Annotated in this window: 192 protein-coding genes, 8 tRNA genes and 3 pseudogenes (2 of these 203 only partly in view); 62 read left to right on the top strand and 141 right to left on the bottom strand. The window is 50.6% G+C overall.

Annotated features, from left to right (window positions below; genetic code table 11):
* A protein-coding gene (locus C7W93_RS01265; protein WP_108440410.1) for a lactonase family protein crosses the window boundary here: on the bottom strand, positions 1–390 show its 5' end (the start). 669 nt of this gene lie to the left of the window's left edge; 390 of the gene's 1,059 nt are visible here — the first part of the coding sequence; the start codon lies at positions 388–390; its stop codon lies off the left edge, out of view.
* A 280-nt stretch (positions 391–670) separates the two neighbouring features.
* On the opposite strand from C7W93_RS01265, the gene acnA reads away from it, so the two are divergent.
* The 3 genes from acnA (at position 671) to C7W93_RS01250 (ending at position 5,169) form a co-directional block, all read left to right on the top strand.
* On the top strand, positions 671–3,307 hold the full coding sequence (acnA, locus tag C7W93_RS01260) for an aconitate hydratase AcnA (RefSeq protein ID WP_108438391.1): 2,637 nt from the start codon (positions 671–673) through the stop codon (positions 3,305–3,307).
* Between the two features lie 81 nt (positions 3,308–3,388).
* Positions 3,389–4,129 (top strand): transporter substrate-binding domain-containing protein, encoded by a 741-nt coding sequence (locus C7W93_RS01255; protein ID WP_108438390.1) that lies wholly within the window; start codon positions 3,389–3,391, stop codon positions 4,127–4,129.
* 143 nt (positions 4,130–4,272) lie between these two features.
* A complete protein-coding gene (locus tag C7W93_RS01250) occupies positions 4,273–5,169 on the top strand; it encodes a GntR family transcriptional regulator (RefSeq protein ID WP_108438389.1) in 897 nt (298 codons plus the stop codon).
* 382 nt (positions 5,170–5,551) lie between these two features.
* Here C7W93_RS01250 and C7W93_RS01245 read toward each other — a convergent pair whose 3' ends face one another.
* The 4 genes from C7W93_RS01245 to C7W93_RS01235 form a co-directional block, all read right to left on the bottom strand.
* Positions 5,552–6,139, bottom strand: coding sequence for a fumarylacetoacetate hydrolase family protein (locus C7W93_RS01245; protein ID WP_201747136.1), 588 nt, complete (start codon positions 6,137–6,139; stop codon positions 5,552–5,554).
* Between the two features lie 3 nt (positions 6,140–6,142).
* Positions 6,143–6,307, bottom strand: coding sequence for a hypothetical protein (locus tag C7W93_RS24745; protein ID WP_225869719.1), 165 nt, complete (start codon positions 6,305–6,307; stop codon positions 6,143–6,145).
* Positions 6,308–6,389: 82 nt separating this feature from the next.
* Positions 6,390–7,148 carry an SDR family NAD(P)-dependent oxidoreductase gene (locus C7W93_RS01240; protein ID WP_108438388.1) on the bottom strand — a complete coding sequence of 253 codons (759 nt, stop codon included), beginning with the start codon at positions 7,146–7,148 and terminating at the stop codon, positions 6,390–6,392.
* Positions 7,149–7,217: 69 nt separating this feature from the next.
* The gene (locus C7W93_RS01235) at positions 7,218–7,376 is read right to left on the bottom strand and encodes a ferredoxin (protein ID WP_255419139.1); all 159 of its coding nucleotides are present in this window, start codon (positions 7,374–7,376) and stop codon (positions 7,218–7,220) included.
* Between C7W93_RS01235 and C7W93_RS24895 the strand changes: the two genes are divergently transcribed.
* Both C7W93_RS24895 and C7W93_RS01225 read left to right on the top strand, forming a co-directional pair.
* Entirely contained in the window at positions 7,320–7,655 is a 336-nt protein-coding gene (locus C7W93_RS24895) for a cytochrome P450 (protein ID WP_370446435.1), read from the top strand. The two genes, C7W93_RS01235 and C7W93_RS24895, sit on opposite strands and share 57 nt — an antisense overlap.
* Positions 7,656–7,911: 256 nt before the next feature.
* The gene (locus C7W93_RS01225) at positions 7,912–8,766 is read left to right on the top strand and encodes an IclR family transcriptional regulator (RefSeq protein ID WP_201747134.1); all 855 of its coding nucleotides are present in this window, start codon (positions 7,912–7,914) and stop codon (positions 8,764–8,766) included.
* 195 nt (positions 8,767–8,961) lie between these two features.
* Here C7W93_RS01225 and dmpH read toward each other — a convergent pair whose 3' ends face one another.
* The 6 genes from dmpH to C7W93_RS01195 form a co-directional block, all read right to left on the bottom strand.
* Positions 8,962–9,750 (bottom strand): 2-oxo-3-hexenedioate decarboxylase, encoded by a 789-nt coding sequence (dmpH, locus tag C7W93_RS01220; RefSeq protein WP_108438385.1) that lies wholly within the window; start codon positions 9,748–9,750, stop codon positions 8,962–8,964.
* Complete coding sequence (dmpG, locus tag C7W93_RS01215; RefSeq protein WP_108438384.1) at positions 9,747–10,802, bottom strand: 4-hydroxy-2-oxovalerate aldolase; 1,056 nt, start codon at positions 10,800–10,802, stop codon at positions 9,747–9,749. The genes dmpH and dmpG overlap by 4 nt, the downstream gene beginning before the upstream one ends.
* 13 nt (positions 10,803–10,815) lie before the next feature.
* Positions 10,816–11,727: an acetaldehyde dehydrogenase (acetylating) gene (locus C7W93_RS01210; RefSeq protein ID WP_108438383.1), complete on the bottom strand. Its 912-nt coding sequence runs from the start codon at positions 11,725–11,727 to the stop codon at positions 10,816–10,818.
* A gap of 29 nt (positions 11,728–11,756) precedes the next feature.
* Entirely contained in the window at positions 11,757–12,542 is a 786-nt protein-coding gene (gene dmpE / locus C7W93_RS01205) for a 2-oxopent-4-enoate hydratase (RefSeq protein ID WP_201747133.1), read from the bottom strand.
* Between the two features lie 50 nt (positions 12,543–12,592).
* Positions 12,593–12,802, bottom strand: coding sequence for a tautomerase family protein (locus C7W93_RS01200; protein ID WP_108438381.1), 210 nt, complete (start codon positions 12,800–12,802; stop codon positions 12,593–12,595).
* 63 nt (positions 12,803–12,865) lie between these two features.
* Positions 12,866–14,125, bottom strand: a complete 1,260-nt coding sequence (locus tag C7W93_RS01195; RefSeq protein ID WP_108438380.1) for an MFS transporter — start codon at positions 14,123–14,125, stop codon at positions 12,866–12,868.
* A gap of 313 nt (positions 14,126–14,438) precedes the next feature.
* Here C7W93_RS01195 and C7W93_RS01190 point away from each other — a divergent pair, with 313 nt between their 5' ends.
* Positions 14,439–15,110 (top strand): hypothetical protein, encoded by a 672-nt coding sequence (locus C7W93_RS01190; RefSeq protein ID WP_108438379.1) that lies wholly within the window; start codon positions 14,439–14,441, stop codon positions 15,108–15,110.
* 248 nt (positions 15,111–15,358) lie between these two features.
* Complete coding sequence (locus C7W93_RS01185) at positions 15,359–16,159, top strand: IclR family transcriptional regulator (RefSeq protein WP_108438378.1); 801 nt, start codon at positions 15,359–15,361, stop codon at positions 16,157–16,159.
* Positions 16,160–16,474: 315 nt separating this feature from the next.
* Here C7W93_RS01185 and C7W93_RS01180 read toward each other — a convergent pair whose 3' ends face one another.
* Entirely contained in the window at positions 16,475–19,375 is a 2,901-nt protein-coding gene (locus C7W93_RS01180; protein ID WP_161539848.1) for a serine protease, read from the bottom strand.
* Between the two features lie 635 nt (positions 19,376–20,010).
* Here C7W93_RS01180 and C7W93_RS01175 point away from each other — a divergent pair.
* Together C7W93_RS01175 and C7W93_RS01170 are read left to right on the top strand one after the other, a co-directional pair.
* Complete coding sequence (locus C7W93_RS01175; RefSeq protein ID WP_225869718.1) at positions 20,011–21,054, top strand: amidohydrolase family protein; 1,044 nt, start codon at positions 20,011–20,013, stop codon at positions 21,052–21,054.
* Positions 21,054–21,288 (top strand): annotated as a pseudogene (locus tag C7W93_RS01170) (acyl-CoA dehydrogenase family protein); the annotation flags it as partial. The gene C7W93_RS01175 and the pseudogene C7W93_RS01170, both read left to right, overlap by 1 nt.
* Before the next feature lie 79 nt (positions 21,289–21,367).
* Here C7W93_RS01170 and C7W93_RS24735 read toward each other — a convergent pair.
* Positions 21,368–23,392, bottom strand: a complete 2,025-nt coding sequence (locus tag C7W93_RS24735) for a TetR/AcrR family transcriptional regulator (RefSeq protein ID WP_201747132.1) — start codon at positions 23,390–23,392, stop codon at positions 21,368–21,370.
* Positions 23,393–23,702: 310 nt separating this feature from the next.
* Between C7W93_RS24735 and C7W93_RS24890 the strand changes: the two genes are divergently transcribed.
* Together C7W93_RS24890 and C7W93_RS24885 are read left to right on the top strand one after the other, a co-directional pair.
* On the top strand, positions 23,703–24,137 hold the full coding sequence (locus tag C7W93_RS24890; RefSeq protein ID WP_255419098.1) for an AMP-binding protein: 435 nt from the start codon (positions 23,703–23,705) through the stop codon (positions 24,135–24,137).
* A pseudogene (locus C7W93_RS24885) lies at positions 24,098–24,862 on the top strand (AMP-binding protein). The gene C7W93_RS24890 and the pseudogene C7W93_RS24885 overlap by 40 nt, the downstream one beginning before the upstream one ends.
* A gap of 284 nt (positions 24,863–25,146) precedes the next feature.
* Here C7W93_RS24885 and C7W93_RS01150 read toward each other — a convergent pair.
* The 3 genes from C7W93_RS01150 to C7W93_RS01140 all read right to left on the bottom strand — a co-directional run bounded on the left by C7W93_RS01150 (position 25,147) and on the right by C7W93_RS01140 (position 28,831).
* Positions 25,147–26,550, bottom strand: coding sequence for an ATP-binding protein (locus C7W93_RS01150; RefSeq protein WP_225869835.1), 1,404 nt, complete (start codon positions 26,548–26,550; stop codon positions 25,147–25,149).
* A 131-nt stretch (positions 26,551–26,681) separates the two neighbouring features.
* Positions 26,682–27,395, bottom strand: coding sequence for a response regulator (locus C7W93_RS01145; RefSeq protein WP_304598571.1), 714 nt, complete (start codon positions 27,393–27,395; stop codon positions 26,682–26,684).
* Between the two features lie 62 nt (positions 27,396–27,457).
* Entirely contained in the window at positions 27,458–28,831 is a 1,374-nt protein-coding gene (locus tag C7W93_RS01140) for an ABC transporter substrate-binding protein (RefSeq protein WP_108438374.1), read from the bottom strand.
* A gap of 455 nt (positions 28,832–29,286) precedes the next feature.
* Here C7W93_RS01140 and C7W93_RS01135 point away from each other — a divergent pair, with 455 nt between their 5' ends.
* The 7 genes from C7W93_RS01135 (at position 29,287) to C7W93_RS01105 (ending at position 37,052) form a co-directional block, all read left to right on the top strand.
* Positions 29,287–30,585, top strand: coding sequence for an ABC transporter substrate-binding protein (locus C7W93_RS01135; protein WP_201747131.1), 1,299 nt, complete (start codon positions 29,287–29,289; stop codon positions 30,583–30,585).
* A gap of 127 nt (positions 30,586–30,712) precedes the next feature.
* The gene (locus tag C7W93_RS01130) at positions 30,713–31,627 is read left to right on the top strand and encodes a carbohydrate ABC transporter permease (protein ID WP_108438373.1); all 915 of its coding nucleotides are present in this window, start codon (positions 30,713–30,715) and stop codon (positions 31,625–31,627) included.
* A gap of 9 nt (positions 31,628–31,636) precedes the next feature.
* Positions 31,637–32,515, top strand: coding sequence for a carbohydrate ABC transporter permease (locus C7W93_RS01125; RefSeq protein ID WP_108438372.1), 879 nt, complete (start codon positions 31,637–31,639; stop codon positions 32,513–32,515).
* 53 nt (positions 32,516–32,568) lie between these two features.
* The gene (locus C7W93_RS01120; RefSeq protein WP_108438371.1) at positions 32,569–33,702 is read left to right on the top strand and encodes an ABC transporter ATP-binding protein; all 1,134 of its coding nucleotides are present in this window, start codon (positions 32,569–32,571) and stop codon (positions 33,700–33,702) included.
* 150 nt (positions 33,703–33,852) lie between these two features.
* Positions 33,853–34,779 (top strand): BadF/BadG/BcrA/BcrD ATPase family protein, encoded by a 927-nt coding sequence (locus tag C7W93_RS01115; RefSeq protein ID WP_225869717.1) that lies wholly within the window; start codon positions 33,853–33,855, stop codon positions 34,777–34,779.
* 133 nt (positions 34,780–34,912) lie between these two features.
* Complete coding sequence (gene nagA, locus C7W93_RS01110; protein ID WP_108438369.1) at positions 34,913–36,049, top strand: N-acetylglucosamine-6-phosphate deacetylase; 1,137 nt, start codon at positions 34,913–34,915, stop codon at positions 36,047–36,049.
* Positions 36,042–37,052, top strand: coding sequence for an SIS domain-containing protein (locus tag C7W93_RS01105; RefSeq protein WP_108438368.1), 1,011 nt, complete (start codon positions 36,042–36,044; stop codon positions 37,050–37,052). Before nagA ends, C7W93_RS01105 begins: the two co-directional genes overlap by 8 nt.
* Positions 37,053–37,326: 274 nt before the next feature.
* Here C7W93_RS01105 and C7W93_RS01095 read toward each other — a convergent pair whose 3' ends face one another.
* On the bottom strand, positions 37,327–38,115 hold the full coding sequence (locus tag C7W93_RS01095; RefSeq protein ID WP_370446376.1) for an SDR family oxidoreductase: 789 nt from the start codon (positions 38,113–38,115) through the stop codon (positions 37,327–37,329).
* A 327-nt stretch (positions 38,116–38,442) separates the two neighbouring features.
* On the opposite strand from C7W93_RS01095, the gene C7W93_RS01090 reads away from it, so the two are divergent.
* Positions 38,443–39,369 carry a LysR substrate-binding domain-containing protein gene (locus C7W93_RS01090; protein ID WP_108438367.1) on the top strand — a complete coding sequence of 309 codons (927 nt, stop codon included), beginning with the start codon at positions 38,443–38,445 and terminating at the stop codon, positions 39,367–39,369.
* 16 nt (positions 39,370–39,385) lie between these two features.
* On the opposite strand, the gene C7W93_RS01085 is transcribed toward C7W93_RS01090, so the two are convergent.
* A complete protein-coding gene (locus C7W93_RS01085; RefSeq protein ID WP_108438366.1) occupies positions 39,386–40,312 on the bottom strand; it encodes a hypothetical protein in 927 nt (308 codons plus the stop codon).
* 266 nt (positions 40,313–40,578) lie between these two features.
* On the opposite strand from C7W93_RS01085, the gene C7W93_RS01080 reads away from it, so the two are divergent.
* The 3 genes from C7W93_RS01080 (at position 40,579) to C7W93_RS01070 (ending at position 44,437) form a co-directional block, all read left to right on the top strand.
* Complete coding sequence (locus tag C7W93_RS01080) at positions 40,579–41,307, top strand: glutathione S-transferase (RefSeq protein ID WP_108438365.1); 729 nt, start codon at positions 40,579–40,581, stop codon at positions 41,305–41,307.
* Positions 41,308–42,075: 768 nt separating this feature from the next.
* Positions 42,076–42,906, top strand: coding sequence for a translesion DNA synthesis-associated protein ImuA (imuA, locus tag C7W93_RS01075; protein WP_108438364.1), 831 nt, complete (start codon positions 42,076–42,078; stop codon positions 42,904–42,906).
* 10 nt (positions 42,907–42,916) lie between these two features.
* Positions 42,917–44,437, top strand: coding sequence for a DNA polymerase Y family protein (locus C7W93_RS01070; RefSeq protein WP_108438363.1), 1,521 nt, complete (start codon positions 42,917–42,919; stop codon positions 44,435–44,437).
* A gap of 126 nt (positions 44,438–44,563) precedes the next feature.
* Here the strand turns inward: C7W93_RS01070 and C7W93_RS01065 are convergent.
* The 5 genes and pseudogenes from C7W93_RS01065 to C7W93_RS24730 form a co-directional block, all read right to left on the bottom strand.
* Positions 44,564–44,923: pseudogene (locus tag C7W93_RS01065) on the bottom strand (transposase); the annotation flags it as partial.
* Positions 44,887–45,261, bottom strand: a complete 375-nt coding sequence (locus C7W93_RS01060) for an aldehyde dehydrogenase family protein (protein WP_108438362.1) — start codon at positions 45,259–45,261, stop codon at positions 44,887–44,889. The pseudogene C7W93_RS01065 and the gene C7W93_RS01060, both read right to left, overlap by 37 nt.
* A 15-nt stretch (positions 45,262–45,276) precedes the next feature.
* Entirely contained in the window at positions 45,277–46,950 is a 1,674-nt protein-coding gene (locus C7W93_RS01055; protein ID WP_108438361.1) for a GMC family oxidoreductase, read from the bottom strand.
* Positions 46,951–47,141: 191 nt separating this feature from the next.
* Entirely contained in the window at positions 47,142–48,077 is a 936-nt protein-coding gene (locus tag C7W93_RS01050; protein ID WP_255419097.1) for a DUF1302 domain-containing protein, read from the bottom strand.
* A gap of 11 nt (positions 48,078–48,088) precedes the next feature.
* A complete protein-coding gene (locus C7W93_RS24730; protein ID WP_201747129.1) occupies positions 48,089–48,370 on the bottom strand; it encodes a DUF1302 family protein in 282 nt (93 codons plus the stop codon).
* An 836-nt stretch (positions 48,371–49,206) separates the two neighbouring features.
* Here C7W93_RS24730 and C7W93_RS01045 point away from each other — a divergent pair.
* Positions 49,207–50,388, top strand: a complete 1,182-nt coding sequence (locus C7W93_RS01045; protein ID WP_108438360.1) for an acetyl-CoA C-acyltransferase family protein — start codon at positions 49,207–49,209, stop codon at positions 50,386–50,388.
* 180 nt (positions 50,389–50,568) lie between these two features.
* Here C7W93_RS01045 and C7W93_RS01040 read toward each other — a convergent pair whose 3' ends face one another.
* The 8 genes from C7W93_RS01040 to aceB form a co-directional block, all read right to left on the bottom strand.
* A complete protein-coding gene (locus C7W93_RS01040) occupies positions 50,569–51,972 on the bottom strand; it encodes an efflux transporter outer membrane subunit (RefSeq protein WP_108438359.1) in 1,404 nt (467 codons plus the stop codon).
* The gene (locus C7W93_RS01035; protein WP_108438358.1) at positions 51,969–53,942 is read right to left on the bottom strand and encodes a MacB family efflux pump subunit; all 1,974 of its coding nucleotides are present in this window, start codon (positions 53,940–53,942) and stop codon (positions 51,969–51,971) included. The genes C7W93_RS01040 and C7W93_RS01035 overlap by 4 nt, the downstream gene beginning before the upstream one ends.
* 2 nt (positions 53,943–53,944) lie before the next feature.
* The gene (locus C7W93_RS01030) at positions 53,945–55,141 is read right to left on the bottom strand and encodes an efflux RND transporter periplasmic adaptor subunit (RefSeq protein WP_108440405.1); all 1,197 of its coding nucleotides are present in this window, start codon (positions 55,139–55,141) and stop codon (positions 53,945–53,947) included.
* Between the two features lie 215 nt (positions 55,142–55,356).
* Positions 55,357–57,633, bottom strand: a complete 2,277-nt coding sequence (gene pbpC, locus C7W93_RS01025) for a penicillin-binding protein 1C (RefSeq protein ID WP_108440404.1) — start codon at positions 57,631–57,633, stop codon at positions 55,357–55,359.
* A gap of 8 nt (positions 57,634–57,641) precedes the next feature.
* Entirely contained in the window at positions 57,642–63,458 is a 5,817-nt protein-coding gene (locus C7W93_RS01020) for an alpha-2-macroglobulin (protein ID WP_370446375.1), read from the bottom strand.
* 239 nt (positions 63,459–63,697) lie between these two features.
* Positions 63,698–64,933, bottom strand: coding sequence for an NO-inducible flavohemoprotein (gene hmpA / locus C7W93_RS01015; protein WP_108438356.1), 1,236 nt, complete (start codon positions 64,931–64,933; stop codon positions 63,698–63,700).
* A gap of 87 nt (positions 64,934–65,020) precedes the next feature.
* On the bottom strand, positions 65,021–65,482 hold the full coding sequence (locus C7W93_RS01010) for an Rrf2 family transcriptional regulator (protein ID WP_108440403.1): 462 nt from the start codon (positions 65,480–65,482) through the stop codon (positions 65,021–65,023).
* A gap of 232 nt (positions 65,483–65,714) precedes the next feature.
* Entirely contained in the window at positions 65,715–67,301 is a 1,587-nt protein-coding gene (gene aceB / locus C7W93_RS01005) for a malate synthase A (RefSeq protein WP_108438355.1), read from the bottom strand.
* A 323-nt stretch (positions 67,302–67,624) separates the two neighbouring features.
* Here aceB and C7W93_RS01000 point away from each other — a divergent pair, with 323 nt between their 5' ends.
* Both C7W93_RS01000 and C7W93_RS00995 read left to right on the top strand, forming a co-directional pair.
* Complete coding sequence (locus tag C7W93_RS01000) at positions 67,625–68,533, top strand: LysR family transcriptional regulator (protein ID WP_108440402.1); 909 nt, start codon at positions 67,625–67,627, stop codon at positions 68,531–68,533.
* Between the two features lie 385 nt (positions 68,534–68,918).
* On the top strand, positions 68,919–69,629 hold the full coding sequence (locus C7W93_RS00995; RefSeq protein ID WP_370446374.1) for a TerC family protein: 711 nt from the start codon (positions 68,919–68,921) through the stop codon (positions 69,627–69,629).
* A 110-nt stretch (positions 69,630–69,739) separates the two neighbouring features.
* Here C7W93_RS00995 and C7W93_RS00990 read toward each other — a convergent pair whose 3' ends face one another.
* The 5 genes from C7W93_RS00990 to C7W93_RS00970 all read right to left on the bottom strand — a co-directional run bounded on the left by C7W93_RS00990 (position 69,740) and on the right by C7W93_RS00970 (position 75,526).
* Positions 69,740–70,465 (bottom strand): ABC transporter ATP-binding protein, encoded by a 726-nt coding sequence (locus tag C7W93_RS00990; protein ID WP_108438354.1) that lies wholly within the window; start codon positions 70,463–70,465, stop codon positions 69,740–69,742.
* 1 nt (position 70,466) lies between these two features.
* Positions 70,467–72,455, bottom strand: a complete 1,989-nt coding sequence (locus C7W93_RS00985; RefSeq protein ID WP_108438353.1) for an ATP-binding cassette domain-containing protein — start codon at positions 72,453–72,455, stop codon at positions 70,467–70,469.
* Positions 72,456–72,457: 2 nt separating this feature from the next.
* Positions 72,458–73,348, bottom strand: coding sequence for a branched-chain amino acid ABC transporter permease (locus C7W93_RS00980; protein ID WP_108438352.1), 891 nt, complete (start codon positions 73,346–73,348; stop codon positions 72,458–72,460).
* A gap of 137 nt (positions 73,349–73,485) precedes the next feature.
* Entirely contained in the window at positions 73,486–74,643 is a 1,158-nt protein-coding gene (locus tag C7W93_RS00975) for an ABC transporter substrate-binding protein (protein ID WP_108438351.1), read from the bottom strand.
* A 679-nt stretch (positions 74,644–75,322) separates the two neighbouring features.
* Positions 75,323–75,526 (bottom strand): cold-shock protein, encoded by a 204-nt coding sequence (locus C7W93_RS00970; RefSeq protein ID WP_010398811.1) that lies wholly within the window; start codon positions 75,524–75,526, stop codon positions 75,323–75,325.
* Between the two features lie 675 nt (positions 75,527–76,201).
* On the opposite strand from C7W93_RS00970, the gene C7W93_RS00965 reads away from it, so the two are divergent.
* Both C7W93_RS00965 and C7W93_RS00960 read left to right on the top strand, forming a co-directional pair.
* Positions 76,202–77,473: an MFS transporter gene (locus C7W93_RS00965; protein WP_108438350.1), complete on the top strand. Its 1,272-nt coding sequence runs from the start codon at positions 76,202–76,204 to the stop codon at positions 77,471–77,473.
* Between the two features lie 230 nt (positions 77,474–77,703).
* Positions 77,704–78,753 carry an NADP(H)-dependent aldo-keto reductase gene (locus tag C7W93_RS00960; protein WP_108440400.1) on the top strand — a complete coding sequence of 350 codons (1,050 nt, stop codon included), beginning with the start codon at positions 77,704–77,706 and terminating at the stop codon, positions 78,751–78,753.
* 112 nt (positions 78,754–78,865) lie between these two features.
* Here the strand turns inward: C7W93_RS00960 and C7W93_RS00955 are convergent, their stop codons facing one another.
* From C7W93_RS00955 to C7W93_RS00935, 5 genes are all read right to left on the bottom strand, one after another.
* On the bottom strand, positions 78,866–79,876 hold the full coding sequence (locus tag C7W93_RS00955) for a bile acid:sodium symporter family protein (RefSeq protein WP_108438349.1): 1,011 nt from the start codon (positions 79,874–79,876) through the stop codon (positions 78,866–78,868).
* Positions 79,877–80,255: 379 nt separating this feature from the next.
* Positions 80,256–81,596: a 4Fe-4S binding protein gene (locus C7W93_RS00950; RefSeq protein WP_225869831.1), complete on the bottom strand. Its 1,341-nt coding sequence runs from the start codon at positions 81,594–81,596 to the stop codon at positions 80,256–80,258.
* Between the two features lie 73 nt (positions 81,597–81,669).
* Positions 81,670–82,509 carry an FTR1 family protein gene (locus C7W93_RS00945; RefSeq protein ID WP_108438347.1) on the bottom strand — a complete coding sequence of 280 codons (840 nt, stop codon included), beginning with the start codon at positions 82,507–82,509 and terminating at the stop codon, positions 81,670–81,672.
* A gap of 169 nt (positions 82,510–82,678) precedes the next feature.
* A complete protein-coding gene (locus C7W93_RS00940; protein WP_108440399.1) occupies positions 82,679–82,999 on the bottom strand; it encodes a cupredoxin domain-containing protein in 321 nt (106 codons plus the stop codon).
* A 142-nt stretch (positions 83,000–83,141) separates the two neighbouring features.
* Positions 83,142–83,696 carry an iron transporter gene (locus C7W93_RS00935; protein WP_108438346.1) on the bottom strand — a complete coding sequence of 185 codons (555 nt, stop codon included), beginning with the start codon at positions 83,694–83,696 and terminating at the stop codon, positions 83,142–83,144.
* A 294-nt stretch (positions 83,697–83,990) separates the two neighbouring features.
* On the opposite strand from C7W93_RS00935, the gene C7W93_RS00930 reads away from it, so the two are divergent.
* Together C7W93_RS00930 and C7W93_RS00925 are read left to right on the top strand one after the other, a co-directional pair.
* A tRNA-Arg gene (locus tag C7W93_RS00930) sits at positions 83,991–84,067 on the top strand.
* A 208-nt stretch (positions 84,068–84,275) separates the two neighbouring features.
* A tRNA-Arg gene (locus C7W93_RS00925) sits at positions 84,276–84,352 on the top strand.
* A gap of 191 nt (positions 84,353–84,543) precedes the next feature.
* On the opposite strand, the gene C7W93_RS00920 is transcribed toward C7W93_RS00925, so the two are convergent.
* Positions 84,544–84,831 carry a hypothetical protein gene (locus C7W93_RS00920; RefSeq protein WP_108438345.1) on the bottom strand — a complete coding sequence of 96 codons (288 nt, stop codon included), beginning with the start codon at positions 84,829–84,831 and terminating at the stop codon, positions 84,544–84,546.
* Positions 84,832–85,002: 171 nt separating this feature from the next.
* On the opposite strand from C7W93_RS00920, the gene ompR reads away from it, so the two are divergent.
* The gene (gene ompR / locus C7W93_RS00915) at positions 85,003–85,758 is read left to right on the top strand and encodes a two-component system response regulator OmpR (RefSeq protein WP_108438344.1); all 756 of its coding nucleotides are present in this window, start codon (positions 85,003–85,005) and stop codon (positions 85,756–85,758) included.
* A gap of 1 nt (position 85,759) precedes the next feature.
* Positions 85,760–87,112 (top strand): ATP-binding protein, encoded by a 1,353-nt coding sequence (locus tag C7W93_RS00910; RefSeq protein ID WP_108438343.1) that lies wholly within the window; start codon positions 85,760–85,762, stop codon positions 87,110–87,112.
* Between the two features lie 37 nt (positions 87,113–87,149).
* Here the strand turns inward: C7W93_RS00910 and ispF are convergent, their stop codons facing one another.
* Together ispF and ispD are read right to left on the bottom strand one after the other, a co-directional pair.
* Positions 87,150–87,641: a 2-C-methyl-D-erythritol 2,4-cyclodiphosphate synthase gene (ispF, locus tag C7W93_RS00905; protein WP_108438342.1), complete on the bottom strand. Its 492-nt coding sequence runs from the start codon at positions 87,639–87,641 to the stop codon at positions 87,150–87,152.
* Positions 87,638–88,375 carry a 2-C-methyl-D-erythritol 4-phosphate cytidylyltransferase gene (gene ispD / locus C7W93_RS00900; RefSeq protein WP_108438341.1) on the bottom strand — a complete coding sequence of 246 codons (738 nt, stop codon included), beginning with the start codon at positions 88,373–88,375 and terminating at the stop codon, positions 87,638–87,640. Before ispD ends, ispF begins: the two co-directional genes overlap by 4 nt.
* A 464-nt stretch (positions 88,376–88,839) precedes the next feature.
* Here ispD and mfd point away from each other — a divergent pair, with 464 nt between their 5' ends.
* From mfd to C7W93_RS00880, 4 genes are all read left to right on the top strand, one after another.
* Entirely contained in the window at positions 88,840–92,355 is a 3,516-nt protein-coding gene (gene mfd / locus C7W93_RS00895; protein WP_108438340.1) for a transcription-repair coupling factor, read from the top strand.
* 100 nt (positions 92,356–92,455) lie between these two features.
* On the top strand, positions 92,456–93,298 hold the full coding sequence (gene serB / locus C7W93_RS00890; protein ID WP_108438339.1) for a phosphoserine phosphatase SerB: 843 nt from the start codon (positions 92,456–92,458) through the stop codon (positions 93,296–93,298).
* A 202-nt stretch (positions 93,299–93,500) separates the two neighbouring features.
* On the top strand, positions 93,501–93,863 hold the full coding sequence (locus C7W93_RS00885) for a hypothetical protein (protein WP_108438338.1): 363 nt from the start codon (positions 93,501–93,503) through the stop codon (positions 93,861–93,863).
* A 14-nt stretch (positions 93,864–93,877) separates the two neighbouring features.
* Positions 93,878–94,414, top strand: coding sequence for a GNAT family N-acetyltransferase (locus tag C7W93_RS00880; protein WP_108438337.1), 537 nt, complete (start codon positions 93,878–93,880; stop codon positions 94,412–94,414).
* A gap of 38 nt (positions 94,415–94,452) precedes the next feature.
* Here the strand turns inward: C7W93_RS00880 and C7W93_RS00875 are convergent, their stop codons facing one another.
* From C7W93_RS00875 to phaC, 6 genes are all read right to left on the bottom strand, one after another.
* Entirely contained in the window at positions 94,453–95,616 is a 1,164-nt protein-coding gene (locus C7W93_RS00875) for a cystathionine beta-lyase (protein WP_108438336.1), read from the bottom strand.
* 109 nt (positions 95,617–95,725) lie between these two features.
* Positions 95,726–96,211: a hypothetical protein gene (locus C7W93_RS00870; protein WP_108438335.1), complete on the bottom strand. Its 486-nt coding sequence runs from the start codon at positions 96,209–96,211 to the stop codon at positions 95,726–95,728.
* Positions 96,208–97,581: a 30S ribosomal protein S12 methylthiotransferase RimO gene (gene rimO, locus C7W93_RS00865; protein ID WP_108438334.1), complete on the bottom strand. Its 1,374-nt coding sequence runs from the start codon at positions 97,579–97,581 to the stop codon at positions 96,208–96,210. The genes C7W93_RS00870 and rimO overlap by 4 nt, the downstream gene beginning before the upstream one ends.
* A gap of 345 nt (positions 97,582–97,926) precedes the next feature.
* On the bottom strand, positions 97,927–98,490 hold the full coding sequence (gene phaR, locus C7W93_RS00860; protein ID WP_108438333.1) for a polyhydroxyalkanoate synthesis repressor PhaR: 564 nt from the start codon (positions 98,488–98,490) through the stop codon (positions 97,927–97,929).
* 332 nt (positions 98,491–98,822) lie between these two features.
* Positions 98,823–99,563, bottom strand: a complete 741-nt coding sequence (locus C7W93_RS00855) for a 3-ketoacyl-ACP reductase (protein ID WP_108438332.1) — start codon at positions 99,561–99,563, stop codon at positions 98,823–98,825.
* 142 nt (positions 99,564–99,705) lie between these two features.
* Positions 99,706–101,514 carry a class I poly(R)-hydroxyalkanoic acid synthase gene (gene phaC, locus C7W93_RS00850; protein WP_108438331.1) on the bottom strand — a complete coding sequence of 603 codons (1,809 nt, stop codon included), beginning with the start codon at positions 101,512–101,514 and terminating at the stop codon, positions 99,706–99,708.
* An 87-nt stretch (positions 101,515–101,601) separates the two neighbouring features.
* Between phaC and C7W93_RS00845 the strand changes: the two genes are divergently transcribed.
* On the top strand, positions 101,602–101,898 hold the full coding sequence (locus tag C7W93_RS00845) for a hypothetical protein (RefSeq protein ID WP_225869830.1): 297 nt from the start codon (positions 101,602–101,604) through the stop codon (positions 101,896–101,898).
* Positions 101,899–101,911: 13 nt separating this feature from the next.
* Here the strand turns inward: C7W93_RS00845 and pgeF are convergent, their stop codons facing one another.
* Together pgeF and C7W93_RS00835 are read right to left on the bottom strand one after the other, a co-directional pair.
* Positions 101,912–102,691 carry a peptidoglycan editing factor PgeF gene (pgeF, locus tag C7W93_RS00840; protein WP_108438329.1) on the bottom strand — a complete coding sequence of 260 codons (780 nt, stop codon included), beginning with the start codon at positions 102,689–102,691 and terminating at the stop codon, positions 101,912–101,914.
* Positions 102,692–102,763: 72 nt separating this feature from the next.
* Complete coding sequence (locus C7W93_RS00835; RefSeq protein ID WP_108438328.1) at positions 102,764–103,807, bottom strand: RluA family pseudouridine synthase; 1,044 nt, start codon at positions 103,805–103,807, stop codon at positions 102,764–102,766.
* A 45-nt stretch (positions 103,808–103,852) separates the two neighbouring features.
* On the opposite strand from C7W93_RS00835, the gene C7W93_RS00830 reads away from it, so the two are divergent.
* Positions 103,853–104,665 (top strand): outer membrane protein assembly factor BamD, encoded by an 813-nt coding sequence (locus C7W93_RS00830; RefSeq protein WP_108438327.1) that lies wholly within the window; start codon positions 103,853–103,855, stop codon positions 104,663–104,665.
* Positions 104,666–104,789: 124 nt separating this feature from the next.
* Here the strand turns inward: C7W93_RS00830 and C7W93_RS00825 are convergent, their stop codons facing one another.
* The 11 genes from C7W93_RS00825 to alr all read right to left on the bottom strand — a co-directional run bounded on the left by C7W93_RS00825 (position 104,790) and on the right by alr (position 118,034).
* Entirely contained in the window at positions 104,790–105,827 is a 1,038-nt protein-coding gene (locus C7W93_RS00825) for a glycosyltransferase family 1 protein (RefSeq protein WP_108438326.1), read from the bottom strand.
* Positions 105,809–106,669 carry a UDP-2,3-diacylglucosamine diphosphatase gene (locus C7W93_RS00820; protein WP_108438325.1) on the bottom strand — a complete coding sequence of 287 codons (861 nt, stop codon included), beginning with the start codon at positions 106,667–106,669 and terminating at the stop codon, positions 105,809–105,811. Before C7W93_RS00820 ends, C7W93_RS00825 begins: the two co-directional genes overlap by 19 nt.
* Positions 106,666–107,433, bottom strand: a complete 768-nt coding sequence (locus tag C7W93_RS00815) for a GNAT family N-acetyltransferase (protein ID WP_108438324.1) — start codon at positions 107,431–107,433, stop codon at positions 106,666–106,668. Before C7W93_RS00815 ends, C7W93_RS00820 begins: the two co-directional genes overlap by 4 nt.
* A 200-nt stretch (positions 107,434–107,633) precedes the next feature.
* The gene (gene dinB, locus C7W93_RS00810; protein ID WP_108438323.1) at positions 107,634–108,848 is read right to left on the bottom strand and encodes a DNA polymerase IV; all 1,215 of its coding nucleotides are present in this window, start codon (positions 108,846–108,848) and stop codon (positions 107,634–107,636) included.
* A 24-nt stretch (positions 108,849–108,872) separates the two neighbouring features.
* Complete coding sequence (gene pnuC / locus C7W93_RS00805) at positions 108,873–109,499, bottom strand: nicotinamide riboside transporter PnuC (RefSeq protein WP_108438322.1); 627 nt, start codon at positions 109,497–109,499, stop codon at positions 108,873–108,875.
* A gap of 51 nt (positions 109,500–109,550) precedes the next feature.
* Complete coding sequence (locus C7W93_RS00800) at positions 109,551–110,759, bottom strand: phosphotransferase enzyme family protein (RefSeq protein ID WP_108438321.1); 1,209 nt, start codon at positions 110,757–110,759, stop codon at positions 109,551–109,553.
* Between the two features lie 17 nt (positions 110,760–110,776).
* Positions 110,777–113,008 carry a TonB-dependent siderophore receptor gene (locus C7W93_RS00795; RefSeq protein ID WP_108440398.1) on the bottom strand — a complete coding sequence of 744 codons (2,232 nt, stop codon included), beginning with the start codon at positions 113,006–113,008 and terminating at the stop codon, positions 110,777–110,779.
* Positions 113,009–113,435: 427 nt separating this feature from the next.
* Positions 113,436–114,284 carry an S-formylglutathione hydrolase gene (gene fghA / locus C7W93_RS00790; protein ID WP_108438320.1) on the bottom strand — a complete coding sequence of 283 codons (849 nt, stop codon included), beginning with the start codon at positions 114,282–114,284 and terminating at the stop codon, positions 113,436–113,438.
* 4 nt (positions 114,285–114,288) lie between these two features.
* Complete coding sequence (locus tag C7W93_RS00785; RefSeq protein ID WP_108438319.1) at positions 114,289–115,395, bottom strand: S-(hydroxymethyl)glutathione dehydrogenase/class III alcohol dehydrogenase; 1,107 nt, start codon at positions 115,393–115,395, stop codon at positions 114,289–114,291.
* A 55-nt stretch (positions 115,396–115,450) separates the two neighbouring features.
* Positions 115,451–116,827: a DNA repair protein RadA gene (gene radA / locus C7W93_RS00780; protein ID WP_108440397.1), complete on the bottom strand. Its 1,377-nt coding sequence runs from the start codon at positions 116,825–116,827 to the stop codon at positions 115,451–115,453.
* 118 nt (positions 116,828–116,945) lie between these two features.
* Complete coding sequence (alr, locus tag C7W93_RS00775; RefSeq protein ID WP_108438318.1) at positions 116,946–118,034, bottom strand: alanine racemase; 1,089 nt, start codon at positions 118,032–118,034, stop codon at positions 116,946–116,948.
* Positions 118,035–118,289: 255 nt separating this feature from the next.
* Here alr and lplT point away from each other — a divergent pair, with 255 nt between their 5' ends.
* Positions 118,290–119,552 carry a lysophospholipid transporter LplT gene (lplT, locus tag C7W93_RS00770; RefSeq protein ID WP_108438317.1) on the top strand — a complete coding sequence of 421 codons (1,263 nt, stop codon included), beginning with the start codon at positions 118,290–118,292 and terminating at the stop codon, positions 119,550–119,552.
* A 51-nt stretch (positions 119,553–119,603) separates the two neighbouring features.
* Here lplT and C7W93_RS00765 read toward each other — a convergent pair whose 3' ends face one another.
* Genes C7W93_RS00765 through tsaB form a run of 4 tightly spaced genes read right to left on the bottom strand, consistent with a single transcriptional unit; the run spans position 119,604 to position 122,716 of the window.
* Positions 119,604–120,647 carry a DUF1853 family protein gene (locus C7W93_RS00765; RefSeq protein WP_108438316.1) on the bottom strand — a complete coding sequence of 348 codons (1,044 nt, stop codon included), beginning with the start codon at positions 120,645–120,647 and terminating at the stop codon, positions 119,604–119,606.
* A complete protein-coding gene (locus C7W93_RS00760) occupies positions 120,628–121,539 on the bottom strand; it encodes a uracil-DNA glycosylase family protein (protein WP_108438315.1) in 912 nt (303 codons plus the stop codon). Before C7W93_RS00760 ends, C7W93_RS00765 begins: the two co-directional genes overlap by 20 nt.
* Positions 121,536–122,027, bottom strand: coding sequence for a ribosomal protein S18-alanine N-acetyltransferase (gene rimI / locus C7W93_RS00755; protein ID WP_225869716.1), 492 nt, complete (start codon positions 122,025–122,027; stop codon positions 121,536–121,538). Before rimI ends, C7W93_RS00760 begins: the two co-directional genes overlap by 4 nt.
* Positions 122,024–122,716, bottom strand: coding sequence for a tRNA (adenosine(37)-N6)-threonylcarbamoyltransferase complex dimerization subunit type 1 TsaB (gene tsaB / locus C7W93_RS00750; protein WP_108438314.1), 693 nt, complete (start codon positions 122,714–122,716; stop codon positions 122,024–122,026). The genes rimI and tsaB overlap by 4 nt, the downstream gene beginning before the upstream one ends.
* 390 nt (positions 122,717–123,106) lie before the next feature.
* Here tsaB and C7W93_RS00745 point away from each other — a divergent pair, with 390 nt between their 5' ends.
* Positions 123,107–123,535: a thioredoxin family protein gene (locus C7W93_RS00745; protein WP_108438313.1), complete on the top strand. Its 429-nt coding sequence runs from the start codon at positions 123,107–123,109 to the stop codon at positions 123,533–123,535.
* Here C7W93_RS00745 and C7W93_RS00740 read toward each other — a convergent pair whose 3' ends face one another.
* The 3 genes from C7W93_RS00740 to C7W93_RS00730 all read right to left on the bottom strand — a co-directional run bounded on the left by C7W93_RS00740 (position 123,536) and on the right by C7W93_RS00730 (position 125,830).
* A complete protein-coding gene (locus tag C7W93_RS00740; RefSeq protein WP_108438312.1) occupies positions 123,536–124,450 on the bottom strand; it encodes a LysR family transcriptional regulator in 915 nt (304 codons plus the stop codon).
* A 262-nt stretch (positions 124,451–124,712) separates the two neighbouring features.
* Positions 124,713–125,048 (bottom strand): hypothetical protein, encoded by a 336-nt coding sequence (locus C7W93_RS00735; protein ID WP_108438311.1) that lies wholly within the window; start codon positions 125,046–125,048, stop codon positions 124,713–124,715.
* A gap of 56 nt (positions 125,049–125,104) precedes the next feature.
* Positions 125,105–125,830 (bottom strand): ABC transporter ATP-binding protein, encoded by a 726-nt coding sequence (locus tag C7W93_RS00730; RefSeq protein WP_108440395.1) that lies wholly within the window; start codon positions 125,828–125,830, stop codon positions 125,105–125,107.
* Between the two features lie 40 nt (positions 125,831–125,870).
* On the opposite strand from C7W93_RS00730, the gene C7W93_RS00725 reads away from it, so the two are divergent.
* Positions 125,871–126,599, top strand: coding sequence for an arylesterase (locus tag C7W93_RS00725; protein WP_108438310.1), 729 nt, complete (start codon positions 125,871–125,873; stop codon positions 126,597–126,599).
* Positions 126,600–126,804: 205 nt separating this feature from the next.
* Here the strand turns inward: C7W93_RS00725 and C7W93_RS00720 are convergent, their stop codons facing one another.
* From C7W93_RS00720 to C7W93_RS00675, 10 genes are all read right to left on the bottom strand, one after another.
* Complete coding sequence (locus C7W93_RS00720; protein ID WP_108438309.1) at positions 126,805–128,739, bottom strand: SurA N-terminal domain-containing protein; 1,935 nt, start codon at positions 128,737–128,739, stop codon at positions 126,805–126,807.
* Between the two features lie 78 nt (positions 128,740–128,817).
* Positions 128,818–128,894: transfer RNA gene (locus C7W93_RS00715), tRNA-Asp, on the bottom strand.
* A gap of 61 nt (positions 128,895–128,955) precedes the next feature.
* A tRNA-Val gene (locus C7W93_RS00710) sits at positions 128,956–129,031 on the bottom strand.
* Between the two features lie 86 nt (positions 129,032–129,117).
* The gene (locus C7W93_RS00705) at positions 129,118–129,414 is read right to left on the bottom strand and encodes an HU family DNA-binding protein (protein WP_370446434.1); all 297 of its coding nucleotides are present in this window, start codon (positions 129,412–129,414) and stop codon (positions 129,118–129,120) included.
* A 305-nt stretch (positions 129,415–129,719) separates the two neighbouring features.
* Positions 129,720–132,134, bottom strand: a complete 2,415-nt coding sequence (gene lon, locus C7W93_RS00700) for an endopeptidase La (RefSeq protein WP_108438307.1) — start codon at positions 132,132–132,134, stop codon at positions 129,720–129,722.
* Between the two features lie 235 nt (positions 132,135–132,369).
* Positions 132,370–133,641, bottom strand: coding sequence for an ATP-dependent Clp protease ATP-binding subunit ClpX (clpX, locus tag C7W93_RS00695; RefSeq protein WP_108438306.1), 1,272 nt, complete (start codon positions 133,639–133,641; stop codon positions 132,370–132,372).
* Between the two features lie 237 nt (positions 133,642–133,878).
* Positions 133,879–134,505, bottom strand: coding sequence for an ATP-dependent Clp endopeptidase proteolytic subunit ClpP (gene clpP, locus C7W93_RS00690; protein WP_108438305.1), 627 nt, complete (start codon positions 134,503–134,505; stop codon positions 133,879–133,881).
* 130 nt (positions 134,506–134,635) lie between these two features.
* Positions 134,636–135,988 carry a trigger factor gene (tig, locus tag C7W93_RS00685; protein ID WP_108438304.1) on the bottom strand — a complete coding sequence of 451 codons (1,353 nt, stop codon included), beginning with the start codon at positions 135,986–135,988 and terminating at the stop codon, positions 134,636–134,638.
* A gap of 239 nt (positions 135,989–136,227) precedes the next feature.
* Positions 136,228–136,722 (bottom strand): CreA family protein, encoded by a 495-nt coding sequence (locus tag C7W93_RS00680; protein ID WP_201747127.1) that lies wholly within the window; start codon positions 136,720–136,722, stop codon positions 136,228–136,230.
* A 284-nt stretch (positions 136,723–137,006) separates the two neighbouring features.
* Positions 137,007–137,091 (bottom strand) — tRNA-Leu (locus tag C7W93_RS00675).
* A gap of 299 nt (positions 137,092–137,390) precedes the next feature.
* Here C7W93_RS00675 and hpnC point away from each other — a divergent pair.
* From hpnC to C7W93_RS00645, 6 genes are all read left to right on the top strand, one after another.
* On the top strand, positions 137,391–138,203 hold the full coding sequence (gene hpnC / locus C7W93_RS00670) for a squalene synthase HpnC (protein WP_108438303.1): 813 nt from the start codon (positions 137,391–137,393) through the stop codon (positions 138,201–138,203).
* 167 nt (positions 138,204–138,370) lie between these two features.
* Positions 138,371–139,204, top strand: a complete 834-nt coding sequence (hpnD, locus tag C7W93_RS00665; protein ID WP_108438302.1) for a presqualene diphosphate synthase HpnD — start codon at positions 138,371–138,373, stop codon at positions 139,202–139,204.
* Between the two features lie 21 nt (positions 139,205–139,225).
* Entirely contained in the window at positions 139,226–140,605 is a 1,380-nt protein-coding gene (gene hpnE / locus C7W93_RS00660; RefSeq protein WP_108438301.1) for a hydroxysqualene dehydroxylase HpnE, read from the top strand.
* A gap of 384 nt (positions 140,606–140,989) precedes the next feature.
* Entirely contained in the window at positions 140,990–141,682 is a 693-nt protein-coding gene (locus C7W93_RS00655) for a PadR family transcriptional regulator (RefSeq protein ID WP_108438300.1), read from the top strand.
* Positions 141,683–141,689: 7 nt separating this feature from the next.
* A complete protein-coding gene (locus C7W93_RS00650) occupies positions 141,690–142,517 on the top strand; it encodes a siderophore-interacting protein (RefSeq protein WP_108438299.1) in 828 nt (275 codons plus the stop codon).
* Positions 142,518–142,780: 263 nt separating this feature from the next.
* Entirely contained in the window at positions 142,781–143,917 is a 1,137-nt protein-coding gene (locus tag C7W93_RS00645; RefSeq protein WP_108438298.1) for an alpha-hydroxy acid oxidase, read from the top strand.
* A 37-nt stretch (positions 143,918–143,954) separates the two neighbouring features.
* Here C7W93_RS00645 and C7W93_RS00640 read toward each other — a convergent pair whose 3' ends face one another.
* The 14 genes from C7W93_RS00640 to mltG all read right to left on the bottom strand — a co-directional run bounded on the left by C7W93_RS00640 (position 143,955) and on the right by mltG (position 156,355).
* On the bottom strand, positions 143,955–144,320 hold the full coding sequence (locus C7W93_RS00640) for a cytochrome C oxidase subunit IV family protein (RefSeq protein WP_108438297.1): 366 nt from the start codon (positions 144,318–144,320) through the stop codon (positions 143,955–143,957).
* Between the two features lie 9 nt (positions 144,321–144,329).
* Complete coding sequence (locus C7W93_RS00635; RefSeq protein ID WP_108438296.1) at positions 144,330–145,073, bottom strand: heme-copper oxidase subunit III family protein; 744 nt, start codon at positions 145,071–145,073, stop codon at positions 144,330–144,332.
* Positions 145,074–145,092: 19 nt separating this feature from the next.
* A complete protein-coding gene (locus tag C7W93_RS00630; RefSeq protein ID WP_225869715.1) occupies positions 145,093–145,719 on the bottom strand; it encodes a bb3-type cytochrome oxidase subunit III in 627 nt (208 codons plus the stop codon).
* Complete coding sequence (gene ctaD, locus C7W93_RS00625; RefSeq protein ID WP_108438295.1) at positions 145,716–147,476, bottom strand: cytochrome c oxidase subunit I; 1,761 nt, start codon at positions 147,474–147,476, stop codon at positions 145,716–145,718. Before ctaD ends, C7W93_RS00630 begins: the two co-directional genes overlap by 4 nt.
* Before the next feature lie 59 nt (positions 147,477–147,535).
* Positions 147,536–148,696 (bottom strand): cytochrome c oxidase subunit II, encoded by a 1,161-nt coding sequence (locus C7W93_RS00620; RefSeq protein ID WP_108438294.1) that lies wholly within the window; start codon positions 148,694–148,696, stop codon positions 147,536–147,538.
* A 223-nt stretch (positions 148,697–148,919) separates the two neighbouring features.
* Positions 148,920–149,423: a hypothetical protein gene (locus tag C7W93_RS00615; RefSeq protein ID WP_108438293.1), complete on the bottom strand. Its 504-nt coding sequence runs from the start codon at positions 149,421–149,423 to the stop codon at positions 148,920–148,922.
* Positions 149,424–149,668: 245 nt separating this feature from the next.
* Positions 149,669–150,769: a hypothetical protein gene (locus tag C7W93_RS00610; protein ID WP_108438292.1), complete on the bottom strand. Its 1,101-nt coding sequence runs from the start codon at positions 150,767–150,769 to the stop codon at positions 149,669–149,671.
* Positions 150,770–150,987: 218 nt separating this feature from the next.
* On the bottom strand, positions 150,988–151,689 hold the full coding sequence (locus tag C7W93_RS00605; RefSeq protein ID WP_108438291.1) for an ankyrin repeat domain-containing protein: 702 nt from the start codon (positions 151,687–151,689) through the stop codon (positions 150,988–150,990).
* Positions 151,682–152,476, bottom strand: a complete 795-nt coding sequence (locus tag C7W93_RS00600; protein WP_108438290.1) for a TatD family hydrolase — start codon at positions 152,474–152,476, stop codon at positions 151,682–151,684. The genes C7W93_RS00605 and C7W93_RS00600 overlap by 8 nt, the downstream gene beginning before the upstream one ends.
* Before the next feature lie 158 nt (positions 152,477–152,634).
* Positions 152,635–153,156, bottom strand: coding sequence for a GNAT family N-acetyltransferase (locus tag C7W93_RS00595; protein WP_108438289.1), 522 nt, complete (start codon positions 153,154–153,156; stop codon positions 152,635–152,637).
* Between the two features lie 2 nt (positions 153,157–153,158).
* Positions 153,159–153,548, bottom strand: coding sequence for a PilZ domain-containing protein (locus C7W93_RS00590; protein ID WP_108438288.1), 390 nt, complete (start codon positions 153,546–153,548; stop codon positions 153,159–153,161).
* A gap of 56 nt (positions 153,549–153,604) precedes the next feature.
* Positions 153,605–154,642 carry a DNA polymerase III subunit delta' gene (locus tag C7W93_RS00585; protein WP_108438287.1) on the bottom strand — a complete coding sequence of 346 codons (1,038 nt, stop codon included), beginning with the start codon at positions 154,640–154,642 and terminating at the stop codon, positions 153,605–153,607.
* A 75-nt stretch (positions 154,643–154,717) separates the two neighbouring features.
* Positions 154,718–155,326, bottom strand: a complete 609-nt coding sequence (tmk, locus tag C7W93_RS00580) for a dTMP kinase (RefSeq protein WP_108438286.1) — start codon at positions 155,324–155,326, stop codon at positions 154,718–154,720.
* A 48-nt stretch (positions 155,327–155,374) separates the two neighbouring features.
* Positions 155,375–156,355: an endolytic transglycosylase MltG gene (mltG, locus tag C7W93_RS00575; RefSeq protein ID WP_108438285.1), complete on the bottom strand. Its 981-nt coding sequence runs from the start codon at positions 156,353–156,355 to the stop codon at positions 155,375–155,377.
* 130 nt (positions 156,356–156,485) lie between these two features.
* Between mltG and C7W93_RS00570 the strand changes: the two genes are divergently transcribed.
* From C7W93_RS00570 to C7W93_RS00560, 3 genes are read left to right on the top strand one after another with little or no spacing between them, the layout of a single operon-like run.
* Positions 156,486–157,529, top strand: a complete 1,044-nt coding sequence (locus C7W93_RS00570; protein ID WP_108438284.1) for a folate-binding protein YgfZ — start codon at positions 156,486–156,488, stop codon at positions 157,527–157,529.
* Between the two features lie 9 nt (positions 157,530–157,538).
* Positions 157,539–157,877: a DUF4936 family protein gene (locus tag C7W93_RS00565; RefSeq protein WP_108438283.1), complete on the top strand. Its 339-nt coding sequence runs from the start codon at positions 157,539–157,541 to the stop codon at positions 157,875–157,877.
* Positions 157,868–158,593: an NRDE family protein gene (locus C7W93_RS00560; protein ID WP_108438282.1), complete on the top strand. Its 726-nt coding sequence runs from the start codon at positions 157,868–157,870 to the stop codon at positions 158,591–158,593. Before C7W93_RS00565 ends, C7W93_RS00560 begins: the two co-directional genes overlap by 10 nt.
* A gap of 36 nt (positions 158,594–158,629) precedes the next feature.
* On the opposite strand, the gene C7W93_RS00555 is transcribed toward C7W93_RS00560, so the two are convergent.
* The 13 genes from C7W93_RS00555 to C7W93_RS00495 all read right to left on the bottom strand — a co-directional run bounded on the left by C7W93_RS00555 (position 158,630) and on the right by C7W93_RS00495 (position 173,334).
* Complete coding sequence (locus tag C7W93_RS00555; RefSeq protein WP_108438281.1) at positions 158,630–159,055, bottom strand: GNAT family N-acetyltransferase; 426 nt, start codon at positions 159,053–159,055, stop codon at positions 158,630–158,632.
* Positions 159,056–159,071: 16 nt separating this feature from the next.
* Positions 159,072–159,521, bottom strand: a complete 450-nt coding sequence (locus C7W93_RS00550; protein ID WP_108438280.1) for a PaaI family thioesterase — start codon at positions 159,519–159,521, stop codon at positions 159,072–159,074.
* 110 nt (positions 159,522–159,631) lie between these two features.
* Positions 159,632–159,943, bottom strand: coding sequence for a Dabb family protein (locus tag C7W93_RS00545; RefSeq protein WP_108438279.1), 312 nt, complete (start codon positions 159,941–159,943; stop codon positions 159,632–159,634).
* Positions 159,944–160,065: 122 nt separating this feature from the next.
* Entirely contained in the window at positions 160,066–160,566 is a 501-nt protein-coding gene (gene rraA / locus C7W93_RS00540) for a ribonuclease E activity regulator RraA (protein ID WP_108438278.1), read from the bottom strand.
* Between the two features lie 59 nt (positions 160,567–160,625).
* Complete coding sequence (locus C7W93_RS00535) at positions 160,626–162,425, bottom strand: sensor domain-containing diguanylate cyclase (protein WP_161539847.1); 1,800 nt, start codon at positions 162,423–162,425, stop codon at positions 160,626–160,628.
* Positions 162,426–162,709: 284 nt separating this feature from the next.
* Positions 162,710–165,304 carry an ATP-dependent chaperone ClpB gene (gene clpB / locus C7W93_RS00530; protein WP_108438276.1) on the bottom strand — a complete coding sequence of 865 codons (2,595 nt, stop codon included), beginning with the start codon at positions 165,302–165,304 and terminating at the stop codon, positions 162,710–162,712.
* A gap of 220 nt (positions 165,305–165,524) precedes the next feature.
* The gene (gene moaE, locus C7W93_RS00525) at positions 165,525–165,974 is read right to left on the bottom strand and encodes a molybdopterin synthase catalytic subunit MoaE (RefSeq protein WP_108438275.1); all 450 of its coding nucleotides are present in this window, start codon (positions 165,972–165,974) and stop codon (positions 165,525–165,527) included.
* A gap of 95 nt (positions 165,975–166,069) precedes the next feature.
* Positions 166,070–166,327: a molybdopterin converting factor subunit 1 gene (gene moaD, locus C7W93_RS00520; protein WP_108438274.1), complete on the bottom strand. Its 258-nt coding sequence runs from the start codon at positions 166,325–166,327 to the stop codon at positions 166,070–166,072.
* A 92-nt stretch (positions 166,328–166,419) separates the two neighbouring features.
* Entirely contained in the window at positions 166,420–167,658 is a 1,239-nt protein-coding gene (gene glp / locus C7W93_RS00515) for a gephyrin-like molybdotransferase Glp (RefSeq protein ID WP_108438273.1), read from the bottom strand.
* 28 nt (positions 167,659–167,686) lie between these two features.
* On the bottom strand, positions 167,687–169,147 hold the full coding sequence (gene thrC / locus C7W93_RS00510) for a threonine synthase (RefSeq protein ID WP_108438272.1): 1,461 nt from the start codon (positions 169,145–169,147) through the stop codon (positions 167,687–167,689).
* A 211-nt stretch (positions 169,148–169,358) separates the two neighbouring features.
* The gene (locus tag C7W93_RS00505; protein ID WP_161539846.1) at positions 169,359–170,717 is read right to left on the bottom strand and encodes an O-antigen ligase; all 1,359 of its coding nucleotides are present in this window, start codon (positions 170,715–170,717) and stop codon (positions 169,359–169,361) included.
* 265 nt (positions 170,718–170,982) lie between these two features.
* The gene (locus C7W93_RS00500) at positions 170,983–172,677 is read right to left on the bottom strand and encodes a PglL family O-oligosaccharyltransferase (protein ID WP_108438270.1); all 1,695 of its coding nucleotides are present in this window, start codon (positions 172,675–172,677) and stop codon (positions 170,983–170,985) included.
* A gap of 222 nt (positions 172,678–172,899) precedes the next feature.
* Positions 172,900–173,334, bottom strand: a complete 435-nt coding sequence (locus tag C7W93_RS00495; protein ID WP_108438269.1) for a pilin — start codon at positions 173,332–173,334, stop codon at positions 172,900–172,902.
* Positions 173,335–173,793: 459 nt separating this feature from the next.
* Here C7W93_RS00495 and gmk point away from each other — a divergent pair, with 459 nt between their 5' ends.
* The 3 genes from gmk (at position 173,794) to C7W93_RS00480 (ending at position 177,024) form a co-directional block, all read left to right on the top strand.
* Entirely contained in the window at positions 173,794–174,438 is a 645-nt protein-coding gene (gmk, locus tag C7W93_RS00490) for a guanylate kinase (protein ID WP_108438268.1), read from the top strand.
* 78 nt (positions 174,439–174,516) lie between these two features.
* Positions 174,517–174,720 carry a DNA-directed RNA polymerase subunit omega gene (gene rpoZ / locus C7W93_RS00485; protein WP_108438267.1) on the top strand — a complete coding sequence of 68 codons (204 nt, stop codon included), beginning with the start codon at positions 174,517–174,519 and terminating at the stop codon, positions 174,718–174,720.
* Between the two features lie 33 nt (positions 174,721–174,753).
* A complete protein-coding gene (locus C7W93_RS00480; RefSeq protein WP_108438266.1) occupies positions 174,754–177,024 on the top strand; it encodes a bifunctional (p)ppGpp synthetase/guanosine-3',5'-bis(diphosphate) 3'-pyrophosphohydrolase in 2,271 nt (756 codons plus the stop codon).
* Between the two features lie 175 nt (positions 177,025–177,199).
* Here the strand turns inward: C7W93_RS00480 and C7W93_RS00475 are convergent, their stop codons facing one another.
* From C7W93_RS00475 to C7W93_RS00465, 3 genes are all read right to left on the bottom strand, one after another.
* Entirely contained in the window at positions 177,200–178,006 is an 807-nt protein-coding gene (locus C7W93_RS00475; RefSeq protein ID WP_225869714.1) for a thioredoxin family protein, read from the bottom strand.
* A 111-nt stretch (positions 178,007–178,117) separates the two neighbouring features.
* Entirely contained in the window at positions 178,118–178,888 is a 771-nt protein-coding gene (locus tag C7W93_RS00470; protein WP_108438265.1) for an SDR family oxidoreductase, read from the bottom strand.
* A gap of 17 nt (positions 178,889–178,905) precedes the next feature.
* On the bottom strand, positions 178,906–179,214 hold the full coding sequence (locus C7W93_RS00465) for a 4a-hydroxytetrahydrobiopterin dehydratase (protein ID WP_108438264.1): 309 nt from the start codon (positions 179,212–179,214) through the stop codon (positions 178,906–178,908).
* A 195-nt stretch (positions 179,215–179,409) separates the two neighbouring features.
* Between C7W93_RS00465 and C7W93_RS00460 the strand changes: the two genes are divergently transcribed.
* Positions 179,410–179,829: a YXWGXW repeat-containing protein gene (locus tag C7W93_RS00460; RefSeq protein WP_108438263.1), complete on the top strand. Its 420-nt coding sequence runs from the start codon at positions 179,410–179,412 to the stop codon at positions 179,827–179,829.
* A gap of 229 nt (positions 179,830–180,058) precedes the next feature.
* On the opposite strand, the gene C7W93_RS00455 is transcribed toward C7W93_RS00460, so the two are convergent.
* The 4 genes from C7W93_RS00455 to C7W93_RS00440 all read right to left on the bottom strand — a co-directional run bounded on the left by C7W93_RS00455 (position 180,059) and on the right by C7W93_RS00440 (position 181,573).
* Positions 180,059–180,886, bottom strand: a complete 828-nt coding sequence (locus tag C7W93_RS00455) for a DUF72 domain-containing protein (protein ID WP_108438262.1) — start codon at positions 180,884–180,886, stop codon at positions 180,059–180,061.
* Positions 180,887–181,246: 360 nt separating this feature from the next.
* Positions 181,247–181,323 (bottom strand) — tRNA-Met (locus tag C7W93_RS00450).
* Between the two features lie 49 nt (positions 181,324–181,372).
* Positions 181,373–181,449 (bottom strand) — tRNA-Met (locus C7W93_RS00445).
* 47 nt (positions 181,450–181,496) lie between these two features.
* Positions 181,497–181,573: transfer RNA gene (locus tag C7W93_RS00440), tRNA-Met, on the bottom strand.
* A 208-nt stretch (positions 181,574–181,781) separates the two neighbouring features.
* Here C7W93_RS00440 and C7W93_RS00435 point away from each other — a divergent pair.
* Positions 181,782–182,354, top strand: coding sequence for an NUDIX hydrolase (locus C7W93_RS00435; protein ID WP_108438261.1), 573 nt, complete (start codon positions 181,782–181,784; stop codon positions 182,352–182,354).
* 6 nt (positions 182,355–182,360) lie between these two features.
* On the opposite strand, the gene C7W93_RS00430 is transcribed toward C7W93_RS00435, so the two are convergent.
* Entirely contained in the window at positions 182,361–184,682 is a 2,322-nt protein-coding gene (locus C7W93_RS00430) for an EAL domain-containing protein (RefSeq protein WP_108440391.1), read from the bottom strand.
* A gap of 489 nt (positions 184,683–185,171) precedes the next feature.
* Here C7W93_RS00430 and aat point away from each other — a divergent pair, with 489 nt between their 5' ends.
* The 4 genes from aat to C7W93_RS00410 all read left to right on the top strand — a co-directional run bounded on the left by aat (position 185,172) and on the right by C7W93_RS00410 (position 192,457).
* Complete coding sequence (aat, locus tag C7W93_RS00425) at positions 185,172–185,900, top strand: leucyl/phenylalanyl-tRNA--protein transferase (RefSeq protein WP_108438260.1); 729 nt, start codon at positions 185,172–185,174, stop codon at positions 185,898–185,900.
* A gap of 114 nt (positions 185,901–186,014) precedes the next feature.
* Positions 186,015–186,740 (top strand): arginyltransferase, encoded by a 726-nt coding sequence (locus tag C7W93_RS00420; RefSeq protein WP_108438259.1) that lies wholly within the window; start codon positions 186,015–186,017, stop codon positions 186,738–186,740.
* Between the two features lie 83 nt (positions 186,741–186,823).
* Positions 186,824–187,864, top strand: coding sequence for a quinone-dependent dihydroorotate dehydrogenase (locus C7W93_RS00415; protein WP_108438258.1), 1,041 nt, complete (start codon positions 186,824–186,826; stop codon positions 187,862–187,864).
* Positions 187,865–188,020: 156 nt separating this feature from the next.
* Positions 188,021–192,457, top strand: coding sequence for a DEAD/DEAH box helicase (locus tag C7W93_RS00410; RefSeq protein ID WP_108438257.1), 4,437 nt, complete (start codon positions 188,021–188,023; stop codon positions 192,455–192,457).
* Positions 192,458–192,510: 53 nt separating this feature from the next.
* Here C7W93_RS00410 and C7W93_RS00405 read toward each other — a convergent pair whose 3' ends face one another.
* The 5 genes from C7W93_RS00405 to C7W93_RS00380 all read right to left on the bottom strand — a co-directional run bounded on the left by C7W93_RS00405 (position 192,511) and on the right by C7W93_RS00380 (position 196,753).
* Positions 192,511–193,008, bottom strand: coding sequence for a hypothetical protein (locus tag C7W93_RS00405; protein ID WP_108438256.1), 498 nt, complete (start codon positions 193,006–193,008; stop codon positions 192,511–192,513).
* A 146-nt stretch (positions 193,009–193,154) separates the two neighbouring features.
* A complete protein-coding gene (locus tag C7W93_RS00400) occupies positions 193,155–194,123 on the bottom strand; it encodes an FAD-binding protein (RefSeq protein WP_225869713.1) in 969 nt (322 codons plus the stop codon).
* Positions 194,095–194,505, bottom strand: a complete 411-nt coding sequence (locus C7W93_RS00395; RefSeq protein ID WP_108438254.1) for a hypothetical protein — start codon at positions 194,503–194,505, stop codon at positions 194,095–194,097. Before C7W93_RS00395 ends, C7W93_RS00400 begins: the two co-directional genes overlap by 29 nt.
* A 344-nt stretch (positions 194,506–194,849) precedes the next feature.
* Positions 194,850–195,452 (bottom strand): 2'-5' RNA ligase family protein, encoded by a 603-nt coding sequence (locus C7W93_RS00390; protein ID WP_108438253.1) that lies wholly within the window; start codon positions 195,450–195,452, stop codon positions 194,850–194,852.
* A 533-nt stretch (positions 195,453–195,985) separates the two neighbouring features.
* A complete protein-coding gene (locus C7W93_RS00380) occupies positions 195,986–196,753 on the bottom strand; it encodes an SDR family NAD(P)-dependent oxidoreductase (RefSeq protein WP_108438251.1) in 768 nt (255 codons plus the stop codon).
* Between the two features lie 123 nt (positions 196,754–196,876).
* Here C7W93_RS00380 and C7W93_RS00375 point away from each other — a divergent pair, with 123 nt between their 5' ends.
* Positions 196,877–197,788, top strand: coding sequence for a LysR family transcriptional regulator (locus C7W93_RS00375; RefSeq protein WP_108440390.1), 912 nt, complete (start codon positions 196,877–196,879; stop codon positions 197,786–197,788).
* Between the two features lie 90 nt (positions 197,789–197,878).
* Here C7W93_RS00375 and C7W93_RS00370 read toward each other — a convergent pair whose 3' ends face one another.
* From C7W93_RS00370 to C7W93_RS00350, 5 genes are all read right to left on the bottom strand, one after another.
* Positions 197,879–199,072, bottom strand: coding sequence for an MFS transporter (locus C7W93_RS00370; protein WP_108438250.1), 1,194 nt, complete (start codon positions 199,070–199,072; stop codon positions 197,879–197,881).
* Positions 199,069–199,896 carry an enoyl-CoA hydratase/isomerase family protein gene (locus tag C7W93_RS00365; protein ID WP_108438249.1) on the bottom strand — a complete coding sequence of 276 codons (828 nt, stop codon included), beginning with the start codon at positions 199,894–199,896 and terminating at the stop codon, positions 199,069–199,071. Before C7W93_RS00365 ends, C7W93_RS00370 begins: the two co-directional genes overlap by 4 nt.
* Positions 199,897–199,918: 22 nt before the next feature.
* A complete protein-coding gene (locus tag C7W93_RS00360; protein ID WP_161539845.1) occupies positions 199,919–201,421 on the bottom strand; it encodes a class I adenylate-forming enzyme family protein in 1,503 nt (500 codons plus the stop codon).
* A gap of 59 nt (positions 201,422–201,480) precedes the next feature.
* Positions 201,481–202,482 carry an MDR family oxidoreductase gene (locus C7W93_RS00355; RefSeq protein ID WP_108438247.1) on the bottom strand — a complete coding sequence of 334 codons (1,002 nt, stop codon included), beginning with the start codon at positions 202,480–202,482 and terminating at the stop codon, positions 201,481–201,483.
* Positions 202,483–202,715: 233 nt separating this feature from the next.
* Complete coding sequence (locus tag C7W93_RS00350; RefSeq protein WP_108438246.1) at positions 202,716–204,116, bottom strand: short-chain fatty acid transporter; 1,401 nt, start codon at positions 204,114–204,116, stop codon at positions 202,716–202,718.
* Positions 204,117–204,644: 528 nt separating this feature from the next.
* Between C7W93_RS00350 and C7W93_RS00345 the strand changes: the two genes are divergently transcribed.
* Positions 204,645–205,286: a TetR/AcrR family transcriptional regulator gene (locus tag C7W93_RS00345; RefSeq protein WP_108438245.1), complete on the top strand. Its 642-nt coding sequence runs from the start codon at positions 204,645–204,647 to the stop codon at positions 205,284–205,286.
* A 125-nt stretch (positions 205,287–205,411) separates the two neighbouring features.
* Here the strand turns inward: C7W93_RS00345 and C7W93_RS00340 are convergent, their stop codons facing one another.
* The 6 genes from C7W93_RS00340 to C7W93_RS00315 form a co-directional block, all read right to left on the bottom strand.
* Entirely contained in the window at positions 205,412–206,131 is a 720-nt protein-coding gene (locus C7W93_RS00340) for an enoyl-CoA hydratase/isomerase family protein (protein ID WP_108438244.1), read from the bottom strand.
* Complete coding sequence (locus C7W93_RS00335; RefSeq protein ID WP_108438243.1) at positions 206,128–207,297, bottom strand: CaiB/BaiF CoA-transferase family protein; 1,170 nt, start codon at positions 207,295–207,297, stop codon at positions 206,128–206,130. Before C7W93_RS00335 ends, C7W93_RS00340 begins: the two co-directional genes overlap by 4 nt.
* Positions 207,298–207,331: 34 nt before the next feature.
* Entirely contained in the window at positions 207,332–208,711 is a 1,380-nt protein-coding gene (locus C7W93_RS00330; protein ID WP_108440389.1) for a TIGR00366 family protein, read from the bottom strand.
* 408 nt (positions 208,712–209,119) lie between these two features.
* A complete protein-coding gene (locus C7W93_RS00325; RefSeq protein WP_108438242.1) occupies positions 209,120–210,235 on the bottom strand; it encodes an aromatic ring-hydroxylating dioxygenase subunit alpha in 1,116 nt (371 codons plus the stop codon).
* A gap of 60 nt (positions 210,236–210,295) precedes the next feature.
* Positions 210,296–211,381 (bottom strand): PDR/VanB family oxidoreductase, encoded by a 1,086-nt coding sequence (locus C7W93_RS00320; RefSeq protein ID WP_225869712.1) that lies wholly within the window; start codon positions 211,379–211,381, stop codon positions 210,296–210,298.
* Between the two features lie 294 nt (positions 211,382–211,675).
* A complete protein-coding gene (locus tag C7W93_RS00315; RefSeq protein WP_108438240.1) occupies positions 211,676–212,581 on the bottom strand; it encodes a LysR family transcriptional regulator in 906 nt (301 codons plus the stop codon).
* Positions 212,582–213,004: 423 nt separating this feature from the next.
* On the opposite strand from C7W93_RS00315, the gene C7W93_RS00310 reads away from it, so the two are divergent.
* On the top strand, positions 213,005–213,400 hold the full coding sequence (locus tag C7W93_RS00310) for a hypothetical protein (RefSeq protein ID WP_108438239.1): 396 nt from the start codon (positions 213,005–213,007) through the stop codon (positions 213,398–213,400).
* Between the two features lie 750 nt (positions 213,401–214,150).
* Here the strand turns inward: C7W93_RS00310 and C7W93_RS00305 are convergent.
* On the bottom strand, positions 214,151–215,971 hold the full coding sequence (locus C7W93_RS00305; protein ID WP_108438238.1) for a DUF1302 domain-containing protein: 1,821 nt from the start codon (positions 215,969–215,971) through the stop codon (positions 214,151–214,153).
* Positions 215,972–216,702: 731 nt separating this feature from the next.
* On the opposite strand from C7W93_RS00305, the gene C7W93_RS00295 reads away from it, so the two are divergent.
* On the top strand, positions 216,703–216,921 hold the full coding sequence (locus C7W93_RS00295) for a hypothetical protein (RefSeq protein WP_108438236.1): 219 nt from the start codon (positions 216,703–216,705) through the stop codon (positions 216,919–216,921).
* Between the two features lie 357 nt (positions 216,922–217,278).
* Here C7W93_RS00295 and C7W93_RS00290 read toward each other — a convergent pair whose 3' ends face one another.
* From C7W93_RS00290 to C7W93_RS00250, 9 genes are all read right to left on the bottom strand, one after another.
* Complete coding sequence (locus C7W93_RS00290) at positions 217,279–218,160, bottom strand: sugar phosphate isomerase/epimerase family protein (protein WP_108438235.1); 882 nt, start codon at positions 218,158–218,160, stop codon at positions 217,279–217,281.
* Positions 218,161–218,399: 239 nt separating this feature from the next.
* Positions 218,400–219,422 (bottom strand): YCF48-related protein, encoded by a 1,023-nt coding sequence (locus C7W93_RS00285; RefSeq protein ID WP_225869711.1) that lies wholly within the window; start codon positions 219,420–219,422, stop codon positions 218,400–218,402.
* A gap of 13 nt (positions 219,423–219,435) precedes the next feature.
* Complete coding sequence (locus C7W93_RS00280; RefSeq protein ID WP_108438234.1) at positions 219,436–221,796, bottom strand: RND family transporter; 2,361 nt, start codon at positions 221,794–221,796, stop codon at positions 219,436–219,438.
* 241 nt (positions 221,797–222,037) lie between these two features.
* Entirely contained in the window at positions 222,038–223,441 is a 1,404-nt protein-coding gene (locus C7W93_RS00275) for a DUF1329 domain-containing protein (RefSeq protein ID WP_201747125.1), read from the bottom strand.
* A gap of 506 nt (positions 223,442–223,947) precedes the next feature.
* Entirely contained in the window at positions 223,948–225,255 is a 1,308-nt protein-coding gene (gene hisD, locus C7W93_RS00270) for a histidinol dehydrogenase (protein WP_108438233.1), read from the bottom strand.
* A 74-nt stretch (positions 225,256–225,329) separates the two neighbouring features.
* The gene (locus C7W93_RS00265) at positions 225,330–227,129 is read right to left on the bottom strand and encodes a thiamine pyrophosphate-binding protein (RefSeq protein ID WP_225869710.1); all 1,800 of its coding nucleotides are present in this window, start codon (positions 227,127–227,129) and stop codon (positions 225,330–225,332) included.
* A gap of 814 nt (positions 227,130–227,943) precedes the next feature.
* Complete coding sequence (locus C7W93_RS00260) at positions 227,944–229,488, bottom strand: GMC oxidoreductase (protein ID WP_108438231.1); 1,545 nt, start codon at positions 229,486–229,488, stop codon at positions 227,944–227,946.
* Positions 229,489–229,520: 32 nt separating this feature from the next.
* Complete coding sequence (locus C7W93_RS00255; RefSeq protein ID WP_108438230.1) at positions 229,521–230,222, bottom strand: hypothetical protein; 702 nt, start codon at positions 230,220–230,222, stop codon at positions 229,521–229,523.
* A gap of 168 nt (positions 230,223–230,390) precedes the next feature.
* A protein-coding gene (locus tag C7W93_RS00250; protein WP_108440386.1) for a GMC family oxidoreductase crosses the window boundary here: on the bottom strand, positions 230,391–230,686 show its 3' portion. The gene runs 1,318 nt beyond the window's last position; only the last 296 of its 1,614 coding nucleotides appear in the window; its start codon lies off the right edge, out of view — the gene reads right to left on this strand; it ends in the stop codon at positions 230,391–230,393.

Genomic DNA, 230,686 nt, shown 5'->3' with positions numbered 1-230,686 from the left:
TAACTGACTGAGTGCGCCCAGGCTGCCATCGGCACCAATGGGCAATACTGCCAGGCTGGACCCAAGGTGGTTCGAAACCACGATGAAACGCCCGCTTGGGTCAATCGCCAGGTGCACCGGATTTTTACCTCCAGTGCTTTGACGGTTAATGAACTGCAGCTTCCCTGTGCTCTTGTCGACCTTAAATGCGCTGATGTCACTGAGGTCGCCGTGCACCGCATAAAGATGATCTCCAGAACGATCAAGCGCTAGGAACGAAGGATTGACAAGATCGCCCACGACTTGCACCAGTGACAGGTCGCCAGTGGTTTGGTTTAGCTGAAAGACGGTGATGCCGTCGCCGCGAGCACTTCGTTCGCGCGTGGTGCGTGATCCTACATAGGCAAACATGACTGATCCTGTGGAAGTAGTTGTGATTAAAGCACCCTGAACATTGGTCGGGTTGCTAGTACAGCCGGTCATCCCGAGCATTGCCAACCCGCCAAATGCGCCAGCGGTTAGCAAGAAATTACGCCGTCCGGGGCCCTGCATTCGGGTAATGACAGAGTCTTGGTTTGGGAAGGGGAAAACGAGATCCTTGTTTGCCATTTGGCAGTCTCCTTTTGTTTTGTTTATAACGTCTATTCTTTTTTATATTGCATTTGTTCGTTAAAATATGCAACAATTACTTATGAAAATAAATTCCTCATTACGCCCATCGATGCTTGAGCACGCTGGCAATTCGTACCTGATAGTGGATTTGCCGGGATTGTTTGGCGAACAGTTGAAGCAACTGCCGGTCGTACTGCGCTTGTTACTCGAAAACGTCATCCGTCACACAACGGGCGTTGAGCGGGAAGCAGCAGAAATTGCTATTTTGAAATGGCTGGACCGAGGCAGCAGCGAAGCAGAAATTGCCTTTCAACCGGGGCGTGTACTGATGCACGACACCACCAGCACCCCGGCCCTGATTGACATCGCCGCGATGCGTGACACTCTGAGCGAAGCGGGAATCGACCCGACGGTGCTCAATCCGGGCTTGCCGGTCGACGTGTCGGTTGACCATTCGTTGGCGGTTGAGTTTTTCGCACAACGCGACGCATTGACCCGCAACCTTCAAATGGAATTGCATCGCAACAACGAACGATATAGTTTTTTGCGTTGGGCTTCGAAGGTTATGCGAGGTGTTCGTATACACCCGCCCGGAACCGGCATCATGCATACAATTAATCTCGAGCAGTTGGCGACCGTAGTCCAAACCGAACAACAAGACGACGAATTATGGGCAGTGCCGGACACCTTAATCGGAACCGATAGCCATACCCCGATGATCAACGGCATCGGCGTTCTTGGCTGGGGCGTTGGTGGCTTGGAAGCGCAAACTGTCATGTTCGGCATGCCGACCATGCTGCGCATACCGGATGTCATTGGTGTGCATCTGACAGGAACGTTAGGCTCTGGCGTTAGCGCAACGGACCTGGCACTAACCGTCACCCAACGTCTTCGTGCGATGGGCGTCTCTGGCGAGTTCGTAGAATTTTATGGTCAAGGTGTCAGTTCACTAAGCGCTGGCGAACGCGCAGTAGTAGCGAACATGACGCCGGAATATGGCGCAAGCACAGGCTTCTTCCCCGTTGATGATAATACGCTGCGCTATTTGCGGGAAACAGGGCGAGGCCAGCCTGCGATCGATCTGGTCGAGGCCTATACAAAGCGCGTTGGACTGTGGTTCGATCCGTTGGCTACCCCGCGCTTTACTCGCGTGTTGGAGCTTCCACTTGACATGATCGGCATGCACGTAGCCGGCCCGCGCCGGCCCCAGGACTTGCTCGGTTATGGCGACACCGGCTCCGTCCTGGCCAAGCTGAACTTCACGCCCGTACCTGGCGACAGCGGCATGCCACGTCATCCGATTGCGATAGCCGCAATTACCAGTTGTACCAATACTTCCGATCCAGCCCTTTTGATCGCTGCCGGCCTTGTAGCCCGACGCGCGCAAGCGCTCGGCATGCGAGTGGCGCCTTGGGTCAAGACCTCGCTAGGGCCGGGTTCACCGGCGGCGGCCGACTACCTGCAACGGGCCGGCTTGATTGACGACCTGTCTTCGGTCGGATTCGACATTGTGGGGTATGGCTGCACAACCTGCATAGGTAACTCGGGCCCTCTGACTGAACCGATCCAACGCGCGTTGGGGCGGAAAGAGATCCACCCCGTTGCCGTGCTATCGGGAAATCGCAATTTTCCTGGCCGTGTTCATCCCGACCTAGATCTTGGATTCCTGATGTCCCCGGCACTGGTTATCGTATTCGCGCTTGCAGGGAATGCAGAAATCGATCTCAGTATTGACCCGGTGCAGATTACCCCGGATGGCACCGCAATCTATTTGCGGGACCTGTGGCCGAGCCGAGAAGAGATTGCGAGCCTAGTCGAACTAGGAGCGCAGCCGGGTGACTATCCGCGCGCATTTGCACAGGCAAGTTTGAATCCGGGCTGGCATGCATTAAAAGTTCCAGAAACACCTCTATTTCCCTGGAACCCTTCTTCGACAGCATTGCGTCGGCCACCCTTCGCTGAGTTAACCGAAGGTAGCCTGCTGGGCAGCTATAGTGCTTATCCGCTATTGGTACTGGGGGACGACATCACCACAGATCACATCTCACCAGCGAGTGCGATTCCCAAAGACAGTTATGTAGCCGATTTCCTGGTCGAGCGTGGAGATGACCGCAATGACCTGAATGTATTCGCCTCCCGTAGAGGTAATTGGGAAGTGATGATGCGCGCAGCGTTCTTTAGTAAGACCTTGCGAAATTGGTTGTATCCCACCTCGCCAGTGGCCAATACGCTGCACATACCAAGCGGTATGCTGGCACCGATCTTCGAAGTTGCGCAGCGTTATCGTGACGATGGTGATTCGGTCGTGCTAGTTGCTGGCGAGCGCTACGGCACTGGCTCTTCGCGTGATTGGGCAGCCAAAGGTCAGCGCCTGCTTGGTATTCGCGCCGTACTGGCGGTCAGTTTCGAGCGCATACATCGTTCCAATCTGATAGGCATGGGTATATTGCCACTGCGATTGCCAGATGGCGTCAACCCGACCACGCTCAATATTGTTCCAGGCGACAAGATCGAGATCGACGCTCGTCCTGAAGTACTGGCACCTCGCTGTGCTATCGAGGTTCGCATTCGGCGAGCCAATGGGGCCGTAGAGAAAATTTCGGCGAAGGCTGCTGTTGAAACTCAGCTCGAGACGAGCCTGCTTAAACACGGTGGGGTGATTCCTTTTATCCTGCAAAAAACCATTGCTGAACAGAGCACTGAGAAAGCAGAATGACAGCACTCGGATTTTTTAAAAATCATGATGTAATTCTCTCCAAGGCGGAGGTGTCCGCCATTAACTTAGCGAGCCCTTAGCATGACTTTGATACCATCAGCCGCCATTCGCGACGCTTTTACCCCGACCGGCAAGCTGCGCGCTTCGATAAATCTTGGCAATCCAATCCTCGCCAATGTGGGCGCCGACGGCCGGCCTAGCGGCGTATCGATCGACCTCGCAACAGAATTTGTGAAATTGCTAGATGCTGAACTGAATTTGGTTGTGTTCGACGCAGCGGGAAAATCGGTGGAAGCTGTCGTTGCCGAACGAGCTGATTGTGGTTTCTTTGCTATCGATCCGGTGCGCGGCGCAGATATCGCTTTTACAGCTCCCTATGTATTGATTGAGGGATTCTATCTGGTCAAGGACGGTTCTCCGATCACTACGAACGCTCAGGTCGATGCCGCTGACAATCGCGTCGTCGTTGGCAACGGCAGTGCTTACGACCTGTACCTAACCCGAGAATTGAAACACGCACCTATCATACGTGCGCCGACCTCGCCGACCGTAGTCGAGACTTTCTTGAGGGAAGGAGCCGAAGTCGCCGCCGGTGTCAAACAACAACTGGAAGCAGATGCGAAGAAAGCAGGAGGATTGCGACTGCTTGAACAGAGATTCATGGTGATTCAACAAGCAATGGGTGTTCCGAAAAGTCGAGGTCTTGAGGCTTCGGCTTTCCTGGCTGCTTTTGTCGAACAAATGAAGGGATGCGGATTCGTCGCTGACGCTTTACGGCGCCACAAAATTAAGGGGGCTTCGGTGGCGCCGGTAGTCGAATGATCAAAAGGCTGGAAGTCAATATTATTGCCTCGCGGTACTGGTGGAGCAAATTGCCGCCAGCGTTATATTTTTCAAGTGGTATCAACGATCCGTTTGGTTCTTGAATTCTGATAAGCTGCTACCACTCCATCAAGATCAACGTCATGAATTCTGAAACACCGATTGCAAAACAGATTGTCGAGCTGATAAAGAATCAGGGCTGGGAGGTGGGCAGCCACTTGCCGGCCCAAATGCTAGCCGATCACCTTCGTGTATCTCGTCAGCCTGTGAGTGCTGCACTTTCCCTGCTGCACGAAAAGGGATTTCTCACACGTGAGCACAATCGTGGTTACTTCGTGGCCAAGTCCGTCACCGAGCCTCTCTCAGAAGTAGTGAGTGCCTTGGGGTTAGACGAGTCCGATATCGTTAGCAGCGCTTACTTTCAAATTGCGGACGACCTGTTAAAGAACGCATTGCCGCAAGCATTTTCCGAACAGTTAATCAAGACTCGTTATGGGCTGACGGCAACGCAACTCAATGCAGTATTGGGTCGTATTGCCCGAGAGGGGTGGGCCGAACGTAAGCCAGGCTACGGATGGGAGTTTTCATCAATGTTATCGACGCCTGGCAGTTTGCTGCAGTCCTACCGACTTCGGCTTGCGCTAGAACCTGCAGCACTGCTCGAACCGGGTTACAAGCTTGATCGAAAAATTCTCGAGGAGTGCCGTGCCAGAGAGCTTCACCTGCTGAATGGTGGTATTCAAACGGACACTGCGGACCAACTACATGATCGCGGTGTCCGTTATCACGAATGTCTGATTGAGGCTTCAGGTAATTCCTTTTTCATCGATACGATCAAACGCGTCAATCGTGTTCGACGTTTGCTATCGTACCGATCCATGCAGCACCGGGAACGCTATACGGAACATTGCAAACAGCATTTACATATTCTTGAATTGCTTGAACGCGATCGCAACGAAGAAGCATCAGGCTTCCTGCGTGAGCATCTAATCCATACGATGGATGCGCTGTCCAGTATTGAAAATGTCCTCCAACCGTAGATCGGCATTTCCTTTCTTTGCCGTACCGGCCCAACAAAAATGGCACAGGGGCTTTAATTGCAATCGTACTCAATAGCGCGTTCTTCATCGGCTGTCGAGACCAGCCCACCAAGTTGCTGAAAAATCAGCCGGTCGTTGAGAATGTATCCTCAACGACCGCTCTTCCCACCTAAGCCGCCCTTCCTTCCAATGCCGACGAAGAACGCATTCTGCATAGAACTGTTGGACATACCATCGAAGCCTAGTGACCGCACCCAGTGGCAGATTTGAGCCGATCACGGCAGGCCGGGCTCACCTCATTGCGGACGTGCGGTGATTTGGAAGAGCAACTGGTCTCAAATACAAGCCATAAGAAAACCGCAGTATGATCGGCGCCATGGCATCACCAAAACCGCCCATCCTCCAAACCAACCCCACAAGTCGACCCAGTAAAAATCAAATCCCCTGGCCGTAACTCAATTCGCGCATCCAAAAAATTCAACAATTCATCCATCGGAAAAATCATCTCGCGACTATTATCACTCTGCCGCAATTCTCCATTAATACGCAGCGAAATATCCAGCTGCGGCTGACCCGCGCCACCCAATGCATCCAGCGTCGTAATCCAGGGACCGATAGGCGCAGTCCGATCAAGCGCCTTCTGCGTAAACAAATCCAACGATCCCAACTGCTTACCCGCATCCCGCGCGCTAATATCGTTACCGACCGTGAAGCCCAGCAAACACGCGCTGGCATGGGGCGTGTCGCCCAACGGCTTCGCCACCACCGCCACCAACTCAACTTCATAATCAAGCTGCCGGGTAATCGCCGGATATTGAATCTCATCGCCAGGATGAATGATGGCGCCGTCCGGCTTGATATAAGCGATAGTATGCGGCGGCGCTTCTTTACGGCCAAGACGCGTCAAATGCGTCAGGTAATTCAGACCAACGCCAAACACCCGCGCCCCCGGATTGACCGGTGCCAGCAAACGTCACGCCAAACGATGCCGACGGTCATCGGTGCGGAAATACAGTGAATCAGGATCTGATTCTGGCGATTTTCCGATCTGATAGCCCATGACGCTGGGGCCGTAATCACGCCATTCTTCTATCTTGGCGGTCTCAAATCCAAGATAGCCGATGCCAATAATATCCATGCGTTACACCTTTAAGGATGCTGCTTATTTTTTTAGTTTTGCAAATTGCGATGATGCGTCTTCAGCTACGAACACGGCGGCGTCAAATCGCCAGCAAACCACCATCGATAACAATGTCCGAACCTGTCATAAATGAGGATTCGTCGGAGGCGACAAACAAGGCCATCGCAACGATTTCGTCCGACTCGCCCGGTCTGTCCATCAGCACGCCATCTAGTAATGCTTTGCGTGCAGCGGGGTTTTCCATAAACGCGCGAGTTCCCGGCGTGGTCACAAAACCCAGGCTGATAGACACCGCACGAATACCGACCGGCGCACCTTCTACGGCGAGTTGTCGCGTGAACGAAACCACCGCGCCTTTGGCCGCAGAGTGCGCGGCGATGCCCGCAATTTTTGAGCCGCCCCATGCTGCCGTGGAAGAAATATTGATGACGACGCCTTTGCGTTGTACCAGATATTTCCACGCATATTTGGTCGTGTAAAAGATGAGATCGATCTCGTTACGCATCGTAGAACGCCAGTCTTCAATCGACATTTCTGCAATGGGCGCGAATTTAGCGGAAGAGGCGTTGTTATAAAAAATGTCGATCTGGCCATGCTCGGCAGCGGCGTTTTCTATCCACGCTTGCGCTTGCATAGGATCGCCCAAATCCACTGGCGCAGCGCCGTAGAGTTCGAACCCTTCTGCGCGTAACAATCTTTTTGTTTCTTCATGACCTTCGACAAATGCATCACAGCCAACAACCGTCGTACCTTCGCGCGCGAAACGCAACGCAGCAACACGTCCCTGGCCGCCGCCAGTGCCCGAAATGAGCGCTACTTTTCCTGAAAGACGTGTCATGCATGCTCCTGAAACTCAATGTTGAAATAGAGACTGAATCGGCGAACGACTGCATCCACCATCAATTTTTTAGGCTGTCACGGTCTCGATGATGATCGCTTCTGCGGGACAAGCGGCCGCACCGTCTTTGGCTTCATTTTCGAAGCCGACGGGGATAAATTCGCTTTCTACATAGACCAAACCCTCGGCATCGAGCTTGAATACCTCCGGACAAAGGGTTGCGCACAGACCATAGCCACAGCATCGGCGAATCGTGACGATGCGGTATTTGAAGATGGTGATACTTTCAGCATTGATCGCCCTGCCAAGATGTCATTCGGCTTTGGTTTCGGGCCACATATGTGCGTTGGCCTGTTTATCGCAAAAGCAGAAATCGAGGTCGCATTGAATGCGATGCTGGATTTGATGCCTGACCTGCGCTTTGATCCTGCCTACCCAAGGCCGGTGATTCGTGGGGTGCAATTGCGCGGACCGGAAGGTGTTCACGTTGTATGGACGCCGCAATAATCGACGATAAATAAACCGAATGGTCGATTTATGGCCGAAATCGGCAATGCGCAGGACTTGCCAGACTAGTTAATACAACAGTGGATAGCAGCATGAGAAACGCCCTAAGGCCATCCACTAGTAGTTAACAAGTAGAAAAGCGTGTATCGAAATGCTATTTTCAATATAGAATAGCGGGTAAATCTGCGCCCTTGCGCAATTGCACCGGCATCGCCGGTTCCCGCTTTCGCGCCACATATTGACCAGAGCAAACCGTATGAAAGAAGTAAGCCAAGATATAGCCGCATTAAAAGCGCCCAGGCGGTCTGCTGCCACTACGGCACAGGCCGATGAAAGCGAGGACACCGCGCCCAAGACTGCCAGTGGGATGACGATGGTGAAACCGGTCATCAATGCGTTGCACATTCTGCGTTATCTGACCATGACCGGTGATCCGGAGCGTGCCGTCGATATCGCCCGCCATCTTGGGATTAATCAGAGTACCTGCTTCAATATCTTGCGTACGCTAGTATCCGAGAACGTGGCCGCGTTCGATCCTTTATCAAAGACGTATACGCCCGGTATCGGCCTTGCTAAATTGGTCGGCCAGTTTGTCACACAAGGGCAACGGATCGAGGTGGCGAAACCGTTGATGCGTGATTTTGCTGCGCGTTTTGAGGTCACGGTCACGCTGTGGCGGCCGATTGGGATTGATCGCATCGTGCTGGTCAGTTCCGCGCTTAGTCCCACGAATCTTCGCATCGATATGGCAGAAGGCCAGCGCCTGCCTTACATCATGGGCGCTAGCGGACGCATTTTTGCAGGCCAGCCTGATGTCAGCGAAAGCGTCGTGCGCGAGGCTTTTAACAATATCCGCTGGTCAGAATCGCTGACGTTTGAAACCTATTGGAGCGAGGTGCAGGAAGCCAGACGCCTTGGGTATGCCATCGATGATGGTAACTTTGCGCGCGGCATCGTCGTCGTGGCGGCCCCGATTTATGATGCGACCGGCGCGATTGCGTTTACCGTTTCGGCGTTTATGTTTCGCAATCAATTTGATCAAGCAGGGATTATTGTCTTGGGAAAAGCGCTGAATGCACTGGGTGCGAAGATTGCCAATGCGCTGTTTTAGACGGGTGAGTTTTTTATCAAGTTGGCGATCATATCGGCGCTGATGACAACAAAAAAGAGAGCTAAATGGCTCTCCTTTTTTGTTGTGTCGCAGTCAGCAAAGTCGTCGTGACACTGCTTATAAAATAAGGTTTATAAACCAGCCTTACAACAAAGCTTACAAACAAAGCTTACAAACAATGCTTATAAATTAGACTTATACAAAGCGCACGCTGACGCCACCCAAGCTTTGCACCTGCAACGAAATACTGTCGCCAGCCTGCACCGGAATCGCTTCGGTGATACCGCCCGAGAGAATGATCGCGCCAGCTGGAATTTCCTCACCACTCTCTGCCAAATGGTTGGCCAGCATCGCCACTGCGGTGGCCGGATGGCCGACTACCGCTGCACCGGCACCGACCATCTCGACCCTGCCATTCTTTTCCAGCACCACACCCAACGTAGCTAAATCGAGATCTTTGACCGAGGTGGCTTTGCCGCCGACGATGAAACGCGTGGCTGAGGTGTTGTCGGCGATGACGCTAACCAGGTCAAACTTGAAATCCAGGTAACGCGAATCGATCACTTCGATTGCAGGCATCACAAAATCGGTAGCGGCTAGTACGTTGCCAATATGGCAGCCGGGGCCACGCAGCGGTGCCTTCAGGAAGAAGGCGATTTCCGGTTCGATCTTGGGATGAATCAGATCCGACATTTTGATTTCGCTAGCGTCCTGCACCACATAAGAATCCGTCATGAAGCCGTATATCGGCGTTTCCACCCCCATTTGCCGCATCTTCGCATATGACGTCAGACCGCATTTCAGGCCGACGATTATTTCGCCGCGTGCCAGCTTGCGCTCCTTGATCTTATTTTGAATCGCGTAGGCGTCTTTGATGTCTATATCTGGATAGCGGTCGGTAATCTTCACCACTTCATGCCGTTCCAGATGCGCGGATTCAAGATATTCCGCCAGTTCGGCGATTTGGCTTGCAGTCAGTTTCATACGGTTTCCTTTACGCCCGCGCTTGCCGCGTCTTGTTTATTGCGCACCAGTTCTAGCGCCATGTCTTCAATCATATCTTCCTGACCGCCGACGGTCTTGCGCTTGCCCAGTTCGACCAGAATGTCACGCGCGGCAATGCCGTATTTTGCTTCGGCCCGCTTGGCGAACAACAGGAAGGACGAATACACACCAGCATAGCCAAGGGCCAGCGAATCACGATCGACCCGCACGATATGTTCCATCATCGGATAGACCAGATCTTCGGCCACGTCCGACAACTTGAAGACGTCCACGCCAGTGATGATGCCCATGCGATCGCATACGGCATTGAACACTTCCAGCGGCGTGTTGCCCGCCCCGGCACCCAGGCCAGCAGCGGAACCGTCGATGCGGTTGGCACCTGCTTCGATTGCCGTGATCGAGTTGGCAATCGCCATGCCGAGGTTGTGATGGCCATGAAAGCCGAGTTCTGTTTCTGGTTTGAGTGCCTGACGCACCGCATCGATGCGTACCCGTACGTCGTCGGGCAGCATGTATCCGGCTGAATCTGTGATGTAGATGCAATTGGCGCCATAAGATTCCATCAGCAGCGCCTGTTTGACCAGACTTGCGGCATCGAGCATATGCGCCATCATCAAAAAGCCGACCGTATCCATGCCGAGCTTGCGGCCGTAGGCGATATGCTGTTCAGAGACATCCGCTTCGCTACAGTGGGTGGCAACGCGGATGGTGCTGGCGCCGCAATCGTATGCCAGTTGCAAATGTTTGACCGTGCCGATACCGGGAATCAGTAGCGCCGAAACCTTGGCTTGCTTCAAATGCGGAATCACGGTGCGCAGATATTCTTCATCGGAATGCGCAGCAAAGCCGTAGTTGACCGACGCGCCGCCGAGGCCATCGCCATGCGTAATCTCAATCAACGGCACGCCTGCCGCATCCAGCCCTTTGGCGACTGCGATCATTTGATCCAGCGAAATCTGATGGCGTTTGGGATGCATGCCATCGCGCAACGACATGTCGTGGAGAGTGATGCGTTTTCCTTGCAAATTCATAATTGAGTCTCCTTTATGCGGGCACAGAGGCCAGCGACAATTTACCGGCCAGCATTTCCTGCGCAAACATTTCGGCGGTGCGGGCAGCGGCGGCGGTCATGATGTCAAGGTTGCCTGCGTACTTCGGCAGAAAGTCGCCAAGTCCTTCGACTTCCATGAAAATCGATACGCGCTTGCCATCAAATACAGGACCGTTTTTGAGCTTGTAGCCGGGCACATATTTTTGCACTTCAGCCAGCATGCGATGCACCGATTCTGTGATCGCTTGTTGGTCGGGTTCATCTTCGGTCAGGCAGTGAATGGTGTCGCGCATGATCAGCGGCGGCTCGGCTGGATTGATGATGATGATCGCCTTGCCTTCTTTGGCACCGCCGACCTGCTCCACCGCTCTGGCAGTAGTTTGAGTGAATTCATCGATATTCTTGCGGGTGCCGGGACCGACCGAGCGCGATGATACGGTCGCGACGATTTCACCGTAAGCAACAGGCTGCACACGCGATACTGCATACACCATCGGGATGGTCGCCTGACCACCGCACGTGACCATGTTGACGTTCATTTCACGCTTGCCGACTTGTTCTGGCAAGTTCACCGGGGGCACGCAAAAAGGCCCGATTGCCGCTGGCGTCAGATCGATCATCAGCACGCCAAGTTCATTGAGCTTGCGCGAATTTTCTGCATGCACATAAGCGGAGGTGGCATCGAATGCGATCCGGATGTCGTCCGCTTTCACATGCGGCAGCAAGCCATCGACGCCATTGGCAGTCACTTTTAGCCCCATGTCACGCGCACGTGCCAGCCCTTCCGAATTGGGATCGATGCCGACCATCCAGACCGGCTCCAGATAAGGACTGCGGCTGAGTTTATACAAAAGATCGGTGCCTATATTGCCGGGGCCGATCAGTGCGCATTTTATTTTTTCCATGATTGCATCCTTCACACCGTTGGTGAGAGTTAATTAAAGCGCACCGCGACAGAACCGATGCCGGCAATGGTCACGCGCATCTGGTCGCCAGCCTGCACCGGCACCAGCGCGCTCAAGGCCCCCGACAGAATTACTTCACCAGCTTTTAATCCCAAACCGAGACGGCCCAATGTATTGGCCAGCCACGCTACCGCCGTCAATGGCGAGCCGAGCGCAGCGGCACCAGCGCCGGTGCCAACGATTACACCATTTTTTTCTACCACCATGCCGCAATGAATGAAATCGACCTGATTGGGATCAACCGGGGTATTGCCAAGTACGAAAGCCGCCGACGAGGCATTGTCAGCGACTGTATCCTGAATCCGAATCTTCCAGTCACGAATACGCGAGTCGACGATTTCAAAACACGGCACGACGTAGGCAGTGGCTGCCATAACGTCCAGATTGGTGATGCCGGGGCCGACCAGATCGTGCTTGAGGATGAAGGCGATTTCGCCCTCTGCGCGCGGTGCGATCATGGCGGATGCCGGAACGGTGGCACCGCTGTCATAGGCCATCGCTGAGGTCAAATGACCGAAATCGGGCTGATCGACGCCAAGCATAGTTTGTACGGCGGCCGAGGTCAGGCCAATTTTTTTGCCCACCACGCGCTCACCCGTTGCCAGACGGCGGCCTATCAAATGCAATTGGATCTGATAGGCATCTTCAAGGCTCAGTTCCGGGAAGCGCTCGGTAAGCGGTGCCACTGGCTGACGCTTGATCAAGGCTTCATATAATTCGTCGCCGAGGGTGACAGACATGTTTGGATGGTTCATGAATCGTTTCTCGAAATGGTTGCAATGAAAATCATAGACACCTTTATTCCTCAGGCAATTGGAGGATTAAGCGCTGCCGCATCACTCTTGAGCACATCGCCGATCGCAAAACGAGATGGGGGCAATTCGGTAACCATAACGCGCACCGTTGCCAACGGTGCGTTCAGCGTGCTGGATACCGTGTGTGCAACCTCACGGATGCAACGCTCAACGGCTTCGTTGGATCGTCCTTCTACCAGCGTAATTTGAATAATCGGCATAGCTGTTCCTAGATTAATTAACAGTTAGATATACAAGTAGTGATGTGCTGGCACCCGACGGCTTCACTCCAGCTCCCTGCCCTTGGTTTCAGGTAAGAAAAGAAATACCAGAATCGCGGCTAACAGGAAAAATGCGGAGGTCATGGCAAGTGCGCTGCCGACGCCGTAATTTCCCGATAAAAACCCGACCATCATTGGCGCTAACGCACTGGCAGCACGGCCCGTGTTGTAAATAAAACCCTGCGCAGTAGCGCGAATCGATGTTGGGAACAGTTCGGCGAAGGTAGGCGCAAAACCGCTGTAAAAACCGGTGCCGAAAAAGGCAACGATAGGTCCTAAAATCAGCAGCATTAGCGGGGACTTCACCATGGTATAGAGCGGCACCAGAACCGCTGCGCATATAAAGAACAGGATGAACGCTTTTTTGCGGCCCGCCAGATCAGCTACATAACCGAAGGCAATAAAGCCGATGGCCGCGCCCAGTTGCATGACGACGACCCAAGTGGTTGATTTGATCAGGCTAAAACCAGCTCCGCCTTCGCTTACAGGCGTGCCCAGATAGGTGGGAATCCACGTGAACAAGCCCCAATAACCACACATCGCAGCGGCCGTGAAAGCTAATCCGATGAGGGTATTTTTGCGGTGGATGCCAAACAACGCGCCGATGGTTTCGCTAAAAGAAAGGCGTTTCTTTTGATTTTTCCAGATTTCCGGCTCTTCTACATGACGACGTATCCATAGGCCAAACAGCGCCGGAATCAGGCCAACTGCAAACACCCAGCGCCATCCTAGCAGCGGCAACACGATTGCGGCAACGATGGCGGCCAACGCATAACCGGATGCAAAGGCGCTCTGAACCCACGCCATGACTTTGCCGCGATGCTGGGCTGGCCAGGTTTCAGTAATCAGCGCTGCGCCTGCCGACCATTCCCCGCCAACGCCCAAACCGACCAGAATGCGAAACGCGATCAACTGCGTGAGCGAATCAGAAAAGCCGCACAGCGCCGTACCGACCGAATAACAGATGATGCTCAGCACCATCGATTTGGCACGACCGATGCGGTCAGCCAGAAAACCGAAAACCAGACCACCGAAGGCACTCGCGATCAGCGTAGCCGAGGCCACCATCCCCGCCATACCTTTATTGAAGCCAAGATCCTTACCGACATAGGCAATGATCATTGCAAACAACATCAAATCCATGATGTCGAGCATCCAGCCTATGTAACAAGACCAGAAAGACTTCCATTGTTCTTTAGAGGCACCGCGATACCAAGGAGCGGACTTGGTTTGCTGCTTTATTTGAATAGATTGACTCACCATTTGTCTCTTTCTGATTTCACATCTTTTGATATCGGGATCGGACATCGATGTTGTTTGGTTAATTCAGTATCGATATAGAAGACTTCCGTATCGTTTTTATTATCCCTGTCGCAGTTTATGCAATTTTTTCTGATTTTGCAAACTATTTGTATCTTCTTTAGATACGATTGTCTTTTTCATCGATACAGCATTAAAATAACCATCGACGCTAAAGCGCTGCGTTCAGAGAGTCTCATCAACCCTGCTGGACTTGTCACGTAACGACTCAAGTGGTCGCGTTATCAACTTTTCAAAATAAATATCAGGAGTCAGTATGAGTAGTTATCTTCTTCGTCTGTATCAAGACACATTGCCCACAGGCAATACCCCCGTGTATTTGCCGATGGGTCCGCGCGCGATTTACGTAGTTGACGGCAACGTTACGATTGAATTGCCGAATGGCGGCCAGCATCATGCGCAAGGTTCGGCCTGGGTTGGGCAAGAAGCGATTACGCTGCTGGCCGGAGCGGAAGGCGCGCGGCTTTGGCGCTGGGAACTGCTGACGCAGCATGTTTCAGGCAGCGGCGAACTACACGCAGCGCCGGGAACAGAATCGCATTGCAAGCTAGCGGCAGAAATCGAACTCGATGACGGCTTTGACTGGTTGATGCGCATCGATCGGGTGGGCTTTCCCAAGGGTGGGATTGCCTTTACCCACATGCATCAAGGGCCAGGTATCCGCTGCTGCCTGCACGGGGAAATTACTATCGAAACTGAAGGGCAAACCAATGCCTACAAACCTGGCGAAGCGTGGCTGGAACGTGGTCGGTTTCCGGTCTATGCGCCGACTACCGAGGAGAGCGAAACCGCATTCATCCGCTGCCTGATCCTGCCACGTGCGTGCAAGGGCCGCAGCTCAATTCGCTATGTGCTGGCAGAAGATGCCGCCAAGCCCAAACGCCAGGAATACCAGGTGTTTGGCGAGCGCTATATCGACTTACCATGATCCAGACCGGCGTTGTTCGTCGGTCGGGGCATACTTAGTCAGGGGCCTGTGCAGGGGCCATGCGGCACTGCGACGGTTTGATGCAAGAGACAAGGATGTTACAATCTGGGGCGAAAAAAACGACCGGATACGGCCCTTTTCTTGCTTAAACCGAATCACTCAAATTGGTTATCCCAGCAACTTTTTAGTGCGCATCGGATGCCAGTAAAAAACTGCAGAACAACTTCTCGCCACGAACAGGTCTCATCTTGGAACAAGAAACAGAAGCCGCTGAAACTGAAATCGATACCGGTCTGCCGACTGCCGTCATTTCATTGCGTATCCTTGAAACGCTCGCCTCAACCAATGACGAATATGGCATCACCAGCCTGGCGCAGAGTTTAGGTATGCCAAAGGCGCGGGTGCATCGTCATCTGACGGCATTAAAAAATTATGGCTATGTGACCCAAAATCCCTCCACCAATCGTTACAGCGTCGGCTGGCGTTTGTATTTGCTGGGACAAAATCTGGTTAAGCGCTTTCAGGTTGTATCGCTGTCGACAAAAATTCGGGAAGATTTGCGCGATAAGGTAGGTCAGGCTGTCGTTATTTCAACGTATACGGAAGATGAAGTCATTGTCCTGAACGTTGTGCTTGGCAAAAACCCGTTGGAAATTTTATTACGGCCCGGCGCCAATTTCACCCTCAATTCGGCTGCGCAAGGCAAGATCGTCTTGGCTTTCGGACCCGAATCGATTCTTAAGCAAACGCTGGGCCGCACGCTGCTACCGACGACGAGTCATACCATTACGGACCCAGACCGACTGCACGCGGAAATAAAACAGGTGCGCAAACAAGGTTGGGCCGATGCCCCTGAAGAATTGTTTGTAGGGGTAAATGCCATCGCCGCCCCAATTTTCATGGCCGATGGGACCTTGTTCGGTACGTTAGCAGTGACAGGATCGATTCATTATTTGCCGGTGCAGCCTGCAACTGAAACAGTCAGTGCATTACGCGAGGCAGCGGCAAAAATCTCAACTATTTTAGGATATACGCCGCCATCAGCGTGACAACGATCTCGCAAAAATATGGGTCGAAATACAAAAAAGGAGAGCCAAATGGCTCTCCTTTTGCGTTATTACAGCAGCGCGATTTTTACACCAACGCATAGGTGTGAATTGGATTTTTTCTCCTCGGTATCAAAAATGGGCCACTACCGCCAGTTGAAAAGCGCATAAAAATAAAGCCCCTGTCAAATACTGGGGCTTTACCAAATCGAAAATCAGTATACAACTATTTCATCATCGGGATAGCTAGCCGAACTAGCCTGGTAGCGGCGTGTTTGCTTCACATGGACGCCCACGATTTATGATCTTTAGTGGATGTTATTTACATACACCATTATCTTTCCACGGTGCACCGATCCAGCCAGCGGAACCCGGAATATGATGCGGTTCAGTAAACCATCTAGAGATATAACGACGTCCATTTACGCGCACTTCAATGCCGCCTTTATAAGATTTTTTCTCCCATTGCGGAATGTCACATACATTTTCGGCGACCTTATGGACCAGTACTAAATGCGTTTTCTCAGCAGTCCGATTGCCTTCCATCACAGAAACCGTGAAGGTATAAATCGTATCCTGCGTTGATTGCGGTGCAGTGAAAGTCAATTTTGCGCCGTTCGCATTAAAGGGCAATTGCGGCGATACTTTCCAGTCATACCGCAATGTCCCGCCGCCAGTAGCGCTTGATCCCGCAGCATTGAGCATCACCGCAGCGCCCGCCTCTGCCGATCGAGGACCAGCCACAAGCGCGATCGGTGGTTTGTTTTCAAGCTTTTTGATCACGGTAACGGCATGCTGCGCCGTCGCCTGACGTCCACCATGCGGGCTGGAGGCTTCAACTGTTGCCTGATATTTTCCTCCGGCGAGGCCCGACAGGTTTAGCTGTTGCTGGGTTTCTTGCAAGACAATTACGCCATTCATGTCGCGTACCTTCCAGCTATACACCGCTGCAACGCCGCCAGCACCGCTAAAGTTTGCTTGCGCTAACAGGCTGACGACAGCGCCTTGATTGATGGCGTTGGCACCCGAAATCGTTACGCTAGTCGCGACTGCCGCTACCTTCAAGTTAGCCTGATGCTGCTTGCCATCCTTGCCGGTGACCGTCAATTGATAGACGCTTTCGCCAGTTTGATTTTTGCCCACAATTGCTTCTGCGATGGCTTGATCAGCATTCCGCAAATTGAACGGGCCGCTGAGTTTTTCCCATGCATATTTCTCGGCACGCAAGCTCTTACTGCCGTCAAGCTTATAAGCAAAACCGTAGCTGGCGGTTGTCACGGTATTGATATTGCCGCCGACGATAGCTTGCGGCGGACTCACTGGTGGCAGTGGAGGCGGTTTAATTTCGCCAGCGTTATCCGTCTTCATCACCGTCACAATATGACTAGCCTTCGATGACTTCGTACCGGCGGTAACTTTAATGACAAAAGTAAATGACGTATCCGCTGCAAGTACCGGGGCATTAAAGGTCAAGCCAGAGTTATTTACTGTCGCGTCAATTCCGGCAGGAACCGTCCATTGATACGTCAATGGCTTGCCTTCCGGATTCTTCGATGCGCCACCCGATAGACTGACACGTTCGTTGGCCTTGGCTATTTTTTTACCCACTAAATACGCGACCGGGCCGGTGTTATGAACATGCACAATCTTCATGAGCAAAGCTTGCTCTTTAGTGGCAGTGGGCGATGACAAAATTTTAAGGGGAATCCAGGAGGTAATAGCCGCGTTAGTTTCCAAATTCGGATTATCTGCATCGTCGTAAGAAATATGTAGGTTTTTTGCAGACGTTGACGCACAAGCTTGTGCCAGATTACCCAAGCCGCAAGCAGATTTCAACGCCAGACGATAGGTCACCTGGACAATGTTTCCAGAGACGACATCTTTCGCCTCTACCGCAAGCGTTGAGTATCCATTTTTAGCGCTGCCAAAATGTACCATTTCATCGCCATCGAACGTCTCAAAGCTGGCGTTCCCATTAACGCTTTTTACCAAAACTGGCGCTGCTTTCAGATTTACCGTGGCGGTAACAACGTCGCCCACGCCCAGCACCTCAACATTAGAACCCGCTGGCATAAAGGATTTTATTTTTTCCCACAGAAACCACGATGAAACACCGTTATTCGCGGTCGCACTGCCAGCGCGGTGCAAGGCGACGACTTCGTTACTCTTCTGCGATAACACTGGCGAACCGGAAGCGCCGGATTGCGTATCGCAGTTGTAATACGTTTTAGTACCAACGACTGAAATCTTGCAAGCCTCTCCGTCTTTGGTATGCGCAATCTTCGCCACCGACGAACCTGAACCGTGTTGCGGTATATATACAGTTTCGCCCACGGCAGAACGTTTCTCCTGAATACGCAGACCACCGAACAGTGTTTTTATTTTGGCGTTTTTGTAGTCGAATTGATCAAGTGTAAAAAGCGTGTAATCCGTATCGCTGCCTTGACCGGTAGTGATCAGCTTTCCTGCTTTAATTCTGACCACATTTTGCGCACTATCAGATGCTCCACAAGCGTCAGCACGAGAATTAAACCAAACCTCACCAAACTCAACATCATCATCGGAAACGATATGGTGATTGGTCATCATGAGATTCTGATTTCCGACCGACCAACTTGTCCCACTCGCTTCCATCGATGCCAATCCAATGGCTTGACTGCGTTGATAAAACGCATTGTTTGTCGATTTCATGCAAATGGCGTGAATACGTTCGTCCTGGCCGAGTATCGTTTTTAGCTTGTCTCCTTGCTTAATTTCGTAATATGCCAAATAGACGCTATCACGGTCGCCCGGCGTCACGCCTTGCGGATAGACAATCTGAATAACCGTAGTATCTCCGGAGATTGAGGTCGGGGAAAAGGTTCGCTGGCTGCCATTTGGATAGGTCCGCATGAAATCGCGCCAACCATATAAAGATACCTCCGTGCGTTCAGGGTTGGATATCTCGATATAAGCGCCTTTTGGCAGCGCTATTTTTGAGAAATATAATTTGGACCATTGACTGCCCGTCGTTCTAATTTCAACGGTGGTTGTTTCTGCTCCGCGATTGAGGATATCTTTCGCATACGCGACTTTGGTGGCCTTTTGAATGGGATATTGAATGCTGCTGTCGCTTGAGGTTGGCGTTATTGTTTTGGCGTTGGCATGCGCAGCGGTCGTTGCAAGGCTCAACAAAATCAGCGGAACCAACCCTGCGTGTTTGATCATAAATTTTTGCATAAATTCTCTTGATAAGCTTTGAATAATTAGAAATGGCATGAACAACGGCACTTTGATATGGCAACGTAAGCGCTTACAAAGCGTGCTGATTTCAGGCTGCAACGCTAAAACGGGCGTGAGGTTTTTGGGAGATTGTTGGTTTGTTACCGACTAATCTCTCTTGCTGCTATAAAAGGAGCAAGAACGTTGCCGAGAATAGAGGATGGCGGCGAACATAACTATGGGAATAGTCTAAAAATAGCCAAGAAATACGCCATGTCTACCTAACGTAAATTCATCCGCAAAAAATGCCTAGATATAAGAATAAAAGAACAAATTACAAATAGATGTCTACAAAATATCGAAAGGCGATACCCGGCATTTTGCAACACATCTTCCTGAAGAGTGCGTTCCTGTCACTCAAATTAAACATCCATTTTTTATAGGAGAAAAATAGTTTAATCGTTAGTGGATTCACACTATTGGCATTGATTTAACTGTACTTTTTGATATCATCGAGAGACAAAAAAATCTATATCCATCCATCAATAGTTTATAAACATAATTTCATTTTATGTTTATAAATAATTTTTAATCCTCTAAGACCAAAACTCCCGTCCACGCCCTCGCGTGGGCAACCCATTTTTGAGGATGTTATGAACCAGGAAGACCTGATACTCGTCAGCGTTGACGGTCATGCCATTGAGCTGCCAAATGCCTTTACACGGCACATGCCAGCAAAATACAAAGGCCGCGAACCTAAAGTAGTTAAAAAAAGTGGTCGCGACGTATGGGAGTTTGAAGAGCGCATCACCGGTTATATGGGCCTTAACTCCGTCGTCGGACGTCCAAAAGAAGAGTACGGGATGGAGCCGCTATCGTATGAACACATGCGCCGTGGCACCTGTGATATCAAAGCGCGGGTAGATGACATGAACGCTAACGGCGTTCTGGGATCGATGTGTTTTCCCACCTTTCCCGGTTTTGCCGGTCAGCGCTTTCAGACATTGCCGGACCGTGGCGTTTCATTAGCCGCAATTCAGGCTTATAACGACTGGCATCTGCAAGACTGGTGTAACGCCGCGCCAGGCCGCTTTATTCCGTTGATGATTGCACCTTGGTGGGATATGCAAGCCGCCGCCACAGAAGTCACGCGTATGGCCGCGCAAGGCGTGCGCGCCGTATCGTTTTCAGACAATTCCAGCGTGCACGGCTTTCCATCGATTCATAGCGACTATTGGGATCCGTTCTGGAAGGCTTGTGCCGATAACAATGTGGTGATTTGCTGCCATATCGGAACCAGCACGAAAGCAGCGCACGCTTCGGATGAATCACCGATTGACGCGTGGATTACGTCGATGCCAATCTCGATTTCCAATTCGGCAGCTGACTGGATCTGGGGACCAATGTGGAAGAAATTCCCAACGTTGCGCATGGCGCTGTCAGAAGGCGGCATCGGTTGGATTCCGTATTTTCTGGAGCGTGCAGACTTTACGCACCGTCACCACAATGCCTGGACCAATTCGAACTTCGGCGACAAAATGCCTAGCGACATCTTTAACAAGCACATCATTACTTGCTTCATTGAAGATCAGTTCGGCCTGAAGAATCTGGATTCGATCAATCTGGAGATGGCGATGTGGGAATGCGATTATCCCCACTCCGACTGCACCTGGCCTGATTCATCAAGCGTGTTTTGAATTGTTTGCGGTTGGCTATGTGTGGGGAACTGACTACTGAAGTCGCGGCTATGGTTAAGTTGAATCGCTCAGAAATGCAGGGGAAGTTGCTGGATGAATTGCTGCAGCTGCATGGGGGGGTATGGATTTATAAGTGAATATAAGATCAGCCGGGCGTGGGTTGATGCGCGGGTGGCGCGGATTTATGGGAGGACTTCTGAGATTATGAAGGAGATTATTAGCCGGAGTTTGTAGGTGGTTATTAAGAATAGAGAACAGAAATGCACGCTTTTTACGTGCATAGGGTTTCTCCATTGCTATCTCATATCCTGACTTACCGACCGCGCGCCACCACCACCGTCTGAATCATGCCCCGAAGCCGCAACGGCAAAAGCCGCTTATCGATTTCCGATGGCACTAAAAGCTCACTCAAGATATAGCGCACCAGTAATTCACACGCCAGATCACGGTCTATTTGTATTGCCAGACGTGCATCCCACGCATCAAACACCATATCCAGCACCGACTTAAAGCGTGCGATTGCATCGTCAAACATCCGTTGAAAAAATCCAAACGCATATTCTGGTGCCACCAACAATAACCGCCGGGATTTATCCTGTTGCAGAAACCGATCGAGATTCGTGATTACCGCATTAAAGCGCGCTTCAGGGTCCTCATGCGGTGCGGCGACTTCAATCAGCGCTAGATGAAATTGCTTACGCTGAGACTCGGTATAGGCTTCTAACAATGCATCCTGTGAAGAAAAATATCGGTAAAAAGTCCCACGTGAAATACCCGCGGCTTCGCATACGGCGAGGATCGAAATACGCTCCACGCCAGACTGAAGAATGATCTCTCCCGCTGCGGTAACGATTTGTTGAATCGTGGCATCAGAGCGACGATTGCGCCCCGGCTCACGCGCTGATGCAACAGCGATCTCAGCATCTATATGATCGATATTCGCAGCCTTCTGCGCGACCTTCGGTTTCGCCCTATCCTGCCCAATAGTACTAATACTGTTGATCAGATCGCCGATGCGCTGCGGTATTTGTCGCCTGTCTCCTTCGCCCAGTACCAACAATTCGCTGAGAACATACCGAATCAACATTTCACAAATTAACTCACGATCCAATGTCACGCCAAGCCGCACATCCCATGCGTCGAAGACGATCTTTAACGCGCTCTGAAAATGCTCAATCGAATCAAGGAAGGCATGCTGAAAAAATCCGAAAGCGTATTTTGGCGCAACCTGCAATAAACGACGTGCCTTAGTACCCTTAAGTAAATTATCGAGATGCACAATAAATGCGGCGAAGCGCTCGTCGGGATCGTCATAAGGCTCGGTCGCATTTATCAGCGCCTGATGGAAGACCGCCCGCTTATGCTTGGTGAAGGCTTCCAGCAACTCATCCTGAGAAGAAAAATACCGATAAAAAGTACCGCGTGAAATGCCTGCAACTTCACAGACGTTCAGAATCGAAACACGATCCACGCCTGACTCAAGAATTACCTGTTCGGTTGATACCAGTATTTGATCGATCGTTTTTTCAGAGCGGCGATTGCGTCCCGGTTCGCGTTCGAGTTGTTCGGCATTGCGATCATTCGGATCGGCATCACTATTTACGTTGCCAAGATGACGCGGCGTCAACGGCTGCAATGCAAAATCGCCACCGCGTGAAATCGCGCTAGTCAGCTGGGCAATCCAGGTCAGCAGTTCACGTCGATCACCTTTGCGCGGCACCAGAAGCTCGCTTAATACGTAACGAATCAGCATTTCGCACACCAAAGGGCGATCAATTTCGATGCCGAGTTTGGCATTCCAGTCATCAAATACAATATCCAATACTTCTTGAAATCGATCTACCGAATCATGAAAAATGCGCTTGAAGAAACCACACGCAAACTCCGGCGCCACCTCCAGCAATCGGCGCGCCTTACTATGTTTGAGATAGTTATCCAGATAAGAAATCAATGCATTGAAGCGATCGTCCGGCGTTAAATAAGGCGCCGTTGCAGCGTGCAACGCCAGATGAAAACGGGCACGTTTATGCTTGGAAAAAGCATCAAGAAGTTCGTCTTGCGATGAAAAATAACGATAAAACGTGCCGCGTGAAATACCCGCGACTTCACACACGTTCTGAATTGCAACACGGTCCACGCCAGATTCCAAAATAACTTGCTCAGCAGCGGCAAGAATCTGATCGATGGTTTCTCCCGAGCGCTTATTGCGGCCCGGCTCTCGTATTGATAACGGAATCACGTCGCCATTTTGTTCCCCTTTAGGGAGCGTTTTTTTGCCCACTTTCTGCTGCGCGGGCGATGCGCGCGACGGCGACGACGTGCGCTCACGTTTATTCATATGCAACTCCGTTCTTGATTCTTTGTATTTTGGTAGAAAAATGCATTAAAACTATTCTATCGATAGATATTCGCACAGTCGCACCGATTATTCTAGCTGACACGCCACTTAATTCCATATTAGAATAGTCTTCTGGATTTAAAATAATATTCATTGCCTCAGCGCCAGGCATGCTTTGGAGAAGACAAGCATGACAAATATGGGAAGAGTCGAAACGTGAGCAGTTGGGGAATAAGATACGGTCGTCGCTGCGCTTGATCGCGCCGTTGCTAAACATCCGGATCGCGTCCTGCTTGATTTCAGCGGCGCGTTGTTTACCTACGCAGAAGTGGATCGACTTTCCACCCGCATGGGGCACGCGCTTGCCGCGCTCGGCGTTGTCAGCGGACAAACAGTTGTCACCATGCTCGATAACAATATCGACGCCGTCATTACCTGGCTTGCGGTTAACAAACTGGGTGCGGTCAGCGTACCGATCAATACTGCGTTACGAGGAGAATTCTTGCGCCATCAGATTGCCGATGCCGGTACTGCATTGGTTATTTGTGGAGCCGATTATGCCCAACGTATTATCCATTCTGCTCAACTTGCTTACGGCCTGCCGGATATCAAACTGATGCTTCAGCGCGGTCATGGTAAAGAAATGATTTCTGACGAGATGCCGGTGGCGCTGCTGGACGCGCATCGCGGTACTAACGCCCCCCTATTTCGACCAAGCCCAATCCATCTGATCTTGCCTACCTGATTTATACCTCTGGTACTACCGGTCCTTCCAAGGGTTGCATGCTGAGCTATAACTTCATGTGTAATCTTGCCCGGCTGCAATTGCGTGCAGGTGTCGCTACCGAGAATGATGTGACCATCACACCCCTGCCTTTGTTCCACCTGAATGCGCTGGCGGTGGGGATTATTTCTAACATTCTGGTGGGCGCGCGCGTTGCCATCGTGCCGCGTTTTTCGGTATCCAATTTCTGGCCAGAAGTTGAACGATCCGGCGCGACGATTGCCTCGATTCTGGGCAGCATGGGTGGACTGTTGGCACAAGCGGCCGATAGCGATGTGATGCACCGCTGCCACGGACAAATCCACACCGTGCGCAGCAATCCTTTTACCGAAGAAATCAAAGGCGTCTGGCGTGAACGTTTTGGCGCGCGCTAGGTTGGCGGCAATGGTTATGGCTTGACCGAAGCCGGCGTGATCACTTCGCTGCCAGCCGGTGAATATGCCGCGCCGGGATCTTCCGGCAAACGCATCCCTGACTTCGATGTCCGTATCGTTGACGATCTTGATCGCGAACTGCCGACCAATACCCCAGGCGAAATCGTAGTGCGGCCGTTGCGTCCGAATATTATGTTCGAAGGTTACTGGCAACGTCCGGCAGACACGCTCAAAGTCATGCGTAATATGTGGTTTCAGTGCGGCAGCATAGAACAAAATACCCACCGCACCATAGTTGCGATATCAACGTAATCGCTATCGGACAAATCGTTCCGACGCAGATATAGCCCGCGCTGACGCCAACACGCCGCAAATGAAAAAGCGTAATTAAACGGTTTTAGCGCAAAAGATTGGCGGAGATAGTTGGGATTTGGGAGATGAAGCGATGCAGAGCTGCTGAAACGGTTGGCGCTCCGTTGATGCAAGCCGGGGCAGTCCGGCTTGCATCAACGGAAATAAAGTGACCGGCTGCCGGGCCGCACCAAGCTTGCATCCACGGAGCAATAACTGTGTCAGTTACAAAACACTGAACTCTATCAACGAGGCAAAATAACCCTCACCACCAACCCACCATCCAAATGATTAGCTAACACCAACTCACCCCCATGCGCCTGCACAATATTCCGTGCAATCCCTAACCCCAACCCCATCCCTCCCGCATTCCGATCACGCCCATGCGATAAACGCAAATACGGATCAAAAAGGCTCCCAAACGCCTCCTCCGGCACTCCCGGTCCGTGATCCCGAATACTGATTTCAATACTGTCACCACCTTGCCCATCGGCCAGAACTTCTCGCACAGAAATCTCCACCCGCTCGCCATAAAACAACGCATTATCAAACAGATTCCCAATCGCCCGCTTCAACGCCAACGGCTTAGCCCTGACAGTCAATCCAGAATCCACAAAGCCCACGGCATGTCCAGCCATCTTGGCATCCCGAATCATCCGATGGATCAGCGCATCAATCCGCACTTCAGTCCGATTCTCATGAATATCGCTATCCTTCACCGACTGCAATGCCCCCTTCACCATCATGTCAAGCTCATCCAGATCTTCATGAAATTCAGCCCGCATCGCATCGTCATCCAACAACTCGGTCCGCAATTTCAACCGCGTAATCGGCGTCCGTAAATCATGCGAAATCGACGCAAATAATCGCTCCCGATCTTCCAGATAACGCTTTATCCTTTCGCGCATCGCCCTAAAAGCCCTTGCGGTTTTTACAAACTCTCTACTCCCGGTTTCTGGCAATTCTGGCACCGTCTCACCCTTACCAAAAGCCTCTGCCGCATCCGACAACGCCGCCAATGGACGCGTCGTCCAACGCACAACCAATATCGACAACAACAGCACAGCCGCCAGCGACAACCCTTGTAACACCAGACGATCCGGCGATAACGGACTGTTACTTTCCAAGAAATACGGATTCGGCATCAACGCCGCCAGATACAACCATTTCCCCGGCTCAAGCTGCGTCTGGATCACCAATACCGGCGCAGGGTTCGGTTTAATCAATAAAATATGCTGCACCCAGCTATCCGGCAGATCAGCAATCTTGAGACCGTCATCAGACACATTCAAATCATCCGGCCACGCAAACACCAATCGAAATTCTGGTAAAAAAGGGAGTTCTTCCCGCAACGTTTTCAACACCGTCTGACTGGCCAACTCCGCCAACGCGTTATCACCTATCGGCTGAATATGAATCGGTGCATCGTTGGCATTTACAAAAAAACGGGTCCCGCCCATTTCCCGCAATTGCTGAATCATAATCGGTCGGTAGTTAGCCGGTAAGCTTTTAAAAAATCGAATCGCACTCACCGCGCTGTGTCCCAGATGCTGGGCGGCGATACGGGTTTCAATTTCCGATTTTGAGCGCAACTGTGCAGCCCATATCATGCCCCCGACCAACTGCGTCACCAAGACTCCCAGCACCATCACCACAGACAATTGTCCCAACAAAGAATGCGGCAAAACCCACGCCAGAAAGCGCGTAACAATACGCTGATAAGAGCTGCGCTCCAAGATCGGATTGTTAGGCGGAATAATAGGCTGACTCATAGGCAAACTCAGCTCGCTGAGACAACAACATCGGCAGAAAATACGTAACCAGCGCCGCGCACCGTTTTAATCAATTGCGGCGACTTGCCATCATCGTTGAGACGATCCCGCAGCTTGCTGATCTGTACATCCAGCGAACGATCCAACGGGCCAGAATCACGACCACGGGTTTCTTCAAACAACACACTACGATCAAGGATAGCGCCGGGATGGGCTACAAAATACTTCAACAATTGATAGTCCAGCCCCGTCAGCGCAACGACTTTTTGATCGGCATCGAGAACCGTGCGTTCCACCGTGTCCAAAGTAAATCCCAGAAAGCGGTAATAACGCGGCGTCGCTGCCGTATCGACACCCATCCGACGATGGATAGCCTTGATGCGCGCCAGCAGTTCGCGCGGGCTGTAAGGCTTGCCCATGTAGTCGTCCGCGCCCAGTTCAAGCCCGACCACGCGGTCGGTTTCATCAGAACTGGCCGTCAGCATAATAATCGGCACGTTAGAACGACGGCGCACGATTTTGCATAGCGCAAAACCATCGGTGTCCGGCAACATCACGTCCAGAATAACCAGCGACAACTCGTCAGCAAAACGTTGAAACTCCGCCAGAAAAGTCGCGCCATCCTGCGCCAGCAGTACCTCGTACTGATTTTTTTCCAGATAGGCTTTTAACAGCGTCCGGGTTTTCTGGTCATCATCGACGATCAATATTTTACGCATCAGGTGTATTTAGTATCGTGGTTATCATCATTGTTATTTTTGCCGTCCGCATTTATTCAGCACATTTATTCTTCCGGTCTCTCTAGTTTTGGCGCGGTCCGGGCAATCGCTGCCAAGCGTCGCTGGGTATCGATTTCAGTGACTTTATCATCCATAAAATAGCGGCGAACCTCGCCGATGATCGCGTCTTTCGTCGTCTCATCCGTCGCCATTCTATGCACCAGACTAGGCGCTTGAAATGCCGACCCTTTACTAAAACTACGCCATGACGCGGTCGCGCAACTATCCATTTTTGACATATTCGGATAACGTAAAACCGAGATCGAACCCTTGAACTGATTGAAATCAGCCTGTAGCGCCCCAGTCGTCATGATCTGGGCGAGCTTTTCCTGTGCTGGCTGATGCGAATAATCGCCGGCAAACATCGCCAGCGTATCCACGCTATACAAATGATAATCAGCCGTTCCCGGCACCGTGCTGCATCCAAAGTCGATATCCGTGACCCGCCCCCACGCATTCAATTCACCCTTCGCCCAATCCCCCATTACCAGCATCGCAGCGCTGCCGGTGGCAAGTTGCCGCGTCGCCTCATTCCATGCCAGTTCTTTTATCGGTGTCGGCATCCATTGCTTCAATCCGCGCAAGCGTTTTAACGCATGGGCTAAGCGTGGATCGTTATAGGCGTTTGCGCGCAATTCAACAAATAGCTGCCGATAGAATGCCGGGCCACTTTCAGCCAGCACCAACGTTTCGAACAAGGTCGCTATCTGCCAGGCCTCACTACTTTGCGCTAACGGCACGACACCCGCGTGCACTAACTGCGCAGCGACACGATCAAACTCGCCCCAGGTTTTAGGCACAGCCAAACCCAGGCGATCAAACACTTTGCGGTTATAAAACAGCACGTTAATACGATGAATATCGAGCGGTGCCGCCACCACGTGACCGCGGGTTTGTACCAAGGTCCAGACCGTCGGGAACAGCAGCTTTTTCCAGTCGCCCGAAGTGGCAACATTATCCAGCTCCAATAGCAAGCCAAGATCGGCCCACTCACCAAAAACGACACCGTTAAGTTGCGTAACTTCAGGCGAATAACCAGCCAGTACTCTGCTTTTCAGTACCTTGGCGGCACCAAGACCTGCACCGCCGGGAATCGCCACATCGCGCCAGGTGATATTTTCTTCCGCCAGTTTATCGACCAAGACCTTAACGGCTTTACGTTCGCCGTCCGACGTCCACCAATGCAAAACCTGAAGCGAGGTCGGCTGTACGTTGTCCTGACCGTGGCGCTCAACCGCATATGACCACAGCGGCATTGCCAACCACGCCGCCGTAATCGCGACAGTGATGCGTCGCTGTCTTACCGACCAGACGGCACGACAGGACTTCGTCGATCCGTTATTTAATACGCCATTCTGTATTTTTATTGGTATAACCATTTTTATCTTGTCCCAGCCTCGCGAATGACTATAGCGTAAGTTGGCAGAAAAACGGCCTTTCCGATCTACTTTCCTGCCCTTACTGCTGCTTAGCAGGCGTTATCGGCCAACGTTTTGTAAAGTTTTGTAAAGATAAGTTAAGTTACCTTTCGCGCTCAACATTCCAAGGTGCAGGCAACAAAATAGCGGCAGGATGAAAGCAAAACAATGTGTTTAGGCTTCTGTAAATATATGTAATACCTAGATTTGCCAATCGCACCAATTAAATCAACTAAATCAATACCTTAGGTAGCAATGTCAACTGTAGGCCAATCAAGATAGCCTCACACATCCTCTGGTGCTATTGTCTTTTCGCGGAAGGATAAAGACACAAATTTGTCTCCCACGCCAACCCAGCGACCGACAAGAGTTGCGCCTCATCAGACCTTCGCCATATCACTCAGAGGAGACACACAATGCCATCGCATCGCCCAATTCGCCAGATCAGCAAAATCAGCACCATCCGCAATGCCGTTCTCGGCACCCTTGCTGCCGTCGCCGTGCTATCCGCCGTCGGCACAGCCCAGGCAGGTACGCTGACCATCGAAAGCTGGCGTGTCGACGATAAAGCATTGTGGGAAACCATTCTGATTCCTGCATTTGAAAAGAAAAATCCTGGCATTCAGATCAAATTTTCGCCTACTGCACCAACTGAATACGATTCCACGCTGACCGCACGTCTGGCTGGTGGCACTGCTGGTGATATCCTGGCCTGTCGTCCGTTTGATGTATCGCTCTCGTTGTATAACAAAGGCAATCTGGAAAAACTGGATGGCAAAGCAGGTATGGAAAACTTCCCTGCATCAGCCAAAATCGCATGGCAAACCGACAATGGCAAAGACACTTTCTGTATGCCAGTGGCGTCTGTAATGCACGGCTTTCTGTATAACCAAAAAATCTTCAAAGAACTGAATATTCAGCCGCCAAAAACAGAGGCCGAATTTTTTAAAATCCTCGACGTCATTAAAGCAAACGGCAAATACACGCCACTCGCGCTCGGCACCGCCGACCAGTGGGAGTCTAGCCAAGTCATGTTTACCGGCATAGGTCCTAATTATTGGAAAGGTGAAGAAGGCCGCAAAGCGCTGATTTCCGGCAAGGAAAAATTCACTGATCCGCAATTTGTTTCGGCGTTTGAATACGAAGCCAAACTGGGTAAATATCTCGGCAAAGGTGCCAGCGCGCAAACTTATGGCGATAGCCAAAATCAGTTCGCGTTAGGCAAAGGCGCAATCTATCCAACCGGTTCGTGGGATATCGCCTATTTCAACGCCAATGCCAAATTTGAAATGGGTGCATTCCCGCCGCCAGTCCCTAAAGCCGGTGACAAATGCTACATTTCCGATCACAACGATATCGGCATGGGCATCAACAAAAAGTCTAAAAACAAAGACGATGCTTACAAATTTCTGGCATGGATAGGCTCGCAAGAATTTGCCGATATCTATACGAATAAAGTCACAGGATTTTTCTCGTTATCAAATCATTTGATTTCAGTAAAAGACCCTGTTGCCAAGCAAATGATCGACTGGCGTAAAACCTGCTCGTCCACTATTCGTCTGAATTCGCAAATTCTCAATCGCGGTACGCCGAGTATGGAAAACGAACTCTGGAACGTGAACGCACAAGTTCTGAATGGCAAATTAGCGCCAAAAGATGCCGCCGCGCAAATCCAGACCGGTTTTGCGAAATGGTATAAACCGCAGCAAAAATAAATAGTCGGCTAAGGGGCAGCGTCGCTGCCTTTTTTGTTGGCGCAGGGAGGCCGTTCGGCGCATCTCCCGGGTTAGCGTCGCGCATATTTTTACATCCTTGCTGTTTTAGTTCGTTTGGAGATTTGCAGTGAAAAAAGCATTTCCCTGGCACATCGCGATTTTTCTCGCGCCAGCGGTGATCATCTATTCGATGTTCAGCGCCTTGCCGCTGCTGGACACGCTCCGGCTTAGTTTCTATACCACCAGCGACGCGGGCATCCGTACTTTTGTCGGCCTGTCCAACTACCACACGATCCTGTTTAACTCTGACTGGTCGGTGGCATTCTGGAACGCGATGTGGAATAACATCAAATTTTTCGCCATTCATATGCTGCTGCAAAATCCGATCGGACTATTGCTGGCAACACTGTTTAGCTTAAAAGGCCTGCGCTGGGCGCGTACTTATCGCACTATGATTTTTTTGCCGACGCTATTGTCCGTCGTCATCATTGGCTTTATCTGGCAATTGATTCTGTCACCGTTGTGGGGCGTAGGTGAAAAACTGATGGGCTTCGTCGGGATGGCAGATTTCTTCGCACCGTGGCTGGGTCAGCAATCTACCGCGTTGATTACCCTTGCGCTGATTTCAGTCTGGCAATACATCGGCATTCCAATGATGCTGATTTACGCAGCTTTGTTGGCGGTGCCGGAAGAAGTGCTGGAAGCCGCCTACGCAGAGGGCGCTGGCGCATGGCGCATCTTTTGGCAAATCAAACTTCCGCTGATTCTGCCTACGCTGGGATTGGTCACCATTTTGACGTTTGTCGCCAATTTCAATGCGTTTGATTTGATCTATTCAGTCAAAGGCGCGTTAGCCGGGCCAAATTACTCGACCGATCTGCTGGGTACGTTTTTCTATCGCACCTTCTTTGGCTATCAAGCCCAAGTCGGCAGCCCGACCATGGGTGCAGCGGTGGCCACACTAATGTTTCTGGTGATTCTGCTGGGCGTTGCGGTCTACTTCTATGTCGTCCAGCGCAAGCTGACACGCTACGAGCTGTAAGGAATCCTGATGAGTGCACTCCCCCTCCCCACCCAGTCGCTGCCGGTAAAAGCGCGACGATCATTTGGCAATATTGGCCGTATCTGGGTCCATATCGTGCTGTGCGGTTATGCCGTGGTCGCCCTATTTCCGATAGCGCTGATTCTGATTAATTCGATCAAATCACGCGATGCGATCTTTGACAATCCGCTTGCGCTGCCAACGGTCGATACGTTCTCGTTGATCGGTTTTGAGAAGGTCCTGACCAACACCAATTTCATGCTGTATTTCGGCAATAGTCTGGTCGTGACGCTGGGCGCGTTGCTGCTGATCGTGATCTTTGGCGCGATGGCAGGCTGGGCGCTATCGGAGTACAAATTTTTCGGCAATCGCATGATGGCGCTGTATCTGGCGCTCGGCATTATGATTCCGATCCGTCTGGGTACAGTCTCGATCCTGCAATTGGTCGTCACGCTCAATCTGATCAATACCCGCACCGCGTTGATATTGGTTTATACCGCGCAGGGCTTACCGCTGGCAGTGATGATTCTGTCCGAGTTCATCCGGCAAATACCCAAGGAACTAAAAGAGGCAGCGCGCTGCGATGGCGTCGGCGAATTCAAGATATTTTTTCAGATTATTTTGCCGTTGATTCGTCCCGCGATTGCCACCGTCGCCGTATTCACGATGATCCCCGCGTGGAATGATCTCTGGTTTCCATTGATTCTGGCACCGGGTGATGACACCAAAACCGTCACTCTCGGCGTTCAGCAATTCATAGGGCAATACGCTACCGACTGGAATTCCGTGCTGGCAGCCTTATCGATGGCGGTGATTCCGGTTCTGATTCTGTATGTCCTGTTCTCGCGGCAATTGATACGCGGCCTGACATCTGGTGCGGTGAAATAAGCACCGACACTGTCCAACATGCCGCAGCGCGGCAAAGTAAAGAGGTAGAAATTATGGCGAACGTTAGTATCAAACAACTCAGAAAATCTTACGATGGTAAGCAGGACGTGCTGGCCGGAATCAATCTTGAAGTCGAAGACGGCGAATTTTGCGTGCTGGTTGGGCCTTCCGGCTGCGGCAAATCGACTTTGCTGCGTATGTTATGCGGTCTGGAAGACATTACCGATGGCGAACTCTCCATCGGCAATCAAGTCGTCAATCACCTGCCACCAGCTGAGCGCGGCATTGCGATGGTATTCCAAAGCTACGCGCTCTATCCGCACATGACCGTGTATAAAAATATGGCGTTCGGATTGAAAGTTGCCGGCGCAGATAAAGCTGCAATTGATCAGCAAATTCGACACGCCGCAGGCATTCTGAAGATCGACCATTTGCTAGACCGGTTACCGCGTGAGTTATCCGGCGGTCAACGCCAACGCGTCGCCATTGGCCGCGCGATTGTGCGCAAGCCGCGCTTGTTTTTGTTCGATGAGCCGCTCTCCAATCTCGATGCTGCGTTGCGAGTACAAACCCGGCTAGAGATCGCCAAACTGCATCGTCAATTGGCAGCCACCATCGTCTACGTCACCCACGATCAAGTCGAAGCAATGACGCTAGGCGATAAAATCGTCGTCATGAACGACGGTCATATTCAACAGTCAGGCACGCCGCTGACGCTCTATCAACAACCGGCAAATTTATTCGTCGCGACCTTTATCGGTTCGCCAAAAATGAATCTTTTTCACGGCTTAGTTACGGCAATCGAAGCCGATTACATTAAAGTCCAATTGGATGGCGGCCAAGAAGTAACGGCCAATGTCGCCGTCACCGAAGCCAACGGAAATGTGCGGATCGGCGATGCCGTGACCTTGGGCTTACGCGCTGAGCACATTCTGGAAAACGCGACCGGCAGCGAAGTATTTAGCGGCACCGTCAATATCGTAGAACATTTAGGTGAAGCAAATTTCATCTACGTGACGTTAAAAAATGGTCAGGATATCGTGGTGCGCGGCGACGGCAACCACACCGTCCGTATCGGTGAAAACATCACTTTATCGGCCGCCAGCAGCGCGTTTCATGTATTTGATACCAACGGTAATGCGCTGCGCCGTATCAAACCCGGCAATATGATTTCATCCAAGCAATAATCGCCCTTGCCACGCGCCTCTCTCTTAATGACCATGGAGGAGCCGCTATGACAGAAATGCAAAAATTGTCCATTTTTTACCGCTTATTCCACATTTGCCAGCGAAAATCGATAAACTTTTACTCTTCTGCCAAAACACACAGGACTTGAAGTGAAAACAGCGCTTGCATCAGTTTACGACTACTTGATCGGCGTCGATGGCGGCGGCACCAAAACCCATATACGCATTGAACAGGCTGACGGCACACCGATTGCCGAAGCTAGCAGCGGGCCATCGGCGCTCATGCATGGCCGCGATAAAGCTTGGGCCGCAATCACGATAGCGATCAATCAAGGCTTTCATAGTGCAGGCATGACACCGCCACCACTGCAACGGATGGCGGCAGGCTTTGGTTTATCGGGGGTCAACGTCCCGGCATGGGCGGCTGAATTCTCAGCTTTAAATCCCGGCTTCGGCAGCATTGTCGTCGCATCTGACGCCATCACCACCTTATTCGGTGCCCATCAGGGCCGCCCCGGCGCGATCATTGCGATAGGCACCGGCAGCATCGGCGCATTACTGCGCCCCGACCAGACGCAACACATCATTGGCGGCTGGGGTTTCCCGTCCGGCGATGAAGCCAGCGGTGCATGGCTAGGATTGTTAGCGATTAATTACGTGCAACAAGTGTTCGATGGTCGCGCCCACAATTGTGCGCTGGCCGACAGTATCATCGCCCATTGCGGCGGCCATGCAGGGAACGGCGACGACAAACACAATCGCGACAGCGTGCTCGGCTGGCTGGCGCAAGCCAACCAAAGCAGGTATGCGCAACTGGCCCCGTTAATCATCCAGCATGCGGCCCGCGATGACGTGGCGCGTAACATGCTCGATAAAGCAGCAGGTGAAATCGTCAGCATGGCAAACGCACTGGACCCATCCGGCCAGTTGCCATTAGCACTCTGCGGTGGTCTGGGACAAGTTCTGCGCGATTTCTTACCGAAAGCCTTGCAGCAGCGCACGTCGTTGCCACTAGCGGATTCAGCAACCGGCGGCTTGCTACTGATACATCAACACCTCAGCCAGGATTTCAGCTAATCATGATGACCACTCATTGCATCAATTTTGATTGCGCACAATTCCCACGCAACGATACCAAAAGAGCGAGCAATAATGCGTGTGCTCTCGGTTATTCGGATGCGTTTTTCCTTTCCTTCGCGGAGCAAATTTGATGTCCTCGATTACCCAATTACAAGGCAATATCCTCTCACCCGAAGGCTGGATCGCTGGCAGTATCAGCTTCAACGACCTGATCACCGATATCAGTGGCGGCGTTTTTAATCACGATCAATCCCAAAAACTACCCGCCGGAAGCTTCATTCTGCCCGGCTTTATCGATCTGCATGTCCACGGCGGCGGCGGCCAAGATGTGATGGATGCTGGCGAAGCGGTACACGTCATCGCAAAAATGCACGCGCAACACGGCACCACCAGCATGCTAGCAACGACGATGACTGCGCCCGCAGCCGATCTGGAAGCCGCACTCAGCGCCATTGGGCGCGCTTGTCTGGCACGACGCAGCGGCGGCGCACGGGTGCTGGGCGCGCATCTTGAAGGCCCGTACATCAACCCCGGCAAACTCGGTGCGCAACCTGACTTTGCGGTCGCCGCAACGCTTGAACAAGTCGACTGGCTGCGCAGCTTTGCGCCCTTAAAATTGATTACGATCGCGCCAGAAGTTGACGGCCATCTGGAGTTAGTCAAAATCCTGAGCGCAAGCGGCATGCGCGTACAAATCGGTCATACGCTCGGCACCTACGAAGACGGCGTCGCGGCGCTTAACAATGGCGCAACCGGGTTTACCCATCTGTTTAACGCCATGAGCTCTTTCCATCATCGCGCACCGGGCATGGCGGGGGCAGCATTGGCGCATGCCGAATATGCCGAGCTGATTCCCGATCTGCTGCATGTCCATCCAGGCGCGATCAAAGCCGCATTGCGCGCTATTCCCCGTTTGTATTGCGTGACCGATTCCACCGCAGCATCCGGTATGCCGGACGGTGAATACATGCTAGGGCGGCAAGTCGTGCATAAATGTATGGGCGGTGTACGTCTGGCGGATGGCACGCTAGCAGGCAGCACGTTGACCATGGATCAGGCGCTACGCAATCTGGTAACACTGGGACTCGATCTGGCCGAAGCTTCGCTGCGCACCTCCACCTATCCCGCCGATTATCTCGGCATGACAGAACGCGGTCGTCTGAAAACCGGCTGTTTCGCCGACATTCTGGTATTTGATCACCAGCTCAATCTCACCGCAGTTTATGTAGAAGGAGAACAGATTGACCTCAACCTCACGCATGCTTGAAGAAGCATGTTCGGCCAGCGCCCACGTAGCAGTCCAACTAAAACAAGACCGTGACCGCTACGCAGAATTAGGTCGCCGCTTACGCGCAGCGCCACCGACAAGCATCCTGACCGTGGCCCGTGGCAGCTCGGATCATGCCGCCAATTATTGCGCCTATCTAATCATGGCCCGCTTAGGGCGCATCGTCGCCTCGTTGCCGATGTCGCTAGTCACTCTCAATAAAGCCCCGCTGCAAGCACACAACGCGCTAGCCATTGCGATCTCGCAATCAGGCCAAAGCCCGGATGTCATCGCACCGATACGTTACTTCCGCGAAGGCGGGGCCACTACTGTGGCGCTAGTCAACGATGCATCTTCCCCACTCGCTACCAACGCAGAATGGGCCATGCCGCTGCACGCTGGTGCGGAACTCAGCGTCGCCGCGACCAAAAGTTTTATCGCCAGTCTGGTTGCTGGCGCACTGTTAGCAGGGCATTGGCAAGACGACCCGGCATTTTTAGCCGCATTGGAAACCTTGCCCGAAGCACTCGACACCGCCAGCCAATGTGACTGGTCCGCAGCGTTAGACGTCCTGACACCAGCGACGAATATCATGGTAGTCGGACGCGGCATCAGCTTTCCGCTAGCCCTTGAATCCGCACTAAAATTCAAAGAAACCTCCGCAGTTCAGGCCGAGGCATTCAGCGGTGCAGAAATCAAACACGGCCCGATGGCCCTGATCGACGAAGGTTATCCGCTACTGATTTTTGCCACACGCGGACCAACTCAAGCCGGGCTGCTCACACTAGCCGAAGAAATGCGCGGACGCGGCGCTAAAGTATTATTGGCAGCGCCCGACAACATCCCCGAACGCGACCTGACGCTGCCGACAGCCGCCGCCCCAGACCTCGATCCCATCGTCGCCATTCAAGCGTTTTATGTCATGGCTGCCAAGCTATCCATCGCGCGTGGGATGGATCCGGACCGCCCACGACACTTAAGTAAAGTCACTAAAACAAGCTAAACTCGCGTTAAATATTGCATAAAGTTCTAATAAGTTACATACCTTCATAAAACTTTATGCATTATCAAGAGAGAAAGCATGCCAAACAAAAATACGATCGATAGGGCGATTGCGCATCGCATCGCATCGCATCAAGGGTACGCGTGAACTGGTCATCGGCAGGACACCTTTTATCGTCGTCTATAGAATCAAACCAGCCACGGAGCGCATCGAAATTTTATATTTTCTACATGGCGCTCAGCAGCGGCCTTAAATCATTTAGTTAGCAACAAACCTAGCCACGCCCAACAAAGGGCATATTCGTCGCCATCACAGTCATAAACTGCACATTCGCTTCCAGCGGCAACCCCGCCATATACAACACCGCCCGACCAACATGTTCAACCGACATCGTCGGCTCAACCGCGATTGCGCCGCTGGCCTGCAAAATCCCTTTTTCCATCCGTTCTGTCATATCTGTAGCCGCATTGCCGATATCAATCTGACCGCAGGCGATATTGTATTTACGACCATCAAGCGAGGTGGCTTTCGTCAGCCCGGTCATCGCGTGTTTGGTGGCGGTATAGGCAACTGAATTGGGACGCGGGGCGTGCGCGGAAATCGAGCCATTGTTGATAATCCGGCCGCCGCCCGGTTGCTGTTCTTTCATGATCCGGAAGGCTTCTTGCGTACATAAAAAAGCCCCGGTCAGATTGATATCTACCGAGGCTTTCCAATTGGCATATTCCACGTCTTCAAGCGAGACTGCTGGCGTAAAAACACCCGCATTATTCACTAACAAATCCAGTCGTCCAAACTCTGTGCGCACCTTTTCAAACAGGGCTTTGACGGATGCCGGATCGCTGACGTCGGCGACCACTGACAGCGCATTAACACCGAAACCGCCTGCGGCAACCACGGTGTCGCGTAACGCTTCGGTACGACGTCCGGCCAGTACCACGATATAACCGTTGCTGAGCAAGGCAAGCGCAATCGTTTTGCCGATGCCGGAACCTGCGCCGGTTACCAATGCGATTTTTTGCGTTGTTGAGATTGAAGATTGCGGAGATTGGGTTAATGCCATGTCGATGCTCCTTAAGAGTGATGGATATTTAATTAATATTGCACTATTTTATAGACCTTCTGCCAGCAAGGCAGAGGCGATTTAAGACGTCTGTGTTGGCCAAATCGTGTAATCAAAAAATCCCACGATGCGATAAGCCTTCATACTGGCAAAAGACAGTATTATTCCCTCTGCAATTTAACGCCCTAAGGCAATATTATTTTCAGCAATAAATACCGTCGCATAAAGTTGATTCACTGCAGCCATCTAACCTCATGATGGATAAAAAGCATACAAGCGCCAAGGCAATGTAAGCCCTACGCGTTATTTTTATATTCGAAAGTGGACATGCTTAGATTAAGTCTTGATGCCTTACAAATTCTTGATGCCATTGATCGACGCGGTTCATTTTCTGCCGCCGGTGTGGCGCTGCACCGTGTGCCATCGACAATTTCCTACACGGTGGCCAAACTTGAAGAAGATCTGGGTGTGCAGGTGTTCGAACGCAAGGGGCCGAAAGTCAAACTGACACCTGCTGGCGTAGAACTGCTGAAGGAAGGCCGTTATCTGCTCAAGGCCGCTGAAGACCTGGAACATCGGGTCCGGCGCGTGGCCTCTGGCTGGGAGACCGAACTCACACTCGGGCTTGATTCGCTGTTTTCAGGCGCAGCGCTGGCCGACGATATCGCTGCTTTTTATACCGTAGCGGATCGCACCAGATTGCGTATCGTGCGCGAGTCGCTGGATGGCACGTGGGAAGCGCTGCTCGACCGCCGCGTCGATTTGCTGATCGCTGCGCCCGGCATGGGGCCTTCTGGCGGCGGTTATATTGCCGAACCGTTAGGTTCTATCCCTTTTGTCTTTGCGGTAGCGCCGACGCATCCGCTGGCACAGATCACGCATCCCATCGGCAAAGCCGATATGCATCCGTATCGTGCGATTACGGTTGCCGATTCGGCTAGAAGAATGGCCGCCCGCACCGTCGGAATTCTGTTCGGACAAGACACATTAACGGTGCCGGATATGCAAAGCAAATATGCATTACAGGTGGCGGGAATTGGTTTCGGATTTCTACCAGAACCCTGCGCCAGAGCAGCGCTGGCATCAGGTCTGTTAATTACAAAAGAAGTAGAAGAGCCAAGGCAGGATGAAACATTTTATCTGGCCTGGCGTACTGGCGAAAATGGTGCGGCGCTGGCCTGGTGGATAGCACGCATGGGGCAAGCCGATATCATGCAACGACTGACCAAACGACTGGCGCAAACAATTATCTAAGATTACATAGCCATCTCTATGGCGTCTTTTGCTGACGCAAATACTCGCTATGTTTCATCTCAAGATAAGTAGCGCGATCCATCTCATGCAGCTGCCTGTGATATTGCTCGGTTGATGCAAACCAGTTTTGTAAACGCATTTCGCGCTGGGCCGCAGGCGGTGCCGAAAAGGCGGCAAGATAAGAATCAATCGCAAGGTAATACCGCATCGTATTGCGCTCAATCAAGCCGCGCACACCGCCAATATAATCCGCCTGATGTACTTGCTTGCCATTCACATCCTGCAAAGTTGTGAAACCCACTTTATCCCGACCGATAGTTGCCAAATAACCCTGCATTGCCAGACGCCCGGTAAAACTATACGCATACGAATACGTCAAATGCAGGAATGTTTTACCGTCGGCGACAGATACTGCTTCAAGCTGAATGTGATAATCGCTGGTACTCAAAGGGCCGTTCTTTGCATTCAGACGCACTGCAAAATATTCCGGCGTATTGACCACCCCGTTATAGGTAAATTTGACTGGATAAGCCTCACTCAACGGCTTATCGTATTTGGTCCCAATGCTGACCATCAGGCTGCTGACCGACTTATTTACCGATGCCTGACAATATTTTATGTTCAGATGCAATGTCAACACGTCGCACCAATGCGCAGGGTCATTTAAGGCGGTATTCACAGTGGCAAACGGATAATCAACCAATGCGTAGATATCGCCCTTCAAATGATTCGGCGACTCGATCGAATCCATATACAACGGCCGCTTAAACTGATTATGGCTGAGTTGCGCCTGTAACTCGGCATACTTAGCCCGTAACGATACGGCGGAATGGACATCCAGTTTTTCTACGTGATCCACCGCATCCTGCTTATCCAATCCAGCTGCGTTAGCCGATCCGATGCCTGCCAAAGTACCCCAGACAACCAAGCCCGCAAAGACCATACATAATCGATGCCGCCATCCTGTATTTCTCTTCAATATTTGCCTCATCAGTGATTATCTTATTGCTAGAAAAATTAGCTGCTAAAAAATACGCTCTCATTAAATTCAGGGAAAGAGAATCAAGCAGATTAACCTTGTTCGCACCCTATAAAATGTTTATCCAAAATACATTAATGCCTTGTAAATGCTCGCCGTTCAGCAATACTTCAATACTTATTATGCAATATTGTCCATAAAATTTATTCTCACTTTTTCAATGGAAAACGATGCGCTATAAACTATATTACTGGCCGACGATACAAGGACGTGGTGAATTTGTCCGTCTTGCATTAGAGCAAGCTGGCGCGGCCTATACCGACATCGCGCGGCGTTCAGAGCGAAGCGGCATGGGCGTTCCAGCCATGTTGCGCCTGATGGAAAATGTAAAAAATCCCTCGCCCTCTTTCGCGCCGCCGTTCTTGCAGGCTGGCGATATGGTGATAGGACAAACCGCCAATATCCTGTTGTTTCTGGGGCCACGATGCGGATTAGTGCCCGAAGACGAAGCTAGTCGCCTGTGGGCACATCAGTTACAGCTGACCATCACCGATCTGATCACCGAAGTCCATGACACGCATCATCCGGTCGCCAGCGGGCTGTATTACAAAGATCAAAAACCAGAAGCGCTACGCCGTGCCCAGGATTTTACTAGCGCACGATTACCTAAATTTCTAGACTATTTTGAGACTATCCACGCGCGTAATCCGCACAGCGACAGTTATACGATCGGAGATGCGCTGACCTATGTCGACCTATCATTGTTCCAAATAATCGCAGGTTTGCGTTATGCGTTCCCTAAAACCATGCACCGCCTGGCCGCCGACATTCCACGCTTGATAACACTCCATCAACTGGTGGCAACACAGCCGCGTATTGCCAAATACTTGGCATCGTCAAGACGAATTGCGTTTAACCGACAAGGTATTTTTCGCCACTATCCAGAGTTGGATCAATAGCGCAAATTCAGACGCTGACGCTAGCATTAATCATATGAGGACAACGAAAGCCTTGAGTTCCCTTCCGCCAATTTGTCAGGCGGCATTTTCACTTGGAATAGTTGCACAATGACAACAAGATATTTCAATAGCGTATAACGCATATCCGAAGACTAAATTAGCCCCAGGCCACGTCACCTCATATACTGCAACGCAACAATTCAACTTTATGAGGTCTTTCATGAACGCATTTCTTCACGCTCTTCCTACCGTATTTCCTATTGCTTTGGTTATTTGCGCATTTGCGCTACGCTTTTACCATACCAGCAAATAAACACCGCTGATGTCTTGCACTGACATCGAGTCGCTTGTTTTGGATAACAAATCTGCTTCATCTGCACTGACACATGTTTGCTAAGGGATCGCCAGCAGATCCCCTTTTCTTATCATCTTCTTTCTGAAGATATCCCCTTTTTCACGCTCCCCCGGCGCTTGTTTGTTCTCTGATCGCTCCCTAAAATAATTTTATTCGACCGATTAGCAGTGTCGCGTTATGCGTGCATTTTGCGGTGTTACACCGACAATCTTTATTTCCACAAAGAAATTTCCCGCACTTCCATCAAATAAAATATCCGCATTGAGAACGGACTTATAACAAAACTGGCTTAGGGCACACTGCAAATATACTGTATATTTATACAGTTAAATAAGGGAATGTCTTTCCCCTCATTTTGCAGTTAATGCCATTTAAATTTCAGCGATTACGCCAGTTTTTACTTAAGTCCTTCTATGTCAGCCAATCCACGCAGTGTGTCGCAGCCCGGCACCAGCACGATCTCAGCCGCAGCCCAATCGCTGGCGGAGACATTGCCGCATGCGTTGTGGCGCGGCAATCAAATGTCGACTTATCGCGGGGCTGTGATCGCCTCTGGTCATGCGGCGCTGGACCGGGAATTACCCAACGGCGGCTGGCCGCATTCGGCCTTGATTGAGTTGTTATTGCAGCAAGCCGGGATTGGCGAAATGCACTTATTGCAGCCCGCCTTAAAGGCCCTTACACAGCAACAACGCAAAATAATTTTATTACAGCCGCCCCATCTGCCGCACATCGCCGCGTGGAGCGGATGGGGTCTGGCGGCGCAGCGTTTGCTGTGGATTAATACCAGCGGCAGTGCCGATGCGCTATGGTCCGCTGAGCAGATTTTGCGCAATGGCAGCTGCGGCGCGCTGCTGTTCTGGCAATCGCATATCCGTACCGATGCGCTGCGTCGGTTGCATCTGGCAGCCCAAGCCAGCGACACCATGCTGTGGATGATCCGGCCGCTGAGCGCTGCACATGAATCGTCGCCCGCCCCACTCCGGCTGCTGCTGCGTCCCGCCCATAATGGCATCGCGGTACAACTACTTAAACGGCGCGGCCCGCAACATACACAAGCGCTTTATCTTGCGTGGCCAGACAATAAGCAAGACAGCGCGGCCCCTTCTGCGACGATTGAAACACAGTCATTCACACCACCTGCTAAGCGTTACACAGAATCCAACATAAAACCGGCACCAGCAGCGCAAACATCCTCTGCAAGCGTCGCAGAGCCGACATTAGCGCGCGTGGCCGATTTTTAGGAGCGCGCAAATGGCTTTATGGATAGGCGTTCATCTGCCGTTATTGGCCTTAGAAACAGTGCGCCCAAGCTGGTCTGCACCCGGCATGGTTGCAGTGTTAGAGCACGATCAAGTCTTGACCATGACCGGCAGCGCCGCCGCCAGTGGGGTTCGCAGCGGTATGCGACGCGGCGGCGTGCTGGCAATCGCGCCGCAGACCACGCTTTGTGAGCGCGATGCGACGCAAGAACAAACTGTGCTGGAGGCGGTAGCGCTGACCTTATTGCAGTACACCCCAGAGGTTGCCCATGCAGAAGAAGCCAGTCTGCTACTCAATGTCAGCGCCAGTCTGAGTGCTTTTGGAGGTCGGTTAAGGTTGTGCCGACGTGTGCGCGCCAGTATTAATACGCTGGGTTTCAGCGCCCAGATCAGCATGGCCCCGACAGCACAGGGCGCGTGGTTGCTGGCGCGCTATCTTCCGCATTCTCTTGCACATGCGGGCTTGCGCAAACAACGTCGCTGCATCCGTATCGAGACTATGGCGCGGCATTTGAACGCGTTGCCATTTTGGATATTACCGGCGACGCATCCTTATCAGCAATGGCTGGAAGAGATTGGTTGTAGCACGTTAGGCGATCTGCGTAAATTGCCGCGGGCCGGATTGCAGCGGCGTAGCGACAAGCGGATATTGGAAGCGCTGGATTGTGCATATGGAATTGCGCCGGAGATGTTTGACTGGGTGCGGGCACCGAAGGAGTTTTCAGCCTATCTGGAGTTACCGGATCGCATCGAACATGCGGAGGCGGTCTTGTTTGGGGCGCGTCGTTTGATTCAGCAAATGATTGGTTGGCTGACGGTGCAGCAATTGGCTATTTCTGGTTTTGTGCTGTCGATGGCGCATGAGCGTGGACGTCAGGCAGTTTTGCCTAGTACATTAGAGGTAACGTTGGCCGAACCGGCCTGGCATGAGGCGCATTTGTTGCGGTTATTAAAAGAACGCTTGAGTCGCTTTCAGTTAAGCGCACCAATTATTTCGCTACGGCTGAGCGCGACGCAGGTGACGCCGATGTTGCCGCCAACGGGGTCGTTATTTCCCGAGCCGGGTGGAACGACGGCTGATTATCATCGTTTATTAGAGTTATTGACTGCGCGTCTTGGTGCGGAGAGTGTGTTGACGCCAGCGGCGGTGGCGGACCATCGGCCGGAGGTGGCGAATGGTTGGCGGGGGGCGAGTAATGTTGGTGCGTCTGGCGCGATTGGTGCGCAGGCGGGCAATACCGTTGATATGGCGAATACGGTTGTTTTGGGTCGACGGCCGTTTTGGTTGTTGCAACAACCGTTGGCTTTGTTGGTGCGGGATCATCGTCCGTTTTATGGATCGCCGTTGCAATTTTTGTCAGGGCCGGAGCGGATTGAGGCTGGGTGGTGGGATGCGCGGATCGCGGTGCGGGATTATTTTGTTGCAGAGGGTGACGAGGGGGCGTGTTATTGGGTTTATCGGGAACGTGCCGGTGAGGAGATAAATTGGTTTTTACATGGTTTGTTTGGGTGAAGATGTTTTTGTAGCGGTGAATGTCGGGCGTGGTTGTTTGAGTGGGCGATACGACGCTGCCATCGTCATCGATGGAGATATTGCGGAGATTCTTAGTCTTGCTGATATTGCTGTAGCGTGATTCGCCAAGCCACGGTTTTTTAGCTCCGTCAGGACGCCTAACCAGAATTTTGCACCCTCATTCTCAGCTAGCCACATCCCTAATAGTTCTTTTTGCCCTTGCAAATTCACGCCCAGCGCCAGGAAGACTGCTTTGTTAATGACTTGATTATCTTGTCGTACTTTGACGACCAGGCAGTCCAGGTAGACGATAGGATAAAGGCCATCAAGTGAGCGGCTTTGCCAGGCAACGATCCGCTCTTTGACGCTGTCGGTGACTTTGGAAATGAGAGCTGGCGATACGTCGGCGTCGACCATTTCCTTGAAGGTTGCGACGATTTCGCGTGTGGTCATGCCTTTGGCATACAAGCTCCAAAAATCTGCATCGGCTTATTAAAAAACATTCCCTCCGCCAACATCCTGGTGATGCCGCCCTCAGCAATCATCAACACCTTGATCTGCTCAGCACGGTCCAACAACGCCGAATGCATCTTGCGCATAATCGCCGCGCGCTCAGTCGGCAACATCCGCCACCAAGGACCCTTATCGAAAGCCTTGCGCGCCGCGGCAATCGCCGCCGCAGCCTCCGCCAGACCACCTATCGGCGCCAAACCGATAACCGCTTCAGTGGCCGGATTAATAATTGCTTCGCGCTGCTTGTCCTGTGGAGTAGCCCACTGGCCATCAATGTAAAGGCCGTCGTATGTCGTGAAGGGAATATTCATTGCTGTCTCACTCCTTTAGGCTGTAATCGCTGGAATTTCTGCGTCTTCACTGACTACCGGGGCTACCCGGACCCAACCCTGCCTATGCCGCTTGGCGCGTCTTTCAGCAATAAGAATTTCCGCTGCCCGCATCGCCATCACCATCGACGGACCATTCGTATTACCAGTGATAAGGGTCGGCATGATCGAGGTATCGACAACGCGCAAGCCGTCGATACCGCGTACCCGTAATCGAGGATCGACTACCGAGGCCTCATCCGCCCCCATGCGGCATGTACCGGCGGCGTGGGAGGCAGTCGAACCAAATTGGAAAAAAGCCTCAGCCAATTGTTCATCGGTCACACATAACGGACCGGGCTGAGTTTCAGCAACGATGTGATCACGCAATGCTGGCTGCGCCAATATCTTGCGCATAAACCGGAGCACTGCAATCGAACTGCGCCGATCATTTTCTGTGGCGAGATAATTAGCGTTGATTGTTACCGCAGCATCTGGATCGGCACTGCTAATCATTACCGAACCTTGACTATCCGGATTGGTAAAGTAACCAACCCAAGTCATGCCGGGTTCTTTTTCAAGAACAATTTTTCCATCCTCGACAGCGATGGAATACAGTCCGACGCCGATTTCTGCATCTGGCCGTTTTAACTCTGGCCGCGTCTTGAAAAATCCGCACACTTCATGCGCCGCATGCGTCAACGGACCTTTTCCCCTGATGAAATAATTAGCCAGACTTTTGGCTAAACCCATGCCGGAAAATGCTTGATTTAAACTACCGCTTTTAAGCCGTACCTGCAACAAAATGCAACGATGTTCCAGCAAATGTTGACCAACACCGGGCACATCCGCCACAACTTCAATACCTAGCTCTTCCAATTTTTCGGCAGGTCCGACACCGGATAGCTGAAGCAGCTTAGGCGTATTCAACGCCCCCGCAGACAAGATGAGTTCTTCCCGTACATAGATTTCCGAAGTGCCAGTCTTGTCGCGAACTTCAACACCGATGGCAACTTTTTTTCGGAAAATGATACGTAGCACGTCAGTACCGGTGCGTATTGTTAAATTACGACGCGAACGCACCGGCCCTAGAAATGCTTTGGCCGCGCTCTGGCGACGACCGCGCCAGATGGTGCGCGGCTGGTAACCGATACCGCCTTGCAGCGATGCATTCAGATCGGCGACATGCGGCAAACCGGCTTCGCCAGCGGCGGCAATCACGGCTTCGCACAACGGGTCACCGGCGGGATGCATCGTGATTTTTAAGGGACCGGCAGCACCGCGAAATTCGGCTTCGCCCAGTTGGTGATCTTCCATCGCTTTATAGCAGCGGCCAATATCCTTCCATCCCCAACCGATGCAACCTGCTGCTTCCCAGTCGTTATATTCGTCGGGATGCCCGCGCAAATACACCATGCCGTTGACCGAACTGGAACCACCAAGTGTGCGCCCTTTAAGCCAATCTTCGTCTGCCCTGCCTTCACCTTGCGCCGCCTTGTAATCCCAGACATGAGGACTGCCGGGGGTGAGCATTTTTCCAATGCCGCGTGGCATATGAATCAGCGGATTTTTATCGGCAGGGCCGCTCTCGATGAGTAATACCGAGACTTTTGGATTTTCGGAAAGCCGATTGGCGAGTACGCAACCAGATGAACCGGCACCGACAATGATGTAATCAAATACGTTCTTCATATTTTTCTCTTGACGTTTTGTGATTGCGTGCAATGAATACGCACGCCTTTATAAAAAATTTTGCTCTTAAACTTTGCGGCACAACCAACGTGCCAGTAACCGCAAAAATCTGTTTGCGCAACAATGCGTCGCGCAAACAGATCAGGTTACAGATTGCAAGTTACAACGCGATTACAACGCGCTCAAAACGACTATCGTGTAGTTTCCCGCGCAACCATTGCTTCCACGGTTTGGTCTTTTTCCGGCAAGGAATTAGTGATGATTTTGAATCCACCGATTGCTGCGTCGCCGACTACTGCAAACATCCCTTTATTGAAGTCATAGGTCACACTCTTGAAGCTGACCGGGCCAATATTGCGGCTGATACTTAAACCGGCAAGTTTGACGTTCTTTGGATAGACCAGACGGAACTGGGTCGGGAGTACCGCGCCAGGTATGGCGATAAAATTGGCGAATTCCGGCGTAACCCAAGGATTGTAATCGTCGAATTGGCGATAATATGCACCGACCGTTGATTCGATCGCTTCAACGTTTAAGCGCGCGCTAACACCAAAATTGCCAGATTTTTTGGCAGTAATAGAGTCGATGCGAGCAATGTTAAAATCGGGTCCGGCAGGTAATTGGCTCGGACCTTCAAAGAAAAAATCGGCTGGTGCGAAGTACGTACCGCCGTATGGCAAGCGCGACTCTCTCCAATCCAGGAAATATTGCCCTGCTACCGTCAATTCCGGTGTGAGCTGAATTTTGGCGAAAAGCTGGTTCAGTGGTAAGAATACTTCCTTGGTTTCGATACCTGGGCTGGTAACGGCTTTTACGCCATCAAGCGGCGACTGTGAATACGAAATCGCTTGCGCAGGGATCAACAGGCCTTCACCGAAATAGTTGGTTTGACGACCGAACTTGACGTTGACCGGGTTTGATCCAAGCTTGAAGTTGCCCCAGATGAACGCATCAAGAATTTCACCCGATGGGCCATTGACATAACGCGATACGCTGGAATTGTATTGGTTCCCCGCGTAACTGGTGGAAAAGTTGGGCACAGTGCTGCGCACCGAATGATCGTCATAGGCGTTATCGTACCAACCGGCGGCGCTGACGCGGATACCGAATTGTTTACGATAATTCATATCGAATTCGCTCAATATATCGACACGGTCGGTAACAACCTTGCCTCTTTATTGAATTTGCCGTCCGATTCATCGTAATTGAGGTTGTTCAGGATGCGGGAATCCGGTGTATTTGCCCGTACACCAAGGTTGTAACGAACAGTGTTATCCCATCGAGTTTGCAAATCGTCATTACATAAATCAATGTCGAAAGCATGTGCACCTTGTGCGCCAGCGACGGCCAGCAGCATGCCAAATCCGCCTTTGGCCCATACATTGGACTTATTTTTTCTTGCATTTCTCTTGCTTGTCATCCTGTGTCACCTCCAATTTGTCGGCGGTATTTACCGCCTTTGCTTTTTTTAAGGACAACCGTTACCTCCGCCCATCAATCACTGCGCGAAGTGGTCTTTACAGATCTCATTACCGGAATAAATTTTTCTATCGAAGCTTTTCGTACAAAACGCTGTCCCTTCTCGTCTAGCACGTATCTCACCGAACAATCTGCGGAAGACAGCATCTTGCACAGAAATTCTGTATCCAGATTAGGATTCCAACCTTAATATTTGAGCACATGTAAAAATTTTGTTCCATTTATCCTTGAATATCGACATATTTTATTAATTTGCGCACTCTAAACGTAATAACCCTAAAAAGGGGTAATGCTTGACTGCTAAAGGTGAACTGTTGATTTAACGTTGTTTAATGATTGAAAATGGCGCGGAATTAATTTCCATGCGGAAACTACGCATATACAAAAACGGAGGGATGCGCATAATGCCGCACTCCCTATATTCGTTTCACATTATTTCCGAGATGAAACGCACGCAATGAAAGCTGGCAGCGTTACACTGTCGGACGTTTCCTCCATCACAAATGAGAGCAAACGCGTTCGGTGACTATGTCGGCGGAAATCGCCACTATTCCACTTGATCCGTACTATTCAGCAGTGCAAACTATCTTGAAAAACCCTCTTATTTGGGGTAGCAAAATCTTTCGTTTCTTGAGACGATAAATTTTTCTATAAAACTTGTGCATTCGCTCTCAAGCAGTGACAAAATCCTGTCATTAACGTGAACTCCACAATTGTTGTTGTTTTGGAGCTCGCCAGTCTGGTGAGCTATTGATCGATTTTTTAAAGGAGTTTTCCATGAGTAAAGAAGTCGTTGTTCTCAGCGCAGTCCGGTCCGCCATTGGCGCATTCGGTGGCTCCCTTTCCACCATGGAGCCAGCGGAATTAGCCGGCACGGTCATGAAAGAAGCCATTGCGCGCTCTGGGGTCGATCCGAAGTTAATCGGCAACGCTATCGTCGGTACATGTATTCCGACAGATTCGCGTTATGCCTATGTTTCTCGCGTAGCGTCTATTCAGGCTGGTCTGCCGATGGATTCTGTGGCGATGCAAGTAAGCCGTCTTTGTTCGTCAGGATTGCAGGGCATTGTTACCGCAGCGCAAAACATCATGTTGGGTGACTTTGATTACGGTATTGGTGGTGGTGTAGAGGTAATGTCGCGCGGCGGTTATTTGCTGCCAGCTTTGCGTTCAGGCGCACGGATGGGCGATTCCAAGGCGATCGATATGATGGTCGCAGTGCTGACTGATCCGTTTGGTGTTGGCCATATGGGGATCACGGCTGAAAATCTGGCGGCGAAATGGGAAATTTCTCGTGAAGAGCAGGATGCGTTCGCGGTTGAGTCACAACGCCGTGCTGCATTTGCGATTGCCGAAGGTCGCTTCAAGTCACAGATCGTGCCTATCGTTCAGCAGACTCGTAAGGGTGAGGTTGTTTTTGATACGGATGAGCATGGTAAGCCGAATACGTCGATGGAGTCGTTAGGTAAGATGAAACCGGCGTTCAAGAAAGACGGTACTGTCACGGCTGGTAACGCTTCTGGTATTAACGATGGCGCGGCATTTTTTGTATTGGCTGCGGCGGATGTGGCTGCCAAGGCTGGCCAGACGCCTATTGCACGGATTGTTTCTTACGCTGTTGCTGGTGTGCCGAATGAAATCATGGGTGAAGGTCCGATTCCTGCTACGAAGATTGCGCTTAAAAGAGCGGGGCTGACGCTGGATCAGATGGATGTTATTGAGGCTAATGAGGCATTTGCTGCGCAGGCTATTGCTGTCACTAAGGGTTTGGGGCTTGATCCTGCTAAGACCAATCCGAATGGTGGTGCAATTGCGTTGGGTCATCCAATTGGGTGTTCTGGTGCGTTTATCGCTACTAAGGCTGTGTATGAGTTGCAGCGTACTGGTGGTAAATATGCTTTGGCTACGATGTGTATTGGCGGCGGACAGGGTATTGCTGTGATTTTTGAGCGGCTCTGATATGTAGATTTGGTTTGGGGATTTTGAGGGTGATGCGGTTGGTTTCAGTTGGCTTCGATTAGTGGTAATTGAAACGGCTCGTTCTCCGTGGTTAGTTCGCCGGGCTTAGCCCGGCAGCTAGTCACTTTTTCTTGCTTCGACTAGGCGCCCTTGGCTTGTCTCCATGGAGCACAAACCGTGTTAATTACCAACTAGCCCACCTCCATCTCCCCCTAACGCCAAATACAAATTAACCTGACTATTTAACAAATTCAAATTACTATCCGCCACAGCAACCATAGCCGACCGCTGCGCCTCCTGCGCATCCAACCAAATCCTCAACGACACCGCCCCCGCAAGATAACGCTGCCGATACAAGCGTTCAATTTTATTCGCCGCATCCAACGACTCCTTCAATTTCACCCCCTGCAGCAAAAATTGACGCCGCGCGGACAGCGCCACCTCGACATCACTCAATGCCTTATAAAAAGTCTGCCGAAAATCAATCACACCTTTTTCATAAGTAGCTTGCGAAACCTTATTACTCAACGCCATCTGATCAAATTGCAAAAACGGAAAAGTTAACCCAGTCGACAAAGTACCCATCGGATTTTTAAGCACATTAACCAGCGACGAACTCCCGCTACCCAAAGATCCAGTTAAAGTGAAAGCCGGATAAAAACTCGTCCGTACAGCGTCATTATTCGCCAACATATTCCGCAACCTCAACTCCCCCGCCCGCAAATCCGGCCGACGCCCCAACAACTCCGCCGGCAACCCCGCATCGACATCCGGCAACGTCACAACAGATAACGACTGTCGCTCAGGAAAAGGCGCTTCCGGCGGGCCGTCAAACAACAACGCCAACGCCGCCCGGCTAGTAACCAACTGCTGCAACAACTGCGTATGGTTCGCTTGCTGCAGTGTCAGCGACTGCTCCGCCTGCAACAATTCAAGCGTCGACACCGACCCGACGGCATACTGCACCCGCACTAACTCCAAGGTCTTTTTTGTATACGCAATACTCTGCTCACTCGCCTCAATATGCTGATGCGCGTTGGCAATCTGCCAGTACAACGAAGCCGTCGCCCCAATCAAAGTCAGCGCAATGCTTTCACGATCCTGCACCGTCGCTAATGCAAGCCATTCAGCCGCATCACGCTGACTGGCCAAATTGCCCCAAAAATCCACAAGGTAGCTAGCCGAACCGGTAAGCGATTGCGAACGCGTAGAATCCGGCGCGCCACGCAAATTACGACTATTGGTAGTACCAAAACTGGCAGAAACAATAGGATTAATCGCCGTTAAACCAGCCTGTAATTTTGCTATGCGCACCAAAATATCCGCGCCCGCCAGACCGTTATTGCGCGCCAATACCTGATCGATCAATTGATTCAATTGCGGATCGTCGAAGTTTTTCCACCAACGATCAGTCGATTTAATAGTGATTGCATTTGCATCAGCCGCAATATTATTGCGCCACGCTGTCGGCGTTGCCAATGGTGCACGCTCATAAGGTGTACGGAACGCAGTGCAGCCTGCCAATACGGTGGCGATGAGCAGAACAAGCGTTGGTTTGAAAGTATGCATAGAAGGTATATTCATTCGCGGGCCAGTGCCTCAACCGGATCAAGTCGAGCCGCATTGCGCGCCGGCCAAAAGCCAAAGATGATGCCGATTAACGTTGAGCAAGTACACGCCACCACTACCGACGTGAGCGAATAAATCATCTGAAAACTGCTGATAAAATGCGCAAATATGGCCCCAATCCCCAACGCCAGCGCGATGCCTAATATCCCGCCCAGCAAGCAAACCAATACCGCTTCGATCAAAAACTGTCGCATGATATCGCCCTGACGTGCTCCGACTGCCATGCGCACACCTATTTCTGCAATGCGTTCCGTCACCGATACCAACATAATATTCATCACGCCAATGCCGCCTACAACTAGCGATATCACTGCGATCATCGCCACCAACAGCGTCATGGTCGCCGTTGTCGATTCAATTGTTTTGCGAATACTGTCACTGTTATAAAGAAAAAAATCTTTACTGCCATGCCGTTGCGTCAGCAATTTGATAATGCTTTGTTCTGCCGCGCTAGGCGATGCCGTATCGCTGATCCGCACTGTGATCGATTGCAGTGGCCCCTGCCCCATAATGCGCGTCAGAGCGGTGGTATACGGTACCCACAACGTCAGACTGCTGCTACTGCCAAAGGCGCTTTGCTCTTTTTCTGCAACGCCGATAACGCGCCCGGGAATATTGCCCAGCATTAATACTTGTCCAATCGGATTATCGGCAGGCTTAAATAATTTACGGCGCGTATTCTGATCGATGACAATTTCTTGCATCTGATGTTTGATGCTGTCGACGGTGAACGACATCCCTTCTGCCATACGAATGCCATGCACCCGAAAATGCTGCTCACCGACGCCCTTCAAAGTGGCGCTGACCGATAAATTGCGATAACGCACTGTCGTTGAAGTGGATACGCCAGGGGTAGCGCTGTCGGCGTAGACCTGCTTTTCGAGCGCGTCGGCATCGGCGGAGATTAATGGTCGGCCCGGCGCTTTATCTTCTTCGCCATAATCCTTGCCGGGATAAATCGTGATGGTATTTGTGCCGAGAAAGCTGATCTCTTTCAGAATTTGGCGGCGCGAGCCCTCCCCCAGCGCGACGATGGAGACCACAGACGCAATCCCGATGATGATCCCTAACATCGTCAGAAAACTGCGCAGCCGATGAGAGCGCATCGATAGCCATGCCATTTTGCACGCTTCAATCAGACTAGCGCCAGTGGCGCGCCAGGAGCTGCCTTCATCCAGCGCGATAGTCGGACGTGCGACCGTTGTGGCTGACGTTGTGGCTAACGCTGCTGCAACATCCGACTGAACCCGATCACCAACAATCTCACCATCCGCAATTTCAATAATGCGTTGCGCATATTTGGCGACCTGCATATCGTGCGTGACGATGATGACCGTATGGCCTTCGGCATGCAGTTCTTGCAGAATTTTGATGACTTCCTGACCGCTATGACTGTCTAGCGCACCGGTCGGCTCATCGGCTAAAATCACCTGACCGCCGTTCATCAGCGAGCGGGCAATGCTGACCCGTTGCTGCTGACCGCCAGACAATTGACTGGGCCGATGATGAGTGCGGTCGGCCAGCCCAAGTCGCGTTAGCAACGCGTACGCACGCTGTCTGCGGGCGGCTGCCGGCTTACCGGCGTAAATGGCCGGGATTTCAACATTTCCGATAGCGTCCAGATCGGGCAGCAAATGATAGCGTTGGAAAATGAAACCAAAATGTTCGCGCCGCAATTGCGCCAGCGCGTCGGCTTCCAGTTCGGCGGTAGCGTGTCCGGCCACGTGATAGCTGCCGCTACTCGGGCGATCCAGACAACCGAGAATATTCATCAGCGTCGATTTGCCAGAACCAGACGGTCCGACCAGCGCCACCATTTCTCCGGCGGCAATCTCCAGATTGATATTCTTGAGGACCGTGACAGTGTCTTCGCCGGACGGGAATCGCCGATACAACCCCGTCAGTGTTAATAAAGCGGTTTGCATACTCAATCCGCCGACATGAAGCTTTTGCCTGCTTTGGGGGCGTTACCACCCTCACCGATAATGACTTTTTCGCCCGCTGTGAGGCCGTCTAAAACTTCAGCCTGCGTGTTATTAATGCCGATTTTTACTTTACGAATGATGACAGTTTGCTTTTTGTCTTTGGTTTCCAGCACCTTGACTTGATAACGGCCATCCTTACCGCGCTCGCCCAGCGCTGTCGACGGAATCAGCAACGCGCCTTTGGCCTGATTCAGCACAATCGAGACTTGCGTCGTCATCGAAATACGCAATTTGTTATCGGGATTCGGCACTTCAAACAGTGCGTTGTAATACACCGGTGCAGCGGTGGCTGCGCCTTTACCTTTGCTATCGCCAGAATCGGAAGTAATAGAATTTGGACCCGGCTCGACAATGCGCAATTTGCCGTGATAACGATGATCGGGATCGCCCAAAATCGAAAAATAGACCGCTTGCTGCGGCTTGACACGAATCACGTCGGCTTCGGATACCAGCGCCTTGACAGTCATCGTGTTTAATTCCGCCAAAATGATAATCGTCGGTGCCAGCTGGATAGAATTGACGGTTTGTCCTTGCTTGGTGACGATGGCAACGACTTTGCCATCCATGGGCGCAATAATTTTGGTATAGCCGAGATTTAGCTGCGCGGTATTAACCGTGATTTTGGCTTGTTCGATTTGCGCTTTCAACGAATCCTCATCCGCCAATCCCGATTGCAACGCGGCATCGGCGCTTTCGAAATCCTCACGCGAACCAGCCTCACCCGCCAACAAACTTTTTTTACGCGCAAAGGTCAGCCGTAGCTGAACCAGACTAGCCTGCTTGGAGCGCATTTGGGCCCGAACCTGGATCAAGGCAGATTGCGCATTTTCCAGCGCATTTTGCTGTGTCAATGAATCAATCTCGCCTACCAGCTGGCCTTTTTTCACATCTTGGCCAAGGACGACTTTGAGGGATTTAAGCTCGCCAGAAACTTGCGCGCCTACGTTCACTTGTCGAATTGCTTCGAGCGTACCGCTGGCCAGCACCGTGTCCTGAATATCCGCTATCGCGACCGGTGCGGTCAGGTACTGCAGTTCGGGTTTGACTGGAAAGAAAAACCGGAATAACCCGAATGCGATTAACAGAGCGATAACTAGTGATACGAAGTAGACAATAAATTTCTTTTTCGGTAAACGCATGGATGCAGTCGCTTTGCTTGCCGGGATAGGCTGTTTGATGCCATTTATTTCATTACACGCCACCGCCTGGCAATCAAACTCAGCGCTTGCGCCACTCCGATTAAATGCATACTTATTACATTGAGGAAACTATGGCGCTGAAAGATTTTACTATTATTTAAGCTATCTTATTGATACTTAAGATGAAGATGCTGTGAATACGGATTACGACGCGATTACGACGGTTGATTTTTTGATGGGTAAATTATTTTCTTGTCAGATGCATGTCTTAGCTGCTCTGGCGCTTTTTCGACCGCGCCACGTACTTCAAACTTTACCTGATCGACGACTGCATGATTACTGTCGAGCAACTCCAGCGTATGCCTGCCCGGCCATGGCATCCAGTCAAACGCTAATTGTGATGCCGGCAAAACGCTGGATTTACACCCTTTTTTTGAGGTGTTTTCTATACACTTCGGCAGTGCTAATAATTTCCCATCCAGTCTCCAATAACCCTTACTTAATCCATCCGCAGCGAAACGCAGGCGTTGCCGGTCCGGCGGGATATCGGGGTCTAGCGCGACTAACATTCCCGGAGTTGGATAGCGGATGGCGATACTGATATCATCGGATTTAGCAGTGGTAATCAGGCTTTGTTCGGTGCCTACCAGAAAATATTCTTTGCGCGGCGCTTCGATTTTGTCTTGATAGCGGATGTCCTGCTCGACCACGCCCGCAGGCATTTGCGGGATGTGTTGCCGTGTCTGCTGGCGGGCGTGGAGATATTCCATCACCTCTTGCCAGATCGGCGCAGCGCCAGTCACGCCGGATACGTCCCACATTGGCAAACCTGATGCATTGCCGACCCAAACGCCGACGGTATACCGATCAGAATAGCCGACGGCCCAGTTGTCGCGCATATCTTTGGAAGTACCGGTTTTGACAGCAGCCCAGACCCGCGTGGAGAGCGCACTTTCCAGTCCGAAAGTGCGGGCACGGGCGCTGCGATCTGCCAGAATATCGCCGATGATAAACGCTGCGCCCGGCATCATGACATTGCGCATTTTTATCGGTGGATCGCTCAATGCTGTCCGCACACCGCTGTATTGGCCTTGATTAGCCAGCGCACGATAGGCATTGGTAAGCGCTAGCAAACTGACATCAGCACTGCCGAGTGCCAGACTGTAGCCATAAAAATCGCCCGATTCTCGCAGTTGAAACCCAAGATTTTGCAGGCGTCCAAAAAAAGTTGTTGGTGTGACGGTAACCAGCGTTCGTACTGCCGGAATATTCAGGGATGATCCTAATGCTGTGCGCAGGCTGACCAGACCTTTAAATTGCTTGTCGTAATTTTGTGGAATATAAAGGCCGCTGGCGGTGGGCAAATTGATGGCGGCATCATTCAAAATCGAGGCAGCCGTCATCCATTTTTTTTCAATCGCCAATTCATACAAAAACGGCTTTAAGGTCGAGCCAGCTTGACGCAAGGCGACCACACCATCGACATCAGCGGCGTTAGAAAACGATCCGCTGGAGCCAACCCACGCCAACACATCACCGCTGGCATTATCGATAGCGATGATTGCGCCGTCTTCAATATTGCGCTCAACCAGCGAGGCCAATTGCCGGCGCAATGCTGCGTTGGCAAAACGCTGGACACCAGCATCAAGCGTTGAGCGTACTGTCAGGCCCGGCGTTTTGAGAAGTTTTCGGGCCAGATGCGGCGCTAATTGCGGCGCAGTGGTAGTGACAATTACTTCAGAGTTCGAGCCGGTGCGGGCTAGCGCCAGCAACGTAAAGCCTTCTAACCCTTTGCATTCTTGTGCGGCATTTTGATCGGTCAAAATACGACAAGCACGTTGCGCGACGCGGACGGGGGTGGCATTGGGCCCACGAATCAGCGCTACCGCAATCGCTGCTTCACGCTGATTTAAACCGCTGGGATGTTTGTCGAATAAGACGCGAGACAAGGCGTGCAGACCAACTAATTCGCCACGAAAACTGACCAGATTTAAATAAGCTTCAAGGATTTGATCTTTACGCCAGCGCTGCTCCAGCCATTGGGCGACAACGACTTGCGACATTTTTTGTGTCATTGAACGCGGTGCGTTGCGACGACGCAAATCGTCATCCAACAAACCTGCCAATTGCATGGTGATGGTGGATGCGCCGCGGGTTTTGGTGCTCCAGAGATTGCCCCATGCAGCCGCCGCAACCGCGCTCCAATCGACACCGCTGTGTTGATAGAAGCGTTTATCTTCGGAGGCGATTAAGGCGTTGCGCAAGGCGGGTGAGATGTCTTCAAGACTGACCCATGACAAGCGACGTTCATGCGGATTCAAGCGTATCTGCTGCAACAATTCGCCTTTGCGATCCAGCAGATTGGCTTCGGACGAGGGAAACGCGCGCTGGACCTCTGCAAAGCTTTGCAGCGCCTGCACCTGCGCTGCGCTGCTTCCCAATAACAGCACAACGACTAATGACAACCGTCTGATATGGCGCGCAGTGCGCATGTTTCCGATCACTTCACCGTCCATTTCGGATTAGGACTTTCTCCAAACATTTCCGGCGCGTACATCGCTTCAACCCGAGTCGGCGGCAAATTAAACTCACCAGGATTGTTGATACGGAAAGTGTACGTCATCGTAAATTTTCCTTTCGGGACGTATTCGTAATAACTACGGAACGCTTCAAAACTACGTTCTTCGTACACCATCGATGCGCTGCTGCTGAGTCGCTCGCTAGTGGTGGCGATGGCCGAATCGCGCCCAAGACCGGAGCCGAGCAATGTTGCGCCAGCCGGGATAGGGTCAGTAACCACAACCCATGTCATATCGGTCTGCGCATCGACTTCAAGATTGACTTGCATGACATCGCCACGGCTGTATTTTCCTTTTTCCTTTTGCTCTACCGGGACGATGGTTTTATTGATCTGATAGCCGCTGGAGAATGGTTTTTTGAGTATCACCGCTGCCAGACTTTGCACGGTAATCCACGGTGCGCCACTGCCGGTATGCGTGAGTTTCATTTCCGTTGGCGCAGAGGAAGTCGGCCACGGCATTTGGAGTTTGCCGCCAGCGGTCGGCGGCGTTGCAGGCCACGCATAATTTTGGCTGGCGGTAACATTGGCACCCTGCTCTACAGCGACTTTGGTAGTTCCAGCAACCTTTTCAGATTCAAATTTTTGCGAGAATTTTTGCAACGCCAGACTGCCCCATAGATTAGCCGTCGTGGTCGCCCAATGACCGCGTGACTGGCGTTGAATCGCACCATTGATCAATTTCGGCATGTCGTCTTTCCAGGCCAGATTGTCAATGACGGTAAGTACCAATCGCGTGGCATTGACATCACCGCCCGTCATTAACCACCACCAATAATCGCTGCTTTCAGTAGAGAAACCCATCCGCGTTCCTTGATAATTCAAGCGCGCACGCAAAATCTGATCGGCTTCAGCAAGGCGTTTGGCATGCTCTGGAATGCTGGGCACGCGTTGCAGAATGTTGATCCAGTCCAATACCGCTGAAGTCGGCCATAGGTTTGGCGACAACTGAATTGAACCTAACATGGCTGGCCGGGCACGGTCATAGCGCGAGAGCGCTTCTAGCGCTGATAATTTGCGCACGTCCAGATCCTTTTTAGGCGACCAGAAATCACGCGTGATTTTGCCTTCGACAAAAGCCGTCAAACCGTCCAGCATTTTGTCGCGACTTTGCTGTGGAATCGCAAAGCCGGATTCTTGCGTTACCGCCAGCAAGTATGCAGTCAGAGTATCGCTGCCACGGCCAGCATTACGTTCTGTTGGCGGATAGTAATAGGCCAGACCATCGGTATCGAGATAGGTCGGCAAATCATTTACGACTTTTTTCCATTGCACATCATCGCGCAGACCGATCGCACGCGAGGCTTGTTGCTCCAGACAAGAGAACGGGTATTCCGTAAAGTACCGCTGCAATCCTGCGTTGTTAGCTGCCAATGACGGCGACAGCGATATCGCCAATCCGCCCCGACCCGGCAGTGCATCCGCCGGACGCGATACTGGCAGCGTAAATAACTTATCGAGCTGGAACAATGTGGCTTGCTGCACCGTCACAGGCACCGCTGGCACCACGCGCTGCGTGAACTTGATGCTGTCCTTTACTTTGGGGCCGCCTTGCTCCTGCGCGTTGATTTCCCATTGCAATTGCCCGACATCCGCAGGGGCGGTTACCGGCCAGATAATCTCACGCGATTCTCCAGCGGGGATACTCAGGTTTTGAGGCGGTAATGGCGCGATGCTTGCGGCCACATTGGCAGTTAGCTGCGCAGTGGCATTTACTTGCATCGCCCTTGTGGTGGTGTTGCGTACCGTTACCATTGCGCTAAAAATATCGCCTTCACGGACCAATGGCGGCAAGCCGGAAATCAATTGCAGATCCTGCGTCGAGCGTATGCTGACAGCGCCGGTGCCGAATAAGTTATCGCCACTTTGCGCGACGGCGACTATCTTGAAACTGGTCAGCGCATCGTTCAAAGGCACGTCAATCTGCGCGCGCCCATTGGCATCCAGTACGACCACCGGCTTCCACAGAAGCAAGGTATCAAACAATTCACGGGTGGGCGATTTACCACCGCCGCCGCCAGCGGGCATGGCTTTGCGACCGTAATGGCGCTTGCCGACTACCTGCATCTGCGCGGTCGAGGTTTCTACGCCATAACTACGGCGTTGTAGCATGGCCCCCAGCAAGTCCCAGCTTCTGTTCGGCTCTAGTTCCAGCAGCGCCTCATCGACTGCGGCCACGGCAATTTCAGCACCGGCAGCCGGTTTGCCATTCGGCAGATTAACTTGAATCGTCATCTTGGCAATGCTACGAATCGGATAGCTGGGCTGATCCGCTTTAACGATCACGGCCAGTTGATTGCCGGCGGTGCCGACCATGATTTCAGCGATACCAAATTTATAGGCTGGCTTGGCTAAATCGACCGTCGCGCTAGGCGCTTGATATTCTTTGAATTCGCTCCACCAGTTCAACGGTTCTTTCCACCCCCAGGTAAAGAACGAATACCACGGCACATCGCGCATGCGGCCACGTACTGCCAATACCGAGACAAAAACATTCGGGCCGTAACTGGCTTTGACGGGCAAACTAAAAGTGGGATCTTGTCCGTTCAGTTGTACGACTTCAGTTTCTATGACGCCTTCACGTTCAACCGCAATCAGCGCGGTCGCATAGCGAAACGGCATGCGGACTTGAAACTTGGCGGTTTCACCAGCCTGGTAATGTTTTTTCTCGGGCAAGATGTCGATGCGATCCTGATTTTCGCCATCGAACCAGAGTTCGCCCTGCTTGGTTACCCAGACCGAGCTGGTGGCTAACGCGGCTCTGCCGCTGCCATCCTGGCCTTTCGCAGTTAGCTCGACATTACCTGCTTCTGACAATTCAATAACGCAGATCATCAATCCACGTGCGTCCGTCTTGCCGGAACAAAGCGGACCTAAATCAGTGGCGGTGGTGGTGTTTTCATACGCATAGAAGCCACCTACCATGCGCTTGCGATGGGAATTGGTTTGCTTGGAACGGCCGCTAATTTCAATCGGCACGCCAACTTGAGGCTGACCGGCAGGATTTAGAGCAACCGCAGTCAAAGTTAGTTTTTTCTTGACCGATATCCACTCGCCCGCTTTCAATCCGACAATGATTGCCGATGGCCACACGGGCGTCACGCTGGAGACAGTTTGAATTTCGCCATTCGGATCGGCGTAGGTCATTTCGGTCAGCAATTCTTTAGGCGTGGTAATCGCGGGTAATTCTTTGATTGTCGTTTTGCCACCGCCATTTTTGTCCAGCGTTACGGGCAATTTATCGGCCACAATTTTTTGATCGTCAGCGCCATTATCACCATCGGTATGGTCACCGTTACCAGCGCTGGGGTTAGCAACAAAAGAATAGCTATCGTAGGCTGCAAAGCTGATCGCCTTACCCCGTAGCAAACTGGTGATATGAACCGACTGACCGGCAGCACCGCCGCCGTTGAGGTAATTCAGTTGCACATCTAGCGGCACGTCTTTAGGCGCAATTAAACTCTTCGGTGGCGTAATCCGTCCTTGCAGCAATGGCAAACGGAATTCTTCCACCCGAAAACTGCCCGTGCTATAGCTACGCGGCCCTTCAGCATCACTATCATTATCCTGATTCGCATCACTGCTATCGTTATTGACGTTGCTCTTGACTGTTCCGCTATCGAGGACGACTTCATAGCGGCCCAGCTTGGCTTCTTTAGGAATCGTGAATACCGACTCCGCATTTTTTTGTCCACGCCATGTCAATGGGAATTGAAATTCCTGACCGCTGCCTTGATGCGTAATCCGCATCCGGGTAGGCAATTCATCTTTTGGAAGTAAGCCAAAGCCTTGCATCGTTTCAGTGCGCAATACGTGCTTCATCGAGACAGTTTCACCCGCGCGAAACAACGTACGGTCAAACACGGTTTGGGCCCGTACCGTCGCCGATTTACCACTTTCGGTCGGCAAATTGAAACGCCAGGATTCAATGCCGCTGTTCCAGGAAGTGAGCGCAAAGGCCATATCTGCACGACCTTTTTCATCGGTTTTGCGGGCGCTGACAAAGAGGCCATCGATTTGACCCGGTTCGCCCATACTCCGACTACGGCATTCATCTTCAGGAAATTCCGGCACCATCGCAACGCCAAGCTTGTTCGTTTTGCCGCGCCAGAGTTCAGTGCCGAGGCAGTTCGCGATCCGGACATCGGCGTCACTAACCGGTTTGGCGTTGTCTAGCGTGGTAACCCATACCGCGCCATTTTGGCGACCAATTTTGACATGGACCGATAAATTAGTGACTAATGCGCTGGTCCGCACGAACATCGGCGCAGCTTTGCCTAGCAACGCAGCGCCGAGCTTTTGGGATGCTAATTCAACGACGTAAAATCCAGGGTCTTTCAGCGGAATACCAATGACTTCAAATGGTCGCACACCATCTTTGGCATCCGGCGATGGCGGTAAAGTCAGCGTTTTAGCGCCGGGTTGCGTTGCCAGCAAGCCGATTTCACGGGTTTCTACCGACTTTTTACCGATGGTAATCGTGGTTTCATGGTAGCGATTGAGCTTGGTCAGCCAAGCAATAATACTTTGGTCATCGCTTACTTTGAGATTGCTGACGGTGCCCGGATTGATTTTGCCATTGGCGCTGCGGGCAATCATGCTGGTCTCAACACTGCGTAACGTCACCGGCAGCGTAGCGTCGGCGTTCAATTCGATGATACCAAACGGTGCAGAGGGAAATTTTGCCAGCGGTGGATAGTCCGCCATCCGTACTTTCAGCGGGAACGCGTTGGCATTCGATAGCTCACGGCCAGTCTCATCCTGAAAGCTTTTTGGCAGCGCAATGGTGAGTTCGGATTTCTCAACAAAAGGTGGCTTAAAGGTAAGCTGCGTGACGGTTTCATCGGTATCGTTTTTTTCGAAAAACGGCGTCATCTTGCCATTTGAGCCAGTCAGCGTCACGCCCTCTGCCAGCTTGCGCGTGACGGGCGATGTTAGCTGAATGCGCAACGGTAAAATCGGCGCGCAGGCAGCGTTAGCATTCTCGCGCTCACAAGTAACGCTGGCGGTGAAGGTCGGACGCACTTTAAATTTGAATACTTGGGGCTGCGTGGTGGCGATGCCGGATGGCGTTACGATACCTTTGTCCCAGGTTAAGCGGACCTCGCTATCGTTGGGCAGCCGTTGCTGGCATTGCACCGTGCTGATGATATCCGGATTGATCTTAGCCGCGAACTGATCGAGTAAGGCTTTGCGTACCGGGCCACTGATCAGCTTGACGGGAATCCGCTCATGCACACCTTCGGCTTCGCAATAGACGTGTTTGAGTATGCTGTCGCTGGTGGCAGCGCCGTTTTGGACCAAAATGAAGACTTGCTCTTCATCAATGTTATCGCTATAGGGATAGGCATGCAGGACGGCGGGGCCGCCGGTGTTAAATTGAAATACCGCTTTGCCGCCAACGGTGGCGCCGGAAACCAATGCAAAGGTCGGCTTCAGTGCAAAAGAGCAGCGTGTGCCTGGCGGCACGTCGCGCACAAAATCATAAATCCAGTTTTTGTCATCGGCCCAGCGCCCTGTCCCGGCTTCTTTGCAGGTAATGTCAAATGGCGTCGGCGCTTTAGGATCTCCAAATTTAACCGCGGCCTCAGAAAATCTCACACGTACCTGACGCACTTGGGTGATTTCTCCCTGCGGCGAAAAGCTGGTAATTTTGGCGGTGGCGGCTGCCTGCGCCATTTGCGCGGTTTGGGTAAATAGCAGTGCTATTGCCAACGCAAATACACGTCTATTTTGCATAGTTTTAAAGGCGTTTCCGAGAAACCTGAAGACGAAAAAAAGCAGCTCCAGAAATGTCGTGGCGCTGCTTTTTGCTTCTTTTAATTCTGATGCTTTTTGCATAGGGGTTCCTCGGACTAGGCAAATTTGACATATGGCCTCCCGAGGATACCGCATTTAGACGCTGTTACCGCTATTACAGTTGCCATTTTGCAATTGTTCACATCGATAACAACGACCGCTCAGCATCGGTAATTACATTACTGTAAGTTTTCCAGCAACGCCGGACCAAACACTTCCTGACGGATCTGATGTGGGGCAATCCCTCGTGCTAGTAAAGCCTGGCGCTGCGCTTGCATAAATGGATTTGGGCCGCACAAATAGTAATCCCCATTTTTCGGCAACAGCGCTGGGTCTAATTGGTCGAGTTGCAAATAGCCGGCCTGATCAAAATCATTGATGGCGTGATCTTCCGCCGATGGCACTGCATAGGCAAAATGTGTGGTCAGAACATTTTTTTGGTCAGGCGATTCTTGTGAGGCTTGCAATGCAAGCAGTTCTGCCTTCAACGGATGATGATCCCCGTTCAGCGTGGCATATAAAAAATTGACTGGACGCGCAGGAGCCTGACACAAACTGCCATGCAACATGCTCATCATTGGCGTAATGCCCACACCAGCGCTGATCAAGATAAGCGGCGCGCTGACATTTTTATCCATGACAAAATCGCCACAAGGTGGACTAACCCATAATTTGTCGCCGACGTGCAAGTTGGCATGAAGCTGATTGGATACCAACCCGGCTGGATGATCTTGTCCGCCTTTGTCTTCGCGCTTGATACTGATGCGCCAGTGGGTTTGATCGGGCGCGTCGGACAAACTATATTGACGTAATTGTTTCAGATTTAATACCGCCACATCGGTCGCTACGCTGATGTATTGACCGGGTTGAAATGAGGGTAGCGGCAAACCGTCCGCAGCCTCCAAATAAAAAGAGGTGATCGTTTCGCTTTCTTTTTGCTTACGGACGACGATCATTTCGCGTTGTTGCCCGGGTTCAATTTGATGGGCCGCGTACTGTTTTTTCTCTTCGCCGATCAACGCGTCTGCCAATAGCCCATAAGCCTCTGCCCATGCCGCTATCAGTTCCGGCGTTGCAGCATCGCCCAATACATCGCTTATGGCTGCCAGTAAATTGTGGCCGACAATCGGATAGTGCTCTGCGCGGATACCAAGGCTAATGTGCTTTTGCACAATCCGGCTGATTACCGGGGTCAACGCATCGGCGTTATCGATGTTGGCGGCGTAGGCAAATAAGGCTCCTGCCAGCGCTTGCTGCTGACTGCCATTTTCTTGATTGCCCATATTGAAAATATTCTTCAACTCGGGATGCGCCTCAAAAAGGCGGGCGTAAAACCGGGTTGAAATGGCGATGCCATGTTCCCGCAATACAGGAACAGAGGCGTCAATATACGGACGGGCGCTGGCAGAAATCATAAAAACTCCTATGTTATATTTTAAATGCAACAATTAAGACTAAAAATCAGCACATCGAAATGCGCTTAATACTGCTAAAAATAACGTCTATTGCAGGACGGATGGCTGGAAATGCATACGCGCCACAATAGATGCGGTTTGCGGACCGGCGGTTTCTGGTTGCACCAGTTCGGCCAGACTGTAGCGATTCATATTGGTATAAAACTCACGCTGACCTGCATCGAGCACGCGCTTCAAATAACAGTTTCCTTTGAATACACAGAGTGGTTGTTCGCAATCGACTAGTTGCGTATGCCCCTCCATCACGCTCAAGATATCGCCTAAATGCAAGGTCTCGGGCGCTTGCGCCATGCGCACGCCACCATTGCGGCCCGGCGTCGCGACGATCCAGCCTTGCTTGACCATCCGATTAACTACCTTATTCAGGTGATTTTTGGGAATATCAAACCGTTGCGCCAGATCGCCCACAGTCACCAGTCCCTGCTCCGGGATGGCAGCCAGATACATCAACACGCGGAGTCCGAAATCGGTGAATTTGGTAAGTTGCATTGAACGCAGTATTAAGGTGGCGAGATAAAAAAACGATCGACTGAAGGCATCATACATTTGATACATTTAAAATGCAATAATAAGAAACCAGAAGATTTCTTCATTAAATCTCGTCTGCGGAAATTTTGCGCCTTTTTAGCTGCTCTTTTCTTCCCGTGCGGGTATAAAAAAAGCCGATCTAAAGATCGGCTTTTCAAACACTATGGCATCGACTCAACAGTCGATTTCACATTTAGATTTCTTCGTATAGCGGCAGTGTCAGGAACTCTGCAAAAGTGGTCGAAGTCGACATTTCTTCAAATATCTTAGCAGCGCGGTCATACGTAGCACCAGTACCAACCAATTCTTTGACCTTAGCCAACTCTTCAGGAATCATCGCGACCACCATCTCGGCAGTCACTTTTTTGCCGTTGTCGAGAACACCTTTGGTCGAGCGTATCCATTGCCAGACTTGGGCACGGCTGATTTCTGCGGTGGCGGCATCTTCCATCAAATTATGGATAGGGACGCAACCGTTGCCTGACAACCATGCACCCAGATAATGAATACCGACGTTAATGTTGTAACGCAAACCGGCTTCGGTGATTGGCGCTTCTGGCTTGAAGTCTAGCAATTCGGCAGCGGTGACATTGACGTCATCGCGTTGCTTGCTGATCTGATTTGGCTTGTCGCCCAATACTTTCTTGAACTCAGCCATCGACAATTCGACCAGGCCTGGATGCGCGACCCAACCGCCATCGTAGCCGTCGGTCGCATCGCGCGCTTTGTCGGTACGTACGCCGCCCATGGCGATATCATTCTTCTCAGGATCGTTCTTGATAGGGATCAACGCAGCCATGCCGCCAATCGCTGGTGCATTGCGCTTGTGGCAGGTCTTCAATAACAGCAACGCATAAGAACGCATGAACGGCGCGGTCATTGTGACCTTGGCGCGATCAGCCAGACAGAAGTCTTTGTCGAGCTTGAATTTTTTGATGCACGAGAAAATATAATCCCAACGGCCAGCATTCAAACCGGAGCTGTGTTCACGCAGTTCGTACAGGATTTCGTCCATTTCGAACGCAGCCAGAATGGTTTCGATCAAGACGGTGGCTTTGATCGTGCCTTGTGGAAGACCGAGTTCGTTTTGCGTCATGACGAAGATGTCATTCCACAAACGCGCTTCCAGATGGGATTCCAGTTTTGGCAAATAGAAGTAAGGACCAGCGCCGCGTGCGAGTTGCTCTTTGGCGTTGTGGAACATGAATAGCGCAAAGTCAAAAATACCGCCTGAGACGCGCTTGCCATCGACCAGAACGTGTTTTTCATCCAAATGCCAACCGCGTGGGCGTACCACCAGTGTGGCGACTTTGTCGTTGAGCTTGTAGGATTTACCGTTCTGTTCCAGCGAGATCGTCTTGCGAATAGCATCGCGCAAATTGATCTGGCCGGAGATCTGGTTATCCCATACTGGCGAATTCGAATCTTCGAAGTCAGTCATGTAGCTATCAGCGCCAGAATTGAAGGCGTTGATGACCATCTTGCGCTCGACCGGGCCGGTAATTTCTACCCGGCGGCATTCTAGCGCTTGCGGAATCGGGGCAATTTTCCAGTCGCCGTCACGGATATGTGCTGTTTCTGGCAGAAAATCCGGACGCTCGCCTGCATCCAGACGTTGGGCGCGCTGCGTGCGCACTGCCAGTAATTCCTGACGACGCGACTCAAACGAACGGCTCAGTTTTGCAACAAGGGCCAAAGCTTCTGGCGTCAGAATTTCTTCGTAACCGGGCTGAATCGCACCGTTAATTTCCAGACCTGCGGGGAGTGTCAGTTGTGTCATGCGTGGCTCCTGTTATTCAACATTTTGTTTCGGGTTTTCAATTTGACGTACTGCTTCTGCATCAAGCCGAAGATGGCATATTGTGCGCCGCTACATTCGGCATTGCACCATATTCAGTATGCAGGATGCGAAATGGCAATAGCTGATTTTTACGCTATAGAGTATATTTTAACTAAATCATCATAGGTGAAACCAAATATCATATGATCTATGCGTTTTAGTCACAAGTGGTCAACACTTGTAAGTATTCAACAGGTAATCGTTAGCAAAGTTGCTCGGCGTTGGCATTCGCTGGCCTCGAAAAGTCGAAAGTTAATCGCACGATGGATCAATTTAAGCAAATTTCAACCTTTGTAGAGGTCGTGGCAAAAGGCAGCCTTTCCGCTGCGGCACGCGCCGAAGGCATCGCCCCGGCAATGATCGGACGCCGCCTTGATGCTCTGGAAGAGCGCCTTGGCGTCAAACTATTGCAGCGCACCACTCGCAAAATTGCACTAACTAACGAAGGCAATGCTTTTTTGGAGGATTGCCAGCGCATTCTTTCCGATCTGGAGGATGCTGAGGCCGCGGTCTCTGAACGCAGTGCGCATGCCAGCGGTCACCTGCTCATCTCAGCACCGGCTGGGTTCGGACGTCAGCATGTCGCTCCATTGATACCCTCTTTTTTGGCTGAACACCGTGATGTTACGCTCACGCTGAACTTAAACGACCGCGTAGTTGATGTCATCGGCGAAAGCATCGATGTCGCCATTCGCATCGCCTCGTTATCAGACTCGACCCTGATCGGCACCAAACTGGCAGATAACAAACGTGTCGTGGTCGCATCGCCCGCCTATATCAAGCGCCATGGGATGCCGCACACATTGGAAGAGTTAGCCAAGCATAATTGCCTTGCCATGAGCAGCGACGGCAGCCAGCGCGGATGGACGTTTCGCCTCAATGGCAAGGTTGTGACGATAAAAGTGGCTGGCAACCTGTTTTGCAACGATGGTCAGGTCTTGCATGACTGGGCGATCAATGGCAAAGGCTTGGCCTGGCGCTCGATGTGGGAGGTTGGCACCGAAATCGAATCGGGCCAATTAGTCACTGTGTTGGATGAATTTTCCGCGCCCGGTAATGATATTTACGCCGTATTTGCACAACGGCGACATTTACCGCTAAGGATTCGGGCTTTTGTGGATTTTTTACGCCACGCATACGTACAACCCGAATATTGGCGTAAAAGTCAGTAAATGCTTCATATGTTATATGCGTGCATTTCAACAACTATTGGTGCAACTATTTCAACAACCATTTCACAGGCGATTTTTCTGTAGTACACTCTCGCCTGTGGTGTCGTATCTGGCATCACACCCTCCAAAGGGGAGTAGCTCTTAAGCGTAAAATCCAGACAATGTCTGCGATAGTACGTTTTGCAAGGTAGTCGTCATCACGGAACAAGCACAACGCTTGCGCCCGGTTACCCTGGCAGATTGATTTAATCTGTTGAGCAAGACCTTTGTCAGCATGGAACCCATGCAGGCATTGTGTCGTGAATTCTCCTCCACTCTCCTGTAATACTCCGTGTCTGTTCGAGGTTAGCGTTGTTTTTGCTTAACCAATGTAGACGGAGATTGTATGGATTTATCACATTTACTTGAAATGCTGGGCTTGGCCGATTGGGATATGGCGAAATTTTTCGCGGCCCTGCTATCAATCGTCGTCATCGATCTGGTGCTGGCTGGCGATAACGCGATCGTGATCGCGATGGCAGCCCGCAACTTGCCCGACCATTTACGCAAAAAAGCGATTATCTGGGGGACGATGGGCGCGGTTGTCACGCGTGTCCTGATGACCATCGCTGTGGTCTGGCTGTTGAAAATTCCAGGATTATTGCTTATCGGTGGTGTAGCCCTCCTCTGGATCGCTTACCGCCTACTCAGCGATTCCGGCGATCACAGCGTCAAAGGCGGCAAAATCACGACGATGGCAGCAGCACTAAAAACCATCATCATTGCTGACACCGTGATGGGGATCGATAATGTCCTCGCCGTCGCAGGCGCATCGCATGGCAGCATTTTTCTAGTCATTATCGGCTTGTTGATTTCAGTACCGATTATGGTCTGGGGATCAACGTTGGCATTGAAACTGATCGAGAAATTTCCCGTTACGATCTATATCGGCGCAGCGATTCTGGTCTACACCGCCGTGCATATGATCACGACCGAGCCACTGCTTGCAGGCTTCTGGGACAACGCGTCATGGCTGACTTATATTGCGTACATCATCGGGATGGTTGCGGTGTTGGGCGGTGGATGGATGGCTGCTAAAAATAGCAAACATGCTTAAGTAATTCTTTAGTTACCCTGCAACATAAAAATCGGCCCCTGCCTCGCGTTGAATAACCGCGAGGCAGGGGCCGATTTTGCGCATACGATCATGCTTGCATTACTTGTAAATCAATGCTGCCCACCACCCAGATAAGCAGCCTGCACGGCTGGATCATTTCGCAGTTTCTCGGCTGGACCATGTACAGAAATGCGGCCATTTTCAAGGACATAACCGTAATCGGCAACATTCAATGCCGCTGCTGCAAACTGCTCTACCAGCAGCATGGTAATACCCTGCTCTTTTAGACGCAGAATGATGCGGAATACTTCATCGACCAAGATCGGCGCAAGTCCCATCGACGGCTCATCCAGCAAAATCACTTCTGGATTCAGCATCACGGCACGCGCCATCGCCAACATCTGCTGCTCCCCCCCCGACAACGTTCCTGCCAATTGCGTCTGTCTTTCTTTTAAGCGTGGAAAAAGCTCCAGCGCTTTTTCAAGATCGTGTGCAATGTCGCCACGCGGACGCGATTTTGTGAAGCGAGGAAATGCGCCTAACAACAAATTATCAGTGACGCTCATCGTCGCAAATACGCGCCGCCCTTCTGGCGAATGCGCCAATCCGGCACGCGCGATTTTGTGCGAATCAAGTCCGGTAACGTCTTTACCATCTAGCATAATCGTGCCAATTCTCGGCTTAATCATGCCGGAAATGGCGCGCATTGTGGTGGTCTTGCCGGCACCGTTGGAACCGACCAGCGTCACTACTTTGCCTTTTGGCACTTCCAGCGAAATCCCGTGCAAGACTTCAACTTTGCCGTACGCTGCATGTAAATTGGAAATTGAAAGCATGTCAGGTCCCCGCTTCATTGGAAGTTAATGGGGTGACGTGGCTAGCGACAGCATCCGGTTCGCCAACACTACCGCCAAGGTAGGCTTCTATCACCGCCGGATCGGCTTGCACCGCCGCCGGTTTGCCTTCAGCAATTTTCTGGCCGAAATCGAGCACGGTCACAGTATCCGAAATCGTCATCACAACATCCATATGATGCTCAATCAGAATGATGGTGATGCCATGGTCACGGATTTTATGAATGATGGCGATGAGGTCGACAATATCCGGTGCAGTCAGCCCGGCAGCAGGCTCATCCAGCAATAACAATTCTGGATTCAAGCCCAATGCACGACCGATTTCTAACAACCGCTGTTTACCGTACGGCAGATTTCGCGCCTCTTCATTTGCCAAATCGGACAGGCCAACGAATTGCAAAATACTTGCCGCGCGGACATGCGCAGCTTTCTCTTCATCTTTATAGCGACGGCTGTTAAACATGACGTCCAGCATATTGCTGCGGAAAGTGTGATGCAAACCGACCAGAACGTTTTCGGTTGCGGTCATTTCTCCAAACAACTGCACGTTTTGAAAGGTTCGCGCAACGCCGCCCAATGCAATGGCTGACGGTGTCGATCCAGAGATGACGCGCCCATTGAATTCGACGACGCCAGCAGTCGGTTTATAAATCCCTGTCAGCACGTTCATCATGGTGCTTTTACCGGAACCGTTGGGGCCGATCAAGCCATGCACCGAACCTTTCACGATATTCAGATCCACCTGATTCAATGCTTTGAGACCGCCGAATTGCATCAGTAATTTCTTGGCGCTGAGTAAATTAGTACCAATTGCGACATTACCGGTACTGCCCGCCCAAACATTATCTTCAACTGTGGATACTACTGTGACTGGTGAGCGATGCGTTTTACCTTTTTTGCTCACCATTCCGCGAACAAAGCCAACGATGCCATCCTGAAGGTAATACACAACGAACAACGTCATGATCCCGAAGATGGTTAAACGCCAATCGGTAATATTCTCCAGCCGAAACGAGAAAACCGCCATACCAACGGTGGCACATACAGGCACGGCCAGCTCACGAACGGTTTTGCGCTTTTTAAATAACAAGAAGGCTCCTGCGGCTACCCCGACCACAGCGATAACAGTGGCGATTTGACGGAACAAATCGATGTCGGATAACAGACTCGGCAACATCACCACAATTAATGCACCAATCAAAGACCCGGCGCGGCTTTTACGACCGCCCATGATGACTGCCAGCAGGAACAGAATCGTCAGCTCGAAATTATAGGTATTCGGTGAGATATATTCTTCTGAATAGGCATACAAACTCCCTGCCAGACCAGCCAGGGCAGCGCTGATGACGAAAGCGTAGACCTTGTAACGATATACCGACACGCCCATACAATCGGAGGCAATCGGGCTATCGCGCAGGGCTTGAAAAGCACGCCCCAAATGCGATTTCAGAATCCGGTGCACCATCAATAACGACAACACCATTAAGGCTGCGACTAGATAGAAATATTCGACTTCATCGAGTTTATGGCCGAAGAACGAAGGCTTGCTGAGCTTGATGCCCATCGGGCCTTCGGTCAAAAACGACATTTCATTAATCAAAATCCCGATGATAGTGCCAAATGCTAATGTCACCATCGCCAGATAAGGTCCGGTAACGCGCAATGCCGGTAGTGCCAGAATGGCGCCAAACAATGCCGTTACTGCCAAACTGGAGGGCAACGCCAGCAGAAACGGCCAACCTAATTTGAATACCAGTACGCCGGTGGTATAGGAGCCAATACCGAACAAACCGGCATGGCCCAGCGACACCTGACCGGTATATCCGACCACAATATCCAGACCAAACAACAAAATGGCGTAAATCAGAATGGTTTCTGCGAGATGGATGTAATACGGGTTATGAAACACCAGCGGAAAAATCCCCAGAGCGACGATACCCAGCAAGGCTAGTGCAAATGATTTTTTTTTCATCTTTACACCTTCTTGATCGCGGTTTTGCCAAATAATCCGGCAGGCTTAATGGCTAATACCAAGAGTAACAAGACCAATCCAGGGACTTCTTTGTAGCCGGTCGAGATATAAAATCCAGTCAAAGTTTCGGCAATGCCCAAAATCAGGCCACCAACGATGGCACCCATGCCCGAAGTCAATCCACCAATAATCGCCACTGCAAATGCTTTCAAACCTAACGCGGTGCCCATCGTTGCGCCGGTCAGAGTTAAGGGTGCAATGAGGACGCCAGCGAAAGCAGCAGTCGCGGACGACAACGCATAGGAGAACGTAATCACCATGCTGGTATTAATGCCCATCAATCCGGCCGCATCCCGATCATTTGCGGTCGCAACTACTGCTTTTCCGTAGATCGATTTGCGATTGAACATCTCAACCGCAAACATCATTGCCAGCGCACCCAGAACCACGACTACTTGCATCGGCTGCACGTTAGCGCCAAATACTTGAAATGGTGTAGCCGTTAATGGCGTTGGGAAAGTCAGATCGTCCTTTCCCCAGATATTTTCAGCGACATTTTTAAAGATGATCGCGAGTGCGATCGTTGACATGATCCAGCCGAATTCAGATTTAATCTTGATGGCCGGACGCACGCCGATCCATTCAACCACGACGCCTTGTAACGCACCAAACGCAATGACGACCGGGATCATCAGCCAGTAATTCAAATAGGGACCGCCGTGAATATTGCCGACCAGGCTGAGGCCAACCAGCGCGCCCAGCATCAATGCTTCGCCCTGCCCAAAATTCAGCGTGCCTGAGGTGGCAAAAGTAAGTTGATAACCGAAAGCGATGACCGCGTAAATCATGCCTAACGCGATACCGCTAAAAACTAGCTGGAGAAGAATTTCCATGATGTTTTATCCAAGATGACGAAAAAAAGCGACAATTTGTGCCGTTATGTGGCAAGAAAAAAGCCAGCCCCGGGATCTCAAGGACTGGCCTTATCGTCAATATCCGTTCATATTCATATGAACGTATCTTGGTAGCGTCACTTGGCTAGCACAACACGGCCATTTTTGACCTCACCGATCATCACCATATTTGGCTTGATCGCCTCATGGTCGTCATGGGTGTAAGGCTGTTTATAGGTAGTGATGACGCCTTCCATCGGCTCTTTCAGATTTTCCAGCGCTTCCCGCACTTTTGGACCATCTGTTGTTCCTGCTTGCTTGATCGCGGCAACCAGCAGAGTGATCGAATCGTAGCCTTGCGCCGCAGAGACTGCGGAAGGCATCCGGTCAGTCTTGTAGGCTTTTTGATAGGCCGCGATGAAGGTCTTGCGCTTAGGGGTATTGCCATCCTGAATAAAGGTCTGCGGCATACGGGCACCATCGCCATTTTTGCCCGCATTGTCTATAAAATTACCCATCGATAGCGGCCAGCTGCCGATAATTGGCACTTTCCAGTTGAGCTTTTCCATACCATTTGCGATTTGCGCCAACTCTGGACCAATCCCGTAAGTCAATATCACTTGCGCGCCACCCTGCTTGGACTTGAGCAGTTGTGCGGTCATATCGACATCTTTCAGGTTGTACTTTTCTACAGAAACCGGCTTAATACCTTTTTCGGCAAGTGCTTTTTCCAAATCTTCACGACCGAGTTGGCCGTAGTTGGTAGAGTCAGCCAGAATGGCGACTTTGGTAAATTTCTGACGACCAACGGCTTCGTCGACAATCATTTTCGATTGAATCGTATCGTTAGCCGAGGTGCGGAAAATGTAGTTATCTTTATTTTCAGGACCTACGAATTGCTTGGTAATGATACTGCCCGTGGCCACATTGTTCATGACCGGGATTTTGGCTTCCTGGTAGAAACGCTGCGAGGCTAGCGCTACGCCAGTATTCGCAAATCCAACCGTGGCAACAACTTTTTCCTTATTGATCAATTCTTGTGCGACTTGTACGCCGCGTTCATTTTTTGCTTCATCGTCCCGTTCGACCAATTGAAGCTGACGACCTAATACGCCCCCTTTAGCATTGATGTCTGCAACTGCCAGCTTAACGCCATCGCGCATAGAAACGCCCATCGGAGCCGAACCGCCAGTAAATGGTCCGGTAACACCTATCTTGATGGGCTCAGCGGCGTTACCGGCGAGCGACCAAGTTAGCAATGCAGCAGCGACGAATACGTTAGTTTTATATGTCATGGTGTCTTCCTCTTTACTCTTATTTATTATGTTATTTGTCATGCGTGACTGGCTTTTTAACTTCCGCCCTTGTCACGAAAAAAAGCGCGTGGCTAGCCGCAAATCGTTTCATTCCAACTGAACTTACACGTACTTGCCAACATTTCCCTGAGCGGTTTTGCCAAATTTTATAATTTAATCTGGTTCAAAAAAATATCAGACAAACGCAGCATTTCAGTCCACCCTTACAACTTCCTGACAACAAGATAATTTTTAAAATGAGTACGTACTATCCGCAGATTTCGCAACGTTGAGCGCAAATTTTTTCATCGATACCATGAAGAATTTTCATGCGATGGTATTTGAGCGTCATGGCAAGCACTAATAGCGCTTGATAAACAATAGCGGATTAGGTGTGTCTTGCTTCGGAAACTCAGACAATCGGACCAGTTCGATGGCGGAAAGTATGCAGAATGGTTGCGATCTTGTGCAGCGAAAAGGATGGCAAACTAAAGATAATTATCGGGGACAAAGCGCCCTCGAATGCGAAATAATGAGGTAGGAAGAACGAACTACATATCGCCGAATGACGAGTAATTCAGTGAGGATCAAAACTAAAGTGAAACAAAAACGACACAAAAAGTAGGACGAAAAAAATCCCCGGCGTACCAGGGATTTTAGTAAACGCTTGATTCAGCTATTAGATAGGCTGAATGTTCGAAGCTTGCTTGCCTTTAGGGCCAGCAGTAACTTCGAAAGAAACGCGTTGGTTTTCCTGCAACGACTTGAAGCCGTTTGATTGGATAGCGGAGAAATGAGCGAACAGATCTTCACCACCTTCATCAGGAGTGATAAAACCGAAACCTTTTGAATCATTGAACCATTTAACAATACCAGTTGCCATTACATTTCCTATTTCAGTTAAGTTGGGCTTGCGCCCGTTAGATCGTTTAAAGCAAGAAAGGAATGACAGACCAATACTGCACCACTAGCTCGAATCTTAAACGATTCCGTATTATACCGGACAAATTATCAAAATACACTAAAAAGAAAAATAGTGTTACTTGATGAATAACGCTTAAAACACTTGCTACGGAGTTTCCTGTTAATCAGCCAACTTCTTGCTCTACCATCTTTATAACTGATAAACATGATCAATGGCAATTATTATCGTTTAAAAAATAACTAAATAATTCGAATACCCATCTAAATACCCATCTAATTGGTGCTTTCCTGCGTTGTTTCTGAATGATGGCCGCACCATTACGACGACTATCCACGCCATCTGACATTCGCCTTCTCATAGGCAAAGTCCCGTCACAGTATTAATTATCGACTCACCATACCTGTTTTCTACTGGCATCCCTCCTTGCATTCAAACTCTGCAATCTAAGCAATTTAGCAAGCAGACAACGTCAAATACAGTAATATAAGTGCACGTTTTATCGACCGCGTCATGTGTTGTAAAACTGCAGATCACGATTGCGATAAAGGTTTACCCATTTAGTATTACAGCTGTTTCGTCCGCAGGCACCACCAACACCATCTATCCGCCATTAGCCTTACACCATTTTCCCTCATGTCTGCCACCACCGATACGCAACCTTCACCCGATTCCGATTCCGTTCTGCGCCACCTACCTTTTTCCTTATTTTGGCGTGCCCGCGTTGCCTCTACCATCGCCAATCAAATGCAAATTGTCGCCGTTGGCTGGCAGGTTTATCAACTGACCGGGAGTGCTTTTGACCTCGGTATAGTTGGGCTAGTACAGTTTCTCCCCGCGCTATTTTTGGCGTTAGTCGTCGGCCACGTCGCAGATCGTTACGATCGCCGTCAGATCGCACGTATCTGTTTATTCATAGAAGGATTAGCAGCTGCGACGCTGGCTATTGGCAGCATTCAAGGCTGGCTCAATAAGGAAGCGATTTTCGTCATAGTCTTCATCATCGGCGCCACCCGTGCCTTTGAATCACCGACTATGCAAGCGCTGGTCCCGGGCTTAGTCCCTGCCCGGTTGTTGCCCCGCGCGGTAGCATGGTCAGCTTCTGCAACGCAGACCGCGATTATTATCGGACCGGCTCTGGGCGGCTTTATTTACGCGTTAGGTCCCAGCGCTGTCTACGCCACCAGCAGCGCGGCGTTTATTATTTCAAGCGTCCTTGTCAATCTCATCCGCATTGAAACAGTATTACCAAAGCGTGAGCCAGCAACCTTAACATCGCTATTTGCAGGGATTGCGTTCATCAAAAGTCGCCCGGCCGTTTTGGGTGCTATTTCACTGGATTTATTCGCTGTTTTACTCGGCGGTGCGACTGCTTTATTACCCATCTTCGCGCACGATATCCTTGCCACCGGTCCGCTCGGGCTAGGACTTCTACGTTCCGCGCCTGCGATTGGCGCATTGTCCGTCGCGCTGTATCTGACGCGTCGCCCGCTGACCAAACGCGTGGGACGCAGCATGTTTATCGCCGTGGCAATTTTCGGCATCGCCACGATTGTGTTTGCGTTATCACGTTCGATGATACTTTCGCTTGCGGCTTTAGTCGTGCTCGGCGCATCCGACATGATTAGCGTGGTAGTACGATCATCCTTTGTTCAGCTCGAAACACCGGATGCCATGCGCGGTCGCGTTAGCGCGGTCAATTCGGTTTTCATCGGCACATCAAACCAGTTAGGCGAATTTGAATCAGGCCTCACCGCATCCTGGTTTGGGCCGGTGACAGCAGTCTTGATCGGCGGCATTGGCACAATAGTCGTCGTAGGCCTATGGATACGTTTATTCCCCGAATTGTTTAAAGTCGATCGACTTACTGGCACACATAGCGCCGAACAACCGCTGCCGAAAAAATGAAAACGATAGCTATATGGCGCGATAAACACGCAATGCGCACGACTTGGCGCACGCTGCAACGATTGCTGGATAACGCTATACTTTGAATCAGAGAATGGACCGCAACGATTGCGGCCAATTCCATTGCATTGCATTGATTGCTGGCATCAATTCAATCAAAAAAATTCAACCGTTTACCCATGCATGGCTTCTATTATTTTATAGAAGCCATCGCGACAAAAGGACACACAATGCAATATCGGGAGCTTGGGCGAAGCAATCTTAAAGTTAGTGAGATCACACTTGGTACGATGACGTGGGGAGAGCAAAACGCCGAATCGGAAGCGCATGCCCAGATTGATATGGCGCTAGCGCACGGCGTGAATTTGATCGACGTCGCTGAAATGTATCCGGTGCCACCGCGGCCGGAAACTCAAGGTTTGACTGAACAGTATGTCGGCAGCTGGCTAAAAAAAACGGGCAAACGAGATCAGGTGCTAATTGCGACAAAAGCCACCGGTCCTGCACGCAAACCGCACAATCCACGCCATGTCCGTGATGGCATCAATAATTTTGATCGCAAGGGTTTAACTGAGGCGCTGAACGGCAGCCTGGAACGACTACAAACAGATTACGTCGATTTATATCAATTGCACTGGCCTGATCGAAGCGTAAATTGTTTCGGCACTTTAAATTACAGCCATATCCCGGATGAAATTACCGTACCTATCGAAGAAACATTGACGATACTTGCGGATTTTATTAAGGATGGAAAAATACGCCATATTGGGATTTCAAATGAGACTCCTTGGGGTATGGCGCAATTTATTCGCGCAACAGAAAAATTCGACCTGCCACGGATCGTGTCAATTCAAAACCCCTATAGTTTGCTGAACCGGACTTTTGAAATTGGCCACTCTGAATTCTCTTATCGGGAAAATGTAGGTTTACTCGCCTATTCGCCGCTAGCCTTTGGCGTCTTGTCCGGCAAATATTTGAACGGCGCCCGACCTGAAAATGGCCGCTTGACGCTGTTTAACCGCTTCACCCGATATACCAATCCACAAGTTGAACGGGTAGCCGGCGATTACGTTGCCTTGGCACAAAAACATGGTCTCGACCCTGCGCAAATGGCACTAGCCTTCGTGAATAGCCGTGGTTTCGTTACTAGCAATATCGTGGGCGCAACCACACTGGCGCAATTGCAGAATAATCTGGACAGTATCAGTATTAAATTGAGTGATGAAGTGCTTCAAGAAATTGAAGCGATACATACGCGTCAACCCAATCCTGCACCTTGATTCGGTGAACAATCCGGTGTTAAGGGAAGCGTGTTTCATGCCTTTAATACCGGATTATTTTTCATGATGGGATGGCAACCAATCCATCATATAGTCACCATCAATCTAAAGATTAAACAGATGACGATTCATTTTGAGGAATAATCGGCTCTGCCAGTTTGCGCGGACGTTCGGCGTAACGTTTAGCCAGAACCGCACAGACCATCAATTGAATTTGATGAAACAACATCAGTGGAAGCACAACCATCCCAACCGTATGGCTTGTAAATAACACGTTTGCCATCGGCACTCCGCTAGCTAAGCTTTTCTTAGAGCCGCAAAATACAATCGTGATTTCATCTTCTTTACTGAAGCCGAAACGACGGCTAAGAAATGTTGCAATCCCAAGCATCGTAAACAGCAGCACCAATAACACCACTGATAAGCCAATCAAAGAGATCGGCGGCAACTGCCCCCACAGTCCCTGCACCACCGCTTCGCTAAACGCGGTATAGACCACTAGCAGAATCGATCCCTGATCGACAGCCTTTAATACAACTTTGTGGCTATCAATCCAGTTACCGATCCAACGGCGTGCAATTTGACCAGCAACAAATGGTAGTAACAATTGCAGTACGATATTCATGATCGATCCAAACGATCCTTGACCCTGCCCGTGTGAAACGACGATCAAACCGACTAAAACAGGTGTCAGGAATATGCCGATCAGATTGGACGCAGATGCACTACATACGGCGGCAGGAACATTGCCGCGGGCGACGGATGTAAATGCAATAGAGGACTGGACTGTCGACGGCAACGTACATAAAAACAAAATGCCGAGATATAAATCTGGCGTCACCAACGGCAAGAAAATCGGTTTAAAGACCAATCCTAGTACTGGAAACAATACAAAACTAAACGCTAATACTGTTAAATGTAGCCGCCAGTGCATCGCGCCTTCAATCACCGCTTCTCGCGATAACTTCGCGCCGTGAAAGAAGAAGAGCAAACCAATTGAAATTGTCGTCACTACGTTGAACCCTTTGGCGACTTCTCCTTTGCAAGGCAAAAAACTTGCAATCGCGACGGTAAGGACCAGCAAGAGCGTAAAGTTATCAGGCAAAAAACGAGGACGAACCATGATGGAGAAGTAGAAATAGGGATGTAAAAACGATTAATGTGCGCTAGATGAAGTCCTGCTTATATGCCGGTCGAATATTAGAAAAGCAGGCAATAAAAGCGAAGAAGATCGATTAAGCGGCACTTCGTGGGGTACAGCGGCACATTTTACTCTGCCTGAACCCCATTTGCTGATCAGACATTTACATACTTATAAATACAGACCACAGATTGTAAGTTTGCAGAACCCTCATCAAAAGCAAAATGGCACCTTACGGTGCCATTAATTACATATTGGACGATCAGTCTGAGGTCGAATGTAGGTCTGAACGCGGATATGAGCGTGGTGCAGACTTAGCAGCTATTAATCGCTTCCTGAAAAGTCATTAAAACCAGCAATATCACCACAACCAAAACATCAGCAACCAGGCAAAATTAACCAAACCCAAAGCAGCTATCACTGGTGCCATACCTAACAAACGACGGGCAGGTGCAGAAGCATATTGACCGGTAACGCGCCATGCCAGCCATACGCTCCATAAAGTGGTGGCGATTAATAAAGCCGCACGGAGATCATTCGCCCAGAAAACCGGTAAATGTTCAGCTCGCAACAAGCTTACAGTCGTAGCGGACAAACCGACAAACACACCGCAAGCAGCCAACGGAATCGTCGACTGGACCAGATGATTAAAGCGGCTGCGATCCCAATTGCCTAATAACCGCGTACTAAGCGCAAATAGCAAAGACAACGCGGTGCCCATTACTACGCCAGTTGTTAAAATATAAGCAACGACAAGGCTACCATCCAACCAACTGAATACATCACTTTGCGCCGGATAATTGGTAAAAATCCACCACGGTGCATTGGTTGCAAACGGCCACATAATGTCGCGATCAATTAACCAAGTAGCAATCGCTTGTTTAATTACAACAAACCAAGGGCTTGCCGACCAATGAAATGCACCGATCGCGACTCCCATCAAACCATATAGCGCTAAAGTGCTTTCCCATAAACTGTTTTGCTTCGCGCCAAGCTTAACGATTTCCAATGTCGGAGGACGCCATGTCAACGCAATTGCGTCTCTATGATTGCTGCAACGTCCGCACATATGGCAATCAGCAGCGCCTGTCATTGCACGCAATGGCACAAGCGGTGCACAATTTATGGCAATCGTTTTTTTACCGTGCGTATTATATGAAGCGCGCCAAGCTGTTTCATTCACTTTGTAATGAAACGGTGCCAACTTCGCCAGCAAACCAAACACACCGTTGACAGGGCAAAGATATTTACACCAAACACGTTTTTCCCGACCATACAAATAACCGACGATAATCGCGCCGACAGTAGAACCGCCAAGTACCAGCAGGACTGCCTTAGGATATTGGTAAACACTTACCATCTGACCATACACAGTGGTCAGCGCAAACGCAACAAACGGCCACCCTCCCCAACGCATCCAGCGCGGGATTGGCAAGGACCTGCCATATTTACTAGCAAACTCGGTCAATGCACCTTCGGGACATAGCACGCCGCACCATACGCGCCCCATAAAGACCATACTGATCAATACGAAAGGCCACCAGATTCCCCAAAATGCAAATTGGGCAATTAGGGTGAGGTTAGACCATATATGCGCTGTTTCATCTGGCAAAGGTAGAAAAATGGGGACCAGGATTAACAACCCATAAATCAACACTACACCCCATTGGATGCCACGAATTAAACCCGCATGCAAGCGCATCCACTCCCCGGTGCGTGCCAGCCGGGTGGTGGGGGCCGAAGATGCAATTGAACTAGAACACGTACTCATTAGATTAGGTCGCCAGTTGCGCCTGTGAAGATTTTTTTGGGGTAGCCCGTTTCAGAAACAGCAGCACGAGAACCCAATAGCCAACATAAACAAGCAGGCTCATCAATGCCGGATGTGCCCGATAGCCTGTTAAGGTCGCCACCAAGTTACCGAAGGTACTACTATCATCCAGCAACGCTGAGCTATCCCAAAGAGGATCAATCAGCGACGGAATAATATCCAGGGACATTAAGCGATCAATACCTGTCAGTAAAAGGCCTGCCGCGAGGAACAGTAAAATAACTTCTGTGGCCTGAAAAAACCGGCGCCATGAAAAAATCTTTCCGCCCAGTTGCAACAGATAAAACGTCAGACACGCTAGCGCAAAACCAATCACTGCCGCCAACACCATCATCGCCATACTGTCATGCTGTCCAAGCCCGAGACCGTATAGAAATATGACCGTTTCGCTACCTTCACGGGCAATCGCCAACGCCGCTAGTGCGGTCACGCCCCACCAGTTAGCAGACTTTAAGTTCTCTTTCAGCGAGCTTTCCATTTCTCGCTTCAGGGTGCGTCCATGCTTGCGCATCCAATACACCATCTGCACGATCAAAACGGCTGCTAGTAGCACCATCGTAATTTGAAAATAATCTTGTGCATCACCAGAAAGAATTTCACTGAAACCTAACAATGCGGCGCCCAGGCCGATTGCGGCAACAATGCCAATGCCGACACCAGCCCATAAATAAGGCAAACCCCGACGTGCATCAACACCGCCATTCTTTAGCCATGCGTGCAATATGCCAACTACTAACAATGCCTCGACGCTTTCACGCCAGACGATGAACATTACCTGACCCATCGTTATTTCTCCGTTACTACGTTATCAGTGCTCGCGCACTATACTAAATACACTGTAGCGCGTCCAGATCGGGAATGATCCAGATCGCAATTTTCAACTGCCTAACCGCCACGACCAAAGTCAAGAAAAAATGTTAGACCTGATACATAACTGCGCTTTGTCAACGCTGCTATTTAGCGACAATCAAGCCCTTCGCGTTTGGATGAAAATCGTCAAAGAATTTATATTCACCCGGCGATAACGGTGCAATGACTACAAATGAATCTGCACCCGGTGCAAGCACTTTTTCCTTACGCAACTGGACACTTTCAAACTCAACAGCAGAAGTACCGGTGTTATGAACTTCAATCTTGATTTTCTTACCAGCAGGAACTTCAATTCGCGCTGGCGTTAACACACCATCTTTCATCTCCAGTTTGAACGTCGGCAGATCTGCCCCCAATGAAGCCCCCGCAGCAACCAACAAACCCAAGGTAAATAACACACGCATTTTTTGCACCAACATCGATATCACTCCCGATCGAAAAAGCTTATTTGACGCTGCTAAATGTGCGCTTGATTACAAGACCAGCGCAAGACCATTGCAAGGCCGCTATGGTCCCGCGCACACCCATTTAGTAACAGATCAGCATTTAATAGCCGCCCTTTTTACCGACACCAGCAAACACAAAATCGTAACTGACTTCAAACGGCTTAAACCACGGAGCAACACCGGTTTCCTTATCAACGTGACGGCCAAAATGTGCATGCTCATTTGCAGACGGCGGCGAGATCATCATCTTTAACGTATATTTACCCGGACCGGCCAGCTTAACGTTATCGCCATAATGCGGACCATCGGTGGCGACCATAGGCATCATGTCGCCTTTAATTACTTGCTTAGAACCTGCCTTAGTAAACTGATACGCAATCACCAGATTGGGCATCCAATCACCTTCTGCGAAACCATTTGGATTATTTTTTACCGCATGGATGTCTGCTTCGACATGAATGTCGGAGTCTTCCGCCTTGCGCATCATGCCTTCAGGTTCCATCTTGGTAGGCTGTAAATAGACAGCAGCTACTTCCAGACCATTAAGAATCTGTGGCTTACCAATCGGATACTCTGCAGCAACTGCACTGCCGACAAAGCTTGCAGTTAATACCGAAGCCACCAATAAAAATTTCGCATTAAATTTCAGTCGCATTACGTGAACCTTTCCTGAATAGTAAATGATAATGATTATTGTTTGATTGTATCATCGTGCCGATCCTCGTGACCCAACTACAATGAAATTTGCGTAATCATATGTTCAAAATTCAACCAAAGCCGTCCGAATGACCATCAAAGCCAAACCAGAAAAAGCGCATGCACCGATCGGCAACTATTGTTGTTACTTACAGCCCAAAACCGCTAAAAAATTCTTTTCTTCATAAATCATGATTCATTCGCAATATATCTCTTTCAAAATTGAAATAGCTCAGCTATAATTTTGTCTTTCGCGGCTGTAGCTCAGCTGGATAGAGTACTTGGCTACGAACCAAGGGGTCGTGGGTTCGATTCCTGCCAGCCGCACCAGAAAACAAAACGGTTGCAAGAGAAATCTTGCAACCGTTTTCTGGTTTACAGCAGCCGAAATGACTAGACCCAATATTTCATGGAATCAAAGCTATTAACGGCGGATGAGGTAATTTTCGGCGGTAAAAAAACCATCATTCAGCGCGAATAATATTTCTCCACAATTTTTACCCATTTAAACAAAATACATATACAATGCTGCTCTTTCGCGGCTGTAGCTCAGCTGGATAGAGTACTTGGCTACGAACCAAGGGGTCGTGGGTTCGATTCCTGCCAGCCGCACCAGAAAATATAGGGGTTGCAAGAGAAATCTTGCAACCCCTTTCTGGTTTACAACTTTATATACTACAAATACCCGCTACTCTTCAAAATTCGATGAAAAAAGCCGATGATTTTCGTCATCGGCTTTTTTATTTCATCAAAAGTAGGAGAATTTCAAACGATCAGTTAAGTAAAAACATCTTCAGATTAGTGAATCAGCGTCGCGGAGGATAAAGATCACGCCCAACCTCATTAATTTGTTGACGTAATGCACGTCGCTCATCTGGCGATAAACGGCCACGCGGAACGGCTTGACCTGCATCTTTGTTGCCACGGTCATTCTGCCACTCCGGAGCACGACTACTATCGCGCTGAGGTTCATAATGTTGCGGAGCGCGTTGTTGCGGCTGCTCCTCGCGCTGACGATCGGAGCGTGCACTAGCACTCACCGCCGCAGCCAGGAGCAACAAACAAAGACTCATTTTCCGGAACATCATATTCATAACGTTTTTCTTCTGTGAATGCTGGATAACGGTTAAGATTTACCCGTCACAATCCAAGTGTAAGCCCACGCACTTTTTGCTATAAGAGGTATTTGGTAAAGTTTGTAACACTTTGTAATTCATGCTCTTCCGGTATATTTTTGTTGTGCCCTCTGACGTTACCATACGACTATGAATACTCCCAACACCCCAACGCAAACCGCTAACGCGCATCAGTATAAGATTCTTGTGGTCGATGATGATATCCGCCTGCGAGATTTATTGCGTCGCTATTTGACTGAACAAGGCTTTCAGGTTGTCACCGCCGAAAATGCACAGGCAATGAACAAGCTGTGGATACGCGAGCGTTATGATCTGTTAGTACTGGATTTAATGCTACCGGGCGAAGATGGCCTTGCCATTTGTCGACGCTTGCGCGGTGCTGGCGACCAGACCCCTATCATTATGCTGACCGCGAAAGGCGAAGATGTGGACAGGATCGTCGGCCTCGAAATGGGTGCTGACGATTATCTGCCAAAACCGTTTAATCCCCGTGAGTTGGTCGCCCGCATCGGCGCAGTCTTACGCCGCAAAGGCCCTGACGAGTTACCGGGCGCGCCGTCCGAAACGCCGCAATCGTTTGAGTTCGGCGAATTTATTCTCGATCTGGGCACGCGCTCATTAAAGAAAAGCGGCGAATCGGTGCCACTGACAACCGGAGAGTTTTCGGTCCTCAAAGTATTTGCCCGACACGCACGTCAGCCTTTATCGCGTGAGAAATTAATGGAATTAGCACGCGGTCGCGAATATGAAGTATTTGATCGCAGTCTCGATGTACAAATTTCACGGCTACGTAAACTAATCGAGCCTGATCCTGCCAATCCGCTGTATATCCAGACCGTATGGGGTCTGGGCTACGTCTTTATCCCAGAAGGACAGCCACGCTGATATGACCACACCTCACCGCTTGGCTTGGCTAAAGAGCGGGTTGCTGTGGCGCACCTTCTTTTTAATGGCTTTCCTTATCACCGTTAGCATGGTGGTATGGGTCGCCAGTTTTCGTATTGTTGAGCGCGGCCCGCGCGCGCAACAATTGGCCGCACAAATAATTTCGGTCGTCACCATTACGCGTGCCGCCCTCACCCACTCTGCCCCTGACCTGCGCCGAGAGTTGCTGTTCGACCTCGCCAGCAATGAAGGGATACGCATTTATCCGCTGGAAGAAAACGATAAAATTGAACCGCCGCCGGATAGTGCGGTGATGCCGGAACTCGAAGCCGAAGTACGGGCGCGCTTAGGAAATGAAACGAAATTTTCTGCCAGTGTTAACGATATCGGCGGCTTTTGGATTAGCTTTACGATAGATGAAGATCAATACTGGCTGATGCTGGACCGCGATCGCGTTGAGCGTAGCTCCGGCTTCCAATGGTTTCAATGGGCTACCGCCGCCATGCTGTTATCGCTATTGGGGGCGATGTTTGTCTCTGCGTTAATTAACCAGCCACTGGCGCGACTGACCGCCGCCACGCGGGCAGTCGCCAAAGGTGAGCAGCCAGACCGCTTGCCTGAAACCGGCCCGACCGAAATTGAAGAAGCGAATCGCAGCTTTAATCAAATGGTGGACGATTTACAACGCGTCGATGCTGACCGTGCAATTATTCTGGCAGGCATTTCGCACGATTTGCGAACGCCTATTTCGCGGATGCTGCTTGAAGTTGAGATGGCCTACTTATCAGACGAAGCACGCACTGGCATGCAGTCCGATCTGGCGCAAATGGATGGCATTATCGGTCAATTTCTTGATTACGCTAAACCCACGGACATCAGCAGTTTTACCGCTATCGATATGACTGACTTCCTGCGCGACGTTGAGCAAAATGCGGCGCGCCATACCGATGTCGAGATACATTCAAGAATCGCAGAAAACTTGTACGTCGAAGGAAATGAAACAGAGTTACGCCGCGTTTTCACCAATCTCATCGAAAATGCCCGCCGATATGGCAAAGCCGACGATGCTACAGTCGTCGTTATCGATGTCACCGCGACACTGCAGCACGACAAAATATTGATCGATATTTCTGATCACGGTCCTGGTGTACCAGAGGATGAAATGGAGCGTTTACTCAGACCATTTACACGGCTGGATACGGCACGCGGACAAGCAAATGGATCGGGCTTAGGACTGGCCATCGTCAATCGCGTAGTCAAGCGCCACAATGGAAAACTAAAACTCTACAATCGTAGCGGCGGCGGGTTATCAGTTCAAATCACTCTGCCATTAGCCCGCAACGGGGGCAAGTAGCGTTACACGGATACGCTACTTTGCTTAACAAAAATGTTTATAGCCGAAATAGCAGTACCACCGCCTCGGCTGCAATGCCCTCTTCTCTTCCGAGGTAGCCGAGTCTTTCGTTAGTTTTTGCTTTTACATTCACCTGACCCGAAGAGATACCGCAATCGTCCGCAATTTGCGACACCATCAGAGGAATATGCGGCGCCATTTTCGGTGCTTGCGCAATGATAGTGCAATCGATATTGCCCACTCCAAAACCTGACACGCTGATGCGACGGACCGTCTCGCGCAATAATTTACGGGAATCGGCACCAGCAAACTGACTATCCGTATCAGGAAAATGGCGACCGATATCACCTAGACCAGCGGCCCCGAATAGCGCATCAATAATGGCGTGCAGCAACACATCGGCATCCGAGTGCCCCATCAATCCAGTGCGATGAGGAATAGTGACACCGCCGATAATCAATAACCGGCCCTCGACCAACGCATGGCAGTCGTAGCCCTGCCCAATACGAAATCCTGCTTGAAAACTCATACTTTCCCCCTCAAAAACATTTCTGCCAATGCAACGTCGTGCGGCAACGTCACTTTAAAATTAGACGGACTTCCCTCTACCAGCTTTGGCTGAAGACCGAGCATTTCGACCGCGCTCGCATCATCTGTAATAGGCTTCGCCCCATCCAACGCGCTAACCAATGCCCGATGCAATAAAGCGTAGCGAAACATTTGCGGCGTTTGCGCTGCCCATAATGCGGTGCGCGATACGGTCTCCCGCACCCGCGTGCCCGTGGTATCCGGTTTTCGGTCATCAAGTACTTCACTACGCTTGAGCGTATCGACCACCGGCAATGCCAATAAGCCGCCGACTGCATCATCATGCAACGCATCAATCAAATGCTCAATCAACGCCACAGTTAGTCCGGGGCGCGCAGCATCATGTACCAACACCCAATCGTCGTTAGTCAACAGATTACCTATGGCCTTCAGCCCATTCAGCACCGATAAATGACGACTCTCGCCCCCCTGATAAAGCACCGTTACCCGATCTTTCAAAGCGGGCGCAATCGTCATCATATCGGCGATATAGCCGTCTTCGGCACTTACCACAACGAAAGTATGCGTAATCGCGCTGCAGGCAGCAAAGGTATCCAGTACATGCCGCAGCATGGCCTTGCCAGCAAGCGGCAAATATTGTTTAGGAAATGCGGTTCCCATGCGAGCGCCAACACCAGCAGCAGGAATCAGAGCAAAGTTACGTGACGATGTCATGCGATGCACTATTGAAAATAAAAAAAGGAAAATTTAATCTGACATTACAACCGTGCCATACGCGGCGTCCAGCCTGTGCAAAATATCTAACCGGCCGAGACTCGCCAAAGATGCCATGACCAAATAAAGTCATCACACTATTTGGCTTTCAAAAATGCAGCCAATCTCGACAAAAAACGGGTAATCAGGCTGACGAATAGACAATTGGTGCGTGGTTTATAATGTTGCTCTGAATTTTAACTGGCTATGCTAGTAAATTGTGGCTTTTTTGTCCTCCATCAGACGCATTATCTTGAAGTCAGAATATGAACCGCAGCCATTGTTAAAGCTGCTATCGTAATCGGCAAGATTCCGCTGAACCGATGCCTGCTCGCGTGGGCCGGGATGTTGAACAGCACAAGCGCTTTGATCATCACCGTGTAGTTAGTTCTTGAATAGGTTCTCACATCAAAACCCACAGCCCGATGCATTTTGATCTAGAAAAATCTCTGCCTAAGCCCGGAGCGCGTTTTGCGCTGCCAAACTTACATGGCTCCGCCGATGCCTATGCGCTGGCACACGCCGCGCTGGCGCTCAAAGCGCGCAAACAGATGCTGACGATCGTGGTGGCAAACGCCACCGATGCGCAACGTTTGCTATCGGAAATTCCATGGTTTGCCGGGCAACAGCAGAATGAAGCCGACGCCACAAGCGAGAGCAAAAAAGGAAAGCACGACACCACCTCACATCAGCAAGCCCCGAAGATTCAAAGCAATCTGCGCTGCCATTTGCTGCCAGATTGGGAAACACTGCCTTACGATGCGTTTTCGCCGCATCAGGATTTGGTCTCAGAGCGTCTTGCCACACTATACGAAGTTCAGAATGGTCATTGCGATGTATTGATCGTACCGGCAACGACCGCACTGGTACGGATGGCACCGCCGTCATTCATCGCCGCTTATACTTTCTTTTTTAAACAAGGTGAAACGCTCGACGAAACACGTCTAAAGTCACAATTAACGTTAGCGGGCTACAGCCACGTCACCCAAGTTATATCGCCCGGCGAATATTCTGTTCGCGGCGGTTTGATCGATATTTTTCCGATGGGATCGGTATTACCGTACCGGATTGATTTGTTCGGCGACACCATCGAGACTATCCGCACCTTTGACGCCGATACGCAACGCTCTTTATATCCCGTTAAAGAAATACGCTTGCTGCCTGGCCGCGAATTTCCTATGGATGACAAAGCCCGCACCGCCTTTCGCAGTCGCTGGCGCGAAGTGTTCGAAGGCGATCCATCCCGCTCGGCCATCTATAAAGATATCGGCAACGGGATCGCCTCAGCCGGGATCGAATATTATCTGCCGCTGTTTTTCGACGGCACCGCAACCTTGTTCGAGTACCTTCCAAGCACGACCACTTTCGCGCTGGTTGGCGATATCAATGACGCTATTACGCGCTTCTGGAGCGATACCCAGTCACGCTACAAGTTTTTAAAATCAGATAGAGAACGACCATTACTCGCGCCAGAAACGATCTTTCTCAGCGATGAAGACTTTTTTACCTTAGCCAAACCGCACGGACGCTGGATCATTCAAGCCAGCGACAGTGCGTCGGAATTATCGGCCCCGATACCGAACATCGCTGTTAATCGTCGCGTCGATGATCCGCTGACTAATTTGCGCTCTTACTTGCTGCAAAGCAATCTTCGCGTTCTGATCTGCGCAGAGTCCAACGGTCGCCGCGAGACGCTGCAACAGTATTTCAACGAATACAATCTCTCGCTGACACTCTCTGAAAGCTATGCTGATTTCGTGACCTCGTCAGCGAAATTGATGCTGGGCGTCGCACCGCTGCATGCGGGATTTGAACTCAACGATGTTGCCTTTATCACCGAAACTGAGCTTTACGCTGGTTCAGGGCGTCGTATCGGCAAGAAGAAACAAGAAGGCGCGACGCAAGTCGAGTCGATGGTCCGCGATTTATCCGAACTCAAAATCGGCGATCCGGTGGTTCATATTCATCACGGTATCGGCCGCTATATGGGGTTGACCAGTATGGATCTGGGCGAAGGCGAAACCGAATTCCTGCATCTGGAATACGCGAAAGATACGAAACTATACGTTCCAGTATCGCAATTGCACGTCATTTCACGTTATTCCGGCGCATCGCCAGAGGATGCGCCTTTGCATGCTCTTGGCTCCGGCCAATGGGAAAAAGCCAAGCGCAAAGCAGCGCAACAAGTCCGGGACACCGCTGCAGAACTACTCAATTTGTATGCGCGCCGCGCTCTGCGTCAGGGCCACACGTTTGAGTATTCGGCCCACGATTACGCTACTTTTGCCGAAAGTTTCGGCTTCGAAGAGACTGCCGATCAAGCCGCCGCCATTAGCGCTGTCATCGGCGATATGACCAGCGGCAAACCGATGGACCGCTTAATTTGCGGCGACGTTGGTTTCGGCAAAACCGAAGTCGCCTTGCGCGCTACTTTTGTAGCGGTGTTGGGCGGCAAACAGGTCGCGATTCTGGCACCGACAACGCTGCTCGCAGAGCAACATGCCCAGACGTTTGCCGACCGTTTTGCCGACTGGCCGGTAAAAATTGCAGAGCTATCGCGCTTCCGATCTGGCAAAGAGATCACGCAGGCGATGAAAGGGATGGAGGACGGTACGATCGATATCGTCATCGGCACGCATAAACTGTTATCCGATGACGTCAAATTTGCCCGTCTGGGTCTGGTCATCATTGATGAAGAACATCGCTTCGGTGTACGTCAAAAAGAAGCGCTAAAGTCGTTGCGGGCCGAGGTCGATGTACTGACACTCACCGCCACGCCGATTCCTCGCACGCTTGGCATGGCGCTTGAGGGACTACGCGATTTTTCCATTATTGCGACCGCACCGCAAAAACGTCTGGCGATCAAAACTTTTGTTCGTAGCGAAGATGAATCGACCATCCGCGAAGCCTGTTTGCGAGAGCTCAAGCGCGGCGGTCAAGTCTACTTTTTGCACAATGAAGTCGATACCATTGAAAACCGTAGAGCCATGCTGGAAGTATTGCTACCGGAAGCACGGATTGCCATCGCGCACGGCCAAATGCACGAACGTGATCTGGAAAAAGTAATGCGTGATTTCGTCGCCCAGCGCTTCAATATTTTGCTGTGCACCACGATTATTGAGACCGGTATCGACGTACCAACCGCCAATACCATCATCATGCATCGGGCAGACAAATTCGGACTGGCCCAATTACATCAGTTACGCGGTCGCGTTGGTCGTTCGCATCATCAAGCGTATGCTTATTTGCTGGTCCATGACGTGCAAGGACTAACCAAGCTTGCACAGCGCCGCCTCGACGCCATCCAGCAAATGGAAGAGCTCGGTAGCGGTTTTTATCTGGCGATGCACGATCTGGAAATCCGCGGTGCTGGCGAAGTACTAGGCGACAACCAATCAGGCGAAATGCACGAAATTGGTTTCCAACTCTATTCAGACATGCTCAACGAGGCCGTCCGCTCACTCAAAAATGGGAAAGAACCTGATCTGGCAGCGCCACTGTCCACTATGACAGAAATCAACCTGCATGTACCGGCCTTGCTTCCCAATGAGTATTGCGGCGATGTGCACGAACGATTATCGCTTTACAAGCGTCTGGCAAATTGCAATGCGCAGGACAAGATTGATGATCTTCAAGAGGAATTGATCGATCGCTTCGGCAAATTGCCCGATCCGGCCAAAGCGCTCATCGAAACCCATCGGCTGCGGGTGGCTGCAAAGCCGGTTGGCATCATTAAAATCGATGCCCATTCCGAAGCGGCTTTGCTACAATTCGCGCCGAATCCACCAATCGACGCCATGCGTATCATTGAGTTAATTCAAAAAAATCGGCATATCAAACTCAATGGGCAGGATAAATTGCGCATTACAATCAACATGCCCGATCTGAGCGCCCGTGTAAATCAAATCAAGACAACCATCCGGGCACTGATCGGCCAGTAAAAAACATAGCAGCAATCATAAGCCGACCAACATAGGGGTCGGCGAATTGAAATATTTTTTAATAGACCACCGCGATAAAGAACGCCGAAAGACAGATAACATGCATCTCATCCTCCAAAGCCTTAGCCCAGACAGCTCCGCCGCCAACGCAATCGCCACCTTGTCAGCCGCAAGCAAAATTACGCTCATCTCGCCAACAGTCTGGCGCTGCGAGGATGTCATTTATTCGGATGACCTGAAGGCGCAGATTGATGCAGCCTGTCATGCGGCGCAACTGGACTATGCCTTCGTGCCGCCCACGCGCAAATTGTCTGATTTCAAGCTGTTAGCAATGGATATGGATTCAACTCTGATCAACATCGAATGCATCGATGAAATCGCGGATATGTACGGCCTCAAACCGCAGGTATCGGAAATCACTGAAGCCGCGATGCGAGGTGAGTTGGAATTTAACGAGAGTTTGCTGCGTCGGGTAGCTTTGCTAAAAGGTTTGGATGCGTCCGCTTTGCAGCGTGTCTATGACGAACGCTTACAGCTTTCGCCCGGCGCTGAAAAAATGCTGGCCGCAATTCAGGCAGCTGGCATCAAGACCCTTTTGGTTTCGGGCGGTTTTACTTTTTTTACCGATCGCATAAAGGCCCGCCTGAGCCTTGATGTCACCCACGCCAATCAATTGGAAATCGTCGACGGCAAACTGACGGGCAAAGTGATCGGTGGCATTGTGAATGCAGATGAAAAACAACGCACCGTAGAACGTGTTTGTGCCGAGCTAGGCATTACTGCGCAGCAGACCATCGTCATGGGCGACGGTGCGAATGACTTGAAGATGATGGGTATCGCCGGTCTCTCCGTGGCTTTTCGTGCTAAGCCGGTCGTCCGCGCGCAAGCAAATCTGGCCTTGAATTTTGTCGGATTAGACGGCATCTTGCCAATATTGGCCTGATTGGGATTGTCATTAAATCGCCTCAGTAGCGACCGTCTCGAAACTTACCGAGGAAGAATGTATCAAAGCGGATGTGTCGAGGTGACCCGCTCACCTCGACGCCAAAACCTCGATCAGCCAATACGGTTTTGCGCAGTCATACTGATAACTACAGCGCATCTATCATTCCTCACCATCATCATTTACTTGAAGGATCGCTACGATGACACAAGAATTAGTATTCGATAACAAGACCCACTCCCTAAAAAATCTCGCATGGTGGCTGTATATATGTCACGGCCTCAGCTTCGTATTTTCCTTAGGTCTGTTTTCTTTTATTCCGCTGATCATCAACTATATAAAACGAGAAGATGCAGCGAACACGTTTATCTATAGTCATCATCAATGGCAAATTCGCTCATTTTGGTGGTATCTGGTATGGGTCATCATCGGCGGCGTTCTATTTGTGACTGTCATCGGCGTCCCCGTAGCATTGCTGATATGGGGAGTTGCGTGGATATGGAAAGCCTATCGCCTGATCAAAGGCTTGCTCGATCTGAATGATAATAAAACTATGCCAGTTTAATCACGATCATTAGCATGACTTCTGACATCAACAAGCCAGCGTTCTCGGTACGGCGCATGTCTGCCGAGGACGTCCCGGCCTTGCTGCAAATCCAAATGGCGTGTTATCCGCCTTCCATGACGGAACCGGAAGCTGTTATTTTGATGCGATTGCAAAGCAGCCAGCAGACTTGCTGGTTGTTAGAGCACGATGACACGCCATCGGCCTATTTATTTAGCTATCCGTCGCACCGGGGGATGGTGACTGCGCTGAACGCGACATTCGAAGTAGCCTCAAATCCAGACTGCCTGTATCTGCATGACCTGGCAGTATCGCCGCGCTTGCGCGGACAGCGCGCCGGGCAAGCACTGGTAAAGACGGCGTTGGCATACGCCCGCAGCGCCGGACTTGGTTCGAGCGCTCTAGTAGCAGTTCAGCAATCCCAGCCTTTTTGGATGGCATTTGGCTATTCGCCCCATCACAACCTATCCACCGAAGCATCAAAAAATCTGCTGAGTTATCAGGTAACCGGCTTCACTAACGCTATTTATATGTTACAGACTCTAAGCTAAATGGCGCGGTTTTCAAAAAACCGCGCCATTTTTTACATTTACAACCGCGATAACGCCTGCTCAATATCGGCGATCAGATCCTGAGTATCTTCCAGTCCAATATTGAAACGCACCAAAATACCCTGATCTTTCCAATCTTTCCGCATGTTCTGCATACGATATGGCACGGCCAGACTGTTCGAACCACCCCAGCTAAAACCAATCTTAAAGAGTTTCAGGCTATCGACAAAGCGATCGGTTTGCTCTTCAGAATAGCGTTTATCAAACAATACAGAGAACAAACCTGCGGCGCCCGTAAAGTCGCGCTTCCATATTTCATGGCCGGGGCAATCTGAAAAAGCCGGATGCAACATTCGCGTAATTTCAGGCCGATTTTTAAACCAGCTGGCCACAATACGGGCACTGGCATCGTGCGCTTCAAAACGCAGTTTCATCGTCGGCAAACTGCGTAAGACGAGATAGACGTCATCCATGCCGACGCCCAAGCCCAGATTATTGAAAGCCGTTTCTACCAACTTGGCCAATGCAGGATCGCGTGTAATAACAGCGCCCATCAGCACATCTGAGCCACCCGATTGATATTTTGTCAGTGCCTGCATGACGATATCAACGCCATGGTCGAAAGCACGAAACGCCAATCCCGCCGACCAGGTATTATCCAGCGCCACCAATACGCCGCGTGCATGCGCAGCAGCACAAATTGCAGGAATATCCGGTATCTCCATCGACACAGATCCCGGCGCTTCGGTCCAGATAAGTTTAGTATTCGCTTGGATCAAATCAGCAATTCCAGCACCGATCATCGGATCGTAATAACGCGAAGTAATCCCAAAATTAGTCGACAACCAATCGCTCAATACCCGATTTGAACCATATACATTGTCCGGCACCAGCACATCGTCGCCACTCTTTAAAAATGCAAAGTCCACCAATGTGATCGCAGCTAAACCACTGGGGGCGAGACGGCAATACTCGCCGCCCTCAATCTGGGCCAACCGCGCTTCTAGCGTGAAAGTGGTCGGGGTTCCGTGCAAACCATAGTTATACGCACTCTTATCGAGCCAATTACGCGCACGCATCGAGGCCACATCCTTAAACAATACAGTCGATGCATGATGGATAGGCACGGTAAATGCACCAAAGCCTGCTGGAGCACTATATTCACTATGGATTAAGGAGGTTTGCGGCGATTTTTTGGTCATGTGGCGTTACCCGGTTGATGAATACCTCGCCGCGATTGACACGGCTTTATCGGATGATGAGGACATGCAGAATGTTTTTGCATGTCCTATTTTATTTGGCGCTAAATTGCTATCGCGAGGATGCTGGAAGAACTTTTAAAACAAACGATTTTGTGATCGCATCATCGATAGTCGACCAGGTGCCGCTGAAAGAGACACCATCGAACTTGCCGGACCATTCACCGGATACATCCTTGCCGTTTATCGACTCTTCCATTATTACATCGCTGCCCTCGTACTCGCCAGCTACTAGCACTTTGGAAGTTTGTCCAATGATGAAATATGTGCCTTGCAAGCCCTCGGTTGGGTCCGGCTTTAATTGCAGATGCATTTCAATCGTCGCATCACCCAACGTACCGCGCAACGTGAGTGGCTTGGCAAACAGATCGCCAGATACTGGCGCCTGAGCAGCCACTGGCGTAACTGTCGTTGAGTTCGCCGCAGCAGCCTGCCGGGCAACAGCACCCGCAACTGGCGCTGCGTATCCAAAAGGTAAAGCCGCGAATAATGTCGCCGTTAAAACAGCGCGACAAACAACACGATGCCTTTTCGTCATGCAGCTCCCCATAAATCATGAGAATCTGCAGCGGTGATGGTGACGTCGACAAACTCACCAATGACTAATTTTTTATGTGGTTCGAACGGCGGCTTAACATACACCACGCCGTCGATTTCCGGCGCATCGGCACTGGAGCGGCCAACACCACCGCTACGATCAATCGCATCGATCAATACGCGCATGGTTTTGCCCACTTTGGCTTGCAGGCGTTTCTTGGAAATTTCTTCCTGCAACAACATAACGCGACCACGCCGCTCTTCGCGCAATTCTTCCGGCACAGGATTAGCGATATCGTTAGCCGTTGCTCCCTCAACCGGCGAATAAGCAAAGCAGCCCAGACGATCAATCTCAACTTCTTTCAAGAAATCCAGCAAATATTCAAACTCTGCTTCGGTTTCACCGGGGAAGCCTGCGATGAACGTCGATCGAATAGTGATATCGGGACACATGGCACGCCAGGCCTGGATACGCTCGATATTTTTTTCGCCATTAGCAGGACGCTTCATCCGCTTCAATACATCTGGGTGCGCATGCTGCAATGGCACGTCCAGATATGGCAAGATTTTTCCTTCTGCCATCAGCGGAATGATTCGGTCGACATGTGGATATGGATAGACATAATGCAAACGTACCCATGCACCGTATTGGCTAGCCAAATCGCCCAAAGCCGTCACTAACTGCGTCATGTGGGTTTTGACCGGTTTACCATTCCAAAAACCCATGCGGAATTTAACATCGACACCATAGGCGCTTGTATCTTGTGAAATAACCAATAATTCTTTGACACCGGCTTTGAAAAGATTTTCTGCTTCCAACATAATATCGGCGATTGGGCGCGATACCAGATCACCGCGCATCGATGGAATAATGCAAAAACTACAACGATGATTACAGCCTTCAGAGATTTTCAGATACGCAAAATGTTTCGGCGTCAGCTTCACGCCTTGCGATGGGACTAAATCAAAGAATGGTGCGTGCGGCTTTGGCAAATGCTTATGTACTGCAAACATCACTTCAGCCAGCGCATGAGGACCGGTAACTTCCAGAACCTTCGGATGGATTTTGGTGATGATATCGTCACCAGCCGCATCTTTCTTCGCCCCTAAACAACCAGTGACAATCACCTTGCCATTTTCGCTGAGAGCTTCACCGATAGCGTCCAGAGACTCTTGCACAGCGGCGTCGATAAAGCCGCAAGTATTTACGATTACGAGATCGGCACCATCGTATGACTTGGCAGTCTCGTAGCCTTCAGCACGTAATTGGGTAAGGATTTGCTCGGAGTCGACTAGAGCCTTCGGGCATCCGAGGGAGACGAAACCAACTTTAGGGGCGGCCGGAGGGGCTGCTGGAGTAACATTTGACATGGCGGAGAAATGGGGGGACAAAGCGAAGGCGCTATTGTACCCCTTCCGCTGACATGGTCGCCTCAGAACCTGCTTAAGTTCTCAAAGCGCAAGATAGTGTTGGATTAAATCCTGGTTTGGCATGCTTAATTTTGGAGGCAGTGCTGCGCTTTTATGCAGCTACTGACCAACTCGCCGACCAATTCAGGTCAGCAAATTAGCTCAAAATAGTAAATTCCCAGCTAGCAGCACACATTTGCGTTATTGCTATAGCAAGCATTAACGCCTGCATTTAAATCTAGCGAAACCGGATACGCATGGAAATTGACAAAATATTACCAATATCCAATCACTTAAACCTACTTATTATTTTTTGTCTTTTTCTACTACCGGGGGCACGAAAGGAAACGTACCAAACATATTTTTACTTTGATTTTGCATTTTCTCCTGCATTTGTACAAACAGGGTTTTGCTTTGCTCAATGTAATTACTCATCATGCCTTGCATCATTGGCCCCTGAACATTCATAAACTGTGCCCACATCTCAGGGCTAAACGGTTTTCCCTCATAAAAACCTTTTGAGTTTTCAGTGAGTTTGTTTTGAATATCAATGAACGCCTGAATATTTTTTTCCAGATACGATCCCATCATGCCCTGCATCGCATGGCCGTAATAACGAATAATTTGAGATAACGCCGCGCTGGAAAACATCGGCGTGCCGTTAGATTCTTCTTCCAGGATAATTTGCAGCAAAATACTACGCGTCAAATCTTCATCGCTCTTTGCATCGATTACTGCAAAATCTTCGTTATCGAGAACTAATTGCTTTACATCAGTCAATGTGATGTAAGAACTGGTTTGCGTATCGTATAGGCGACGATTTGGATATTTTTTTATCAAGCGCACCGAAATTTTTTTTGTAGTAGTCATAGGAATTTCCAGTTTATCGCGCATTAACGCATTCACATTAAATAAGTAAAGTTAGCAACCTGACACAATGCATGCCACCGGTCGTAGCACGGTGAGCATACATACTATATTGCGCCAATTGCGCCAAATTGTGGGATTAACAGGTTTATTGCAAAACGACCGGTAGACAAAGACCAACTTCGCAACACGTGCAAGGTTGGTCCAGACAGTCTATTTAGCAACGTGCGCAGATTTTGCCACACGTCACTAAAGTTTTACAGACAACAAAGACAACGAGAGAGAGCAGACGGCTGATTTAGCCTTCGTTCCAACCTTTCGGTCAGACTTACTGCTTACCCCATATGCAGACCACCATTCAGGGAGAAATCCGAACCAGTAGCATAACCGCCTTCTTCCGAAGCAATCCAGGCAATAATCGAAGCGATTTCTTCTGGCTCGCCTAAACGCTTGACTGGAATACCTGAAATGATTTTTTCAAGAACCTCAGGACGAATTGATCGCACCATATCAGTACCGACATAACCAGGCGATACGGTATTCACGGTAACGCCCTTAGTCGCGACTTCTTGCGCCAACGCCATAGTAAAACCGTGAATACCGGCTTTAGCAGTCGAGTAGTTAGTCTGACCAAACTGGCCTTTTTGCCCATTCACCGATGAAATATTAATGATCCGTCCAAAACCCCGGTCGGCCATCCCATCGATAACCTGTTTAGTCACATTGAACAGGGAGTTCAGATTGGTATCAATGACCGCGTCCCAGTCAGACTTAGACATCTTCCGGAACTGCCCGTCACGCGTAATACCAGCGTTATTCACCAGAATATCGACTTCACCAATCTCAGCTTTAACTTTTTCGAAAGCGGCTTTGGTCGACTCCCAATCAGAAACATTGCCTTCAGATGCGTGAATATCAAAACCTTTGCTGCGCATTTCAGCCAACCAACGATCTTTGCGCGTCGAATTTGGACCACAGCCAGCGACCACAGTGTAACCATCTTTGCAAAGACGAGTACAAATTGGGGTCCCAATGCCACCCATTCCACCTGTTACATAAGCAATTCGCTTGGACATTTTGTCTCCTCTTTCAATCAATTAAGAAAAACCGATGCATACAATGCATCGCTGAAACTCCCCTGGGGGATTACTGTGGTGCGGTTACTATTTTTTTAAACAGGTTACGTCAGCGATGAGGAGATTTCTTATTCAGTCAAATTTACTCCGCCCTTACTTTGACGTAACGTCCTGGCGCAGGCTCAATTAATTTATAGGTTGTATTTCCCGGCTTGCGTGGTGCTGCGACTTGTTTGCCACCGTGTTCCGCCAGAAAGCCAGACCACTCGGTCCACCAGCTGCCTGGATGTTCAGTCGCGCCGTCCATCCACTCTTCGGCAGTAACATCAGACTTTGCGTTGGTCCAATAACTACGCTTATTTTTGCTCGGCGGATTAATCACACCTGCAATATGGCCTGATGCACCAAGAACAAAACGATTGCGGTCAGCGTGTTTAGGATTCAGTAAAGTCGTCGATGCGTACGCCGACGTCCATGGCACGATATGGTCTTCACGCGAGGCAAAGATAAATGTCGGCGCAGCAATTTTCCCTAGATCTAATTTCTCACCCGCCACCGTCAATTTGCCAGGCTCCTTCAGCGCATTTTCTAAATACATGTGACGCAGATAATAACAAAACATCGGGCCAGGTAAATTAGTACTATCCGCATTCCAGTACAACAAATCAAAGGCGGTCGGCTCCTCGCCTTTTAGATAATTCGATTCAACATAATTCCAAACCAGATCGTTCGGACGCAAACTAGAAAACGCCGAAGCAAAATCGCGGCCCGGCATTAAGCCGCCATTGCCGATTGCTTTCTCACGCATCTTGATTTGTGCATCATCGATATAAACGTCGAGAACGCCGGTATCGGTGAAATCAAGTAATGCTGTCAACAGGGTCAGACTGGCAACCGGCTTTTCACCGCGTGCATACATGACCGCCAGCGCCGATGACAATATCGTACCGCCAACACAAAAGCCCAATGCGTTGACTTTATCCTGACCTGAAATTTCTTGCGCAACGTGCAGGGCCTTTACGGCGCCCTCTTCGATGTATTGATCCCAAGTTGTTTTCGCGAGCGACTCATCCGCATTGCTCCAGGAAATCAAAAACACCGTATTGCCTTGTTCGACGGCATACCGCACCAGCGAATTTTGCGGTTGCAAATCCATGATGTAAAACTTATTGATACATGGCGGCACGATCAGCAAAGGCCGCTGATGCACAGTCTTGGTCAACGGCGTGTACTGTATTAATTGAAATAAAGCATTCTCGAAAACCACCGCACCTGCGGTCGTGGCAACATCTTTACCAATTTCAAACGCACCCTCATCAGTCTGAGATATTTTGCGTTTTTGCATATCGGCAAGCAAGTGCGTCATCCCGCGGGTTAAGCTCTCACCCTTGGTATCGACAACCAATTGCTGCGCAACCGGGTTGGTTGCCAGGAAATTGCTAGGCGACATAGCGTCAACCATTTGCTGTATCGCAAAGCCAATTTTGCGCCTGGTTTTTGCTGGCGCATCGACTGCATCGACCAGCGCGGTCAAATAGTGACCATTCAGCAAATACACGGCAGCATTAAATGCGTGCATCGGATTAGCCAGCCACGCCGCCCCATTAAAACGTTTATCCGCGAGCGCTGGCGTGCGAGCCGCCAATGCGTCTTGCCACAATGCGGTAAGTTTCTCTGTGTATTCGGTTTGTAATTTTTGCAGTATTGCCGGTTCAAGCTTGATACCAAGGTCATTCAAAGCGCCATCCGGAATGCCAGCAGCGCCGAACGATGCTGCGCCAGGAGGCTGAAACCACGACAACCACTTATTGGGATCGCCCATCTGCGCCATGTCCGCTGGAAAATTACTTGGAAAATTTAGCGGCAAATTTTTAGAAAACTGCTCCAACATTTGCTGTGACGCTTGCGATAACGATGCGGGGTCGAAATGAGGAAATTTGGGAGTATTCATGCGGGTACCGTTGATTTCGCGTATGGTGCTGGTCTGTGCTGGGCTGTGATGGTCTATGCTGAATCGTCTAAAAGTCTATTTTTATATATGTATATTGTCGCCATCGCCTGGATTTACGTCGTCTTTATGATGGCAATCACCGAACAAACGGCTACTGCCGGAGTCATGACATTCCTGCTGTACGGCGTGTTTCCTTTGACAATTGTTTTATACCTGATCGGCACACCGCAACGCAAGAGAAATCGACAAAGAGCTGAACAACGTAGAAGGATGCTTAACCAGGCCGAAGCAGGCCAAGTAGAAAATCCCGAAACGAATGATCCGGATCACCATTCCGCTACAAAAAAAACGGAACAAACATCTGACAGCATAGCTGAAAAATAATAGCTGAAAGTTATTATTTTAGCCAGATCAATGAAGCCATCCGACCGGTCACCTGCTGGCGTCGGAAAGAATAAAACCGCTGATCGCTGACGGTACAAAAACCGCCACCATAAACGCGCTGCACGCCAGCCTCTTGTAACGCGATCCGCGCCAGGCTGTAGATATCCGCCAGATATTTGCCTGAGCGCGCAGCAATCGGCACAAATGCGGACTCAGTTTGTTGCAGAATATCTTCCGATGCTTGCCGCGCCCGCGCAGCAGCCATGAACGCGGTCAACACGTCAGTGCCCACCTCAAATTGTTGCGAACCGATAGCAGGGCCAAGCCACGCCATAATCTCTCCAGCCCCTGCGTCACGCATGCGAGCGACCGTACTTTCCAGTACACCGCCGACTAAACCACGCCAACCGGCGTGCGCAGCGCCAACTACCCGACCATCCACATCGCAAAACAATACCGGCAAACAATCTGCGGTCTGCACCACACAAACGACTCCCGACTGAGTTGAGATTGCAGCATCCGCCTCAACCCCGCTCTCCACAGCAGCAGCATCTACAACATTAATGCCGTGCACCTGGGTCATCCATATTGGCGCAGTCGGTACAAATGGCAACAACAACGCCCTGTTGCGCTCTACGTCTGAGAGCGCGTCACCCACGTGCGCACCGAGATTTAGGCCACTGCCGCCGCTTCCATCATCGTAAGGAGACTGACTAACACCGCCTTGTCGGGTAGTTACCAAAGCACCGACATGAGAAGGTGCGTCGATCCAGTCGGGAATAATAAGATTCATAAATAAGTCTTCTCGGGAATTTGCAGAGCCTAGAAAAAAGGACACAAGAAAATATTGTGTCCTTACAAAAATTTACTCTGGCGCAGAAATACCGGCACGTGTGATCAAGTCGGCAAAGTCCGGCGGCAGCGGTGTGAACCACTCACAATGTTCACCGGTCGATGGATGCTGCAAGCCCAGACGTGTCGCCTGCAAAGCCTGGCGCGGAAACGCTGGCATCAGATGCTGCTTGCCGTATAACGTATCCCCCACCAAAGCGAAACCAATCGACAACATATGCACGCGAATTTGATGGGTTCGGCCAGTTTCCAGGCGACAACGCATCAGACTTACCGGACGGCCATCCAATACGCCGCTTTGCAACCGCTCATAATGTGTCACCGCTGTTTTAGCAGTCAGACTTTCTGATACGGCCATCTTGATCCGATCGCGTGGATGACGCGCCATCGCAGCATCGATCGTCCCGTTTAGTTGTGGCGTACCCCACACCAGCGCCAAGTATTGCCGCTGCACGGTCCGCGCAGCCAGTTGGCGGACCAGATCAGTCTGCGACTCTAACGTCTTCGCCACCACCATCAACCCGCTAGTATCTTTATCCAATCGATGAACAATTCCGGCCCGTGGCACGCCACCCAACTCAGGCCAGCGAAATAGCAGACCGTTTAACAGCGTTCCCGACCAGTTACCGGCGGCAGGATGCACCACCAATCCGGCCGGTTTATCGATGACGATAATATCGTCATCCTCATACACCACTGCAAGCGCCATGGATTCCGGCGTGTACGCGTGTTCATCCGGCGCTGGTTGCGGCAAGACAATCACCGTCTCATCGCCAAAGGCAATCATTTTAGTCGTGGCAACCTTGCCATCGACGCTAACGTGCCCCGCTTCCATCCATTGCTGGATGCGACTACGGGAATATTGGGGAATTTGACTCGAAATTACCTTGTCGAGTCGGGTTCCGCACACCTCCGGCGTCAATTCCAGCACAATTGGGGCAGCGCTATTTACCGCTACCTCAATTTCTTCGCTATCATCGATATCGGCTTCAAATTCTGTTTCCGTAGGGTTTTCAGCCAAATTTGGCTTTGTAAATGACGTCACTGCAAGTCCCATCGGCTATAATCAATCAATTGTTTACACGCATTCTTGCGAACCACCATGCAAAAAAAACTCTCCACACTAGCTGCTGTCGCATTCGCTCTCTCATTATCGGCATGTGGCCTATTGCCCGACAAGGTCGATGAAACCGCAAACTGGTCTGCGCCCAAATTATACTCGGAGGCCAAGGATGAAATGAGTAGTGGTGGTTACGATAAGGCAATTTCATTATTTGAGAAGCTTGAATCACGCTATCCATTCGGTACCTACGCCCAGCAAGCACAGATGGATATTGCCTATGCGCATTATCGTCAAGGTGAGCAACCTGAGGCGCTTGCATCTATCGATCGCTTCATTAAATTGCATCCAAATCATCCAAACGTAGACTATATGTACTACCTTCGTGGTCTGGTCAACTTCAATGACAAGGTCAGCATATTCGATTTTCTGTCGAAAGAAGACGCTTCTGAACGCGATCCAAAGGCCGCCCGCGATGCTTTTGACGCCTTCAAGCAAGTTGTTCAGCGCTTCCCGGACAGTACTTATGCACCAGATTCGCTGGTTCGCATGAAATATCTAGTCAATGCGATGGCGCAATATGATGTCCACGTAGCGAACTATTATTTCCGCCGTGGTGCTTATATCGCTGCTGCAACAAGGGCACAAAGTGCCGTTCAGGAATATCGCGACGCGCCTGCCGTCGAAGAAGCTCTATACATCATGGTGCGCTCTTATGATGCGTTGGGTATGAAAGAATTACGGGACGATGCAGCACGCGTTCTGCAAAAAAACTACCCGAATAGTGTTTATTACAAAGGTGGCCCCGCTAAAAAACGTACTTGGTGGAAAATCTGGGAAACAAACCCTACCTAAGACGCCTAATGACAAAAGCCTCGCATCGCGAGGCTTTTTTTATTATTGATTTATTACTGATCCGCTTTTAAGGCAATATCTGCTAAGCGGACCGATACAAAGATAAAACCTTAGAAACTAACCGTCAGGCGATTGACGATTGCGTCAGCGCCGCCGCATTGGCCCATTCAATGCGATGCAGGCTTTGCAAAAATTGTTGCGTGGCCGCCTCCCAGGAATAGGTCAGCGCATGTGCCCGGACTTGTTCACGATCCAGTTGCAACGCCTTTTTACAGGCGCGCGTCAAATCAAGGTCCAGACTGCCGGAGCGACCGTCTGCCACTACATCAATCGGCCCACTCACCGGATAGGCGGCTACGGGCACACCACAAGCCATTGCCTCCAGCATTACCAAGCCAAAAGTATCAGTATGACTAGGAAATACCAGCACATCTGCACAGTTGTAATAAGCACTTAATTCCTGATGTGATTTATTCCCCAAAAACTGCGCATCTGGATAACGTTGCTGTAATTCTTCACGCATGGGGCCATCGCCAATAATCCATTTACTGCCCGGCAACTCTGCCTCCAAAAATGCTGCAATATTTTTTTCAATCGCAATTCTCCCTACATACAAATACAACGGCCCCGTAATATTTGCACGTCCCTGCTCCATGGGACGAAATCGCACGGTGTCCACGCCCCTTCCCCATAACGCCAGTTGCCGAAATCCACGCGCTGCCAGCGTCTGCAATACCTGCGGGGTCGGCACCATCACGGACTTCGATGGGCCATGGAACCAGCGCAGCCAACGATACGTCAGCGCCATCGGCAATAGCGCACGCGCACTCAGATACTCGGGAAAGCGAGTGTGATAGGCAGTAGTAAAACCGATCCGATGACGCAGACAAAAACGCCGCGCAGCCAAACCCATCGGCCCCTCGGTTGAGATATGTATGCAATCCGGCTGGAACCCGCGCAACATCGCTGCCACACGGGCATAGGGTTTATAAGCCAGTCGAATTTCCGGATAAGTAGGACAGGCAAAAGTCGCTGCATCATCCGGGCTGATTAACAGCACCTCGTGGCCATCGTTACGTGAGCAACGGCAGGTTTCCTGCAAAGTATTCACGACGCCATTAATTTGAGACGGCGCAGCATCCGTTACGATGGCAATTCGCATAACTCTCCAACGTTGCTGCTAGTGACGGCGTGGGGATGTCCCATTATTTCTTGCCAGGTGACCAATCGCAATGCGCCGCTGGCGTCTTCCACCAACGCCGATAAACTCTCTACCCAATCACCATCATTGCAATAGATAATCCCATTGATATTCCGCATTTCCGGCTTGTGAATATGGCCGCAAATAACCCCATCCAAGCCACGCTTAGCGGCTTCTGCAGCCAATGCATCTTCAAACGAAGAAATATAATTCACCGCATTTTTTACTTTGAGCTTTAAGTATTGCGACAATGACCAATACGGTAAACCCGCCCGTGCACGCCAGCCATTGAACCACTGATTAAACTTCAAAATCACGGTGTACAAACTATCACCGACATAAGCCAGCCATTTAGCGCAAGCAATCACACCGTCAAAACGATCACCATGCAGCACCAGAAACCGTTTTCCTCTGGCGGTCGTATGGACCAACTCGTCGCGAATTTTGATGCCGCCAAAGTCCAGATCGATGAATTGCCGTACAGCTTCATCGTGATTACCGGGAACGAATATCACTTCGGTTCCTTTACGCGCTTTCTTCAACACCGTCTGCACAACATTGTTATGCACCTGATCCCAGTACCAGCGCCGCTTTAGCTGCCAGCCATCGACAATATCACCCACCAGATAGAGCGTCTCTGATTCAGTCGCCCGTAAAAACTCAAGCAAACGGGCGGCCTGACAGCCAGTTGTTCCCAGATGAACATCAGAAATCCAGATCGTGCGAAAACGGATTGGCTCACGCTTGAGCGCCGTCCCGGTTCTGGAAAGCTCTCTACTCAGAAAGTGATCGGCGGGCTTCATACAGACCTCATCTCTTTACGATAATGACGCGCATACCGACTGTCCAGTCGGGCTAACGGCAGCAACAAGAAAAAATCTGCGGAGTGGAAATCAGGGTCCCAGGCCGGTTCTCCACATACCCAGGCACCGCTGCGTAAATAGCCTTTTAGCAATGGCGGCATTTGCGGCACGTGACCGGCCTCGCGTTCATACACAGGGAACGGCGTGTGCGGCGTGACACGGTATTCGGCTGGAGCAAAATTGTCGTCATTTAATGCGTGATACAGCGCGGCTGCATTGTGCCCGCCATCTGCCAAACTCACGCTGACGCAGCCCATCAAATACTCGCAGCGTTCGCGGCGCATATATGCGGCCAGCCCTGCCCACAAAAGCATGATGACGCTACCGCTACGATAATCCGGGTGTATGCAAGCACGTCCTGCCTCTGCAATACAGCCACGCAAATGGTTAAGGCGACTTAAATCGAATTCTTTTTCGGAGTAATAAGTCCCCATGCGCCGAGCGGCATGCGGACTCATCACGCGATAGGTTCCCACCACGCGTAAGGTTTTATTGTCACGGACAATCAGATGATCGCAATATGCGTCAAACTCATCGCTATCAAGGCCGTCCGCGTTAACCAACGCCGACAAACTAAATGCCTCAATAAAAACCTTATACCGCAGGCGCTGTACTTCGCGTATTTCTTCCTGCGTGGTGGCGAGACTCACCGTTAATTTAGAGAGTTGCGGGTTTGCATCGCCAGGGATCGTCAGTAATCGCATGCATTGTCCTTTTCAAATTTTGACAACGCCAGACTAACGAGCGATTACTTCAAGAAAATGACAGATTTATGTCGATTTGATGACCATGCAACAAAGCGCTTTGGTGCGCGATCGTGTCCTCGCCTCGGACTTACGGATCACTACCCGCCGGGTTATTGAGTTATCTACAATTTTTCTCTGGCTGTTGCGATAGACCGCGATCAATCAAAAGAGTCCACGCCATTTTCGAACAAATCCCCTTGCGAGACGGTATGGCGTTCTGTCGATGCACTTTTTTTCTCTAGCGTACTAACGCGTACGCCGAGCAATCGCAGCCTTTGATGCAATGAAATTCGCCGCAGGCATTCACCGGCCGCCTTTCTGACCGCATCGGCGTCGTCGATCGCAAATGGCAGCGTGACGTCACGGGTTACCGTGCTGAAATCGGTAAATCGTAATTTAATGCCTACGGTCCGCCCGACATAACCTTTGCGCTGAAGATCTCCGGCAAGCCGTGTGCATAGCTTTGTAAATATCTCCGTCAGCGTTGGGCGATCAGCGACGGCATGCAAATCTCGCTCGAAGGTTGTTTCGCGACTAATCGATTTTGGTTCGGAATACGTCACGACCTGGCGGTCATCTATTCCATGCGAGACATTTTGCAACCAGGCAGCATAAGTGCGTCCGAACGTTTCCTGAAGTATACTGGGATCGGCATTCGCCAACTCTGCAATCGTACGGATATCGATCAGTGCTAATTTCTCAACTGCTTTGGGGCCGATGCCATTGATTTTGCTTACCGGCAAAGGCCATATCCGTGTTGTTACGTCGGCCAATGTCAGAATGGTTAAGCCATTCGGTTTTTCAAGGTCGGAACAAATCTTGGCAAGCAGCTTATTTGGCGCAACGCCAATCGAACAAGAAAGCCCGGTAGCGTCATTTACCGCTTTTTTGATGCGTAACGCAAGGTCGGTGACGCTTTGAAATGCATCGATCTGTTCGCTAAGATCAATGTAAATTTCATCAATACCGCGATCTTCTATGTGCGGGGCGACACTCGCTACAGCCTGCTTAAATAGTCTTGAATAATACCGATAAGCATCAAAATCAGTCGGCAAAAGAACCGCGTCAGGCGCAAGCTTTGCGGCCTTCATGATTCCCATCGCAGAAAAAATACCTAAAGCGCGTGCCTCATAGGTGGAAGTCGTAATCACGCCACGACCAACGTAATGTCGCAACGTTGAATAGCGACGGCTGCCATCGGCCTGCATGACCGGTTGATGATCAGAACCTGCGCCGATTGCTACGGCGCGGCCACGCAAATCCGGATAGCGCAATAACTCCACCGAAGCGTAAAAAGCATCCATATCGAGGTGAGCGATATAGCGCGATTTATCGCTAGATTCGGCTGACTCCTGGACCGCAACTTCAGACATGATCGACGTTATTTCCGGCAAAATTTAGACCGCGAGGCCATTAACAGGATGTGGCTGAACACGCTGCTCGTGCTGTTGTAGTTCTCGCCGCCAATTACGCAGGCCAATAACGGCAAGCACGATGAATAGCCCATATAGCCCTGCCGTTAACTGCAAATCCTTGTAAATATATACGCCGATATAAATGATATCGACAGCAATCCACAACCACCAGTTAGCGATATATTTACGCGCCATCCAAAACTGCGCTACCAGACTAAAACTGGTCAGTGCGGAATCCAGCCAAGGGATATGCGCATCGGTAAATCGGGCCATAACATAGCCTAACAAGACGCTTCCCACAGCGCCAATCACCAGACCGATGCACCAGCCAACAACCGACAAGCGCTGTGGCAAAATATGGTGACTATCGACATTTTGCGACGGCGTTTCTATCTTTTTTGAATGCGTCCAGGTCCACCAACCATACAATTGCATGATGGCAAATATCAATTGCAATAACAAATCGGAATACAGTTTGGCATCAAAGAAAATCCGCGCATACAGCAACACCGATGCCAGCCCGATTGGCCAACACCATATATTGCGACGTGCGGTCAGCCAGACTGCCAATGCACTGACAATGACTGCGATTATTTCCAATGCGGACATTTTTTTCCTTAGGGATATTGGCAACGTGGCCAGACCAGCTTCAATCTCGATTTAGCGCTTATATCGATTTTGTATATGCATTAACAATCGTCGTCCGGCTGCGCTATTAAACCATTCTGCATGACCTAACAAATACGTATCGTAAGCCACAGCGGCGTTCTCCGCTGAGCCTTGCACGCCATAAAAGTAGGCCAACTCCGATAGGGCAAACTCCACATGCGCCAGTGGTAGCATCGCGGTGATCGCCGCCACATCATAAGCTGACAATGGCGTAAACGCATCATAGCCGTCAAGTAAAGCATCGAGCTGGTCAAAATGGATCAGACCATCGTTCGCCGATGCACCCTCAGCGGCTTGCGGTAACTTCAACCATTCGACAATATTGGTAACAATCGCAATCGCCAAATCATAGACGGCGCAAGTTTTATCGCACAGCCCAAAATCCAGTATCGTCGCCACTTGCGCGAAGTGACCATTTTCTGCCACATCCAATTCGCGCCATAACAAATTCGAGGCGTGCCAATCGTTATGCGTCCATAGCGGCACAAGATTTTTCAATAGCGGTTGCAACTGCGCATGAAATGGCATCAATACCCGTGTCACATCCTCGCGCCAAGGCCGCTGCGCCAGATAGCTTGCCAAGCCAGGACGTACATCGATATAACGCTGCATTTCACCCATTGGATCATCGCTGTTAAAGACAGAAAATCCGGATACCAGCAATGTCGCCGTGCGCACAGGCGCCTCGTAATTGGCGGCAGCCTGATGCATCTGCGCCAGTGCACGGCCTGCTGCATTCGCATGCTCGGTAAGCAGAAACGGCGTCCAGGAAAAGGCATCGCGATACAAATCAGCGCCCTGCGCCAATCGGTGTACTTCCACCGTCCAGCCTTCGTCAGCAATGACCGTTGCGCCATGCCGATCAGCCAACGCCACGCTAACAGCAGGCCCATCGTCAGGTAAATGCAACGCCAAATGAGCGATAAAGCGATGCTCTTCCAGCAGATCATCAACGCTGCGGATTGCCTTTATCAGGCGCTTAACAAACAGCAAGCCAGTGCTAGTCTCCACCACGCAGGCGCTGGAAAACGGACGGGGGCTATACCATGTCAGTCGCTTCACCTCGCCAACTTGCGGATAACGCTCTAACAGACGCCGCACTTCATCCAGCGTTAAGGGCGGCCAGCTAGGCAGTACTTCCTCCGTACCAAGGCCATGCGCCAGACCACCAACCGGGGATGACGCGCTATCGTTGTCCAAAGTATTGTCCAAATCGCTTAGAAATCATACTGCACTGACAAGCGCGCAGTACGTGGCGCGCCCAGATGTAAATAACCGTCGCCCAAATATTCTCCGACGTCTTTCCAGTATTGTTTATTGAGTAAATTATCGATGCTCAGGCGAAGTACTGCTTTATGCCCAGACAACGATGTTCCGTAACGCAAACCCGCATTAAACACATAGAATGCAGGCACATCAACGTCACCAGCCCGGGTCGCCGCCTTGCGCCCGCTATAGTCCAATCCACCCAGCAAATTCAGTCCGGCAACGCCCGGCACCGAATAATCCGCATACACGCTGCCACGCAAACGCGGCACATTAATGGCTTGATGACCATCGTAAGCAGGCGTCCCGGTATCGGTCGCAATCGCTTGCGTCGCAGCCAGACTAGCCGTCAATCGCAAGCGTTTAGTGATTTGTCCGACCGCCCCCAGCTCCAGCCCTTTATTGGTTTGCGTCCCTTGCTGAACATACGCAATATCAGCGCCTTCCGGCTTAGGATATTCGTAGGGCTTGGTCATCTGAAATATCGCCGCGTTCAGCATTAGTTGATCGCTGACCTCAAACTTGATACCGGCTTCAATCTGACGAGATACCGTTGGCGGCAAAAATTCCAGCGGGTTAATCGTCGCCCAAAAAGGCGCTTGCCCGCCCATCGTCAGACCTTTGCTATAGCTGGTATACAGGGTCATCGCGTTTTGCGGCTTATAGATCAGCGCCAATTGCGGCAAGACCATCGATTTATCGGTTGTGCGCGTAGTCGCCCCGGTGTCATCAAATGCACGCTCTCGCAACCAGACCTGACGCGCACCGACTTGCACCTGCCAGCGGTCGCTCAGTTGTACCCGATCCATGGCGAACAAGCCTTGCTGGCGACTATCGAGTCGAAGGGTAGAGGCGCTCGGCGTATCAGGAGATGGTGCAAACACCAGCGGGGTCGGGTTATAAATATTATCGCTACCCACATATTCGTTGACGCCATCGCTCAAACTCACGGTCCGGCGAAAACTGCTGGCACCGAACGTCAGATCATGCCGCATCCCGGCGAGATTAATTTTTCCCTGCAACACCGCCTGGACTTGATCGTTGCGCCGCGTATCGTTAGGAAAACGATAGTCGTAAATATCAAAATCGCCATTCGCGCTGAAATACTGCGGCGGCGTCCCCCCTGCGGCGCAACTACTTACATAAAAACAGCCATACGGAAACGTCGAATTATCATCGATAATTACCCTGCTCCGACTAACGGCGAGGGAAGCATGCCAGTCTGGATTCAAATCCACATCGAGACGCATATTCATATTCAGCGAGTCAATCGTTACAGGCTTATCCCAAGGCTGACCGCCCAACAAACGGGAAGGTGAAACATTGCTCGGAACGACAGTACCGCCGAGTAATTGATAACCCGGCACCGAACGTTGCTGGCGATGCTGATCTTCGATATTAAATTGCAGCGTAGCGGAAGGTGAAATAATCCAGTCCGCCGCCACTGAGACAAAATTGCGATCACCGTCAGCGCCATTGACGTAGGTATTGATACCCTCGTGCGCGGCATTCACGCGTATGCCGAACTGCTTTTGCGCACCAAATAGCGTACCGACATCCGCCGCCATATAACGCGACCCGTTCGAGTCGGTTCCCAGCGTAATCGAGCGCACGTCAGCCGGACGTTTACTGACATAATTAATCAGCCCGCCCGGCGCACCCAAACCGCCCTGCAAGCCAGCCAAGCCCTTCAATACTTCCACACGTTCCTTATTTTCCAGCGCCACATTTTGTTCACCCGAAATCGTCATACCATCCAGTTGGTAACTCGACGCCAAATCCAGCGGAAAACCCCGAATGCTGAAGTTTTCGTAATAACCTAAAGGCGTGTAATTGTTATCGACTGACGCATCGTTGCGCAGCACCTCGCTCAATAAACGCGATTGCTGATCATCCATTTGACTACGCGTAATCACCGAAATCGATGCTGGCGTATTCAACAAAGCAGCGCTACCAAAAGTACCGACAGCCGCCGATTTAGCCTTATAACTGTCGTTGGCCTCCCCGCCAGCCTTTACCGTCACCAACGGTAACTCAGCGGTCTGAGCCGTGTTGTTTTCTGCATAAGTAGCGCCAGCAGCAACTGCCGACGAAGCTGCAACCAATATGGTGAGCAGTTTTCTTGCAAAAGGTAACGGGGCATTGATCTTGTTAGGAGCGGAGAGATTTTTTATCGTTGTCATGTTGATGTTGCTTAAATGCATACAAATTTAGTAGAAATAGGAGGCAATGCCGCAGATACCAAGGGATCTTTATCAGGCGCACGTCGCTTTTTGCGTATTTATCGTTGGTTCGTGGTGTGTCTGTTTTTTATTCTTCAGTATTAAATACACAACTAATATTCTTGCCCGAATCCGCATTGATGCAGGTAATGCGCAGCCTGAATTAACGTCTGGGCTGGCATTATCCTTCGAACCAAAGAGTTGTGAGAAAAACGATTGAAATTGAAGATGAACTGTGGCTTTTTTATACTTTTAGAGCACCTAAGATAAAGTTATCCTGACAGTTTGTCCGTTTGTTCCCTGCGATAGTATTTCCTGGAAATACGAGAGGACATGGTTAAAACTCAAGGAAAACCCCAGCGGCGTCACGTCTGGATAATTTAGTCGCTTAAGCGTGCAAAATTTGGCTATGAAACGCCAGATGATCTTCCATAAACGTCGAAATAAAATAATAGCCGTGATCGTAGCCAGCATGGCGACGTAATGTTAGCGGTTGTCCGGCTTGCTGGCACGCTGCTTCGAACTTTTCCGGCAGTAGTTCTGCAGCAAGAAATTGATCGCTTAAACCCTGATCGATCAAAATACCTTGGGGAAATGGTGCGCGCGATTTTTCCATCAGCGCAGTGGCATCGTACTGCTGCCAGTCAGACTGATCCACACCCAGATATTGACCAAACGCTTTTTGTCCCCACGGGCATTGGCTTGGCGCTGCAATCGGCGCAAAAGCTGAGACCGAACGATAAATGTCCGGGTTGCGCAATGCCAGCGTCAATGCGCCGTGGCCGCCCATCGAATGACCGAATATGCCGATGCGATCAGCGTTTGCTGGGAATGCACTTAAGATCGTTTGGCGTAGTTCATGCACCAGATACGAATACATCCGAAAATGCGTAGACCACGGACTTTGCGTAGCATCGAGATAAAAGCCTGCACCATTCCCGAAATCCCAACGATCTGCAACCCCATCAATACCCGTGTTACGCGGACTGGTATCCGGCGTTATCAGCATGATGCCGTGCGCCGCAGCATAGCGTTGGGCACCCGCTTTGATCATGAAAGTTTCCTCAGTGCAAGTCAAACCTGCCAGAAAAAATAATACTGGCACTGGCCCGGCGCTTGCCTGCGGCGGTTGAAACACCGAGAACTGCATCGGCAAACCGATTTCTTTCGAAACATGCCGATAAAATCCTTGCTTGCCACCAAAGCAGCCATGTTCGCTGATGCACTCAATCGTCATGACCTTAGAACTCCACCACTGAACGAATTGATTCGCCGCTCTTCATCAAATCGAAACCTTCGTTAATCCGCTCTAACGGCAATTTGTGCGTGATCAGATCGTCGATGTTCAATTTGCCTTCCATGTACCAGTCGACAATTTTCGGAACATCGGTTCTGCCACGCGCACCGCCAAATGCAGAGCCTTTCCAGACCCGCCCGGTGACTAGCTGAAATGGCCGTGTACTAATTTCCTGGCCCGCCGCCGCGACCCCGATCACGATAGATTGACCCCATCCTTTATGGCAGCATTCCAGCGCCTGCCGCATGGTATTGACGTTACCGATACACTCAAAACTGTAATCCGCCCCGCCGTCGGTCAGACCGATAATCGCATCCACCACGTTTTCTACTTTGCTTGGATTGATAAAGTGCGTCATCCCAAATTTTCTAGCCATCGCCTCACGCGCCGGGTTCAAATCGACGCCGATAATTTTGTCTGCGCCGACCATGCGTGCGGCCTGAATTACGTTCAGACCAATGCCGCCAAGACCAAACACCACCACGTTCGCACCAGCTTCTACTTTGGCCGTAAACAAGACGGCACCGACGCCGGTAGTCACGCCGCAACCGATGTAGCAAACTTTATCGAATGGCGCGTCTTTACGAATTTTGGCTAAGGCAATTTCCGGCACTACGATGTAGTTGGAGAATGTAGACGTGCCCATATAGTGAAAAATAGGCTTGCCATCAATCGAGAAACGACTCGTCGCATCGGGCATTAATCCTCGTCCCTGCGTGGAGCGGATCGACTGGCATAAATTGGTTTTTTTCGATAGACAAAATTTGCATTCGCGACACTCTGGGGTATAGAGCGGAATGACGTGATCATCCTTCTTCAGACTTTTAACACCCGGCCCGACGTCCACGACGATCCCTGCGCCTTCATGACCCAGAATAGCTGGAAAGATGCCCTCTGGATCAGCGCCAGACAACGTGTAGTAATCGGTATGGCAAATGCCGGTGGCCTTGATTTCGACCAACACTTCGCCTTCGCGCGGACCGCCAAGCTCGACTTCTTCTATCGTCAATGGTTGTCCGGCTTTCCAGGCAACAGCTGCTTTGGTTTTCATGTTTATTCCTTTGACGTTGACTTACGTTAAGACTTTGCGCGCCGATGCATCAGCGCTATTCACCGGCGTCGCGTATTTTATTGAGCGCATCATCAATCCGCTCGACACCGATCACGGTTAAACCTTCAATTTTTTGTTTCGGCACATTTGATTTAGGAATTACCGCAATGGAAAAGCCTAATTTTGCGGCTTCACGCAGACGCTCCTGACCACGCGGTGCTGGTCGAATTTCGCCCGCTAACCCCACCTCGCCAAACACCACTAATCCGCGCGGCAATGGTTTGTTACGCATCGACGAATTGATCGCTAACAATACTGCCAAATCAGCCGCAGGCTCGGTAATTTTTACGCCGCCGACAGCGTTAATAAAGACATCCTGATCAAACGCTGCAATGCCTGCATGCCGATGCAAGACGGCCAGCAACATCGCGAGACGATTTTGATCCAGACCGACCGACAAACGACGCGCATTTGGCGCATGCGACGCATCGACCAACGCCTGAATTTCTACCAACAAGGGCCGCGTACCTTCTTGCGTCACCATCACACATGAACCGGCGACCGCAACATCATGCTGCGATAAAAATAAGGCAGAAGGATTAGACACGCCCTTCAGGCCTTTTTCTGTCATGGCAAACACGCCCAACTCATTAACGGCACCAAAGCGATTTTTGACGGCGCGCACCAGACGAAAACTGGAATGCGTATCGCCCTCAAAGTACAACACCGTATCGACGATATGCTCCAAAACCCGCGGTCCGGCTAACGCGCCCTCTTTGGTGACATGGCCGACCAGAATCATCGTGATGCCCGATTGCTTGGCGACACGCGTCAATTGCGCAGCGCATTCGCGCACTTGCGCAACAGATCCGGGAGCAGAAGACAAAGCGTCGGAATAGACCGTTTGAATGGAATCGATGACCACGACTTCTGGTTTATGCTCGACCAAGGTATTAAGAATTTTTTCTAGCTGAATTTCGGCTTGCAGCTTCAAGTCTTTGGCATCTACCGCCAGGCGCTTACCGCGCATGGCGATTTGCGCGCCAGATTCTTCACCACTGACGTACAACACTTTTTTGACGCGGGATAGATTCGCCAGTGCTTGCAATAACAGGGTGGATTTACCGATACCGGGATCGCCACCAATCAGCACCACGCCGCCTGCCACTAATCCGCCGCCGAGTACCCGATCGAACTCTTCGATGCCGGTGCCAAAGCGTGGCACATCAATCGCGTCGATTTCCGACAAGCTGACTACCGGTGCCGTTTGCGCCAATCCCTGATGCTGATTTGAGAAGCGATTGCCACCACCTACATCAACGATAGTTTCTACCAGTGTGTTCCATTGACCGCAAGCCGGACATTGTCCTGTCCATTTATTGGCAACGCCGCCACATTCAGTGCAGGTGTAATTGGTTTTTGCTTTGGCCATCAGTATCGGATTCGTTTCCATCAAAAATTAACAACATTGACCGTTGCTTACGGCATAACCAAATAAGTGCAAAAACATTGACGCAGCGTTATGCGCCGCGTCAATGCCAAACTAAATATCAGATTTCGACCATTTTTACCCGTGGCGCAACTGCGCATAACAACTCGTAACCGATCGTCCCCGCCGCATGCGCTACGTCATCGACAGACAGGCCATCTCCCCACAGCAAGACCTTACTACCAACCCGTACGTTCGGAATGTGGGTCAAATCAACCGAAAACATATCCATTGAGACTCGCCCTACAGTACCTGTGCGCACGCCATCGACCACCACTGGTGTGCCGGTTGGTGCATGACGCGGGTAACCGTCAGCATATCCGCAAGCGACTACGCCGATAACCATCGGCTCCTGGGCAACAAAACGGCTACCGTAACCAATGGCTTCACCGGTGGCGATTTTTTGAATACCAATAATCTCGCTGGTCAATGTCATTGCCGGGCGCAATCCGAATGATTCAGCAGTCTGACCGCCCGGCGTAGCCCCGTAGAGCATGATACCCGGCCGCACCCAATCCGAACGTAACTCCGGATGCATTAGATCAACGGCAGAATTGGCAGTGCTACGCTCACCGGGCAGGCCGGCAACGCCCTTCTCAAAACGCGCCATTTGTTCTTGCAGCGGCAACCCGGGATTTTGCGCATCGTCAGCATTGGCAAGATGGGTCATTAACGTGATATTGCCAATCTCTGGCAACGCACGCAAGCGCGTATAAGCAGCGCGAAAGGCTTCTGGCGGAAAACCAAGACGATTCATGCCGCTGTTCATTTTAAGGTGCACGTTTAACTTAAAAGAACGCGGCTGGGATGGCAAAATTTGTTCAAGCAAATCAATCTGCTCACCACAGTGCACCGCCGTTTCAAGCTGAGCCGCGATGACCGCATCCAGATCGGCAGTGTCAAAAAATCCTTCTAATAGCAAAATTGGTTTTTCCCAGCCGAGTTCACGCAACCGCAGGGCATAATCCGGCTCGACCAACGCCAGACCATCCGCGGCGGCAAAGCCGCGCAGCCCGCGCTCCAAGCCATGGCCGTAAGCATTAGCCTTTAATACTGCCCAGACTTTAGCATTTGGCGCACGCGCTTTCGCAACTTGCAGGTTATGTTGAAGAGCGGAAATATCAATGGTGGCGATGATTGGCCTTGGCATAAGAATAGCTTTAGCAGATAGTTGGAATGAGTTGGTATTTTACCGGATGCGACGCCAACGCGAATCGCCGAATCCCATTCAAGCGCAACAAAATCCGATCAAGTGCCATTAAATTACGCATGCCCAATCAGTCTGAAAGCATTGGCCGCACCTTACGCACAGCGATTTGAAATGCAGCGCGCCATAAATTTGGGTTAGCGATATTTTCATGGTATAAAGCAGGCCGGAGACATTGAGTTACTGTTCAAGATGCGGATGAATCGCGGTTTTTATACCATTATGGCGGCGCAATTTTTTTCGTCGTTGGCTGATAACGCCCTGCTTATTGGGGCGATTGCATTATTGATAGAAATGTCGTCGCCGACCTGGATGACGCCATTACTCAAACTGTTTTTTGTCTTGTCTTACGTGCTTTTAGCACCTTTTGTCGGCGCGTTCGCCGATTCGCTGCCAAAAGGCCGCGTTATGTTCTGCACCAACTTAATTAAGATTTTGGGTTGCGTGATGATGTTCTTCAGTATTCACCCGTTGCTGTCTTACGCGATGGTGGGCTTCGGCGCTGCGGCATATTCCCCTGCAAAATACGGCATTCTGACTGAACTATTACCCCCTGAAAAACTCGTCGCCGCGAATGGCTGGATCGAGGGTTTGACGGTCTCATCCATTATTCTTGGCACCGTAATGGGCGGCTCACTAGTCAACCCGCATGTCTCTTCTGTGCTGTTAACGCTGCATGTGCCGGTGCTGAACTGGAGTCCGAATACTCCCACCCAGGCAGCGTTAAGCGTTATCGCCATACTGTATATAATCGCCGCCATATTCAATCTAAAAATCCCTGATACGGGTGTCCGCTATCCCCACCAAGAACGCAATCCAATCAAACTTGTAGCCGATTTTGCAAAATGCAATGCCATTTTGTGGAAAGACAAGCTAGGACAAATCTCTCTCGCAGTCACAACGCTATTTTGGGGTGCAGGGGCAACTCTCCAATTTATTGTATTGAAATGGGCTGAAAAATCACTCCATATGCCGCTCGACAAGGCCGCCATTCTGCAAGGCGTCGTCGCCGTTGGCGTGGCTATTGGATCGATTACAGCGGCGCGCATCGTGCCATTGAAGAAGTCGCTGTCAGTGATGCCGATGGGTATTGTGATGGGTTTAGTCGTCATGTCGATGACGTTAGTCCATTCAATTTGGGTAGCCTACCCCTTGCTGGTACTGATCGGCGCTTTGGCTGGCTATTTTGTGGTTCCGATGAACGCGCTACTTCAGCATCGGGGCCATGTCCTGATGAGTGCGGGCCACTCAATCGCAGTACAAAATTACAATGAAAATTTATCGGTACTGACTATGCTAGTGCTCTACGCACTGCTGGTAAAACTAGACGTGAACGTCAATTTCGTCATCATCATGTTTGGCCTGTTCGTAGCGGGTACGATGTTTTTAGTGATGCGCAAACATGCTGCCAATCAAAAAGAACACGATTCGCTGGCATTAATTGGTGAGCAAAAGCATTGAGGAAGGGAAGATTGTTCTTAGCTGGCCAGATTTTTGCATCCCACCGGCTGATCAGACTTCTTTATCTACCTTAATCGTTGCTAGTCTGCGCTTCTCTGCGGCGCGTGTAGCCCAATCGTCTGGCACAACAAATCCTCGCGTAGTCTCCAGCTCATCACCCCCGCTTGGTCGCAGTGTAACCAATAAGAGTGGCGACCGATCATGACTAAAATGTGCTTCCAAAGCATCCCGCGTTTCAGCCGCATTTAGCGTATCTTTGCGTGCAGCCTTTGCCGGGGCTAACCAGCGCAGTCTCGGCAAAATCAGATAGCGCGCAGTGTCATCGATCATCAAAAGTGACAATGCAGACCAATAGCCACGGCAATGCTGCCCTGAGACACCAAGCGCGCCGGGAACAACAAAATCCTGATCCGGATAGAACAGCCATCCCTTCACCAATGCGCGCGCCGAGACTACTGGTGCGTTCAAATAACTTTGAGCAACAGGATGTTGGCCGAGGATTAATTGGCGATGAAGAATTTTGTTAATTTTTTGGCCTAGTGAATCCGACAAATTGGGCCCGACAAAATCATCTGCCACTGGCTCAGCACCGCGCATTTCCAGCAAATAAAATTTAGTCGCAAACTCCCAATGTACAAGTCCGGCGGCCTGCTGCAATAGAAAATCAAACTCACCGAGTGTGCTGCCCTTGTCGGTCCTGACCTGCAAACCGTGCGCCACCAACAGATGATGTTGTTGAAAGTAAAATGCCATCAGCTTTTCGGCATATAAACCGAGGCGCGTTGATGACAACGTGCCGATGAAAGTATGCAAGGCAAGGCGCTTTTCCGGCTCACACTCCAGCGCTTGCAGCCATCTGGCAGTTTGATGATGTCCATCGCCATCATCGGTACCAGCGATATGTGCGATCTTGCCTTGCCATTGCGCTGCATGGATATCTAGTAAATCGGGCGCATCCAGCAGCCACGCAAGCGCTCTTACATGCGGGTCATTAAGATGATTCCAGCGCTGATGAAATTGGACCTGAAAAGCACCCGCCTGACTTGACGATGCTAGCGCGGAAGAGCTAGACGCATTATTCGGCGGCGGGTGCATAACACCTCAGTGCCAGGCATAAGTCATCCCACGCCTTGGCTTTTTCTGATGGTTTACGGAGTAAGTAGGCCGGATGATACGTCACCACCAGCGGTAATCCGGCATAGCGATGCACCGTTCCGCGCAATGTAGAAACCGGCGTCGTCGGATCGAGCGCTAATAGCGACAAGGCGGCGGTTTTACCTAATGCCACCAATACCGTCGGCTGGATGAGTGCAATTTGGCGCTGTAAATACGGCAGGCAAGCGGCCACCTCTTCTGCCGATGGCGTACGGTCCCGGCCATTGTCATCCGTAGACCGACATTTAACGATATTGGCAATGTAGGCATTTTCGCCACGCTTGACGCCGACCGACGCAAGCATATTATCAAGCAGCTTACCAGCAGGCCCGACAAAAGGTTCGCCCTGTCGATCTTCTTCGCGCCCTGGGCCTTCACCAATAAATAGCCATTTAGCGCTTTCGTCGCCAACCCCAAAAACAGTATGTTCGCGACCATGGCATAAGCCGCACTGCGTGCATTCGGCCACTGCCGCTTTAAGCTGGCGCCAATCCATCGTAGCGATATTCGCTTTTAATGCCACGGCATCGGCAGCAGCGTTATGCAGATCTAGCTTAGGCGCAGCAACAATCACTGCGGGCACAGACGATGGTGCATTGTCCCAAGCGGTCATCATATCGTCGACCGCTGGAATTTGAGAAAGGACCGGCGTTACTACCGTTGGCGTGATCGGCTCAACGGTCGCCACAACAGGCACCAATGGCGCAACAGTTTCTAGCGGGGCATACTCTATTTGCACTATTTCCTGATAAGGCACGGCATATCTACGCACCCAAAGCGGGCCAACGCCACACTCCTCCAGAAAAGTCGTTCGTCGCGTCGAAATATTCATAGTGACAAGCGCATGACGATGGCATCTTCACGGCTATCCCCAGCGGCTGGATAGTAGGCGGGACGCATGCCAATCCGTATAAAGCCATAACGCTGATAAATCGTGATGGCACGTTGATTTGATGGCCGCACTTCAAGCAGCACCGACGTCATAGCTTGCTCTCGCGCCAGCGCGACTACCTTGTCCAACATGCACTTGCCAATACCACGCCCATGTAAATCGCCATGAACGCTAATATTTAATAAATGCACTTCATCGACCACCGACATGGAAAAAAAATAGCCGATCAAACGATAGTTGGCATCGCGGAGAATCCAGCATTGATAGCTACTCTGGATTGAATCAACAAAATTACCGTAAGTCCATGGATGTGAATACACGCGGGTTTCAATGTCGACTACTTCGTCCAGGTCCTCAATTGTCATCGGCAGAAAGGACAGTGGCAACGCCAACATATTTTCTCCACGTTGGTCGAGATTGAATGTCATGCCAACACCTTGGCGGCGCGTTCAGCCGTAGTAAATGCCACTTTGTTGCGTAAATAGAGTGGTTGTGCCTCAGAGGCGGGCAAGCCCAAACCTTGCTGAAACGCTTGCAGACCAAGCTGCGCGATCTGGCGCGCGTGCGGCATGAGCGCTGGCTGCGCATTTATCGCAAATGATGCGTCAGTAAATTGCTCGGCGTAAGCTGATAATCCGTTACCACAGGCCTGAACAATGCCTGAGGGTGCTACCAATGCTGGCGCCGAAAGCGTCGGCTCGACTATCACTATCCACGCATCGCCAACGTAGCGATATTGGGCCCAATACACCTCGCCCATACGCGCATCCAACACGCTCAGAACATCCTTTGCACCATGCGCTTCATAGCAGGCTTGGGCCATTGCGGCCAGAGTCACTATCGGCAACACCGGCAAGTCGGCACCAAACGCTAAGCCTTGCACAATCCCGCAGGCAGTGCGAACGCCGGTAAATGAACCCGGACCCACACCGAATGCCAGCGCATCGCACTGCGCCAGGCTGACTTCGGCTTCTGCCAGCAGGCTTTGTATCATCGGCAGGATAGTTTGCGAATGGGTTTGAACACCAGCGGATTCGCGGCTAATTACCTGACCGTCGCGCAATAATGCGGCGGAGGCAAGTTCTGTAGAAGTTTCAATGGCAAGAATAATCGGCATAAGCGCTATTTTACCGCGACCGCCCGTGCAAGCGCAGTTTCTATCAACGCTTATTCGATGGTTAAACAATGTTTTGCTGCAAGGCGGAATGAACAGGAGTCCGTGACAGTATAAAGCGCCACGTATTTCCCATGAGAAACTGATCGGCTGAAATAAGCTTGACTCAACAAATCCACCACGAGGTGTCCTCAAAATCCCATTGCAGCCAAAAAATTACTGGAAATCGCTCATCGAACGAACAGCGCCTTAAAACAAACATTGATCAAAAATTCGCTGAAAATAGGGGCAAGCGCCATGATAGCCATCATTTATCTTGGGCAAATTTACAACCAGTGAACTGCAATATTTTACTAGCCCCACGAAAAAGTCTAGTCACGGTAAAATGCGCGCATGCCTGTCCTGATTATTAGCAATGAAAACCGCCCGCAACTGGCCCAGATTCTGGCTGAAGACGGCTGGGTGGTCGCTTGCCTGTGCGCGGCATGGTGCGGAAGTTGCCGTGAGTACCAAACTAACTTTACGGCGCTGGCCTTACGCCATCCCGAGGCGCGCTTCGTTTGGATCGACATTGAGGATCAGGCTGATCTGATGGATGATCTGGACGTTGACAACTTTCCTACCCTGCTGATTCAGCGCGGAAAAATCGTGACTTTTCTGGGGCCGGTTGAACTCGATTTACGGCTAGCTGAAAGATTATTTTTAGCGCAACATAAGAAAAGTCCGACCGATCTGGCGATTGAAGCAGATAGCTCCGCAGAACGCCGACAATGGCAGAGCAATGGCAATTTGGTATTAAGGCTTCAGCAAGCGGCGAATTAGTTAGCCAGCCAACCAGGGATCGCGATCCGGATACGGAAACTGCGCCATCATAAAATCGACAAAGCTACGCACCTTGGCCGACAATAACCGGCGACTTGGATACACCATTTGCACAGATATTTTACTAATCTGATGTTCGGGCAATACACGTATCAGTTTGCCTGTACGCAAATCATCGCCAAGTGAATACGAACTACGCATGGCGATCCCCATTCCAGCAAGGGCGCAGTGGCGTAACAGGTCTGCATTATTCGATATGACTTTGCCAGTGATGGGCACCGTGGACATCCCATCCGGGGACTGAAAAGTCCAATGATGGCGAAAATTCTCCAAAGAAAAATTTAGACATGCGTGTTGTTGCAGGTCTTCCGGTAGTAACGGCATGCCATGCTTGAGTATGTACTCCGGCGACGCACATAACAGCACATCGGCGATCCCCAACTGACGCGCTACCATGCTGACATCGAACTTCTGGAAGACAGTAAAAATACCGACATCAAAACCTTCTTCTACCAAATCGACCGTGCGATCAGACATTGTCACATCCAGCACGACGTCTGGGTATTGCAGCGAATATTGTGGCAACAAACGCGCCAACTGCATTTGCCCGAAACCGATGTGGGAATAGATATGCAAGGTTCCGGCAGGCTTTTTCGACACCGCGGAGGCAACTGCATCGGCCTCATCAATTTCTGCCAGAATACTGCGAACCCGCTCCAGATAGGCCTGTCCTGTCTCAGTCAACGACATTCTGCGCGTCGATCGATTCAACAAGCGCGTGCCAAGATGATTCTCCAGCTCGGCGACGTGCCGCGTGACAACCGCATTGGACAACGCCAGCGCCTGCGCCGCGCCTACAAAACTACCTTGTTCAACGACTTTTGAAAAAACCCGCATTGACTGGAGACGATCCATATTTTTACTAACCCTTTATTTCAGGCATTTTCTAGTCGCCTTTTAACCATTTTCCGTCAACTTTGACTATTCTCTTAAACGCAACACCAACTATAACCATCCGAGTACTTACCGGGTCCTGCCAAATTTATTTGAAGATCAACTGCTAAAACTAGCAGACAAACAACATCAAGGACTTACGCAACTGCGAATGTAATTGACGTTTAGTTTCTTCGATGGTCGGCAGCGCTTTATATGTGACGCAAAAATACTCACTACAAAATTAGCGCAAAAAGAGCGCCATCGCAAAGCCCAATGCCACCAATGCCACAGCCAAAGATAACCACGCTATACGATTAGCCAGTCGCAACCGTCTTTCGGTCGCTACTAACGTACGCTCAAGCGCCGGTACTGCAGTTTTCAATTGCTCGGCAAGTGCCTTGATATCTTGAATGTTTTGCAGCGATGCGTTTTGCAATTCAGCCACTTGCTGCTGCAAAATCTCTATCTGGCTAGTTTCATTACTGCCTTTACGCTTTGTAAAAACAGGCTTGGCAACGGTAAGAATATCGCCGAGGTAAGGAAGAATCGCTTTTGCTACTGGAAGCCAGGCAGCCATATATTTCCTTCCCGTTACGTGAATTACTAAAAGTTATCGATTACCGTCAGGACAGATCAAAAAATGTGCGCGTCGCTGGGCGAAGTGTCACCGTGGTGCAGCAAGCGCCCGGCAGCAATCGTTATAGTCTGACGACATTGCATCGCTATTGAGGTGTCATGCGTCACCAACACCAACGTCGAACCACGTTCCTGATTAAGATCGAACATTAACTGGATCACAGCGTCGCCAGTGGCAGCATCCAGACTACCGGTCGGCTCATCAGCGAACAGCAAAGGTGGCTCTGTCACAAAAGCGCGCGCTAACGCAACCCGCTGTTGCTCGCCGCCAGATAAATATTTCGGATAATGGCGCAAGCGACTTGATAAGCCGACACGCCCTAGCATGATCTGCGCTTTTTCTTTGGCATTGACATTGCCGTGCAATTCTAACGGCAACATAACATTTTCTAAAGCATTCAAATGGCTCAGTAATTGAAAGGATTGAAATACGAAGCCGAGCTTTTCCTTGCGTACACCGGCACGTCCATCTTCATCCAGCGCAAAAATGTCGACACCATCAATTTTCACAGTGCCGCTGGTTGGCGTATCCAAACCGGCTAACAGGCCTAGCAATGTCGATTTACCAGATCCTGAAGCACCGACGATCGCCAACGTAGTACCCGCATGAACGGTAAAATTGATATCGTTAAGTATCACTAGTTCGCCACTGGCATCAGCGACGCGCTTGCTCAGGTTTTGTGCGACTATCGCAAAATCCCGTGCAGGCATGATAGCTTGCATTGAAGAAACATCAGAAGTATCAATCGAAGAGGATAGCGGCATGCGGATTATCAGTAGAAAATGTGGAAATATTATTCGGCGTTGGCGCGAGCAGCCATCGCTCACAGCAAATCGGTCAGGAAAAATCAACCGCATCTCGCGCCGCAATGTTTTGCTGACCAGCTTGATTAGTGTACTCGCGGCCTTTGGTACGTTGTCTTCAACCAGCGCTCATTCTGCATCAAAATCCATTCTGGTGTTGGGCGATAGCCTATCAGCGGAATATGGACTGGCCCGCGGCACTGGCTGGGTGGCACTACTTCAGCAACGGCTGCAGACACAACATAGCGATATCACCGTCACAAATGCCAGTATCAGCGGCGAAACGACTAGTGGCGGCAACACGCGACTACCGGCCCTTTTAAAACAGCGCCCCAATATTGTCATCATCGAACTCGGGGCAAATGATGCGCTGCGCGGGCTTCAACTAAAAGCGACAGAATCCAATCTGCGCACGATGATCGCGGCCGCACAAAAAGCACACGCCAAGGTACTACTTGTCGGCATGCGTATTCCACCTAACTATGGTCGTGACTATACAGAGAAATTTTTCGGCTTATATTCGACCGTTGCACAACAGACTAAAGTCGCTTTAGTGCCTTTTCTGTTGGAGGACATTGCCAATAAGTCGGCGTTATTTCAAGCCGACCGCATTCATCCGATAGCAGAAGCACATCCGACCATGTTAAATAATGTATGGCAGAAATTACAACCCTTAATCAAGAACTAATATTCATTCTAATTAAGGTAAAAAGAGCGAAATCGAAGTCATTGCGTACCAAGATTAAGGCAATAAATTCAATTGCTTATGCTCACGATAAATCACTCGATGCAAATATCAGAACTTCAGATTTAGAGTTAAACTTGGGCTCAGCTTGGGCTCAGATCAAAAAAAAATGCCACTTTGCAGTGGCATTTTTTTCGCTAGAGCTATTTTACTTTGATGCAGAATTGTCATCCGGCGCGGCGCTGGCAACAATTGGTTTTAGTATTTTTACCGTGGCCTTCTGCTTCAGAACCTCAACATAAGCACTCATTTCCTGCTGCGCTAATGCAGATGTAATCTGCTGTTGCTCTGACTGTCTACGCGCTTGATCCACTGTCGCTGGCTGAGCAACTTTACCGATACGATAAATAGCATAACCTTGTTCTGGCAGCGCAACGCCAACATACGCAGGCAACTTGCTGGTATCAGCCTTCATCACCGCTTCAAATACATTCGGTGCAATCCCCTGATGGTTGACACGCGAAACTGTTTTCACAGCACCAAAATCAGCAGTATCATCTTTTGCCTTTAATTCGGCCAATTTAGAAACGCCAGTCTTTTGCGCTAACTCAGCTTCTGCGGATTGCGTAACCTTCGCTCGCACAATTTCTTTGACATCTTCAAATGCCTGAGTCGTCACCGGCTTGTAGCTAATAACATGCCCGGCAACTAAAATATTTGGTGCGACTTCAATTGCTGCAGTGTTGCGCTTATTCTTTATTGCGCCATCTGCGAATATCGCCGTAAGGAATTTTTCATTATTATAGGCTACGGTCGGTGCAACGCCAGGATTTGGATGACGCCCCAGATTCGCAACTGTTTGAATAGACAATTTCAACTTATCAGCTACGGGTTGCAGACTATTTGCCTGTTCATACACAGTATCGCTAAACAACTCAGCCATCTCTGCGAATTTTTTCGCGGCCAACTGTTTTTGAATTTCGGCAGCGATGTCATCCTTGACTTGCGCCAATGGCTTGACTTCTTCTGGCTTGATACCCGTCAATTGAATGATGTGATAACCGAAATCCGACTCAACCACATCGCTGATCTCACCTTGCTTGAGTTTCAACGCAGCATCGGAAAATGGTTTGACCATCATGCCTTCGCCGAAATAACCCAAATCGCCGCCATGTTCTGCTGAAGCTGTATCTTGAGAATTTTCTTTCGCCAACTTCGCAAATTCAGTTGGATCTTTACGTACTTGTACGAGCAAACTCTCGGCCTTTGCTTTAGCTGTAGCTTTATCCGCAGCGGTAGCATCCTTGTTAACCGTAATCAAAATATGGCTTGCGCGACGTTGCTCAGGTGTTGAGTAACGCTTCAAGTTCTGTTCGTAATAAGATTTAACATCTGCATCGCTAACTTTGATCTGCGCTGCTACTGCCGCGCTATCCAGCACGACATATTCTGCTTTAACTTGCTCAGGGATTTGGAATTGCTGACTATTTTTGGTGTAATAGTCTTTCAGCATCTCATCGGTGACTTTTACCTGTGATGCGTAGGCGCTGGTTTTGAATACCAATTCCTGAATATCGCGCTCTTGATCATTGATATTTGAGAAACGCAAAGCCAGCGATTTAGGCACGAATGCAGTAGCTTGAATTGCACCGGTCAATTGCTGCAATGCCAGGTCCTGACGCAGGCCAGCTTCATACACTTTTGGCACTGTACCTTGCGCGGCGAGTAAGCCGCGGTATTTTTCATTGTCGAACTTGCCGTCCGTACCTTGCAACTCTGGAATACCAAGTAACGTTTGCTGTAGCGTTAAGTCTGACACCATGAGATGCTCACGCGTCACTGCTGCTAATTGTGCGCGTTGCGCAATTAGATTCTCCAAAACGCCTTGCTTGGCCGCTGGCGTGTCAAACATTTTGGCGTCGAATTGTGCGCCGAACATTTGTCGCATGCGATCCATTTGCTGGCGCTGGGCCGCGTCCAGTTCTTGTTGCGTAATCGACTGACCAGCGACTTTCGCGACGGTATTGGCACTGTCACCAAAGCTGGTATAGCTCTGTAGACCAACAAGAGCGAAAGAAGGAATGATCAACAATAGAAGCAGAAACTGCATCAAACGTTGATGGGAGCGAATAAACTCGAACATGGCAGCCAATCAAAGACAAATTGCTAAAATCACTAGCAGATATGAAAAAAGGCGAACTTTCGTTCGCCTTTTTAATTCTGGCGGAGTGGACGGGACTCGAACCCGCGACCCCCGGCGTGACAGGCCGGTATTCTAACCAGCTGAACTACCACTCCTAAAACTACGTATTGCAAAAATTTTTTCAAATTTAATCGCAACTATATTTGTTTGACTATCTGGTGGGTGCTGAGAGGCTCGAACTCCCGACCTACGCCTTGTAAGGGCGCCGCTCTACCAACTGAGCTAAGCACCCTACAGTTCATATCTAAACCAAATGTGATTTAAAACAGAGGGCTAAGCTAGTCAAACAATTGACGTTTGTCACCACGCCAAAGACAATTAGTTTACAGCATCTTTCAGCGCTTTGCCAGGCTTAAATTTAGGAACTTTGGCGGCATCGATTTTAATTGCCTCACCCGTACGCGGATTACGACCAGTACGTGCGGCGCGCTTACCTACCGAAAAAGTACCGAACCCAACTAAGGTGACAGTACCGTTCTTATGCAAAGTAGTTTTAACGGCACCAATCAATGCATCTAAAGCCCGTGATGAGGCCACTTTGGAAATATCTGCCGATTTGGCAATATGCTCGACCAGTTCAGTTTTGTTCACTTCAAGCTCCCTGAAAAATGAAATTTTGGATAGTTTTCTCGCGCGGACTATCTACAAAAAATCACGGCGAAGAACGTAGAACAAATCTATCGACCTCATTAAACAAGCGGTAAAGCGGGGTGTCAAGCGGTTTGCCCTGATCTTAAATGGATTTAACCAAAAGTATCATTTCCAAAAATAACGTTAGTGGGCAGATTTTTTCAGATAAAAAAAACGCCCTTTCAGGCGCTTTTTTTCAGATACTTCAAGCAATCAAATATCAACACAATACTCAAAGCACTATTTCGTTTTGCTGCCTATCGCACTAAACATGCGATAGGTTTACTTACTTAGTGCTTAACGACTGTCGTATCCGTTTTTTCACCAGACTTAGCGACCGCTGCCGCATCGACGACTGCTTCTTCGTCGGTGAGAGGAACAGGTTGCCGTTCCAGCGCAATTTCCAAGACTTTATCGAACCAACGCACAGGTACAATTTCAAGCTTATTTTTTACGTTATCAGGGATATCAGCAAGATCCTTGACGTTTTGCTCTGGAATCAATACCGTCTTGATCCCACCGCGATGCGCTGCCAATAGCTTCTCTTTCAAGCCACCAATCGGCAATACTTCCCCGCGTAACGTAATTTCACCCGTCATTGCCACGTCGGCCCGCACCGGAATCCCTGTAAAGATCGATACCAGAGCGGTTGCCATTCCAATCCCCGCCGAAGGACCGTCTTTCGGCGTTGCACCTTCCGGCACGTGAATATGAATGTCAGTCTTCTCAAAAGCTTCGTTCTTGATACCAAGTTTCTTAGCACGACTACGCATCACCGTGCGCGCCGCTTCTATCGACTCTTTCATCACATCACCGAGCGTACCGGTCCGGATGATTGCGCCCTTGCCTTGCATCGCTACGGCTTCGATAGTAAGCAGTTCGCCACCGACTTCAGTCCAAGCAAGTCCGACCACTTGGCCAACTTGATTTTCTTTTTCAGCAACGCCGAAATCAAAGCGACGAACACCCAAAAATTTATCGATATTTTTGGAGGTGATGGCGACTTTTTTCTCCTGTTTTTTCAACAGAAGCAACTTCACCACCTTGCGGCAAATTTTAGAGATTTCACGCTCTAGCGACCGCACGCCAGCTTCCCGTGTGTAATAACGAATGATGTCGCGAATAGCACTGTCGGCGACACTAATTTCATCCACCTTCAAGCCGTTATTCTTGATCTGCTTAGGCAGCAAATAACGCAGTGCAATATTGGCTTTCTCATCCTCTGTATAGCCGGACAAACGAATTACTTCCATCCGATCCAGCAACGCTGGCGGTATATTGAAAGAGTTCGACGTCGCCACAAACATGACATCCGACAAATCGAAATCAACTTCGATGTAATGATCGGAGAACGTATGATTCTGCTCCGGATCAAGCACCTCAAGTAACGCCGAAGAAGGATCGCCGCGGAAATCCATCCCTAACTTGTCAATTTCATCAAGCAGGAACAAGGGATTACGGACACCAACCTTCGCTAGACTTTGCAAAATCTTACCTGGCATTGAGCCGATGTAAGTACGACGATGGCCGCGAATCTCAGCCTCATCCCGTACACCGCCTAATGCCATACGCACGAATTTACGATTTGTGGCACGTGCAATCGATTGACCAAGCGAAGTTTTACCTACGCCCGGTGGCCCGACGAAACATAGAATCGGGGCTTTCAGTTTGTCGACACGTTGTTGGACGGCGAGGTATTCCAGAATACGCTCTTTAACCTTATCCAAACCGTAGTGATCACCTTCGAGCACTTTTTCGGCGTTACCCAGCTCGTTATTTACCTTGGATTTTTTCTTCCATGGCAAACCTACCAGCGTATCGATATAGTTACGCACCACTGTCGCCTCGGCAGACATTGGGGACATTAATTTCAGTTTCTTGAGTTCGCTTTGCGCCTTTTCCAGCGCTTCTTTTGGCATCTTTGCGGAAAGGATTTTCTTTTCCAGTTCCTCTAGATCCGCGCCCTCTTCGCCTTCGCCCAGCTCTTTCTGAATCGCTTTAACTTGCTCATTCAGATAGTACTCACGTTGCGATTTTTCCATTTGGCGTTTGACACGGCCACGGATACGCTTTTCAACTTGAAGAATATCTAGCTCACCCTCAAGCTGCCCTAACAGGTGCTCGTAGCGCTTACCGACATTGAAGATTTCCAGAATGACCTGCTTTTGCTCAAGCTTAAGCGGCAAATGCGCAGCGATAGTATCGGCCAGACGACCAGCATCATCGATGCCCGCCAGCGAAGTCAATATTTCTGGTGGAATTTTCTTGTTGAGTTTGACGTATTGATCAAACTGTTGAACGATGGCGCGACGCATCGCCTCCACCTCTGCTTCGTCACCGGATTCGGATTCAACCGGTGTCAAGTCAGCCACAAAATGCGTATCCAACTCGCTGATGTGATGAATTCTTGCGCGTTGTGCGCCTTCCACCAATACCTTCACGGTACCGTCAGGAAGTTTTAACATTTGGAGAATGTTAGCGACGCAACCAATCTCATAAATGTCGTCAGCCGATGGCTCATCTTTGGCAGCGGCCTTTTGAGCGGCCAACATGATGCTCTTACCTTGTTCCATTGCGGCCTCAAGAGCCTTGATCGATTTTGGACGACCGACGAACAGAGGAATCACCATATGCGGAAATACCACCACATCCCGTAACGGCAATAGTGGCAACCGGGTTTGTTCAGTAAATGTAGAAGTTGTCATGGCGAGCCCTATCAAAAAATCTTATTATTGATGTTGGCACGAGTAGCCTAAACACAAGCCCTAGTTGCAACAAAAAAATCCTCACTTACATTTTGCGTGGGCAACAAAAAAGCCACACGCGAAGTTACCTTCGGGTGGCTTTACGATTGAAGCCGATTTTTTTTATTTCAGAAATTGTACTTCTTTTGCCTAAAAAGCGGGTTTTTTAGCCGCTTTTTTACCATTTTTTACAATTTCAAGATTTTGCGCCTGAAACTTTTGGTTGCTCATGATAAATCATTAATGGCTTTACCCCGTGGGTAATGCTGTTTTCGTCTATTACGACTTTTGAAACATTTTTATGGCTTGGCAACTCATACATAACATCTAGCAAAGCATGCTCAAGAATCGAGCGCAAACCACGAGCGCCGGTTTTGCGTGCTAATGCTTTCTTGGCAATAGCCTGTAGAGCAGCTGGCCGAATATCAAGTTCAGCGCCTTCCATTTGTAATAACTTTGCATATTGCTTAATCAGGGCATTTTTTGGCTCGACAAGAATCTGAATCAAAGCCGCCTCATTAAGCTCAGTCAAGGTCGCAATCACCGGCAGACGTCCGACCAATTCCGGAATCAAACCAAAACGCGTTAAGTCTTCTGGTTCGGCATCCAGCAATACTTCGCTAGAAATACGTTGAGTTTGACTCTTTACGCTCGCTGAGAATCCAATACCACTTTTCTCTGAGCGCTCGGAAATAATTTTTGTCAGACCGTCAAACGCGCCACCGCAAATAAATAAGATATTCGTCGTATCAACCTGAACGAAATCTTGATTCGGATGCTTACGGCCGCCCTGTGGTGGCACCGAAGCCATAGTTCCCTCGATTAGCTTCAGCAGAGCCTGCTGCACGCCCTCACCGGAAACGTCACGCGTAATCGATGGATTGTCGGACTTGCGCGTGATCTTATCGATTTCATCGATATAGACGATACCTTTTTGCGCTTTTTCGACTTCATAATTGCAATTTTGCAGCAATTTTTGAATAATATTTTCAACGTCCTCACCAACATAACCAGCTTCAGTAAGGGTAGTTGCATCCGCGATCACGAACGGCACATTCAAGGTACGCGCCAAGGTTTGCGCCAATAGCGTTTTACCAGATCCGGTCGGTCCTACTAGCAGAATATTGCTCTTCGCCAGTTCGATGTCATCTTTTTTACCCAAATGCTTCAGGCGCTTGTAATGGTTGTATACGGCTACGGCTAAAATCCGCTTAGCCGTTTCCTGACCAATTACATACTGATCAAGCAATTCGCAAATTTCCTGAGGAATCGGTAGCTCCGATTTCTGTCCATCCAACGTTTCGACGCTTGACGCTTCGTCACGAATGATGTCATTACAGAGATCGATACACTCGTCGCAGACGAAAACCGAAGGACCCGCGATGAGTTTTTTTACCTCGTGCTGGCTTTTCCCGCAGAAGGAACAATAGAGCAGTTTTTCGCCGCTGGAAGTTTTTTTATCGGACATAGGGCAATGTTTGAGTAAGCGTCAGTAAAGGATTTCGAGCTAAGACTGGAGCAGTCTACATAAGCGGCCACATGGCTTTAAATTGATATTACCTGCGAAACACCAACTCGTCACGGCACCGAACAATTTAAATGACAGCGACGTCACATTTTTCCGCTAAAGAATGAAAAATGTAACATCAAAAATGAAAAACGCCCGACCTGTGTAGATTCGGGCGTTTGTGTCACACCCGACTTATCAGGCGCGCGTCGTAAGAACCTTATCAATCAAGCCATATTCAACGGCAGCATCTGATGACATGAAATTATCACGGTCTGTATCTTTGCCGATCTGCTCGATACTTCTACCGGTTTTTTCCGCCAGAATACCGTTCAAACGTTCACGCAGATACAAGATTTCTCGCGCTTGAATCTCAATATCGGAAGCTTGTCCCTGCGCACCGCCCAATGGCTGATGAATCATGATGCGCGAATTCGGTAACGAGAATCGCTTGCCTTTGGCACCAGCTGCTAGCAGGAATGCGCCCATTGATGCGGCCATGCCCGTGCATAAAGTTGATACATCCGGCTTAATAAATTGCATCGTGTCAAAAATCGCCATACCGGCCGAAACTGAACCGCCAGGGGAATTGATGTAAAGCGAAATATCCTTTTCCGGATTTTCACTTTCAAGGAAAAGCAATTGTGCGACGATAAGATTTGCAGTCTGATCATTAACCGGACCGACCAGAAAAATTACCCGTTCACGCAGCAGACGCGAATAAATATCATATGAACGCTCGCCGCGACCGCTTTGCTCAACCACGATAGGCACCATGCCGAGCATGTCAGTATCTAGCGCCGAATTACGATGAAAGCCTGTCATATTTTTCCTTATTGGAGCGTATTTGATGCCTGCTCAAATTCTGCTAAGCAACTTGTATCTATTGCACGCAAATCCTGAGCAGGCCTCGCAAATCGGGCTTAGTCAGCCATATTCAGCTGACGACAATTAATTACGCTTGTTGACCGTTGTTAGCCATTAGTTCATCAAACGGGACCAATTTTTCAGTCACTTTCGATTTGCTCAGGACGTAGTTAACGACGTTTTCTTCCAAAACAAGTGCTTCGACTTCAGCCAGACGGCTACGATCGCTAAAATAATATTTCAGAACTTCTTTTGGATCTTCGTAGCTTTGTGCGAAATCTTCAACTTGCGCTTTGACTTGCTCAGCGCTAGCTTGCAATTTGTTTTCTTTGACGACATCGGCCAGGATCAATCCCAGACGAACACGACGCTCGGCTTGGGCAGTGAACAGTTCTGGAGGGAAAGGCATGCTCTTAACATCCATACCGCGCTGCGCCATATCCTGACGGGTCATTTCGACCAGACGTTGTACGTCTTGATCAATCAACGCTTTCGGTACGTCTAATTCGCTAACCTTGATCAACGCATCCATCACGCTGTCTTTGTTCTTCGCTTTGACACGTGCACCGACTTCGCGCTCTAGATTGAGCTTAATGTCTGCTCGCATTTTTGTCAGATCGCCGTCTTCCATACCCAGCGATTTGGCGAAATCCGTATCCACTTCAGGCAAGTGCGCCCATTCCAGCTTTTTCAGTGTGATAGTAAATTCTGCAGTTTTTCCAGCGACGTCCTTGCCGTGATAGTCGGCAGGGAAAGACAATTCAAAAGTCTTTGCTTCGCCAACTTTCAGACCGACAGTAGCAGCTTCGAACTCAGGCAACATACGACCTTCACCTAGTACGAAAGCGTAATCTTCAGCCTTGCCGCCTGCAAATTCAACGCCGTCAATTTTGCCAACGAAATCGATGGTTACGCGGTTCTCGTTTTGTGCGGCAAGATCACTGCCACCGTCGCCGTGTTCGCCTTGCTCGCCCTTAACGTGGTAATGCACACGTTGTTTACGGAGAATATTGATGGTTTTGTCGATTTCAGCGTCGCTTACTTCGGCTTTAGTCTTTTCGACTTCAACCGAGCTTAAGTCACCAATTTTGACTTCAGGATAAACTTCGAAAGTTGCTTCGAATGCGACCACACCTTCAGGTGTACCTTCGCTGGTCTTAGGCTCGATGTTTGGAAAGCCAGCAACGCGCAAATTATTTTCGTTCGCAGCATCATTGAATGCGCGGCCGACTTTATCGTTCAGAACTTCATTTTCCACTTGAAAACCATACTGCGCAGCGACCATTTTCATTGGCACTTTACCAGGACGGAAACCCGGTGCCTTAGCGGTACGGGCACGCACTTTTAGGCGCTTTTCAACTTCAGTTTGCACTTCAACCATTGGAATAGTAATGGTGAGGCGGCGTTCAAGTTTGTTCAGAGTTTCGACTGCAGTTGCCATGTGAATCGTCCAAAAATTAAAAATTCTGTGTTTTATATGTGTAACCAGAGTGACTCAAATAATTAAAAACATCAAAGAACTAACGTTTTTTATCAATTAAGCGGCTAAATGTTGCCATTCATACGCTGTCCCCGGCACCCTAAAGTCCGATATTCTATACGTAAAACAGTTGGTTGCGCCAAAACCGCTCACGATGACGGTGAGATCCTGCCGTAATCCGCCCCGAAGCAATAAAAAGCCTACTTTACCGGTATCAATGTAGTCGTCGGCACGGGCACTGCGGTAATGCTGTTTTGAGGATTGCCGTCGATCAATTTATCCGAGTACGTCAAATAGATCAATGTATTACGCTTGGGATCGACTATACGGACGATATGCAAACGTTTAAACAATAGCGACATCCGTTCAGTAAACACGTCCTCCTGCAAAGGTAACTTATCAGGAAAGCGCAAATTTGTCGCGACCTGGCGGCAAGCAATTGAAGCCTCAGCCCGGTCTTCCGCTAAACCAACAGTACCTTTCACGCCACCGGTACGCGCACGCGAGACGTAACAAGTAACGCCCTGTACCCTGGGATCGTCGTAGGCTTCAACTACGACCCGGTCGTTATGGCCAAGCAAACGAAACGCTGTACTAACCTCGCCCACTTGCTCAGATCCGGCATATGCACTGCTCATCAAACAGATGCCGACTAAAGCGCCGCCTAGTGCTGCGTTTAACGAAATTTTGCGCATGTTGTCCCTTAAAGAAATACACATTTCACATCGGCGAAAAATCATATTAAACCCCATAAAGCCGAATAGAACGCGTTCTTTTGCACTACTTTAGTCCGGTATATATGGGCATATTCAGAATCGGCAAGCAGAGATCGCCCAGAGTCGGCAGCTAGCAGAAAGTTATTACGGAAAAAATGCGCTCACAAATGTAGCGGACACAAAAAAACCCTCATTAGAGGGCCATTTTGACATCGCGCAATCTCAACTAGAGTGCAGCGATTATTTTTACTACTTTTAGTACTTGGTGCGGATAGAGGGACTTGAACCCCCACGTCTTTCAACGCTAGAACCTAAATCTAGTGCGTCTACCAATTTCGCCATATCCGCTTCAAGAGGCAGGATTCTATCAAATAGCAATCCAAAACGCTACTTAATTATAAGATCAACCCGATATTTTGTATGCATAACCATTTGCGCGCACATTTCGTCGCCATATTTTCACTTTAAAGGGCACTAAAACATATCCATCGTCACCGCAAATTACGCATATCTGCTCAAAGAACCGAGCTATCGCGGCGGTAAATTGGCGCGAATTTCTCTCCGGCAGCAGGTTTTCCTTTACTATTCGGGGCGGTCGCCTTAACCGCAATTTTGCCAGCTCTTATGTCCGCTTATGCCAGCCTCTTATGCCGATTAATCATTACGAAAACTTCCCGGTAGCCTCATGGTTAATGCCGGCACGCTTACGGCCAGCGGTTCAAGCAATTTATGCATTTGCCCGTAGCGCTGACGATATTGCTGACGAAGGCGACGCTAACGCAGAAGAGCGTATCGCCGCATTAAGCGACTACCAGGCAGCGCTCGATAGGATTGAGCAACAAAAACCTGCCGAAAGCGCTTTATTTCAGGCACTACACGTAGTCGTTACGCAATACGCGCTGCCGATAACACCATTTCGAGCCCTGTTATCCGCATTTAAACAAGACGTCGTTACCACACGCTACACCAATTTTGAAGACCTGCTGGATTATTGCAGACGTTCGGCAAATCCGGTCGGCTGCCTGATGCTGCACTTATATGGCGCAGCCACCCCAGAAAACCTGCGTGATTCCGATGCTATCTGCTCCGCGTTACAGCTCATTAACTTCTGGCAAGATGTCGCTATTGACTGGGATAAGCAACGCATTTATTTACCGTTAGAAGACTTGCAGCGCTTCGGCGTCAGCGAAGCACACATCGCCAATGCCGATAGCGATCAACATTGGCGTAATTTGATGCAATTCGAAATCCAACGCGCCCGCAAAATGATGCTAGACGCAGCGCCATTGGCTTTGCGTCTACCAGGAAGAATCGGCTGGGAATTGCGGCTTGTGGTGCAAGGCGGCCTGCGGATTCTGGAAAGCATCGAGCGCGTAGATTACGATATTTTTCGACATAGACCAAAGCTGAGAAAGACCGATTGGCTGATGTTAGGATGGCACGCAATTCGAATGCACTAACATTGCCGTCATTTGCCCAGGTTAAAGCGGGGAAGATTATCGGCTTTTTTACAACCATGATTTGTCCTGCTCAGCACACTCGGCTAGCATAGCGTGCTTACCTGATTCGGCATCACATCAACCCGATTGCCGTAATACAAAACACAACAAGACTACAAAGATCCTTCATGTCTCCTGACGACTACTGCCAGCAAAAAGCCGCCCAGAGCGGATCAAGTTTTTACTACAGCTTTCTGTTCTTACCAGCAGAGCGGCGACGCGCAATCACCGCCCTCTACGCGTTCTGTCGTGAAGTCGACGATACGGTCGACGATTGCACCGACGAGGTAGTGGCGAGAACCAAGTTGATGTGGTGGCGCAAGGAAATTGCCGCGATGCTGAACGGCGATCCAACCCACCCGGTCACCAAAGCGCTGCAACCCCACCTAAAGACTTATCAGCTTGATGGCCAGCACTTGCAAGCGATTGTCGATGGCATGGAAATGGATTTGAATCAGACGCGCTATCTGGATTTTCCCGCCTTAAAACAATATTGCTGGCACGTTGCCAGCGTAGTCGGCATTTTGTCAGCAAGCATTTTTGGCGTTACGCAGCCGCAGACGCTGCAATTTGCAGAAAAACTAGGTCTGGCGTTTCAGCTCACCAACATCATTCGTGACGTGGGCGAAGATGGTCGCAAGGGTCGTATTTATTTACCCGTCAATGAATTACAGCAATTCGGCGTCACCGCTGCTGATATCCTGAACGCACGTCATAGTGAAAACTTTGAAAAGTTGATGCGTTTTCAAGTCGCTCGTGCACAACAAATGTATGACGAGGCATTCGCTCTATTGCCGAAAGAGGATCGCCGTGCCCAACGCCCGGGGCTGATGATGGCGGCGATCTATCGCGCCTTGTTAAATGAGATTGAGCACGATGGTTATCACGTACTTAACCAGCGTATTTCACTGACGCCAATTCGAAAATTATGGCTAGCCTGGAAGACTTATATCCGTGGCTAATCTATTTTCCAGCCGATTGCCATGAGCGCCACGAAACGCAAAATCGCCGTCATAGGCGCCGGTTGGGCCGGTTGTGCGGCAGCGGTAGCGCTGTCAGACAGTCAACATCAAGTGACCTTATTCGAGGCGAGCCGCGTACTTGGCGGCCGCGCCAGAAGCGTGACACTTCATCGGTCTAAAGCTACTGACGTGATTGAAGCAGTCGAACCCATCAAAGCCGATACAAGTATTACGCTCGACAATGGCCAGCACATCTTGCTCGGCGCTTACAAACAAACCCTGCAATTGATGCGCAAAGTAGGCATTGATCCGAAAACGGCGTTATTGCGCCTGCCATTACAAATGTGCTATCCCGCTGACAGCGGCGGCATGATCTTCAGCGCTCCCCGTCTGCCCGCGCCGTTACATCTATTAGTCGCCTTATGGCGCGCGCAGGGACTGAGCCGCGAAGATAAATTAGCGTTGGCCCGTTTCAATTCCGCCGCCCGCTGGATGGGCTGGCAGTTGCATGACGATTGCAGCGTTAGCACGTTGCTCGAACGCTTCGATCAGACCAAGCGCCTGATCCAATTGCTATGGCAACCGCTATGCATCGCTGCGCTAAATACACCGCCAGAGCGCGCCTCAGCACAAGTTTTTCTGGCAGTATTGCGTGACAGTCTGGGTGCGCGCCGCGCCGCCTCGGACATGCTAATACCTCGACTACATCTCAGCAGTGTATTACCGGATAACGCTGCAACATTTATCGCGCAACAGGGCGGCAGTCTTCGCCTTGGCTGCAATATCAGGCAGTTGCAGGCAGACGGCAATCAATGGCGTTTAAGTGCCAATGACTACGAGGATAGTTTTGATGCGGTGATCGTCGCCACGCCGCCAGATACTGCGGCTAATTTACTGACCAACCTGGCCGATACCGCGCTGCTGCAAAGCTTCTCTTACGAACCGATTACGACCTGCTATTTACAGTACGCGCCAACGATCTCCCTTCCGCAGCCTTTTTTTGCGCTGATTGAAGATAATCTCAACAGTGAATGGGGCCAATTTGTATTTGATCGCGGTCAACTTGATGCAGCACAAGCCGGTCTGTTAGCCGTTGTCATCAGTGTTTCCGCGGCGGCCATTTCGCATGGGCACGACACATTGATCAATGCGATTGCGGCACAGTTAGCCAAGGTGTTCAAACTGCCCGCATTAGCGCATCCGCAATGGGCTAAAGTAATTTCTGAAAAACGCGCGACTTTTGCCTGCTCCCCCGCCCTCACTCGCCCGAGCAATAGCACTGGCGTGACTGGCCTGTTTTTAGCGGGCGACTATACCGCTAGCGACTATCCGGCAACTTTAGAAACAGCTGTCCGTAGCGGAAATCAGGCAGCGAAAGAATTGATGTCAGCTGTATGCTGAACGACTAAATTGTTAAAAAAGTATTTTTGTAACGCATTTCCCCGCATCAAAAACTAACATAACCAACATAATCAACATAACTAACGCGAAGACGAAGATTTTGTCTCCGCGTCAGCACATCGCTGTACTTCCTGAGCGCAACCGCGCACCGCATTTTCGATAAGTCCACTAGCAAACCTGCGCCATAACTTCGTCTCATGCCGTCTGTCGTCGGCTATTTATAGCCTCGCTCCCATCTCAGTCTATCGTCCCCCACTTTTTGTTCGGACGGAATATCTTTGGCAACCCGGCGCTCCGAAAGCCGCCTTATTCGCACAAAAATAATCTTGACAACGTATCTTAAGATATATATCTTAAGATACATAATCACCTAAAGGACAAAAAATGAAACACCATCATCACTCTCACTCACCATTTGATCACCAGTCCTCCGACCGGTTTTCGCTGCATGCACTCTGGCACGCCATCGGCGGCGGCCATCACCGTCGTCATGGCGGTGGAGGCCGCTTTCCCGGCGGTCCAGACTTCGGTGGTGACGACGAAGGCATGCCACGCGGTCGCAAATTCAGTTCCGACGATCTGCAATTGCTGTTGCTGGCATTGCTGGCCGATGAGCCGCGGCATGGCTACGAACTGATTAAGGCACTAGAAGTGCGCTCGAATGGCTTCTATACGCCCAGCCCTGGCATGGTTTATCCAGCGCTGACTTACCTTGAAGAATTGGGTTATGCGACTGTCGAAGCAGAAGGCAATCGCAAGCGCTACGCACTGGCTGAGCCGGGTCGCAGTTATCTGGCCGCGAACCGCGAACGGGTCGACTTGATGCTTGCCAAGCTTAGTCATTTCGCACGAAAAATGGATTCAGTACGCCGTGCGTTTGCTGGAGAAGAGGCTTCTGATGACGCAGGCGGAGAAGGCATGCGCTGGCACCCCGAATTCGTCAAAGCCCGCCGCGCTCTGAAGCATGCATTGCTATTGCGTAGCGATGCCTCGGTGTCAGAGCAGCAGCGGATCGCAGCCATTCTTGCACGTGCTACCGCCGAGATCGAAACCCAACCTGTTCACACTCCGGAGTAAAACAACGATGCCTGAAAACATACTTTTGGACCGCCCCGATCTGGCGGTCTCCCGCGTACGCTATCCGCTAAAATTCCGTTTATTGCAAGTAAAACGGGTCCTGCAAGTCACGCCGCATATGGTGCGCGTCACGCTGACGGGCAACGATCTCGACGGCTTTCAGTCGGGCTCTTTTGATGATCATATGAAGGTTTTCTTTCCGCCTCCTGGCGCGGACAAGCCCACCCTACCTCAGGCAGGACCAAACGGGCCCATCTTTTCGGAGACAGAACCAAGGCCAATCGCCCGCGATTTCACCCCACGTCGCTACGATCCGGCAGCAGGCGAACTGGATATTGAGTTTGCACTGCATGCCGCTGGGCCAGCCACAATCTGGGCAGCGCAAGCCAGGGTCGGGCAATATCTTGGCATCGGCGGACCACGCGGATCGATGATCATACCCGCCGAATTTGACTGGCATCTTCTGATCGGCGATGAGACTGCACTGCCTGCAATTGCACGCCGCATCGAAGAATTGCCGGATAATATGCGAGTAGCGGCCCTCATCGAAGTCGCACAACCGTCGGCCCACATCGCGTTTGACAGCAAACCGAACGTATATATCGAGTGGCGCTTCCGCAATGCAGCAGACCCCAGAGCTGATTTGCTGTCTGCGCTACGCGAGATGCACATCCCTGAAGGCGAAGGTTATGTCTGGGCGGCTGGCGAATCTACACTAATACGTGCTGTGCGCCAGCATTTATGCATTGAACGCGGGATCGACAAAAGCCGCATTCGTGCTGCTAGTTATTGGAAACGCGGTGCCGACGCGGTCCATGAAGTCTTTGAAGACTGATGTTAAAAATAGCAATAATGCCGGCGCTCAACCAGCATTTCACCTTCAATAAGGGGGATCACGCTAGCCGATTCCCCTGCTTTGTTTCCGGCACCCATCCTCAAATGCGTTGCTGAGTTGAAAAGTCTTCACCTAAATCCGCCATGATTCTCTTCCACCGATGGTGCTTTTTGCCCTAGGATGACGGTTGGGCTAAATACCAAAAAATATTCAAAGCACATTGATCCACGCCACATTCCTCACATCACATTCACGGAGAAACCATGCCCGTCATTACCTGCATCGAAGATCTGCGCGTACTCGCGCAGAAACGGGTACCAAAAGCGTTTTACGACTATGCCGATAGCGGCTCTTACACTGAAGGCACTTACCGTGCCAATAGCGACGATCTGGCCGCCCTGAAATTACGCCAACGGGTTGCCATCAACGTCGACCAGCGCAGCACTGCAACCACCATGATTGGCGAAAAAGTTACCATGCCAGTCGCCATCGCCCCTACCGGACTCACCGGGATGCAATGGGCCAACGGTGAAATGCTAGGCGCGATTGCGGCTGAAAAATTCGGTGTCCCGTTCACACTCTCGACGATGAGTATCTGCTCGATCGAAGATGTCGCCAGCGTCACCACTAAGCCGTTCTGGTTTCAGTTGTATGTGATGCGTGACCGTGGCTTTGTAAAATCCCTGATTGAGCGCGCCAAAGCGGCAAAATGTTCAGCGTTAGTGTTAACACTGGATTTGCAGATTCTGGGACAGCGTCATAAAGATTTGAAGAACGGCATGTCCGTGCCGCCGAAACTGACTCTCGCCAATATTATCGATCTGGCATCCAAACCGGCATGGGCATTACGCGCGCTAAGCGGACGTAAAACCTTTGGTAATCTGGCAGGTCACGTTAAAGGCGCGGACGGCATTCTGACGTTGAGCAAATGGACCGCGAGCCAATTCGATCCAACCTTATCCTGGGACGACATCGCCTGGATCAAAGAACAATGGGGCGGAAAACTGATACTCAAAGGTATTTTAGACGTTGAAGATGCCAAAATCGCCGCCGCCAGCGGTGCCGACGCCATAGTCGTCAGCAACCACGGCGGTCGTCAGCTGGATGGCGCAGTGTCCTCCATTTCTGCTTTACCCGCGATTGTGGAAGCCGTCGGCGATCAGATTGAGGTCTGGTTTGACGGTGGTATTCGCAGCGGTCAGGATGTGCTGAAGGCGGTCGCTTTGGGGGCCAAAGGAACGATGATTGGGCGCGCCTTTCTTTATAGTCTGGGCGCAATGGGTGAAGCAGGCGTGACCAAAATGCTGGAAATCATGCGGCAAGAACTTGATGTCAGCATGGCCCTTACCGGGACTAAAGATATCAAGGATGTCGGACCGCAAATTTTGATGCGCCGCTAATCTTAATTAATCGCAATGACCACCGCTGAGCCTCGGCTCAGCGGAAAAATAATAAGCGCATAAGAAACGTGTAATGCGCCTCGGTCGCCATCAAGACCACCAGCACCAGCAAGCATAACGGCGGCACCAGAATCGCATACACCAACGCCAGCCGTTCCCATGCCATGTGCATGAAAAAAGCAACGATCAGCCCCGCCTTCAATAACATCAGCAGCAAAATCAACGCCCATCGCAGATAGCCGTGAAACTGCAAATAATCGACCATGTACGAAAGCGTACTGAGGACGAATAGCAGACCCCAAATTTTTAGGTAAAGACTGGTCGGATGCTGTTGACCAGTATGTTGCTGACCGGCAGTGGGATTCGCCGCATTAGTCGAGCTTCCAGAATCTGAAGCGTGCATGATGACACCTCACCAAAGATAAAACAGCGCAAAAATAAACACCCAGACCAGATCCACAAAGTGCCAATACAAACCGGCGATCTCCACAATCTGATAATTCCCGCTGCGCTCGTAGCGCCCGCGTAATACCTTCACCGCAACCGTCACCAGATAAATGACGCCAATCGACACATGAAGGCCGTGAAAACCGGTAATCATGAAAAACGATGCCCCAAACTGCGGTGCACCCGCTAAATTGTGCCAAGGGCGCACGTGTTCATTGACGATCAAGTTAGTCCATTCAAACGCCTGCATGCTGACAAAAGACACACCAAAACAAGCGGTAATCAACATCAACACGGCAGCACGCACACGCTGGCGGCGATATGCAAAATTTACCGCCATCGCCATCGTGCCGCTACTACTAATGAGCACAAAGGTCATGATCGCGATAAGCAACAGCGGCACTTCGACACCGCCAATATGCAGCGCAAACATCACGCTTGGATCGGGCCATCGCTGCGTGCCGGACATCCGCACCGTCATATAGCCGACCAGAAAACAACTAAAAATAAAGGTATCCGAGAGCAAGAATATCCACATCATCGCCTTGCCCCACGAAACCTTAAACGCGGTCCGATCCGATGACCAGTCGCTGACCAACTGACGCACGCCACTCAGCGCAGGCACGGCCGCCGCACCACCGCCAACAGGCTCTGATGCTAAAAGTGCGCCTGCATTTGCAGGTTTGGGACTGTCTGCCGATATATCCATACCGCCTCCCTTTTACGCCTCAACGTGTGCCGCAAACCCAGCGCACTACTTCCGGCGTCAGCCAGCCAAGTGCAGCAAACAAGACGATCCATACCAACAGCAAAAAATCCCAGTAACGTGCACATAGCGCGATCCGCCAGTGAACATTGACCATCTCAACATCGACAGAGGCCCGAAACCACGCGCTACGCGCAGTGCGCCCCCAACCAACCAAGCCACCGAAAACATGCAAACCGTGCATCGCCGTCAGCAAATAGAAAAAACTCCCGGCAGGATTGCCAACCGGCGTTACATGCATGCTTAGTAGTGCTTGCCAGCCCCACATTTGCACGCCTAAAAATAGCATCCCGCAAACACCTGCCGCCGCCAGAAAATTGCGTGCCGAGGTCAATCGCCGCGCGCTGCTGGCGAGATGCAACAGACCACTTGCGACAATCAATAACGCGGTGCTAATCCACAACTGCCATGGCATGACAATCGGCGACCAATCCTGCGCATCCATGCGCATCACATACGCCGCCAGGAACAATAAAAAGAGCGCGCTTGCGACACCGATAAACAACCACAATGCGATGCTGATAGTGCTGTCATTGGTACGCACAACCCGACCAGATTTAGAGATGTTGATATTCATGGCGGCGCTCATGCCAGCGCTCCTTTACTCACGCCCGGCCCGGCCGTTTCTATTTTTGGCGGCGTATTCTGTGCGATGAAATCTTCCTGCTCGCCGGGCAAGCTATAAGCATAAGCACCGCGATACACCACCGGTAATTGTGGCCCCCAGTTGCCATGCCCCGGTGGTGTGGTCGGCGTTTGCCATTCCAGCGAAGCCGCGCGCCATGGATTGGCCTCGGCAGGTTTGCCTCGGAACGTGCTCCAGATAAGATTGAATATGAACACTATCTGGCCGAATGCCACCACAAACGCTACTACACTAATAAAGACATTTAACGACTGTGCCGATGACGGAATGAATTTATAACCTTCAAATACGTAGTATCGACGCGGCATGCCAAGTATCCCAAGATAGTGCATCGGAAAGAAAATGGCGTAAGTCCCCACAAAAGTGATCCAGAAATGAATTTTGCCCAGCCGATCGTCCAACATTCGTCCGGAAATCTTCGGAAACCAATGGTAAATCCCACCAAAAATCACTAGCAGCGGCGACACCCCCATCACCATATGGAAATGCGCAACGACAAAATAAGTATTGGATAAAGGAATATCGACGCTGACATTGCCCAGAAACAATCCTGTCAATCCGCCGATCAGAAAGGTGCTGATAAACGCCAGCGCAAACAACATCGGCACCGTCATATGAATATCGCCATCCCACAACGTCAACAACCAGTTGTAGACTTTAATCGCCGTGGGAATCGCGATCACCAGCGTCGTAGTGGCGAAGAAAAATCCGAAATACGGGTTCATCCCGCTGACAAACATATGGTGCGCCCACACCAATACGCTGAGCACGCCGATAGACAGAATCGCCCATACCATCGTGCGATAGCCGAAAATACTTTTGCGCGCATGCACGCTGATCAGATCTGAGACAATACCGAACGCTGGCAGCGCGACGATATACACCTCCGGATGTCCAAAAAACCAGAATAAATGCTGAAACAGCAGCGGACTGCCGCCATTGTAAGCACTGGCTTTGCCCATCGATAACAGCGCGGGCATGAAAAAGCTGGTCCCCAGCGTGCGATCAAGCAGCATCATAATGCCGCTGACAAACAACGCGGGAAAAGCCAGCAACGCCAAAATAGTAGCGACAAAAATTCCCCAGACGGTTAACGGCATACGCATCAGGGTCATACCTTCGGTGCGCGCCTGCAATACCGTCGTCACATAATTTAATCCACCCATGGTGGCGGCGGCGATGAATATCAGCAACGACACCAACATCAAAATAATGCCCCATTCATAACCTGGCGTACCGGGCAAAATTGCTTGCGGCGGATACAGTGTCCAACCTGCTCCCGTAGGACCGCCCGGCACAAAAAAACTCGACATCAGGACGATGACAGAAAGAAAATACGTCCAGAAACTCAACATATTCAAATATGGAAACACCATATCCCGCGCCCCAACCATGAGCGGAATCAAATAATTTCCAAACCCGCCCAGCAGCAACGCCGTCAGCAAATAAATCACCATAATCATGCCGTGCATCGTCATGAACTGGTAATAATGCGTCGCATCGATACCGGCAAAACGGCCCGGAAATCCCAGTTGCAACCGCATCAGATTCGACAGCACCAAACCGACCAGACCAGCAATAATCGCCACACAGGAATACTGAATGGCAATGACCTTGTGGTCCTGGCTCCAGATATATTTAAGAAAAAAACTTTGCGGTGCGTGGTGCATGCTGTCTTCGGCATCATCGGTATTAGTCATAGCCTTCCCCATTAAGCGATATTGCGGCGGTATGTTTTTACTGACTATCTATTCGACTTTTATTGGCCGTTACCGGCGGTGACACCTGCCGTGTTCGTTGTTGCCGGTTGCGCACCGAGCGACTTGATATACGCCACCAGCGCCGTCAACTCATCATCGGTCATAGGAATCGTCGGCATCATCGGTGTGAATCCCTTCACTACCCGCGCCTGCGGTTGGCGGATAAAGTTTTTTAAGTAAGCTTCATCGACCATCGCGGTGCTGCCGTTCGCCATGGTTTCAGTCTTGCCAAACAGTCCTTTCCAGGTCGGCCCGACCAAAGCACTACCATCCACCGTGTGGCACGAAAAGCAAGCCTTGGAGGTCGCCAGCGCCTTACCCTGTGCGATCAGCGTATCCGGCGCTGTACCAACCGGGTGCGGTTGCTGCGGCATCATCGATACGGCAAATGTTTGCTGAGACTGTAACCAGGTCTTGAAGTTAGCCATCTCCTCGACCACGACGTAGCCGCGCATGCCGGCATGACCGATGCCACATAATTGCGCGCACAGCACCTCATACCGTCCCACTTTATTTGGCGTAAACCAAAACGAGGTCACCATGCCCGGTATCATATTCATGCGCGCGCGAAAAGGCGGCACATAAAAATCGTGCAAGACATCTTGCGAACGTAGCAGCATTTCTACCGGTACATTCACCGGCAAATGCAGTTCGTTATTATTTACAAGGATATTGTCTTGACCGGCAGGATCAGCCGGATCAAGGCCGAACGGATTGGCCGCGCTAACCAGCCCAATACTGCTACGGCCGAGTTTGCCGCTAGCGCCGGGAAAGCGAAAACGCCATTGCCATTGCTGCCCCAACACTTCCACTTTTAGCGCATTAGCCGGCACATTCACAAACTCGGCATACACCAGCAAACCCGGTGCCAGCAACGCGATGATGCCAACGGTTGTCACGCCGGTCAGCCACCATTCCAGTTTTTTGTTGTCTGGCTCATAGCCCGCACGACGACCTTTGCGATGACGAAAGCGCAGCAAGGTATAAACCAAAAATAGATTCAGAAACACAAAGACAAAGCCCGTAATTGCCAGCGTAATCGTCAAGGTATTGTCCATCTGCTGCCAATTTGAGGCCAGCGGTGTTAACCACCATGGACTCAGAATATGAAACAGCACCGTCAGATCAACTATCACGACGAGCAAAATGGCCATAACCATACTGATCCCCTTCCGCGTCGGTAAACCGGCGAAGTGACAATAGTGACGATTGATGACACGGGTCAATACAAGACTAGCAAGCCATGCAAAATAGGCGTTACTTACGTCTGACCATATTTACCATTACCAGGAATGGCCAGCCGCACGCAGCAATAAGCAAAGCATTTTTTATGTGAGTCCCGATTACTATTTTTATCGTTCTGGGCGGACGTTGCGCCAGGCGTTACCTGATTGCGCTGCGTCGCTCCAGCGTCCAATACATCGCGGCCGATACCAGACCAAAAATCAGGTGGGTTAACAACGCTGACCAACCGCGCATCTCAGCAAACCAGGGGAAAAATTTGGCCATGCCATAAAAGTTGAATACATACAGCACGACACCAAATACCATGCCGGTCAGCAATATCATGCCAATGCTGGAATCTAAATGAAATGGTGCAATGATGGCGCACAGAATAAGCCCAAAAATAATACCCAGCACATAATGCGTAATCAACGCAGTTGCCACAACACCGACGCTAAAATCCGTTGATTGCAGGACATCTCGTCCCATCACAATCGCTGAAATCATATGGGACATCGCCCACGGGCTGGCACCCACAATCAGCGATGACCAAAGCAATTCCAGAACCATCAGGACAGCCCCGCCGACGAACCCGGAAACCGCCGCCGCAGCCCAATCAGGCCGCCGTGATTCCAAGTGATGAGAATGCATATGCAGTTCCATAGCCACCTCCATAAAAGCCACAGACAACAAAATTTAAGCAGACTATTCGACATCTTTTTTTGACTTGTGTTTCTTTTCGAGATAGTCGGACGCTGCTCAATTTAGTGTAGTACAAAATTAACAAGTTGCCAGCAGCGCACAAAATTCTTTGGCGGCATTCCATAGGCCACCTCATAACAAAACCGCCAGCTCTACGTTGCAGGTAAAGGTGGCGGTTTAATGACAGTGCAGGTGGCTAAACGACGCTAAAAATCAAATTTTCTGGAGATGCCAAGTGTCAGGAGATCAGCGTCGTTTTTATTTCTAAAGGTGACCACGCGACCAAAATCGATAAATGCCTTGAAATTCTTGCCGATATTCCGATCCACCTCAAGCGTCATCAAACCATTCGTCGTCCAATTACCGAATTCTCGCTGATTCGCTGCAAAATATGGTCCGGCACCGAAGCTGATACCCCAGTTTTCACTGATGGATTGCACGTACCAGGCCTGCGCCGCAATCCCCCTGCGATCCACCCGGACGCCATCACTACCTTCATCCACGCCAGAAACGGATATTGCCCAGTGTCCATAGTATTTTTTTGCGTCAATCGCATAGCTCAGCCGCTTTCCCGGTCCCGATTGATTGGTCTGCGCAAAGCCGACCGATCCGGCAAGCCAAACCGACCCCGACGTAAGGCCCGGTTGATCAGGCGCATAGGCAACTACGGTATCAAATTCTTTGCCTATACCCACTATCAACGCGTCTGAGGACGGTGCGCCCGGCATGATGACGTGGTTGTACCCCACTCGCAGACTCAGGCCGGGTGAATAATGATCAAGAGACGCAAGAAGCGCTAAGGAAAACAAGGCGCCGACGCGGGCATCGTCAGATTCGACGCCGCTTACTGCCGTAGTTCTGTTCATGCTGAAGTAGGGCCCGGCGCCAAATTCGATGTTGAGATATGGCTGGATTTTTTTTCTGAAGACCATCTGCAACGCGTAGCCATCACGATGGTTATTGTCTGGATGGCCTTCGTTGTAATAAACGATATCAAGTCGGGGGGCTTCGGCGGCGGAGAGACGCCCGCTGGATACAAGTCCAAAAATATCGAGATTCGGTCCAAATCTGATTTCTGCTGCGCGCCAACGCATCGGCTTGGTAGTAGCTACGTCGTGCCCATATAGAACACCGTTTCCAAGGGCCGCCGAGGCGTAGCCGTTATAGGTCCCGGGCGGCGTCACGACCGAGGTTGCTGGCGGGACATCTTCTGATGACTCCGCAGCGTGGCCAGCCAATGAAAATAAGAAAAAGAAAAATGACCATCCGGTAAAAAAACTGCGCGATCTTTTATTGTTAACGGACATAGCGAACTCCCCCATTGACTGCTTCGTGTCACGTGCCACATTTCTTGTTCCACTGCAATTAAGTGGTGAAATTCAGTGGTCCATTAAGTCGCTTGGGAAATAATTATCACCATGAGATTAACAATAGTCTGCTAGTGCGTCAAAGTCACCCTTCATTGTTTACGCTTGCCGATTAGTGTTGCAAATCAGTCTATTCCTTCACAGCATTAAAGCCGGATTTACAACTTCCCCGCTTGCTTCAAACGATGCGTAAGGCCATCGACAATATCCTGATGTTCGAATTTTTTTGCAAAATCAATTGCCGTCATTCCAACATCGTTTTTCAATGTGGCGTCTGCGCCAGAATCGAGCAGCAATTTAACAGTCAGAATTTGTCCAGCGCGTGCAGCCATCATCAGCGGCGTAGTGTGGTTGGGCGAATCCGCATCGATGTAGGCAGATGCATCCAGCAACAATTGCACGATCTCATTATTACCGACCGCCGCCGCATAATGCAGCGCGGCCCAACCCTTGTTGTTCGGATCGACCTCTTTACCCAACAGCGCTTTCACTGCGGCAACATTATTCTTGTAAGCGGCCACCATCAATGCCGTATCGCCATTGTGGGCGCGTGCATTCAAATCGATGCCGGGCGTATTCAGCAATACGTCGAACGACTTCATCGAATCTTCGCGGACGGCTAAAATCAGGCCCGTGTCGCCGCGTTTGCTTTCAACCACATTTGGATCCAAGCCTGCTGCAAATAGCTTAGGCAAACGTCGATAATCGTCAAGCTGGATTAACTTAAAAAATTCTTCCGAAGTCGCTGCGTGACTGACAACCGGCAAGATAAATATGGCTGCCAATAAAGTCGCCGCAATTGCAGAAAAAAACCGGCGCATCACGGAATCTGGTTTGATTTTTTTTGCGAAATTAAGCATTGGCGGCCTCTGGTGAAAGTTTGAATAATGTAAAAAAATTATCCGTGGTCTGTTGGGCTATTGTTGTCAGCGGCACACCTTTAAGATTCGCGAGATATTCCGCGACATGTATCACCAATCCTGGTTCGTTCATCTTGCCACGATGCGGCACGGGGGCAAGATAGGGCGAATCGGTCTCGATCAGAATATGTTCTAGCGGCACCGCTAACGCCACCGCCTGCAAATCTTTTGCGCTCTTAAAAGTAACGATACCGGAAAAAGAAATATAGAAGCCCATCTGGATCGCCGCCTCCGCCACCGCCAGTGATTCAGTGAAGCAATGCATCACACCGCCCGCGCCACCGGCATTGGTCCCGGCACCTTCTTCAAGCATAATTTTTATCGTATCTTCGGAGGCGGCGCGCGTATGAATAATGAGCGGCTTCCCAGTCGCCCGCGAAGCCCGGATGTGACGACGAAAGCGCTCGCGCTGCCATTCGAGATCGCCCTTCAACCGAAAGTAATCCAGGCCGGTTTCGCCAATCGCGATAATTTTCGGATGATCGGACAAGCGAATCAAGTCGTCTACTGTCGGTTCCGGCGTATCTTCGTAGTCGGGATGCACGCCCACCGAGGCGTAGATGTGCGGATAGGTTTTAGCCAATTCCAGCACCTGCGGAAAATCAGGTAAATCGACCGAAACGCAGAGCGCGTGAGTCACCTTATTTTCTGCCATCTTAGCCAGAATTTCCGGCATTTTGGCAGCCAGCTCAGGAAAATTAATATGGCAGTGAGAGTCGATATACATGGGCGGAAACAGGACAGAAGCAGTATAAAAATCCTCTTCTCAGAATAGAAAAGGGAGGCAAGAAAAACGATGCAATATTACGAGAATCGCCTGTTTGTCACGGCGATTTCTTATGACGATTTCGCCCTGACAAACGGGAATAACAAATTGTAGAAATTTTATGCGACGCGTTTACCTAAAATCACCAAATCACGCTCTATCCCGTCCAGCGTTGCCACGCGTGGCATGTTGGCCCAACGCTCAAAGCCGAATACATCAAACAATTTCAGACTTGGTTCGTTATGACCAAAAACAAACCCCAATAAAGTATGCACCGCAACGTGCGGCGCATAGGCAATTGCCGCTTCCATCAAATAACGACCAATCCCCATGCCTCGCGCAGCTTCGTGAATATAGACAGAAATTTCAGCCGTGCCAGAGTAAGCCGGACGACCGTAAAAATCCGAGTACGAAAGCCAGCCGAGAATGGTCGGCAACGCGGTATCGTTATCATCAGTGGACTGCTCAACCACCCACAGCGGGCGCAGCGTCGGGTTGTGATGATCGAACCACGCTTGCCGGGAAGCAACCGATACCGGTTCCGTATCGGCGGTGACGTCACGCGACGCAACGGTACTGTTGTAAATCGCAACGATTGCGTCCAAATCCTGCTGCACTGCCAGTCGATGATGATATTTCATGTTTATAAAGTGTGAGTGGGACGGCTTGAGCCCAATGCGGAACCCAAGATTTCTTCAATACGTGTACGCAAACGGAGGCCGCTTTCGTCGTCGGGAAAATGCACGCCGATGCCTTGCGCCCGATTGTTATTCGCGCCGGACGGTGTAATCCAGGCGACCTTGCCAGCGATAGGATATTTGGCGGGATCTTCCATGAGACTGAGAATCAAATAAATCTCGTCCCCTACCAAATAAGCCTTGCTGGTCGGCACGAATATGCCGCCGTTCGTTAAGAATGGCATATAGGCCGCATATAAAGCCGATTTTTCTTTGATCGCCAGCGACAATACAGTCGGCCTGGCTAACTTAATGCCGCTTATCCCTGCCACGCCGCCGATTGTATTTTCTGCCATGCACATCTCCTATTGAATAATCAAAATTGACTCAGATAAATCAGTCCTGAAAAATGTCATGCAAAAATTTTTGCGTAATCCAACAGCATATCTTCAATAAAAAGTCTTGCCGACAACGGATGTTCTGCGATGGCCCGTCTGTCGTTACTGGCTTTCAATAATCGTAATAATTCGCCGGTTTGCGTGCGTGCCGCCAATGCCGTCAATGTCTTTTTATGACGTGGATAATACCGCACAGAACCCGCCATCTTCAGCGAAAATACATCATAGAGCCAGCGCTGCTGCCACCCGAGCAGCTCAACCACAGGGGTTTTCTGCACCCGTTCGGCACATTTCAACGCTGCGTCGATACTGGGTGCACTCAAATAGGCCAGCAGCGCATCTATCAATTCACGGCCATCACTTTGCGACTGCGCCTGCGCGGTCAGTGGCGCGCCGCCCTGCTCTGCCAACCACATATCAGCGTCAGCCACGCCTTGTTGTTTGAGCCAGCCAAGCGCTTCTTGCGGTGAAGGCAGCGGCATCGGAAACTTGCGACAACGCGACAATATCGTCGGCAACAATCGATCCAGACTATTTGATATTAATAAAAATACGGTGTTCGGCGGAGGTTCTTCCAGGGTTTTCAGCAACGCATTGGCGGCGGCGGCGTTTAAGGCCTCCGCCGGATACAGCACCACTACGCGTTGGCCTTGACGATGGGTGGAGATATTCATAAATCCGGCTAATGCACGAATTTGATCAATCTTAATTTCTTTCGACGGTGCTTTGGTCGCCTTCGCTGTTTTCTTGTCGCCATCATCAGCGCCCTCGCCGCCTTCGCGACTATCCTCATCTTCGAGAATTTCAGGGCGCACACGACGATAATCGGGATGATTCTGCTGCATGAACCAACCACATGATCCACATACGCCACAGGCTTGACCATCGGCTAGCGGCTTTTCGCAAAACAGCGACTGCGCGAACTGTTCGGCAAATATAGTTTTACCTATACCTTCAGCGCCATGAAACAGGATCGCATGCGGCATGCGCGGTCGCATTTGCTGAAGTTGCTGCCAGGCATTTATTTGCCACGGAAATATCGAATTAGTCATGAACAATCTTAATGATGAAGCGGCTTATTCTTAATATTTACACCATACGCCGATATTCGCCCAAACAACGCTTTGCTACAGCGTCGCAACGATCTGCGCTAACGTCTGTTGAATATCCGCTATTGTCTGCGTCGAATCAATGATGCGAAAACGGTCGGGAAACTGTGCGGCGCGGCGTAAATACTCAGCCCGGGTATCGGCAAAAAAGGTGGCTTTTTCCTGCTCAAATTTATCCAGATCACGGGTTGCATCCAGTCGCGCCCGCGCTACCTCCAGCGGCACATCAAACAGCAAAGTCAAATCCGGCTGCAAATGCGGATGTACCCATTGCTCCAAAACATCCAGCTTATCCCGCGATAGTTTTCTACCACCACCCTGATACGCAAAAGTTGCATCGGTAAACCGATCGGAAACGACCCATTCCCCACGCGCCAGCGCTGGTTCAATGACCTGCGCCAGATGTTCGCGACGAGAGGCAAACATCAGCATCGCCTCGGTTTCCAGATGCATTTTTTGATGCAGGACAAGTTCGCGCAATGCTTCACCCAGCGCGGTGCCGCCCGGCTCTCGAGTAGAGACCACCGTCAGTCCACGCTGTTGCAACAACCCGGCGACGTAACCAATATGGGTTGATTTTCCCGCACCGTCGATGCCTTCAAAGGTAATAAATTTTGCTGATTTCATAAATCCATAGAGTGTTTTGCTTATTTCTGTAAAGCGCAGGGAACCAGATCAACGCTGGTACTTATTCACTGCCTGATTATGCTCGCTGAGATTACTCGAAAAGTGACTGCTACCATCACCCTTTGCCACAAAATACAGTGCATCGGTTTTTGCCGGATTCATCGCCGCGTGCAACGACTCATCGCCGGGCAACGAAATCGGGGTCGGCGGCAATCCCGGACGCGTATAGGTATTGTAGGGCGTATCAGTCGTCAGATCGCGTCTGCGGATGCTGCCTTTATATTGATCCCCCATCCCATAAATCACCGTTGGATCGGTTTGCAACAACATGCCAATCCGCAGCCGATTGATAAATACGCCTGCAATATTCGTCCGTTCTGCCTTGCGCCCGGTTTCCTTCTCGACAATTGAGGCCATGATGAGCGCTTCATAGGGCGTTTTATAGGGTAACGTGGAATCGCGGTTTTCCCATGCGGCGTTCAAACGCTTCAACAATAACGCATGCGCCTGTTTATACACCTGCAAATCACTGGACCCTTTTGCGAATAAATACGTATCCGGCGCAAATAGCCCCTCTGGAAGCGTGTAGTCAGTCGTAATTTTAGCCATCAATTCAGCATCCGTCAGCGTCGCCGTATCGTGCTTCAACGCAGTCTGCGCGGCGACAGCCTGCCGCATCTGACGGAATGTCCAGCCCTCGATCACCGTCAGCGATTCCTGCGCAAATTCGCCACGCACCAATTGTGTAATCAGGCGCAAAGGCGTGGTGCCCGGTTTTATTTCATAGCTGCCTGCCTTCAGCTTGCCACTTTTCCCGGTCAGTCGGACTAACAAACCAAGCAACTCAGGATTCACCGGCACACCTGCGCTAGCAATTTGCTGAACGACGCTATCAAGACCGCTGCCCGGCAGAATGGTAAATGGCATTGGTTCTCCGACAGTAATCACCGGCTGTTTGGCCCAAAAAACCATGCCGCCAACGGCTAATAAGCTCAATAAAACAACAAAAAGGAATAGTTTCTTAAACAAGTTCAATCGCTCCGCGGGTTTGCTACATCAGGTCAAGAGGTCGAAAAAGTGGCTTTACCCGACGCTTTTTTGCGACATCTTTATAATCAACCCAACATGATAATCGCTGAATCGAGAATGCCCCAAAATTATGACTACTTTAACAATTAACTGGCTAGACCTTTTGACCCAAAATAACGCCGATATAGAGCAAGGTTCGCCCGATGCGCAGGGTAATTTTTTCGCCCCCTTAACAGATCTCGGTCTGATCGCGTTGACCGGCGATGACGCCGCCAACTTTTTGCACAATCAGGTCACCAACGATGTCGTGCAATTGCCGCTGGACCAAATCCGGCTGGCGGGTTATTGCTCCCCAAAAGGTCGCTTGCTGGCGACATTGCTGATGTGGAAAACCGCTGACACCATTTTTCTACAATTGCCACGCACTATTCAGGCAACGGTACAAAAACGTCTGCAAATGTTTATCTTACGCGCCAAAGCCAAATTGGTTGATGCGACTGAAAGCTATGCCACTCTGGGTCTGGGTGGCATCGCCGTCGCTGCCGCGCTCGCACCCTGGTTTGCCGAGCTACCCGCCTTACCGTACGCCAAAATTGCTAACGACGCCGGTACATTGATGCGCTGCGACGATGCCAATGGCGTAGCCCGATATCAATGGATCACGACGCCAGAAATAGCTGCCGCCGCGTGGCCGGTCCTTTTGCAAACCCTGCCGGTAGTCGATGCGCGGGTATGGCGATTGGGACAAATTGCAGCGGGGATTCCGCAAATTACGCTGCCAACGCAAGAGCAATTTGTACCGCAAATGATTAATTACGAAGTTGTCGGCGGCGTGAATTTCAAAAAAGGATGTTATCCCGGTCAGGAAATCGTCGCACGTAGTCAATATCTCGGTAAAAACAAACGCCGCGCTGTATTGGCAAACGTTGCCGCGATTGATATCGCTGCCGCTGCAGAAGTGTTTTCCAGCGAAGATCCGCTGCAACCTTGCGGCATGATCGTGAATGCAGAACGGCTTAATGATGCTTCTTCGACCTGCCTGCTGGAAATCAAACTCGCGGCATTAGAAAATGGCAGCGTCCATTTAGGATCAATCGACGGTCCGCAGTTACATTTCCTTCCCATGCCTTACGCGATGCCAGACCCGATCGTCCCCATAGCTAAACTGGTATAGCTGACGCGTATGGACCTCTACATTTATTATCGGGTTTCAGCCGATCACGCAGAGCAATTTTCGGGTGCCGCTGTGGCGATGCAGGCTTCACTATCGCGCCAGCAGCATATTTCCAGCGCCTTAAAGCGGCGACCGGAAATCGAAAATGGTCATCACACCTGGATGGAAGTATACGAAAATGTCCCCGACGATTTTACGCAAACCATCGCGCAAGCCGTTGCAGACAGTGGCATTGGACCGTTGATTGAAGGCCAGCGTCATACCGAGTTATTTTTGTGTGAATCTGCTTTCAAAGCAGTTTCTGCGTCCGATTCTGAATTTTCTTCTACTGGTTCATCATGTGCTTAATCGTTTTCTCCTGGAAAGTCATCCCCGGCCTGCCCTTAATAGCAGCTGCAAACCGGGATGAATTTTATGCACGTCCCAGCGCGCCAGCCACTTGGTGGGAAGATCATCCGAACATTTATGCAGGACGCGATCTGCAAGATGGCGGCACTTGGTTAGGGATCAGCAAAACGGGGCGCTTTGCGGCCATTACCAACGTGCGCGCACCGTCAGAGCGACATGAAAATGCGCCAACCCGAGGCGCATTGGTCGCTGATTTTCTGGACAGTGGCGCGACAGCAGCCGAATACATCGCTCAAATTAGTGCCAACGCGGATGACTATAACGGCTTTAACTTGCTGATCCACGACGGTAAAGAATTGGTATGGTTTTCCAACAAAGGACAATCGGACCCAAGAAATGGGCAACCGTTAGCGCCGGGCATCTATGGCTTATCAAATGCCCTGCTGGATGTCTGCTGGCCCAAAGTGGTCAGAACTAAGGCCCAGTTTGCCAGCCTGTTATGTCAGGGTGCGCCCGATGAAACCTACTTTGACATGCTGACGGATACCACCACTGCTGGCGATTGCCGCTTGCCGTCGACCGGCGTAGGCATCGAACGGGAACGCTTGTTGTCATCGGTATTTATTGCTTCGCAGGATTACGGCACGCGTAACTCAACGTTGGTGAAATTGCACGCTTGCGGAACAGCCGTGCTGGAAGAGCGTTTGATCCAATAGGGCTATTCGCTCTTAGCAGCTGTATTGATGGCAGTATTAGGCAAACACATGCCGCATCGAGATGTGGGGAATACCGGCTTCTTGGAACGCCTCACCATAGCGGCTAAAGCCGTAGCGTTGATAAAACATCTCCGCCTGAGTTTGTGCATTCAGGACGACTTCTGCATCCCCGCGTTGCCGGGCTTGTGCCATCAACGCTTCCAGAATCGCACCGCCGACACCTTGACCTCGCCCGGCCAATTTGACCGCCATACGACCGATATGGCCATCAGGCAACAAGCGGCCGGTGCCCAATATTTGTCCCGCTTCGTCGTATGCAACGGCATGCAAACAAACGGCATCCATTTCATCCCATTCCAACTCTTCAGGAATTTTTTGTTCGATCACGAACACTTCACGACGAATAGCCCCGGCATCGTCTTGCAGGTTTTCCCAGTTGTCGACCGTTACTTTGAGTTGCATTGTTAATCTCCGAAGATCAGGCATCGGCAGCGCTAGCCGAATCGGCTAGGCGTTTACGACTGGCTGGCGTGCTTTTCATATATTTAAAAGTGCCTAGCGATTTCGCTACCAATTTTTCGCCGTACCATAATTCTGCTTCGCAAAAACACATCGTCGTGGAGCGATAAAAAGCTTTACCTTTCGCAACGATCCGTCCACCCACTTGGCCACCCGGTTGCAGAAAACTGGTTTTCATTTCGACCGTGACCGCGCCGCTGGCTTGCGGATTAAGTGTACGTCCGGCCAACGCCATCACAACATCGAGCATCGTCATCGACAAGCCACCATGGGTGACCTGACCGCTGTTCATATGATGCGGTTGCAGGTTCAGCGCCAGCGTGGCGGCTCCCTCGCCCATATCGATAAACTCAACACCGAGGAATGTCAAAAAAGGATTATCAAGCGGAAAGACGTGCTCTGGAAACATGGGGGCTAACGAAGAGACTAAGAGAGAAAAATTTAAGCAATAGCGAAAGGCGTATCACCAACAAAAGCTAAAAATAGCAGAAACCCGGCTCTGCAAGATAAGCGCAGCGCTTAGCTTTCATAATCAAAACATTGTCGCGCCTCGCGCACAGCACCGACAAAAGGTTTAATCCCAACATGCGTTGGATGATGCTGATAGGCATCCAATGCTTCACGAGAATCAAATTCCGCGTTCAGGATGACATCGTAAGTCGCTTCCAAACCATCTTGCGCGATCACGGCATCGAATTTGAGTATGCCGGGCACGATTGCAGCGCAGCTATCCAGTAACGCTTTTAACTTGTGCGCATTCGTCGCTTTGTCAGCGCCTTCTGCGTGCTCTTTGAGTTTCCAGATAACGATATGTTTGAGAGTAATAGCCATGATAATTAATTGGTCCTGCGATGAAATTAAGAGGTAATGGGAAGCGCGGAAGACTGTATAAATCCAGAAGTTAGCCTGACTACCCGCAAAAGTAGCTTCAGGACTATTTTATCGATGCTGGCTCAATGCAATTTTTCAGCGGCCACCAGCACGCCATCCACGTCGACATATACCCAGTCGCCCGGCGATACTGCCACGCCAGCGATCGTTACACGGATATCTTGTTCGCCAACGCCTTTCCGCACGCTGCGTTGCGGATGCAAAGCTAAAGCCCGTATGCCGATGTTGCAACCATTCAGCTCTTCCGAATCGCGCACGCAACCATTGACGACGATACCGGCCCAGCCGTTTTTCTCTGCCAGTACGCCAAGATTTCCACCGACTAAAGCACAGCGCAGGCTTGCGCCGCCATCGACGATTAATACATGGCCCTGACCGGGTGTTTCTAACGTTGCACGAACCAAAACGTTATCTTCGAATACTTTTAGCGTACGCGCCTGACCAAAAAACCGTACTTGTTTGCCAAATCCTAAAAAGACCGGCGGTAAGACATGCAAACGACCTTCGCCAATTTTATCTTCATTAGCATCACAAATATCACAGGTAGAAAAAATCACGACCATCTCCTTAACAAATATTATCTGGCATGCATATCAACGCAAACTATTGCGTAAGCTGCGCGTCAATCGGTCTGACCACCAAATTTTTTCATACTATACATCCGGCTGTCAGCCACCCGCAATAATGTTTCGATATCCAGACCATCTGTCGGATATAACGCGCCGCCAACCGATGCCCCCACCGAATACGGCGTGCCGTCGTACATATCCAGCGGGGTTTCTAGTACGCCAATTATTTTTTGGCAAACCGCAGTAGCGATTTCCTGATTCGTGACGCCGTGTAAATACACCACGAATTCATCGCCGCCAAAACGTGCCACAGCATCATCTTTGCGCACTGCGTTCTGCAAACGTTGCGCAACTTCGATTAACACACGGTCTCCCTGTTCATGGCCGAACTGGTCGTTGACGCCTTTAAATTTATTTAAATCGATAAACAGCATCGCAAAACTGAACGACTTTGGATCGAGGGCGTTGCGCCGCATGAATTCAATTTGTGCAATCAACGAATCGCGATTAAGCAAATTGGTCAGACGATCAGTGCGCAAATTACGTTCCATCGCCTGAAAGCTTTGTGCCAATTGCCCGATCTCATCCTTGCGATCAATTCCCAAAGGCATAAACGGCGAACCGCTACCGATATTTTGCGCAGCTAAGGTCAACTTGCGGATATCTCTCAAAGCCCAACGCAGTGTCACAAAACCAAACACCATCGATATCAGGATCGCCACCAGTCCGAGTAGCAGACTATGATAAATACCGCCATTCACCGAATTCCAGAAATTAGAGCGAGGCGTCGCCAATACAATTACCCAATCCAGCCCGCCCTCATCCCGAAAAACCCGCGCAGCCACCTCAATCTGGCCCAGCGAACTACTAAATGCGGTACTCACCATTGGGGGCCGCCCGCCTGCTACGCCGCCAAAGTCATGGGCTTGCTGTAACTTTAATTGTGGCTGCACTGATTTCCAGGCTTCGCGCATAAGCGGGGAAGAAGTTGCGCTGACATTCCATCGCAAGGGTGGTGTGTGTGTCAACGGGATCAGATTTTTGGTTTCTTCAGATACAGGATGCGTGGCGCCGACATACGCATTATCGTTAGTCGAACTGGCAACCAGATCGCCGTTGCGCTCGACAATAAAAGCCAGACCATTTTTTTCAATCGCCACCGAACGCAAAAACTCACCTAAGGGCTTTAACGGCATTTCCGCGGCTACTACGCCGTATATCTTTTTCTGTTCAGTAGACACGACCTGGGTAAGCGCCATCGCAGGTTCGTTGCTGCGGGCCTCGGAGAATATAGGTGACCAACTATTTTCGCTATGCTTAAGCGCATTGATATACCAGGCCCGCTGACGCGGTTCGTATTCTTCGGTGCTTAACAGCGTCACTTCGCCATTTGGACTGTTTGCGCGGTAAAGCGAAGTCGGCCCCAGATCAGCGCCGCGTAGTCGCAACAAAAACTCATTATCACTCGCTTTTCTGACACTGATAAATTGCCCATCAACCCCGCCAAAGCAAACAAACCGGCTGGACTCGGGAAACAGGCTGCTGGCGATCCAGAGTCGCTCCTGCAAGTCACCTATTTCACTAGAAAACAAAATATTGGATTCCTGCTTGACATCGCCTTTCGGCGGCAAAAGCGCAAGGGTGATCACGCGCAAGGCCGCCTTTGTGTCATGCAACTGGCGCTCGGTCGCTTGATCGATATTGCTCATCAAATCAGCCAACGTCTTCTGCGAAATCGCATCCGTTGCATTCTGACCAGCGCGATACAAAGACCAGCCCATCGTGACCGCAAGGCTCAGTATCAGAATGACAAAGGGCAGAATAAATAGCCGTTGTAGCGAATATTTCTTCAAAATTTTCCCAGAAAATGCGTTATGCATCTATCCCAAAGCGAAAGCTTATCGGACTTACGGTCCTGCACCCGCAATTAATTGACAGGGAATTGCGCTTGACGATCCATACATCCAGCTTTTCTGTCAATAACGCATTAGTGGCGTCGAGCAAGCGCGGCAATCTCCTACCGATAGGCAAAAAAAAGCCACCCGGTCTCCCTTGTGGCTCTTTTTGTTGTTCTAAAGCACTGGTAAGCTGCCCGTGATTTTACCCTTATCGACACTAAAACAGTTACCTAACCTGGCTAATTGAAAACTATTTCACCATTGTTCACACTTATGTGAATAACATCTTTCGGCCCAAACTTACCTTCTAAAATAAGTTTTGATAATGGATTTTCAATTTGCTGTTGGATCGCTCGTTTCAATGGGCGCGCGCCATAGATGGGATCGAAACCAGCTTCTGCGATCTTTTGCAGACCGCCCTCCGAAATTTCGAGTCGCATCTCCAGCTTAGCAAGTCGCTGCTCCAAAATCTTCAACTGGATCTTGGCGATGGCGCCAATATTCTTTTCGTCCAACGAATGAAACACGACGATTTCATCGATCCGATTAATAAACTCCGGACGGAAGTGATTTCTGACTTCGGCCATGACCTCGGTTCTTACTTCGGCAGGATCGCTGCCCTCCATCGCCTGAATCCGATGCGATCCCAAATTCGATGTCATCACAATCACCGTATTTTTGAAATCTACGGTGCGTCCCTGACCATCAGTCATACGCCCATCATCAAGCACTTGCAGCAAGACATTGAAGACATCCGGATGCGCCTTCTCAATTTCATCGAGCAAAATCACACTGTACGGCTTCCGACGCACAGCTTCGGTCAGATAACCGCCCTCCTCGTAACCAACATAGCCGGGAGGCGCACCGATCAGACGCGAGACCGAATGTTTTTCCATAAATTCGCTCATATCGATACGTATCATCGCATCTTGTGTATCGAACAAAAAGCCCGCCAGCGCCTTGCACAATTCAGTTTTACCGACCCCGGTTGGTCCTAAAAACATGAACGATCCGTACGGCCGATCAGGATCGCTCAATCCAGCACGAGAGCGCCGAATAGCATCCGACACCGCAGCAATCGCCTCATCCTGCCCAACTACGCGGCGATGCAATTCGTCTTCCATCTTCAGTAACTTTTCACGTTCGCCCTGCATCATCTTGGAGACGGGAATACCGGTGGAGCGCGACACAATTTCTGCAATTTCTTCCGCCCCAACTTGCGTCCGCACCAATCGCGGTTTAACGCTCGGATCAGGATTTGCATCGGCCAGTGCGTCCTGCTTTTGCTGCGCTTCCAGCGCCTGCTCCAGCGGATTCAATTTGCCGTATTTCAGTTCAGAGACTTTCTGCCAATCGCTATTCCGTGTTGCTTCATCGATTTGCAAGCGCAGTTTTTCGATTTCTTCTTTGAGATGCTGGCTGCCCAAGGCGTTAGCCTTCTCGGACTTCCAGACTTCTTCCAGATCCGCATATTCGCGCTCTAGCTTCTCGATCTCCTGCTCGATCAGATCAAAACGTCTTTTAGACGCCTCATCCTTTTCTTTTTTCACCGCTTCGCGCTCGATTTTAAGTTGAATCAACCGGCGGTCAAGCTTATCCATCACCTCGGGTTTAGAATCGATTTCAATCTTGATCTTGGCAGCGGCCTCATCAATCAGGTCAATCGCCTTATCTGGCAAAAACCGATCGGTGATATAGCGATGCGATAATTCTGCCGCAGCGACGATGGCGGGATCAGTGATTTGTACGCCATGATGCACTTCATATTTCTCTTGCAAGCCACGCAAAATCGCGATGGTCGCCTCAACGCTAGGCTCGTCCACCAGAATTTTTTGGAAACGACGTTCCAAGGCAGCATCTTTTTCAATATATTTGCGATATTCGTCCAACGTCGTTGCACCCACACAATGCAACTCCCCGCGCGCCAACGCAGGTTTCAGCATATTTCCGGCATCCATCGCACCTTCGGCTTTGCCAGCGCCGACCATGGTGTGCAATTCATCGATAAAGACGATGGTCTGACCTTCATCGAGGGCGATTTCTTTCAATACCGCTTTCAGGCGCTCTTCAAACTCGCCACGGAATTTAGCGCCCGCCAAAAGTGAAGCCATGTCCAGCGATAGCACTCGCTTGGATTTCAGGCTATCCGGCACTTCGCCGTTCACGATACGTTGCGCCAGCCCTTCAACGATGGCCGTTTTACCGACGCCCGGCTCGCCTATCAAAACAGGATTGTTTTTGCTACGGCGTTGTAAAACCTGAATCGCCCGACGAATCTCATCATCCCGACCGATTACAGGGTCTAATTTGCCTTGGCGTGCGCGTTCAGTCAGATCAAGTGTGTATTTTTTCAATGCTTCGCGTTGGCCGTCACCATCTTGGGAGGCGACGTTATCGCCGCCACGTACCGCACTGATGGCCGCCTCCAACGCCTTGCGCGTCAAACCGTGCTGGCGCGCCAATTGACCGGCATCCGACTTGTCGTCAAGCAGTCCCAGAAGAAGCATTTCACTAGCAATAAACTGATCGCCATGTTTTTGCGCTTCTTTGTCTGCCAGATTAAGCAATCCCAGCAATTCACGCCCAATCTGCACTTCTCCACTGTTGCCAGAAACCTTCGGCAAACGCTCCTGCGCCGCCTTTAACCCGGTCGAAAATGCGGCAATATTCACGCCCGCACGTTGCAAAAGCGAACGCGCGCTGCCGTCATCCTGATTCAGCAATGCCAGAATGACGTGTATAGGATCAATATATTGATTGTCATTGCCAACGGCCTGACTTTGGGCGTCAGAAATAGCTTCTTGCAATTTTGTAGTGAGTTTGTCGAAACGCATTGTTTCCTCCAATATGTCTATTACTCAGGAAATTGGGACTTGACGGCGTATTTCAAGAATACCAAACTTAATTAGACACCTATTTGGACCACTGTAGCGTTTTGGAGTGTGAAATGAGGAGAGCTTTGCAAGCGCAAATGCATGGCCTAGCCGCAGTTTGCCTCTTAGCTGATATAAGACTTTTTTGGAATTTGAGCACCGAGATGGATGCGTTCTTACGCTATTTCCATTTATTCAACGCTGCATCGTCACTTTCACGCGCGTCAACCCAACGTGCACCTTCAGGAGTTTGTTCTTTTTTCCAGAACGGCGCTTCCGTTTTGAGATAGTCGATGATAAATTCGCAGGCCGCAAAAGCCTCGCCACGGTGTGCCGACGCAACCGCGACTAATACGATCTGGTCCATCGGCTGCAATGGCCCGACACGATGAATCACTAGCGTATCGAAAATGTTCCAACGCGCCTGCGCTTGCACAATGATGGCGGCCAGCGCTTTTTCAGTCATGCCGGGATAATGCTCTAACGTCATTTCGGCAATCGCGCTGCCTTCATTTATATCGCGCACCGCTCCCACAAAACTCACAACGGCACCAATTTTGGGGTTGTTCTGGCGCATGGCCAGCAATTCTGTCGAAACATCAAAGTCTGCGGTTTGAATGCGTATGGGCATAGGTCAATCCTTACGATTCGAAAGTCGGTATAAAACAGGACTTAGCGACAAGCCGTTGCAAAGGCCCGCCTGCCTCGGTAAGCCATTAGCGTCAATTAACCGCCTGTCACCGGCGGAAAGAACGCCACTTCAGCATCAGCGGTCACAGGAGAATCATTGGTCGCGATGACCTGATCGCACGCCATTCTTAGCGCACGGCCCTCTCCAAGAACTTCTTCCCAGATACCGCCACGTTGACGCAAATAGGCGCGGATATCGCCTACGGTTTGCACCGTTTCAGGCAGTTCGAGCGTTTCCTGCGCAACGTTAAGTGCTTCACGCATGCTGGCAAAAAAACGTAAGTGAATCTTCATGAAGCTTTCCTACTTTGAAATTCAACATGCCATATTAACGCTGCCGGATGCTGATCACAGAACATACGCAGATGTGCATCAACATTTCGCCGTTATTGGATCAGCGCTGAAAATGGATGAAAACGCACCGCATCGCCAGCCGCAATAGTATTGCCAGCCGGATTATCTACCAATCCATCGCCCCAGACGGTGGACGTTAATACGCCCGAACCCTGATGCGGAAATAAATCCAGACCACCGTTTAGATTCATTTTTACACGTAAAAATTCCTGTCGCCGATCAGCTTTCGGCCAATCAAAATCTGCGCGCAGTATATACACCTCTGGCATCACGTTACTGCATCCTTGCAATCGTAAAATGAAAGGCCGCACGAACATCAAAAACGTCACAAAACTGGATACCGGATTGCCGGGTAAACCTATAAAAAATGTCGTACCAGCCTGGCCAATATCGGCTGCATTCCGATTAATTTCACCGAAAGCCAGCGGTTTTCCCGGTTTCATAGCGATTTGCCACATATTCAGATGGCCTTCCGCTTCCACTGCAGGTTTAACGTGATCCTCTTCGCCGACCGAAACACCGCCCGAAGTAATGATCAAATCATGTTGTTGCGCGGCAATGCGCAAAGTCTCGCGTGTAGCGGTCAGCGAATCGGGAACGATGCCGTAGTCCGTCAGCTCGCAACCTAAATTTTCTAACAATCCACGCAGTACAAAGCGGTTTGAGTTGTAGATTGCCCCAGCTTTCAACACCTCGCCCGGCATTGTTAATTCGTCGCCCGTAAAAAATACCGCGACACGCAATTTGCGCAGTACAGACAACTCTGCCAAACCGACAGATGCCGCTAACCCAAGATGTTGGGCCTGCAACCGCGTGCCAGCGGGCAAAATCTCTTTGCCGACATGGATATCCTCACCTGCCCGACGAATCCATTCACCGGATGCGGGTGAGTGACGGACGACAACAGCATCGCCATCGACATCGCACATTTCCTGCATCACAACAGCGTCAGCACCCGGCGGAATTAACGCCCCGGTAAATATGCGTGCGGCGCTGCCTTCCTGCAATGGCTGCCCGACATGCCCGGCAGGAATTCGCTGCGAAACGGGCAAACGCGCCGCACCACTCACGCATTCCGCCGCCCGCACGGCATAACCATCCATTTGTGTATTGTCAGACGGCGGCACGTTCATTTGGGAGGTTTGGGCACTCACAAGAACGCGACCATTTGCGGCCAAAGTGGGTACCACTTCAACCTCCGTCAAAGGCCGCGCAGCGGCCAGCAGCACGTCCAGCGCCTCAGTGACCGTAAGCATTTGTGGTTTTTGCATCTGTCGTTAGCCTGTTTTTACCCGGTTATCACAAGCCAGTATGTGCCGCGATATAGGCCTTAACCTGCGCCACATCCGCTGCCATCACGTCAAATCGCTGCGGCAAGGCCTCAATGTTTTCAAAACCCGCAGGGCGCTCTGCATCGCGGCCCAAGGCTTCGCGAATCGTCTCGTTAAATTTGGCGGGTAAGGCGGTTTCCAGCACAATCATCGGAACACCGGGCGTCAAATAGTCGCGCGCGACTTTAACGCCGTCGGCGGTATGCGTATCGATCGTGATGCCGTATTGTTTCTCCACATCGCGAATAGTATCTAAGCGATCTTGATGAGTCGACTTGCCAGACTGAAAGCCGTATTCCACGATTTTGCGGAATTCGTCGCCATCGCTACCAGGATTTCCCGACAAATCAAAGCCGCCTTCAGTCTCAACCTTATGAAACAACGCTGCCAAACGCGCATGATCACGTCCTAGCAAGTCGAATACGAAACGTTCAAAATTGGAGGCTTTGCTGATATCCATACTCGGGCTACTGGTATGGTAGGTTTCAGCCGATTTGCGCACGCGATAAATCCCGGTACGGAAAAATTCGTCCAAAACGTCGTTTTCATTCGTAGCCGCCACCAATTTATCGATCGGCAAACCCATCATGCGAGCAATATGCCCGGCACAAATATTCCCAAAGTTGCCCGACGGCACAGTAAACGATACTTTTTGCTCGTTGCTCGTAGTGGCGCTGAGATAACCGCGGAAGTAGTACACAACTTGCGCAACAACACGCGCCCAGTTGATCGAATTCACGGTGCCGATTTTTTGCGCTGCTTTGAACGCATGATCGTTAGATACGGCTTTGACCATATCCTGGCAATCATCGAACACGCCTTCAACAGCGATATTAAAGATGTTCGGATCTTGTAAACTGAACATTTGCGCAGACTGAAACGCACTCATTTTTTTATGCGGCGACAGCATAAAAACACGGAGTCCCTTTTTGCCGCGCATCGCGTACTCCGCCGCACTACCAGTGTCGCCAGAAGTCGCACCAAAAATATTCAGCGCAGCATCGTCCTTGGCCAACGTGTACTCAAACAAGTTACCCAGCAACTGCATTGCCATATCCTTGAACGCCAGCGTCGGCCCATTCGACAGCGCTTGCAAAACAAGCTTGCAGCCGTTGGCTTCTTCCAATACTCGCAACGGCGTAATTTGGTCTGCGCTCTCTCCGGCGCGTCCATTTCGATATACTTCGCCGGTATAGGTTTTATGCGCCAAAGCCTTCAAATCGGCTTGCGGAATATCGGTGGCGAACTTCTTCAGCACTTCAAACGCCAGATCAGCGTAGGGCAGCGTGCGCCAGTGATTTAATTCTTCAGAGGTGACTTGAGGATATGTTTCTGGCAGATATAAACCACCGTCAGGTGCCAGACCGCCGAGCAAAATGTGCGAAAAGGATTGTGCCGTAGCATGGCCGCGCGTGGAAACGTATTGCATAGAATGATTGTATTTGTATAAGTCTGCGCTTGCAGAGGGTATATAAAAATTGCTGGAAATTGCCTGATCGGTGCTGGACCTGCGTCCACATCAACGACAGCTATTATAGCCGTCACTCAGACTAGGGTTGAATTTTAGATCGCGTATACCTGCGAATAAGTTACGGATATAACAAGCAGGCAATGCGGGATCCGGGAAAAATCCATAACGACTAAAAGTAACCTGCTTTCCATAAGCGCGGGCGTAGAACGTTACGTACATAAACCCCACTATCCACCGCTTTAGCTTCATATTTGGGCAAACTCAGGATCTCTGGCCACAATCCACACCCGAAACATATCAATAAGACAAGCACCGTCAAAGCCAATGCTGCTTTATGCAAAACCTGAGAGCCTTCAGGAGGAAGTGCCTTAGTTTCATTGCTTAGTGACGACACCCATCCCCATGCGCAACCAACATATAAAACGATCCATAACTGGCTTGTTGGCATCACAATTAATCCTGACACCAAACCATCTACAAGAATGGCTATGCCGGTTGCCAAAAACGCTGCTAGCGCAGCCTGATTTTTTTCGTCGCCCGGTTTAATTTTTGTCGCGGTCCTCATCAGTGAACGGAATGCGATCACTATCACAACAATCAAACAAAATACTGCAGGCACACCCCACTCCGATGCTATTTGCAATATCCAATTATGTGGATGCGCGCCGAACTGTACGTTAGTGGCGTAGTGCGCAAAATGCAAAGGCCCAGCACCAAATATAGGATGCGCCAATATCATTTCCCACGCGCGCCACCATAAAGAAAGACGGCTAGAAGTCGGATCACTCAACGTTCGGCTACCTAACTCGGAAAGGAAACCGAAAGGCTGCAATCCGACCAAAATTGGTAATGTAACGAAGAAAATGGCGTAAGCGCACAATCCCGCAAGACAAGTAATGATCATTACTCGACACCAAGGCATGGCAAGACGACGCTGGAATAACCACGCCCCGATGATTCCGGCAAAAACGCCGATAAACGTCCCCCGTCCGGCTGAAACGAATAACATCATCCACCAAAAGGATGTAGCAATAAAAGGAAAAATTTGGGAAGTGAAGCGAGATTCATTGCGTTGATTTAAAGCACTGTGCACCGCCCATAAACCCAGCAACGGCAAACTAATCGTTTGAATATGATTAAAAAACCGTAAATTATCGAAGCCAAAAATAAAAACTTCCGGGTTAGGCTGGCCATCGATTTGCAGGGCTAGTATGTATAGAAAAAATTCCTTATAAAAATATAAGACGCATCCAATTCCACAAATAAGCAGAACTTTCCGTAACAATGCATCTGGTGCTTCTCGCAATTCCAAAGCAATCGTCCAGGCCAGCAATAGTAATAGACCAAAACTCGACCATTCATATAGCGCATGGCGTATTGAGTAGGCCTGCAAAGACGATAAAAATCCTAAAAAAAAGAAACATCCCAACCAATAAATTGTCTTGCGGGATAACATGGATGGTACTTTTGATTGCACGAATCGGAAAAGCGCCAAGACCGCGCCTAATGAAAGCACCAATACCTCCACAATGCGCTGCTTATCGTGCGGCCCGATGTCGCTCCACGGAAAAAATAAGAACGGGCTGACTATTAATGTCAAAACGACTATCAATATAATTGGCGTTCGCCGCAACAATAAAGTCAGCATAATTTTTTAGGGGTATCTGGATCAACCCCAAAAAATTGAGATTAATTAAACTGATTATTTAAACTACAAAATTCGATTTTCGACAGTAACCGATATTCATGTGTTCGAGAGTTGAATCAGAACAAAAATACTTCCCTATTGCGTCTTAGCGCTTAACTGGCCATGCGACAGCGGCTATGAACCTGTTCTTACGCGCTTCGATTTCCCAACTGTTTCTAGCACCTTGACATTGCTCATCGGGAGACGTTTTGCAAAGTCTCTGAAGCCAGCGTTGTGCCTCATCTGGTTTACCATTTACCGCAAGGGCGAGCGCCAATTGATATACACCATATGGGCTAGGGGATGCTTCCACAACATCACGCATCCAATTCAACTCCTTCGCATCGAATTTCATTTTGGGTTGAATGCGAGCGTATCGGATCATTTCACGAAATTGCGTCAAGGCAAGAACGTCGGGAGGCTCTGCCGCGGTTACTTTACCTACATGTGCGTTTTCAAAGCGCAAAACATTAAAACTGGACTCCACGCGTAGGTAATCAAGAATCGTGATGGAGAGCGCGGTGGTCGATAAGACAAATAGCGTCAAGGTTATCCATGACCTCGTCACAAATACAGAACGAAAGCCAAGACGCACATTTAACACACCAACAACCAGCCCAGCAGGCAATAAAAAATACGCGTAATGTAAAGGGAGTTCAAGCATCGCGTGCGTTGCCAAGACTGTTATAAACAGTAATAAAATTGCATCTTCATGGTCTTTAATTCGACGTACACATGCCAAAAACCACCAAATAATTAATCCACTAATTAACAAGCCAATCGGTATGCCGTTCCAAAGAATCAAATCCAGAAATAGGTTGTGAGATTGAAAGAAAAGCATACCAAGATCAGGATGCTCATTTGCAACCTGATATTGCGCATGCGTCAGCTGCCCCCATCCATATCCAAAAAGAGATTGGTGCTGTACTGCATCAATAAACATGCGCCAAACCTGCGGTCGGGCCCCGATCAGATAACGCTCCGCTAAATCTCGATTCCCTTCGAATAATAAAGAATCAATTATCCAAGGGAGATTAATGACGCACGCGATGAAATACAATCCCAATCCAATGGCAGTTGCGAGCATACGTTTGGATCTTAAAAACCACGCCCACAGCAATAGCGCAGCTAGAATAACAAAAACATTCAACCATCCAGTTCGGGATTGCGTAAGCGCTACACCCAATAAAAGAAAGCAGGTCATCAAGATAGCTACAGGGGCCGAGAGTTGCCGTCGCTTAAATCCCCAGGCAGACGCGAGCATTCCCAAAATAAGTAGCGTAGCAAATTGATTGGGTTGTCCTAAATTCGCTCCTGGACGAAAATCATTCGATTTTAAAATCCAAATATCGAACCCGTCAAAGCGCAATAGTTGATGCAACTGAAAGTACATAGAAATCAGCGCCGCGATGCCGATTCCTAAAAACAAAAAATCAGCACACTCCCCGTTTGCGGCTTTCTCCCATCGCGTTCCCGCCAATAAAGCCAAAAGCAGACCAGTCAAATAGATAGAATTGATCCATGCAACTCCCCAGAAAGGCAACATGCCAAAAAAGAATTGCGCAATAGGAATAAAAATCAAGACCGCAACTACAATTTCGGGCCAATGCCACTCGTTCCGCTCACGCAACCTTAGCAGCAAGATCGTCATGCCAACCATTGTTAAAACAATTGAGGCCCAGGCGTCGCTGTGAAAGGTCGTCCACGGTGGGTAATGATTAGGCAAAAGCCAGGTACATGACAATGCTAAGGAAGCAATCACCATCCAAAAAGGACTGATAACTTTTTTGTTCAAAGACATATATTTGAGTATCTTCTGATGACACTGCTCTGCCCATATTGTCCGACAAAGAGTTCAATTGACAGGTCTGGATATAACGAGGCGGTCGCGATCAATGGCACATACCCAATAGAGGCAAAAGTAAAAACTCAAAAAGACCTGCCATCATTCGCCTTAAAATTAAAAAGCCTCACAACGTGAGGCTTTTTAAACGCGAATCAAAATTTCATGTAAAGAAACTGATTACTTGCAGCTAGCCGGACGATAATTTGTTGCAATGGTTCCACCGCATGTCCAGGTTAACACACCGTTACCGGCATCAGTCGGTGTCAAAGTGATAGTTTTCCCGCTGATATTAGTTTCAGCCGTAGTCGCCTGGACGGTGATAGTTCCACCGGATTGCCCCAAACTAGCTACATAAGTTGTTGCCATGGGAGTCAAAACTAATGATGCAGCTGATGGAAAAGCCCCATTGACTTGCCAATACTCAGCAATCTGAGTCTTTCCACTTGATGCAGCCAAGATCAGTTCAGTTACCTTTGCACGCACTGTGTAGTCTTTATAAGCTGGCAGCGCAATAGCAGCCAAGATACCAATGATGGCAACAACGATCATCAATTCGATCAGCGTGAAACCTTTTTGTGCTTGTGTTGATGTACGACGGATAAATTTGTTCATGCAAAACTCCCATTGGATTCGGTTGGAACTACCCCCACCATAAAGCAGTTAGCGTGCCAACCTCCAAACACCGCCCAACGGCTTAAAACCAAACCGTTTACTCCCAAAAAATCGACAAAATTCGTCTACGTGTACACCCACCTGACCAAAATCGTCACCCATCCTTGCAAATTAAGAATGCAAAAATCGTTACTTCCTTAATTGAATACTATTAACAAATAATCGAACTGGACACCTAGTCCAAGGAACGATGTTATCGGATTGTAAGACTCAAGCCCTCGCATCCACCTGCAATTCAGCTCTTGCGCTGATACAATGCTGCACTACCTGCTAGCCATATATTAAGCGTAAATTAATAAAATACGCCTCTAGCCGCCCCACTTTGATTGCGAATAACCCACTGCCATGACGCCGCCACTACTACCCCCATCCCCCAGCGAAATTCTGAGCCTAGCCGCCATGCCCGATGAACATCCCATGTCCGGCAGTTTATTTATGGTGGTCGCCCCATCGGGCGCTGGGAAATCAACATTGGTGAATGCTTTATTGGCGCAAGAACCAGAAATTAAGCTCTCGATCTCCTACACCACCCGCCCGCCACGACCTAAGGAAAAAAATGGTCGGGAATACCATTTCACTTCTATCGAGGATTTCCGTGCCCGGCATAAGCAGGGCGAATTTCTTGAATGGGCTGAAGTCCACGGCAATTATTATGGGACTTCGCGTTTGTCGATTGGTGAGCAGATGCAAGCTGGCACTGATGTGTTGTTAGAAATCGACTGGCAAGGTGCGCAACAGGTTAAGAAACAATTCCCGCATGCGGTGGGTATTTTTATACTGCCGCCGTCCATCGCGGCATTAGAAGATCGGTTAAAGAAGCGCGGGCAGGATGAGCCGCAAGTGATTACGCGCAGGATTCTGGCGGCAGGCGGGGAAATCGCCCATGCCCCTGAGTCTGAGTATGTTATTATCAACCAAGAATTTTCCTCTGCTTTGTCAGAACTGACCGCGATTGTTAAAGCAACTCGCTGCCGCTTCTCCCAACAAGCAGTACGTAATGCATCCTTATTTGCGCAACTTGGCATTCATGCCAACTTAAGCTAACACTTGGTTAACCTTGCTGACAACGACGATAAAACGACGCTGTTGCGAAATTGACAATTATTGTTTTTCGGAGAATGTATGGCCCGTATTACCATTGAAGATTGCATTAAACACATCCCTAACCGCTTTCAATTGACTCTTTCCGCAACTTATCGCGCACGTCAACTACTCCAAGGCCATACTGCTAAAGTAGATGCAAAAGATAAACCGACTGTTATCGCTCTGCGTGAAATCGCTGCTGGTAAAGTTGGCATTGAAATGCTAAAAAAGGTACCGGGTTAATCGTTCACATACTGCGGCTGCTGTCTATACTGTATGAACCTGACTCCTCCAGATTCGACCTTACCATCAGCCGCTCCTGTAAAACGAGCCGTATTGCCTCGCGCTGTCAAAATTAGTAAGCCTGCACCATCTGATCAGCCAACGCCCCATGTGGGCGTTGCATCGATCACCCACCTGACCACCAAACTTGCCGAATACCTGAATCCTTCCGAACTGAAGAAGGTCAAGGAAGCGTATCGCTTTTCAGATGAAATGCATCTGGGACAGATGCGCAAATCAGGCGAACCGTATATTTCCCATCCGATTGCTGTCGCTGAAATCTGTGCCGACTGGAAGCTAGACGCGCAAGCGATTATGGCTGCCTTGCTGCACGATGTGATGGAAGATCAGGATGTCAAAAAAGAAGAGTTAATTGAGCGCTTCGGTGCGCCCGTCGCAAGTTTGGTAGATGGTCTTTCCAAACTCGACAAAATCGAATTTCAAAGTCAAATTGAAGCGCAAGCGGAAAACTTCCGCAAAATGCTGCTGGCTATGGCACGCGATGTCCGTGTGATTCTGGTCAAATTAGCTGACCGTCTGCACAATATGCGCACATTGGGCGTCATGGTCCCGGAGAAAAAGCGCCGCATTGCACGTGAAACGATGGAAGTGTATGTGCCAATTGCGCATCGTCTTGGTTTAAACAATATTTATCGCGAATTGCAAGAGCTGTCGTTCTCGCATTTACATCCATTGCGCCATCGCACTCTGCTGAAAGCGGTCAGAGCAGCCCGCGGCAATCGCCGCGAAGTGGTTAGCAAAATTCTGGAATCGGTGAATACGACGCTACTGGCTACCGGTATTCCCACCCAAATCGATGGCCGGGAAAAAACCCTTTACGGGATTTATCGAAAGATGCGCAACAAGCATCTGTCATTTTCACAAGTGTTGGATGTGTACGGATTTCGGATTGTCGTCGATACGTTTGCCAATTGCTATGTCGCGCTGGGGACCTTGCACGCGCTGTATAAGCCGATGCCGGGCAAGTTCAAAGACTATATCGCTATCCCTAAACTTAACGGATATCAATCTCTGCACACGACGCTAATCGGCCCCTATGGGACACCGGTCGAGTTCCAGATCAGAACGCAAGATATGCATCGCGTAGCAGAATCCGGCGTTGCAGCACATTGGCTATACAAAGACGAAGATGGCGATTTAAGTGAGTTGCAACAACGCACGCACGCGTGGCTGCAATCGTTACTGGATATTCAGAAACAAACTGGCGACTCTGCTGAATTTTTAGAGCACGTCAAAGTGGACTTGTTCCCCGATTCTGTCTACGTGTTCACGCCTAAGTCGAAAATCATCGCCCTTCCCCGTGGTGCCACCGCGCTTGATTTTGCGTATACCATTCATACAGATGTCGGCGACCAAACTGTTGCCGCCAAGATTAATCACGAACCGGCACCGTTACGCTCAGAATTACACAACGGCGATATCGTCGAAATCATCACTTCTAGCAGTTCGCGACCAAGCCCCAATTGGCTTAGCTTTGTACGCACCGGCAAAGCCCGTTCGGCGATTCGTCATCACCTTCGCACTGTCAATTTGAATGAGTCAGTTGATCTCGGCAAACGTTTACTATCGCAAGCCTTGGCGACGCTTAATCTGAATCCCGCATTGGCACCAGTCGTGGTGGAACGATTGCTGAACGAATCAAGCGCGAATTCATTAGAGGAAATTTATGCCGATATCGGGGTCGGTAAACGTATGGCGGCATTGGTGGCGCGCCACATCATGGGTCTGCTGGAAAACCAACCGATTTCATTGCCATTACTAGATATGGAAGGGTTGGCATTACCAACCAAAGCCGATCCAGTAGTGATCAATGGCAGCGAAGGTGTATCGATCCAATTGGCACCTTGTTGCCAACCGATCCCAGGGGACTTGCTGATCGGTCAACTCAAGCGCGATCAAGGTTTGATTGTTCATACCGAAGATTGCAACGTCGCCAAACGCCAGCGTAGCAAAGATCCTGAACGCTGGATTGAAGTACGCTGGGCCACTGACCTAAACCGCCGTTTTGATTGTCGTATCAAAGTATTAGTGCATAACGACAAGGGAATTCTGGCAAGGGTGGCCGCTGATATCGGCGAGTCAGACGCCAACATTACCTACGTCAATATGGATGACGATAAAGATCTGATGATGACGCAATTAATCTTTACAATTCAGGTTGAAGACCGCGTTCATCTGGCCCGTCTGCTGCGTAACGTTCGCAGGATTCACGGTGTTACCCGAATATTGCGCGATCGTAGCTAAGACAGCGTAATAAATTCAAAATTACACGCGCAAAAAATAGTCCATTATCCCCGCCTCACATTAGCAGCGCTATATCAAATAACATCCCAGCCAGAAAACTGCCGTGCGACGTTCATCTATCAAACGCGCTAATTTAAATTCAAACAACCATCCAAACATCAGACTGCAATCCATCTCAGTGATTTAATGCCAGTCGCGCCACTTGCAGCACCTCGCCAGTCACCCCGTTCTGCACAAACGTTACTATTCCAATCTGATCCGCCGGAACATCGATACCAATACTATCGAGAGCAATTTTTTCCTGAACTTCTACCGCGCCGTCCTTTAATGCAAATGGCCCGAGCCAACGGCGAACAACGTATTCGTGATGCAACGTCACTCCGCCATTTTCGCCAGCGGCTACCTTGGAAACTAATTTGTTTTGATATACGGCAACATAAGCGCTATGCGGTTGCCTGGAATCGCTGCGTAGCTTGACGCTGGCAGACAAGTCAAACAAACGCGCACCTTTCGGGGATAATTTAATCGTGATATCGGCGGGAGATGCTTGCGCTGTAATAGCCTGTATTGCGCCGTCCGCTGCACTTGCCGAGTTCCAATGCCGAAGTTCGCGTCCGCCGGCAAATACTTCCGGTGTATAAACAACCTTGCTGCTGGCAAAATCGGCCAACGCCTGTTGACGCAGCGTAAATTTATGATCGCCAAAACGATCTTTCCATCCCAGTCCATCCCAGTAATCGACGTGCAATGCTAATGGCACGACTAACTCCGCATTGGTTTTAGCACCTATTTTTGCCAGCCATGCATCGGCGGGTGGACAACTGTTGCAGCCTTCGCTTGAGTAAAGCTCCACGAGCGCCACACGGTGAGCGGGACTTTTTGCGGTGATTTCAGCGGCCTGCGCCACGGCCATTGCGCCAGAAGAAAACACCAATAGAAGGACGTATTTTGAGACTGCTGAAATGACGTTATAGATGCGCACGGGAAGCTCCTGCAAGATGATGATGTCCGTTGGTCGCCATTATCGTCACTTCCTTACATCATCAACCTCAATACGCTGAAACCATGCCTCCCCAAAATGCCAGGCTTTCGATTAAGGTGCCCGATACAAATTAACCACGTCGCGATCTACCCGAATCAGATTTTGCCCGGCGTCAACAACAAATTCGGCACCATTAAATGAGGGGCGCGTTAGCATTAAAATCGCCTCCGCTATCTCAGCCAATGGCGCAATGTAGCCAAGCGGAGTCGAGCGCTCCGACGAATACTCAAAATCGGCCTGGGTCTGATCACCGCTGGGCGTCATCAAGCCGGGATAGAGCGCATTCGCCCGCAATACCGCGCCGCCGGATATCGCCAGCATAGCGGTCAGATTTCCTAGCGCAGCTTTCGCCACGGTATAACTAAAATCCTCGGGATGAAAGTTGGCGCGCACTTTTTGGTCGACGACATTCACCACGACACCCTGCTGGCCGCGCTGCTTTGCCTGCTGGTAAAAAGCCTGCGTTAGTAATAGCGGCGCGCGGCAATTTATTTGCCATGATCGTTCCAGGTCTTCCAGCGTGAAATCAGCCAGTGTGTCAGGAAAAAATATCGCGGCACAATTAACCAATACATCCAATCTTTCGAATGTGGCATATATTGCCAAGATCATGTCCGATAATTCAGCGGGATTAGCCAGATCGGCACGGTGAGCTACAGCTTTGTGCCCGGCTGCTTGAATCATTGCGACAGTTTCCTGCGCCTCTAATTGTGAATTGCCATAGTGCACCACCACCGCATAGCCAGCTTGCGCAAAGCGTTCGGCAATCACCCGGCCAACGCGCTTTGCGGCGCCGGTAATCAATACTACTGGTTGCGTCATGTTGATTTTTTTAGGTTTTAAGAGAGGGGCTTACTATTAATAGCTGAAGTGCGGTCCATGAATTGCGCCATCCGCACATCCAGTTCCGTCACTCCGTTTGCATCATGGGTAGTGAGCAATACAATCACACGATTATAAACATTTGACCACTCGGGATGATGATCCAATTTTTCTGCAAATAAAGCGACTCGCGTCATAAAACCAAATGCAGCGTTGAAGTCGGCAAACAAAAACGTTTTTTCAATCGCATCTCGGTCATCTGCCGCTGTCCAGCCAGACAATGTCTGTAATGCAGCAGAAGCGCCGATAAGTGTTGGTCGTGGCATACAGACTCCGTTATTTTAAAAGATCAATTTTATCGCTACCGGCTGCGAGATGTCGGCACGCCTCCTTTTATTCTTCCATGCATCGACGGCGCGGGACAAAATTTAGCTAAAAGGGATTTTGTAACGAGTTGAATCGTTTCTTGCCGTCATTATTTATACAGGTATAGTGCATTATTACCTTCTTTTAAGGCATTCATGAAACGCTTACTCAGTGCAATAATATTTGCCGCGATTAGCTGTACCGCGTTTATCTCGGCGCAAGCTAACGCGCAGGTCGGCGTCAACATCATCATCGGCTCGCGACCGCCACCACCACGCTATGAGCGCCCGCCCCCGCCGCGTGCGGGTTATATCTGGGCACCAGGATACTGGAACTGGGCGGGCGGTCGTCACGTCTGGCGACAAGGTTATTGGGATCGGGCGCGACCCGGTTATCAATATCAACGCCCACGTTGGGAACAAGGCAATCGCGGCTGGCAACTGAACCGTGGCGGCTGGGAAAGAGGACGCGGCGATCATCGTGGTGGCGGTTATCGCGATCACCGTAATAACGGCAATAACGGTCGCCATGATAATCGTGGCAATGATCGTGGCCACGGTGGCGGTCGTCATTAACTTCCGAAGTACATCAGGCACACACATTAACGAAGCGTGATAACAATCTGATCTCCTCAGAACAATACAGCGCTACCAATAAAAATCCCCTTGCAGTAATACTGCGAGGGGATTTTTTTGCTTGATGCGCTCAATAGTGGGGTTTTTTGTCAGATGAACAAAATGCCGGGCGACAAATTAAGTCTTGCCCGATACGGCAATTTGCACGCCGGCTAAGCTAGTTTCCAGATCAAACATCCGCCAGCTTAACTAGCCGTTGCAACAAAGCCATCGCGCCACTGGGCGCACGTTCTTTAGCCCCGTTAATGAAAAATACAAACATATCGCGTGCCACATCTTGCTTGCTCTCAGAAGTTATTTGAGGAAATCCATCAGCACGATCAATCGTTCTGCCCTCCACCACAGCTTGGATGCGTGCAGCCCAGGCATCGAGTGCCTTCGGAGGATAACCAGATGCCACTTCTGACTGACTACACATTAGTCTTGCATACACAAAATCAGTACTGAAATCGGCAAATGATGGATAGTCCGCAGAGTCAGTAAAAACGCTGGCAACCTTATATTTACGCATCAACTTAAAGAATTCCGGCGTCATGAAACTATCATGTCGCACGTCCATTACATGGCGTAACGGCAGGCCGTCGATTTTTTGTGGAAGCAATGCCAGAAAAGCGGAAAAATCAGCTGCATCGAATTGTTTGGTAGGCGCAAACTGCCACAAAATGGGACCTAATTTTACGCCCAACTCAGCTATGCCACTGCCGACGAAGCGCTCCACCGACTCTCCGGCTTCAGCTAGTACGCGCCGGTTGGTCGCATATCGCGAGGCCTTTACAGAAAAAATAAAATCGTCCGGCGTTTCGGCAGCCCATCGCGCAAATGTCGCTGGCTTTTGCGCGCTGTAATAAGTGCCGTTGATTTCAATCGCCGTGACTTTTCGACTAGCGTATTCCAGTTCACGTGCATGCGTCAGATCAGCAGGATAAAAGTTGTCACTCCACGGAGCATAAGTCCAGCCTCCGATTCCGATACGAATAAACCGCTTGCGCTTGTTCATATCCGCTCCATCTCGAAACGACGATTTTGATATATTACCAACGAAGGCTTAAGCAATGTGGACTGATAACGCGCACCCCACTGCGACAGATCAAAACCATACGGAAAGACGGATTTCAAGGATATGGGGGATAAGGACGGCCAACTTAATAACGATGCTGCGCGGCTCGCCTAAACGGATCTTGCGTAAGCCACTCACATCTGAAGTACGCAGCAACTGAAGAAGATTCGACGCTGCGGAAAATAGAACAGATGACTGATAGCGAACACCATCATGTTGATAGGAAACATCCATGTGTAAAACACACGCACAAAAGCAAAAACCGCTGAACAGCTAAGCTGATCAACGGTTTCGACTTATTGGTTGCGGGGGCAGGATTTGAACCTACGACCTTCGGGTTATGAGCCCGACGAGCTGCCAGACTGCTCCACCCCGCGTCTGTACTTTTTAAAACAATGTCAGGATATTTTCCGACATTTTTACAACTGGTTGCGGGGGCAGGATTTGAACCTACGACCTTCGGGTTATGAGCCCGACGAGCTGCCAGACTGCTCCACCCCGCGTCTGTATCTTTAAAACAATATCAGGATATTTTCTGACATTTTGAATCTGGTTGCGGGGGCAGGATTTGAACCTACGACCTTCGGGTTATGAGCCCGACGAGCTGCCAGACTGCTCCACCCCGCGTCTGAGGAATGAGAGTATAAGGCTTATTGATCGATATAGCAAATCTTATAGGTAGAAAGTCCATTTCAATGCTGCGGTGATACACTGCCGTGTTCGGCATTAAAACTAAATACCGGTAATCAGGCCCCTGATCTAGGGTAACAATTCATTTCAACGCACAATGAAGCGCCATTAAAAACATTGTGCCCAGACCTTTGATACGCTACCTATGAAATTCTGCTCCGAATGCGCACATCCTGTATCTCTGCAAATCCCACCTGACGACACGCGCATGCGCTTTGTATGCAGCAATTGCGGCACTATCCATTATCAGAATCCAAAGATGGTCGTCGGCTCAATTCCAGTATGGGAGCACGAGGGCCAAGTCAGCATTTTGCTCTGCAAACGCGCCATTGAACCGCGCCATGGATACTGGACGTTGCCAGCGGGTTTCATGGAAAACAACGAAACCACCGAAGACGCAGCGCGCCGCGAGACAGAAGAAGAAGCCGGTGCCAAAATTCAGCTGCACGGCCTCTTCTCCATGATCAATGTCCCGCACGTGCATCAGGTCCATTTATTTTATCGCGCTACATTACTCGATCTTGACTACGCCGCTGGCATCGAAAGTCTGGAAGTCGAAATGTTCACCGAAGCGCAAATCCCTTGGGAAAACATCGCTTTTCCAACCGTTGCTTATACATTAAAAGCTTTTTTTGATGACCTCAAACGGGTGCAAGAAAATGGTGCCAGCTTCAGTCTTCATACTGAAGATATCTACAAGCCGATGCGCACCGATTAAGTTACATTAAACACGTTGATACAAAGCAATCAAAGTATCAATCGGTCGTGGTCGACTCAGTACAAAACCCTGAATCAGGCTACAGCCATATTGACGTAAATAGGCCAACTGCGCATCGGTTTCAACGCCCTCGGCGATAACCCGTAAATTCATGTGTCGGCCTAACTCAAGAATGGTACGCACAATCGCTTTATCTTCTTTTTGATTCGGCAAACCGCTCACGAATGAGCGATCAATCTTGATCGACGAAATAGGAAGATTTTTTAAGCGCGATAGCGAAGAATAGCCCATCCCAAAATCATCAAGACTGATGTCCACGCCGAGTTGTCGCAAGGCCCGCATCACCGGGATAACGCGGCCCGGTTGCTGCATCACCATTCCCTCGGTTAACTCCAGACATAGATGGCTTGAATGGATGCCCGACGCCTTCAAAATTGCGCTCAATTCATTCGGCAGATCGCTATCGGTAAATTCCGATGCGGCCATATTGACATGCATTTGTAAACCGCTGAATCCGGACCGATGTAATTGCGCAAGATCGTTGCAAGCTTGCCGCAGGACCCAGCGCCCGATATGCACAATCAAACTGCTTTGCTCTGCAATCGGAATAAAAATATCGGGACGCACAACCTCCCCATTTGGCCGACGCCACCGAATAAGCGCTTCGACTGCGTGGATATGTTGCCCGCTGCTATCGAAGATCGGCTGATATTCCAGGAAGAACGCATTGTCCGCCAATGCCTGATGCAACTGCGCTTCCATTGTCAATCGTTGCGCCACGTCCGACTGTTCCACAGCAAGCGTATGCGAGGTGCTGGTAGAAAAAAAACTGAGCGCATTACGCCCCGTTTTTTTGATCCGATACATTGCCGCGTCCGCGCTACGCAATAGTTCTGGGCTAGTCATGCCATTTTCAGGGAACATGCTAATGCCGATACTGGCTGACACTGTTATCTCATTGTTCTCAAACATGAACGGCAGCCGCGCCGCCTGCAATACGCGCTGACCAAGTACATCCAACAATGTATCGAGCGGCAATATTGCATCCTCGGGAATCAACAGAATCGCGAATTCATCGCCACCAAGACGTCCCACATAGCTCCCGGCTGGCGCCAGTGCTGACAAGCGTTGCGCAAACTCCTGCAACACCACGTTCCCGGCTTCGTGACCGAAAGCATCGTTCACAGGCTTGAAGCGGTCCAGATCGATAAATATCAACCCAAAAGTCGCATCCGAAGTGGCCGTGTCTGCGCATTTTTTATCTAGCATCCGATAAAAATGCGTACGGTTGGCAAGCTCGGTCAAGCCGTCGATCTGCGCTAGTTGGCGGATAGTTTCTTGCTGTTCGAGACGTTGTGCCGTCTGCGCAATCAGCGCGCCGATAGTCGCTGAAAGATGCGGCAATTGCGCTTCGCGCTGACGCGATAGTCGGCTATAAAATTCCAGCACGCCAGGACTGTGGCGGTGCCCGTCCTCGGTGACGTAAACAACGGGAAAAACATAGCCTGAGCGCAAGCGACATTCCTCAGCGCTGTTGTAGCGCAAAAAACCCTGATTGCGTACCAAATCTTCTATCCAGCGTGCTTCGCCGGATTGCCAAACCTGCCCCACCAATCCCGCACCGGATGCCATCCGCAGGGTACAGCTCTCATCGGTGAACGCACTCAGCGGATATTGGGGGTCGTGCCAAAAATATTTGCAGGCAAGTTGCTGCGTCTCGATCTGATCCGATTCCACTGCCCAATAAGCGCCCCACTCCCATCCGAGGTTTTCGCATACAAGCTGAATCACCTTCGTCACGGCATCGCCCAAGGTATCGGTGCCGACTAAAAACTGTGTGGATTCGATACTCAGCCGTTCACGTATTGCCGCATGTTTCGAAGAAGTAGTCTCCAATAAAATGCCGCTGCGAACATCCTGCTTCACCGCTGTTTGCGGCAACGGCATCAGGCGCAACCAACGTAAGCCACCGCTTTCATTCATGACGCGAAACTCGCACTCATCGTGCATGCCAGTTGTGCCGCTTGTTGTTAGCGCTGACACCAGCATTAAGACATCATCCGGCAAGACATACCTCGAACAACTTTCCAAGGTAGGTTGCCAGCCGGCTTCAACGCCTAGCATTTCGGCCGCGCTAACTGACAACACCAGCTGGCCGGTTTCAACATCGTGCCACCAACGTCCAAAAGAGGCAGCCTGCTCGACAAAATCAGGCGTGCTTACCTGCGTCAATGCAGCGCGCAGAGAAAAAGATATCGGTGGAGTAGACGTGTGAATCCTTTCTGAAATAATGGGGACTGGGCAAGCCGGGGAAGCTGAGTCATGCATGGTGGCTAACATCTCCATTCTTTCAGATAATGCTATTTAATAATATTTATCCTCAGCAAATAGCAGGCCATCGCAATGTGCCATTAAAGCGAAGTTTTAGCCGGACGGCGGCCTACAAGCCAAAAAAATGCACCAAAATAGAGCGAGTTAATCTATTTGCACCATTTCCCCCCGCATGAAGATAACTGTGAAGTCTGCAAATAGCCCGCAAATAAGGAATAATTGGACGGGCAAAGGAGGTAAATATTGTTAATAAGTGTGGCGGGCATTTTCTCCATATTTGTCGGCGCACGATTACCCTTAGCTGCCAGCATGGCTTAATGAAAAGCGTTTCAGAGTCATCACATCTACTTAAAACTTATCAATAAAGTTACTTAAGGCCGTCCATTGACTTTAAAATAATTAAATATGCGACGCAAATCTTTGACATTCGCCCGCATAGGGCATAACAGATAACATTGCTATCACCATTACTTTTAGGCCTCTGCAATGATTCCGTGGTTAGAAATTGATACGCCTTTCCCTGATGTATCGAGGGCGTTGGGCGAAGAAGACGGCGCGCCAGGACTGCTCGCCGCTGGCGCGGATTTGTCGCCGCATCGTCTGCTCAAAGCCTATCAACACGGGATTTTCCCTTGGTTTTCCGAAGGTCAGCCTATCCTTTGGTGGAGTACCAATCCACGCATGGTGCTGCAAACCGAACACTTTCAAATATCCGCCAGTTTACAAAAAACGTTGCGCAAAATTCACCGCAGTACACAGACCGATGGCCGTTGGGAAGTCCGTTTCGATTCCGCTTTTGAAGACGTCATGCGCGCCTGTGCGGGACCGCGCCGAGACGGTCAAGGCACCTGGATTTCAGACGACATCATCGTTGGCTATCGGGCGCTGCATCGCCTTGGTTATGCGCATTCAGTTGAAGTCTGGCTAGATGGCGCGCTGGTCGGCGGTGCCTATGGCGTCAGCATTGGCAGGATGTTTTACGGCGAATCAATGTTCGCCCGCGTCACCGATGCTTCCAAAATTGCACTGGCTTATTTGGTCCGCTTCTTGCATCAAAATGGCGTCACCATGATTGACTGTCAGCAAGAAACCCCGCATCTCGCGTCCCTCGGTGCGGCACCGATTTCCCGCGATGTCTTTATGCGGCATCTGCGCCTGGCGATAAACTATCCGCAAATTGATGACTGGCGACCGCTTCCGTTATTCCCGGCATAAAGGGTGCTGAATGTAAATCAATGGTCCATCGAATAGGGATTTTTGGCGTGGTTGAAATAACACGACATCACTCTTACGGTGTAAATTACATTTATCGAATCTGTCAGGATACTTATGACGCACTTAAAAGACCTTCCATTTTCCACCCTGCAGTTCTACGCAACAGCGCCTTATGCATGCAGCTATCTGAGCGGTCACCAAGCCCGTTCGCTGGTGGCCACGCCATCGCATTTGATCAACGCCGATGTCTATTCTGAGCTGGTCAAAAATGGCTTTCGACGCAGTGGGATATTCACCTACCGCCCTTGTTGCGATGGGTGTCAGGCCTGCACACCCGTGCGTACACAAGTAAGTGCATTTACGCCCAATCGTAGTCAACGTCGCGCCTGGGACAAGCATCATAATTTGACCGGATTAGTGACCAATCTGGCGTATGTGCACGAGCATTACGAACTATATCTGCGCTATCAAATTTCTCGCCATGCCGGTGGTGGCATGGATCAGGACAGCCGCGATCAATACGCCCAATTTCTGTTGCAGAGCAAAGTAAATACGCGATTAGTAGAGTTTCGCGAACCTGACGGCACCTTGCGCATCGTCAGCATTATCGACGTGCTCAGCGACGGCCTGTCCTCGGTCTACACCTTCTATGATCCTGATGTCGCAGGTGCATCGTTTGGGACTTACAGTATTTTGTGGCAGATCAAACAGGCGCAACAACTTGAGATGGATTACGTATATCTGGGCTATTGGATCAAAAATAGTCCGAAAATGGCCTATAAAATCAACTTCAGACCGTTGGAAGCGCTACGAGAAAACGAATGGGGTGCGTTAGAATAGTCGGCTGCTGATGCGCGTTCCATGCTATTTGGCGCATTTCAGCATCCGCCAACGCACTCTAATCACCACTACCATTCAAAATCGTGCCATCCAAACTCCTGTATAACCTCGCCCGTCCTGCCCTATTCTCGTTAGATCCAGAATCTGCCCATCACCTGACGATGACGGCCTTACGCCGCGCGCAAGCCATGGGCCTTACCGGATTATTGCCAAAACCAGCGCCAGATCCACGAGTTGTCATGGGGATTACCTTCCCAAATCCGGTTGGATTAGCCGCGGGTCTGGATAAAGATGGCGCTACTATCGACGGCTTGGCGGCGCTGGGATTTGGGTCAATTGAAATCGGCACCGTCACTCCAAAACCACAACCTGGCAATCCTCGCCCGCGCATGTTTCGGCTGCCAGCAGCGCAAGCCATCATTAATCGCATGGGATTCAACAATGGCGGCGTGGATGCGTTTGTCCGCAACGTGCAATCATCAAAATTCTATCAAGAGCGCGTTGGTGTACTCGGCCTGAATATCGGGAAGAATGCCGCCACACCGATAGAAAATGCGGCGGACGATTATCTGTATTGTCTCGAAAAAGTCTATCCGTACGCAACATATGTCACCGTCAACATCTCATCGCCAAACACAAAAAACCTGCGTCAATTGCAAGGTGCGTCTGAGCTAGATGCGTTGTTGTCGCAGCTCAAGCAGGCGCAGCAAAAGTTAGCAGATCAACATAAGCGTTACGTTCCTGTAGCGTTAAAAATTGCACCGGATATCGATGCAGAACAAATTAAAGCCATTGCTGATGCCCTATTGCGCCACAAAATGGATGGCGTGATCGCCACCAACACCACCATTACCCGGGATGCAGTCAAAGGATTGCCGCACGAAAACGAGGCAGGTGGCTTATCCGGCGCGCCAGTATTTGCGTTGTCTAACGCCGTTATCCGCCAGTTGCGCGCTGAATTAGGCGAGGCGATCCCAATTATTGGCGTTGGCGGGATTTTAAACGGCGCTGATGCAAAAGAAAAAATGGCGGCAGGCGCAGCATTAGTGCAACTTTATAGTGGGCTAATTTATCGCGGACCGGCGTTGGTGCGCGAGTGCGCCAACGCACTCCGAAAAAATTAAGTTGCATTCTCGCCAGCAATTTAGACAAGGTTTTTGGTTGACGGTTGATTAGACAGTTAGCAAGCCGCAGTGGGTTTTGTCGGTGGTAGCCCGACAAAACCTACAAAAAACAGGATTACGCGATATGCGAATCGCTGCTCCGCTCTATAATATTTCATGGCTACCCCACACCCCGCCGTAGACAACTGGGATAATTTCCACCCCGCTGTCGCTGCATGGTTCCGCAGCGCGTTTCCACGGGCAACGGAAGCGCAACAGCGGGCGTGGCCCTTAATCCGCAGCGGACGCCCGACCTTAGTCGCAGCCCCGACCGGATCAGGCAAAACCTTTACCGCTTTTTTAGCTGCCATTGACGAACTGGTCCATCAAGCCGTCGCAAACGGCGGCGTACTGCCAGACGCCACCACCGTCATCTATATTTCCCCATTAAAAGCCCTCTCCAACGATATCCGCGTGAATTTGCAAGCACCGCTGGAAGGTATAACCCGTGAGCTAGCCCGCATGGGTTTGCCCGATCCCGGCATTCGCACCGCCGTGCGCACCGGCGACACCACGGCACAGGAACGGCAGGCAATGCGCAAGCGTGCGCCACATATTCTGGTGACGACACCCGAATCTCTGTATGTGCTGCTGTGCTCGGATAGCGGTCGCGCTATGTTGAGCAACACCCGCACCGTTATCGTCGACGAAATCCATGCCGTTGCTGGCAGTAAACGCGGCAGCCATCTGGCGCTCAGCCTGGAACGATTGGACGCGCTTTGTGCGCAACGGCCTACCCGCATCGGGTTGTCGGCAACCCAAAAGCCACTGGATTTGGTAGCGCGATTTCTGGTTGGACGTACAGGCAATGGCGAATGTGCCATTGTCGACGTGGGCCGTGTTCATCGGCGTGATCTGGCGCTTGAATTACCGCCGATACCACTTGAAGCAGTCATGGCGAACGACGTTTGGGAACGCGTCTATGACCGCATGGCCGAATTGGCTGTATTGCATCGTACAACGCTGGTATTCGTCAACACACGACGCATGGCGGAACGTGCTGCACGCCATTTGTCCGAACGTCTCGGTACGGCGGCCGTCGCTGCCCATCATGGCAGTCTGGCGAAAGAATACCGTCTAGACGCGGAACAACGACTTAAGCGCGGTGAATTGCGAGTATTGATTGCCACCGCCTCGCTAGAGTTAGGTATCGATATCGGCGATGTCGATCTGGTCTGTCAGGTCGGCTCGCCCCGTAACATAGCCGCACTGCTACAACGCGTGGGCCGCTCGGGACATCAAGTTGGCGGCGTACCCAAAGGCCGCCTTTTCCCAACCTCCCGTGATGACTTGATTGAATGCGCGGCGCTATTAGATTGCGTGCGGCGCAACGAACTCGATGCGCTCCATGTCCCGCGTGCGCCGTTAGACGTTTTATCGCAACAAATCGTGGCGGAGGTCGCTTGTCAGGAATGGTCTGAAGATGCGTTATTCGCGCTGATCCGCTGTGCCGAACCCTACGCAGAATTGACGCGCACCCAATATAATGCGGTCTTAAGGATGCTGGCCGATGGCTATACCGGTCGCAATGGCGTGCGCGGCGTCTATCTTCACCGCGATGCGATTGCCGGTACGCTGCGCGGTCGACGTGGCAGCAAACTAACCGCCGTCACATCGGGCGGCACGATTCCGGACAATGCCGACTACACGGTATTACTAGAACCGCAGGGCCACATCATCGGCACCGTCAACGAAGATTTCGCGGTAGAAAGTCTGGCAGGCGATGTTTTTCAATTAGGCAATACGTCGTACCGCATCCTGCGCATAGAAGCAGGACGCGTGCGCGTTGAGGACGCCCATGGCGCTGCGCCGAATATTCCCTTTTGGCTGGGCGAAGCGCCGGGCCGCAGCGACGAACTTTCAGCTGGCGTCGCCCGGCTACGCGGAGAAATCGATCGCCGGCTCTCAATCCCTGAAGTGACGCTAGTCTCAACGGCGATGCCCGTGAATGACGACGCCACTGCCCAGCCGTTAATTCGCGCGCCCCAAAACTTAAACGCTGCCATCGATTGGTTGGTAGATCATGTCGGCATAGATGACGTTGCCGCACGCCAGATCGTCGATTATCTGGCCCGCGCACGCGCCGCGCTGGGGGCGCTGCCAACGCAAGACACTTTGGTGATGGAACGCTTTTTCGACGAATCCGGCGGCATGCAATTGGTATTGCATTTACCCTTTGGCAGCCGTATTAATCGTGCCTGGGGTCTGGCGCTGCGCAAGCGATTTTGCCGCACTTTTAATTTTGAATTGCAAGCTGCGGCGACCGAAGATGCCATCGTCTTATCGCTATCGGGCAATCATAGTTTTGGGCTGGACGAAGTATGGCGTTACTTGCGCTCTGGCAATGCAGAGCATCTGCTGATTCAGGCAGTGCTGGATGCCCCGCTGTTTAATGTACGCTGGCGCTGGAACGCGACGACCGCGCTGGCACTGCCGCGCTACAGCGGCGGCCGCAAAGTACCGCCACAGTTGCAACGAATGAAAAGCGAAGACCTGCTGGCTGCGGTATTTCCCGATCAGGCAGCCTGTCTGGAAAACGTCGTTGGCGAACGTACTCTGCCAGATCATCCTTTGGTAGAGCAGACCATCACCGATTGCCTGCACGATGCAATGGACAGCGACGGCTGGCTAGCGATCCTACGGCGCATGGAACAAGGTCAGCTCACATTGATCGCCCGCGATCTGCCTGCGCCGTCACCGCTGGCGATGGAAATATTGAATGCTCGTCCGTATGCTTTTTTGGATGACGCGCCGTTGGAAGAACGCCGCACACAAGCCGTTATTAATCGTCGCTGGACCGATCCCCATTCGGCTGACGATTTGGGCGCGCTGGATGCAGATGCCATTGCAAGCGTGCGTGAGGAAGCCTGGCCACGCGTGCGCGATACCGATGAAATGCACGAAGCGCTGATGAGTCTGGCTTGTGTAACGCAAGCAGAAGTCAATCAGTACGATGGCTGGGAGGAATGGCTGAACGCACTCGCTGAAAGCGGTCGGGCAACGCAGATGCAATGGAAAGAAATATCTTTATGGCTGCCGGTCGAAAGGGTGACGTGCATGCAGGCAATCTACCCGGAAGCAAACTTTCAGCCGTCGCTAAAATTGCCCGAAATTTGCCGTATTGAATGGGATCGAGATGAGGCGATCAACGATATTTTACGTGCCCGCCTGACCTGTTTCGGCCCGCAGTCACTGTCTGCAATTGCGCAGCCGCTCGCGATGCAAACCACGACGGCGGCAATCGCTTTGGCACATCTTGAAACCGAAGGCCATATCATGCGCGGCCATTTCACCCCCGGCGCAACCGCTGAAGAATGGTGTGAACGACACTTGCTGGCGCGCATCCATCGTTACACCATCAAACGTTTGCGGCGAGAAATCGAACCTGTCGAACGACAAGATTTCATGCGTTTTCTGTTCGACTGGCAACACTTGACGCCGGGTTCGCAATTGCAAGGACGTGACGCACTATCGGAAATCATCACTCAACTGGAAGGATTTGAAGCCGCCGCGGGTGCTTGGGAAAGCGACATCCTACCAGTCAGACTGGAAGACTATTCAGCACCTTGGCTGGATGAACTATGTCGTGCGGGAAAAGTTGTCTGGGCCCGCATCCCTGTGAGCAGAGCTGGCAGCACAACTGGCGGTCCGGTTCGTACGACGCCGATTGTATTACTACCACGACGCAATCGGGCCATCTGGAATGCGCTGCTCAACGAGAAAGGGAGCGGAAATAGCAAGCCTGACATAGCGGCCCGCGCCGAACGCGTACACGCGGCTCTGTTGCGCGACGGTGCGATGTTTTTCGATGAACTGCTGACCGATACCCGTTTACTACCCATTGAGTTAGAGAACGCGCTAGGTGAATTAGTCTCGCTCGGCCTAGTCAACGCCGATAGTTTTGCCGGGTTGCGGGCGCTGCTGCCGTCGGCCAACAAACGCACTAGCCATAGCAGACGTCGGCATCATGGCGTTGCGATGGCTAACCGCATGGATGAAGCTGGCCGCTGGGCCTCGGTACGGCGCGATAAGACGAGCCCTGACAACGATACGGACACCACGCTACTACCGATCTCGCACAGAAAACCGCGCACCGATCCAAAAGTCCTAGAACACATTGCCCTGACCTTGCTGCGCCGCTACGGTGTCGTGTTCTGGCGAATGCTGGAGAGGGAAGCAGAATGGCTACCGCCATGGCGCGAATTGCTGCCAGTTTTTCATCGCCTGGAAGCACGCGGCGACATCCGCGGCGGCCGTTTCGTCGGTGGTTTGGCAGGTGAGCAATTTGCGTTGCCGGAAGCCATTCCACTACTACGTGAAGTCCGTAGACGGCCAGCCGATGCCAGTCTGGTTTGCGTCTCGGGAGTCGATCCGCTCAATCTATCAGGAACGTTACTGTCGGGTGAAAAAGTCCCGGCGCTAACGGGCAATCGCGTGTTATTCCGCGATGGCCTGGCGGTAGCGACGATGATTGCAGGGAAGCTGCATTATTTAGTCGAACCGGAACCTTCCGAGCGCGAATCGCTGCGCGCGGCACTGATCAAATATCACTAAATAATCCGACCAATTCCGCGTGACCAAAAACAAATAAAATCAGGCCGGGATAGCTATATTTTTTTGTTCCAACACATTGGCGCGGCAAACGAATGCAGCACCTGTGTTCTGCGTTTAAGCCGCTCCAACGAAGTACAGCGCAGATACTTAAAAGCCTGCTGATTAATTTCTATTGTGGCTTGCGATAAGAAAATATCCACATCCTTCGACAATCGCTCTGATGTACTTATCTCTGCCAGCGTTTCATCGTCGTCCTTTCTACTCTGCGCAAAAACGCAATGCACAAGGTCTTCCAGCGTGATAGCACCAAGATCGTGGGCAAGCCGCCAATGATCAGGTTGTTGCTCATCGCGACGAACCAAATTGGATTTCACCAGCGACGCCCACGCCGTGCCAAATCCCACCCGAGAGTAATCGCAATATTCCCGGATACGATTGATCCGCACTGCGTGAGGCGCATCCGCCGCCAAACCACCGAGGATACGGGTAAGTGTCCCCAAACCGTGATGCAATTGCTGGTTACCAAACAGGTATGGTTCAGGTGCTGTCATATCGAAACAATTCAAAGAAATATTCCTGGTTGAAAGGATGCCGATCAACCAGCAATATAAATTTAAAAAAATGTAATGGCCAAGTAACCGCTGCGTAGAATCAACGCAGCAATCAGCGGCTAGAAGAATATCTGCAACAAAACCCGTTACAGTTGCGCGATATGTTGCGCCGCCAACCTACCGAAGACCAGTCCACGTAATACTGAAGTTGAGCCGGTATATACCTGGTGATACAAGCCGACGGTTTCACCTGCGGCATACAGCCCTGATAACACCTTGCCATCGTTGTCCAGCACTTGCGCGTGGACATTCACCTTGACCCCGCCAAAGGTAAAGCAATTTCCAGAGATAATCGGAAATGCATAGAACGGACCTTTTTCAATCGGACGCGCCCAGTTACTTTTTGGCGGAATCACGTCTGAAGTTGCCACACCATCCAGTTCCAGCGGCGAATACGCACGCTGCGATGTGCATCCGGCGTTATACCGTGCGATCGTCGACAATGTTTCGCTGAGCGGCAAACCTAATTGCGCCAACAACGATTCCAGACTCGATGCTGACAACGGCGCAACCTCGGATCGAATACTGGTTTTCCAGCGCGGAATTTCTTCAACTTGCGCATCGAAGATGACATAACTAATGCCCTCTTTTTGCTCGGCGATGGCACGCGTAATATTATCGTAGCTGGCATCGCTGGCACCAGGTGCCTCGTCCAGAAAACGTTCGCCGGATGTATTGACCAAGATGCCGTAGGGATAGATAAAAACGACCGCGCCAGGTTGGCGTGAGCGTGGATCAATCGGTTCAGAATGATAGGAAGAAAAATCACCGGCAGGTGCCGCGCCAGCCGCCAGCGCCATACGAATGCCCTCGCCTTTATCGTAATAACCGCCACTTGCCACCGGACGGATATAGCGCGCACGCGTCCCCATGTAACGCGTCAACATTTCTGGATTGCCTTGATAGCCACCGCTGGCGAGAATGGTTGCACCCGCGTGCAATTTTCTGCGCAAGCCATCCGCACCGACCACCGTCACGCCTTGAATGCTGCCATCTTCTGCAATAATTAATGCTATTGCAGTAGTGTTATCCAGTGTCCGTCCAGCGACCGGCACGCAATTCCTGATCCATCCACGGAATCCGTCGTGCGGCAGAAAGCATCAAACCGATCGTCATTTCGGCGACCGATTGCGCGTTGGCACCGGGTGTTACGTAGACGGGAATAGCCCGCTCGGTTGCCGCACTAACAGCGATATTACTGACACCGACGCCATGCTTGGAAATCACCTTCAACGTCGGGCAAGATCGGATTGCCAAGGCTGACAAATCGACGGTACGAGAAATCACCGCATCAACAGCATTTGTCGCAAGTATCGATTCGACCTCCGCAGCATCTTGCGTTTTATCTAAAAACAGTACGCGGCAACCGGCGTTTTCAAGCCGCTGCATGCCTGCCGGCGCTAACTTTGAGGCGGTAACAAAAATGGTGTAGGTCATGTTGGAAGAGTTGCTCAAAAAAGAATGTTGAAATCTGATTTTTACAAAAATAAGGCGTTTAACTAGCGCCAGACATTCTTGATAGAAAGCGATCTGTTCTTATCGGCAGACGAAGAAAGCCATCTTTATTGAATCAACGCATCGCATGCATCGCTTAGCCGACACACCCATTATTCTTGATCGAAACAATAAAGTATATTGTGTAATTTTTATAAATTAATAAATTCCAGTTATAGATTTTTTTACGCGTTCGCACACGTCCGATGCAATTCACGTTGCATCGAATATGCTTTAGAAAGAAATGTTAATGGCGAGTAAAGAAAGCGTAGACGCGCCTTGATGCATCAAGGCAAAAGCGTCCACCGCGCCAGCGGAACATGGCGAGTACGTCCGAGTAAACTGTGGACCAGAATGAATTCACGCACTGTCCAACTGATAGGCTCAATCGATCGACTAGAAACAAAGCGGTTGTCGTACAGCAAAGTGACGTGCGGTGTGTAATGCGGATGTGCGATTCGGATACCAACTTTTTCTAGCGCGATGTCCAGCGCGCCAGATAGCGACGCCTGAAAAACCTTCAATAAAGCATTTTTCTCGCTATCTTGCTCAGCCAGCATCACAAACGGACGGTTGCGCGGTCTTCCCTGAAAACTTGCGACGCGATCAAACGTCACATCAAATGGCGCCATATTGACACTTGTAGCCGCCGCCATCGCCACTTCTACTACCTCTGGCGACAACCCCACATAATCACCTAAATAACTTAGAGTCACGTGCAAGCGCCCCGCCCCAAATAATTTGCCTTTCAATCCGTATTCATCACGCAAATGTTCTCCCTGATAAATAATGCGAGCGGCGGCCTCCTTCGTTGGAATGATTGCGAAGAATAAACGATCCGTTGGCTGGAGCGCCGCCTCAAAGCCCGGCAATGAAAATTGTTCATGCATATCGATGCAGTTCCTCAAAAGCAATTGTTTGCATTATTGCCTCAGGCCTTCTGGATAAAATACGCAGCGCCAGGGTGGATGACGCCAGCCGGATATGCCGATGACAATTTTTCCCATAGATTAGTATAAATACAAATCTGCATTGCGTTTGAAGACGCGTGTTCAGGTCAAGACAGAAGATGATACGCGTGACACTGTGTTGCTTTGCGAAGCAACCAGCCTCAGGCCTCGAATAGATAAAATTTGGGGGCTTGATCTAACACAGTTCGAAATATTGCATTTTCAACAATCTCTTGATGCTTTACTCTATTGCGTACTATTCAGGATCTTCAAGTCTGCAATTCGATCAAATTCACACAAAAAAGCCCGCGTTTAAGCGGGCTTTCAGATACGTTCAACTTTTAAATACAGCCTTAGACATCATCACTCTTCAGCCAAACAAAGCCAAGGTTTTGGTCTCACTTTTGCACGCAAAAAAAAAAGAACCACTCAGGCTGGGCGCTTAAAAACCCACCGAAATTCCAGCCAGTAGATTAGATGAAGATGCCGCCCGAGACTTCGACGCGCTGTGCATTAACCCAGCGATTGTCCTCAGAGAGCAAGGCTGCGACAGCCCCACCGATGTCATCGGGCAAACCGACGCGTCCCAGCGCCGTCTGGCTCGCTATAGCCGTGTTCATCTCGACGTTATCACGCACCATGCCACCGCTGAAATCAGTTTCGATCGCCCCCGGTGCCAACGTATTGACGGCGATGCCGCGCACGCCAAGCTCTTTAGCCATGTACCGCGTCAGCACCTCGACGCCGCCCTTCATTGCAGCATAGGCAGCAAGTCCGGGAAACGTAAAACGGGTCAGACCGGATGAGATATTCACGATACGACCGCCATCATTCATCAGCGGCAGCAATTTTTGCGTCAGGAAAAATGGGCCCTTCAGATGAATATTAAACAGCATGTCGAACTGTTCTTCCGTGGTTTCCTCCAGGCTCGCATGGTAACCAACACCGGCGTTGTTGACGAGATAATCGAAGCGATCCCGCTGCCAAGTATTCGCCAGCGCGGTCTTTACCGTTTCGGCAAACGCGGCAAACGACTTCGCGTCGCCGACATCAAGTTGCAAAGCCACTGCACGACGCCCTTGCGCCTGAATCTGCTGAACCACGGCTTGTGCCTCAACGTCGTTGCCCTTGTAGGTAACGATTACATCAACGCCGCGTTCGGCCAGCTTCAGCGCCGTGTTGCGTCCGAGACCGCGACTAGCACCAGTAATGAGCGCTACAGAAGAAGTTTGATTAGTCATTGAAAATCCTTAGTTGTCGAAACAGGTTGCGATAGATGAACTTTAATCATTTCCTGAGCGAGGATAAAGCCATCAAAATTGGTTACACTGTTCTTTTATAAAAACAATCAAGGTCGTGCAGCCATGGATTTTGATGAACTTCGGATTTTTTCAAGAGTGGCCGATTTAGCCAGTTTCAGCCGTGCCGCAGAACAATTGGGGCTGGCAAAGGGCCATGTATCGACGTCGATCCAGCAGCTAGAAGCGCGCCTCGGTACTCGCCTGCTACAACGAACGACGCGTAGTGTGCGTCTGACCGAAGATGGCAAACGCTTCCTTGATCGCTGCAAAGAGTTGCTCATTGAAACGGAACAACTTCAGGTCATGTTTCAACCAGCGTCGGGAGGCCTCACAGGACGGCTCAGAATCGACATGCCGAACGTCTTCGCCCGCGATGTCATCATTCCGCGTCTGCCAGAATTCCTGAGCGCGCATCCGCTGCTGGAAATCGGCATTAGCACAACCGACCGCCGCGTAGATCTGATCCAAGAAGGATTCGACTGCATCTTGCGCGTAGGCGTATTGGGAAACGCCGATCTGGTCGCCCGTCCTATCGGGCTGATGCAAATGTCAAACGCCGCTAGTCCAGACTACCTAAGCCAATACGGCGTGCCTCAGACACTCGCTGATCTGACGCAACACCGCATCGTGCACTACACGCCAAAGCTGACGTCGAACGATGCCGGATGGGAGTACTTCGACCGTGCGAATAACGCCTACAAAACTTTACCGATGCCCGCTGCGGTCTCGGTAAATGGCACCGATGCCTATCAGGCGGCCGCTCTGGCTGGTTTAGGCTTCATTCAGGCACCGACGCTCGGCCTGCAGCGATTGGTTGATCAAGGATCATTAGTTCTGGTGCTGCCAGAGTTCACCGCGTGCCCGATGCCTGTTTCCCTGCTATACGCCAACCGCCACCAGCTTGCACCCCGCGTTCAGGCGGTAATGCGCTGGATGACGGACATCCTCACGCCGTATTTGATTGAATTGACGTGAGATGTGGTGTCACGTCATCGTATTTAGCTGCGGCAATTTGACGTCAGGTTATGTATGTTTTAAAGCATATCTCGGCTATTTAGCAGAGCGTTACTCACAACGAACAGGCAAAACCACTGAAGCTCCTCGCAATAATAAACGCATACTCATCAGTCCAAAAATCGGTCCTGGCAGTAAAATCCACGCGACTTTGCTGCCGATTATTGGGTAAGCCGACGTGGTAATCAGAATCGCGAAGGTTGTGAGGAGAAATCCCAGGCTGTTTTGAATTGCCAACGCGCTGCCAACTAATCCAGGTGGACAAGCCTTGACTGACATCGCTGAGAACTGCGGCGAGTCGGCGACCACTGCCACGCCCCACAGGAGCATTAATGCAAGCTTCCAGAACACCGGCAAAGTTTGCAAAAGCGGAAACAGCAGGCATATCGCGCCCGAGGTCGCCAACGCCCACCATGCCACGCGTGCGCTGCCCACTCTTTCGCTGAGTAGGCCACCGGCGATACAGCCCACCGCACCGATACCGATTACCGCGAATGCCCAACCAGAAATACTTTGATGCGTTGGCAATCCCGATGAGGACAGCACATCCAGAAGCAGGACAGGCACCAAGGTCCAGAATGCATATAATTCCCACATATGGCCAAAGTAACCGAAGGCGGATGCCCGAAATTCTTTTACGCGGAATGCATCCATGACGTTACCGATTGAGCTTGATGAATCGACACGCAGTTGAAGGTGCGGACCATCGCCTAGCCAGCCAACCATCAACGCGCCGACAAGCGCCAACGCGGAGGATGTCAGGATAACCGCTTGCCAGGAAACCATCCCGCCAACCATCCGTATTCCATGCGGCAACGCCGTGCCCAGCGTTAGCATGCCAACTAGTAGGCCAAGACTTCGTCCGGCGCTTTGCGGATTCCAGCTGACAACAAGTTTCATTCCCAACGGATATATTCCGGCAAGAGACAAACCGACGACGAACCGGAACCACAAGGCGCTTTCCAGCCCTGTACTCAAAAGAGCAAAGAGACCGTTAAAAATGGCGCCGAGGATGCAGCAGACCGCAAATATCTTGCTGGCAGCGAAACGATCCGCAAAACCCGTAAAAGCAAAAACCAACGTCCCCACGATAAAACCGGCTTGAACAGCATTGGTTAACCAACCGATATCCGCTGCACTTAATCCCCAGAGGCGTATTAAATCGTCTGCTGCACTGTTCGCGCTAAACCAGAGCGATGTACCGAATAGTTGCGCCAGAACAATAGTGGCAATCGGCTTGTTCATGTAGACTGTGCTTCAGCAAAGCGCGCATCACGCCATGCGATCGCTGCCCGCATCCCGCGCTCTCGCGCGATGTCCATGAATGCGCGTTTATCCGGTGAACCCTTCGATTCAATCGCGTGATCGATGTCCAGCGCTTCTTTCAGCGCATTTTGCATTCCCTGAAGTTCATAGGTCCGATTCAGCGCCTTTTTTGTTTGACTGACAAGGACTGGATCTACCAATGCAATCCCGCGAGCAATGCTAAGCCCCGTCTCAACATGCGTGCCTTGCGGAACAATACGGCTGATAAATCCCATGCGAAGTGCATCTTGCGCATTGATTCTGTCTGCGCCAGTAAAAATGATGTCCTTTGCCTGTTTCGGCCCTGTCATCCAAGGCAACAACATGGTCACGATCCCTGCACCAAATTTCAGTTCAGGCTCACCAAAAATAGCATCTTCTGCGGCGATTGTAATATCGCAAGAGAGGGCTATTTCAAACGCGCCTGCCATGCACGCGCCATGAACGGCGGCAATAGTCGGTTTGGGACTATTCCAAAAGCGCATCGTGGTATTAAAGTCGAGATCGAGAATGTCACGCCAGATTTTCGACCCTTGCGGTTGGCTTTCCATTTGGGCCTTTAAATCGAAGCCAGATGAAAAGGCACGGCCAGATCCGCTCACCAAGATAACGCGCACAGTATCGTCAGATTCAGCGCGATCAACAGCGTCGTTAATCTCATGCAGCATCGTTTTGTCTAATGCATTCAGGCGCTCGGGCCGGTTAAAGATGATGTGTGCGATACCGTCTTGGGACGTATATTGGATCGTGGTGAAGTCAGACATAGTGGTCCTTTTAATGTGCGCGTTAAGCCGAAGTCGCTGCTGAGGCCGATGCGATGGCACCGGATTGGATCATCATCTTGAGCTGCCCTCTATCCGCCTTGCCGGTACGTCCTAATGGCAGCTCATCCGATATGTAATAAGTGTCGGGCTGCTTGAATTTTTCCAACCGGCTTTCAAGATATTTTTTTAAAGCCGAAATTTCAAGAGAAGTACCAGTTCGCGGCACAACCAACACGTGAATACGTTCTCCGAGAACGGCATCCGCAAGGCCCACGGCCATGGCGGCCGAAATATCGGGGTGCGAGCATAACAATTGTTCCAATTCTCCTGGAGTAACCTTGTTCCCTCCCCGGCTAATTATTTCCTTGCTTCGCCCCATCAGTTCAACCACCGAGTCGTCTACTAGTCGCGCTAAGTCGCCAGTTTTGAGCCAGCCATCCGAAAGGGCCGAGGTCGTAAGGTCTGGTTCATCCAGATAGCCGTTCATCAAATAGGGACTGTGTATTTGCAGTTCGCCCAAGGTGCCCGATGGCACCGCTGCATCATAAGCGTCGACTATGCGGAAACCAACGTTGGGCGAAGGCCGACCGATGCAGCCAGGATATTTCGCATAATCTTCTGGGAAAGAAAAAAAGTCACAGGTCGCCGTTTCGGTCAATCCGTAAATGTCGATCAGGTCAGTACGTGAAAAGCGCTGTCTGATGGTAGATGCAAGCGAATGGCCCAGCGATTCTCCCCCGATTAAAATCTGGCGCAATTTATCTTGCGTAACTACTCGATCGATTTCTGATAGCAATCCTGAATCAGAAAACAGAACACGCATCATTGTCGGCACCATCCCGACACGCGTGATGTTGTTATCGACCAGTGATCCCAGGAAGGTTGTTGGATCAAATTTTTCAGCCATGACTAGCGTGCCGCCCCGCATCAATGTCAGCAAACTTATCCAGAGACCGAAACTAAAAGTAATATTCAATACCAGCAACGTATTCTCATACGGTTGAAAATTAAGTAAGCTATCGATCTGCTGAATCTTGCCGTAAAACGCATCATGCGAGACCACAACTCCTTTCGGCGTGCCGGTGGATCCCGAAGTAAAGATAATGAATGCGGCATTCTCCAACAGCGGCCTGTCCGGTGGGCACGTCGTTGTGATCATCGTCACGACGCTTGCAGAGTTGGCTGCTGCCTGCATGTCAATCATCAATCGCGCCTTGGTTTTATCCAGAACCTTAGCCGCCACTGCCGCAGGCGTGCTGCGATGTACCGGAACCACGACACCGCCCGCATTCCATACCCCTAGCAATGCCGCTATATCCAGTGGATGATTCGACACGTGGACATGCACCGGCTCATTGGGTCCGATCCCAATGTTGCGCAGCGCATCTGATACGCGTTCCGCCTCGCGCGCCAGCGCCGCATATGACAACGAACCATGCTTGCCAGTGAGCGCGACAGCATCGTCAAACTTGCCGCACGCACTGTTCAACGCATTTCCCAGGCCCATGTTTAATTTTATTTGCACAGCAGTCTCCATCCTGTTTTTTAGAGCGGTTTTATATCATTGCGTTACCTGCACAATGATCAGACAGCGTTAACATCAACTAGCACGCGTCCTTTGAGTTTTCCGCCCAGCATGTCTTCCGCGGCGTCCTTAACGTCGGTCAGTGAAACAGTCGTCGCCGTAATACCATTCAACACTTCCATTGGCAAATCGTTGACGATACGCTGCCATGCACTAACGCGATCTTTGGTTGGCAGCATCACGGAGTCAACGCCGATCAGTCTGACACTGCGCAGAATGAACGGCATGACGGTGGTCGACAGATCGGCCCCGCCAGCTAAACCACACGCAGCGACAACGCCGCCGTAGTGCATTTCCGCCAGAACACGTGCCAGCACTTTAGAGCCTACAGTGTCGATCGCGGCAGCCCACCGTTGCGCTTCCAAGGCACGAGGAGCCTCGCTCCACTCCGGTCCATCCGCAAATGCGGTTGCGCCGAGTTGTTTTACATAAGTATGTTTGTCGGGATCGCCCGTGAGCGCGGTAACCGAATAGCCAAGATTTGTGAGAATGGCGACCGCTACGCTCCCGACTCCCCCGGCAGCACCTGTGACTAGCACTGGCCCGCTTTGCGGCGTGATATTGGCCGCTTGCAGCGCATTAACGCAGAGCATTGCCGTGAAACCTGCAGTACCGATCATCATCGCCTGCCGCGTAGTGAGTCCTTCCGGCAGCGGGACTAACCAGTCGCTTTTGACACGCTGGTACTGGCTGTAACCGCCCCAATATTTTTCACCGACACTCCATCCGGTCAGTACCACTCTGGTCCCCGGCTTGTATTGCGGGTTACTGGATTCAACGACAGTCCCGGCAAAGTCGACTCCCGGCACCATTGGCCAGGTCCGTACAATCTTGCCCTTGCCGGTGATCGCCAGCGCATCTTTGTAGTTCAGCGTGGAATAGTCAACTTTAATCAGCGTATCTTCATCAGGCAGCGCGTCAAGAGCTAGTGTCTCAATGGAGGCATTGGTTTTCTTGTCTTCTTCGCGAAGAACCAGGGCTTGAAATTTGTTTTGCGACATTAGAGTCTCCTTAATTTTAAGTGGGATTTATCCCGGAAAAGAGGCAGATGCAGGCGTATTTGCGCAGCACCCACCACTATATGCAACTTGCTAGTTGACTAGTCAAATATTTATTTGGACAGAGTTTGGCTTCAAGTGATGTCAACATTGCTATCCTTTGAAATTCACGAGCAGTTGAACTCGTCCATTTTTTACGTCACTTTTAGATAAATCATTAATCGTACAACTGCGGCCTAATTCGGGAAAAAAAGTAAAGTGCCGCCCATTACTGCGCACATGATGAAAAAAGCCACGACGGTATAACCCATGACACGCCCCATGCCCACACCGGCAATTGCCAACAGCGGAATGACCCACATAGGCTGAATCATGTCGGCAGCGCTCTCGCCTAGTGCAACTGCAATCGCCACCGCACCCTGCGCAACATGTAGATGCTCTGCAGCCGCAACCACAAACGGTGCCTGAACTACCCAGTGACCACCCGCGCTCGGTATGAACATACTAATGATCACGGACGATACAAAACTCCAAAATGGCAGCGTTTGCGTCGTTGAAAAACTAATGAACCATTGGGCGATAACGTCCGCCAATCCGGTGGCCGACATGATGCCCATAATTCCGCCGTAAATAGGGAACTGCAGCAGAATCGGTCCTGTCACACGAGCCGCATTGTTTATGGCGCGTACATAAGCCTTTGGCGTCCAATGCATCAACAAGCCCAGCAACAGAAATATGAGAACTAACATATTCAAATCCATCGCAAATGCGCCCTCTGATATTTTCAGCCCAATGTATGCCAGGCCAAGCCCTACCAGCGCAAGATTAAGTATCCATGCATGGTCGAGCATTCCGGCAATAGTATGCGATGCACTTTCTTCCGGGATCACCGCATCTTCAGCTTTAAGACGGACTGGGTCTGCTGCAATCGTCTCCGCATCGCTGGGCATCATTGCGCGAAATACCAGGGGAAGAACGATCGCCAGAATAATCAAAGGTATGTAGTTCAACGGAGAAAACAAAAACTCCTTCATCGGAAGCACGTTTCCCGTGATTTTCTCTATCACATTGAGAGGCGAACCTTTGCTAGCACTCACCAGCGCGATCGAGCTGGAAATGCCGCACACATAGAATGACCAGCCAGCATAAGCGGCCGCTACCAACCATGCAAAATCTACACGCATACGTTTCGCTATTTCTCGCGCAAATAGCGCCGAGACAACGAGGCCAACAGCCCAATTCAACAGGCCAGCCGTCATCGAAACCAAGAATGTCAGGGTCATCGCCCCTTGTTTTGTAGTCGGGATCTGTGCAATCGTTTTAAGAAGACTAGCCACCGGTTTGGAGGTCGATAGGGCGTGACCGGTTACCAGTGTCAGCGCGACCAGAAAGGCAAAGCTGGCGATTTTGAAAACACCGTCGACCCAGCTTGTCAATACTTGGGGAACCGAGGCATGCGGCGCTAAAAAATAAGCCAAAACGCAGGTCAGCACTGTCAGCAAAATGGCAATGACAAAGGGATCAGGCATGATCCGTTCGACGATCATTACGCAAATTCTTGCAAACCGCTGCAGTGCGGCGCTGAGAAATCCGTCGCCATCTCGCCGCGACGCGTTGTCCGAAATTATTTTTTCCACCACTTGTCTCCTTAATATTTATGAATGTGGGTTTTTACTCAAACTTGACGAGCTTGTTTGAGCTAGTGGCCGACAGTTCGCTTCTAACGAGCAAATCTAAATCAGCCACTGGGCATATTTATACCCACTAATAACTGACTGGTCAACTATAGATTTTCAAAGACAGGTACAGAGGGGATTTAGCTATGCTATCGAGAGGATGCTGTGCATCTTGCCTCTGTTCCAAGCCACTCACAATAACGGATTCAACCGAATTTCTAGATTTAGTTGACCAGTCAGTTATAAACTATTATGATTCCTCAAGAAAATATTTGATGTTTGAGTTGCTGGGTTTTCCGTGCGAGACCTTGCCCGGGGGAAATGAATACAACCTAGCATTGAAAACGGAAAAGCGATTCGACGCCTACAACGCAGAAAAAATAAATGCGGAGTCCTTGATCGGATTTGAATGCGGAAACTATGCCTAAATTTTACGCATGACCGCTCATACAATCGCCCACCTGATGGCATCGCCAACCGGAACCACAAATGGCTAAAAATCCCGCAGCATCTGCACCCCGTGATAAAGGAAAACGCGCGGAACTCATTCGCATTGGCGTCGAAATCTTTACGGAAAAAGGTTTCCACAACACACCGCTCGACGAAGTCGTTAAAGCTGCTGGCGTTCCGAAAGGATCTTTTTATTACTACTTCGAAAACAAAGAAACCTACACGCTCGCGGTGATTGAGGGGTATGCCGATTATTTTGCGCACAAGCTTGATCGCATACTGACGGACTCATCAATTCAACCTTTAGACCGTATCAAGGCTTTCACATTAGATGCTACAGCAGGAATGGCGCGATTTGATTACAAGCGAGGTTGCCTGATCGGAAATTTGGGCCAGGAGCTGGCCGCATTGGACGATAAATTTCGACTCGCGCTCCTTAGCGTACTGACGGATTGGCGTCAACGTATTCAAGCCTGCCTTGACGAAGCAAAAGTAACAGGCCATCTACGGGCCGATGCCAACAGTGAGGCACTTGCGCGCTATTTCTGGATCGCCTGGGAAGGGGCTGTGCTGTGCTCGAAGCTTGAGAAATCCAGCGCACCTCTAGACGATGCAAGCAATGCTTTCATTGAGCACCTCAAGCATTTACAGCCGATTAAGCCAGAGAACGCAACGAGTTGAAACAGGTGCGATAGCCTGGCTTAAGCCAAGATGCATTAGGAGACGTTTTCTGATGCATTTGGCTAACATTTGAGCCGGATCAATCGCGCCGCCTGGTGCTTACCGCAACGTAGATGACTGGACTATTACTGAGTTAAATAATCCGTGATGCGGCTTTTTAAACCCGGTCTTGCCGCAGATCGCACGACCGACGCGAGATCGCGGTCAGGCATTTCTTTGTCAAGCGCCTGATATAGCTGTTGTTGCGTAGTCCGATCAAGTCCCCGCGCAACGCGTTGCGCATCCGTGATGGCATCCGACCATTCTCCCTCCTCAAGCAGATGCGTCGCCAGCCCAATCTCAATGGCCTCGCCTGCAAGGATGATGCGCCCTTGCTGTAGAATTTCCAGCGCTTTTTCCAGCCCTACCAGATCGGCAAAGCGTCGAGACCCCAAAACCAGCCCAAACTTGAGTCCTGGCATTCGGAAGCGCGCGTCTGCGGTGCTATAGCGCTGCCTGCATACGGCGAACAGATCAACACCGGCGCCAAAATTTCTACCGTGGGCGAATGCGACTGTCAGGCATGGCGAGGAAGCGACTGTATGCAGCAAGGTCTCGATCCTGACAAAGCGCAACAAGAGATCGCCATCACTCTGGCTATCAAGGCCACCGAAATCAAAGCCCGCGCTAAGATTCTTGCCGCATCCACGAAACACCAATACCCGAGCACCGCTAACATGTGCATTCTCAACCCCCTCAAGGAGCGCCTCCACCAACGGCGCGCTAAGTGCATTCATCTTGTCCGGGCGGTTCAGCGTAAACGTCCAGCAGTCTTGATCCCGATCAATTTCGAGTAAGTCTGTCATGACGCTTCCTTCGCAACGACCGGGAATAGGGATGCGAGGATTTCAGCGCTATGCTCCCCAAGCGCCGGTGGCGGACGACGAATAGGCAAATTGTGGCCCGATAAACGGATGGGTGAACCAAACGTCTGCGTTTGAGCGCCATTTGGCAAAGTGAGCGGTTGGACCCACCCCATGTGATCTACCTGGATGTCTGCCAGCACGTCGGAATACCGATTTATCGGTGCGCATGGAACGCCAGCGGCGCGAAACAGTACCAACCAGGAAGCTGCATCGTCGCCGACAAATAGCGCTTCTAGCATCTCTCTAAGTTCATTCTGATGCCGGGCGCGAGTGGTAGGCGTGCTGAAACGGTCATCGGACAACCATTCCGGATGGTCAAGCGCAACGCAAACGCATTTCCATAGCGCGTTGTTGCCAGCCGCCATGCCGAAATATCCATCGCGGCACCGAAACGCTTGGTAGGGAGCGTTACGGGGATGTGCAGACCCCAACTTAACAGGGTCACGTCCGCTGCCAAAATATTCGGATGTCTGCAACGCTGCAATGCCCAATGTTGCTCCGAGCATGGATATATCGATATGTGTGCCGCAGCCCGTCTGCTCGACCGTGCGCAATACCGAGGCGATCGAAAAAGCCGCATACAAACCAGCCGAGAAATCGGCAAGCGGAACACCGCACTTTGCGGGCGCGCCATCCGGCTCCCCTGTGATGCTCATGATCCCGCTCATTGCCTGAATGGTCAGATCGAAACCGCCTTCCTGCGCACGTGGGCCTGACTGGCCGTAAGCAGAAATCGAGCAATACACAAGCCGCGGATTAAGCTCGTTCATCGCCGCGTAGCCGAGGCCTAACCGATCCATTACACCGGGTCGATTATTCTCGATAAGCACGTCCGCATAGCGGATTAATTCGCGTGCGAGCTGCACATCATCGTCGTTTTTCAGATCAAGTGCGACTGACCGCTTGTTGCGATTAAGCGAGGCGAAATTCTCGCTGAAACCATCGGTAATCGGCGGCCACGCGCGCAATGTATCACCGCCCTCCGGATGCTCTATTTTAATGACGTCTGCGCCCATGTCTGCGAGCAGCATGCCGCAATAGGGACCGGCAGCGACGTTGCAGATTTCGATGACTTGAATACTATCTAATGCGAGAGTTTGGTCCATGTGCTTTCCTATCCGTGGGACTGTTGTGTCGCGCTTAGGGCGCAGCAAATACGGGTACGATAAAAAGATAACTTAGGGCAAACAAGCTTCCTATCGTGAGAAATATGACGAGCGTGAACCCGAGTACGCGCTGCACACCAATGCCGGCAATTGCGACTACCGGGATAGCCCAAAACGGTTGCAGTAAACTTCCGGCTAATTCACCCGCTGCAATCGCCATTGAGGTGCCCGGTATTGAGGCTCCAAGTGTCACTGCTGCAGGAATAGTGAAAGGACCTTGCACCGCCCAATGTCCCCCGCCGCTCGGGATGAACAGCGTGATCAGCACCGAGCCCAGATAGCTGAAGAACGGCAAGGTTGTGCTCGATGCAAAATGGATATATGTCGACGCCAGGGCATCGGCCAATCCAGTGGCCGACATAATGCCCATGATGCCGCCATAGAACGGGTATTGCAGCAGCATAGGCCCGGTGACTTTCGCAGCTTCAGTGACTGCAAACACGTACCTGACCGGGCTGCCATGCAGACCCAAGCCGGCAAGAAGGAAAATAAATATTACGGTGTTGATATCGAGACTTACGCCATGCTGACGCCACTCCATCGCTAGATAAGCAGCGCCTGCGAGGACGAACGCCAGCCCGCAGATTCGGGAGTTTTCCACTATACCGGCCGGCGTATTGCCACGCACGACAGGTTTAGCGGCCGCCTCATCAGCGGCTGCCAGAGCATCAGGATCTGCCGCGATGATGTCTGCATCGGCTGGTCGCATCAGGATGAATATCAACGGGATCAGCACCATTGCGACTAATCCCGGGATCAAGTTCCAGGCAGCAAACACCGTCTGTGACAGGGGTGCTACTGCGTGCGTTATTTGTTCGACCAGATTCAACGGGTTGCCCGGTGAGGCGATCGACAATGCAATCGAGCTCGAAAGGCCGGTGAACGCCCAAATCACCCACGCGCTATAGCCAGCGGCAACCAGCCAAGCGAAATCGACCCGTACTCGCTGAGCGACTTGCTTGGCCAGCATCGCACCGACGACCAAACCGAAACCCCAATTAAGGAAAGTCGCGACGGCCCCAATGGTGAAGACAAGCACGACCGCCGAGCAAGGGCCAGTCGCAAGAAGGCTAAGCCGACGTAGCCCGGCTTTAATCACCGGTGCATTTGCCAGCGCGTAACCGGTCACCAGCACTAATACCATCTGAAAGGCGAATGTGAAAATGCCAAAAATACCTTTATACCAACCGGCGAGAATATTCGATGGCGTGCCCCGTGGCGCAAATACAAGCGCGCACACTGCAGTGAACACCGAGAGCAGAATCACAATCACGAACGGATCTGGCATAAGTCGTTCGAAAAGATACACGCAATATCCGACACACCGCTGCAACAGCGATTTATGTGTCGTCATAATAGGTGATGCAGGCAATGCTTGGTGCTCCGGTCCGATGTTCGATGCCGGTGATTTTTGAAATTCCACGATTTGTCTCCAGGCTTAAGCCGAGTAGTTATAATTTGGGAATCGGATCAACTTTCGCTGTGTCCATCAATCCTGTCCTACCACTTCACTTGTCCATTCATGTTATGCCGGCAACCGCTGCCAGATGTGCTGAGCGTTGCCCCTCGGCAAACACCGCGAAATCTGAAGCCACGGTCCAAGGATCAACGCAAGGATCAACGCGTTACGCCTCGCGCCCTGCATCGATAGACTTTTCCTGTTTTTACTATCGAATGATTTATAAGAAATCCTTCTACTGAATGCCAACTATTTTGCTTGTCATTTGGGTCGAGCACGGAGGAACAGCGTCGACCCCAAATTTTAGGTATTTGCATCCAGGTCAAGCACCTTGGCGCGCTCCACCTCTGTCATTTGAGGCTCGCGTTCTTTGCGCTGCAACGCCATTAGGATCTGACGGGCGCGGCGTAACGCCTTGTCAGTTTTGAGGAAAAGTTCGGAATATCCATTGTCTGGATACTCCATCATTTTCTGCTGACGCTCCAACGCCCATTGATCTTGCGCGACAACCTCCGGGAACATCTCTGCGACCTTCTTCGCGGTGGGCATGTTTGGATCGCTCAATGTTCTGTGCCAGTCCTTGCACGACACCGACCAGCGCCATATCAGATTACGTTCATCGACAGGCATATGCAGATGCAACAACGTGTAGCCGCGTTCCTCCTCGGTGCCGAGTTTTCCAGGAGGCGCTACCCGCATCACGACGCGTGTTAAGCCAGGACTTACCATGCAATGCGTATGGATGCGCTCTACATCGTCATATAGAAACCATTCTTTCAAGTAAGGCGGCTGGCGGTAGTGGTCGACGCGGCGCGTCGTTTTGACATACGTCTGCCCTTCACTTTCACCCTCTTCAAACTCAGCAGGTATCCGGCTATTTTCCTTGTCACCGATATTGCCGTCATGTAAAGGATAGAAGTGCGTAATGTCGAGTAGGTTCTCGATTAAAAGCAGATAGTTTGCCGGTACGCGCAACGGCTCGGGAGAGCCGATAGACAGGTTGGTACTGTCGACGATTTCCGGCGTGCGTGGTGGTGACAATCTATGCGCATTTTCCGGTTTTCCTGGCCAGACCCAGACCACACCATCCTGTTCCGTGACCGGGATAACACTGAGCCTTACCTGCGGTGGAATGGCCTTATCCGGCTGCGAAGGTATCGCAATGCACTTGCCGCTCGTGTCATAACACAGTCCGTGATAAGCACACTCTAATCGCCCACTGTCGAGCAGCTTACTTTCCGACAGCGGAAAACGTTTATGGCAGCAGCGGTCATCGAAAGCGACAACCTCGCCTTTGTCTGAGCGCCACATTACGATTGGTTGATTCGCGATTTTGTGTCCCTGCAGCTTTCCTTCTGGAAATTCTGCCGAAAAACCTATCGGATACCAGCAATCTTTAACATATTCGAATTTACTCATAATGGCGTCGTCTCCTGTTTGTTGTGTCGAATGAGGTTTGTTACACGATGGCCGGTGCGGCTAAAGATCGAGAACCAGCGTTTCTGTTTTAGCGCGGCTGCAGCAGATCATCACGAATTCTTCGCGATCTTCTTCATCTAGAACGGAATCGCGATGGTGTGGTTTACCAGATAGATAGCGCGTCATGCATGTCCCGCAATAACCGCGCTTGCAAGAGACATCAACTTCAATACCATTCGCTTTGAGAACGTCGACGATGGTCTGGCCCGGCTTTACCGTAAAGCGCTTACCGGCTCTGGCCAACTCTATGTCGAATGACATTTCAGGCGCTTCCGGCACACAACTCAACACTGCTGCTGGCATTGCCGGTCCGGAAAAGCGTTCGCAATGTAACGCTTGCGCTGGCCAGTGAGCACTCGCAGCTTCCACTGCATTAAGAAGGCCCGCAGGGCCACAGTAGTACAAGTGTGTACCGGGGTCATAATTACGAAGCGCGGCTTTTAGGTCTAAGCTATTTGAAAGCTCGCCGCCGTCGTAATGTAGTGTCACGTAGCCACTTGCGATCAGCGGCGCCAATTCAGCAAGAAACGCCGTACGTTGAGGCGAGCGAGCACAGTAGTACAGATGAAAATCATGCTGCTGGGCGCGCGCTTGCGCAATCATAGACATGATCGGCGTGATGCCAATGCCGCCTGCTATAAAAACGTGTTTTGATACGCCGTTGGCTAGTGCAAAGTGATTGCGTGGAACCGAAATGGTGACTTGAGCACCGACCCTAAGCGCATCATGCATCGCCTTCGACCCTCCGCGGCCATGCGCATCGCGTAGCACCGCGACCACGTACCGATGCTGCTCTGAAGCGTCATTGCACAACGAATACTGGCGGATGATCCCATTCGGCAAATGGACATCGATATGCGACCCGGCGGAAAAAACAGGAAGCATATTTCCTTCGCCAGCGACAAACTCAAAACTAGAAATGTTTTCCGCCAGATGCGTTATCGCACGCAAAAGCACGTTAATTTTTGATTGGGTTTTGGGCTGTGGACGCGCAAGCGTCTCCTCGCTCATTACGTGTGAACTCATGTCTTCCTCCGTGTGCGGGATCGAATATTTCCGGGATATTTTGAGCAGAAATTTGCTCACGTCCTCTGATCTTCCCGTTGCTTCGAAAGAAGTGTAGGTCGCAGTAATAGAGAAGTAAAACGATATATTTACGCCTTTTTATATCAATTTTCTTGAACAGTCGGCGCTGCTTTGCAGCATTTCAAATCGCCTATTCGCCTAAGCCGACCTTGCTTTCGGCTACTGTCTCGCTATGTTTCGGAATGGATTTTTTTATGTGCCGGACGTCATTGCAACGCAGCAGACGGGGGGATACGGATGGGGGCAATTGCGCTGAATCGCCCGATTTACTTCGCAGCAATGAATTCAGGAGAACTATTTATCGAAGTCGCTGACCTCTTGCGCCAGCTCAGCCACAGCACGGGCAAGCGAATATGAATGTCCAAACGGAAACGCAGCAATGAACTCGACCGGCGGAAGCGGCAACTCGACATCGATGATCTCGAGTTTTCCTTGTGTCAGTTCGTCCTTATAGCTACGCACCGGCAAAAAGGAAACACCCATCCCGGCAATCGTCATTGATGCGGCAACGGCAAGGCTCTTGCAGCGTGCAAGATACCGGCACCGAACATGGTCGCGTTGAAACCAATCTTCAATCGCCGAGTAATGAAATGACTTGGACTGAAGACCGATGACCGGCCACAATGCCAATTCAGATGGTCGATAGGTGCGCTTCTCGACTTTCAGCGCAGGGCTCGCCATCCACGCGAAAGCGATCGTGCCGAGCGATATCGTAGAGAAATTTCGTATCCGTGTATGTCCCGGTGCGAGCACGAGTTCCAATTGCCCCTCATGAAGATCATCCATAAGTTCGCTAGTCAACGCCTCTTCAATTTCGAGTCGGACGTTTGGATAGCGTGTAGCAATAAGCTTGATCAATTCAGGCAACCACGTCGTTGTGACGACCTCCGCCACGCCGAATCGGACTGAACCGGACACTGCTTCCGGCGCAGAGATTCGATGCTCCAGCTCCGTCGAAAGGTCGAGGATACGGCCAGCGTAATCCATCAATTCGCGACCCTTAGGCGTCAACTGTGCGGTTCGATGAGTGCGGTCGAACAACTCGACACCGAGGCTCTTTTCCAACTCTCGTACCCGCATCGATATAGTTGACTGGGTCGCATACAGTCGCTCAGCCGCCGCCGCGAAGCTGCCAAGGTTGACTACCCAGAAAAAAGTTTCAAGCTGCTGCAATGTCACGGTGACCTCCGTTTCCTGCATGTCTCGCCGGGATTAACCATTGTCGGACACGTAAAGGATGTGATGATATATCGATTAATTTGTCGTTTCCATCAGGGATCTGGATACTTCTGCACTGGCACATAAAAACTACACGAGAACTATCGGCAGCCCTTGCGCTTCACGTAACAAGAACCTGTAATGGGAAAGATAATAGAGTATTTATGAATGGTAAGGATGAGTCCTGCCGGGTCAGGAGCAGCGCGGCGGTGGCCTCGTCTATCCAAAGATCGTCGCGCGGACTACTTCAAGCCATCGCGACCGTCGTCACGCTGATGATTTCGCATATCGGAGGTTCCGCCATATTGTCCGACACCAATTTCTTCAGCGTCGAAAGATATTATTGGTAGTATTCGAACTGAATCTAGCATCCCTCCAATTTCAATTGAAAAATAGGTTTTATCTATGACAGAATTACCAAAACTGGATTTTTCAACTCTGGCCGCTTTGGCTAAAGAATCTGCTCACATTAGCGCCGGGTGCACATGTTCTTCCGTCCCTTTAGTAAGCTGGGAGAGTGTTCCATTATCCTTAGTTGAGTCCAATTTTCAAGAGGTTGGCACCTTACTCGAAGATCCTTTTGTAGAACCGACATTCGTCGAGTTCCATCCTTCAGGCACTCGCTACGACTCGCCAGATGCACCCATTGCGCCACGCTATTTTCCATACAACCGTTGCATAGTTGCGAAATGCCTGGCTTGCGAACGCTACTTTTTACGCTATACAGAAGCAGGAGGATATTTTGTTGACCGCAGAATTCGCTTGTTATCATCCGAGTTACTTATCGACGCGATGCTGTAACAGAGCAATTAGCGAAAGAGGGACTTAAGACGCCGGGAGATCGATTGCGCTTTCACAGGCGGCCTATACGCAACAAGAATCCGGTAGCAAACTCCGCAAAAAAAGCGCAAGAAGATTGCTACCGCACTCGTCATTAATGCGGGATTACTTGATCTAAAAAAAAGCCCGCAGTACCTTTCGGTAGCGGGCTAAATCCAATCCTTAGGAGGTGTTGGAGGAGACGTATTTAATATATCAAGGCTCATCCCTTCAACAACTTCTATTTACAATTTCTTACATCGACAAATGAAAAAGTCTCAGACTGATTTAACCACAAGGCTTTTTCATTTGTCATACAGGCGATGATTTCCAAAGCGCAGTTTCATCTGAAAAGTGGCCCCGCATTTAACGAATCAGCTCTAGTATTAACCGTCCTGACATCAAGGGCTTCTGTATTCGTGAAGGAGACGGTGGCACACAACTTGTATTCCAGCGGGTCCTCCGAAATAAAAAGTGAGCAGACCATGCCGCTACCTGCCGGTGAGGCATCGGAGCACTTAGCTGGAATAAAAAAAACCCGCTCGAAAGCGGGTTGAAAATCCCCCACAAGATGAGTGGTGGAGGAGGAGAAAGAAAGAGCACCGTTCAGTACGGCGAAACGTTCCAGTTAGACCCAGTGCAACTAACATCCATCCACAGTGAAGGTAAAACAGGAGCAAAAAACCTTATACCCCTGCCCTTCCATCGGATATCAGCTCACCGTTACCGTCTTTAAAAATTGCGTGTCACGAATGCGCCGATGACATTGCGGTCGGAAAACGGCTGCGACACTGCATTACCACCCCAGTACGCCGTAAAGTTGATACCGCCCTGCCACTTCAGCGGATTCTGGTTGAACAGAACGTAGAAGTTGGCCGATTTGGCACCCGACTCATAGTTAGCAGAGAAGGTCGGCGTGTAGCCAGAGACCGCATCATAGAACGTAACACCCGGCGTCACTTGCCAGCCCGGAATCAGAGTGCCGTCATAGGTCGCATTGAAGTCAATTGTGAGTCCCACTGAGTTCGACGTACCCTGCGCCGCGGCAATCGGATAACCAGTGCCGGAATTGTTGTTCAACCAGGCGCCATATCCTGCAGCGGCTATTTGATACACCTGCTGCCCATTCACGGTACTGTTATATTGGGTGTTCGCATTGACGCCAGGATATCTGATCACCGTCAGTTCTGTCGTCAGTACGCCAAGATCCGCGCCGATTAGCTTGAGCAAAGGTTGTGAGGTCTTCGTCATGTTCAACTGGCCATTGATGTCGAACTGGATCTTATGGAAATCCTTATAGGCCGCGCAGTTGAGTCCGGCCGGTGCATTGGTATTCGCATCAGGTAGTCCACCGGCGCCGTAGCATCCAGACATCGCCACTGCATCGTGCGGCCGGTACGACAACTCGGAACCGATAGCCCATTCGCCCAGCGCGAAATTGGTGCTGACGCCGAACAAACTACGATTTTGCAAGTAAGACCATTGCGACACACCGTTCGACAAGAAAGACAACACCGGCGACTTGTCGGTGTAATTCTCGTAGTAGAAACCGAAGTTGATGTCAGCCCCTGGCGGCTTGTATCCGAGCTTCAACCCGATCTGCGGCCTGTTGCCCGGCAGCACCGTGGTATAAGCGCCACCGACTGCATTGTTCGGCGGACCGGCATACACCCCGGCGAGCAAATTCTGGTTAACACCATTCAGAAACTGAGCGTTGTTGCTATTCGGTCCGGCGATAGTGCCGGCATCAATACTAGCGACGTTGAAGTTCTGCGAATTGATTGAGGCAGGACTTGCGCCACGCCCGAAGGTGTTCGAACCCGACCAGTAAGTACCGACCGGCGGGTACTTGTTGCCATTCCATTGGAATTGGTAGTAGGCCTCTGTGGAAAAGCCGCCCGGCAGACTGCTGGCAAACGCGAGCATCGGCGCTGGCAGTAAGGCCTGCTTAAGCTGGGTTCCCGGAACAAACAGTTTCTGGATGTCGAGCGAATTGGTGGCATTAATGCCGCCCGAAGCAAAATAGCTTTCGCCCCAGTTGATGACCTGATTACCCAGTCGGAAATGAGCGTTCTGGTTGCCAATAGAAAAGTCCTTCTCGGCCCAGAAGTCGAGCAATTGAAGGCTATCGACTGCCTGACTCTTGGCGTCCGACGCCAGCGGCGTGCGCTGCGTGTGGTCGGCCGCGAAGTCATACATGCCGGTGCCGCGGATCAGAAATTTGTATCCCTGCGATGGCATCGTCATGAGCAGTTCGCTGGTGAAACTGGCATAGGCGGTGTAGGGCTGTCCTTTTTTGTAATTCAGATCGCCGTTGTCGCCGTTCGCCCACTGGGCGGTGTTGGCTGAACTGCCGCAGCCGTTGGCATTAGGGTCCCCGGTTAACGTACAACTCGGACTCTTGGTCCGCACACCGATCCCGGCTGTCACATTAGACGTTAGCGAGTAGTCTATGTCCTTTAGTAATGAGTCGGATTCGTCTGCCTGTGCTTGTCCGTAGACAAACATCAGGCAAGCGCCAGCTCCGACTATCTGAATCATTGTTTTTTTCATTTCTAACTATCCCCAAATTTTATGAATGATCAAGCATGCTCCAGCATCTCAGCTCAGCCCAGTTTCAAATGCAGGCCACTACCAAAATTCCTTCCTAAATCCGGGACATCCAATCGGCGTTCGCCAATCGCTCGCAGGCGTTCCGAATTAAAATAACTGTCTTTCAAACGCAGGCTCTGACTTACCTAAATAGACGCATTTTTTATGATCTGTTGCGGCACCAAAGTGCTATGTCTAGCAATAAGTATCGTATGGCAAACACCAGAGATCAATTTCGCATCAAGATCATTTTCGACGCACAGTGACGCACGAACTTGACGCACTTCGCTGGCCGCGCGAATGAAAATATGAGCGTCCGTTTGAAAATTCACGAGTGATAAAAGCTCAATATGAAAGAGCGCAAAATGCAACAAAGTGATCGCCATTTATTTGTGGCCATGGAAGCAATAACCTTCCTGAGATGTCCCTGACTGCCGCTGTCATGGAGGCTTAGAAGATCGCATAGCCTGCTGCAATTTACCTCCCAGCCAGATCAGCAACGTATTTTTCACGTATCTGTGACGTTGCCGAGCCTGCTGGGTAAAATCACGTGATAACGAAATCGAAATCGCTCTATCCCGCTCGCCGCTTTTTGGCCGTACCGGCAGTTGTGCCGCGCTGGCATTTTCGATTTCGGTTGCACCAACGTGATGGCAAAAAGTTGTTGTTCGAGCGCAAGGTTGCCGTCAGCGATGAAACGATTCGGCGCTGGTACGACAAGTTTGGCGGGGCATTATCCATCGCATCAAGACTGCTTGCGGCAAACCCTGCACACCATGCATTTCAATAAAGTGTTTGTGATGTTTCGCGACGAACCTTACGCGCTGCGGCAAGCAGTTGATCAGCACAGGCGCGAGCGCGATATCCTGAGACAAAAACGTCACGATAAAGCTGCTGCCAAATGCTTTTAATCCGTTGCTTGCCGTATGTCCTGAAAGGCGGTGCAAGTTAGTTATCGACCCACCGCCCGACTATCCGGTAGGGGTATCAAAAGTAGGTATGTAAAAGGCCGACATCTCCGAACTGACCGATGTGAAACACGTTTTCGTTAAAGCCAATGCACAACCGAGCTGAAAACAATCATCCGCAAAAGAGAGCGTCTCCGCGTTATTGCAAACAGCTCGATGCACGCTTTTGCGCCTCACATCGACCACTGATATTGCCCAAAATCCGTCTACTTATTTCTGACCGAAAGCACATCATCCGCTCAAGTTCGCCGCCATCACATCAACGTGACGACGCCATTTTTAACAAGCCGTATGAGTCTATTATTTCCCGACCAATTTTTCCATCAGCGCTTTCAGCGCATGCGCAACACTATAACTATTCTGCTGCTGTTGTTTTTTAGAAAATAGTTCGCACCCCCACCATCCGTCATATCCTGTGGCCTTTACTGCATCAGTCCACTCCTGGAGATTCAACACGCCTTGGCCTGTAGCCACATTTCTAAGCACCGCCTCGTTGGGTACGCCACTTTCAAACAACAGTGAATCGCATATATGCACGCCGTAAATCAACTCTTTATTTATTTTCGAAATTTCCTCTGGCTTGTCGCCCGCCGCATAGCCATGCCAGTAGTCGATTACCACCTTCACGTTGCTACGTTCGGCGCGGTCTATAAGCTGCAAAGCCTTCGCTATGCTACCGATCGGGGTCCAGGCCAGCGCTTCCAGATATAGCAACAGTCCATGCTCCTGCGCCTTGTCTGCGAGTGCTGCAAGATTTTTCGCAGTCAGACGCATTTGCTCGCTCTCACTATGCCCGAGCAAACCGGAATACAAAGTGGGCGCCTTACCCTGCCGGTGATCTATCACCGCTTGCACTTCCAAAGGACCGGTAATAACTTCTATGCCTTTTGCTCCCGCAATATTTGCGAGCCTAAACATCTCTTCGGCTTGATCGTAGAGAGCCGTGGATTCTTCTCCCTGCCGTTCTATGTCGACTAAAAACCCGATGCCAGGAACCGTAATATCCTTCAATAAATCACGTAAATCTTGCTCGGAATACCCCGCGGCCAAATAGCCCTTCAGCTTATCTGTCGTTATCTCCATCGCATCAAATCCTGCGGTTTTCGCGACATCTATATCCATCACAAGATTGGCGTGCTTTGTGACGGTGGAGTGCATGGTTAACATATTTTTTTTCAACATGTTTTATTACATCCTGTGATTAACTGCTTTCGATTGGTCTACTGTGCTTGGTAGCTAATGGGATACGTCCGCTTAAAATGGCTCCCTTGCTTGGATCATCTAATCATCCGATATTCCCGTCTTGATCTGAATCAAGAGAGCCGCAAAAATCCGTTAGATACGGAAATTTGCGAACCCGATTTTCAGACAATGTATGTATTCACCCACAGCCCTGCACCGTTACTGTCTTCCTGCTGCCATCACTTAGATTGATTGTTATCGGACAAGAGGCCTTTCTTCGAAAAAATGATCAATTTGTTTGCGTTGCTGGCAATCGCGGCAGTCAGGGCTTGCCGGTCTTCCCGTTGGCTTGCCTTAAACGTCTGCTCCATGTCATCGCTCTCCAACGTTACGCCATCCAACCCGACTGCAAAGGTCTTCGATCCAATCTGCGCAAAATCGGTGATAGAGCTTTTATTGTTCGACGCTATTGCTTGCCAGGTATCGCCATCATCCTTGCTCAGATAAATCGATCCACGCAAACCGCCCACCAGCAACGTGCCATCCGTATTGGCAAGCCCGGCCCAGAACGACCCTTTATAACCTGTCGTCAAATACGTCCAGTTGGCACCGCCATCCAACGAGCGCAATACCATTCCCTGCTCTGCCGTGACGAACAGCGTCCCTTTGCTATTGGCAAAAATCTTGTACAGATTACGGTCAATCTTTCCGCCGCCTGGTGGCTCAGGCAACTTGATCGTGGTCCAGCTCTTACCGCCATCCTGCGTAGTCAAGACCAGCGACCATAACCCCACCGCCCATCCTTCATTTTTATCTTTGAAGTAGACCGAGAACAAGGGCTGATCAATCGTCGTGTCCGAGCGCTGCACTTTCCAGCTCTCTCCGCCATCTGCCGTATTGAGCACCACTCCCCACTGGCCCACCGCCCAACCATTTTTATCGTCGGCGAAACTCACCCCTGTCAACGTCGCACGGACCGGGACTGATTTAGCCTGCCTGAAATGGGCGCCGTCATCGTCTGATAACAGCACCACGCCATGATCGCCTACTGCGACGATACGACGGCCAGCCTTGGTCGCCGCCAGAATTGATGCATTCAGGGAACCAGAAGAATTTTCCGCAGCCTGCATTTTCAGCGCCGTTGGTGCTGGTCCAGCGCCAGGTGTTGCTTGTTGCGCAAACGCTGGTGCCACCAGCAATACCGCCAGACTACTTACCAAGCACGCTCTTACCCACAGAATCATCGGTATCGTTGTTTTCATAGTAATTTTCCTATCAGTGAGCCATGATGCCCGGTGCGCGCACCGGACCGCGCCGCGGAAAGACGATTTCCAACACCACCGCCAAAGCGGGCAATGCTGTCAACGCCATCACCAGATTCACGATGAACATGAATGCCAGCAGCTTGCCCATATCGGCCTGAAATTTCAAATCGGAAAATGCCCAGGTAGCAACACCGACCGCTAAGGTAATTGCGGTAAAGATCGTGGCCATGCCGACCTCAAGGATAGATTTTTCCAGGGCCTTCACGATCGGCACACCGGCAGCCAGATGGAGTTGCAAGCGGTTATAAATATAGAAGGCATAGTCCACGCCGACACCAACCGCCAACACCATGACCGGAAGCGTGGCGACGGTCAGGCCAATTTGCAGCTCCTTCATGAACCAATAACCGATGAAAGTACCGACCATCAAAGGGAGGCAGCAGGCCAACACTGCACGGAAATCGCGATACGCCAGAAATACCAGTATCACAATGGCCGCATATACATACAGCATCATTGGTAATTCGCTCTTTTCGACTTCATCGTCGATAGCTGCCATCACACCGGCATTACCAGCAGCAAGCCGGATAGTGACGCCTGGCATCTTATTGGCTGCTCTGAATTCCTTCACCGTATCGATGATGCGATTGATGGTGGTTGCCTTGTGATCCGTCAAAAAGAAATGGGCTGCGGTCATGCTGCAATCCTTGTTCATATAACCGTGTATTCGTCCGATTTCTGCACTCAGGCCGCCATAGTTGCCCGAGTCGATCGGCACAACCGACATTTTGGGATTACCCTCGTTATAGCCCTCATTAAAGGTCCGTAGTTGGGATGCGTATGAAGATGCAGAAATGATGCCCGGCACGTTCTGTATGTGCCAGGTAAAGTCATCCTGATAGGCACCCAGCGCCACATTGCCGCAAGAATCAGGTGGTGCTTCGAATACGACGCTGAGCCAGTCCAGACCCATATCATAATTGCTCGAAATCGATACTGCGTCGCGGTTGTAACGGGCTTCCGGGCGCAATTCCGGCGCACCTGCTTGCAACGTACCGATTACTCTATCGCGACTTTGCCATACAGCCACACCGAACACACCAGCTACCAATACCAACACGATGACCGCGTTGCGCGGCTCCGCTACGCGGGACAAAGTACGCAACCATTTCGAACGCTGCTCGCGCTTGAGCATTGCTTTCTCGGCATATTCTTTGGTGAAATGAAAGCAGGATGCAGCCACCGGTAACATGATCAAGTTCGTCACAATCTTGTAGCCAACACCGATTGACGCCGTGACGGCCAATTCGCGCACCATCGGAATCGGAATCAGAATCAGCGTGATGAAGGAGACGAATGCCGTGATCAAGGCCAGCGTGCCAGGAACCAGCAAGCCGGTAAAGCTTGAGCGCGCCGCCGCCATCGTACTTTTTCCGTGCGACAATTCACGCACAATAAAGTTGATCTGCTGCACCCCATGCGAAGCGCCGATAGCAAATACCAGAAAGGGGACCAGTACCCCCAACGGATCAAGCCCATAACCAAATAATCTCAATGTACCAAACTGCCAGATCAGCGAGGTAAGCGAACAGGCGATCGGCAAGATGGTAAAGCGCAAAGAATGGCAATACCAGTAAATGGCTAATGCCGTTAATAACAGGGCGATGCCGCAGAAAACCAGAACACCCTTGGCGCCATCGGCGATATCGCCAATTTGTTTGGCAAAACCAATAATCTGGATTTCGAACTGACCGTCTTCGAATTTTTTACGTATCCGGTCTTCTAGCAGATGGTTATACGCAATGTAGTCGAGCTTCTGCCCGTCTCTGTCTACTTCATTTAATTCAGCCGTGATCATCGCACTCGTCTGATCTCGCGCAACTAGCGTCCCGACAAAGCCACCCTGACTGGTTGAGCGCTGAATCGCGGCAATGATCGCCGGTGTCAGATTTTCTGGCGTGATGGTGCTTGGAATAACAGGATTCGCGCTGAATCCTTCTTCCGTAATTTCGTTTACGTTACTGTTTGGCGTCCAGAGAGACTGCACACCGGCACGATCGACGCTCGGCAGATACACCACTGCCTGCGTGACGTCATACAGACGCTTGAGGGATTCTTTGGTCCAAATTGATCCGGATCGTGGCTTGACGACAATGGTCAGCCGGTTCGCACCTAGCAAATCCGAACGATATTTCTGAAACGTTTCTATGTATTCATGACCGAGCGGCATTTGCTTTTCAAAGCCCGCTTCCATGCGTAACTGCAAAGCGAATATGGCCATGATCCCGGTAAACACCGCGATCGCGCCTAACGTCAGCTTGCGATGGCTGAAAAAAAAGTTTTCAAGCCAACCTACAAGTTTCATTAACATTGTCCCATCCTTTACTTATTCTACTTTTGAGAAACGGTACCGATTGACTATCGCCGCCTGCGATCCGATCCGACTTGCATCCACCGGAGTAAGACGACTCTTCCAGCAAGACGCGACAATACCGACGCAACTGGATTTGGATCCAGTCGCTAGTCAGCTAGAGCATGTGTTCACACTTATTTTAGCGGCTGCGACCATCGCGTCATTGCGACTTCGTGGCGATAGTGCAGCCGTTTTTCGATTAACGCTCGCTTTGTGAACGCAAGTTTTCAGGCGTATAGAAATCCGTTTTTAACGCCCGGATGTTTCCAGGTTCGCCGAAGAACTTGACGTCCTTGTTCGAACCAATCGGTTGCTGGTCGGTGAGGTAACGTCCAGTTACCAGGTCATAGTTGACAAAGGCTGAGAACATACATGCATTGTTCGCATCCCAGGCCGGGATCATCTCAGTCTCGCGCACCATCCACAACTTGCCTTGTGCGTCGTAGTCTTCAGCGGCCACCAAGTTCCAGGTATCCTCATCCAGATAGAAAGTTCTCTTCGGCGAACTATGTCGCACGCCGCTCTTCACAGTACCCTGGACCACCCACACGCGGTGCAATTCATAACGATGCATCGCTTTGTTAGGCATATCCGGCTTAAAGGCGGTCGCCTTGTCTTTACGGAAATCGTAGGCTCCGAAATCGTTATAAGAAACGTACATCTCTTTTTTCCCGACCAACTTCCAATCGTACCGATCGATACGGCCGTAATAGCCCGAGATGATGTCAACCGGATATTCGCTTTCCCATCCGATCGAAGGCGCATCGTAGGCATACGAAGGCAAGCGGCGTACCCGACGTTGTCCTGGGAAATAATAATATGACTCGGAATCCGCGTTATATACCGTATTTAATATAGCAGCCTGGCCTGCAAACGCTGCCGGTTTGAGGTACTTAAAGTAAGTCATCGAGTCCTGCATCGGCAACTCGCTGATTTTCTTACTACCTTTACCACCCCATGGGTAATAGAAAATCTGATAGGCGCTTGCATCGATCCACTCGGTCGAGCCTTTACGTGGCGATGCAAGTGTCGTGAGGGAATCGATTTCCCAACCTAATCCGGTGTAGCGCAGCTTGTGATTCCAGATTGCCTCTGCGCCATTTTCTGGTATCGGAAACGGCACGCCCGGCAGGTAAGCGTCTTTGATGTCGTAGCCGTTCGCAGCGAGTTTGGCAAATCCAACGTTCTTCTTCGTGTTCTCCTCTACCCACTCAGGGTAGCCGCAGTTCCGATGCGTTTGATACACATCCATCGTGTAGCCTTTCGTTTGCTTGATCAGTTCAACCTGACCCGGCGAAAGCTTGTCCGCATATTTACTGACATTCGAAGCGTCGATACTGAAAAGCGGTTTCTCACCCTTATGGCTCCAATAATCGCCGCGATATTTACCTTGTGACCAGCCTGGGAGAGGCACATCCTTGCCGTCCCACTTAGGAATTGTGCCGTCCTTATTGCCCGCCATTTCGGCGCCAACAGGTGTCAGGTCTTTTCCGAGGTCATCTGCACCCGCAGCGTAACTTGCCGCTGATACGCAAACCATCAGCGCCGCTGCAGCAATTCTCGACAGTGCGCCAAATTCGATTTTTTTATAAACGTTTTTCATACAGCTCCTCCATTCAAACTGCCAAGGTTAAGGTTTAACAAACTACTTACTTCATTCCAGGAATGTCGACGACATCCCCTCAATACCGAACTTCATGTAAATCGGAGCGGCCCCACTCAGCACCGCTAACGCCAGGCCATGAAGTTCCCGAGTCGCTACCGCGATGACTCTACCGACCGAAAAAGAGTCAACGGATTGCCTTGCAAGTCACCGACAACTCCACCCATCCCCGAAAATCGCCTCTATTTCCTGAGCCGTAAACGGTAACGGGTGAATCGTCGTGCTTGTACTCGACCTCGATCGGGCTTCGAAAGTAAGCGCCGGAAATTCCGCGAATCAGGTCTGCCAGTTCTTCAGCAAACTTGCAAATCGTGGAAATCACTAGTGAAAGCTGTCAGTGAATAGTCCATCTTTTGTTTGCGTACAAACTTGTAACGCCCAACCTGCTTAACGGAAAACACCGCAACTTTCTTATCACCCCTGTGTTACCCGGTCCCCCTCGACCGTTACTCCACAGCTTTACCGAAGGCGACTTCCTTGTGCCCGAATCGGCGCACGCGAATATTTGCTTGCTCGGCATGTCCGGAGAAGCCTTCCAAGATGCAAAGTCGTGAGCAATATTCGCCAATCATTGAGGAAGCTTCATCAGTTAAAATCCGCTGGTATGTGCACGTTTTAAGAAACTTACCTACCCACAGTCCGCCAGTGAAGCGCGCAGCGCCTGATGTCGGCAAAGTGTGATTAGTACCGATAACCTTATCGCCATACGCCACATTGGTGCGGGTGCCGAGAAACAATGCCCCATAGTTTTGCAAGCGCTCTAGGAAGAAATCGGGATTTTTTGTCATCACCTGAACGTGCTCAGATGCGATAAGGTCAGATTCACGAATCATTTCCTCATCATTTTCACAAACGATAATTTCACCGTAGTTGTCCCATGCCTGACGCGCGATTTCCTGCGTATCCAATAAGCCAAGCAAGCGCTCAATCTCGACTAAAGTTTCGTCCGCAAGACGTTTGGAAGTCGTAATCAGCACCGCTGGCGAAGTAGGACCATGCTCGGCCTGTCCTAGCAAATCAGTAGCAACGAGTTCTCCATCCACTGTATCGTCGGCAATGACCAGCGTTTCAGTCGGGCCAGCAACGAGATCGATCCCCACTTTTCCAAAAAATTGGCGCTTGGCTTCGGCAACATAGGCGTTGCCAGGACCCACAATCATGTCCACTTGCGGAAACTCGCCAATGCCCAAAGCCATCGAAGCAATAGCCTGTACACCGCCAAGGCAGTAAATTTCGTCTGCACCGGCAAGGTGAATTGCGGCGATGACGGCAGGACTAGGACGGCCGTCAAATGGCGGTGAAGTAGCGATCACGCGCTTTGCCCCGGCAACTTTAGCCGTCACAATACCCATGTGGGCGGAAGCCACTAGCGGATATTTACCGCTTGGCACGTAACATCCGACAGTCTCAATCGGGATGTTCTTATGACCCAGAATCACACCCGGGAATGTCTCTACCTCAATATCCTTCATTGAAGCGAGTTGATGCTCCGCAAAATTTCGCACTTGCGCCTGTGCGAATTTGATGTCTTCGATTTGCTGTGGGGTCAGTTCCGCCAGGCATGCATCAATGTCGGCCTGAGACATACGGAAAGTCTTAGGCTCCCATTTATCAAACATTGCGGAATAGGTACGGACACCAGCGTCACCTCGAACGGAGATATCCTTGATCATTGACTCAACAGTGTCCCTGACCTTTGAAACATCCGCTTCGCCGGCAGGTTGATCTGTAGCTGACTTTAATTTGTACGACATATTCTTCCCTATTAAATGCTTATTTCGACTGATTAATTTGTTTCGGGACGCGCTGCCCGAGTTTCTTTAAGCGTTTACAAATGCTGCTCAAGCGCACGACCTTCGTTATATTCATCATGCGCACTTCCCTCGACATAGGCCGGAACAGGGAAATCCCACCAACCAGGCGTAAACGGTCCACCTGCATCCCGAGCAGTGATTACCTCAACCAAAGAAGGTCCGTTGCAAGCCAGGGCGTTCTTCAGTGCCGGATTAAGCTGTGATACTTGTTCGACACGCCACGCTTCAAGCCCGAAGTTTCTGGCAATTTCCGTGAAGTTCGGGGAATACGGTTTTCCGTCCGGTGTATTGAACTCGCTGCCAATGTGACGTCCCATGATCTTGCGCTGACCACCACGGATCGACATGTAGCCGCTATTGTTTTGCACAAGGAAAACAACGGGGATATTGTGCATAACGCAAACTGCCATTTCTTGAAGCGACTGCAAGAAATCACCATCGCCAACGATGCATACAACTTGTCTGGTCGGCATTGCCAATTTCGCGCCAATTGCCGCCGGTACTGCCCATCCCATTGAGGAAAAACTACCGGAAGTCAAATGGGTCCGCGGCAAATAAACGGGGAAAGTCTGCTTCACAGCACCTTGGGTATTACCCGAACCAACAACGACGATACCGTCACGATCCATCAACTTTCGCAGTTCGCCGAGCGGACGCTGCGAAGTAAAGGGAACGGCATCACTATCGCGACGTCTGGCAAGCAGAGCTTCCCACTCACCTTTCAACCGTTCAATATCGCTAAAGTAGCTTTCACGCTGGGAGAGTATGCGTGTGGATTCTTCTGCAGAGATCGCTGCCAATATATCCGTCAGGGCACTCTTGGCGTCCGCGACAACACCGACTTCGGTCGGATAGTTTTTGCCGATTTCCTGGAAATCGATGTCTATATGAATTAGCTTGGCTGGTGGGAATGAGAAACTTGCACCTTTGCGGTAACTTGAGGCGGACCAATCGGTAAAACGACAACCGACTGAAAGAACGACATCAGCACTGGCCGCAATGGCATTACCGCATGTTGTGCCGGTTTGACCGACAGACCAGGTATTGAGCCGATGATCCTCGGGAATGGCACCCTTGCCATTCCATGTTGTCACGACGGCTGCTCCGATTTTTTCGGCAAGAGCCACGAGTTCTTCTGATGCCTCCGACGTGATGGCACCACCGCCCGCCACGATAACGGGGCGCTTAGCGCCAACAAGAAGCGCAACAGCTTTTTCAATAACCTGAGGGTCTGCACGCATTCGGCCACCGCCCATGCGTTCGTTCAATGGGTGAATCGAGACATCGGCAGACTCGGCTTGCAAGTCCATCGGGATTTCGAGATGAACAGGGCCTGGGCGACCGCTCAACATGGTGTTGAAGGCGCGATGCATCAGAAAAGGTAGTTCATCAACGCGTGTCGCTTCCCAGTGGCGTTTCGTCACGCCTTCAACCACCCGTGGGAAATCGTTGGATTGATTGCGATCCAGCTCCTGCATTACACCGTGCCCTGCCATATGCGTTGCTGGGCCGCCGGTAATTAACATAGTGGCCGTTGAATCTGCGAATGCAGTTGCGAGACCAATAATCGTATTTGTCGCACCCGCGCCGATCGATACCACTGCCGCCATCGGCTTGCCCGACGCACGGTAATAGCCATCAGCCATATGCACAGCACTTTGCTCATGCATGACCTGAATAAATGGCAACTCAGTACCAGGCTCGAGGAATGCATCCAGCATCGACCAACAACCATGGCCAGGAACGCCTGCGACATACTGAACGCCATATTCCTTCAGGGCTTTCGCTACGATTTGTCCACCAGTAAGTTTCACAATCTTTTCCTTTTAAATAAAGTTGTGTTGATGTGCATAAAAATAAAATGTGATCAGGCGAATCTTGTCTAGCCCAAACTAGACAACTCCTCACCACATCAACCAAACGCTTGTAATTGGCAAAGTCCACGCTCCGCTTGGGATAATTTTCAGACCGCCTTTTAGTAAAAAATAATGTGCGTTTTCTTATTTTTCAAAACACATTTTTCTTACGATCGGTTACTGCACCAAGGTGCTGTCTCTTACAGCAAGTATCGTATGGCGAACACGAGAGATCAATTTCGCATCAAGATCATTTTCGACGCACTGTGACGCACATGATGGCGTCACCTCCCTGACGGCGTGAATAGAACTCTTAGCGCCCTTTAAAAATGCAAGCAGGATGGAGGGCTCAGCAGTGCACCGCACAAAACGCCGCTGGCAGTCCGGGATGAATGCGCTGTTCGATCAATTCTTTGTAACGAGGTTGGATTAACGCGCGATACCTGGGGCTGGTCCAGCCAGTTGATTGAAAGAGAACGTGAAGGTCGATGGATGCATGCTCAGGTGAGTCCAACACCATAACCGGGCAATGACGCGCTGTGAAGCAGATACGAAAATGCGCGAGAATTCACCGCGCAATAATGGCTGAATGTTAATCCATGGAGGTCGCCGACTAAGCGAATGCAGGCACTCTTTCGCAACTAAAAGAATGCCTGCCAACGAAGCACGAATGCCTCTGCGTTTAGCGCAGCAGCTTGTTTAACGTGCGCCAAAATACTCATCAAATACTCGACCATTCGTTAACAAGCCGTCGCTGGTAATACATCTATCCTTAAACGGAACTTTCCTGCCAACTTACGTGGCATTGAAAGTCGTTTGCCGCGATGTGATCGGCCACCCGCAATGCTTGCGCGACAATCGTCAATGCCGGATTGACTGCTGCCGAGGATGGGAAAAAAGAGGCGTCGACGACAAATAGATTATTGTGGTCATGAGACCTGCAATAGGGATCTATTGCAGACTCAGCCGGATCGGCGCCAAATTTGACTGTACCGCATTGATGGGAGGTGGAGTGTCGCACCATTGCCTCGGTCAGAATGACTGGATACCCGATGCCACGCAGGACCGAAGAAAAGCGTTTGACCAAACGTCGATGCCCCGTCAGGTTATTTTGAGACCAAGACAAGCGGATTTTATTCCCATCCATCATGACCCGATTATCAATCTCAGGCAGATCTTCGGATTGAATAAACCAATCTACACTACGTCCTGCCAGCGCCGCGCCCACCGAGCGCGGGAGAAATTTCACGTTTGCGGCCAACATCCCACTTTGGAGCTTGCCCAACAGTTGTATATTCCCCATCGGGTACGGAAACCCCGACTCACCAAAATAATAATCGTTGAGAGCCAGCGTCTTTTGAAAGCCTGTAGGGTTGAGATGCCTGGACAGCGACATCATCGCTGTCTGGTTATGGCACATGTAATTTCTGCCGACGAGGCCTGAACTATTGGCGATGCCGTTTGGTGCGCCGTCTGCGGCAGAACCTAACAACAATGCAGCACTATTTACGGCTCCACAGGAAAGGACAATCGTCTTCGCAGTCAGCTTCCGAAGCTTTCCTTCATGCAAAACTTCAACCGCCGAGATTTGTTTCCCATCAGGGGAAAGTATCAGTCTTTTAGCATGCGCCCCTGTCATCAGTTCGACTCGGCCGGTTGCCAGTGCGGGTTGTACGAGGGACGTTTCGGCATCGTTTTTCGCGGATATCTTGCACGGGAATCCATCGCAGGTTTTGCATAGAATGCAGCGTCCACCTTCTCGCACGTCTATCGAGAGAGGCAAGGCAAATGGATGTAATCCGGCCTTGTGCAGACGGTCTGCAACAGAGGCAATCAATGGCTCTGACGGTACCGGCGGAAAGGGGTATGGATAGCCGTTCCTACGCGGTGCGGTCGGATCGTTGTCATCATTTCCATGGACACCAAACAGCGCTTCTGCCTGTTCATAATAGGGCAGCAGATCATCATAAGTAATTGGCCATTTCGGCGAGAGTCCTTCTGCGTGTTCAAGATCATCGAAATCCCGCTCTCGGAATCGCAGCATGGAACAACCAAAAAGCTTGGTATTGCCACCAACATTGTAAAACATGGATGGACGAAACGGCCTTCCTTCGCGGTCTAGCCACTCTTCGGTCGACGTATATATTTTCTTAAAAAAGACCGCGTCAACGCTCCAATTATCTTGTTCTTTTGGAAGAAATGTACCGCGCTCAAGGAGCAGTACATGCAGGCCGCGTTCGGCCAGACGAAGAGCAACGGCGCCGCCACCGGCGCCGCTACCAACGACGATTACATCTGCTGCGGTATGATTTTTCATGGTTTTCAATTCTGGGTGGTGCCACTACAAAATTATGTTGACGGATGCAGTTCGATTGCCAACCAGATGCAATCCGTATCCGAGTAATACCGGTGCCATGGATATTCCCATGTAACGTCGGAAGTGACGTGCGCGAACGGGTCATGGGTTAAGCCAGGCGGCATAATGACCTCTTCGAAAAGCGTTTGATCGCTCTGCGCCACGAATTTCTGCATACGGCCTGTTCCGTGTATCTGGGTGTGAACCTCAAGGAAAGGATGCTCATTATGTATAAAGCAGTCCGTTCCCGCCGGTGCCCACCACAGATTGAGTCTGATCCCGAAGGTTTGTACATTCCGCAGCTCGGTGCGCTGATTTGCGAAAAAATAAGGATCGGTACTCACATTTCCTATCTCATCAAATTTCGAAATATACAGAGGCGTCGTACGCGGGAATTTCGCAAACCGATTTCCGAACCATTCCCAATCGCGAAACACCAGCCCGCCGAGATTCGTCGTATTGGGTATGCGAAATATCACCACCCGCTCGGCTTTTTCAATTGTACCGCCTCGCAAGATGGTCGATTTCCATGGCGGTATGACGCCAGGCACCTTACCGGAGATGATCATTGGGGAAGTAGACAGGTTGACTACAATGCCATCCTCAACCCGAAAATTCGACACATCGTTAACGAGCTGTGCTTCGACGAATTCGTCGGAGAACTCGAGTGCGCGCCCATGATTAATTGCTGTCATTTTAATACTTTCATTTCAAAACATTTTCTTTCATCAATACGAGATTCGGCTGATACCGGAACCAGGTCTACTTGAGTCTTTCAGCATATTGTTGCTCTCATATCTGGGCGGCCATTGGCCCGTACATCCCAACAACTATTTTTAAATTATTCTAGCCGCCAACCTCGACTATGCAAGACCAATCCCGCGAATTAGATCGGACGCCTTTTCGCCAATCATGATGCAAGGGCCATTTATATTTCCCGAGATGACGTTAGGCATGACAGAGGCGTCGGCGACACGCAATCCCTCAATTCCCCTGACGCGTAACTGCGGGTCCACAACGCTTAATGCGTCCCGCCCCATCTTGCAGGTTCCGGCAGGATGCAATGCGGCATGAGTATATTTACGCAGAAATGCAGCCACCTCATCCCGGTCAAATATTTCACGTTCGGGAAAGTTTTGGCACACGATATATTGACGGA

Origin of the sequence: Glaciimonas sp. PCH181 (genome assembly GCF_003056055.1) — a bacterium.
GTDB lineage: Bacteria > Pseudomonadota > Gammaproteobacteria > Burkholderiales > Burkholderiaceae_D > Glaciimonas.
This window is presented reverse-complemented; position numbering and strand designations above follow the sequence as displayed.

Bases quoted from the DNA above. Each gene is read 5' to 3' on its own strand.
- acnA (WP_108438391.1), top strand. From the start codon at position 671: ATGAAAATAAATTCCTCATTACGCCCATCGATGCTTGAGCACGCTGGC.
- C7W93_RS01255 (WP_108438390.1), top strand. From the start codon at position 3,389: ATGACTTTGATACCATCAGCCGCCATTCGCGACGCTTTTACCCCGACC.
- C7W93_RS01250 (WP_108438389.1), top strand. From the start codon at position 4,273: ATGAATTCTGAAACACCGATTGCAAAACAGATTGTCGAGCTGATAAAG.
- C7W93_RS24745 (WP_225869719.1), bottom strand. From the start codon at position 6,307: ATGGATATTATTGGCATCGGCTATCTTGGATTTGAGACCGCCAAGATA.
- C7W93_RS01240 (WP_108438388.1), bottom strand. From the start codon at position 7,148: ATGACACGTCTTTCAGGAAAAGTAGCGCTCATTTCGGGCACTGGCGGC.
- C7W93_RS01225 (WP_201747134.1), top strand. From the start codon at position 7,912: ATGAAAGAAGTAAGCCAAGATATAGCCGCATTAAAAGCGCCCAGGCGG.
- dmpH (WP_108438385.1), bottom strand. From the start codon at position 9,750: ATGAAACTGACTGCAAGCCAAATCGCCGAACTGGCGGAATATCTTGAA.
- dmpG (WP_108438384.1), bottom strand. From the start codon at position 10,802: ATGAATTTGCAAGGAAAACGCATCACTCTCCACGACATGTCGTTGCGC.
- C7W93_RS01210 (WP_108438383.1), bottom strand. From the start codon at position 11,727: ATGGAAAAAATAAAATGCGCACTGATCGGCCCCGGCAATATAGGCACC.
- dmpE (WP_201747133.1), bottom strand. From the start codon at position 12,542: ATGAACCATCCAAACATGTCTGTCACCCTCGGCGACGAATTATATGAA.
- C7W93_RS01200 (WP_108438381.1), bottom strand. From the start codon at position 12,802: ATGCCGATTATTCAAATTACGCTGGTAGAAGGACGATCCAACGAAGCC.
- C7W93_RS01195 (WP_108438380.1), bottom strand. From the start codon at position 14,125: ATGGTGAGTCAATCTATTCAAATAAAGCAGCAAACCAAGTCCGCTCCT.
- C7W93_RS01190 (WP_108438379.1), top strand. From the start codon at position 14,439: ATGAGTAGTTATCTTCTTCGTCTGTATCAAGACACATTGCCCACAGGC.
- C7W93_RS01180 (WP_161539848.1), bottom strand. From the start codon at position 19,375: ATGCAAAAATTTATGATCAAACACGCAGGGTTGGTTCCGCTGATTTTG.
- C7W93_RS01175 (WP_225869718.1), top strand. From the start codon at position 20,011: ATGAACCAGGAAGACCTGATACTCGTCAGCGTTGACGGTCATGCCATT.
- C7W93_RS24735 (WP_201747132.1), bottom strand. From the start codon at position 23,392: ATGAATAAACGTGAGCGCACGTCGTCGCCGTCGCGCGCATCGCCCGCG.
- C7W93_RS01150 (WP_225869835.1), bottom strand. From the start codon at position 26,550: ATGGTGCTGGGAGTCTTGGTGACGCAGTTGGTCGGGGGCATGATATGG.
- C7W93_RS01140 (WP_108438374.1), bottom strand. From the start codon at position 28,831: ATGGTTATACCAATAAAAATACAGAATGGCGTATTAAATAACGGATCG.
- C7W93_RS01135 (WP_201747131.1), top strand. From the start codon at position 29,287: ATGCCATCGCATCGCCCAATTCGCCAGATCAGCAAAATCAGCACCATC.
- C7W93_RS01125 (WP_108438372.1), top strand. From the start codon at position 31,637: ATGAGTGCACTCCCCCTCCCCACCCAGTCGCTGCCGGTAAAAGCGCGA.
- C7W93_RS01120 (WP_108438371.1), top strand. From the start codon at position 32,569: ATGGCGAACGTTAGTATCAAACAACTCAGAAAATCTTACGATGGTAAG.
- nagA (WP_108438369.1), top strand. From the start codon at position 34,913: ATGTCCTCGATTACCCAATTACAAGGCAATATCCTCTCACCCGAAGGC.
- C7W93_RS01105 (WP_108438368.1), top strand. From the start codon at position 36,042: ATGCTTGAAGAAGCATGTTCGGCCAGCGCCCACGTAGCAGTCCAACTA.
- C7W93_RS01095 (WP_370446376.1), bottom strand. From the start codon at position 38,115: ATGGCATTAACCCAATCTCCGCAATCTTCAATCTCAACAACGCAAAAA.
- C7W93_RS01090 (WP_108438367.1), top strand. From the start codon at position 38,443: ATGCTTAGATTAAGTCTTGATGCCTTACAAATTCTTGATGCCATTGAT.
- C7W93_RS01085 (WP_108438366.1), bottom strand. From the start codon at position 40,312: ATGGTCTTTGCGGGCTTGGTTGTCTGGGGTACTTTGGCAGGCATCGGA.
- C7W93_RS01080 (WP_108438365.1), top strand. From the start codon at position 40,579: ATGCGCTATAAACTATATTACTGGCCGACGATACAAGGACGTGGTGAA.
- imuA (WP_108438364.1), top strand. From the start codon at position 42,076: ATGTCAGCCAATCCACGCAGTGTGTCGCAGCCCGGCACCAGCACGATC.
- C7W93_RS01070 (WP_108438363.1), top strand. From the start codon at position 42,917: ATGGCTTTATGGATAGGCGTTCATCTGCCGTTATTGGCCTTAGAAACA.
- C7W93_RS01060 (WP_108438362.1), bottom strand. From the start codon at position 45,261: ATGAATATTCCCTTCACGACATACGACGGCCTTTACATTGATGGCCAG.
- C7W93_RS01055 (WP_108438361.1), bottom strand. From the start codon at position 46,950: ATGAAGAACGTATTTGATTACATCATTGTCGGTGCCGGTTCATCTGGT.
- C7W93_RS01050 (WP_255419097.1), bottom strand. From the start codon at position 48,077: ATGAATTATCGTAAACAATTCGGTATCCGCGTCAGCGCCGCCGGTTGG.
- C7W93_RS24730 (WP_201747129.1), bottom strand. From the start codon at position 48,370: ATGACAAGCAAGAGAAATGCAAGAAAAAATAAGTCCAATGTATGGGCC.
- C7W93_RS01045 (WP_108438360.1), top strand. From the start codon at position 49,207: ATGAGTAAAGAAGTCGTTGTTCTCAGCGCAGTCCGGTCCGCCATTGGC.
- C7W93_RS01040 (WP_108438359.1), bottom strand. From the start codon at position 51,972: ATGAATATACCTTCTATGCATACTTTCAAACCAACGCTTGTTCTGCTC.
- C7W93_RS01035 (WP_108438358.1), bottom strand. From the start codon at position 53,942: ATGCAAACCGCTTTATTAACACTGACGGGGTTGTATCGGCGATTCCCG.
- C7W93_RS01030 (WP_108440405.1), bottom strand. From the start codon at position 55,141: ATGCGTTTACCGAAAAAGAAATTTATTGTCTACTTCGTATCACTAGTT.
- pbpC (WP_108440404.1), bottom strand. From the start codon at position 57,633: ATGCGCACTGCGCGCCATATCAGACGGTTGTCATTAGTCGTTGTGCTG.
- C7W93_RS01020 (WP_370446375.1), bottom strand. From the start codon at position 63,458: ATGCAAAATAGACGTGTATTTGCGTTGGCAATAGCACTGCTATTTACC.
- hmpA (WP_108438356.1), bottom strand. From the start codon at position 64,933: ATGATTTCTGCCAGCGCCCGTCCGTATATTGACGCCTCTGTTCCTGTA.
- C7W93_RS01010 (WP_108440403.1), bottom strand. From the start codon at position 65,482: ATGCAACTTACCAAATTCACCGATTTCGGACTCCGCGTGTTGATGTAT.
- aceB (WP_108438355.1), bottom strand. From the start codon at position 67,301: ATGACACAACTGACACTCCCCGCAGGTCTGGAAATTAACGGTGCGATT.
- C7W93_RS01000 (WP_108440402.1), top strand. From the start codon at position 67,625: ATGGATCAATTTAAGCAAATTTCAACCTTTGTAGAGGTCGTGGCAAAA.
- C7W93_RS00995 (WP_370446374.1), top strand. From the start codon at position 68,919: ATGGATTTATCACATTTACTTGAAATGCTGGGCTTGGCCGATTGGGAT.
- C7W93_RS00990 (WP_108438354.1), bottom strand. From the start codon at position 70,465: ATGCTTTCAATTTCCAATTTACATGCAGCGTACGGCAAAGTTGAAGTC.
- C7W93_RS00985 (WP_108438353.1), bottom strand. From the start codon at position 72,455: ATGAAAAAAAAATCATTTGCACTAGCCTTGCTGGGTATCGTCGCTCTG.
- C7W93_RS00980 (WP_108438352.1), bottom strand. From the start codon at position 73,348: ATGGAAATTCTTCTCCAGCTAGTTTTTAGCGGTATCGCGTTAGGCATG.
- C7W93_RS00975 (WP_108438351.1), bottom strand. From the start codon at position 74,643: ATGACATATAAAACTAACGTATTCGTCGCTGCTGCATTGCTAACTTGG.
- C7W93_RS00970 (WP_010398811.1), bottom strand. From the start codon at position 75,526: ATGGCAACTGGTATTGTTAAATGGTTCAATGATTCAAAAGGTTTCGGT.
- C7W93_RS00965 (WP_108438350.1), top strand. From the start codon at position 76,202: ATGTCTGCCACCACCGATACGCAACCTTCACCCGATTCCGATTCCGTT.
- C7W93_RS00960 (WP_108440400.1), top strand. From the start codon at position 77,704: ATGCAATATCGGGAGCTTGGGCGAAGCAATCTTAAAGTTAGTGAGATC.
- C7W93_RS00955 (WP_108438349.1), bottom strand. From the start codon at position 79,876: ATGGTTCGTCCTCGTTTTTTGCCTGATAACTTTACGCTCTTGCTGGTC.
- C7W93_RS00950 (WP_225869831.1), bottom strand. From the start codon at position 81,596: ATGCGCTTGCATGCGGGTTTAATTCGTGGCATCCAATGGGGTGTAGTG.
- C7W93_RS00945 (WP_108438347.1), bottom strand. From the start codon at position 82,509: ATGGGTCAGGTAATGTTCATCGTCTGGCGTGAAAGCGTCGAGGCATTG.
- C7W93_RS00940 (WP_108440399.1), bottom strand. From the start codon at position 82,999: ATGCGTGTGTTATTTACCTTGGGTTTGTTGGTTGCTGCGGGGGCTTCA.
- C7W93_RS00935 (WP_108438346.1), bottom strand. From the start codon at position 83,696: ATGCGACTGAAATTTAATGCGAAATTTTTATTGGTGGCTTCGGTATTA.
- C7W93_RS00920 (WP_108438345.1), bottom strand. From the start codon at position 84,831: ATGAATATGATGTTCCGGAAAATGAGTCTTTGTTTGTTGCTCCTGGCT.
- ompR (WP_108438344.1), top strand. From the start codon at position 85,003: ATGAATACTCCCAACACCCCAACGCAAACCGCTAACGCGCATCAGTAT.
- C7W93_RS00910 (WP_108438343.1), top strand. From the start codon at position 85,760: ATGACCACACCTCACCGCTTGGCTTGGCTAAAGAGCGGGTTGCTGTGG.
- ispF (WP_108438342.1), bottom strand. From the start codon at position 87,641: ATGAGTTTTCAAGCAGGATTTCGTATTGGGCAGGGCTACGACTGCCAT.
- ispD (WP_108438341.1), bottom strand. From the start codon at position 88,375: ATGACATCGTCACGTAACTTTGCTCTGATTCCTGCTGCTGGTGTTGGC.
- mfd (WP_108438340.1), top strand. From the start codon at position 88,840: ATGCATTTTGATCTAGAAAAATCTCTGCCTAAGCCCGGAGCGCGTTTT.
- serB (WP_108438339.1), top strand. From the start codon at position 92,456: ATGCATCTCATCCTCCAAAGCCTTAGCCCAGACAGCTCCGCCGCCAAC.
- C7W93_RS00885 (WP_108438338.1), top strand. From the start codon at position 93,501: ATGACACAAGAATTAGTATTCGATAACAAGACCCACTCCCTAAAAAAT.
- C7W93_RS00880 (WP_108438337.1), top strand. From the start codon at position 93,878: ATGACTTCTGACATCAACAAGCCAGCGTTCTCGGTACGGCGCATGTCT.
- C7W93_RS00875 (WP_108438336.1), bottom strand. From the start codon at position 95,616: ATGACCAAAAAATCGCCGCAAACCTCCTTAATCCATAGTGAATATAGT.
- C7W93_RS00870 (WP_108438335.1), bottom strand. From the start codon at position 96,211: ATGACGAAAAGGCATCGTGTTGTTTGTCGCGCTGTTTTAACGGCGACA.
- rimO (WP_108438334.1), bottom strand. From the start codon at position 97,581: ATGTCAAATGTTACTCCAGCAGCCCCTCCGGCCGCCCCTAAAGTTGGT.
- phaR (WP_108438333.1), bottom strand. From the start codon at position 98,490: ATGACTACTACAAAAAAAATTTCGGTGCGCTTGATAAAAAAATATCCA.
- C7W93_RS00855 (WP_108438332.1), bottom strand. From the start codon at position 99,563: ATGTCCAAGCGAATTGCTTATGTAACAGGTGGAATGGGTGGCATTGGG.
- phaC (WP_108438331.1), bottom strand. From the start codon at position 101,514: ATGAATACTCCCAAATTTCCTCATTTCGACCCCGCATCGTTATCGCAA.
- C7W93_RS00845 (WP_225869830.1), top strand. From the start codon at position 101,602: ATGTATATTGTCGCCATCGCCTGGATTTACGTCGTCTTTATGATGGCA.
- pgeF (WP_108438329.1), bottom strand. From the start codon at position 102,691: ATGAATCTTATTATTCCCGACTGGATCGACGCACCTTCTCATGTCGGT.
- C7W93_RS00835 (WP_108438328.1), bottom strand. From the start codon at position 103,807: ATGGGACTTGCAGTGACGTCATTTACAAAGCCAAATTTGGCTGAAAAC.
- C7W93_RS00830 (WP_108438327.1), top strand. From the start codon at position 103,853: ATGCAAAAAAAACTCTCCACACTAGCTGCTGTCGCATTCGCTCTCTCA.
- C7W93_RS00825 (WP_108438326.1), bottom strand. From the start codon at position 105,827: ATGCGAATTGCCATCGTAACGGATGCTGCGCCGTCTCAAATTAATGGC.
- C7W93_RS00820 (WP_108438325.1), bottom strand. From the start codon at position 106,669: ATGAAGCCCGCCGATCACTTTCTGAGTAGAGAGCTTTCCAGAACCGGG.
- C7W93_RS00815 (WP_108438324.1), bottom strand. From the start codon at position 107,433: ATGCGATTACTGACGATCCCTGGCGATGCAAACCCGCAACTCTCTAAA.
- dinB (WP_108438323.1), bottom strand. From the start codon at position 108,848: ATGTCTGAAGTTGCGGTCCAGGAGTCAGCCGAATCTAGCGATAAATCG.
- pnuC (WP_108438322.1), bottom strand. From the start codon at position 109,499: ATGTCCGCATTGGAAATAATCGCAGTCATTGTCAGTGCATTGGCAGTC.
- C7W93_RS00795 (WP_108440398.1), bottom strand. From the start codon at position 113,008: ATGACAACGATAAAAAATCTCTCCGCTCCTAACAAGATCAATGCCCCG.
- fghA (WP_108438320.1), bottom strand. From the start codon at position 114,284: ATGACGATTGAGTGCATCAGCGAACATGGCTGCTTTGGTGGCAAGCAA.
- C7W93_RS00785 (WP_108438319.1), bottom strand. From the start codon at position 115,395: ATGAAAACCAAAGCAGCTGTTGCCTGGAAAGCCGGACAACCATTGACG.
- radA (WP_108440397.1), bottom strand. From the start codon at position 116,827: ATGGCCAAAGCAAAAACCAATTACACCTGCACTGAATGTGGCGGCGTT.
- alr (WP_108438318.1), bottom strand. From the start codon at position 118,034: ATGCCAAGGCCAATCATCGCCACCATTGATATTTCCGCTCTTCAACAT.
- lplT (WP_108438317.1), top strand. From the start codon at position 118,290: ATGAATCGCGGTTTTTATACCATTATGGCGGCGCAATTTTTTTCGTCG.
- C7W93_RS00765 (WP_108438316.1), bottom strand. From the start codon at position 120,647: ATGCACCCGCCGCCGAATAATGCGTCTAGCTCTTCCGCGCTAGCATCG.
- C7W93_RS00760 (WP_108438315.1), bottom strand. From the start codon at position 121,539: ATGAATATTTCGACGCGACGAACGACTTTTCTGGAGGAGTGTGGCGTT.
- rimI (WP_225869716.1), bottom strand. From the start codon at position 122,027: ATGACATTCAATCTCGACCAACGTGGAGAAAATATGTTGGCGTTGCCA.
- tsaB (WP_108438314.1), bottom strand. From the start codon at position 122,716: ATGCCGATTATTCTTGCCATTGAAACTTCTACAGAACTTGCCTCCGCC.
- C7W93_RS00745 (WP_108438313.1), top strand. From the start codon at position 123,107: ATGCCTGTCCTGATTATTAGCAATGAAAACCGCCCGCAACTGGCCCAG.
- C7W93_RS00740 (WP_108438312.1), bottom strand. From the start codon at position 124,450: ATGGATCGTCTCCAGTCAATGCGGGTTTTTTCAAAAGTCGTTGAACAA.
- C7W93_RS00735 (WP_108438311.1), bottom strand. From the start codon at position 125,048: ATGGCTGCCTGGCTTCCAGTAGCAAAAGCGATTCTTCCTTACCTCGGC.
- C7W93_RS00730 (WP_108440395.1), bottom strand. From the start codon at position 125,830: ATGCAAGCTATCATGCCTGCACGGGATTTTGCGATAGTCGCACAAAAC.
- C7W93_RS00725 (WP_108438310.1), top strand. From the start codon at position 125,871: ATGCGGATTATCAGTAGAAAATGTGGAAATATTATTCGGCGTTGGCGC.
- C7W93_RS00720 (WP_108438309.1), bottom strand. From the start codon at position 128,739: ATGTTCGAGTTTATTCGCTCCCATCAACGTTTGATGCAGTTTCTGCTT.
- lon (WP_108438307.1), bottom strand. From the start codon at position 132,134: ATGACAACTTCTACATTTACTGAACAAACCCGGTTGCCACTATTGCCG.
- clpX (WP_108438306.1), bottom strand. From the start codon at position 133,641: ATGTCCGATAAAAAAACTTCCAGCGGCGAAAAACTGCTCTATTGTTCC.
- clpP (WP_108438305.1), bottom strand. From the start codon at position 134,505: ATGACAGGCTTTCATCGTAATTCGGCGCTAGATACTGACATGCTCGGC.
- tig (WP_108438304.1), bottom strand. From the start codon at position 135,988: ATGGCAACTGCAGTCGAAACTCTGAACAAACTTGAACGCCGCCTCACC.
- C7W93_RS00680 (WP_201747127.1), bottom strand. From the start codon at position 136,722: ATGCGCAAAATTTCGTTAAACGCAGCACTAGGCGGCGCTTTAGTCGGC.
- hpnC (WP_108438303.1), top strand. From the start codon at position 137,391: ATGCCGATTAATCATTACGAAAACTTCCCGGTAGCCTCATGGTTAATG.
- hpnD (WP_108438302.1), top strand. From the start codon at position 138,371: ATGTCTCCTGACGACTACTGCCAGCAAAAAGCCGCCCAGAGCGGATCA.
- hpnE (WP_108438301.1), top strand. From the start codon at position 139,226: ATGAGCGCCACGAAACGCAAAATCGCCGTCATAGGCGCCGGTTGGGCC.
- C7W93_RS00655 (WP_108438300.1), top strand. From the start codon at position 140,990: ATGAAACACCATCATCACTCTCACTCACCATTTGATCACCAGTCCTCC.
- C7W93_RS00650 (WP_108438299.1), top strand. From the start codon at position 141,690: ATGCCTGAAAACATACTTTTGGACCGCCCCGATCTGGCGGTCTCCCGC.
- C7W93_RS00645 (WP_108438298.1), top strand. From the start codon at position 142,781: ATGCCCGTCATTACCTGCATCGAAGATCTGCGCGTACTCGCGCAGAAA.
- C7W93_RS00640 (WP_108438297.1), bottom strand. From the start codon at position 144,320: ATGCACGCTTCAGATTCTGGAAGCTCGACTAATGCGGCGAATCCCACT.
- C7W93_RS00635 (WP_108438296.1), bottom strand. From the start codon at position 145,073: ATGGATATATCGGCAGACAGTCCCAAACCTGCAAATGCAGGCGCACTT.
- C7W93_RS00630 (WP_225869715.1), bottom strand. From the start codon at position 145,719: ATGAGCGCCGCCATGAATATCAACATCTCTAAATCTGGTCGGGTTGTG.
- ctaD (WP_108438295.1), bottom strand. From the start codon at position 147,476: ATGACTAATACCGATGATGCCGAAGACAGCATGCACCACGCACCGCAA.
- C7W93_RS00620 (WP_108438294.1), bottom strand. From the start codon at position 148,696: ATGGTTATGGCCATTTTGCTCGTCGTGATAGTTGATCTGACGGTGCTG.
- C7W93_RS00615 (WP_108438293.1), bottom strand. From the start codon at position 149,423: ATGGAACTGCATATGCATTCTCATCACTTGGAATCACGGCGGCCTGAT.
- C7W93_RS00610 (WP_108438292.1), bottom strand. From the start codon at position 150,769: ATGTCCGTTAACAATAAAAGATCGCGCAGTTTTTTTACCGGATGGTCA.
- C7W93_RS00605 (WP_108438291.1), bottom strand. From the start codon at position 151,689: ATGCTTAATTTCGCAAAAAAAATCAAACCAGATTCCGTGATGCGCCGG.
- C7W93_RS00600 (WP_108438290.1), bottom strand. From the start codon at position 152,476: ATGTATATCGACTCTCACTGCCATATTAATTTTCCTGAGCTGGCTGCC.
- C7W93_RS00595 (WP_108438289.1), bottom strand. From the start codon at position 153,156: ATGAAATATCATCATCGACTGGCAGTGCAGCAGGATTTGGACGCAATC.
- C7W93_RS00590 (WP_108438288.1), bottom strand. From the start codon at position 153,548: ATGGCAGAAAATACAATCGGCGGCGTGGCAGGGATAAGCGGCATTAAG.
- C7W93_RS00585 (WP_108438287.1), bottom strand. From the start codon at position 154,642: ATGACTAATTCGATATTTCCGTGGCAAATAAATGCCTGGCAGCAACTT.
- tmk (WP_108438286.1), bottom strand. From the start codon at position 155,326: ATGAAATCAGCAAAATTTATTACCTTTGAAGGCATCGACGGTGCGGGA.
- C7W93_RS00570 (WP_108438284.1), top strand. From the start codon at position 156,486: ATGACTACTTTAACAATTAACTGGCTAGACCTTTTGACCCAAAATAAC.
- C7W93_RS00565 (WP_108438283.1), top strand. From the start codon at position 157,539: ATGGACCTCTACATTTATTATCGGGTTTCAGCCGATCACGCAGAGCAA.
- C7W93_RS00560 (WP_108438282.1), top strand. From the start codon at position 157,868: ATGTGCTTAATCGTTTTCTCCTGGAAAGTCATCCCCGGCCTGCCCTTA.
- C7W93_RS00555 (WP_108438281.1), bottom strand. From the start codon at position 159,055: ATGCAACTCAAAGTAACGGTCGACAACTGGGAAAACCTGCAAGACGAT.
- C7W93_RS00550 (WP_108438280.1), bottom strand. From the start codon at position 159,521: ATGTTTCCAGAGCACGTCTTTCCGCTTGATAATCCTTTTTTGACATTC.
- C7W93_RS00545 (WP_108438279.1), bottom strand. From the start codon at position 159,943: ATGGCTATTACTCTCAAACATATCGTTATCTGGAAACTCAAAGAGCAC.
- rraA (WP_108438278.1), bottom strand. From the start codon at position 160,566: ATGGTCGTGATTTTTTCTACCTGTGATATTTGTGATGCTAATGAAGAT.
- clpB (WP_108438276.1), bottom strand. From the start codon at position 165,304: ATGCGTTTCGACAAACTCACTACAAAATTGCAAGAAGCTATTTCTGAC.
- moaE (WP_108438275.1), bottom strand. From the start codon at position 165,974: ATGCCCATACGCATTCAAACCGCAGACTTTGATGTTTCGACAGAATTG.
- moaD (WP_108438274.1), bottom strand. From the start codon at position 166,327: ATGAAGATTCACTTACGTTTTTTTGCCAGCATGCGTGAAGCACTTAAC.
- glp (WP_108438273.1), bottom strand. From the start codon at position 167,658: ATGCAAAAACCACAAATGCTTACGGTCACTGAGGCGCTGGACGTGCTG.
- thrC (WP_108438272.1), bottom strand. From the start codon at position 169,147: ATGCAATACGTTTCCACGCGCGGCCATGCTACGGCACAATCCTTTTCG.
- C7W93_RS00500 (WP_108438270.1), bottom strand. From the start codon at position 172,677: ATGTCTTTGAACAAAAAAGTTATCAGTCCTTTTTGGATGGTGATTGCT.
- C7W93_RS00495 (WP_108438269.1), bottom strand. From the start codon at position 173,334: ATGAACAAATTTATCCGTCGTACATCAACACAAGCACAAAAAGGTTTC.
- gmk (WP_108438268.1), top strand. From the start codon at position 173,794: ATGCCCGATGAACATCCCATGTCCGGCAGTTTATTTATGGTGGTCGCC.
- rpoZ (WP_108438267.1), top strand. From the start codon at position 174,517: ATGGCCCGTATTACCATTGAAGATTGCATTAAACACATCCCTAACCGC.
- C7W93_RS00480 (WP_108438266.1), top strand. From the start codon at position 174,754: ATGAACCTGACTCCTCCAGATTCGACCTTACCATCAGCCGCTCCTGTA.
- C7W93_RS00470 (WP_108438265.1), bottom strand. From the start codon at position 178,888: ATGACGCAACCAGTAGTATTGATTACCGGCGCCGCAAAGCGCGTTGGC.
- C7W93_RS00465 (WP_108438264.1), bottom strand. From the start codon at position 179,214: ATGCCACGACCAACACTTATCGGCGCTTCTGCTGCATTACAGACATTG.
- C7W93_RS00460 (WP_108438263.1), top strand. From the start codon at position 179,410: ATGAAACGCTTACTCAGTGCAATAATATTTGCCGCGATTAGCTGTACC.
- C7W93_RS00455 (WP_108438262.1), bottom strand. From the start codon at position 180,886: ATGAACAAGCGCAAGCGGTTTATTCGTATCGGAATCGGAGGCTGGACT.
- C7W93_RS00435 (WP_108438261.1), top strand. From the start codon at position 181,782: ATGAAATTCTGCTCCGAATGCGCACATCCTGTATCTCTGCAAATCCCA.
- C7W93_RS00430 (WP_108440391.1), bottom strand. From the start codon at position 184,682: ATGCATGACTCAGCTTCCCCGGCTTGCCCAGTCCCCATTATTTCAGAA.
- aat (WP_108438260.1), top strand. From the start codon at position 185,172: ATGATTCCGTGGTTAGAAATTGATACGCCTTTCCCTGATGTATCGAGG.
- C7W93_RS00420 (WP_108438259.1), top strand. From the start codon at position 186,015: ATGACGCACTTAAAAGACCTTCCATTTTCCACCCTGCAGTTCTACGCA.
- C7W93_RS00410 (WP_108438257.1), top strand. From the start codon at position 188,021: ATGGCTACCCCACACCCCGCCGTAGACAACTGGGATAATTTCCACCCC.
- C7W93_RS00405 (WP_108438256.1), bottom strand. From the start codon at position 193,008: ATGACAGCACCTGAACCATACCTGTTTGGTAACCAGCAATTGCATCAC.
- C7W93_RS00395 (WP_108438254.1), bottom strand. From the start codon at position 194,505: ATGACCTACACCATTTTTGTTACCGCCTCAAAGTTAGCGCCGGCAGGC.
- C7W93_RS00390 (WP_108438253.1), bottom strand. From the start codon at position 195,452: ATGCATGAACAATTTTCATTGCCGGGCTTTGAGGCGGCGCTCCAGCCA.
- C7W93_RS00380 (WP_108438251.1), bottom strand. From the start codon at position 196,753: ATGACTAATCAAACTTCTTCTGTAGCGCTCATTACTGGTGCTAGTCGC.
- C7W93_RS00375 (WP_108440390.1), top strand. From the start codon at position 196,877: ATGGATTTTGATGAACTTCGGATTTTTTCAAGAGTGGCCGATTTAGCC.
- C7W93_RS00370 (WP_108438250.1), bottom strand. From the start codon at position 199,072: ATGAACAAGCCGATTGCCACTATTGTTCTGGCGCAACTATTCGGTACA.
- C7W93_RS00365 (WP_108438249.1), bottom strand. From the start codon at position 199,896: ATGTCTGACTTCACCACGATCCAATATACGTCCCAAGACGGTATCGCA.
- C7W93_RS00355 (WP_108438247.1), bottom strand. From the start codon at position 202,482: ATGTCGCAAAACAAATTTCAAGCCCTGGTTCTTCGCGAAGAAGACAAG.
- C7W93_RS00345 (WP_108438245.1), top strand. From the start codon at position 204,645: ATGGCTAAAAATCCCGCAGCATCTGCACCCCGTGATAAAGGAAAACGC.
- C7W93_RS00340 (WP_108438244.1), bottom strand. From the start codon at position 206,131: ATGACAGACTTACTCGAAATTGATCGGGATCAAGACTGCTGGACGTTT.
- C7W93_RS00335 (WP_108438243.1), bottom strand. From the start codon at position 207,297: ATGGACCAAACTCTCGCATTAGATAGTATTCAAGTCATCGAAATCTGC.
- C7W93_RS00330 (WP_108440389.1), bottom strand. From the start codon at position 208,711: ATGACGACACATAAATCGCTGTTGCAGCGGTGTGTCGGATATTGCGTG.
- C7W93_RS00325 (WP_108438242.1), bottom strand. From the start codon at position 210,235: ATGAGTAAATTCGAATATGTTAAAGATTGCTGGTATCCGATAGGTTTT.
- C7W93_RS00315 (WP_108438240.1), bottom strand. From the start codon at position 212,581: ATGCAGGAAACGGAGGTCACCGTGACATTGCAGCAGCTTGAAACTTTT.
- C7W93_RS00310 (WP_108438239.1), top strand. From the start codon at position 213,005: ATGACAGAATTACCAAAACTGGATTTTTCAACTCTGGCCGCTTTGGCT.
- C7W93_RS00305 (WP_108438238.1), bottom strand. From the start codon at position 215,971: ATGAAAAAAACAATGATTCAGATAGTCGGAGCTGGCGCTTGCCTGATG.
- C7W93_RS00295 (WP_108438236.1), top strand. From the start codon at position 216,703: ATGAAACGATTCGGCGCTGGTACGACAAGTTTGGCGGGGCATTATCCA.
- C7W93_RS00290 (WP_108438235.1), bottom strand. From the start codon at position 218,160: ATGTTGAAAAAAAATATGTTAACCATGCACTCCACCGTCACAAAGCAC.
- C7W93_RS00285 (WP_225869711.1), bottom strand. From the start codon at position 219,422: ATGAAAACAACGATACCGATGATTCTGTGGGTAAGAGCGTGCTTGGTA.
- C7W93_RS00280 (WP_108438234.1), bottom strand. From the start codon at position 221,796: ATGTTAATGAAACTTGTAGGTTGGCTTGAAAACTTTTTTTTCAGCCAT.
- C7W93_RS00275 (WP_201747125.1), bottom strand. From the start codon at position 223,441: ATGAAAAACGTTTATAAAAAAATCGAATTTGGCGCACTGTCGAGAATT.
- hisD (WP_108438233.1), bottom strand. From the start codon at position 225,255: ATGTCGTACAAATTAAAGTCAGCTACAGATCAACCTGCCGGCGAAGCG.
- C7W93_RS00260 (WP_108438231.1), bottom strand. From the start codon at position 229,488: ATGAAAAATCATACCGCAGCAGATGTAATCGTCGTTGGTAGCGGCGCC.
- C7W93_RS00255 (WP_108438230.1), bottom strand. From the start codon at position 230,222: ATGACAGCAATTAATCATGGGCGCGCACTCGAGTTCTCCGACGAATTC.